A 166378-nucleotide genomic window follows, 5' to 3' on the forward strand; every position below is an offset into this window, starting at 1 on the left:
CGGCTCGAGCCACACCGTGATCGCCCCGTTGCACCCCAGGCCGATCCCCCACATCTCGTCTTCCCCGATGCGGAAGTCGTACAGCAGCTTGCGCGGCTCGAGAGTGTGAAGCACCTCCTGCGCATGCTCGCGCAGGTCTTCTTCGATGCAGCCGCCGCTCAGGATGCCCGTCACCTCGCCGTCGGTATGAATGAGGCAGCGGGCTCCTTCCCGGCGATAGGCAGAGCCGTCCACGTCAACGATCGTGGCGACGACGCAAGCCCGGCTCTCCACCCGGCAGGCGTCCAGCGCACGGATGAGTTCCTCCTCCATGTTCTCGTCATCTCCCGTCATTCATTCATTCATTTATTCATTTATTGTTCGTATCCTTCTTCGCAACCCTCTTCCGGCATGGATGAAATGTTGCAGTTGCAGTTTCTACACTATTATGGCTTGAAAAAGCGGCTCTAAGGCGTAAATGCTGCATTTTGTGCAACAAATCTCCCCAAAATGAAGGGAATACGCCCCAAATCTTGCAGTTTGTGCAACAAATTCCGCCGCTACGCGAGGAACAAGCTCAAAATGTTGCAGTTTTTGCAGCATTATCCCCTACACGCCAAGTTTTGCCTCAAAATGCTGCACATTTTGCAACATTTCCCATCGGCTCAGTTCAGGAGGCCAACCTTACGCTCCTTGCTACTCTTGCTGTCTTATTACTCTTGCACTCTTGTTACTCTTGTTACTCTTATTGCTCTTATTGCTCTTGCTACCCTTGTTACCCTTGCTGCTCTTGCTATCCTTGCTACTCCTGTTACCCTTGTTACTCTTGCCGCTCTTGTTACTCTTGTTACTCTTGTTACTCTTGTTACTCTTGTTACTCTTATTGCTCTTGCTTCCCTTGCTACCCTTGTTACCCTTGCTGCTCTTGCTATCCTTGCTACTCCTGTTACCCTTGCTTCTCTTGCCGCTCTTGTTACTCTTATTGCTTTTTTTGCCCTTACGTTTCTAGCCTTGCAGCGACGCCCACACCCGCTCCGCGGACAGCGGCAGCACCTGACCGCGCCGTCCCGTCGCATGAGCGATCGCGTTGGCGATTGCACCCGGAACCGGGTCCAGCGCCACTTCGCCCAGCGATTTGGCCCCGAAGGGGCCGTGCGGATCCGCTTCCTGCACAAAATGCACCTGTACATCCGGCAGGTCCTTGGCTCCCGGCATCCGATAATCCATCATCGACGGATTCATCACCTTACCTTCATGAACGATCAGGTCCTCCATCGTAACCCAGCCGATGCCTTGAGCCACGGCGCCCAGCACCTGGCTTTTGGCCATTGTTTCGTGGATGATCGTACCCGAGTCATGCACGGCCCAATAGCCGACCACTTTGGTCCGGCCGGTGTCGGGGTCCACTTCAACCTCGGCCACATGCGCGGCAAAGGGATAGTTTGGCGAAGGGTGCCCGAAGTAACTGGCGTCCGGCAGTTCGGTATCCGGCACATACGTTTCCTTGACGGACAGCTCCTCGCCGGCATGGCGAGCCCGGAACCAATCAACAACGTCGCCTAGTGAATACGTTTTGCCGCCGTGCTTTACAACCCCTGACTCATACACCGCTCCTTCGCCGAGCGCCTGAACCGCCAGCTGCTGAATTTCACGCAGCAAGGCCTCCGCCGCCTTCTGCACCGCATTCCCGCCCATCACCGTACTGCGGGATGCCAGCGTACCGATACCAAACGGATACCGCCCGGTATCGCCCGATTTCACCAAGATTTCGTCTTCCGGAACGCCCAGCACCCGGCTGGCGATCCGCGCGTAAGTCATCGTCATGCCTTGGCCCAGCTCGATTTCGCCGGTTTCCACTTCAACGAAACCGCCTGGTTTAACGCGGATCACCGCCGTCGAACCGTCAAACCGCGGGTCGATGGCGCGGAAGCCCGAAACGTGGTTGGCCACCGCAAGGCCCAGCCCCCGGTACGGCGGCAGCTCGTTCCGCCGATTCCAGCCGGACAGCTCCTTGACTTTCTCGATGCATTCCTCCAAATTGCAGGTGTCCAGTCGATAACCATGCATCGTGGTATCGCCCGAGTGGACGATGTTCTTCAGACGCAGTTCGGCCGGGTCCATCCCCAGCTCAAGCGCGATTTCGTCAATCACGCTTTCCACCGCAAACAGCATCTCCGCATTGCCGAACCCGCGCATGCACGTAGTTGGACTATTGTTGGTGTACACCAGGTACCCCGTTGACTTCACATTGCGGAAATGATAGATGTTATCGGCACGCGTGCAGGCGGTAGAGATCACGTTCGGGCTCCAGTAAACCCGAGCCCCGGCATCCGCATACACCGTCAAGTCTTTGTATACGAAGTTCCCTTCCGCATCGGCGCCGATTTCAATATCGAAGGTCAGCGGTACCCGCGGATGAGCGGTAATCATATCTTCATAGCGGTCCAAAATGATCTTCACATGCCGCCCCGTTGCCATAGCCAGCGCTGCAGCGATCACATGGACCTTAAGGACGTATTTGGCGCCAAAAGATCCCCCGATCGGCGGCACGATAATCCGCACCTTATCCTCTGGCAAGCCAAACCCGGCGGCATACGCTTCCCTCGCCCGGTACGGGATATGAGAAGGCGCCCAAATCGTGACCCCCTCCTCCTCCGACCAAAATGCGATCGCTCCGACCGGCTCCAGATGCCCTTGATAAATCCGGTTCGACACGTAACGCCCGCCCTTGACAACGGCTGCCTTCCTCTTGCCTTCCTCCAGGTCGCCGCGCGCTACGTCTACCTTCATCGGCCGATTCAGCTCCACATCCTCATGGATCAGAGGGGCTCCAGGAACCAACGCGGCTTCAGGATCAAATACGCCTTCCAGCGGTTCAAGCTCCACCTCGATCAGCGCCAGCGCTTGCTCAGCCGCCTCTTGGCTCTCCGCCGCTACCGCGGCGATTTCATCGCCGATGAAAAGCACGCGATCCTTGGCAAGAATGTTCCAATCTTTAAATTTAGTGGGTCCATACTTGTGGTTCGGCACATCATCCGCCGTAATGACGGCATGTACCCCATCGACCTGCCGCGCCTTCTCCACATCAATCCGCTTGATCCGCGCATGCGCATAGGGGCTGCGGTAGATTGCGCCGATCAGCTGACCGGGGAAGTTCATGTCATGCAGATAACGCGTTTGCCCTTCCAGCTTCGATTTCAGATCCAGCGGCTTTTGCTTCAAGGCCGGATTCACTTGCTGCGTAGACTTGTTCGGGTCGGCCGGATTCATGACCTTGGCATCCGTTGATTTGCTTGGCTGCTGCATGCGGTTCATCGTCATCGCGCGGCTCCTTTCGAGGCCAGGACATGCTCCGCCGCTTCGATGATGCCGCGGTAGCCGGTGCACCGGCACAGGTTGTTTTTCAACGCCGCTCCGATGTCCCCGCCGAAAAGGGCCGGATTTTGCAGCCAAGCCCAAGTGGTCATCATCACGCCCGGGGTGCAGAAGCCGCACTGAACGCCTCCGTACTCCTGCATCGCCTGCTCCAGCTCCCGGAACTCGGGGTGCCGGGCCAAGCCCTCAATCGTTTCGACCGACTGCCCTTGCGCGGAAGCGGCCGGCACGAGACAGGAGACCACCGGCTGGCCGTCCAGCAGCACGGTACAGGCGCCGCATTCGCCGGTCCGGCAGCCGATTTTCGTCCCCGTCAGGCCTTGTCCTTCGCGGATCACATCCGCCAGGCTGGCCGTCGCTTCGCCGTTCCAGGTCACATCCTCGCCATTGATTGTTAACGTCATGTTAGGGTTATGGTTAAGTCCGCCGCTCATCAGGCAGCACCTTCTTTCCTTGCTAGCTTATGTGTCTTGTACGGAGGGATGGAAGACCTCCTGCGGTTTCGGGGCGAAGCTGCGATCCAGCAGGCCGTCTTCCTGCAGATAGGAAATAAACGTTTCGATCTGCGGCCAGTTGGCGGAGACGCCGTAAGGCCACATATCGCCGTTCATCAATTTGGCCGATTGCTCGGCGGATTCCCATACGAACGGGTTGGAGGTTGCGTTGCGTATCGTCTCCAGCAACCCGGCGATGCCTTCGTCCTTGATCTCCAACATGTGCTTGTACAACTGCTTCGGCAGCTCGGGGAATTGCCGGACCGTCTCTGCCTTGAGGGAAACCAGGTGCATAATTGGAAAAATACCAGTCCGCCCGTAATACTCCCGCTCCACGTTCCAGACCTCAGGGAACAACCGGCGCAATACGCCGCCTTCTCCCGAAGCGGGGAACAGCTTGGCCGGCGGTCGGCGAGCCGTCATGATCGCATCCACCTTGCCTTCGGCCAACGCCTCGAAAATGTCGCCTTCCGTCAACGTAGCCGGAATCTTCACCGGCACCCGCTCCGGACGGAACGTGAACCATTCCATCTCCTCGTTGGCGATCCCCCATTCATGGCGGAACATTCCCCGGACCCATACGGCTGCGGTCATTTGAAATTCCGGAAATCCAAACCGCTTGCCCTTCAGCTCGGAGGGATGCGTATAAGGACAATCCGAACGCACATAAATCGCGTTGTGCCGGAATGACCGCGACAGGAACGCCGGAATCGCCGTTAACCGCGAATCTCCCCCGCCTCTGGCGATCAGGTAGGAAGCCAGGGAAAGCTCTGACACATCATAAGCGGCTTGCGAAATTTGCTTCACAAAAATCTCCTCGATCGACTCCTGCTGCACGTCCAGTTCAAAGCCGGGCAGCGGTTTAGCACCGTTTAACAGCTTTAAGGTGCGGTCGCTTTCCGACATCGCTACCGTTAATTTCGTTCCCGTCATATTTGAAGCTCCTCCCCCTCGTTACCGGCCGTTTGCGAGCAGTGCGTTCGCGGCCCTTTTAATGTAATTCCCGACCAATGCTCGGCGGTAATCCGCGCTGGCGCGCACGTCGGTAATCGGCGAGCTGCGCCGGGCATACAACCCGCTCAGCTCGTCCAGCTTGGCGGCGGTGAGCTCGCCGCTCCACTGCTGCTCTTCCTCGTCGCCCAGCACGAAAGGCTTCGGCGCCGCCGCGCCTACCGCGGCGGTCCCCCACTCGATCTCGCTCCCTTTGCCTTGCAGCAGCAAGGCGACGGAGACGATCGAGATGTCGGTTGCCGCGCGCTGATCATGCCGCAGAAACACCTGCGGCACCTCCAGCATCCGGGCCGGGATGAACAGCGACGCGATCAGTTCGCGTTCGCGAAGCTGGGTCGCCTTCGGCCCGGAGATGAAGTCCGCGATCGGCACGCTGCGGGTGCCGTCCGCCCCGGCAAGCCGGACTTCCGCTCGGTAAGCCACGAGCGGAACGACCATATCGGCTGCCGGGGAGGCGTTCGCCACGTTGCCGCCAAGCGATGCGCGGTTTTGGATCTGCCAGCCGCCAACGATGCGGGCGGCCTGCTGCAGCGCGGGCACGACGCTGAACTCGTCGCTGCCCCAAATTTCGGCGGCCGTCACCGCGGCTCCGATCTCAAGACCCGCCTCGGTTCGGCGGGTTGCACATAGCTCCGGCACGCGCCGGATGTCGAGCCAGTCGGTGTGTGCCGACTCGTACGATTTGCGCTGCGCGTTCACGAACAAATCCGTCCCCCCGCACACGATGCGGGGGTTCTGCTCCCGAAGCAACTCAAGCGCTTCGGCTAAACTGCGGGGCTGTAGCCAGGCCATAAATGCCCCTCCTTCACGTGAATGATGATTATGTCATAGAGCCGCAAGACTCCTTGCTAGCTTTTGAGATTGGCTGCCCGTTCCCTACTCCAGCGCCGTCGCCAAATCCTTGATCCACGGACGGCCGGTCAGCGGTTCGATTTTGACTTCACTGTCCGGTACAGCGCGGATGCTGCACAGGTAACCCGGTTTGCCGTCGACGAACGCCGAGCATTCTTTGCAGGCATTCGCGGAGCGGCAGGAATACCGCACCGAGAAGGACGGGTCCTTATGCTCCCGAATCCAAAAAATCGCGTCAAGCAAGCTCATGCCGTCCCGGAAAGGAACCTCGAATTGCTCAAGGGAAGCGCCGCTTTCCGCATCGCCGCGAACTACGTTTAATGTCACTGTTGCCATGGTTTGTGTCTCCCTTCTTTCGTCACCGACATTCCGGCTGCCTTAGTCCGGTTGCTACATTATTACACTCCAACCGGCAGTTGAACCTCGGATACGACCCATTCTCCCGCTTCGTTCAGCTCATAGCTGTAGCTCGACGGCTGAGTGAGCGTATCGTCATAGTCCAGGCGCACATGAGCCCCCCGCGTCTCCTTCCGCTCCAGAGCGCCAAGCACGATCGCCTCGCTCACCTTCAGCATGTTCGCGGCCTCGAGTTTCTCGAACAGGGATAAAGCGAATTTATCCTGTTTCTTAAGCGAAATATCGGCAAGCTCGCCGCGCAGCGCCCGCAGATCCGTCAGCGCCTCCTTCAAGCCGCTTTCCGTTCGCAGCGGACCTGCGCCCTTCCACATGATCTGCTGCAGCTTACGCTTAAACGTTTGAAGCGATGCAGTATCCCGATCCACCGAGACAGGGTGCCAAAATTGCGTCAGACGCTCCATTTCCCGATCGAACGCCTGCCGCACCGCTGCATCATTGCGCTTGCTCTTCTCCCGCGCGGCCGTTTCTCCCGCGATCCGGCCGGTGACCAGCGCTTCCGTGATGGCATTCCCGGAAAGGCGGTTCGCCCCGTGCATGCCGTAGATCAGCTCGCCAGACGCCAGCAGGCCCGGCACCCGCGTACGCATCGCTTCATCAACGCGGACCCCGCCAAGCATAAAGTGAGCCATCGGCGCTACTTCCACCATATCCTTGGTTAAATCAACACCCTGGTTCCGCAAAATCTCGATGACCGGGCCAAACGCCTCTTTCAACTTGTCCTCCGGCACCATCGTGAAGTCGAGATAAGCTCCGCCATGCGGCGTCCCGCGGCCGGCTTCCACCTCGCGGAATATCGCCAACGTCGTCTGATCGCGCGCTGCCGTATATTTGCCGGCTACCTCGCCGTTGTACTTGTCCATGAATTCTTCCATTTTCCCGTTCAGCAGACGTCCGCCCAGCTTGTAGCGGAACGGATCCCACATAATCGGGTCGATGCCGACAAGCGGTGGGAAGAGGTGGGCGATCGGAAAGAATTGCACCATCTCCATGTCGCGCACCTCGGCCCCTGCCTCGGCGGCCAGGACAAATCCGTCGCCGGTCATGTTCGCAGAGGCGCTGTTTCGCGCATAGACCTCCGTCAACCCGCCCGTCGCCAAAATGACCGACGAAGCGGCGATGCTGATCGGACGATACGCCTCCATCTCAAAGCCAATCGCGCCGACCGCCCGGCCATTTTCAACCACGACTTTCGTGATCATCACGTTTTTGAGGCGCTGGATGTTCTCATCCTTCCAAATGGCTTTCTTCAAACCGGCCGCCGTTGCGCCGCCTGTATTCAAGATATCCACATACACGCAGCGCGCCTTGGAATGCCCCGGAGCAAAAGCCTGGGAACGTTTGCCGTCCGGCGTCCGGGCCCACTTCACGCCATATCCTTCCGCTTCGAGAATCACCTCCGGCCCCCGCTTCACGACGGCGCGGACGATATTCGGATCCGCCAGTCCCCGGCTGCCTTTCATCGTATCCTCGAAATGGATTTGCGTGTTGTCTTCCTCCGCTTCGCCTAAAGCAACGGCCACCGTCATCTGTGCCAAAATCGTAGCTCCGCCCCGACTGATCAAGCTCTTGTCAGTCAGAATTACCCGGGCCCCTTCATCGGCTGCTGCTCTTGCTGCCATCAGCCCGGCAGCGCCGGAGCCGACAACCAGCACATCGGTTTGCAAATGCAATGGTTCCATCCTGCTGTCTCCTCCTTTTGCGCTTATGCTTGTTGTCCCAGCGTAGCTCCAACGGGTTGTACCGTAATGCCAGCAGCGGTTAAAGAGCTGCGGATTTTGCCGGCAAATTCAACGGCATGAATCCCGTCCCCATGAATACAGATCGTATCGGCCTGAATCGCTACATCGACGTTCTGCTGCGACAATACCTTGCCTTCGGCAACCATACGAATTACCTGTTGGACCGATTGCTCCTCATCCGTAATCAAGGCGTCCGGCAGACGGCGCGAAGTAAGGGAGCCGTCGGATTGATAGGTCCGATCCGAGAATACTTCGCTGGCCGTGCGTAAGCCGGCTTTCTTCCCGGCTGTGATCAGTTCGCTGCCGGCGAGGCCAAAGAGAATCAACTCCGGATCCACCTGGTAGACCGCTTCAGCGATCGCCTCGGCCAAACCGGCGTTCCGGGCCGCCATATTATACAAAGACCCATGCGCTTTCACATGCTGCAGCTTCGCCCCTTGGGCACGGACGAACCCCCACAAGGCCCCGATCTGATAGACCACAAGATCATAGGCTTCCTGCGGGGAGAGATCCATATCCCGGCGCCCAAATCCGACCAAATCCTGCAAGCCGGGATGCGCTCCCAGGGCCACCCCGTGCTCCAAAGCCAGCTTGACGGTCTGGCGCATCGTCGCCGGATCTCCGGCGTGAAAGCCGCAGGCAATGTTAGCCGAGGTGACAAATTTCAACACCTCGCGGTCTCTGCCCAGCTTATAAGCGCCAAAGCTCTCCCCCATATCACAGTTTAAATCCACTACATTCTTCATGTTAGTGCTCCTCCCGCAATTAATTCATGGTATTAAATCATGTTATTAATTTATGAGATTAACTATGAAACAAGCCAGCCTCAACCGGCTGAATGAACAACGGGATCTTCGGACGCCGTCTCCACCGTTTGAGGCTAAATGCTTTAAATTTGCCAGTTGTTTTTCTCGTCCGCATTCAACTCGCGCAATGAAGCCAGATCCGCCAGCTCCACCTTGTCTTTAGGAACAACCGCCCGTTTCGGGAAGACGACCGGCGGTGCGGGCTTCGTCGCATCGACGATCACGGCGCTGGACATCCGCGGCGTGTTCTTGCCTTCGGCGTTATACTCCCAGTTGGTCGGCAGCAATCCGCCCGGCCCGTTCCAGCGCGGGATCACCAGCAAGTCGCGCTCCGCATCAAATCGCGTGCCAATCGCCCAAGCGACTTCTTCCCCGTTAAACACGTCGATATCCTCGTCAACGACGACGATATGCCGCAAATTCTCCGGCTCGGTGTTCAGTGCCGCAAAGGCCGCTTTCTTCACATCCGCATCCTTTTCCTTCTGGATCGACAGATAGCAGTTCATCCGGCTGTAGAAAGGGACGTTCACGGTTTTGAGGCCCGGCACGATTTTCTTCACCGTATGATAAATGCTGCCTGAACGCGGGACTCCGCCCACCACCAGATGCTCCCGTCCGGAAGCGACGATATCTTGGAAGATCGCATGATTCCGGTATGTAATGCGTTTAATGCGAATCGTCGGAACCGAACCTCCGCCGAGATAATGCCCCGGCCATTCGCCGAACGGTCCTTCACTGTGATCGTTGTCCGGCAGAATCTCGCCTTCCAGAATGATCTCCGCATGTGCAGGGATGAGCAAGTCGGAAGTGTCCGCTTGCACCAGCTCCAGCGGTTCTCCCATCAATGCGCCGGCCGCTTCATATTCGCCGCCAATGCCTTGAACTCGGGATACCGCGCCCATGATGAAGCCGGGATGGTGGCCAAGTGCGATCGCAACGGGAGCCGGTTTGCCTTGCTTCTTGTATTTCTTATAGATCAATCCGCCATGGTGGGCTCCGAGAAACCAGACGCCCATATCCCGTTCGTTGAAGATTTGATGACGATAAATCCCGGCATTTATGAGCCCGGATTCCGGATCGCGGATGATCATAACCCCTGCCGACAAATAAGGTCCGCCATCCATCTCGTTGTGAACGGGAATCGGCAGTTTGCCGAGATCGACGTCCGCCTCTTCGATCACGTTCTCTTTGACTTTAGCAACGCTGCGGTCTACGACCACCGGCTCAATCGGCTGCTGTAGCTTCTCACCGTATACGCGCGGGATATCCTGAACTTCGCAGCCCAGATATAGAGCGATACGTTCGTACGAGGTTAACAAGTTGGAAATGCACGCCATTTGCGCCCCTTTCACCTGATTGAACAGCAGTGCCGGGTAATCGCCCTTTTCCGCCAAAGCTGCCGCATAGGCGGTAATGCCAAACCGGGGATCGACTTCGGTGTCTACGAGCTTCACACTGTTTGCATCGAATTGGGCTAATTGCCCGAGATAGGTTCTCAAATCTTTGGCCATGCGCGGATCGCCTTCTTTCTGTAATATCGTTAGTTATGAAATTAAATCGGGCGAATCGCACCATTATCCATGCAAATTCACCCGATTGGGATATGGCTTAAGGAAGCAGCGAGAGATCTACCGTATCGGTAAACGGAATTTCTTTCTCGATCACGCCGGCCTCGATTTGGGTATTTGAGACGTTTTTCGCGCCTTCCTCGGATACTTTGAGTCCGGCCGGTACTTTGGCCAGCTGATTTTTCACCGCAGTCTCCATGACGTCGGCCGGAATTTGGTCAAACTCCTTCAGCATGGCTTCTACGGCAGATGCCGGATCCTTCTGCACGCGTTCATTCACTTCATTGCTGACCTGCAGGAACCGTTTCATCGCATCCTGATTTTTGTCGACCCAATCTGTCTTGGCCATGACGGTAATTCCGGCAAAATCATACGGCGGATCATACAACACCCGGTAGTTCCCCGTTGCTACCATCTGAGAGATCGTGGGTTCGGAGACCATGCCGCCCGCGGCTTTGCCGCTTTCAATCGCAGCCAGCATCGTGGCTCCGCTGCCGCCGTTGATGATTTGCACGTCCTTGTCCGGGTTGATATTGGCGGTTTTCAAGCCCTCGCGCAGCCCGGTGTCGGACAAGCTGCCCACCTTGGTGACGGCGAGCGTGGTTCCCTTCAAATCTTCAAGCGACTGGAAGGGCGCATCTTTCTTCACGACCAGCGAATAGCCGACTCCATTGTAAATTTCGCCGTAGGCTTTAACGCCGAGGCCGTTCTTTTGTTGTCTCAGCACATGCTCGTAAGATCCCAGAACGATATCCAGACTACCGCCCACCAGGGCTTGCACCATATCGGCGCCAGAGGTGAAGCTTTGTTTCTCGATCGTAATTCCGGCTTTCTCGTAAGAGCCATCATTAATGCCGATTTGCGCGATGATAGGCGTCATGCCGCCGCCAACCAGACCCACGCGAATTTTTACATTTTCCGGCGAATTGGCATTGCCATCCCCACCGTTGGTTCCCGTTGCGGCGTTTCCGCCGCCTCCGTTATTCTCCGAAGGTGCCGCTGTGTTGTTGTTTCCGCAAGCGCTAACCAAAGCAATGGTCAGCACCAGCAGCGTTGCGAGTAGCATTTTTGTTTTTTTCATAGGATTTCCCTCCTTGAATGATTAACTAACGATATTTCAACAAACGACGTTCAACCTGTACGATAATCTGCTCCAACACGACGGCGATAATCATAATGAGGACCAAGCCGGTAAATATGCCTGTCGTATCCAGCATGTTGGACGAATAGGTGATGTAATAACCGAGCCCCCGGTTGGAGCCGACCAGTTCGGCGATGACGGACCCGATCAAAGCCATTCCGATATTCAGCCGCAAGCTGGTCAGAATCCAGACCGTGATCGACGGGAGCACCACCCAGCGAAGCTTATGCGTCCATTTGGCTTTAAACGTGCTCATCATATCCATCAGATCCTTGTCGATGTTGCGCACACCTTCATAAGCATTGTAGAAAGCGACGAAAATGACCATCGCGACAACCATCAGGATTTTGGAGGTCATTCCGATCCCGAACCAGACGATAAACAGCGGAGCCAAGGAAACCCGCGGCAAGCTGTACAAGGCCATAATGTAGGGGTACACCCATTTCTGAAAAATCCCGCTGAACGCGAGCAAAATTCCGAGCAAGGTACCTCCCAGCATCCCGATAATGAGGCCGACAATGGACTCCTGCAGCGTAATGCTCATATGGAACCACAGGTCCCCATTGGCCGCCATCTCGAAAATTCGTTTGATGATCAAGGAAGGTTTGCTCAGCCAAAAGGAATTAAACGCCGTACCCGAGAGCAGCTCCCATAATCCGAAAACGACGATAAATACGACCAATCTGCCCATCCACACCGCCGTGCTGCGATTCCTGCGCCCTGCCTTAGGGGAAGGAGAGCTTGGCGACGCTGCTGTTGTTTTTGATGCCATGATGATTCCTCCTCTCTCTATTCCCCGTCCGACATTTGAGCCCAGATTTCCTTCTGCAGCTCCTTAAACTTGGGATCGAATCGGATGTCGTAGAAGGGGCGCGGCCGCTCCAGATTCACTTTAAACTCCGCTTTGATCCGTCCCGGCCGGGAGGTCATGACAATAACCCGGTCGGATAAGGCAATCGCCTCTTCGATATCGTGGGTGATGAACAACACGCTTTTGCCGACATTCTCCCAGAGTTGCAGGAACTCCTCGCCAATTTTCACCCGAGTCTGCGCGTCCAGCGGTCCAAACGGCTCGTCCATCAAATAAATATCAGGATCATAAGCGAAGGTTCTGGCCAGGGCGACCCGCTTGCGCATCCCGCCGGATAACTCCTTTGGGTGATAACCGCCAAAGCCCTCAAGTCCTACCATCTTCAGCAGCCGATGGGCTTCGGCCAATTGTTCGCTTTGGGACAGCCCTTTGATTTCCAGCGGAAGCCGGACATTATCAACGACGCTTTTCCAGGGGAGCAAGGCATCGTTTTGAAATACCATCCCGACTTGGCCTGGCACGCCTTGGATTTCCTCACCATCCAGATAAGCACCGCCGCCGGCGGGCTTGAGCAGCCCGGACACCACCTTCAGCAAGGTCGACTTCCCGCAGCCGCTTGGACCGACAACGGACACAAACTCGCCGTCTTCCACTTTGAGCTGAACATTCTCCAAAGCAACGGTGTGTTGGCCCTTGGACTCGTATTCCACTCGCAAATCCCGAATTTCGAGTTTGGGATGGCTTCTATTCTCCATAATTGATTTCCTCCATACTGAATTTTCCATTCCTGCGGTCGGTTTATGCATGCCGGTCCAAGTCGTTAAATCCGAAATTGTGCCCGGAAGTCGCCAGCAGATCCAGCCCCTTTCGCAGCGTTTGAATGGCGGTCTCCCGCTCTATCAGCTGCCGCTGCGCTTCCTGCAAGGCGACCTTTCGGAATCGCACGCGTGCCCCTAAGTTGGTTTGAGCCAGCAGCGGTAAATCCACGCTCGCGACCTGGGCAATTTTAGGATATCCTCCGGTTGTCTGGCGATCTGCCATCAAAATAATCGGGTTTCCGTCAGGCGGTACCTGCACGGTTCCCATCGTTACGGCCGAGGAGATCATCTCTTTTGTTTGAGATAATTTCAACTCCCGGCCTTTGAAACGGTAACCCATCCGGTCGGACTGCGGCAAAACCGCATATTCCTCATTCCATAAATCGTGTTGGCTCAGTTCCTGGAAATGTTCGTATTCTTCCCCGGGAATCAGCTGCACCGTGGGATTCGCCGCATATTTCGGGAGAATCTCCGGAAATACCGCCCAGCGGCTGACGGCGCCGGATTCCTTATTGGCCTCCCTGGCCAGCACACCCAGCATATGAGAACCGAGCGGAGTCCTCTCGCCCAGAGCCAGACGATCGCCTGCTGCCAGAGCTCGCCCTTCGTATCCCCCGATGCCCGCCCGCAAATAGGTAGATCGACTGTTCATGCGGATCGGAACATCCAGGCCGCCCCCCACTGCCAGGTAAGCGCGGCAGCCGAGCTTAGTCGGACCGAAGGTCAGCGTGCTGCCCTTCGGGGCCAGGACTGTTCTCCACAAGGGAACGGGTACCCCGTTCAGCTTAGGCGATAAATCACCGCCGCAGAGGGAGATCAAAGCCGTTTGCTCGAAGCGGATCACCGGACCAAGCAGCGTGATTTCCAGCCCGGCTTCCCCCTCCGGATTACCGACCAGCATATTGGCCACGCGTAAAGCGAAGGCGTCCATCGCTCCGCTAACGATTACGCCATACTTCTGGACGCCGAATCTTCCCAAATCCTGAACCGTGGTCAGCAAGCCGGGTTTTTCGATCAGCAAGCTCATCGCTCCAACTCCTCCCATACTTCGAATTGTTCACGGGAGATCGAGTAGAAACGGACGATATCTCCAGCCTGCAATAAGGTCGGCGGCATTTGTTGCGGTTTGAATAACTCGATGGGGGTTTTGCCGATCAACTGCCAACCTCCCGGAGTATCGATCGGATAGACCCCGGTTTGATCTCCGGCAATCCCTACGGTTCCGGCTGGAATAGACAAGCGTGGCGTTTCCCGGCGCGGTGTGGCAATACGTTCGGACATCCCTCCCAAATAGGCGAAGCCTGGAGCAAACCCAAGCATGTACACCAGATAATCCGCTGAAGTATGGATGTGGATCACTTCTTGAGGCGTGAGTCCATTGTGGGCGGCAACCGTTTCTAGATCCGGTCCCCAATCCCCGCCGTAACAGACAGGAATTTCAATAATTCTGGCCGGTGATGCTTTAACGTCCTGCAGTGTGTGCAGCAACTCGGACACGAGCGCTGCAGCTAATTGAAACGGGTTCTCTGCAGGGCTTCGATCTCCCAGAACTCCGGCCTCTTCAAGCAGCTTCATCACGTCGTAATAGATGGTTACTGACGTAAAGGCCGGGACCGCTTCAATCATCCACGGGAAAGGATGACGATCCAAATGGTCTGCCAATTGCCTGACCTGTTGATGCGTCTCTCTTTGAATCGAATCACCAAACTTCACAATAAGCGCCGAATCTCCGAGTGGAGTGATGGGAATCTCTGCAAGCGGCGGCGAATAAGTCATGATTCTCCTCCCATCCGATTTTCGGACTTTGTAACCCGAATTACGAATCTTAGTCTTTTAAACCATTGTTAGTTAGAATTCCATAAAAATCAAGAATTTTTCCTTTAAATTTTAAAGATATCTTCCCTATATGATGATCCGAATTTCGGAACGCAATTTCCGAAATATGAATGCCTATATATACGATCATTATAGTTGGAATTAGCCAAAAATCAAGCCTAAATTTCCGTAACCGTTTGCCGGTTTTCAACATTCTTCCATTCGTTGTATACTAATACAGAATGAACTAGAGGCTATGCAGGAGGCTTAACGTGCAAACCACCAATAAACACAAGAACAAAACCGTGGTCCGATCCATGGATCTTCTCCAGCTATTTCTGACTCACCCCAAGCTAAACATCAGCGAGATGGCCAAGTTATCGGGGATTCCTAAAACTTCGGTTCTTCGTATGATCGGTTCCTTGGAAGAAATGGGTTTCTTAAAAAAAGACGCGGAAGGCTCCTATTCGCTCGGTTTGCTGTTTCTTCAATACGGCAACCTGGTCGCCGAGCGACTAGATATTCGGCATATCGCTTTGCCGATCATGCAGCAGCTGCGCGACGATATTCAGGAAGCGATCCACTTGGTGCTGCGCGACGGAGATGAATGCATCTATATCGAGAAGTTGGATACGGATCACCCCGTACGTCTGTTCACAAAAATCGGCCGTAAAGCCCCGTTATATGCCGGCGCATCTTCTCGCATTATCTTGGCTTTTATGCCTGAGGCCGAGCGTGAAGCGTACCTGAACGCAACCGAGCTGCAGCCCATCGCCTCCGGCACAATCACCGACCCAACCCTGCTGCGTCAAATCCTGGAGCGTTCGCGTCAAATCGGCTACAGCTTCAGCCAATCCGAATTGGAGAACTACACCGCTGAGTTAAGCGCCCCGATCTTCGATCACACTGGACAGATTATCGCCGCCCTCAGCACTGCCGGGTTAGAGGTTCAATTTGAGGAGGGGCGTATCGCCAAGCTCGTGAAGAACGTCCAGCAGGCCGCCAATGAAATCTCCCGAAGATTGGGATGTCCTCAGCCAACCCCGGTGTCAGTGACCTTATAAATCGTTTTTCAAATCCAATAAGCCCGTCCCGACATAGGTCAGGGACGGGCTTATTGGATTTGATGATGCTTTAACGCTGGAGCGAGGAAGCCTTTTCTTCGATAATCACGACCTCCGGTTCGGGAACAAATCCGTAATGTCGATCAAAAGCATCCTGAACGCGGTGGATCAACTCGATGACGTCGGCCGCTGTGGCACCTCCCACATTTTGAATCACGTTGCCGTGAACGGGGGAAATTCGGGCATTGCCGCACTGAAGCCCTCTTAGCTCAAGTCGGTCTGCCAGTTTACCAATCGGCTCGCCGACAGAGTAATTATTTTTGAATACCGAACCGCAGGAAGGGTAATGAAAATGCATTTTCCCGACACGGTCCTGAATGATTCTTCGCATCGGGGTTAAGGCGGGGTCCTCGCCCACGGTCTCTTCCTTCGCTTCTAACCAATGGATAAAATGCGCGGCAAACTCCGGCAAAGAGATAGGCGGCAGCTCCCCCGCCTGAAGTGCTGCCAGCTCCGGAAACGACGGCAATGCTACCGTTCTAGCGGATGAGCTCAGCTTGAACTCGGCTCCGACAATCATCCAGTCGCTTCGATGGTGCTGAAACACCGACTGTTTATATCCGAATGCACAAGCCTCACCGCTAATCGTTCGAATTAGACCCGGCTGATGTAAATCGATATAATGAACTTGCTCTAACGTATCGCTAATGTGGCGGTCAAAATACTTGGCGTTCATGTAAATCCCACCGCCGACCGTACCCGGCAACAAAAAGGCAAAATTAAAATCGGCAATTCCCAATCCATATCCGATCACGGCCAACATCGACATTGGCATCCCAGCCGAGACGTACAGCCGGTCGCCTTCGAGCTTAACCTCGACCATCTCGCGGGTCGTAAGGAATAAGGCGTCGGGGTCAGGCCGATCGGGAAACAGCATATTGGATCCCCCGCCAAAAAAGATCGGATTAATCCCGTGGCGATACGCCAATCCCAGCAACTCCTGCAATTGATCTTGCGATCGAGGCGTTCCCACAAACCGGGCCTCTTCCCCGATTTCATAGGTAGAATAACGGGACAATCTTTGTCCCTTTTGTAAACACGACAGATTCCAGCCAGACATATGAAGCCCCTTCCTTGCCCCTGACTAAACAGTAATGTATATTATGTCGTCCGGGGCCAACCGTGTCAAGGGAACGTTATTCTATGAGTCCTTTCCGTACCAAAAAGTCGTGTGCGACCTCATCCTCCCTCAGACCCTCCAAATCGACCTGGGCGTTCAATTCCTGCATTTCCTCTTCCGTGAGTTGTCCTTGCAAGGCGTTCAGAATCTCGGTCAATTCCGGAAATTGCTCCAACGTGTCCTGACGGACGACCGGGCCTGCATCGTACGGAGGGAAGAACTCCTTATCGTCCTCCAAGATGACCAGATTGTGCACTTTGATCTGAGCATCGGTGGCGTAAGCATTGGTCACGTCGGTTTCACCGTCCTCAATCGCTTGATACATAATGCCGTGGTCCATGCCCTTGGTATCTTTAAAGTTCATGCTATACAGCTTTTGGATGCCCGGATATCCGTCATCCCGATCCAGGAACTCGAACTCCACCCCAAGGACCATATCCTGAGACACCTTGGCCAAATCGCTGAACGTCTTGAGATTGTACTTATCGGCCGTTTCCCGAGTTACTGCGAGGGTATAGGTGTTGTTGATACCAAACGGCTCCAGAAAGGCCAGATGGTCTTGTTTTACCAGTTCCTTCGTTTTTTCCAGCGTCTCATCTGAATTGCCCGTTTGCTCCTGGTAATAGTTCGCTACAATCGTGCCGGTATAGTCCGGGTAGAGTTGAACCTCATTGTTTTTCAACGCATTCCAGACGACGTTGGATCCTCCCAGGTTCATGGTCCGCTTAACCTTGATATCGGATTTGGCTTCGATGAGGTCCGCCATCATATGAGCCAGCAACACGTTCTCCGTAAAATTTTTGGACCCGATCGTAATCTCCTTCCCGCTCCCGGACCCGGCACTACCGCTGCTGCCGCAAGCGGCCAACAGCAATGCCAGTGAAACCAGCGTTCCCAACACCATCGTCATCGTTGTTTTTTTCGTTTTTTTCATTGTTCCCTCCCGTGTGTGTATTCCTGATTTTTTCAGTTCATGCCTTTAGCCCCTTGGGGGTAGTCGCTTTCTCGAGCAGCCCCAGTAAATAGTCGAAGATCAGCGCCAAAATTGCCGCCGGGATCGCGCCAAGCAAGGTCAGCGCTTCGATGTTGCGTTGGATCCCCAGGAAAATAAATTCGCCCAAACCGCCGGCCCCGATAAACGCGGCAAGGGTGGCAGTCCCTACGTTAATGACCGCGGCCGTACGAATGCCGGCCATAATGACGTTCATCGCTAACGGAAGCTGAACCTTGAAAAGGATTTGCCGGTTTGTCATCCCCATCCCTTTAGCCGCTTCGACGATTGATTTATCCACATCCGTGATCCCGGTATACGTGTTACGAATAATCGGCAGCAGCGAGTATAAGAACAAGGCCGCCACGGCCGCCTTCATTCCGATCCCTAACAACGGGATCATAAAGCCCAGAAGCGCCAAGCTCGGAATCGTTTGAAGGATACCGGCAACGCCGAGCGTAAAGCCCTTGATCCGAGTAAACCGCGTTATCAGGATGCCTAATGCAATTCTGACGACGATTGAGATCAGCATCGAGATCAGAACCAGCTCGATATGGATCGCTAGGGATTGAAGCAGATCCTCCCAGCGGCTGTTCAATTGCTGCCCGATTTGTTGCCATAACGTTTTGTCTCTCATAGCGCCATCTCCTCCCGGCCGATCCATTGGGAAGCAAACGCGGTTAGGAGACTGCTGCGGGTCACTACGCCTACGAGTTGTTTGTTCATCGTCACCACCGGGATAATTCCATGCGGAGCATGGGTGATTAACGCTAAAGCATCCTTTGCCGTGGCCGTTTCCTCAAGAACGGCAAAAGGTTGGGACATAATTTCGCTTACGGTGTGCTTCTCCTCCACATGGGCGGCAGCTTCGTAAGCGGAGACGATACCCAGTAAATGGCCCGAGTCATCACAAACGAGCAGGGTATCCGTTTTTCGTTGTCTCATGTAGGCGAGCGCTACATTCGGAGGACGTTCGGGTGTTGTTGTTGAGGGGTTATTTCTCATTACTTCAGTAACTGGGATATATTCAGGGTTTTGGTACAGCCGGTGTTTCCCGATGAACCCTTCGACGAATTCGTTGGCGGGTTGGCTTAAGATCCGTTCGGGTGAGTCAATCTGAACCAGTTCTCCGTCCTTTAGGATAGCGATTTTGTCACCCAGCTTCAGCGCTTCTTCCATATCGTGCGTAACGAAGACGATTGTTTTCTTTACTTCTTTTTGCAGTCGCAGCAGTTCATCTTGAAGCTGTTCCCGCGTGATCGGATCGAGCGCTCCAAAGGGCTCATCCATCAGCACAATCTCCGGATCTCCCGCCAGAGCACGGGCGACGCCAACCCTTTGCTGCTGGCCGCCGGATAACTGTTTAGGGTATCTTTTAGCGAAAACGCCGGGATCCAATCCGACCAAACGAAGCATTTCCTCGACCTTCGCTTTCTTTTTGCCGATCTCCCAGCCCTTTAGCTGCGGAATTAAACCCACGTTTTCTTCGATCGTATAATGGGGAAATAGTCCGATTTGTTGAATGACGTAACCGATGTTTCTGCGGAGCATGTCGGGGTTTTCCTGCGAAATGTCTTTCCCGTGGAGATAAATGTGGCCCGAGGTGTTCGGTATCAGACGATTGATCATTTTCATGGTCGTCGTTTTGCCGCACCCGCTGGGACCGATCAATACCAGGATTTCTCCCGCCGAAATCTCGAAGCTAATCTCCTTCACGGCATGAAATCCATTCGGATAGGTTTTACTCACCTGTTCGAATTTGAGCATGGTTTATGACCTCCCATCTTTTTGGCGATTGTTCCGCTCCCCCCCCCCCTTATCATTGCTTGCTTGATCTATAGAACACTATAACAGATGCCTTTCATACTGACAACCTTACATTTATAGATAAGTTGTTTGTAATATTATGTAAGTTTGTTTCAAATAAAAAAGCTATCGGGATTTTGCATGTCCGACAGCCATCCATGATCTATTTACGATAATCTTCAAAAATGCATACCGGCGTGGTTTAGAAACTGTTCCGTTCTTTGATACATATGCTCGTCCCCGACGGCGATAACGATGTCGCCTTCCCTCAACACCACATGAGGCCCGGGAGATATGGTCACTTGAGTCCCTCGCCGTAGGGCGATGATCGTGGCTCCCGTGTTCTGCCAAAACTGCAGATTTCCAATCGTTTTGCCGACGACGTGCGAATGTTCATGGATGCGAATCTCCACGGGACGGTACGGCCTTAAGTTTTGCAGCCGGTCCGAGGCCTCGATAATTTGTGAAAATAAACGCTCGAATTTACGGTCCATTTCCCGCTTCTCCTCAAGCAACTGCTGAAGATCTTGCTTCAACGTGTGAGCGGATCGCAAATAATTGTTGCGCGTCGTATACTCCAATGCCTTTTGATCCGATAGCACGATGATCTCTTTGCCTTGGGAAACCGATACGATACTCTCATCCTTCAACAAACCGATGGCTTTGCGGATGGTTTCCGGGGATACATGGTATTGGCCGGCCAATAGCGAACGCCCCGAAATTTTGCTATTCACTGGAAATTCGCCGCTGACGATTCGCCCGGCGATATCCAACGCGATGGATTTATATCCCGTCTTTTCCTGCAAGGTCCTCTGCTCCTTAACCGATGATTCTTGATTGTACTCCACTTTCTCCATAAAATCACGGAGTTGATATTTTCGTTCGCGACCGCCTGGCGTTTCCAGGTTATAGCAAAAGGGCTGAGAGAATGGGTGTCCTCCTCAGCCCTGGCTCCAATATTTCCGATTTACTCAGCAAATTCAACGTTGTGATAAACCTGTTGCACGTCTTCCAGGTCCTCCAGCGCATCGATCAGCTTCTCGAATTGCGCTTCGGCTTCCTTATTAGGCAAAGTGACATAGTTTTGTGCAAGCATCGTCAATTCCGCAACCGTAAATTCGGTAATCCCGGCGTTCTTGAGCGCTTCCTGCACCACATGGAACTGATCCGGTTCGGCATAGACGATGACCGACTCGTCCTCTTCTATGATATCACGCACCTCAAGATCAGCTTCCAGCAAGATTTCAAACACTTCATCGATCGTTTTGCCTTCCATGCCGATAACCGCGGTTGCGTCAAACATATAAGAAACCGACCCGCTTACGCCCATGTTCCCGCCGTTCTTGTTAAAGGCAGAGCGTACTTCCGGAGCAGTACGGTTTACGTTATTCGTCAATGTATCTACAATCACCATGGATCCATTGGGGCCAAAGCCTTCGTAACGCAGCTCTTGATAGACTTCATCCGAACTGCCCTTCGCCTTGTCGAGCGCCCGGTCAATGATCGCTTTAGGTACATTGTACGTTTTGGCACGTTCTAGAACAACCTTCAAGGCGCGGTTCGATTCTGGATCCGGCTCGCCTTTCTTGGCGGCAACATAAATTTCAACGCCGAACTTCGCGTAGATTCGACTGGTGTTGGCGTCTTTCGAAGCTTTCTTCTCTTTAATATTATTCCATTTGCGGCCCATACTCTTCCCACTTTCTTAATAATCTACCCAACTATTATAACCAACAACTGATTTGGCGGCAATGAATGACATCGTCCGAGCTTGCAGCAAAGAAAAAATGCCCCATGATACTCCCATAGGACATTTTTAATCACTAGATCGGCTAGACTCAGATTACAGCATCTTGGTCGTCCAAGACTCGCAGTTCCATGTCTCTGTCACAACGTCGCGGTAAAATTCCGGTTCATGCGAAATTAACAAAATACTGCCTTTGTAGGCCTTGAGCGCGCGCTTCAGCTCATCTTTGGCGTCAACGTCCAAATGGTTCGTCGGTTCGTCTAGCACGAGCAAATTGGTTTCCCGGTTAATCAGCTTGCACAACCGCACCTTGGCTTTCTCGCCCCCGCTCAGCACGGCGATCTTGCTCTCGATATGCTTGGTCGTCAGGCCGCATTTCGCCAGGGCCGCACGCACCTCAAACTGCGTAAACGACGGGAACTCGTTCCAGATTTCCTCGATGCACGTATTGTAGTTGGCCTCCTTCATTTCCTGCTCGAAGTAGCCGATTTCCAGCAGGTCCCCGAGCTGCACAGAGCCGGAGATCGCCGGGATTTGCCCCAAAATGCTGCGCAGGAGCGTCGTTTTCCCGATCCCGTTTGCACCGACGAGGGCGATCTTCTGCCCGCGCTCCATCCGCAGATCCAGTGGCTTGGACAACGGCGAATCATAACCGATCACCAGATCCTTCGTTTCAAAGATCAATTTGCCGGAGGTCCGTGCATCCTTGAAGTTAAACTGCGGTTTCGGCTTCTCCTTGGCCAGTTCGATGATTTCCATCTTGTCGAGCTTCTTCTGCCGGGACATCGCCATGTTGCGCGTCGCCACGCTCGCCTTGTTGCGCGCCACGAAGTCCTTCAGATCGGCGATTTCCTGCTGTTGCCGCTTGTAAGCCGATTCCAACTGCTGTTTCTTCGCCTCATACACCTGCATGAAATTATCATAATCGCCGACGTAACGGTTCAGCTCTTGATTTTCCATGTGATAAATCAGGTTAATAACGCTGTTCAAGAACGGAATATCGTGCGAAATCAGGATAAATGCGTTCTCATACTCCTGTAAATAGCGCTTCAGCCATTCGATATGCTGTTCATCCAAATAGTTGGTCGGTTCGTCGAGCAATAGGATATCCGGCTTCTCCAGCAGGAGCTTGGCCAGCAGCACCTTCGTCCGTTGCCCCCCGCTGAGATCGTTGACGTCTTTATCGAGCCCGATATCCGTCAAGCCTAAGCCGCGAGCGGTCTCATCGATTTTGGCATCGATCAGGTAGAAGTCCTGGTTCGTGAGCGTATCCTGGATCGTACCCACGTCTTCAAGCAGCTGCTCCAGTTCCTCCGGCGATACCTCTCCCATTTTGCCATACATCTCATTCATCTCTTGTTCCAGATCAAACAGGTATTGGAAGGCCCCGCGCAGCACGTCGCGAATCGACATCCCTTTCTCTAATACGGCATGCTGGTCCAGGTAACCAACGCGCGTGCGTCTGGCCCATTCGACTTTGCCTTCGTCTGGCTGAAGCTTCCCCGTAATAATGTTCATGAACGTCGATTTGCCCTCGCCGTTGGCTCCGACCAGTCCGATATGCTCGCCTTTTAGCAGGCGGAAGGACACGTCATTGAAGATAGCCCGGTCTCCAAAACCGTGACTCAGTCGTTCTACGCTTAAAATACTCATGGATTTTTAACACCTTTTCTATAGGAAATATGTTTGGTAACACTCGGATAAGCAAATAAGGGTACACTCGACATATTATACTGGTTAACCGGGGCAAAGCTCAATACGGCGGGGAAATTTAGTAGAAAAAAAGCGCCGTCCCGAAGTTTCTTCGGGCGACGCCTGCATAAATTCCCCTAATAACCTAAAATCTCGTCGATTTGCTGAAGCTCCTCTGCCGTAAACGACGATTGAGCCAATGCGCCAACCGCATCCTCGATTTGACTGACTTTGCTTGCGCCGATCAGCGCGGAGGTCACCTTGCCGCCGCGGAGCACCCAAGCCAGAGCCATTTGCGACAGCTTCTGCCCTCTTGCGGCAGCCAGCTCGTTGAGTTGCTTGACCTTCGCGATTCGTTCCTCACTCAAGTCCTCCGGACGTAGGAAGACGCTGGGGCCGGCAGCGCGGGAATCCGGAGCGATTCCGGTCAAGTAACGGTCGGTCAGGATGCCCTTCTCAAGCGGGGAGAATACGATCGAGCCGATTCCCTCTTCCTCCAGGACGTCTTGCAACCCCTCTTCGATCCAGCGGTTCATCATCGAATAATTCGGTTGATGAATGACGGCTGGCGTGCCGAGTTGTTTCAGAATTCGGGACGCTTCCCGCGTCTCCTCCGGACGATAGTTGGACAATCCAACATATAACGCTTTCCCTTGACGGACAACGAGATCGAGAGCCGCCATCGTTTCTTCGAGCGGAGTATTAGGGTCGGGACGGTGATGGTAGAAGATGTCGACATACTCCAGTCCCATCCGCTTTAAGCTTTGATCTAAGCTCGAGACCAAGTATTTTTTCGATCCCCACTCTCCGTAGGGCCCTGGCCACATGTAGTATCCCGCTTTAGTCGAGATAATCATCTCGTCCCGATAAGGGCGCAAGTCTTCGCGCAGCACCCGGCCAAACGTCTCTTCCGCCGAGCCTGGCGGCGGTCCATAGTTGTTGGCCAAATCGAAATGCGTGATGCCTAAGTCGAACGCTCTATGAAGCATAGCCCGTCCATTTTCGAGCACATCGATACCGCCGAAATTATGCCATAGCCCCAGCGAAATAGCCGGGAGCTTCAACCCGCTCCGTCCCGACCGGTTATATGTCATTGATTCATATCTGTTGTCGGCTGCCTGATACATGGTTTATTGACCTCCTTTAGTTCATCTCTGTTCAATATAATGCATCAAGATCCGCATACCTATATCCGTATGGATGATTCCCATGGCATAATGTCTGATTTTTGCAAATGATTGCGATAGTCGGAAGGCGTGGTGCCGATCGTTTTCTTGAACATTTTGGAAAATAATAAAGCATCCTGATAACCAACCGAACGCGCCACCTCCGCGATGGAATAATCACCTTTTCGCAGCAAGCCGCAGGCTTTCTCCATTCGGTAATTCAGCAAATATTGCTGCGGCGGCATCCCCGTTGCCTGCTTAAATAACGAGGATAAATATTTGCGGTCCAGCCCGACAATCGTGGCTAATTGACGGATCGTCATCTCCTCGCTGTAATGACTGTGCAGAAAATCCAGGCAGCGATGAATGTACGCATCTTTGGCCTGATGGGTTGACGAAGCAGAATGTCCAGTTGAAGGAATAAGCTCCACCATCAATGTCAGAAATTCATGCAGCAGCGCTTGCATTCGCAAATCGCGAGTTGCGGCCATCTCCTCCGCTTCACTTAGCATCTCGTACAACTGCGGCATCAATCGCGTATCCATTGGAAATACAGGAGATCGCGGGGTCAACCGGGTTCGGCTTAAAATATCGTCTACCTGATTACCGCAGAAGCCGATCCAGGAATACGTCCAGGGATCATGTTCATCGGCTTGATAGAAGATCACGTGCTCGGGGTAGGCGATAAAAGCTTGTCCTCCGGTCAACTCGTAAACCTCCCCTTCCACTTTGACCATGCCGCGACCGGAATGAATAAAGTGGATTTTATAAACATCTCGAATCCCCGGACCGAAGGAATGAAGCGGAGCACACCGTTCTTTCCCCCAATAACATAAATACAAATCCGGAGACTCGCGAAACGGCCGGTCCGGATTATAATGGAATATGGCTCCCACAGGATGAACTCCTTTTTGCTTATTACTCTTACCGTACTTCCATCTCCATCCTAATGGATAACGCCTATGTAATCAATCGAGCTCACTTAAAAAGCGCAGCAACTCGTCTCTCGGTGTGCCGCTGCGCTCTCCTCTCGGGTGCCGCTGCGCTCTTCTTCTGTCTGTTCCGTTACTTGGCCCGCTTAGGGGGCCCGGGCGGGTTCGTGGACTTGTTGAACCATATTTGAAATCGTAATCGAATTGACACAGGTCCATGTCCACCCAATGGCATAGCGATACGCCTCCTCAATGGTATGGGAGCAAACCGCCTATAGCGTGCCCCCCTCGACATTTCCTTGGCTGATTTCGCGTATGGACAATTACCCATTCTCCTTCCGGGCGAATATAATGAGTTAATTCTAAGTCTGGAGTGTGAAATCGTGGATAATGCATGGAAACATGAGCATTTAGCTTGGCATGAAACGATGGAGTTGCACGAGCTGGTCGCATTTCAATCAACTCATTTGGCCGTTTTCAAGAAGAAATTACCGACCATTCAAGAGCCTGCTCTTAAAGCGCTCTACGCTGAAACGATCAAGGCGCTGGAGCAGAATTTACGCGAGTTGCTGAAATTTTATCCAATGGCACCAACGATGGCACGCAACACATCACCGGATATGACCGCCGTTGAAGCGGCTACGCTGCTTGGTTTCCTGAAGACGGCTGTCCGCAACTATGCGATAGCTATTACCGAAACTGCCACACCGCAGCTTCGCGATACGTTCCAAAAGCAGCTTCTCGGCGCAATCGCTTTACATGCCAAAGTGTTCAATTTTATGTATCAACATGGTTATTATCCGTCGTACAATTTGGAGCAGTTGCTCGCAAACGATGTGAAAATGGCCAACAATGCGCTAAACCTATAACCGTGAACCAAGCCCCTCCCCGGGGCTTGGTTTCTTTAGCTCGCGCTTTTTTGTTCCTTCGCTTCGGGCTGGTCCTAATTGTTAATCTGTGCTGTAATCGCCTCAATCGCATGATTTACATTCGTTGGAGCGGGTACTTTCTTCACCTCATCTTCAGTCTTATCCCGCAAATTCGGATGATCTGCACGGATCGCTTTACTTTTGTTGCTCATGGTAGATCTCGAATCTGGTTTTTCGTAATACTAGGTTAACATAATATTATTTATGTTAGAAGTAGAAGCCCCTGATATTCAATCGGTGTTTTTGATCATCCCTTGACGAGTAGAAGTGAAATTAGTTGTGTCTGTGCAGTTAATTCTCGCCTTTTCGGCAAATCAGGCCCAATAGTTGCTCATATGCAGTTAAATTTGCTCAAACAGCCCCATTCCCCGATTATCGCCGAAAATAACTGCATACAGACAACTAATTGCCCAAAAACGGCGGTTTCTCCGAAATTAACTGCAGTTCCGCACTTATGGATAAAAACTAAAAGAGCACTGCCGGATTAACGGCAGTGCTCTTTGTCTTTGCTTGGCGGCGTCCTACTCTCCCAGGACCCTTCGGTCCAAGTACCATCGGCGCTGGAGGGCTTAACGGTCGTGTTCGGGATGGGNACGTAACTCGCCGGTTCATTCTACAAAAGGCACGCCATCACCCATAAAGAGGGCTCTGACTTCTTGTAAGCACACGGTTTCAGGTTCTCTTTCACTCCCCTTCCGGGGTGCTTTTCACCTTTCCCTCACGGTACTGCTTCACTATCGGTCACTAGGGAGTATTTAGCCTTACCAGATGGTCCTGGCAGATTCATACGGGGTTTCACGTGCCCCGCACTACTCGGGATCCGTCTCGGAGGGAGCACACTTTCGATTACAGGGCTTTTACCTTCTTTGGCCGGCCTTTCCAGACCTGTTCGTCTAATATGCTCCTTTGTAACTCCGTGTGAGACGTCCCACAACCCCGAAGAGCAAGCTCTTCGGTTTAGGCTAATCCGCGTTCGCTCGCCGCTACTGACGGAATCACTTTTGTTTTCTCTTCCTCAGGGTACTTAGATGTTTCAGTTCCCCTGGTCTGCCTCTTCGCATCCTATGAATTCAGATACGAGTGACTAGGTATTACCCTAGCCGGGTTTCCCCATTCGGACACCCCCGGATCGATGCTTGCTTACAGCTCCCCGAGGCAGTTTCGTTGTTCGCCACGTCCTTCTTCGGCTCCTAGCGCCTAGGCATCCTCCGTGTGCTCTTAGTAGCTTAACCAACTACTAGTTTCACTTGTTTTGACACAAGTTCAGCTAAAAGGATTGTTCTAAAACGCAAATTTCGTTTCGTTTATCCAGTTTTCAAGGATCAANAGTTACTCTAGAGGACGTTCTTCCCTGGCAACAGAGCTTTACGATCCGAAAACCTTCTTCACTCACGCGGCGTTGCTCCGTCAGACTTTCGTCCATTGCGGAAGATTCCCTACTGCTGCCTCCCGTAGGAGTCTGGGCCGTGTCTCAGTCCCAGTGTGGCCGTTCACCCTCTCAGGTCGGCTACGCATCGTCGCCTTGGTGAGCCGTTACCCCACCAACTAGCTAATGCGCCGCAGGCCCATCCGTAAGTGACAGATTGCTCCGCCTTTCCCAAGCTCCCCATGCGAGGAACTTGTGTATCCGGTATTAGCTACCGTTTCCGGTAGTTATCCCAGTCTTACGGGCAGGTTGCCTACGTGTTACTCACCCGTCCGCCGCTAAGTTAATCAAGAGCAAGCTCCTAATTAACTCCGCTCGACTTGCATGTATTAGGCACGCCGCCAGCGTTCGTCCTGAGCCAGGATCAAACTCTCCAATAAAGGATGGAAGGAATCTCGAACCCGAAGGCGTCGAGGTCTTCCATCCAAGGTGTTTGACTTGCTCATTTAAACAAACTGACGAGATTTAAAATCTCAGTTTATTACTCACTCGTTGTTCAGTTTTCAAAGATCAACTTCGTTTGCTACCGGCCATTTCAGCGCCGGAAGACTATTATATCATTTCAGCAAGCTTTGAAACAAGAAGTAAATTCTGCCATTTCACTCACCGCCTACCGTTTAATCGGCAGGACATTTAATATAACATGGGAACGAGCTTCGATTCAAGCGTAAGTTTTTTCCAATGTAAGTATTCCTAAGCCTTCTTAACGCTCTGACGGGCCAGTAATGCAACAGCTTGAGACTGCTACTTAACGGGCCGGATTATGAATATATCACGACTTCAACCTCACAAGCAAGCAGAAAATATTCCCAACTCCCGCCTTCATCCGTGAGACTCTCCTTGCAGAATCATCGGCAGCTCATAGCAGCCGCGCTCATTCAAGAACTGATGACATGAAGGGAGAGACATCCGGACCACGCATTAGGGCTGTCCCTCTTATCCTCCATCAGTTGACGGAAATCGCAAAAAACCGGCGAGCGTTGCCCGCACCTGAGGACTGCCTCCTGATCTGAGCCCGCTGCCGGCTTTTTTCACAACTCGCCCGGTTGTGTTATGAATTCAATTGATCTTCCGCTTCCGCCAATGCTGCCTGGTCTTCGGCCAAATCCTCCTTGGCCCGCTCCATCGGCTCGGTGTTCATCCGGCCGTCGGCCTGGGCGATGGCGTTTTCCGCTTTTTCGATTGCGTTGCGGGCCCCTTCCACCGTTTCGTTGCTCGGATGCGATTGAGCTTGGGTTACCGCGCGATGCGCTTTCTTAACCGACTGCTGCGCGAGTGAGATCGGATTTTGTGATTGCATGCTAGAAAATGGGTTTTCCATGTTCAGCCTCCTCAAGCGATAATGAGGTTAGGATGCGAAAATAAAGCTGAAATCATGCACGAAACCGCATCCCCCCCGCCGGAACGTCCGCTCCTCGAGTACAAGCCACTCCATGCGCCGAATCTGCGTCGTAACCATCAGCACGTGAAAACCAAGCCATGCTGACATTTCATCGTCAATTGGATCAACCTCCGCAGTCGCCCTATGCCATACACAATCTCACGGCCTCGGAATCATGCAGACGGGATGCTAAACCCTTGGCCTGCAGCATGACGCTCCCGATTGCGCAACTTTAGCGGAACGTAGAGCCGTTATTTGAACATTCCCCGGTCATTTCCCGCTTTAACGGAACCAGAAGCCGCTATTTGCCGACAAATGGAGCTGCTGGAGCCAATTTCGCCCTCATAAGGTCTCCTCGTTCCGTTAGAACTCGCCGTCTCGTGTTTGCAGCCAAATAACGTCTTTCAGTTCCGTCAGCGAAGCGTCCTTCGTATCCTTCATGTCCGTGGCGACCGTGGTGTCCTTAATGTCCATGGCGACCGTGGCGACCGTGGTGTCCTTCACGTCCATGGCGACCTGGCATCCTTGGCATCCTTGGCGACTTGGCGTCCTTGGCATCTTTAGCGTCCTTCACGTCCGTGACGTCCTTCTCGTCCTTGACATCATCCCTGGCGTCCTTTTTTCGCTCCCTGCGCTTTTCTGCTACAATAAAGTTGTTTGTACATACGCAATCTGAGCATACGGAAGGAGTTATAGCGATGGAAGCTTTCGAGGTTCTCCTTGAAAAATACGCCGAACTGGTCATCCGGGTCGGTGTCAATATTCAGCGCGGTCAAAACCTGATGTTGACCGCGCCGCTGGAAACCGTAGACTTTACACGTCGGCTGGTGGCCAAAGCCTATGATGCCGGAGCCAAATACGTCCACGTCGATTGGGAGGACGAGCAAGTGACCCGCATCCGCTACGAACATGCGGCAGATGAAACCTTGTCCTACTATCCGCAGTGGCTTGCCGATATGGCCGAGCAATTCGGGGAGGAAGGCGGCGCGATTCTTCGGATTAAAGTGCCGGATCCGGAGCTGTTCCAAGGCATTCCTTCGTCCAAGGTTTCTGCCGCGGTCAAAGCGGCGGCCAGAGCACGCGAGAAGCATTCCGCCCAAACGCGCAACAACCGGATCACCTGGTCACTGATCAAAGCGCCAACCAAGGCGTGGGCGAATAAAGTGTATGCCGATCTGCCTGAAGAGCAGCGTATCCCGGCTATGTGGGAAGCCGTGTTCCAGATGAACCGCGTTGACCGCGAAGATCCGATCGCCGCTTGGCGCGAGCACATCGAGCAACTGAAAGAAAGACAAGAGCATATGAACGCCAAACGTTACAAGAAGCTGCATTATCGCGCTCCGGGCACCGATCTTCACGTTGAGCTGCCCGAGGGCTATCTCTGGCTGGGCGGCGGTGATTACAATGCGGCCGGCAACTATTTCGTCGCCAATATGCCAACCGAGGAGATCTACTCGATGCCGCATCGCACAGGCGTGAACGGCACCGTAGCCAGCACGATGCCGCTGAATTTGAACGGCCAGCTCGTGGAAGGCCTGACGTTGACGTTCAAAGACGGCAAAGTAGTCAGCTACGATGCGACATCCGGCCGGGATCATCTGGAGAACCTGCTCAGTACGGACGAAGGCGCGATGCATCTGGGGGAAATCGCCCTGGTGCCGCATAACTCGCCGATCTCCCGGTTGAACCGGATATTCTACAATACCGGAATCGACGAGAACGCCTCTTGCCATTTCGCTTTGGGCAGCGCCTATCCGGTGAATATCGAAGGCGGTGCCAAGCTTAGCAAGGAAGAGCTGCTGGCAAAAGGCGCCAACGTCAGTCTTACGCATGTCGACTTCATGATCGGCTCCGCGGAGCTTGATATTGACGGCGAACTGCCCGATGGTACCATCGAGCCGGTATTCCGCCAAGGGAACTGGGCGTGAACCACATCCTTCTCAATACTCAATAAGCAAAGCTCTCCTCCCCGCCAAGCGGAAAGGAGAGCTTTGCTTATTTCATCCCGGTATAGATGTGAACCGCATCCCGCAGGAACTCGGCCGTGCCCGGCTGGTCCTTGTCGTAATAAGCTTTGAAGCGCTCATCGTCGACGTACATTTGCGCCAGTCCGGCATGAGCCTCCTTGCTGTATTCGTTCCAATAGAACGTCAGCCACTGCTTATGCAGCTCGACAGCCTTCTGGGCCAGCTCGCCGGAAGGATCGCCCGTCTTGAAGGCCTCGGCCAGCGTGGCGTTCACTTCGTTTGCCAACTGCGTAACCTTCTCGTATTCTTCTTCGGTCATGTTCATCAGCTTCCGATTGGACTCCTGCACCTTGGCTTCACCGTATTTTTCGCGGATCTCCCGGCCATATTTCTGCTCGTTCTCCTCGATCAGCTGTTTTTTGAAGCCTTCGAATTTTTCTGGATCACTCATCGTCATTCTCCCTTCCTGTGACGCCATCGTTTTCTCCACATTGGCAATTAACGCGTCCAATTGCTTGCGTTTGTCAAGGAGCTGGTTTCGGTGTTCCCTCAGCGCACGGGCGCTGTCAAAGCCGGGATCGGTCACGATGGACCGAATATCCTCCAAGCTTAAGCCAAGCTCCCGGTAGAATAAGATTTGCTGCAGCAAATCCACTTCCCGCTGCCCGTAAATACGGTACCCCGACGAGTTCGTTCTTGCCGGCTTCAGAAGGCCGATCTCATCGTAATATCGCAGCGTCCGGGTGCTAACCCCGGCAAGGCGGCCCAGCTTCTGAATGGTGTATTCCATGTGCTCACCTCCTGACAAATCTCATGATAAACGTTGACGTTACGTGAAGGTCAATTCCTTTTTTCAAAAAAAATTCAAGCCCAGCTCGGACGGCCTGCAATCACCGTCTCTCCGGTGCGAGCTGCCTGTTCAATCCTCATCCCGAGATAATGATCCTGCGCCGCTTCCCATAACCCGTAAAAAGCCGGTCCGCCTTGAGCAAATACGCCCATCTTCTCCAGGCAGGCTGCAATCGCCAGCTCGTCATCGTATAATCTGGCCGGCGCATACGGATTCGTATACAGCCACTGCTCTCCGCATAAGATGCCGTGCAGATAATATCCTTCCTGGTTCTCCTGCTCCCCTTTGTTAACCCGCTTGAACTCCATCTGCAGCGGAAGGGTATCCTCCTGCTGGATCAATACCCGCGAGTCGAAGATTTCTCCCCGTTCTCCGCGAACGCAGCAATGATTCGAGCGGATCCAGGAGCGATGCTGATCGCGGGTGAAATCGTAAATCCCCAGCCGATCTCCGAAATCCAGCCAGGCCAGCTCTCTGACGGAGGGGACAAGCCGGTCTTCCTCAGGAGGACCGCTTCGCGTCGGTCCCTGCACCCAGCTCGTCTCAAACCGCATCGCCCGGATCTGCACCTCTTCGAAGCCCACTCCCAGCAGCCGGCGAATCAGGCTGACGCCATGGTACAAATGGGAGACCGATACAGTTGCCTCCGTGATTCTCCCGAGCCGGCCCGATTCGATCAATCGGAGACGAGCTTGTTGGATTGGATGCAGATGATATTGCTCCGCGACCTGGATTGGTGCGCTGCTCCCGCCGAGCCGCGAATGCAACAGCTCCAGCCCCGCGAGGTCTGCAGCCGGCGGCGTTTCCGAGAGGACGGGAATTCCCGTCTCGGCCAATTGCAGCAAATAAGGCAGCATCTCCGTGCCGCTGACCGACAGGACGATAAAATCCTGCTGCTCCTGCTGCAGCAGAGCTTCCACGGAGCGGTACGTCCGCACCCCCCATTGCCGCTCCATCATCAGCGCCTTGGCTTCATCACGAACGACCAGTCCGCCGAGCTGAAATCGATCCGGCAGCGCCCGGGCGATCCGTAAATAATATTGGGCCCGAAAGCCCGCCCCGCCGATAAGACTAAAAGTGACCGCCATGCCTGCTTCCCTCCTCTACGATCTCACGCCAATTGGTTAAACCGAGGCGCTTTTCCGAAAACGCTCTCATTTCCACAAATCCGCTTCGACAGCCGGCAGAACCTCCTCTCTCCCCTAGTTTCTTTATTTAATCAAATCAGTTGGGTTCATGCCGGTAATTTTTTTAAATAATGTGCTAAAATACGGCACGTTTTTGTAGCCCACTCGCTCCGCAACCTCATAAACAAGCATATTGCGCTCCAGCAGTAGCTCGCGCGCTTTCTCGATCCGCACCCGGGTCAGGTAGGTGTTGAACGTTTCGCCGGTCATATTTTTGAAAATGATCGACAAGTGATTGCGGGAGATGTAGAGCTTCTCCGACAATTCCGCCAACGTAATGTCCTCGGCATAATGCTCGTGGATATAGCCGGTCATGTAATCCACCACCTGCCGGTGCTTGCTGTTCCCGCGCCATTCGCGGCTGGTGCAGATCAGGGTGATTTTGTCCGACAGCCATTCCGTGAGTTGCTCCGGGTCGGTTAACCCAACCAGTTCCCTGGTGATCTGATCGCCGGGCACGAGGTCATTGAGCAGGACGCCCGTTTCATACAGACAATACGTAAATACGCCCCACAGCTCGCAGGCAAGAATTTGCACCGCTTCAGGGGTCATCGCCTTCTGCAGCTCCAGCCGGCTGAGGTAATCCGCCACCAGCTTCTTCGCCTCGGCTTCCTGAGATCCTTTCAACGCAGACGCCAATTCCACATAGAACTTCACCGAAAATAAATTCGCCGCTGCCGCGTTCCTATCTTCGTCTTCTCGATAAGCGTACAGCGCATACGCCGGGTCCCGCCGTCCCGTCCTCATGTCAATGGCGCGGAACGCTTCTTCCGTCGAGTCCGGAATAGTCTGCCATTGCAGCTTGACGCTTCCGATCCCCACGCGTACAACCAGCTTAAGATAGCTGCGAATCGCGTCGATCAGCTTCACGCCCAGCTCATGCAGCTTCGGCTCCAGCAGCTCTAGCGGCTCATGGCTCCGCGGATGGACCAGCAATACGGCTCTCGTGCTGTGCAGCTCGATATATTCCAGGGTTCCGAACATTTTCCGCGCCACCTCGCAGGCAATATTGCGGATCGCAAACCGGAACAGGTTCCAGTCGGACAGGGAAAATTCGCTGACGCGAGCATCTCTGACGAGGTCGATGCCAACGGTGACATGGCGGCACTCCGTCCAATACCGATACGGTTCCGGGAGCCGGCCTTCCTCGCGGTAGGAGCTGTCCAGCGTTCCCACAACCGCCGAGCGCACCCACTCCTTTTCTATGAAAGGTTCGTACAAACTCAGCTTCCGTTCCATTTCGCCTTGTTTCTGCCGATTCTCTTCCTCCTGGGCCAGCTCGCCGATGACCTTCGTCAAGATCGTCTTCAGCGAGGGGACGCTGATCGGCTTGGAGACATAGTCGCTGACATTAAAGCGCAGCGCTTGCCGGGCATGCTCAAAATCCGAATAGCCGCTGAAAATAATGACCTTTCCGTTGTACCCTTCTTTTCGCAGCTGTTCAATCATATCGATGCCGTTCATCGCTGGCATATAAATGTCCGTAATGATGATATCCGGATCCGTCTCTCGAACCACATTCAGCCCGTCTGCGCCGTTCTGCGCTTCTCCCACCCATTTCGCCCCCAACTGCTCCCAGGGGATTGCGCGTTTCATCCCTTGCAGCACTTGGCGTTCATCATCAATGATGGCGATTTTCCACACCCTCATCTACCTCCTTGACTGTTCTCCCAGATGCTCTATCGTATCGGACACCGGACACGACACACGGTCACGCGGCGGGTCCAGGCTCTAACGGTTCGCCAAGCGGGGGCACCGGCGGCTCCAGCAGCTTCGGCAGCGTAATAACGACGCGGGTTCCGCCTTCCTCCCGTTCGGTCAGCTCCACGCCGTAAGCGCCTTCAAAGTACCCGGCGATTCGTTCCTTCACGTTGCGGATGCCATAACCTCCGGTTCTCCGTTTTCGTTCACGATGCACGGCTTGCTGCAGTCCGGCACCGTCATCGTCGATGGTGATCACGAGCAGGTCCGGATGCTCCTCCAGCCGGATCCCAACCTTGCCTCGGGAACGCCCGTTAAACCCGTGGACGATGGCATTCTCCACAAACGGCTGCAGCGTCAGCTTCGGCAGAAACAGCTCTTGAACGGAAAACGGCGCTTCAATCGCATAGTCCAGCTCCCCTCCGCCTCCTGCCTGCCAGCGCAGTTGCTGAATCTCCAGGTAACAGCGGATATGCTCCAGCTCCTCGCCGATCGTAATAAAGCTGTTGCCGTTGGATAAGCCGATCCGGAACATCCGGCCCATCAGCTCGAGGATTCGGCTGAGCTCGTCCTGCCCCGCTTCAATCGCCATCCAATTCAACTGATCCAGCATATTATAGAGGAAATGCGGGTTAATGTTGGCCTGCAGCGCTTCGATTTCCGCTTTGCGCTGCTGCTCGTAACGCCGTTGCAGCGAGCGGTACAGCTCTTCAATCTGCTCCATCTGCTTGCGGTACCCGGCGAACAGATAACCAAATTCATTTTCGTAATCGTCCGGCAGATCGACGGGATGCCCTCCACTGCCATTGTTACCGCCACCCACGAAATATTGCCGCATCGCGGTTACAAGCTGCTTGATCGGCTTCGTAAACTGGCGGCTTAAATAGAGGGTCAGCAGCAGGACCAGCAGGATGGCGATGACCCCGATGACCCCGATAACCAGCGCCAGACGGAAGCTGCCGTCGATGATCTCGCTCCAGGGCGTAATTTCTACAAGCATCCAATGGGAGTCCCGCAACTTGGAATAGACCAGCAGCGAATTGCCCAGCTCCTGATCGCCCCGAATATGCACATATCCGGACTGATCGGTTTTTACGTTGATCCATGGGGACAGCTCGGCATGCTCCGGTACCCGGCCGGTCTTCACCGTCTGCTGCCCCAGCGTATCGATCATCATCCGGTTGACCGGTGCGGAATGCCCCGCCAACAGCTTCTGAATTTCCTTCGCTTTGACGTGGATGACCAGCACGCCGAGATATTTATCCTCCTCGACGATTTTGCGCGCAAAGCTGAGCACCGGCACGTCCCCCTGGAAGCTCGGAATTTCATGCTCGCGGGACCAGGCGAAATCATTCTTGTCCAGCGCCTCCGCCCACTCCTGCTTGGTCAGATCGCCTAACCCGCGGAATTGGATATAGCTGTTCGCGTCCCCTCTTAAAGGGCGCTCCATATATAAGTCAATCCCCTGAATAATCGGGATCGAATAGGTCAGGTTGGCCAGTGCGCGTTCCACGCTGACCGAACGGCGGTGCCGATCGTATTCATCCTGCCGATCCCGCAGAAACGTGATCAACTCGTTATCGCGGGACGTTGACAACGAGATCTGTTCAATGGTCACCAATCGAGTGGTGATTTCGTTGTTGAGTTCATCCAGCAACAGCTGCTGGTAATGGGAGCTTGTCTTCGCCAGCTCGTTGGATGAGATGCGGTAACTGGCCCAGGCGATGCAAGCCAGCACAGCTACGATAAAGATGGAGAAACTGCGAAAAAACAAGCTGTCGATCCGGAATTTCTTAAACGGATTCTTCATCTCAAGGCTGCACTCCCTTCAGGTGTAAGGAAAAAACGGTAAAGCCGCGAAGAAAATTCACGCTTTACCGTTATATAATTGGCCGTTCGCCGCCCTTATCCCTTTATACCGGTTGTGGCAATCCCTTCGACGAAGTATTTCTGCAGGAACATAAAGATCAGGGTGGCCGGAAGGATAGACACAAGCGACATCGCCAGCAGTTGTCCCCATTCCTGAGCGGATTGAGAGTCGTTAATCATCCGCAGCGCCAGGCTGACCGTATATTTGTCCACCGAATTCAAATACAGCAGGTGGCCGAGGAAATCGTCCCAGTTCCACAGGAAGCAGAAGATCATGACGGTTACGATCGCCGGAACCATCAGCGGCATTACGATCCGAAGATAGATGCCAAACCAGGAGCAACCGTCGATTTTGGCCGATTCGTCCAGCTCCTTCGGAATGCCGCGCACGAACTGAATCAGCAGGAAGACGAAGAACGTCCCGCCCGCGCCGCCGGCTAGCATATGCGGCACAATAAACGGCCAATACGTGTTCACCCAGCCCAGTTGATGGAACAAGGCATATTGCGGAATGATCAACACCTGCCCCGGCATCATCAGTGTGAGCATAAACAAGGAGAACCAGAGGTTCTTAAGTGGAAAATTCAATCTTCCGAACCCAAACGCAACAAGCGTGCTGGATACCAGCGTTGCCGCGATGACGGCGGCCTCCAGGGCGAAGGTGTTCAGGTAAAAGTCGGTGAAGGAGTGGCCCGGCACCGAATTCCAGCCCTTCACGAAGTTGCTCCACTGTGGAACCGAAGGGAAAATGTTCGGCGATGCCAGCTCACCGTTCGTTTTGAGCGACGCGCCGATCCACCATAGGACCGGATAGACCATCACCAGACTGAACAGAATCATGAAGAAGTGCCGAATCAGCGGCTTCCATTTGAAGGTCATTTGTCCTTTCTCCCTTCCGGTTCCGTTTCATAGAACACCCAATATTTCGAAGTTCCTGCAATGATTAACGTGGCCACGACGATCATAACCAGCATAATCCAAGCCAGGGCTGAAGAATACCCGAGCTGATACCGGCTGAATGCCCGCTCGTACAAATACATCGCGTAGACATAGGTCGAGTTCATCGGACCGCCGTTCGTAATAACAAACGCGGATGTGAACATTTGAAAGGCGTTGATCACGCCCATCACCAGGTTAAAATACAGGACCGGCGACAGCATCGGAAGCGTGATGTTAAAGAACTGGCGCAGTTTGCCGGCCCCGTCCACCGCGGAAGCTTCGTACAAATCGCCAGGAATTTGCTTCAGCCCCGCCAGAAAAATCACCATCGAGGAGCCGAACTGCCATACCGTGAGGAGGATCAGCGTGCTTAACGCCGTATCGGGACTGGTGATCCAGCCTTTCCCTTCGAGCCCGAACACCCCGATGATTTTGTTGAAGATCCCGTCCACGCCGAAAATATTCCGCCATAGCAGCGAGACGGCAATGCTGCCCCCGATCAGCGATGGGAAATAGATCGCCGTGCGGTACAGGCCAATCCCCCGCACCGCCCGGTTCAGCACGATGGCAACGAGCAGCGCCACAATGAGCTTCAGAGGAACCGAAGCGAGAACATACAGGAACGTGACCTTGACCGAAGTGACGAACTTGGAATCCGCGGTGAAGATCATCTCATAGTTTTTGGTGCCCACCCAGTTGATCGGCTCCAACAGCGTGTAGTCCGTAAACGAATAGTAGAGCGATAAGATCAGCGGGTACGCCGTCAGCCCGAGAAAACCGAGCAGCCACGGCGAAATGAATAAATAGCCGGCTACCGGCGCATTCCATCTTTTCCGGAAAGACCGGCGCTTGTTGAGTACTGGCGTGTCTTTGACAGCCACGGCCGCGGAACTTTTCATGCTTGCTTCACCTCTGCAGTTTCTGAGTGCTTCTAACTCAAGTATAGGGCGGGCCCGCAGCCGGTTGTAGAAGAGGAATCCTCGAAATCTTTTAAAATATCACGAAAATCATCAATAAATCCGCCGGCCCTGCTGATCGGGAATGCCGCTTTTCCGGTAAAAGTACGTGTTGATTTGATCCCGCCATTCCTTGGCATGCTCCGCTTGCTCCGCCAGCCTCTCGGCGACTTGACGGTGCAGCGGCTCCTCCATCAAGCCGGACAACCCGGACCAGAGCTCGATCCATTTCTCCGCTCGTTCCGCTCCTTCGAAATGGGTGTCGTAAATATGCTGAATCACTGTTTTGCCCGAATGCAGTTTATGGGTGTAAGGAACGTGATGGAAGAACAGCAGCAGCTCGTCGGGACAGGTCTCCAGCGACTCGTACAGGCTTCGGTTCGGATCCGCATATTGTGACGTATAACCGGTTCCCGTGGCGGCCGTCCGGTCAACGCCGATGCCATGGCAATCCGCGAAATGGTATGTCCCCCACATCGAGTATTCATAACCGTCCACGTTGGGGCCGTAATGGTGGTTCGGATTGACCATAAAGCCGATGCCGAGCGGCGCCGTATAGCTTTCGTAAATGCTCCAGGAATCCATGAGAATGCCGCGTATGACCTGGATCACCCGTTCGTCGCTACCGAATACCAGCCGAATCCATTCATCCGCGATCGCTTCGGCGCTAAGCTCCGGATTCCAGGCGAGCCGCCCGTATCCATACAGATTGGCCTGTGCCAGCAAATGTCCGGTCCAGTTGGCATCGCTGCCGATATTCGATACGGCGGCAAATCCGCTGTAACGGGAGCCATGCAACGAACCATCCACGATCCGCTTCACCGTCGAGCCTTCCCCATTGAGATGCGTGTCGAAGTCCAGCACCTCTTTCCATTGGGGAACGAGGTAGCAGACATGGCGCTGCTGTCCGGTATACTCCTGAGTGACCTGGAATTCGATGATTTGATTCGTAGCAGGCATGGCCCCCAGCAGCGGAGATACCGGCTCGCGCACTTGAAAATCAATCGGACCGTTCTTGACTTGGAGGATGACATTCTCCTTGAAGCGCCCGTCAAGCGGGACAAAATGATCGTAGGCCGCCCGAGCCCGGTCGGTCTTGCGGTCTCGCCAATCCTGCTTGCAGTTGTAGACGAAGCAGCGCCAGATCACGAGCCCGCCGTAAGGCTCCAGCGCATCCGCCAGCATATTGGCGCCGTCGGCATGGTCCCTTCCATAAGTGAACGGTCCCGGCCTATTTTCCGAATCCGCCTTCACCAGGAAACCGCCGAAATCCGGAATCGCTTGATAGATTTCTGCAGCGCGTTCCCGCCACCAGGCAGCCACTTCCGGATCGAGCGGGTCGGCGGTGGATAGGCCTCCAATCTCCAGCGGGGCGGCAAAGTTAATGCTAAGGAACAACCGAATGCCGTATGCTCGGAAGAGCTCAGCCACCTTGGCTACATCCGGTAACAGCGACCCCGTGATGAGCTCCGTTTCGATCCGATGCACATTCACATTGTTGATGGATAACGCGTTGATCCCCGTCGAAGCCAGCAATCGCGCATAATCGCGAAGGCGATCGAAGTTCTGCGCAAACCGGTTATTCTCATAAAAGATCGAAGCCCCGGCATAACCGCGCTCGATGCTGCCGTCGATATTATCCCATTGATTCAGCATTCGCAGCCCATTTGCCGGACGTACCGCCACATCCAGCCCCTGGAGCGATTGTCCGGTCCCGATGCGGCGCAATACGTCGAACACGCCGTACAGCAAGCCAGCTGCGCTTTCCGCTCCGATCGCAATCCGCCCGCTACCGGGCTCCTGGCGCAAAGCGTATCCTTCCCGGCCCAGTCCCAAGCCCGCTTCCCCTTCCGGGAACACGCTGTCGACGGTCGGGCTTTGTCCCAGCAACCCCAGCACGAAGCAAGGGGCATCCGAAGCGGGTTCCGCGACGGGAACCTCCCGCCCCAGCATCCCGCTTAACCCTTTCGACAATTCCCAGGCTGCGGTAAACGCCACCGGTTCATCGGTTCCTTCGACGTGAATTTCTCTATACGGATGAAGCTCTTCACGTCTGGCTCCCGGCTCGATGTTTCGGTAACGCAACCAAGCCTCGTACCCCAATTCTACTTGTGCGTTTGCTTGATTCATGGAATCTCCCCCTGTCATATCCATTGAAATAGCGGCTCATTTTCGATCACATACACCGGAATGGACGGATAGGCCTCCCGAAGCCGAAGCGCCAATCGGTTCATGCCGGGCGCTTCGCTTGGGCCATGGCCAAGGAAGATCATGGCCTTCTCCCGCCCTTGATAAACGGCGTCGCGCACATACTCCGGTGCCTCCCATTCCGGACCTTCGCCAGCGATGATCACGTCGGCCTCGCCCAGCAGCGGGATGGCAAGCTCAGCTCCGCCGCGATAGCCGACCAGCACGCCGACCTTCCGGCAAACCATTGCCGGATTTCCCACGAATCGGACAAAGGAAAGCTTCAACCGTTGCTTCAGCAAGGTTGCCAGCTCGCCAAGGTTCACCGCAGGAAGCTCCAACAGTGCCGAAGCCGGTTCGTACGCGCATACCGTATCCTGCCAGCCGAGCTCCTCGATCAACCCGGCCGTGATCCCATCCGGCAATTCTCGGTGAATGCCGTCATGGTAACGGAACACGGCAAGTCCGAGCTCCTTCAGTCGGCGTTTCTTTTGCCGAACGACTTCATCCTCTTCGGTCCTCCGCCCGGCGGAACGATGGCTATAGAATAGCCCCTCGTGCGAGATCAACAGATTGGCACCCAGCGATGCCGCCTGTTCAATGGCCGCCTGTGTCGCCATAAAGGTGACGGCGATCCCGCGCACTTCTCCTTCCGGCTGCCCGGTAATCAGGCCATCCACAGTTCCCTCTATCCACCCTTTCGGCGTCAGCCGATCCAGCACCTCCTGAATGCGAAGCAAGGCCCATACCCCCTCTGGCATTTGGTAAAACCCCGCCCGGAACGGGAATCCTGTTCCGGGCGGGGTCGTTCACCTTATTCGTATGCAGCAGCCGCCTCTTTAAGCTGCTTGTACGCTTCTTCCGGCGTAATTTTGTTGAAACTCAGCTGATCATGCACCAGCGGGAAATCCTTATCGATATAGTTCGTCCAGCCCCCCGCACCGGCGGTCCAGGTTTGGCCGTCTTTCTCGGTGGCGCGGAGCAATTCCATTCCAATCTTATCGACGTCGCTCATGCCGGACTCGAGCGCTGCCGCGTTATCCTTGTTGACCGGCAAGCCCCGGGTTGTTTTGAGGATTTGCGCAGCCTCCGGATCATTAACGAACCAGTTGATGAACGCTTCCGCTTCCGCCTTATGCTTGGAGTTGTCCGATACCGACAGATACATCGACGGCTTCAGCCAACCGCCGGCTTCCTCGGCCCGCGGCATCGTCACCAGTGCGTAGGCGCCTTTCTTAATGCTGTCCCATGCGCTGTAGTTGTTGGAGAAGCTGTAACGGAACAGGATTTTCCCGGCAACCATCAAGTCCATTTGCGGGTCGAACTCTTTGTCGGAGGAGTTCACGTCCGCCGGCGGCACCAGGCCTTCCTTGCGGAGTTCCTCAAAGTGCTTCGTCCATTCCAGGAAGGAGGTTTCATCGATGTTGAACTTCCCATCCTCCGTAATGACCATGCCTTTGCCCTTGCTGTATTGGTAAGCAGAATACATGAAGTAGTTCGCTGCGTAATCCTTCGTGAAATATTGGCCGCTTGGCAACTTGCCCTTCAACTCTTTGGCCAGTGCGAAGAAATCGTCCCAAGTCCAGCCGTTTTCCGGATTTTGAACGCCCAGCTTATCTAGCGCAGCTTTGTCGTAAATCATCCCGAAGGCTACGGAGCCAAGAGGCACGGCGTATTGCGTACCGCCCGACTGTCCGCCCGCCAGCAGCTTGGGATCAATCTTCGACACATCCACTCCGTCGAGCGGAGCGAGTTGCTTGCGATTGGCCCAATCCGGCGCCCAGCCTGGATCGAGTTGGACGATGTCAGGGGCATTTTTTGCCGCCGCCTGCGTGGACAGCTTGTCCAGGTAACCGTCCATGCCGGAGTATTCCGGTTCGAAAGTGATGTTGGGATTGTTTTTCGTATACAAATCAAGGGCGGCCAAGGTCGCTTCATGCCGTTCCTGAGACCCCCACCACATGATCCGCAGCTTCACCGGCTCACTGCCTGAGCTGCTTACGGCATTGCCTTCGGCATTTGTTCCTGCCGGCTCAGCCGAATTTCCGTTCTTTCCGCCGCCGCAGGCTGCCAGTGACCCAACCAGAGTAACCGCAACCAGCGCCGTGAGTAAACGCTTCCATTTAAACATTGATAACCCTCCCATTTGAATCGTGAGTATCTGGTTTACACCTCTATAGTAACGACTCCAAATGGAAGTGGGTATGAGAGCAATGCACGATTTGTTTTAAAATTGCCCGATTATAAAGGTCCACCTCTACATGTCCCTTTCTTATTTAAAATAGGCTCCAATCAAAGGTCTGCGACAGCCGCTCGATGAGTTCGACCCCCGCGATGCTGTTGCCTTTGCGGTTTAATGCCGGTCCCACGACCCCAATGCCGTATCGTCCGGGTACAAGCGTCAAGATCCCTCCGGACACGCCGCTCTTGGCCGGCAGCCCTGCACTGATGGCAAATTCACCCGACCCGTTGTACATCCCGCAGGTGATCATAAACGTCTTGGCGATTTGCACGTACCGCCGCGGAATCAGCGTCTTGCCCGTCAGAGGATCGGTTCCTTCACAAGCCAGCACCAGTCCCATCCGAGCCAGATCCTCGCAGCACACTTGGATTGAGCAGTGGCGGAAATAGATGTCCAGCACTTCTTCCACGCCACAGCCCAGGATGCCTTTGTCCAGCAAAAAATAAGCCATCGACCGGTTCAAATGCCCTGTCTCCGACTCCGAACGGTAAACCTGCAAATCGTAATCCAGACCGGGGTTTCCCGCCAACTCGCGAAAAAAAGCCAAAATGCGCGCGGCTTTCGCCTCCGCATTCTCCCCTTTGATCATGGAGGAGACCACGATCGCGCCAGCGTTAATCAGTGGATTAAACGGAATCGCCGGCTGCACCAGTTCCAGCTTCATGATCGAATTGAAGCTGTCCCCGGTCGGCTCCATGCCCACTTTGGAGAAGACGGCGGCTTCCCCATGGTCCATGAGCGCAAGGATCAACGTGAATACCTTCGAAATGCTCTGCATCGTAAACGCTGCGCGAGCTTCGCCTGCGGAAACCGAATTCCCCCTGGCATCCAGAAGATGAATCCCGAGCAGATCCCGCTTCGCCTTCGACAACTCCGGGATATACTCCGCTACCTTGCCTGCAGCGCTAGTTCCCCGGCATTCCTCCACCCATTCTGGAAGGTGGAGCTTCAGTTGATCCCATTCGTTCATGGCCATGGCGCCCCCATTCTCAACTATGGCTGATCCTTTAAGCGTTCTTTGGCCAAACGGATCATTTCCTTGACCATCGAACCGCCGATCACACCGCCAACCTTGCCTGCTTTCGCGGTTGTCAAATCGCCGTTATCGCCTTCTCGCATCGTCACGCCCAACGATTGGGCTACTTCAAACTTCACGTCATCCGGCCGCTCCGGATTGACGTTATATCCCTCACGCTTCATTACTTCTGCCTTGAACCGGCTAAGTCGGACCGCCGGATCCGATTCCTGGCGACCGTTCCCGCCGTTCCCTCTTGGTTGTACCATGGATATCCCTCGCTTTCAAGTGAGAATTATCCATTAGAGTGCCCCTGGAGGGGTGAGATAAATCATAGTCCAATCGTGTGATAAAAAAGATAATTTAAGCCGATAATGATATTTTATAACCCTGATAAGGTAAGGTAGGCACGGACATGAATTTGGACCAGTATCGCCCCATGATTGAAAAGCCGCTTCGAGCTTCCCTGAAACCCGCACAGGAGGTTGGCATCATCCTGCTATCCGCTTTGCTTGTGGCGGCTGGGCTCGACTTATTCCTGATTCCGCATAAATTGCTGTCCGGCGGCGTAACGGGCGTCGCTTCCATCATCGGTTATTTGACCGGGTGGAACATCTCGCTTCTCTACTTTCTGCTGAACGTTCCGCTTATTCTATGGGGATGGAGAGCCGTAGGCCGCCGTTATATCGTGCTAAGCTGCATCTCCGTCGTCAGTACCACCTGGTTTATCTCGATCATCCCCGAGGTGCAAGTCACCCATGATCCGATTCTGGCGGCGGTATTTGGCGGTATTATTTCAGCGGCAGGCATCGGATTTTCACTGCGCGTTGGCGGTTCAACCGGGGGATTTGACATTCTCGGTTCCATCGTCACGCGAAAAAGGGACGTCCCCATGGGGAACATCCTCTTTCTGCTTAATGGGCTGGTGATCCTGGCGCTGGGCTTTTTTCAAAGCTGGGACTTAGCCTTGTATTCGATGTTGTCGACCTTCGTGAAAGGGAAAGTCGTCGATATGATCCACGTCGGGCATATCAAGGTGACTTGCTTCATCATTACGAAACGCAAAGAAGAGATGCTCTGCCAACTGCGCAAGCTGCATCACGGCATCACCTGCCTTCATTCCGAAGGGGGATACCGCGAGGAGCAGAACTATACTCTGATGACCGTAACAACCCGGTACGAGCTGGCGGCCGTCCGAAAAGCGGTGGTCGACACAGACCCGCACGCGTTCATGAATGTGGTCCAATCCGTTGAAATTCTCGGACGATTCACCCGACCGCTCAAATAGCAAATTTACTCTAGCTCATAAATTTTGTAGAGTTCATCAAGCAGCAGATTGGCCGCTTTAATGCCGCCGGCGGTGTTCCAGATCGCATCGTCAACTTTATAGGTCTTCCCGTTCTTGACGGCGTTCAAATTATTCCACAACGGATCGTTCGTCCAATCCAATTCGGTCTGATTGGCTTTGCCGTCACCCGTTTCATAAGTAAAGTAGAATAAACGGTCGGCATCCACCTCAGGCAGCCGTTCTTTGGTAATCTCATCAACAAACGTGTCTTTGGCGTTCAACGTCATCGGATTTCTGGCCAGACCCAGTTGTTCAAAAATGATTCCGGAGAACGTGTTCGTATGGTAAACGCGCGTTTTGCCGTCCATAAACCGGACAACCGATACGGTTTCTTTCAACTTATCACCGGCTTTGGCTTTAAAATCCGCAATCCGTGCTTCGAAGTCAGCCAGCAGCTCATTGCCGCGATCAGTTTGGCCCAGCGCCTCCGCATAGAGCTTGAAGTTGTTCATCCAGTTGCCGCGCAGGTCCTCCGACATGACGGTAGGAGCAATTGCCTGAAGCTGCTCGTAAACTTTCTCCTGGCGCATTTTGTTCCCGATAATGAGATCAGGCTGCAGCCCGGCAATGAGCTCCAGGTTCGGCTGACTTTCTTCGCCTACGACCGTAACTCCCTCCATCTCGTCCTGGATATGCGCATACCAGGGATCCCCCGTCCAGGAACGAACCGCTCCGACCGGTTTGACGCCCAATGCCAGCAGCGCTTCTGTTCCCTCATTCGTTAGAACTACAACTTTTTGCGGTACCCCAACGATTTCAGTCTCCCCCAGCGCATGCTTGACGGTGCGTTTCCCCTCACTTCCCGCAGATTGGCTCCCCCCTTGGCTGTCGGCAGCAGTGTTCTCATTCGATCCGGTCTTGCCTGACGCTCCCTGATTTCCATCCTTGCCGCATCCTGCGACAACGAGTACAAGCGCCAGCAGAACGAATGCCCACCAGATGGAGCGGCCGCGATAAGTTTGGCTACGAGTCGAGTTCATGATTCAGTTTCCCCCTTAAAAGTGTGTCTCCCTTTACAAACTGATAATGATTATCATCTTCACGAATATAGGGCATGGACCTTTCGTTGTCAATACATTAAGAATGATTCTCATAATCATTGACAGTCTCTTCCCCATCTTCTAAGATTTAATGGACATTATCTATTCGATCGGAAAGTGGGAAAATACCTCATGAAAGGTTTCGGCTTGTTGATTTGTGCGTTGGCTTTGGCCGCAGCGCTCGTATGTAGTATCAGCTTTGGCGTGACGGACATCCCCTTCCCTGCGGTCTGGGAATCCTTTGTCCGTCCGAACGGCAGCAACGAGCATCTGCTTATTCAAACGGCCCGCGTGCCGCGTGCCTTCATCGCTGCCGCCGTCGGGGCCTGCCTCGCCGTTGCGGGGGCGCTGATGCAGGTGATCACCCGGAATCCGATCGCTTCGCCCAGCACGCTGGGCGTCAATTCCGGAGCAGCTTTCTTCATCATCCTGGCGTCCGGATGGCTGGGTCTGTCGGGCATGCAGGCTTTGACCTGGGTTGCGCTGGTCGGAGCCGCCCTGAGCGGTGCGGTGGTCTTCACCCTTGGAAGCCTCGGACGGGACGGCATGACGCCGCTGAAGATTACGCTGGCCGGCGCGTCGATGGCCGCATTCTTCTATTCCTTGACTCAAGGGCTGATGCTCTCCGACGGCAAAATGTTCGACCAGGTGCTCGTCTGGCTGGTTGGTTCCGTGGCGGGAAGGGAAACGGATCAACTCCTGAATGTGCTGCCCTATATGGGGATCGGGATGGTTATCGCCCTCCTGTTGGCCGTCCAACTCAACGTACTGGCGATGGGGGATACCGTGGCGCAAGGTCTCGGCCAACGTACAGGCCTGATCAAGACGCTCTCCGCAGCCGCCGTCATTCTGTTAGCCGGGAGCTCCGTGGCCGTGGCCGGACCGATCGCGTTCGTCGGCATCATCATCCCGCATATCGTCCGCCATTTCGTCGGAACGGATCACCGCTGGATTTTGCCATATTGCGCTTTGTCCGGAGCCTTGCTGCTCGTATCGGCCGACATCGGCTCCAGATACATCGCCATGCCGAAGGAAATCCCGGTCGGCGTCATGACCGCGATCTTGGGCGTCCCGTTCTTCGTTTACATCGCTAGGAAAGGGGTGAAGAACTGATGGCCAAATCCGGTAAAATTGCCGCGTTCCCCGTCCCATCGCTCGTGCAGGCGAAGAAGAAAAGAACCATGTGGATATGCCTGCTCCTGTCTCTCCTCTGTCTGGTCATGATGGTCGTCAGCGTGGGGGTCAGCAGTCATTACCTCCCTCCCCTGACCGTGTTGAAGTCCTTGTTCGGCTTAGCCGAACCGGGAGATCAGGTCATTGTAGTAAACTTGCGCCTGCCGCGAATTCTGGTTGCCGTATTGGTCGGGGCTTCCTTGGCCGTGGCCGGGGCGATTTTGCAGGGCGTCATCCGCAATCCGCTGGCTTCGCCCGATGTTGCGGGAATCACCGAAGGGGCCTCGCTAGGCGCCATTCTGTTTATATACCTGTTCCAGGGCGCGGTCTCGATTCACTGGATGCCACTCGCATCGATCTTGGGCGCGTTCCTCGTAACGGCATTATTGTATGTGCTGGCCTGGAAAAAAGGCGCATCCCCGCTGCGGATCATCCTCATCGGGATTGGCGTATCCGCCGCAATTAAATCGCTGTCGTTTATGCTGATCATCTCCGGGCCGATGCAGCAGGCCAACCAGTCGCTCACGTTTATGACCGGCAGCATCTATGGCGTCTCCTGGGAGAGCGACGTATTGACGCTGCTGCCGTGGACGGCCGTCTTGCTGATCCTGACCTGGCTGCAAGCCCGCCAGGTGAACATCCAGGCCTTGGGCGACGATATCGCCACCAGCGTAGGCTCCCGCGTGCAGCTGCAGCGTCTGCTGCTGATCGGGCTCAGCATATCGCTCGCCGGCGCCGCGGTGGCGATCGGCGGCGCCATCGCCTTTATCGGGCTGATGGCGCCGCATATGGCCCGCCGGTTGACCGGGCCGTCCTTCTCCGGCGTGCTCCCCGTCAGCGCGCTGCTGGGCGCGTTGATCCTGCTTGTCGCGGATCTGGTCGCCCGCACGGCTTTTTTGCCCCGGGACGTGCCTGCCGGCGTGTTGACAGCGGCGATCGGGGCGCCGTTCTTCATGGTGCTGCTGTATCGCAACCGCAATCGATTTTGATGTCCCCGCTCGTCCTGTGCCCTGTTGGCAGCCAAATGCAAACGTGCATCCGAGAACAAGCCAAATCACGATGATCATGCGTTGAGATGCAAAAGTGCATTTGAATTTGGCGGATTTAAGGGATATTCCCTAAGATGGCGAAAATCGCCTGCAGATTTACATTTGGTTCGTGCAAATCGCCCGATGGTGCCGAAATGAAATGCACTTTTGCACTTGGACCGACGTCTGATGAACGAAAGCCGGCGCCCCCTCAGGGACGCCGGCTTGTTTAAGTTAGGATCCTGCACCCCGGTACCGCTTCACGCCATAATTCCAGGCGGTCAGACCGATCGCCAAGAATACGACGCCGACGAGCGGGGTCAGCCAAGCCATTTGCCGCATCTCCTCGCGTTCCAGGAAGAGCGAAGCCGGATAGACGCCAACGAAAGCAAACGGCAAAATCCACGTCAACAACACTTGAATCGCCCGGTTGTAAATCGTCACCGGGTAACGCCCATAACCCTGCACGTTGTACATGAGCGGCAGGATGCCGGTCGGCGCGTCCGAGTAAAACGACAGGGACGTCAAAGTGGTATAGATCCCCGTGTAGATCGCAACCGCGCTAAACGTGAACAACAACAATACGGGGATCGTCCACCACTCGAAGCTGAGACCCAACTGTCCCCCGCTGATCACCATGATGATGCCCCCGATGATCGAGCCGACCAGCGCCGGCGGATCAACGTTTTCCAGAAAGATCTGGAACAGGTTATAAGCCGGCCGGGTCATGATCCGGTCCATTTCGCCTTTGACGATATACCGTTCGCTGAAGTTCCACAGGTTGATGAAACAGCTGAATATGCCAAACGGAACCATAAAGAAGCCGTAAACGAACACTACTTCGCTCTCGCTCCAGCCGCCCAGGCTGTTGGTGTGCATGAAGATGACAAAGATAAAGATCAAGTTCGTCGCCTGAAACAACAAGTCGGAGATGACTTCCACCCAGAAATCGGCACGGTAGGTCATGCGGGTTTTCATATAATTTTTCAAATATTCGCCCATGAGGCCTAAGTAGTACATTCCCTTAACCCCCTTGCACGAACAGGCGCTTCCGCGACGCGCGGTAGAGCCCTATCATCGGAATGAGCAGGATCACAAACCAGACAACCTGAATGCCGAGCACGCTCCAGATCGAAGCGCCTTGAATCCGGCCGGTAAAGACCGAACCCGGCAAATACGTGATCGCCTGGAACGGAAGGAACGACATGATGCCGCCCAGCCAGGACGGGAACAAGCTAATCGGGATGATCAAGCCCGAGAACAAATCGACGACAACGCGCTTCATGCGCATAAAGCCTTCGTTATTTTCCACGAAAAAGGACATCAGTCCTGTGATCACGTTCAATTGTGAGTTGATCAGAAAGCTGAAGAACAGCATCACGAGGAACCCTGCCCAAGCGCTCGCCTCGGTCGGCAGCTTGACCGGAAACAACAGCATGGCAATCGCCATGCCGGGAACCATCAGCATGATGAAGCGGAACATGCCTTCTCCGAAGCCCTGCATCATTTTGACGATGAGATAGTTATAAGGGCGAATGAATTGGATCGCGATGCTTCCGTCGCGGATGTCCGTGGAAATTTCCCGGTCCAGGTTGTTGAAATAAAACGCCCGGGCCATCCAGGAAACGGCCAGGTAGGTCGTCATCTGCGAGGCGGTAAAGCCGCCCAGTTCGCCGCCGCTGCCGTAAATCGCCTTCCATGTAAAATAGTAAACCCCGATGTTGAGCGAATAGATCAAGATGCCCGAATAGTAGTTCACTCGATAAGCCAGCATCGTCAAGAACCGGATGCGGATAAAATCGAGGTACGCCCCCCATTGGTTAGACATGAATGACCGCACCTTCTTTGCTTTCCGCTTCCGCATCCGCCGGTTTGTCCGCTGAGCCGGATTGATAGATGCTGCGGACAATCTCATCCGTATTGGTTTCGATGATTTTGATGTCGGTGATGTCCGCCTGGCCGACAACCTGCCCCAGCACCTCGGAGACACCGATGTCCCGCGGGATCCAGACTTTGGCGTTCAAATCGTTCTCCGCCGTCCAGATCACAGGCAGCGCTCCCGTCCAACCTCGCAGCTGCTCGAGCTTGGTGGCCGTCCCGAACTGGAACAGCACCTCCTTGCCCGTGCCCCAACGGTCCTTCAACTCTTCCAAGCCGCCGTCATAAATAATCCGGCCGTCGTCGAGCATAATGACCCGGGAGCAAAGGGCTTCAATATCCTGCAGGTCATGCGTCGTCAACAGGATCGTCGTGCCATACTCGCGGTTCATGTCCTTCAGAAAATCACGAATCTCCGATTTCACCACGATGTCCAGACCAATCGTCGGCTCGTCCAGAAAGACGATCGACGGGTTGTGCAGCAGCGCCGCGACCAGCTCGCAGCGCATCCGTTGGCCCAGGCTCAGCTTGCGAACCGGGCGGTTCAGCAGGTCCTGCAGTTGCAGGCGTTCCACCAGTTCGTCAAGCCGTTTCTTGTATTCGGCCTGCGGCACCCGATAGACCTTGCGCAGCAGCTCGAACGACTCGATCACGCCGATATCCCACCAGAGCTGGCTGCGCTGGCCGAAGACAACGCCGATATGCTGCACGAACTTCTCTCGTTCGGCGTACGGCACGAAGCCGCCGACCTTCAAATGGCCCGATGTCGGCACGAGAATGCCGGTGAGCATTTTGATCGTCGTCGATTTCCCGGCCCCGTTCTCCCCGATATATCCGCAGATCTCCCCCTCCGGAATCTGAAACGAAATATCTTTCACGGCGGCCACTTCGTTGTATTCCCGCTTAAATAAATCAAGAAAGGCCCCTTTGAGGCCTTCGCGGTTTTTCTGCACTTTAAAAGTTTTGCGCAAATCGCGCACTTCAATGGCAGCCATGGGTATCCCTCGCTTATTGAAAATTTTGAATCTGTTATAGAAAATAAGAGTCCGCTAAAAATTATATAGTAACTCTCATCAAAGCACCACCCCTAAGGCGCGAGTTTTGGAAATCCGGGTGTCAGGCCGGTCAGGGTCTATGGTTGGGACGCCTTTTCACCATTATCCCTTTGGCTCAGAAAACAAGATGAATCTCATTCTGAGGCCCAATCTTATTCCCTTAACGAAAGGGATAATCGTGCAAAGGCTGCGAGATTATAGCTCCCTGCTCAAAAAAACAGCCGGCTCAACGTCTAAAAAAGACGGCAAGTCGGCCAAGTCAATTTCGTTATTTCGTATCTAAGTCTAAGGGATATCCCGCGGCCGCACTGCCTTCGCAATCCGGTCGATCCGGTTCGTCCAGATCCATCCGGAGTATCCTGCCGGCAGGCGCTTGATATCTTCCGGCGTATCGAAACCGCTGGAGAAGTCGCTGCCGTCGCCGCCTACCACCACGACGCGGGTATTTGCCCGCTCCATGCGGCTTAGGAATTTGTCGGGCCAGCCCCACAGCCAGGGCGCGATTTTCTCTGGGACGTGCAGCTCGGTGTTTCGGCACACCTCCGGGATGTAACCCGTCCAGCCGGAGGCCTCGTAGGACAGCAGACATTGCTTTAATGTCGCTTTGGACATGGCCCTGATCTCCGGCAGCAGCTCCTTCAAGGCTGCGATGGGCTGATCCCCGCCGTAAACCGTCAGCAACCCCTGCTCCTCTCTCGTCAGGGTCGAGAGGTAGGTTGCCAACTGCTTGCCTTCTTCGGGATCTTCACTTTTTATATGCAGCAAGAAGGCCTTGCCCGGAAAATGCTCCACCACTTCAGGCAGCGACGGCATCAGCCCGACCCCCTTGCCGCGGAACGGATACGTCTTGCCCTGATCGGCCGTATAGCCGTAACCGATATCCAGCATCTTCAGCTCGGCCATCGTATAATCTTGGGTTGTTCCTTCGACATTGGTGCGACAATCCAGCGTCCAATCGTGGAACACGGCAAACTGCCCGTCCTTGGTCGGCTTCAGATCCAGCTCCACCATGTCTGCACCTGCTGCAAACGCCGCTTCCATGGAAGGCAGCGTGTTCTCCAGATATTCGTGCTCCGGCTCGTATATCCGCTCGGCCGTGCACGTATCCTTCTCGATCCCGTCCATCGGGAACGTTTGCGCGAGCCCGCGATGGGCCAGCAGCTTGGGTTCTTCACCGCGGGCCGCGGTCAAATGCGGCGTGTTATTAATATAAATGAAAACGATAAGAACAAGGATCGTCCATAACGTTTTTTTTCGAACCCTAGATCTGATCTTGCGCAAGTCAAGTCCCCCCGATCCTCCCAACCCAATACTTACTCTGTCTCTAGAATATACCCGCTCCCGCGGATCGCATTGATCTGAAACGTGTCTCGCCCATATTTCTTGCGAATCCGGTAGATCAGCGTGGTTAACTCATCGATCGTCACGTCCGGCAGCCCGTCGGGACCGGGATTGCGGTCGTACCACACCTTCTGTTTGATCTCGCGGATCGTGACCAGGCGGTTCGGATGCTCATGCAGCAGCTTCAGCAGCAGGAATTCCTTCTCCGACATCGAAATTTTCACGCCGTCCACGATACATTCCCGCTTCTCCCAATGAATCGTAACCGGTCCCTCTACCGCCTCCGGGTGCGCCGAGCTGACCACCGGCTCAAACTCCAGGGTCTGCTCCCCGGGGGAGTAGGAGAAATGCAGCACGCTTGTGCCCCGGGCCAATTTCAGGATGTCATTCGTTTCCAGCACATAAGGGGCATGCGCGATCATCCGCACTCCGTTCAACTCCGTGCCATGACGGCTCCCCAAGTCGTATGCAACCGCACGATCGCCCTCTCTCCGAATCACCAAATGCTTCCGGGATATAAAAATGTTCGTAAATGCCATGTCCGGAAAATTGTCCGAAGACGTACGCCCGATTTCCGTCACCTCTTGATCCAGGTATAAGCAAGTTCCGGGACGAAACGGGTCGCCGCGCAGAATATAAATACAGGCAAAGGTATCCACACCTATTTCCCTCCATCTTCTGAATACATCATCATCTTATCTTAAGGGACATGCAAAGAATATGGCAACCGCAGTGACATTATCCTCACAGCTGGCTGATAGAACCCCTCGTTTTTCACCGGGCGTTTTTCTGTTATCATAGGAGGAGAACAAAAGGCGAACACCTGACGTACGGAAAATGAACCAGAGAGGAATCAGAACATGAGCTTTCAGTTAACGCAGCGCGTCATTAAATTGTTATGCGGGCGGATCGCTTACGAACGCGGGGAAGCCTATTACCGAACCGGTAAAGTGACCTTTCTCCGCATTGACCACGCCTCCCGCGTGTATGAAGCGTCCGTGTCCGGGACCGGCCACTATCATGTCGCGCTGCAGATCGATCAACACGGCGACGTGCATGCGGAATGCAACTGCCCTGCCTTTTACTCCTATAACAACTATTGCAAACATATCGCCGCCGTCCTGCTCGGGATTCATGATCTGCTGCAGGGCGGCAAGCCGCCGGTTCGCCTTTCAAGGTCGCTGCTGCATCCGGGTGAGGAGCAGGATTCCATAGAGGACGCTTGGAATGGATCTCTGAGTGCATCACAGCGGAGACACGCAGGGGACATCCCCTCCCGCGATATCTGGATCGCCCGCGACATGATGCGTCTGTTCGAAGAGAACGCCCAGCCGCCGCTGCGGACCGGAATGAGGTTCGATCAGCGAACGCTGCTGGAGGCGGAGTTTACCCTCCGTCCGGTGCCGTACGGCTACCGCAAGTACCTGTTCGGCCTGGAGCTGAAGATCGGCGAGAAGCGCCTGTACATCGTCAAGAACGTGCGGGATTTTCTCGATAAACTCTCGCGCCGTGAGCCTTACAGCTTCTCCAAGCATTTTAACTATGACCCGGAGCGTTATGCCTTCAGGCCGGAGGATGAAGCGATCCTGCGGAAGCTGGCGGAAATCCAGCGCAATGAACAGATGTATCAAGAGAGCCTGGGGGGTTATACGGCCAAATCTTACGGACATTCCGATCGATTGCTGCCGGTGCCGCCTTTTTTCTGGGACGGACTGCTCCAGCTTCTCATTCAAGCGCCCAACGTGCAGATGGAGCAAGACGGCCAGATTTGGCCGGGGCTGACGGTGTCGGACGAGCCGCTGCCGTTAAGCTTTGGCCTTGGGCAAGCCGGGGATGAGAGTTATCAGTTTTCCGCCCAAGGGCTCGACGAGGTGACGGTGATGGATGCCTATGGCGTCATTCTGACGGAAGGCAAGCTCATCCGGCGTCCGCTGGCACAAACCCGCCGGCTCGCGGAGATGAAGCACATGCTTGCCACCGCCCGGAAACAGCATATCTTGATTTCGCCCGAGCAGATCGAGCCCTTCGTGGAACGGGTCTTGCCGGGGCTGATGAAGCTCGGGTCAGTTAACGTTGAAGAGCAGGTCGCTTCTCGGATGGTACGAACCCAGCTCCAAGCTCGCGTGTATCTCGACCGGGTCAAGGATCGGCTGCTCGCGGGCCTGGAGTTCCAATACGGGGATGTCGTGTTTAATCCTTTGGAGGAGCAGGGGCCCAAGCGGGGGACTGAGTGGATCGTGCTGCGCGATGGCGAACAGGAGCGGCAAATCCTTGATTTGATGGAATCCGGCTTGTTCGCCCGCACGGAAAGCGCCTATTTCCTCGACGATGAGGAAGCGGAATACGAGTTCCTGTACCATGTCATGCCGGAGCTGGAGAAACTGGCCGAGATTTATGCCACTTCGGCCGTGAAGACGCGGCTGATCCCCGATCTTCGTCCGCCAAAGATCTCCGTGGACGTGGACGAACGGACCGATTGGCTGGAGTTCCGCTTCAGCATGACCGGCATCGGGGAGTCCGAAATTCGCGGCCTGCTTACGGCGCTGGAGGAGAAGCGCCGGTATTACCGAATGCCGAACGGGGCGCTGATGCCGCTGGAAAGCGAAGAGTTCCAGGAAATCGTCGCTTTCTTGAATGAGTTTGGCCTGCGCCAAAACGAGATCCGCGGTCCGGAATTCCGGCTGCCGGTGCTTCGCGGGCTGCATATCCGGGACGAGCATGGACTTGGGGGCCCGGTCAAGCTCGGCAAAGCGTACCGCGAGCTGCTGCAGAACCTGCAACAACCTGGCAGTCTGGATTTTCCAGTGCCGCCGCAGCTCGCCGACGTGCTTCGCGATTACCAGGCCTACGGCTATCAATGGCTGAAGACGCTGGCCCATTACCGCTTCGGCGGCATTCTCGCCGACGACATGGGGCTGGGAAAGACGCTGCAAAGCATCGCCTTCCTCGTGTCGGTGTTGCCGGAAATCGCCGAATCCGGACAGCCGGCGTTAATCGTCTCCCCCGCTTCGCTGGTGTATAACTGGAGGAACGAGCTGACCAAGTTTGCGCCGGACATCCAAGCGGTCATCGCGGACGGCACCAAAGCCGAACGGGTGCGGACGTTCCGCGAGGCTTCTCAGGCGGACGTCATCATCACCTCGTACCCGCTGCTGCGCCGCGATATCGAGCAATTCGCCGAGCTGTCGTTCCATACGCTGATCTTGGACGAAGCCCAAAGCTTTAAGAATCACGCCAGCCAAACGGCTCAAGCCGTGAAGAGCCTGCAGGCGAAGCACCGATTCGCCTTGACCGGTACCCCGGTGGAAAACTCGCTGGAGGAGCTTTGGTCGATCTTCAGCGCCGTATTTCCCGACTTGTTTCCGAGCCGCCAGGCGTTTAACGATCTGTCGCGGGAGACGGTGGCCAAGCGCATTCGCCCCTTCCTCCTGCGCCGGTTAAAAACCGATGTGCTGAAGGAGCTCCCGGATAAAATCGAGTCCCTTCAGCCTTCGGAGCTGCTTCCGGAACAGAAGAAGCTGTACCTTGCCTACCTGGCCAAGCTGCAGCAGGAGACGCTGAAACATTTGGACGCGGACACCTTCGGTCAGAACCGCATCCGCATCCTGGCCGGGTTAACTCGGCTCCGCCAGCTTTGCTGCCATCCCGCCTTGTTCGTTGACGGCTATGACGGGGGTTCGGCCAAGTTTGACCAGCTCATGGAAATGATCGAGGAATGCCAGAGCGCCGGCAAACGCGTGCTGATCTTCTCCCAATTCACGGAGATGCTTGGACTGATCGGCCGGGAACTGGGTTATCGGGGCCTTCCCTTTTTCTATCTCGATGGAAAAACCCCGTCCGCCGAACGGGTGGAGCTCTGCAACCGATTTAACCGCGGGGAACGCGACCTGTTCCTCATCTCGCTGAAGGCAGGCGGGACCGGGTTGAACCTGACCGGTGCGGATACCGTCATCCTCTACGATTTATGGTGGAATCCTGCCGTCGAGCAGCAGGCCGCTGACCGCGCCCATCGGATCGGACAGAAAAAGATCGTTCAGGTCATTCGTCTTGTAGCGCAAGGTACGGTCGAGGATAAAATGTATGAGTTGCAGCAGAAGAAAAAGCACCTCGTCGAAGAGGTGCTGAAGCCCGGACAGGAAACGTTGTCCGCGCTCACGGAGCAGGAGATTCGCGAAATCTTAATGGTCTGACGCTCATTGTCTCTATGATTTATGGACCCGTAACTTCGAACTCATAAAGCGAATATCCGTAAGGGGTCCCCCGCTCGAGGCCGTACATGCGGACATACCTTGCCGGCTGCGGCGTCAACGGGATCTCATCAAGCCCTCCGTTCCCGCTCGAGGTCGAATACACCTCTCGCCAATGCTCCGGCGATCCGCTGTCGGTGGAGATTTCAATCTTATATCGTTTCGCATAAGCGGCTTCCCAGCGCAATTGGACACCGGTGATCTGTTGCACCGCCCCCAGATCAACGTAAATCCATTCCGGATCGCTGCCCTCCCGGCTGGCCCATCTGGTCAACTGGTTGCCGTCCACCGCTTGGCCCGGCTCAAATCCCACGCCTTCGACCGTGCTGGCGACCGCCGGCTGGTTCAGCGCCAGGTTGGGCGCTTCCGGTACCGGCGCACCGCCGGGCTTCCACCAGTTGCCCGTCAGGAACAGCATATTCAGCAAATTGTAGCTGTCGCTGAAATAATCCTCTTTCTTGTTCTTCATCCAATCCCAGCCGGCATTCACCCAAGCCTGGTGGCCCGGATTTACCGTTCCCGCTGAGATCAGAGGCGAGACGAATACGGCGGTGGCATAATCGCCGAAGGCCGTGCCGTCCAGCTTATATCCGTTTTTGATCTTGGCCGGGGATCCCCCGGTCTTGCCTATGATCCATCCGCTTATTTTATCGGCCAAAGCCTTGGCCCTCGAATCACCATAGAAGGCGTAGTCCATCACAATGCGAAGCGGCACCCGGCTGGCGTTGTAGGAATATTGATTGGTTTCCTTGAATTCGTCCAGATACCACTCCGGTGCCGGCTTGGGGGGATTCCCGACCACAAAATCGGAAATCAGCCCGGTATTAGGCGAATATGTCGCCGTAAACTGCTGATATACATCGTACAGGTTATCGATCACATGAATCCAAGTCTCGTCACCGGTCACTTCATAGAAGGCTCGCAGATGGCTGAGCATCCAATCCGAGGGGCGTGTATTTAAGGCGTCTTTGCCGTCCCAATCGCCCAGGTTTAACCGGTAGCCGGTCGTAACGTAACTGGCTTTGATGCCGTCGGTGATCATTTTTCGGGCTTCCTGAAGGTAATTTACCGCCCCGCCCGACCCCCATTGGTTATGCGCCAATATCAAGGAATACGCGATATCCAGGTCACCGTCGGTGGCCGAGCCGAAATGGCCCTGGGCGGCTTTGCTGTCGGCGACAACCCAGCCCATCAGGTTCGGGTTGCCGCTGCTCTTATACGCCCGGGCCGTTTTGAACAACCCGTCGTAAATCGTTCGGGCGTTGGGATCATAGCCGGCCATCAGTACGGTGATGATCATGCCGTAGCCTTGGCCCTCCGAGGAACCCAGCGCCGTAAATCCATCGGGATCGCCCGTGATATCCCCTTTCACGTAATAACCGCCGGGCAAAGAAGTCAAATTGCTTTTAAGATACGTTGTTTTCCAGTAATCATAGTAGGCCGTTACTGCCTGATTCATTGCCGCTTGGGTCACATGGCTCGGTTTCAAAACGCCCGGATAGCTGACCTGCTGCGGGAAAGGCTTGAGTTCTCCGGCAGCGGAGGCCTTAGAAGCTGGTCCTATTCCTCCTGCCGAGACTGCAACGAACAGAGCTAACCATACAAGACAAATCTTGTGAAGCATCCTTTCATTCCTCCTCAAATCGAAAGTGCAAATCTGATCTTTCGTTAAGCCTCTTCGGAATTGTTTGTCGTGAAGCAGCAAGGATGTCTACCTAGTAGTTTATTACAAATCCTTAGGAATATAAACCGTACCGTCCTCCCTGAAACCTGATGTTTGTAAACGACAGGATCGGGATACCCTAAAGGAGGGTAATAACTACCATAGAGACCGACTTAAGGAGGATGAAGATGGAACAACAAAATGGACAAGCCCGCGACGAAGCCGAGCTGCGTAACAAGTTGAACCAGCATGGCGATTCGTTAGCCGAGAAGAAGAAAATCGAAAACGGCGTGGATATTGAACCGGAAGCCGATGAATGGGTAGCGAAACCGGTGCCGTTTACCGATACGGATTCCGCGAAATAATCAAGCTTACACTTCACCGTCCGCAGGGCCCGCTTGGGTTCCTGCTTTTTTTTATGGCGGGGCAGCCCGCAGATCACAGGATAACTGGCACGCCCGGCGAATATCATGGTAGCGAAGCTAAAACCTATCGAGGAGCGTGAAGGGATGGAAGCGTTTGCGAACGATCTGCTAAGGGGAAAAACGATTCTGATCACCGGCGGCGGAACGGGTTTGGGGCGTGCGATGGCGGAACGATTTCTGCAGCTTGGCGCCAACCTTGCACTCTGCGGGCGGCGTGAGGAGATCTTACGGAATGCGGCAAAGGAGATGGCAACCGGCAGCGGCGAGGTGTTCGCACAGCTCTGCGACGTACGCGATCCCGATCAGGTGCGCTCCTGCGTCGACGCCGTGTGGCAACATTACGGGAAGATCGACGTGCTTATCAACAATGCGGCCGGCAATTTCATCAGCCCCACTGAACGGTTGTCGCCGCGTGCGGTCGATGCGGTGCTGGGCATCGTGCTGCATGGTACTTTTTATATGACCCTGGAGGTCGGGAAACGGTGGATCGAGCAAGGCCAGCCGGGAACGATGCTGAATATCGTCACCACTTACGCGTCAACCGGCTCAGGCTACGTCGTCCCTTCCGCGGCAGCCAAAGCCGGTGTGCTCGCCCTGACCCGTTCTCTGGCCGTCGAATGGGCACCTTATGGGATTCGGCAGGTGGCGATTGCGCCCGGTGCGTTTCCGACGGAAGGAGCCGGGTCGCGCCTGTCTCCTACGCCGGAATTGGAAGCGAAGCTGTCGGGACGCGTCCCGCTCGGCAGAACCGGCCGCCCGCGGGAGCTCGCGGACTTGGCCGCCTTCCTCGTGTCGGACGCTGCGGCATATATCAACGGCGAGGTTGTTACGATCGATGGCGGCGAGTGGCTGCGGGGGGCCGGTCAGTTTAGCGATCTTGCCGAGGTGACGGATGAGGAGTGGGACCGGCTCTCCGAGTTGACGCGAAAGGGCAAGTGACAAGGGAATACGGGAGGACGAAACCGCGCAACTTAGGCGATGTGCCGTTCTTCCTCCCCTCCCTTTTTCTTTTTTCGCAGCAGAATCATAATAAACAACATCATCGGTACAGCGATTTGAATTAGGGGATACCATTTCAGAACCACGTCGATTCCGAGCCACAAATGGTGCGTAAAATTGGGAGAAATGAATGACATGGCATAGATGGCGACGCCAAACGGAATGACCCACTTTTTGTAGGGAGTCCCCGTGATTCGGGAGCCCCCCACCACTGCCCCTACGTAGAAAAGAAGCAGTTTGGTTCCCAGACCGATAAACAGAACGAGCACGAACAAAATATCCATTCTTTCAAATACTTCAACCAATTCGATCAACTGCACGGACTGCAGCAGCGGGAAGGTTACCGTCTCCGCCAACGTTGGCCCCAGTACCAGAATGTTCATTTGATTGACCAAGATCAGGAACACTGCGGTTATTCCGTAGGTAATTAGCATCGATTTACGAAGGTTCTTGGCTGGAGCGATGATCGGAAAAAAAACCAAAAACAGGACGGACTGTGCAAACGGGAAAGAAATGACGTCCGGAACGTTCTTTAACACCGGCAGCAACCCGTTCTCCAGTACGGGGAGCATGTTCTCGAAATGAAGCAGGCCCACTCCGGTTATCATCGACATGAGCGTTAAATAACTCAGAATGACAAAAGGAAGCAAAGCCAGTAACAATAGAAATACCAATCGGGGTCCATATCTAACGTTGTTGGCAATCACCAGTATGGCGATCAGCGCAATGACCCCTGTCGGAGTGCGATTCAACAGTACATACGAAGCGAGTTCCCCCAAATCCCGTAAATTTCGAGAGGCCTCGTAAGCGAAATATCCCGCAAAAACCACGCCGATGAACGTACCGACGATTTTACCGAAATAGGTTCGGCATAATTCGAATAAATCCCGCTTCGGGTCCAGGCGGTGAATGGCCAGATGCATCAGGAGAAGCAGCAATCCGCCCAGCGCGGCTATGAGCATGACCAGCCAGGCATCCTGCTTTGCTTCGGCGGCGATTTGGAACAAGGTGGTGCTTCCGACTTCAAACAATGCAAAACAGGCGATCAACTCCGGTACTCGGCTTTTACTTAATGTCATAACGTTCTGCCTCCTTCCTGCGTTTCATTCCTGCTCCTGTTCCCGATTCAGTAGGGAACCAAACGATTTTTTCGTCAACCCCGGACGCTGCAGCTTCATCTTGACGCGGACGTCCAGCTCGATTCGGGTTAACTCCTCGCTCCAGTTCTTTTTCAGCCGTTTCCATGCCTTGGGATGTTTGTGATGGATAATATCGGCAAACCCGGGCAAATCGACCCCAAGCTTCCGGCTCGCTTCCCAACCCGTCTCGATTGCGCTAAGAATTTCCTCCTCCACCGCCTTTTCGATGGCATTGATCCCTTCCGGCTTGGACAAATCCACCGGGCACTTATATTCCATCAGCAAACCGCCGCTCGCTTCCGTTTCTACGCGCATGTTGTACCGGTCACCTGCCCGAACCGGCGTCACTTTGGTTTTGGCGCCCGTAATCCGAACGGTTCCATCCTTTGTCTTTGCATCGGTGTCGGGGCAGGAAAATGAGATCGTGCTGCCTTTGATATGGTTTGTTAACCACGCGATCCCATAACTTTCGTGTCGGTTCAGATACCCGACGAGCCGGTTTTTATGGAATACCCCCATCCGTTCGACCTTCATTTTGGCGGGCGGCGATGTGGATTTGTTCACGTCTAGCGACTCCAGCGCCTTGGAATTTCCTTCCGTGACGATAATTTCCGGCACTCCGACCGTTTGTGCGTCAGACGCCAGCTTCTGGCCGAATTGGAATACATTCGTAATCGGAAAATACGAAGAGAAGCTGTTTTGCTTTCTTAACAAATCGGCCAAGGCCGTGCCCGGGATCTTCTCGGGAGGTACCATCTTGCGCAAAATCTCGCTGGCCTTCCCGTCCGTCACGGCGACCAGCACAGTTTCGCGGGCATCATTATTTCGGAAATAGAGATCGAGGATTTGCTCAACCCCCTCCTCCGCAGCTTCTTTCCCCATGACCATGATATCGGTATGACCGAAATACAAACGGCGCGGATTCTCCGTATAGCCGAGATCAGCGGCTTCGCGTATCGTTTTTCCTCTCGTCGTGAAGACGTAGACGCTGGGCTGGGAACCGCTGCCGGAATTCCCTCCGCCTTGGCTCGATCCGCTCGCCGAAGGTACAATGACCTGATATGTCATTTCCCAATCGTCTCCGTTTCGATCAAAACCGGTCGCAATCGTGATGCCCAATTCGTTCAACTCCGTACGGTTCCAGCAACCGGCCGACGCCAAACAGATAAGAACAGCTGCGCAGCACATCAAAATCCGACGCATCTCGCACTCTCCTAGGGTTTAGTTTGGCCCTCTTCCGGGCGGGATCCTTGCCTCACTTGATTAAGGGGGCTGATAAATTCAGGCCGTTTTTTGATTTTAGGCCAAGGCAACCGAATGAACACGTCCTTCATATTGGACCAGCTTAGCGGAGCAATCGGCAAGAAATAGGGAACGCCAAACGATTGAAGCGATACCAGATGCATAAGCACCGGAATCACGCCCGCCAGGATACCGTAAAGGCCAAAAGTCCCCGCCATGAACATCAGGCCAAAACGGATTAATCGTACGGATGCCGACATGCTGAACGTCGGAATGACGAAGTTGGCAATCGCCGTAAACGACACGATGATGACCATTGCAGCGGAAACGAGCCCGGCCTGAACGGCGGCTTGCCCCAACACCAGGGCCCCCACGATGGAGATGGCCGGACCCACTACCCTGGGCATACGTACGCCAGCCTCGCGGATCACCTCGAAGGTAATCTCCATCAGCATCGCTTCCAACAACGCCGGAAGCGGCGTCCCTTCCCGCTGAGCCGCAATACTAATCAGCAGCGTGGCGGGGAGCATTTCCGGGTGAAACGTAGTCACCGCAATATACAAGGAAGGAAGCAGCATCGCGACAAGGAAGGAAAATAAGCGAATATTCCGCAGGAACGAAGAAATGTCATACCTTTGATAATAGTCTTCACTGGATTGGAAGAACTTAAAAAACGTCACCGGACAGACCAGCACGAAGGGACTGCCGTCGATCAGAATGGAGACCTGCCCTTCCAGGAGCCCCCCGGCTGCAGCATCGGGACGCTCGGTATTCAAAATTGTCGGAAACGGAGTAAACGAACGGTCCTGAATATACTCTTCGATATAACCGCTTTCCAGTATACTGTCGGCATCGATAGCATCGAGCCGTTTTAAGACTTCCTCCACCACCGGCGGGTAGGCGATTCCCCGGATATAAGCAACGACAACCCGCGTTTGGGTATAGGACCCGATAATGCGGTTTTCAAATCGCAAATCCGGCGTTCGCAACCTCTTACGGAGCAGCGACAGGTTCGTTGACAAATCTTCCGTAAAGCCCTCCTTCGGCCCGCGAATGACGGTTTGGGAAGACGGTTCCTCGACGGACCGCCGCGCCCCGCCGGGAATGGAAACAACCATTCCACCTGCCGCCCCGTCGAGGATAATTGCCGTCCCTCCGCCCAACATTCCGGCTAACAATTCGCGTTCGGTACTTGCCAACTTCACGCTTCCCGCGTTCATCGAGTCAGCCAACCGTTCCGACGAAATCACCGCCCCTCCTGCCTGGATCATGTTTTCGAGGTTGCCCATCAGCTCGCTTAACAGTTTCGGATCAATCAAGTTGTCAATATAACTCACAACGACCTTCCCGTCCGCCATCTTGCGGATAATGACATCCGGGCTGTTTCCCAACGCTTCTTGGATCAAAGCGACCGTGCTGGCGAGGGAGTCTCCCAATGGGCAGGTTGCCGTATCGTTAAGCCCATTTACTACCTTTTCTGATTTGTTTTTTCGGCGGATATGGGGGGAACGATTTCGATTCGAATTTCTCATCACGCGCCTCCGGCTCTAAAGCAGTTATAATTTGTATTATGTTTCATATCCAAAATTTGTATGCGTCCGGATCGTGCCGTTCGTTCGAAACAACCATATAAAAAAGCTCCAGCTATTAGCCGGAGCTTTGCATGTCGTAAGCCTCATCCGCGGGAGTTCCCCGCTTCGCATGGCGGGTGCGGTCTATCAAGCGAATCAAAATATAGAACGCAAGGAACGCAACCATAAATCCCGCAGAATACCGGTACATCACGGCATAGTTGGTTCCGGAAGCAATTGCCCCCAGAATGACGGCGCCAACGGCGACGCCAAAATCCATCGAGTTATAAAACATGCTGTTGGCCGCCCCGTATTGTTCAGGCTTGGAAGTTCTCAGCATCCAGGCCTGAATCGTCGGCTGGATCGCGCCGAAGCCCAGTCCGTACAGCAGGGCCGACAGAATTAACAGGGGCAGCGTGGTTGTATACGACAAGAGCAGCATGCTCGCAATCACGGCAAGAGCGGCTGGAATCAAGACAGCGCCGTGCCCTCTGGCGTCGAAGAGGCGGCCCGAAACCGGGCGGATCAGAACGACCGTAGCCGCGTTAAACAGGAAGAACAATCCAACCTGCTCCAAATGGACAAACTCGCCGAATAAAGCAATGAAACTAAGAAGACCGCTGTAAGTGATCGCCAGGATCATGTTGAGCACCGCAGGAAATACGAGGCCTCGGTTAAAGGCCGGACGCCCTTTCGCGTTGGCGGCTTCTTCGCCCTGCGGTCGATGCGGGGAGGGTTGCGGCGATTCGGTCCGTTTCGCCGGCCGAAGCGCCGGAAGCGCCCGGGTCAGCAGCAACAGCGGAAGCATCAGCAGAGCGGCCGCCGTCCCGATCCACGTGAGCGGGCCAAAACCAAACTCCCGCATGACGTTCAAGCCAATCATCGGCCCGATGGACATCGCCAGGCTGCTGGACAACCCGAAATATCCGATCCCTTCCCCCATCCGCCGGAGCGGAATGATGCGCGAGGCAAACGTCGGCAGAAGTGTACTTCCGATGCCGAAGCCGATTCCGTAGACAGCCCGAACCAACAACAGGCCCCCAACCGATCCGGCGGCGGCGCTGAGTCCCGTTGCAACGACCGCAATGATCAAACCGGCAAACAGCATGAGGGTTGGCGAAATCTTCCGCAGCAGCCACGCCGCCAGGAATCTTGTCAGGATCGCGGATCCGGCAAATACACTGGTTACAAGGCTCACTTGCAAATCGCTGGCTGCAAACTCGCTTTTGACATAAGACGAAAAGGTCGACAATAACATATGCAAATTCAAAAATAACAAAAAAGCAGAGATCGTTAAGGATATAAACGATCTCGTCCAAAGGCGTTCCGATTCAGGTTGCCGATTCGATTGTGGGGATGTCATGTATGCACGCTCTCTCCTTCTCCTTGCTTTTCTCTCTCTATCTCACCGGGATGGGCTTCGTTGAGATGGACCTGAATCCGCTCAAGCAACTCCATGAGCAGCCCGTACTCTTCCCCGCTCATGATGCGCTTGACTTCTTCGGTCACACTTTGTTCGATCGGCGCGGTTTCGCGTATGAGTTCCTTGCCCCGCTCCGTGCTGTAGACAATAAAGGATCTGCGATCCTGCTGCCCCGGCTGCTTGTAGACGAGTCCCTTGGCCTCCAAGAGATCGATAATCCGGGTCGTCGTCGGCTTGTCCTTCCCGGTACGATCCGCGATCTCCTTCTGGATCAAGCCGTTCGCGCGAACGATCTGGTTCAGCACGGACCACTGCTCCGGCGTAATCTCATAACCCTTGAGCCGGTGCTGAAGCAAAGCGGCGATTTTCCGATAAGCGACGCCCATGATAAACCCCACCGCCAGCTCGCTTTGCGATTGTTCCATCTTCATGAGAATGTCGCCCTCCATATAGTTGTCTTGACAATTATATGTTATCTAACTATTTTCGTCAAACCCGCCGGTGTCTATTTTCCGCTTCATTAGGTAATTATCTTCTCCCTTTTCAAGACAAGGGAATACACTACCCTATACGAAATTGAAGGGGATATTCAATTATGAAATCTTCACAGCACTCACGCCATGTCATCAGCAAATGGAAAAAAAACGCGGTTTTAATGCAAAGCCGCGAGCTGCGGGCTTATCTCCCCGAGACATGCCAATTCAGTAAAGAACAACTGCAAAGAATGCTGGCAAAGTATAAAATGGTCTACGTCAAACCTGTGAACGGCACCTGGGGAAACGGAGTGATGCGGGTCGAATTTAAGCCGAATCAACGGCAAGGAACCTACCAATTTCAACTGGAGAAAACAGTACGTACCTGCGGCTCCTTCGATGAACTGTATACCTCGATCCGCAAGTATAAGCGGAAAGGCCGCTACCTTGTTCAGCAGGGCATCGACCTGCTCAAGTATGACCAGCGCCGGTTCGACCTGCGGGTCATGGTGCAGCGAACCCCTCAGAAGATCTGGAAAACGACCGGCATCATCGGCAGATTGGCTCATCCGAAGAAGATCGTCACCAACTATCACAGCGACGGACAACTCGTGCCTGTAGAGACGCTGCTTTCCCCTTACCTGAAAGAAGCGCGTCTCAAATCATACTTGATCACGCTGCAGAACTTCGGTGAGGACATTGCCAATCACATGAAAATCAGTTTCCCCGGACTGCGCGAACTCGGGGTGGACGTCGCGATCGACCAAAAGCTGCGGCCGTGGATTCTGGAGGTCAACACTTCTCCGGACCCGTTCATCTTCCGTAAGCTAAAGGACAAGAACATTTTCCGCAAGATCATGAAATATGCCCGGGCTTACGGGAAATACAAATAAACAAACCGGACGGAGAATGGCAGCCTGAGGCGCCTTCCGTCCGGTTTGTTTCGTTCATGAACCGAACTGTCGATAAATCCCCATCAGTTTGCCGGCAGTTTGCTTCCAACTGAAGCGTTCGACGGCATCTTTCCTCGCTTGCCTTGACATTTTGGCAGAGAGATCATGATCCCGGGCCAGCTTCAAGATCCATTTGGCATGTTCTTCCGGTTTGGTATATGCATCCACCAGGTAACCGTTCGAACCATGCTTAAGAATCTCGCCGATTCCGCCGATATTTGAGGCAACAACGGGAAGTCCCGAAGCCATCGCCTCCACGTTCACGAGTCCAAACGCCTCATGTTCCTGCGAAGGACAGGCGAACAGGTCGGCTGCGCGGAACTTGCGGTGAATCACTTGATGAGGGATTTTTCCAACGAATTTCACCGGTACGCCTTTGGCTCGCGCCAGCCGTTTCAGCTCTCTCAAGTAACCGGGCCGTCCGCGGCCAATCACCGTTAACTCGATGGCTCCATATTCCCTCCGAGCGATAGCAATCGCCCGAATCAGAACCGGAACGCCTTTGCGCGGAATTACCCGCCCGGCGAACAGCACGCGGAATCGGCTTCCCGCTCGTCCGGAATCCCCCTCCGGTCTAAAGCGTGCGGTATCCACGCCGAGATGTACGATGCGAAGCTTGCCTGCATGGCGGGGAAACCGTGCAGCCAAGGTCGTTCTCAGCGATTCGCTGTTGACGAGGATCAAATCCGCTTTGCCCAGGCTTTCATTCACCCGCGATGTCGGTTTAACGAAGGTCAGCGAGTGCAGAAACAGCGTGACTGGGGTATGCGGGAATACGGCTTTGATTTTGGCCATATAGTGCGGGCGATTATCCACTTGGATCAGATCGTAACGCCGTCCCTGGATGTAGCGCAACACGGATGCGATATATCGGCTGGGACTGCCGGTTCTTACACGCACGATCCTTAGTCTGCCCATTCGGCTGATATGCGGCAGGCCCCGGCCTGTTCTGCTGATCAATGTTACGGTGTGGTTCACCGCCAGCTGTTTGGCAATGGCCAGCATGCTAATCTCCACGGAACCGCTGCCGGGAACCGGAATTTGCTCGGGCGCCACCATTAATAGGTTCATAGGCTCCTCCTTGCACGTATGGCTTACGTCTAATCATCATATGCGCAAGGAGAGCCGGCTGCCCGAGGCAACCACCCAAGCTGTCAAGTGACGCGAAATGTTCCCGTCCCGAAAGCGCAGATTTCTCCCTGGTCCAGCCGAGCATACGCCATCGTCGTCACCGATTTGCGTGAGACATGAACCAACTCAGCGGTTACGGTAATTCGCCCCTGGTCGGCTTTGGCCACATAATTCAAATTCAGATTTGTCGTAACGACACTCGCCTCCGGCTTGGCAATCATCGCCAGCAGTCCCATCGCCGAATCGATCAACGTCGCATGAACGCCGCCATGAACGATGCCGATCAAATTCAGATGATGCGGTCGAATCTCCAAGGTCATGACGACCCTGTGTTCATTCGCTTCCTCTACCTGACATCCGAGGTAATCAACGAACGAGCCGACCGCAGCTTGATTCCACAGCTCCAGGCGCTGCTGCAGCTCTTCTGAATCCGCTTTCATCTCTTCAACCTCCTATTCTCTCCGCCTTCTCCTCCCGACGGTGGATCTCAGGCCCTCCGGTTATTTCGCTTGCGGCGGTTGCCGACGTTCCGCTTCCTCCTCGACAAGCTTACGGCGCAGCACTTTGCCGGCTAACGTCTTGGGAAGATCGTCGCGGAACTCGTATACCTTCGGTACCTTGTAAGCGGCCAGCTTCTCCTTGCACCAGCGCTTGATGGATTCCGCGTCAGGCGAAACGCCTTCCTTCAATACGATGTACGCCTTGACGGTCTCGCCGCGGTACGGATCGTAAATGCCGGCCACGATCGCCTCCTCCACGTCGGGATGCTCAAACAGCACTTCCTCAACCTCACGCGGGTATATGTTATACCCCCCGGCGATAATCAAATCTTTGCGGCGATCCAGGATATAGAAGAAGCCGTCTTCATCCATCCGTCCCAGGTCGCCGGTCAGCAGCCAGCCTTCGCGCAGCGTCTTGTAGGTTTCCTCCGGACGGTTCCAATACCCCCTCATCACCTGTGGCCCCCGAACGGCAAGCTCGCCGATTTCGCCAACCGGAACTTCCTCAAGCGTGTCCGGGTGCACGATCATGGCGTCGGTGTCGGGAAAAGGGATGCCGATCGATCCGCTCTTTCGCTTCTCCCAGATATTGTTGGCGTGGGTGACGGGCGAGGCTTCGGTCAAGCCGTACCCTTCGATCAGCTTCCCTCCGGTCAGCTCCTCGAATCGGCTCTGAACCTCGAGCGGAAGCGGAGCCGCCCCACTTACGCACACATTAATGGAGGACAAATCGTACCCCTCGACATCCTTGTGGTTAATGATAGCCACGTACATCGTTGGCGCACCGGGAAAAACCGTAGGTTTCTTGTGATGGATCGCCTGCAGCACCTGGTGGATGTCAAAACGCGGGAGCAGCAGTAAAGTCCCGCCAAGTGCAACGGATTGATTTAATAACACCGTCATGCCGAACACATGAAAAAAAGGCAGCGCAGCCAAATACTTCTCTTTCCCCAATCGGGAACGATAGAACCAGAGCTGATTCTGAATCGTATTGGCCACCAGGTTCAGATGCGTCAGCATGACGCCTTTGGCAAAGCCCGTCGTTCCGCCGGTATATTGCAATAAGGCCAAATCCTGCTCGGGATCAAGGTCAACGCGGCACGGCTCCGGGCTTCCGCCGGCAAGGAACGCCGGAAAGGCGAGCAGCCGGTCGTTATAGTTCAAATGAGCGGCCATCCCGTCCTTCTTGGCCTTCATCGGATACAACAGGTTCTTGGGAAATGGCAAGTAGTCTTTGATCGAGGTTGCGATGATATAATCCAGCGGGGTGAGCTTCGTCGCCGTTCTCACCCGCTCGACGAGCGGGTCGAGCGTGACCATGACGCGCGCGCCGGCATCACTCAGCTGATGCTCCAGCTCCCTGGGCATATACAGCGGATTCGTCATCACCGCGATGCCGCCCATCAGCAGGGTGCCGTAATAGGCGATCACCGCCTGCGGGCAGTTCGGCAGCATGATGGCGATCCGGTCGCCCTTGCGAATGCCCAGCTTCCGCAGGGCATTCGCAAACCGGTAGGTCTGATCCATTAGGGCACGATACGTTATTTTCTTTCCCATGAATTCCAGAGCGGTAACTTCGGGATAACGTTCGGCGGAAAGTTCCAGGAAATGAGCGAGATTTTGCTTTGGATACTCATAGGTGGGCGGTACTTCAGCGGGATAAAACTTCAGCCAAGGTTTCCTTGTCATACGCCTGCCTCCCAACCTCGCAAATTTTACAAAACGTATTTCTCCGCCTGAATCACCTTGGCGGCAATTTGCCGTTTGAGTGACAGCGTATTCACGGCCGTACGCTTTGTCAATTTTTTCAGGATGGACAGCTGCGTGCGCAGCAGATCCCCTTGTTCCATGTAGCTCAGCGCCTCTTTGGCCCAAGCTTCGATTTTGCCGAATTCTTCATGGATGAACGCGCAGGTCATGGCGATCGGCAGCTCCGCCTTGTCTTCGCCGGAACGCGCGATTAGCTTCTGTGTCCGAAGCAGCGCGCTTTCCATCGCGTAAATGGAGATCATCATATCCGCCAAATGGCTGAGCACCTCCTGCTCGCGTTCCAGCTTCAGCTGATACTTCTGCACCGCCTGGGCCCCGACCATCAGGAAGATCTTCTTGGACAGGGATAACAGATGCGCTTCCTCCTCCAGCGTGCCTTCAAACGTGCGGCTTGGCATTGGCTCCATCAACTCCGCCTGCAGCTTCTGGGCGGCAGGAAGCAGCGGCAGTTCCCCTTTCATCACGCGTTTCACCAGGCTGCCGGGGATCAGGAGACGATTGATTTCATTGGTGCCTTCAAAAATCCGGTTGATCCGCGAGTCGCGATAGATCCGCTCGATCCGGTACTCCTGCGTAAATCCGTAGCCGCCATGGATCTGCACGCCTTCGTCCGCAACGAAATCCAGCACTTCCGATCCGAACACCTTGTTGATCGAACATTCCAGTTGATATTCCGCAATCGCCTTGGCCGATTGATAACCTACGTCGGCGCTGCCGTGATCGACTTCTGCCAAGCCGACATCGAACAGGCCAGCGGTACGGTATACCATGCTCTCCAATACATAGGTGCGGGTGTTCATCTCCGCCAGCTTCTTGCCGATCAGCGGGAAGGACGAAATCTTCTGCCCGAACTGGGTGCGTTCGTTGGCGTATTTCGCGGCGTATTCGATGGCGTCTTTGGAAGAGCCGAGACACCCTGCAGCCAATTTGAAACGGCCGATATTCAGAATGTTAAAGGCGATTAGATGGCCTTTGCCTACTTCCCAAAGGAGATGATCGACCGGCACCTTCACGTCTTCCAAAATCAGCGGGCAAGTGGAGGAACCCTTAATCCCCATCTTCTTCTCCTCCGGTCCGATGCTGACTCCTTCCATGCTGCGTTCAACGATAAACGTGCTGAAATCCGTTCCGTTCACTTTGGCGTACACGATGAACACGTCGGCGAACCCGGCGTTGGTAATAAACTGCTTGGTTCCGTTCAAAATATAATGCGTGCCGTCTTCTGACAAAACTGCAGTTGTCTTCGCTCCGAGCGCATCGGAGCCGGAGGAAGGCTCCGTCAGGCAATACGCCGCAAGCAGCTCGCCCGTTGCCAGCTTCGGCAAATATTTCTGCTTCTGCGCTTCGGTCCCAAAATAGACGATTGGCAGCGTCCCGATCCCGACATGGGCTCCGGCAGACAGCGCGAACGAAGAAGCTTTGGTCAACTTCTCGCTGATCAGCGTCGTACTGACCTTATCGAGCCCCATGCCCCCGTAGGCCTCAGGCACATCAGCGCCAAGCAGCCCCACTTCGCCCGCTTTGCGCAGCAAATCGGCGGTCAGTTCATAGCTCAGATGTTCGATTTCTTCGTCTCGCGGGAGAATTTCCGCGTTGACAAACTCCTCCGTTGTCTCGCCGATCATCCGCTGCTCTTCGGTGAAATCCTCCGGCGTCACTACCCGAGTGTAGTCGATATCCGCGATGACGAAGCTGCCTCCTGCGATTTTCTCCATCGTTTCGTTGCTCATGCGATCCTCTCCTTCATTAATTAATGGGATGAACTTCTAACACGCCGGCCGCTCCCATGCCCCCGCCGATACACATCGACACGACTCCGTACCCTCCGCCTCTGCGGCGAAGTTCGTGGATCAGCGAAATGGACAGCTTCGTGCCCGTGCAGCCCAGCGGATGGCCAAGCGCAATCGCCCCGCCGTTTACGTTCACTTTGTCCTCTTCCAGCCCTAACTCTCGAATCACATGCAGGCATTGGGAGGCAAACGCCTCGTTGATCTCGAACAGGTCCACTTCATCCAGCGTAATGCCGGCTGCCGAAAGCGCCTTCGGAATCGCCTTCACCGGCCCTACGCCCATCAGCTCCGGCTCTACGCCGGCGACGGCGAAAGAGCGGAACGTCGCCAGCGGCGGAAGCCCCATCGCTTCGGCTTTCTCCCGGCTCATCACGACAACGGCCGCCGCCCCATCGTTCATCGGGGAGGAGTTCCCCGCGGTTACCGTACCGCCTTGCTTAAAGCTCGGCTTCAGCTTGGTCAGAGCCTCCAGGGTCGTGTCGCCGCGTACGCTTTCGTCGGTGTCGAAAACAAACCGCTTCACGTTGACTTTCCCGCGCTCATCCAGGCTGCGTTGCTCCGCCTCAAACGGTACGATCTCCTCCTGAAACTTGCCTTCAGCGATGGCCCGGGCCGCTTTAAGATGCGAATTCAAGGCGAAGCGGTCCTGATCCTCGCGGGTAACGCCAAACCGCTCGGCGACGCGTTCCGCCGTATGGCCCATCGCCATATACGCCTCCGGCATCTCGGCAACGATCCGCGGATTCGGCGATACCTTGAAGCCGGTCATCGGTACGTGGCTCATGCTTTCCACACCGCCGGCGATCAGCACGTCGGCCTGGCCCAGCATGATCCGCTCCGCCGCGAAGGCGATCGCCTGCAGCCCGGACGAGCAGAAACGATTGATGGTAAGGGCCGGTACCGTCACCGGGAATCCGGCATATAACGCCATGATGCGTGCGAAATTCAGTCCCTGCTCGCCTTCCGGCATCGCACAGCCGATGATGATATCCTCAACGTCCGCTTTGCTTAGCCCGGGAGTGCGCTCCACCGCCGCTTCCAGCACGATCTTGCCTAAATCGTCGGCACGGGTCTGGGTCAAGCTGCCTTTCTTGGCTTTGCCCACCGCCGTTCGGGCGGTGGATACGATCACAGCTTCTTTCATCCTTGAATCACTCTCCCCCTCGATTAATTCCGCAGCGGCTTGCCTTTGCTCAGCATGTGCTGCATGCGTTGACGCGTCTTCGGCTCCCCGCACAAGCTCAGGAATGCCTCGCGCTCCAGGTCAAGCATATATTGCTCCGTTACGTACGTTCCCGCCGGCACGTCGCCGCCGGCCAATACGTGAGCCAGCTTACGGGCGATCAACAGATCGTGGTCGCTGATGTAGCCGCCTTCATGCATGCCGAGTGCGCCCAGCTCCATTACGGCTTTCCCTTCGGAGCCGGCGACGCGGAACTTCGTGTCGGAAATCGGCTCATACCCGGTTCCCGCCAGCTTCAGCACGGCCTGCTTCGCCTCATGGATCGTATGGTCGGGATTCAGCACGATCCGGTCGGTCGGCTTCAGGAGGCCCAGCCGTTTGGCATCATGGCCGCTGCTTGAGACGGTGGCGGTGCCGACCGTTTGAAAATAAGGATTGAGGTAAGGCTGGAGATCCGCCTCTGCCCGCGATGCCTGTTGACTGGCCCGCAGCGCCAGCTCCTTACAGCCGCCCCCCGCCGGAATCAAGCCTACGCCGACCTCTACGAGCCCGTAATACGTCTCGGCAGCAGCGATCACCTGATCGGCCGGCATGCACGCCTCTACCCCGCCGCCTAGCGTCATGCGGTGCGGTGCGGCAATCACCGGCTTCTCGAACCGTTTCAGCCGGTACATCGTGTTCTGGAACAGACGAATGATGTCGTCGATTTCATCCCATTCCTCGTCCTGCGCTTCCATCAGCAGCAGCATCAGGTTGGCACCAACGCAGAAGTTGCGGCCTTGGTTGGCGATGACGAGGCCTTCGAAGTTGTCTCGCACCTCGTCCATGCTTTGCGAGATCATCTGCAGAATATCCGCGCCGATCGCATTGTTCGGCGAATGAAATTCCAGGCAGGCCACGCCGTCGCCCAGGTCGATCAAGCTGGCGCCGCTGTTGCTGCGCACAATCTTGTTCTGCGCCTTCAGATCGCGAAGCGAGATCTGCTCCGGCGGGAGCTCCACAGGTGCATACCCTCCAACCGCGGCTTGGAAGAGGGAACCCCCGTCTTTTTTGTAAAATGAGGTGTTCCCTTGCGCGATCCAGTCCTTCACCCAGATCGGTACCGTCAGTCCTTCCGCCTCCATCCGTTCGACCGAGCGCACCAAACCGATGGCATCCCACGTTTCGAACGGTCCCAGCTCCCAGTTGAAGCCCCATTTCATCGCCTCATCGATCTCGCGGATGCTGTCCGCGATTTCGCCCAGCTTGGCGGCGGAGTAGATCAGCACCTGCTTGAGCACATCCCAGGCCAACTGGGAGTAGCGGTCCGGGGTGCCGAGCAGCGCTTTCGTCTTCGCGGCGGCGCCTTTCGCCAGTTTGGCGGCTTCCAAGGAAGCGGAAGTGACCTTGCACTGGGGTCCGTAGTCCATCGCCTGAAGATTCAAGGACAGGATTTCGCTCCCCCGTTCCCCTTTGATTTTCCGGTAGAAGCCCTGCCCGCTCTTCTCCCCGAGCCAGCCGCGGGATACCATCTCCTTCAGCGGCTCCGGCGCGGCAAACACCTGCTTCTCCTGCTGATCCGCCACATTCGCGAACACGTTATCGGCGACATGCAGGAACGTATCAAGTCCGACGAGATCCAAGGTACGGAACGTAGCGCTCTTCGGACGACCCATTGCCGGGCCGGTGACTGCATCCACTTCTTCGATGGCATATCCCTTCTCCGCCATTTCACGCAGCGTCACCAGCAGCCCATAGGTACCGATGCGGTTGGCGATGAAATTCGGCGTATCCTTGGCGAGTACGACCGTTTTGCCCAGCGTCCGCTCGCAGAAACGGCTTAAGCCTTGAACTAGCTCCGGATCGGTGGATTGCCCGGGGATAACCTCGATCAGCTTCATATACCGCGGCGGATTGAAGAAATGCGTTCCGAGAAAATGCTTCCGGAATTCCTCGGACCGCCCTTCCGCCATCGCGTTGATCGAAATCCCCGACGTGTTCGAACTGACCAAGGTTCCCGGTTTCCAGTGGCGCTCCACTTGAGCCAGCAGTTGCTGCTTAACGCTGAGGTTCTCGACAACGACCTCGATAACCCAATCCACATCGGCAATCAACGGCAAGTGATCCTCCAGGTTGCCGGGCGTAATCCGCTCAGCAAAAGCGCTGTCATACAGCGGGGCGGGTTTTGTCTTGACCAGCCCGGCGACGGCGGCCGTCGCCAGGCGATTGCGCACCGACGGATGGTCGAGCGTCAGCCCTGCGGCCATCTCCGCGTCGGTGAGCCGCTGCGGGACGATGTCGAGCAGCAAGCAAGTAATGCCTGCATTAGCCAGTTGGGCGGCGATACCGGAGCCCATGATCCCGGAGCCGATGACAGCCGCTTTCCGGATCGGTTTGTTCATTGGATCTACCTCCTATGACTTTGAATATTTTATTTTGACAACACGGGGGCCACATCGGCCGCTAGCTCGCCAAACACGGACAACTCCAGGATTTCAGCGATATCCCGCGCTTTGACCTCGCCGTCTGCTTCCTTCAGTTTCGTGCCATCCTCCAGCATCGTCAGGCAGTAAGGACACGCGCTGCTGATCATGCTTGGACGGACTTCCAGCGCTTGTTCGGTGCGGGCCAGATTGATCCGTTTGCCCGCGGTTTCCTCCATCCACATCAGCCCGCCGCCGGCGCCGCAGCACATCCCGTTCTCCCGGGAGCGGGCCATCTCGACCAGTTCCACGCCAGGCACCGCCCGCAGCACCTCACGAGGCGCATCGTAGACACCGTTATACCGTCCGAGATAACAAGAATCGTGATAGGTGACCCGTTCGCTCACCCGGTGGGCCGGCTTCAGCCGCCCCTCGCGGATCAACTGCTCCAGCAGTTGGGTATGGTGCAGCACTTCCACCCCTTCCAATCCGAATTCGGGATATTCGTTTTTCAGCGTATTAAAGGTATGCGGACAGGCGGTTACGATTTTGCGCACGCCATACCGTTGAAACGTCGCGACGTTCTCCTGGCACAGCTGCTGAAACAGAAGCTCGTTGCCCATCCGGCGGGGGGTATCCCCGGAGTTACGTTCTTCGTTGCCGAGAATGGCGAAATTGACGCCCGCTTCATTCAGCAGCCGGACGAAAGCCCGCGTAATTTTGCGGCTGCGCAGATCGTAAGAGCCCATCGACCCGACGAAGAACAAAATATCGAATGCCGGATTCTCCTTGACCGTTGGCACAGGGATGCCCGCAAGCTCGCCGGTCCAGGCAGCGCGGTCGCTGCGGCTGATCCCCCAGGGGTTGCTTTGGCGCTCGATGTTCTGCATCGCACGCTGCCCTTCCGCAGGGACGCTGCCCTGCATCAACACCAGATGACGGCGAAGGTCCACGATCTTGTCAACGTGTTCGTTGCCGACCGGGCATTGGTCCTCGCAGTTGCGGCACGTTGTGCAGGCCCAGATTTCCTCTTCGGTCATGACATCGCCGATCAGATCAAGCTCGGTTACGGCTTTGTCGTGGGAGGCCGGCTGCCAGGTCGCCTTCTGCCAATCCAGCGTCGGGCGGATATCGGTGATGCCAGAGCCAGAGCCGCTGCTCCAGACCGGTGCCGCTTGTTCTGCTCCAGCTGCCAGCGCATGGACGCTGTCGGAGCCGAACACTTTCGCCGGCACCCACGGCGATTTGCCCGTCACCGCCGCGCCTTTCTCAGTGAGATGATCCCGCAGCTTCGTGATCAGATGCATCGGCGACAGCGTTTTGCCCGTGCTTGCGGCGGGGCACACGCTGGTGCAACGCCCGCATTCCACGCAGGCGTAGAAGTCGAGCATTTGCTTCTGCGTAAAGTCTTCGATCCGGCCGACGCCGAAGCTTTCCGCCTCTTCGTCTTCGAGGTTTAGGCTCTGCAGCCGGCCATGCGGTTCCCGGCGGCGTAGCCAGATGTTAATCGGTGCGGTGAGCAGATGAAAATGCTTCGATTGGGGGACGTAGACGAGAAAGGACAGCAGGATCAGCAGGTGCAGCCACCAGAACACATAGAAGACGGCTTCCGCGGCGGCGGCAGGCAGCCCGGCGAATGCGGCGGCGATGGCCGACGAGACCGGAGCGTACCAAGAGAAGTCAAGCTCCATCCAGATCCGCTCGAAAGCCAGCGACAACAGGACCGAAACCATCAAGGAATAAATAAAGATCACGACGATGCCGGGTTTCCAGCCCCTTTTCAAGCGCGGCAGCTTCTCGATATAACGGCGGTAAGCCGCATACCCCATCGCGACGAGAATCGCTACTGCGGTAAACTCCTGAAACCACCCGAACAGCTCATAGGCGGGCAGCGGCAGGTGGCCGCCGCGCGACAGCCCTTTGACGATCAAATCGATCGCCCCAAACTGCAGCACGATAAATCCGTAGAACACAACGACGTGCATGATGCCGCTTCTGCGATCCTTCAGCAGCTTCTTCTGCCCGAACACCTGCGACCAGAACTCGCCTGGGTTCCCCCCGCGCCTTGCGCGGAAGTCACTGGACCGGCCCAGCCTCAGGTAAAGGAAGCGGCGGAATACGGCCTGATAGAACAGGAACAAAGCGTATCCCGCGACAGCAGCACATAACAAAGCGTTTAGCGTTAGCCAAAACGTGATCATGCTTCAGACCTCCCTCCTTATGAAAAATTCCCGGACAAGTGGATTACGGACGAAAAGGGTTCCTTCGGATGACGATGTTTCCCAAAAGTTAGTTCAAGCATTGAGGTCGAACAGTTCTGTCTGTGGAGGATGAATGTTGAGATTGCGTGTAAGGATCGAAAATGAGAGCTGCGGGTATGTTGGGATTTGGAATTGAATGTTGCGATTGAATGCAGAGATTGAGTGTGACCATGAAGCAGGACATTTGAGGTAAGCGATTCCATTGCGGCTTTTAATTAAAATCTTAAGGTTTTCAGCCTTGACAACCGGTGCTGGATTCCCCTAAGATTAAGAAAATGAATGACGGTTCATTCAGGTGTTTTAAATTTTAGCATTGAGGTGGCCCGATGACAAGTAGGAAACAGGAAAAATTTGAAATGATTTTGGATGGCGCGGAAAAAGTCATTGCGGAGAACGGATTTCACGGCTCTCAGGTGTCTAAAATCGCCAAAGAAGCCGGCGTCGCGGACGGTACGATTTATTTATATTTCAAAAATAAAGAAGATATCCTGATCTCGCTCTTCCAGGATCGCCTGGGCAAGCTTGTCGAGCTGTTCCATCAGAGTATCCGCGAAACGAATACGGCGGAGGAGGCGCTCCGCAAGGTGTGCGAAATCCATTTCACCCATCTGGAGCAGAACGTCCATTTTGCTTACGTTACGCAAATCGAGCTGCGGCAAAGCTCCCTCGAGCTGCGCAAAGCGATCGGCCTTGCCGTGAAGCCCTATATCACGCTGATTGAGCATATCTTGAAGAGGGGGATCGAGGAAGGATCGTTCCGTTCCGACCTGGATACGAAGCTCTCCCGGCAGTTGATTTTCGGCGCGCTGGACGAGGTCGTCACCTCCTGGCTCATTTCCGGCATGAAATATTCCCTCTCCGGGCAAGTGGAGAACACCGTCGATTTTTTTCTGCGCGCGGTCAGGAAGTAGCTCCTCTATTTCACATTTACGCGCTCTAACGCTTATGTCCATCGCTAAATGCCTCAGAAACGGGACGTACGTTATGTAACGCTTGTCAGACTGCTTATTTTGGTGTTTTCATGCGGAAAATCGCTGCATTCGACCCAATAGCGTGACTGGCAAGCGTTAGATTTGAAAAGTCCTGCTTTTGGCCCAAATAAGCTCGCTGATAAGCGTTAGCGCCTATGCAAAGGATCAGACGCGCACATTTCGGTAGTACCTACTACAAGGATCAGACGCGCTCACTCTGTCATGTTCCATTCTACCTCTACTCTGGAAAGGAGTTGGCAAGTATGCATGTGGTGGTCATCCTGAAACAAACCTTCGATACGGAGGAGAAAATCGTAATTGCCGGCGACAAAGTCAGCGAGGACGGCGTCAAGTTCGTGATCAACCCTTACGACGAATACGCCGTGGAGGAAGCGCTTCGCCTGAAGGAGGAGCAGGGCGGCACGGTGACGGTTGTGTCGGCCGGGCCGGAAAGAGCGGCGGAAGCGCTACGCACCGCGCTGGCGATGGGAGCTGACGAGGCCGTGCGGATCGCTACAGAGGCGATCGATACGGATGAATACAGCATCTCCCGCCTGCTCGCCGCCTTCCTGCAAACGCTGGACGTTGACCTGGTCCTGGGCGGCAACTTTTCGGTCGATAACGGCGCAGGGCAAGTTGCCGTGCGCATCGCCAAACTGCTCTCGCTCCCCCACGTCTCGTCGATTACCAAGCTCATCGTGAACGGGGACCGGGCCACTGTCGTGCGGGATGCCGAAGGCGACGCCGAAACGCTGGAGGTGACGCTGCCCGCCGTATTCACAGCGCAGCAAGGTCTAAATGAACCCCGCTACCCCTCGCTCCCCGGCATCATGAAAGCCAAGAAGAAGCCGTTCCGCGAGCTGTCGCTGAGCGATCTGGGACTAAGCGACCGCGAGATCGCGCTGAAAACGCAGCGAATCGCCCTCTCTCTGCCGCCGGCACGTCAAGCCGGCAAGCTGCTGAGCGGCACGCCCGCCGAACAAGCGGCGGAATTGGTTCAGCTGCTGCGCACCGAAGCCAAGGTCATTTAATTCATAAGGAGGCGTCAATCATGAGCAAAACGTACGTGGTGATCGTCGAAACGAAGGATGGCAAGCTTCGCCAGGTTTCCCTGGAAGCGCTTCACGCTGCGAACCTGCTGCGGGAGGAAGGCGATCGCCTCGCGGCAGTGCTGCTTGGTCACCAGATCGATGAGGCCGCATCCGAGCTGGCCTTGTATGCGACCGGACAGGTGCTGGTACTGGATCATCCCGAGCTCCAAGCTTACCAGCCGGAGCTTGCATTCGAAGCGGTTATGCAGGCTCTGGCAGCGCTGCCAGACGGTCCGCGGGTCATCCTGCTCGGGCATACCTCCATAGGCCGCGATTTGGCTCCCCAGCTTGCCGCCCGGCTTGCCTGCGGGCAAATTTCCGACGTTACCGCCATCCTCAAGGACGGCAACGGCATCTCCTTTACACGTCCGCTGTATGCCGGTAAAGCCTTTGAGCAAAAAGCGCTGGCAGACGGCACCGGAATCGTAACGATTCGTCCCAATAACCTTCCCCCCGCTGCCCCGATGGCAACCCCGGGCACGGTCGTGACGCTGACATTCACCCCGCCGGCGTCGATTCGCACGACGCTCAAAGAGGTCATTCGCAAGGTGTCCGGCAAGGTAGACCTCACTGAAGCGAAGATCGTCGTATCCGGGGGGCGCGGCGTCAAGAGCGCCGACGGCTTTAAGGTGCTGGAACAACTGGCGGACAGTCTCGGCGGAGCTGTCGGAGCCTCACGCGGGGCTTGTGACGCCGGTTACTGCGACTATGCGCTGCAGATCGGCCAGACCGGCAAGGTGGTGACGCCGGAAATTTACATCGCCTGCGGCATCAGCGGGGCGATCCAGCATCTCGCCGGCATGAGCCAGTCGCGGGTGATCATCGCGATCAATAAAGATCCCGAGGCTCCGATCTTCAAAGTAGCCGATTACGGGATCGTCGGGGATCTTTTTGAAATCGTCCCTTTGCTCACCGAGCAATTTAAGGAAATCCTCGCCGAAAGGAACGCCTAGCCGAATAGAACAAATGCCTGCATCGCGAGATGCAGGCATTCTGATTGTTATTGGAACATTTGGAAGAACGATCGCAGCACCTTGCCGAAGCTGCCGGTTCCAGTGCGGGCATTTTGCGGACGTTCCGGAACCACTCGCTCCGTATAACACCGGGGTTCGCCGGGTTTCTTCAACAACCGATGATACGCCTGGATCTCTCTTTCCCTCCGATAAAACTCCTCGTAATTCATGGGATAACCTCCTTGCCTCCAGGGCCGGTAACGCCCGCCCTTCTGGATATCTCCATTATCTGCTTCAAAAGCAGGAAGAAAAAGAGTATACTATTCCAAAGTCATTTCCCCTTTTGTACCGACAAGGCATAAACGGGGTCAACCGGAGGTGGATGGTGTGTTGACCGCAGAGCGTTATATGACATTGCTGAATCATTATTCCGAGCAGGGCGGCGATTCGGCGGAACTCCGCGAAGTTGAGGTGGCGCTGGAGGACTTAACGAAGCTGTTTCACTGTACGGAGCGGAACGTGAAGCTGATTATTCGCAAGCTCCAGGAGGAAGGTCTGATTGATTGGTCCCCGGGAAGGGGGCGCGGGCACCGATCCCGCTTGATTTTTCGGGCGAACCGCGAGAATTTCATCATTGAACTGGCTCAGAAGCTGGCGGAAAAAGGGGAATATCGTTCGGCATTCGAATTCCTTCACCAGCACGAGGGGGACATCCATGCGCGGGAACGGTTCATTCAATGGCTGAATGACCAGTTTGGGGCGGACAAACAGCTGGCCGCGGGCCAGAGCTGCCGGGACATCTTTCGCCTGCCGGTATACAAAGCCCCGCTCACGCTGGATCCTGCCGATCTGTTCTATGGTTTCGATTCGCATCTCGTTCGGCAAATTTTCGACCGTCTCGTTCAATATGACCAAACGAAAGGCCAGGTGTCCGGCATGATCGCCCATCATTGGGAGCCTGACGAGACCGGCACGAAGTGGACGTTCCATTTGCGCAAAGGCATCCGCTTCCATCATGGAAAAGAGCTCACGGCGGAGGACGTCGTTTTCACCTTTTCTCGGCTGAAAGCGAATTCCACCAACCGTTGGCTCCTGTCGACCTTGGACCGGATCGAAGCGCTCGACTCGCGAACTGTCGTCTTCAGGCTGCGGCAACCGAACTGGCTGCTTCCCCGCTTACTCTGCTCCTCCAGCGCTTCCGTCCTTCCCGCCGATTTCCTTGGCAAGGATGAATCAGAGTTCTGGCGGTTTCCGAGCGGGACCGGCCCTTTTCGGCTGACGCACTGGAGCTCCAACCGGATGGAGCTGGAGGTTCATGCAGGGTATTTCCTCGGTCGCCCTTATTTGGACGGCGTCACCCTCGTCTTTCTGCCTGAGGATATCCCGAATTCCTCCAAGCTGAAGTGGGAGCAGTTGATCGTTAATGATTCCCGTGTCCCCGCCCGGGCCGGAGACGATTGGAGAAGAATCGAAACGTTAAACCGGGGTTGTTCGATGATCTCCTGGAATCGGAATCGGCTTGGCCCGCAACAGACGCTTGCTTTCCGGCAAGCGGTCAATCTGGCGATCGACCGCCCCGGCATGATCAAGACCACGGGCAAGCCGGGGTATCCGGCCCGCAGTTTTCAGCCGACCGATGACACGGCGCTGGGCATCCATCGGCATGATCCGGCCGCAGCCCGGCAGTTGCTGGAGGAATCGGGGTATACGGGCGAGCCGATCCGCCTGGCAGCTCATTATCTCGAACGCGAGGATGCCGAATGGATTAAGTCGCAATGTGCGTTGATCGGAATTCCGGTTGAAGTTGTGTACCACAGCAAAGCCGAGATGGCGAAATCCGCCGCGCGGGAATCCGATGCGATCCTGATGTGCCTCGTCTTTGCTGAAGACGAGGTGTGCGAGTTGGAAAGCTACTTGCAGGAAGACAGCTTCATTCGTCTGCATATGCCGCCGGAGCTGAGCCGCTGGGTGTTTGGGATCGTGGACGAGGTTTTTGCCACGGATATGCCGGAGAAACGCCGGGCGCTGCTGCAGCAAATCGAATACCGGCTGCAGGAGGAGGCGCAGGTGACGTTTCTCGTGCACGGCTTGCTGAACACGTATGTTCACCCTTCGATCCGCGGCCTGGTGATCAATAATCTCGGCTGGATGGACTTCAAGGATATCTGGCTTACCTCATCCCCCTCTGCGGGATAAACCGTAAAAAAAGCGTTTGGCCTCTATGCCAAACGCTTTTTTGCCTATCTGTACACCTTCATCCGGCTGTCAATCGGCGCAAATTCCTGATCTCCCGCCGGGGCCTCTATATTCCCAAACGGCATTTGTGCAATCAGCTTCCAGGATTCCGGGACGCCCCATTCCTTCCGCACCTCATCGTCAATTAACGGATTATAGTGCTGCAGGGAAGCGCCCACGCCTTCATCCGACAAGGCCGTCCAAACCACATACTGCAGCATGCCGTTGGATTGCTGCGACCAGACCGGGAAGTTGTCTGCATACAAGGCAAATTGCTGCTGCAGCCCTTCGATCACCGCCTGATCTTCATAGAACAATACAGTGCCGCGGCCGCTGCGGAAGCCGGCCATCTTCTCTTCCGTCGGACCAAAGCTGTCGGCCGGGACGACTTTGCGAAGCGTCTCCTTCGTAAGATCCCAAAGCTTGTCATGCTGCTCATTCAACAATACGACAACCCTGGCGCTTTGCGAGTTAAAGGAGGAAGGGGAATAAAGCACTGCATTTTTCACAATTTCCTCGATTCGGTCCTCAGAAATTTGAATCTCTTTGCCAATGGCATAGATGCTTCTTCTTGTTTTGACTGCCTTCCATAAATCGCTCATTTTTAATCGATCGCTCCGTTTCTGTCTGAAAGATTGGGGATGGAACCCCTCTTAATGTGTCCCGCCGAACCTGAATCCAACCCGCCCTCAAGGTTTCTTGAGCTACTCGCTGATCAGCTTCAATCCCATGGCAGCGCCTAATATAAAAGCGATAAACAGCAATCGCCGCCATTCGCGGGATTCCCCGTATAAGATCATCCCCGCAACGGCGCTTCCCGCCGTGCCGATTCCCGTCCATACCGCATAAGCCGTTCCCATAGAGATGGTTCGCATCGCCAAGGTCAGCAACAAGAAGCTGAGCAGAAAACCTCCCGCCATCCATACGTAGGCACCAAGGCTTTTCCGCGTATTGATTTTGTTGATTCCAATCACGCCCAAGACTTCACCAAATCCGGCAATCCCAAGCAGAATCCAATCCATCGTCTAAGCCTCCCCTTCCTGCGGTTTCTCGCCATCTGTCACCAGCTTCAGGCCTATCACGCCCACCAGCAGAAGCAGAATGAGCAGCAGCTTAATCCACCGAAACGGCTCTCCAAACAGCGTCATTTCCGTCAATACCGTACCTGCGGTTCCAATCCCCGTAAAAACGGCATAGACCGTACCGATCGGAAGCCGGCGGCCGGACAAAATAAGCAAGTACATACTGAGCACGATACAGACGGCGGTCCCGCTCCAGCTCAGCACATCTCCGGCATGCTTCAGACCGATCACCCATCCGATTTCAAATAGACCGGCAATGCCAACGAATCCCCAATCGCGTTTCATGCTGCACCTCCCCCTCTTTCAGGAAAAAAATAAAGCCCGAAAGATATCAAAAAGCGATATCTCCCGGGCTTTTGTCCCTCCGTGTCCACGGCACATTCGGCGGCCGCGCGTTTCCTCTTGGACCAGACCGGCAGCACACTCCGCCGCGGAACCCTAGGAAACGATTCGATTGCTATCTTACCCGATTCCCGGTAACGGGTCAAGGGATGGTCATAAAATCAGGTCTAAAACCTGATACTATACAACAAAATTCTGCGTACTTGTAAGTTGTAATCCGATCGACTAACATGGATATTGACAATGGTTTATTGAAGTTGTTTTTAACCAACTAAAGGAGTGATTTCCATGAGCGTTCAACTATTTTCTCCGTATACCCTCAAAGGGGTGACGTTTAAAAACCGGATCGTTATGTCCCCGATGTGCCAATATTCTTCCCCGAACCGTGACGGGAAAATCGACGACTGGCACCGGGTCCATTATGCCTCCCGCGCCGTCGGCGGCGTCGGCCTGATCATCGTCGAAGCGACGGCCGTCGTGCCGGAAGGCCGGATCTCGTATCAGGATCTTGGCATCTGGAGCGATGAGCACGTGTCCGGGCTTAAGGAGCTCGTTGGCCTGGCACATCGCAACGGCGCGAAAATCGGCATTCAGCTGGCTCATGCCGGACGGAAAGCGGAGCTCGAAGAGACGATCCTCGCCCCGTCGGCGATCCCGTTCCCGGAGAAGAAAACGCCGAAAGCTGCGGATGCCGAGGATATCCGGCGGATTGTCGAGGGCTTCCGCGATGGGGCCCGCCGGGCGAAGGAAGCCGGGTTTGACGTGATCGAAATCCATGGGGCACACGGCTATTTGCTGAACGAATTTCTGTCGCCGTTAACGAACCGCCGGGAGGACGAATATGGCGGGAACGCTGACGGCCGGTACCGTCTGCTGAGCGAGGTCATCGAGGCGGTGAAATCCGTGTGGTCCGGCCCGCTGTTCGTGCGGGTTTCTGCGAACGAATACGATCCTGAGGGCAACTCGCTGGAGCAATATATCGATTATTCCCGCCGCATGAAGGCGCAGGGCGTGGACCTCATTGATTGCAGCACCGGCGGAGTCGTTCCCGCTCGAATTCATGCGTATCCGGGATATCAAGTGAACCTGGCCGAGCAAATTCGCCGGCAGGCGGACATCGCTACCGGAGCGGTAGGTCTGATCAGCGATCCGACGCATGCCGAAGAGATCCTTGGCAACGGGCGGGCGGATCTGATCTTCCTGGGCCGCGAGCTGCTGCGCAACCCTTATTGGGCGTACGAAGCCGCCGCCGCGCTGGGCACGACGCTGGAGCGCCCGGTTCAATACCAAAGAGCCTGAACCCATGATGAATTCGGGCCCGTTCTCGCTGCCGGCGAGCGCGGGTCCTTTTGCTTGACCTGGCATGGAGGGTTTCGGGGTTTCGGGGTTTCGGAATTCGAGAACTCCCTTCCCTTCGGCGGGATCGTGAATGCCTTCTTGTCAAAACCTGACTTGGTTTTCCTACAGCAGAGCTTTATAATTTGAAGAGTGTAAAATTGTTCATATGACCGAGGAGTTGTTCTTGAAATATGTCGAATCGTCCCTATGGCAAAATCCTGATTATGACGGCGGTGGAAGCCGAACAACAGGCAGTCCTGCGCGGACTTGGCGGATATGCACAGGCCGAGGTGCAACTGGCTGGCGTGGGTCCGGCATCCGCGGCGGCAGCTACGGCGGCGGTGCTGGCCCGTGCGGCTCTTGAAGCCGGCGAAGCGTACGACCTGGTCCTCAGCGCCGGAATCGGCGGGGGATTCAGCGGGGTCGCCGAGGTCGGCTCACTTGTGATCGCAAGCGAAATCATCGCCGCCGACCTCGGTGCGGAGACGCCAAGCGGCTTCGCCGGCGTGGACGAGCTGGGCTTCGGCTCGCCGCGAATTGCCGTTGCGGACGAGTTGGCGATCCGCTGGACGGCGGCGCTTCGGACCGCTGGACGACCGGTCCATTACGGTCCGATCTTGACCTTGTCCACGGTTACGGGGACGGCGGAAACAGCCCGCTCGCTCGCCGAGCGATATCCCGGGGCCGGCGCGGAAGCGATGGAAGGCTTCGGCGTAGCTGAAGCTGCACGCCAATATGGCGTGCCCGCGCTCGAGCTGCGCGCTATCTCCAACGCGGTGGGTCCGCGTCAGCGGGAGTTGTGGAAGATCGGCGATGCCCTGCAGGCATTAGAGCATGCCTGCGCTAAACTACCGGAGGTGCTGCAATCATGAATATCGCTTTTTCTCCTTGTCCTAATGATACTTTTGTGTTCCATGCCTGGGTCCATGGCTTGATCCCCGGAGCTCCTGAGCTGGAGGTTACCTATGCGGATATTGATATTACGAACGGGTGGGCGGATTCCGGCACCGGACCTGAGGTGCTGAAGATTTCGTATGCTGCCCTGCCTTGGGTGCTGGACGACTACGCACTGCTGCCTTGCGGCGGAGCGCTGGGCCGCGGGTGCGGTCCGCTCGTATTGACGGCGGGCGCTGCTTCGCCCTCCGACCTGTCTGGCCGCCGTGTCGCGGTTCCCAGCGAACGTTCCACCGCCTATCTGCTGTTCCGTTTATGGGCAGCCCAGCACGTTCCGGGAGGCGTTGGTGAAATCGTGGTAATGCCGTTCGACGAGATCATGCCGGCTGTGAAACGCGGCGACATCGATGCTGGCTTGGTGATCCATGAAGCCCGCTTCACGTATCAAAACTACGGTTTGAACCTGCTCCAGGATCTGGGGAGTTGGTGGGAATCCGACACGGGCTTGCCGATTCCCCTTGGCGCCATCATCGCCCGCCGCTCCCTGGATCTTGCGTCGATTGCCCGCTGGACGCGGGAATCCGTCGAGTATGCTTGGGCGCATCCGGACGCTTCGGCCGAGTATGTGATGAGCCATGCGCAGGAAATGTCCCCCGAGGTCACGCAAGCCCATATCGGACTGTACGTGAATAAGTATACGGCCGATCTGGGTGACGAGGGGTACGCAGCGATCTCCGGTCTGCTGGACCGGGCGGCCGCTGAAGGTTTGGTGCCGAAGATCGATCCGGCCAAACTGAAAGGGAACGGGTGGGCATGAAGCTACAGCCTGTCGGGAATAAGGTGATAGAATAACGTTGTTTCAACTGTTCGCTGACTATTGCCCGATATAGCGTTGTTTTATCCTCTTATTGGCGAGAACCCCGATTAAATTCTGCCCTTTTCGCCCCCATAAGAGGATTTCACAATGCTATTTTTCGCCAAGGTGGGGATTTGTCGTAGATAGCGTTAATATTTCACCCTAAAGGGTACATAAAAAGGAGCCGCTCTCGGCTCCTTCATTTTTTCGACTAGCCCTATGCCCCGCCGCCAAACCGTTTGCGATATCCGCACTTCCGGCACAGCTCCTCCACCGCTTCGCGCCGGGAGAAACCTTCGTACAGCCGGTTCGCTCGCTCGCCTTCAACGATCTCCGAAAATGGCGTTTGATACACATTCCCAAGGTTAATCACGCCTTCCCCATCCAGACAGCATGGAATCACCGTGCCGTCCACGAGAATCCCGGCCTGGTTGCGAAGCGCATGGCAGAAGCCCTTTCCATCATCTTCCGGGGCCCGTAAATCCGGCCATTCGAATTCATGATCCTGGTTCAGATAAATGCGCTCGGCTAACTTCACACCGCTGCCCGGCACAACCTTCTCTTCAATCCGGTAATCCAGGTTGAATTCTTGTTCTATGATCTCCAGAGTTGCCCGGTTTCGCATGCGCTGCAGGTTCGTCTCATTATCCCGGGTCAAATTCCACAGGCGGAACGAGACAATCAGCTCGGATGAAGCGACCGCCTCACGCACGAAAGACAACACATTTCTCAAATAACCTTCCCGGTCGGTCGAACCCTCATGCCCGTCAAAGCTGTGCAGCGAGAAATTCATTTGCCGAAGCGCCGGCTTGCCAAGCAGCTTGTGACGCATTTTGGGAAGCAGCGTGCCGTTGGTTGTGATGTTGACTTTGAACCCTTTTTCATGGCTGATCTCGAGCAGTTGGTCGATCTTGGGATGCAGCAGCGGTTCCCCTTTGACGTGAAAATAAATATAGTCCGTATGCGGTTTGATTTCATCCAGGATCTTGCGGAAGTCCTCAACCTTGATAAACTGCGCCTGACGATGGGTCGGAGGACAGAAACTGCAGGCCAGGTTGCAGATGCTGGTCGTTTCGATGTAGAACTTTTTAAACTTTTTCATGATGACCTACTTCGTTAAAATTTTTAGTTTATGTCCTATTCTATCAATTAATCGCCATCAATAAAAGCTCATGTGATTTTTGTGCGCTTTATAGTAATTCAGCCGGTCCTCTAAAGTGCCGGTGTGGAATTCGAACATGTGCCCGTCAGGGTCCAGAAAATAAATTGATTTCTTGTCGCGTGGATCTCTTTCACGTCCCGGCAGTACTTCGACGTTCAAATCCCGCAGCCGGTTCGAAAATGCCTCGAAATCCCGCTCATCGATTGTAAACGCGATATGCGTATATGTACGGGGCTGTTGGTCGCGCGGAACCTCCTCCTGATTCAGAGCAATCCACAGCCCGTCCAGGTCAAAGTAAGCCAGCTTCCGGCCTTTGACTAAAGGGGCAGCTCCAAAGACCTGCTCATAAAACATCATCGACCGATCCAGGTCGGATACGGAAAAACAGAAATGATTAATGCCCTTAACTTTCATAGTGCTCCCCCCTGCTTACTAAAAAAGAAGGTGACAAGGCTAACGCCCTGCCACAAAATCCTTCATGATTTGCTTCACGCCGTCCGGTCTGGCTGTCGGGATCAAGAGGTGGCTTGTGCGGTAATCCGCACGATTTCCACGATGATCGGCGTGCCTGCCCTTATCATATCCTGCCCCAGCTCCAGCGTCAAAACCTGAGGCTCCAGTGTGTACAACCTGCTTTCCTGCAGCATGCCGTTGATGAAGAGATTTGCATAGGCTCCTGATCCGAATCCGGCAAAAGCCAAAGGCGAATTCCCCGCATCATCCGTAAATTGTTCGGCGGGAATCTCGATGGCCCCGATCAGATCGGCGGGTGGCGCGTAAAAGTAGCGAAACACCGCAGAGCTAACCACGNCGTCGGGCATTGCCCCTGCCGCGATGGCCAGGCGCTCAGCGCGCCGGAGCTCCTGGCGATAGCGTGCGAGGAGCAACATCGCTTGCCGAAGCTGCCTTCGCAGAAGAGACGCGCTCCGCTTCCTTCGACAGCGGTGTCCTTTGGCTGCACACGGTTTGCCCTTCCGGGCTTCTGTCCGCCGCGTATGAACCCGCATCGTTCCGTTACATCCGGCTTTTTTCTTCGTTCCCATCGGTGCTTCCCTCCGGCAGACCTTAGTTCCCCGCACGATTCCTACCATATCCTATGATTGGTTGGTCATAAGTGTATGGGCAAATCCCTGGATGGACAGATCGAAAATCCATATTAAACAGAGGCCTTACGCCGTTTCTAATCTCACTCTCCCAACATTAAATATGTTGTATCGAATCTCTTGATACGATCCTAGATTAGGAGGTGAACCTACATGCCTGTCATTAAACCGGTATTTACAGCAGTGGCGTCGGTTCCGGTTGCTTCTGGCGGCGCAATCACGACCACAGTGACACCGTCAGTCACCCGATACTTCGCCACCTTGACGGCCGGCATGATCGGCGCAACGGATACGACCATTCCTGCCGGCAGTTTCGTCGACGATACGGATGCCGCAGTCACGGATTTGCCCGAGCTCACCGGCAGCGATTATTTCAACGTCTATATCAACGGCGTCATCCAACAATCCTCGTTGTCAACGCTGTCGACGGCCAGTCTTGTGCTGAGCACCGTTGATCTGACGGCCGGGATCCCGATCCAGCTTGAGGTAGGCAGCTTCAGCGGCGTGGCCTCCACGATCACGACGCAGCCAACGATCTCCGCGCCAACCATTACGATCATTACGTAATCGCGTATTGACGAGCGGTCCTGTAATCGCATAAAATGGTGCCAGCGCTCTAAGGCGATGGAGTTCGCCGGAACCGTTCGTTTGATCGAACTGATGACTCCTACCAGAACCTCTGGTAGGAGTTTGTCTATTTATTTTCAGGAGGTGGACTGCAGTGAACATCCTTGCATTGATGATCGGCGGATTTCTCGGAACCCTGCTTCGTTACGGACTCTCCCTCTGGATACCAAGCGTTGGCGCATTTCCCCTTCCCATTCTGCTCATCAATTGGGCCGGATGCTTATTTCTCGGCTGGCTGCTAACCGTCAGTGCCATCCGGAACCTCCCCTCCAGCGTGCGCTTAGGTGCAGGGACGGGGTTCACCGGCGCCTTTACAACCTTCTCCACCTTCACGGTGCAAACCGTTGACGCCATACATAACGGGCATCTTGCGGCAGCGCTCTCCTACCTGCTGGCCAGCTTAATCGGCGGTCTCTTGATGGCTTGGGCCGGGGTTGCTTTGGGGCAAAAGGCGCGGAATTCGAAGGCAGGTGAGTCCAAATGATCGGCATCGTTGGACTTGGCGGAATTCTTGGCACGCTCCTGCGTTATTATTTGGGACAATGGGTGTCCAACCGGACGCAGCCCAGCGGTTCACAATACCCTTGGGGAACCTGGGTCATCAATCTCAGCGGATCGCTGCTGCTTGGCATCTTAGCAGGCCTTCACGCTCGGCACGCCTTGCCCGAGTGGAGCTGGATGATGTTCGGGACGGGCTTCTGCGGTGCCTACACGACCTTCTCTACCTTTGGTTATGAAACGGTGACCCTAATCACGAAAGGCTATAAATTACAGGCTGCCGTTTATGTTCTCACCTCGGCGCTGCTTGGCTTGGCATTCGCTTGGCTGGGCGGCCGGATTGCCGCCTAAAGCCAAAAACGCTTACGAAGCAGGCATAAGCCCTTATCACGATCAAGCGTACCGGCGGCTGCATACAATACAGCAAATCCGCGAACATGCGAGAAAAGGTGATTTCTCTTGGCCAGTTTTCGTAAAGCTTATTTGCTAAAACAACGCATCGCCAGAACCATGCTGAAGAAGAACGGCGTCCATGGCGTTGGCGTCGGCCTGCAAGACCCCAAACGCCCCAAACGGGGAGCGGCGATCATTGTCTATGCCGATCCCTTGACAACCTCCGCCTCCTCCAGGAAAAAAGCAAAATCCAAACGCACCACAGCTTTACCTCGCTACCTGAAGCCTCGGTCCGGCGTCCCGTTTCGAATCGTCCGTTCCCCCCGATTCTGTAAGCGAGGCGGAAACGGCAACGGAAGCCGGTTCACCCGCCGAATCCGTCCGGTTATAGCAGGGTACAGCGTCGGAACTGCAGATTCCTCCGGCACAGCCGGCCTGGTCGTCAGTACAGACCCGAAGGGGCACAGCCGCTTAATCCTGAGCAACAACCATGTCCTCGTCAATAACAATACCCGGCGATTCTCGCCAACGATTCAGCCCGGCGGTGCCGATGGAGGCACTGTTCTCAAGGATCGGATCGGTCAGTTGGACCGCTTCACCAAGCTGAGTCGCCATCGGCCGAATTACCTGGATGCGGCTACATCGAGACCGTTAAGACGTTCTCTGATTAAGCCGGCTTACGCAGTTTTCGGGACTGTCCCTGGCCATGTCCGCTCCTACAAAGTAGGGGATCGACTCAAGAAGGTTGGACGTACGAGCGGAGTCGTAACCGGTAGGGTGGAATCGATTCATACCGATGTGCAGGTCGACTACGGGGAATATGGTAATTTGGGAACGATCACCTTCAAGGACCAGAGCATTATCCGCGGCAAACGTCCGGTGTCGCTGGAGGGCGACTCCGGTTCCGTCTGGTTGACGCGCAAGGGAAATCTCGCGGCTGCGGTTAATTTTGCCGGATCCGAGAACGGATTGCTGTCGATCTCCTATCCCATCGAATGGTTCATGCAAGTATTCGGCGCCCGTGTTGCCAAACCCGCATCCGGCCGCCTGCTTCGTCCCCAAAGAGGGAAATCCGGAAAATATATGTGTATCCGACCGCTGCCCGCGAAGCTTGTCAAATCCCTCCGGCCGATTCTGGCATCTCCCCGCACTCTCCGACGCTGAGTATAGTAAAAAAAGCTCCCTAAGGTGGTCCTTAGGGAGCTTTGCAATGTTACTCCATAAAATCCTTCAACCGCTTGCTGCGGCTTGGATGCCGCAATTTACGCAGCGCTTTGGCTTCAATCTGGCGGATCCGTTCCCGGGTCACGCCAAACTCCTTGCCGACCTCTTCCAAGGTCCGCGTCCGGCCGTCATCCATTCCGAAGCGCAGCCGAAGCACATTCTCCTCACGTTCGGTCAGCGTATCCAGCACTTCTTCCAGTTGCTCCTTCAACAGCTCATACGCCGCGGCTTCCGCCGGAGCCGGAGCATCGTGATCCTCGATGAAATCGCCCAGGTTCGAGTCATTTTCTTCTCCGATCGGCGTCTCCAGCGATACCGGCTCCTGCGCGATCTTCATAATCTCGCGCACCTTATCCGGCGTGAGATCCATTTCCTTGGCGATTTCCTCCGGAGTAGGCTCGCGCCCGATCTCCTGCAGCAGTTGCCGGGAAATCCGAATGAGCTTATTGATCGTCTCCACCATGTGCACGGGAATCCGGATCGTTCTAGCCTGGTCAGCTATTGCCCGAGTAATGGCTTGACGAATCCACCAAGTGGCATAGGTACTGAACTTAAACCCTTTGGAATAATCGAACTTCTCCACCGCTTTGATCAAGCCCATATTGCCCTCTTGAATCAAGTCCAGGAAGACCATCCCGCGCCCGACATAACGGCGAGCGATGCTGACCACCAGTCTAAGGTTCGCTTCGGCCAAGCGGCGCTTCGCTTCTTCGTCGCCGTTCTCGATGCGCTGCGCAAGCTGGATTTCTTCCTCAGCGGATAACAGAGGCACCCGTCCGATTTCTTTCAGGTACATTCTTACCGGGTCATCAATTTTAATCCCTGGCGGTAACGTCAGATCGTCGGTGTATTCCATTTCGTTATGCTTCAAATCCTCTGTCATCTTCCAGACCCCCACCCTAAAAAATGAAAAAAATGCGAAAACCATTCTCTATCTCTAAGAACTGTTTATCCATTTGACAAATGATTGGTATTATGCTATTATTGAGGAGATTATTGCTTGTGTGCTTTGTGAGTGGCTATCCGTCATTTTACCACAGTTCATTAGGTTATACAAGTTTTATTTCAAGTTTTATTTTATAGGTTGCTCATGGAACGAGACGCTGATCCTTCAGGATCAGCGTTTTTTTGCGTTCCACTCTTTTTCATATTCGACGCAACCTAGTCCCGATCCTCCCAAGCCCGCAGTAAGGCCCCTTGGAAAATTTCCAACGGTTGTGCGCCCGATACCGCATATTTCCCGCGCAGTACGAAGAAAGGGACGCCGCGAATCCCAAGCCGTCTCGCTTCGTTCTCATCCTCGCGGACCGCGTCGGCATATGCATTTTGCTCCAGTATTTCCCGAACTGCAGGACCATCCAGGCCCACCTCTTCCGCCAAACGAACCAGCGTGTCCAATTCCCCGATATGCAGCGAGTCCGTAAAATAAGCCCGGAACAAGCGCTCCGTCATTTCCTTGGCCTTGCCTTGTTCCCCGGCGTAATGCGCGAGCCGGTGGGCATCAAACGTATTCGTCGGAACAATCGTGTCAAAATGATACGTCAGCCCTTCCCCTTGCGCCTGCTGCGCAACATTGCGGTTCGACTCCTGCGCTTGTTGCAAGCTAAGGCCGTATTTGACCGCCAACAATTCATGAATGCTTGACTCCGTGTCCTTCGGGGCCCCCGGATCCAACTCAAAGCTGCGATAGATAATTTCGATTTCATCCCGGGAATCAAATAATTCCAACGCCTTCTCCAGACGACGCTTGCCAATGTAACAAAACGGACAACCAAAGTCCGACCACACTTCGATTTTCATAATTCCATCTCCTCCTTTTAACCAAGCTCCTTATCGGATCAGTCCCCATTCGCGAGCCTGCTCCTCGGTAAGGATAAATTGTTCCTGCTCCCAAACCTCATCTTCTTTCGTGAGCCCGAATGCAGCTCTGACTTGCGGCCAAATTCCCTTTTCTATCGCTTCGGTTTGCGTGATGATGATTTTCAAGCGGGATCCTTCCTTTCCATCGCATCAAGTTTATCCCTATAAGATTACCTGAATCGAATCCCTTCAAACTTGCGGCAAACTATCGCCCCATCCCCAAGCTTATGGAAATTATATGCGTTTATGCAGAACTCATTTCGTCAGATGTGACTTGCTCGTCCCGGCCCGTTATAATGGACAAGAAGGATATCTTTTCCATACGAGGTGATTGGGATGAAAATTACTTATTGGGGACATTCCTGCATTCAAGTGGACACCGGGACACATCGGCTCATTATCGATCCGTTCCTGACCGGAAATCCGGCGGCAGCAGCGGCGGCAGATGACATTCAAGCCGATTATGTTCTTCTAACCCATGGTCACTTTGACCATATCGCCGATGCAGAGAGTATCGCCCGGCGTAACAACGCTCCGATTCTTGCCATTGTCGAGCTGGCCGATTATTATGCCGGCGCCGGACTCCAGACCGTTGGGATGAACCTTGGCGGGTCCCGCACCTTCCCCTTCGGGAAATTGAAGTGGGTCCCCGCATTGCACAGCTCGTCCGTGAACCGCGACGGCGTAAACCTGTATCTAGGCGTGGCGGCGGGCATCCTGCTCGAACTGGACGGATTTACGTTGTATCATGCCGGAGACACCGCGTTGTTCAGCGATATGAAGCTGGTGGGCTCCCGCCGTTCAGTAGACCTCGCCTTCCTGCCAATCGGCGACCATTTTACAATGGGACCGGAAGATGCCCTGACCGCAGCCGAATGGATCGGCGCGAAACATGTTGTCCCTGTGCATTACAACACCTTTAGCGGAATCGCCCAAGACGGGGAGCAATTTGTGTCGGAGCTTGCGCGAATCGGTATTCAGGGACACGCTCTGAAACCGGGGGAATCCCTCGATCGCTTCTAGGCACTGAACGGCTGAATACAGCAAATTGTTGCGCTTCTGCAGCAATTTGCTGTTTTTTTAATCCGCCAATTCCTTTCCGCGCGTCTCGGTCCCCAGCCAGAACACGGCAACCGCTCCGATCAGAATCGTCACGAAGAACATCCAGAAAATCCCCCCGATAGCGACCTCCCGGGCAACCAACATGCCGACCAAGTAAGGAGCGATGATCCCGCCGATCCGGCCAAACGAGGCCGCCAGACCAACGCCGGTCGTACGAACCCGGGTGGGGTACAATTCCGGAGTATACGCATACATGCCGCCCCATGCTCCCAGATTGAAGAAGGACAAGCAGATCCCGGCTGCGATCAGCATACCTTCGCTAGTCGCGTTGCCAAACCAGGCGGCACTCACCGCGGTAAGCACTAAATACAGCACCAGCACGAACTTACGTCCAAACTTCTCGATGAAATAAGCGGCCGTGAAATACCCCGGCAGTTGTGCTAACGTCATAATCAACACATATTCGAAGCTTTTCACCAGACTGAAACCTTTGAGCACCATCACCGAAGGCAACCACAAAAACATGCCGTAATACGAAAAAACGACGGTAAACCACAGAATCCATAGCATGACGGTCGATCTGCGGTGGGGCGAAGCCCAGACGGATTTGAACCTTTCGCGGAAGGAAGGCCCCTTCCCTTGTCTGGCCTGCTCTTTAAACCGGACCGGATCCTGAATCGACTTGCGCAAATACAGCGCATATAACGCGGGAATGGCTCCGATGATAAAAGCGGCTTGCCAGCCGTAATCCGGAATAACGAAATACGAGATCAGCGCGGATGCGATCCACCCGGCAGCCCAGAAGCTTTCCAGCAGTACAACGGCTCTCCCGCGTTCCCGGGCCGGCACCGATTCGGACACCAAGGTGGAGGCAACCGGCAGCTCCCCGCCGAGGCCAAACCCGGCGACAAAACGCAGGACGCACAGCACCGCAAAGCTGGTTGCAGCGGCCGATAAGCCGCTGGCCAATGAGAAGATCAACAGCGTCCATAATAAGACCGACTTGCGGCCAAACTTGTCTGCCATATAACCGGCAATAGCTGCGCCAAAGGCCATCCCGACGGAATTAATCGCCGTAAAGAAGCCGGTCTGCTGCGGCGTCAGGCTCCATTCCACCGCCAAGGCAGCGGCGATAAACGAAATGATACCGACATCCATCGCATCGAACATCCAGCTGAGTCCGGCGCTGAACAGCAGCTTCCGCCGCTTCGCAGCGGGTTGTCCATCGATGGCCTGTTCATGAGCGTTCAAACGGCTCACCCCCTGTCCAATGATTCTCTCTGTAGCTTATCCAAGACAGCCGCCAGTTCATGCTATGGCGTCATGCCGCTCTTCTTGTTGGAAATGACCCGATTCCTTGCAATAAAGGCAACGCCCAGGACGATCAGAAATCCGACATACGACAGGATCAGCTCTCGAAGATTGAATCCCGGGAATACGATCGAGGCGCTTAAAATACCAAACAGCCATATGCTCGAGAGGTTCCCGACCAGATTGGACCAGGTGTAAGACGCAAGCTTCAGATTGGAAATCGCCGACATCAACGAGATCAAATTATTGGGCATAATCGGAATCGTACGAAGGAAGATGACCGCCCATACCCCGTAACGGTCCAAGCCTCTTTGCCACTTCTCATATTTCTGCAGCTTGCCCATCCACCTGCGGTTAAACCAATCGGTAAAGAAATACCGGCACATCAGGTAAACCACCATCCCTGCCGCCGTTCCGGCAATCCAGCTCGCCAGCAAACCGTTCACAATCCCAAGCAGAGAGATATGCAGCATAACGATCGTGGCGAACGGAAAAAATCCGAACATCCCTTGCACCACGGCCAGCGGGATGGTTAACAGGAGGATTGAATATCCACCCAGATGGGTCGTCTCCAAAAACCAGTCCGTCATTTGTTTGATCCATTCGTTCAAATGATTCGTTCCCCATTCCCCGATCGCAATTTACGCATCCACCCGTTTTCCCAGGATCACCAAATCCCGTTCCACACCATCTAAATTGGCTACACGGGGCAGATGCGCCCAACGCTCGAAACCGAATTTCCCCAGCAGCTTGAGACTCGGCTCGTTGTGGCCAAACACAAAACCAAGCAGCGTATGCACTCCGATTCCGGGACTAGCTGCAATCGCCCGGTTCAGCAAAATTCCGCCGACCCCGCGGGAGCGGTAAGCTTCAGTGATGTAAATGCTGATCTCGGCCGTGCCGTTGTAGGCCGGTCGACCGTAAAAGGATTGAAAACTCAGCCAAGCGATGATCTGTCCACCGGATTTCATAACCCATAACGGCCGAAAGCCGGGGCTGTGCTCGTCAAACCACTTTCGTCTGGCTTCGACGGTCACCGGCTCCAAATCAGCCGTAACCATCCGTCCGGCGACGGTTTCATTATAAATCGCGACGATGGCCGGCAAATCCTGGGGGACCGCATCTTCAATCGTATAGTCGAACTCCAAATGTTCCGTCATATGTACGTGCTCACGATCCTTGAATAAGTTTGTTGTATAGCTTGATGATGCTAAAATGCATCCCTTCATGATATGTCGTAAAATTAATCAATTGTCCGACGGTTTCGATCCGGTAACCGCTGGAGGTCGAGTAAGGTTCGATGGGATCGTCAAGTCGTCCGGACAAGACGGTTCTCACTCGTTCGGGCTGAGCTTCCAGCACCGCAAGAATATCCTTCAAGCTTGGACTTTCCGAGGTCCATTCCAACGGGGTTGTTCCATTCGCGAACAACTCTTGATAGATCGCCGGTAGCTCGGGGATTCGTCCTGTGAAGGAAAATGCATATTTATCCATAACTAAAGCCAGATGACCCAAATTCCATAACATATGATTGCGGAAGCCTTCAGGAATAACCCGCACCTTCTCTTCCGGCAGGGTTCTGGCCAGCTTCAAAGTTTGTGCGCGTACGAATTCAAGCTGCCGCCAAATGGCTTGCTCCATATTTTTCCCTCCTAGTCCATTTCGTGCTTGATTTGAACGTAGTGTTCCACCGTCGGGAACGGATCGTAAAAATGATGAAGCAGCGCCTTCCATTCCTGGTATTCAGGTGATTGGCGGAATCCAACCTCATGGGCGGTAATCGACTGCCAGCGCACAAGCAGGATATATTTGTTCTCGGTCTCCACGCATTTATGGAGCTCATGACCTAAATAACCGTCCATCCGGCTGATAATTTGGGAAGCCTTGCGGAAGTGGCTTTCGAAATCATTGATCATGCCCGGCTTCACTTGCAGTTGAGCTACTTCAAGAATCATCCTCTGCATCCCCTCCGTTCAACTGATTATAGCACGGACTTAACGCTTTATGAATCCAAATCGCGGCAATAGAATCTTCCCTCATCGCTGTTGCTTGCCTGAGGTTTGTATATATGCTGTTCCGTCAGGAGAAATTAAAGGGAAGAACAAGGAGGTGTAGGGATTGGACAAATTTCTCGTCAAATTACTCGGCAACGGGATTATCCTGATCGCCATGCTGATGATTTTAAGTAACGCCTCGTTCATCTCGGCGCTGCTGACAGCCTTAGCGTTGTCCATTTTGGCCTATTTATTCGGGGACCTCTTCGTCCTTCCGCGGACGAATAATCTCATTGCAACCCTTGTGGATGCGCTTCTCGTCTTCGTTTTCCTGTGGGCGATTGCAGCGAACGCTAACTGGACGTTATCCGTCGGCGAAATCCTCGTAATCACCCTGGTTATGGGCGTATTCGAGTGGTTTCTGCACAGCTGGATGCTGCGTGACGGCATTCGCCGGGACAGCAGCGTACGGGTGCGTGACTCGCGGTAGTTGCTCCACACATTGCGAAAAGCGCGAGTCTGGGGCAACAGCCCCGAACTCGCGCTTTTGTGTGCGAACTAGCTCATTTAACCGCCCAGCATCACCCGGTCATCGGACAACTTGTGGCCGCTGATTCGCTCGAATTCGCCAAGCAGCCGTTCCATCGTCAGATCGCGTTTCTGCGTGTCGTCCACGTCAAGGATGATCCGGCCGCCATCCATCATAATCAATCGGTTCCCCAGACGGATCGCTTGTTCCATGTTATGTGTGACCATTAGTGTGGTCAACTGCAGCTCGCCAACGATTTCCTGCGTCAGCCGTGTTACCAGCTCAGCGCGCGCCGGATCCAGCGCGGCCGTGTGTTCATCGAGCAGCAGGATTTGCGGTTCGGTGAAAGTGGCCATCAGCAGGCTGAGGGCTTGGCGCTCCCCGCCGGACAACGAGCCGACCTTGGCGCGGAGCCGATTCTCCAGCCCAATGCCAAGCCGGCGCAACTGCTCCTGAAACATCACCCGACGTTTGGCATTAACACCGAGCGACAGGCCGCGTTGCTTCCCGCGGGAGAAGGCCATCGCCAAGTTCTCTTCAATCGTCATATGCGGCGCGGTGCCGGCCATCGGGTCCTGGAAGACGCGGCCGATCCACTTGCTGCGGCGATGTTCCGGGAGATGGCCGATGTCGACGCCGCCAAGGCGAACCTCACCGGCGTCCGGCTTGATCACGCCGGAGATCATGTTCATCAACGTGGATTTGCCGGCGCCGTTGCTCCCGATGACGGTGACAAAATCCCCCGGTCGCAGATGGAGGTTGACATCAATCAACGCGATCTTCTCGTCCGGTGTGCCGGGGTGAAACAGCTTGGATACCTGGGTTAGCTTCAGCATCAGAATCCACCCCCTGCGCCGTTTCGCCCATGGGCCTGGGTAATCTCGCCCGCCCGTCGACGGGCTACCGTCTTCTGCTTGATGTTTCTTTGCACGGTCGGAAGCACCAAGGCAATGATGACAATTACCGCTGTAATTAGCTTCAAATCCGTTTGTTCCAGCCATTCAATCCGCAGCGCTAAGGCTACGACGATGCGATAGACGACGGACCCGAGCACTGCCGCCAGCGTCGCCCAAAATACCGTGCGCGCCCCGAAAATCGCTTCCCCGATAATGACAGAGGCCAGCCCGATCACGATCATCCCAATCCCGGAGGAAATGTCAGCGAATCCGGACTGCTGGGCGATTAATGCCCCGGACAAAGCCACAAGCCCGTTAGACAAACTGAGTCCAAGAATGATGGTGTAATCCGTGTTGGCGCCAAAGCTGCGGATCATTCGTTTGTTGTCGCCGGTTGCGCGCAGGGCCAAACCGAGATCCGTTTTGAAAAACAAGTCAAGCAGCAGCTTGATCGCAATGACGATGATCGGCATGAACACCAGCGGCGACACCGTGCTGAACAGGGTGTCTTCTCCTAGCAAACCTACATTCGGTTTGCCCATGATCCGCATGTTGATCGAATAGAGTGCGATCATCATCAAAATCCCGGATAACAGTCCGTTAATCCGACCTTTGGTATGGATGAGTCCGGTGATGGCCCCGGCAGCCAAGCCGCCGAAGAAAGCCGCAATCGTGGCGATCCACGGGGAGCTTCCCCCCGTGATCATCACCGCGGCAATGGCGCCCCCGGTCGTAAAGCTGCCGTCCACAGTCAGGTCCGGAAAATCAAGGATCCGAAAAGTGATGTAGACGCCAAGCGCCATAAGCGCATACAGCAGGCCGGATTCCAGCGCCCCGAGCAGCGAGTTCATCATGATGAGTACCTCCTCAATAAATTAGGAGCGAGTGCGCCTATTCGATCAGATTGTTTGCCTTATCGTTGATTTGGTCCTTCATGGCATCGGTCACTTCAATGCCTTGCTCGGCCGCTGCTTTCAGATTCATGATCAAATCGAGCTTATCCGGTACTGTCACCTTCAAGTCGCCGACCTTTTTGCCGTTTTTCAAGACATCCACGGCCATTTGTCCCACTTGATAGCCATGGTCGTAGTATTTGAACCCAACCGTGGCAAAAGCGCCCTTCTCCACCGTATCCCGATCGCTTGAGAAGAACGGAAGGTCGTTCTCGTTGGCGACCTGGATCACCGTGTTAACCGCTTCGACCACCGTATTGTCCAGTGTAATGTACAGCGCATCTACCCGACCCACCAGCGATTCGGCCGCTTGTTTCACCTCTGACGTATTGGTGACCGAAGCCTTGACCAATTTGATGCCGTGTGCTTCCAAGGCTTTCTCCGCGTGGTCGGCCATAACAACCGCGTTCGGTTCGCCTTGGTTAAGCACCAGGCCGACCGATTTCACATCCTTGAAATTAGCGGCGACAAAGTCCATCAGCTTGGTAATCGCCTCCGGATTCGTATCCGAAGCACCGGAGATGTTCCCGCCCGGTTGATCCAGATTGTCCACCAATTTGGCATCGATCGGATCCGTCACCGCTGCGAACAGAATCGGTGAATTTTTCACCTGCTGAGCGACGGCTTGTGCCGGGGGTGTAGCGATCGCAAGAACCAGGTCGTACTTCTCACCTGCGATTTTTTGAGCGATTGTCGTATTGTTCGTTGGATCCCCCTGTGCATTGTTATAATCCAGCTTCAGGTTTTCCCCTTCGACGATGCCGGCGTCTTTCAAAGCGGCCATGAACCCTTCTCTCGTTGCGTCCAACGAAGGGTGTTCCACGATTTGCGAAATGGCGATCTTGTAGGAATCCTGGGTTGACTCCGCCGCATTCCCCGCATCTGCGGTATTCTCCGTTCCCGTAGTGCCGGTGTTCCCCCCGCTCGCTGCGTTGCCGTTCCCGTTTGTGTTGTTGCCGCAGGCGACCACGCCGACCAACAGCAGCGATAAGGCCAACCATACTCCGAGTTTCTTCCTCATATTTCCTTTCCCCTTTCTCTCTCATGAAATAAATGATTTGCAAGGTTGGAGCTGTAAAGCAGAATCCGATTAACGCTTTCGTCGATAAAAGGATTAAAGTGCCTATGGACATATATTCGTCCAACGCGGACACGAAGTATGATTTCTATATTAAATGGTGGTCAATTATCCGTCAATAACAGGTTATGGGACTTTGGTACTCCGCTTGACGTAAAAATAGAGCCGCCCCAAGCACATCCGGGATCCGGGCTGACTGGGGCAACTCCATCTAGTTCTTGTTTATTTTTTGGCGCTCATATAAATATGTTTGGCCAGAATCGCCTGAGGCGTGATCTCCAGCAGGCCAAAGCTGTATTTCGGCTCCCGCCGCTTGTCGGTTGGAGAACCGGGGTTAAACCACAACACGCCGCCGCTTTCGGCAAGATACGGCTTGTGGGAATGGCCGAACAACACAGCGTCTACCGGTTTGCCTGCAAAGATGCGCTCCGCGTTGTCCTTAGCTCCGTGACCGCCGCCGGGCAGATGGCCGTGGGTCAGCCCAATCCGCTTTCCGCCCAACTCTAGAATTTTATGCTGACCGAACCGGCGGATGATCTCCACCGGATCATTGTTGCCCGCCACGCCGTCTACCGGTGCCAACGCGGCAAGCTGTTCATAGACCTCCACCGTCACCCAGTCCCCCAGATGGAGAATCAGGTCACAGGTCTTGAACGTTCGCCTCAGTTTGGCAGGCAGCTCCGCCCCGCGGCGCGGCAAATGCGTATCCGATACGACCCCGATGCGCATAGGCGCTACCTCAACGGCGAGACGGCCATACGCACGCAAGTGTGCCAGCGCCCGCAGATAGCAATTGATAATGCCTGATCCATTCGCCGAAAATCCGAAGCCCGTCTGTCCAATATCCGTTTCATGCCTTACCCCTCCGTTTGTCAACACTTCAACTTACGCTTGCTGAATTCAGTGTAGCACGCCAGAAAACCGCAGACTACGCTGATTTCATATCCTTGCATAGCGTTTCAAATATACCCTTGCCTCATAAGGGCGAAGACGCAAATGAGACAAGTCCTCGTGCACCTCAGGTGCGTAGTTGGAGATCAGCAGCTCAATATCATTCAGCTCCATCTCCTCCACCGGCCACTCGAACACCGGCTCGAGCCCGCTAAAGTTTAAGATCACCAACAAGCGGCTGGTTTCCAGTGAACGAATAAATGCATAGATCTCCGGATGATCGGGAAGCAGCAGCCTGTATTCGCCGTAAACGATCACCGCATGCTGTTTTCTTAAGCGAATCAACGCTTGGTAGTAATGATAGATCGAATCCGGGTCGCTGAGAGCGCCTGCGACATGGATCCGCTCGTGATTCGGATTCACCGCAATCCAGGGAGTTGGGGCGGTGGTGAATCCGGCTTGCTGCCCGGCATCCCATTGCATGGGGGTTCGGGCGTTATCGCGGCTTTTGAGACGGATCGCCCGCAAGATATCGGCTTCGGGGACGCCGTTTCGCTTTTGTTCCTCGTAGAAGTTGAGGGTCTCCACATCGCGGTAATCACGAATGGAGCCAAACGTCACATTGGTCATCCCGATTTCCTCGCCTTGATAAATATACGGCGTCCCCTCCAGCATATGCAGGAAGGTTGCCAGCATTTTGGCCGATGGCACGCGGAAATCGTCGGAGTCGTTGCCGAATCGCGAAACCGAGCGCGGCTGGTCATGGTTGCACAAATAATTGGCGTTCCAGCCCCGACCGTGCAGCACTGTCTGCCAGCGGGTGATCACTTGCTTCAAATCCGTCAGCTTCCATGGAACCACCTCCCATTTGCCGCTGCCTGCTGACTCCGCATCCAGGAACATATGCTCGAACTGGAACGTCATATTCAGCTCGCGGCGGTCGTCCCCCACATAGTCCAGCGCCTGCTCGGGGCCTAATCCGGACGTTTCGCCTACCGTCATAATATCGTAGTAATAGAGCACGTTGTCATACAGATTTTGCAGGAGCGTATGTACGTCGTCCAGATTGGAAAACAGCTCATATGCCCGTACCGTCGGCATCTGCTGCGGATTATGCGCATCCGGCAGCCCTTTCGCCTTGGCGATATGCGCGATGGCGTCGAAGCGGAAGCCGTCTACGCCTTTTTGGAGCCACCACTGGATCATGTCGTGCAGTTCGCGAATCACAGCCGGATTTTCCCAGTTCAAATCGGGTTGATGTTTGGAATACAAGTGCAGGTAATATTCGCCGGTACGTTCGTCAAATTCCCAGACCGAGCCGCTGAAATACGACTCCCAATTGTTAGGCGGACCGCCGTTCTTCCCCTGCCGCCAGATATAATAATCCCGCTTGGGATTATCCGTGGACTGACGGGATTCCAGGAACCAGGGATGTTCATCCGAGGTGTGGTTCAGCACCAGGTCCATCATCAGCTTCATTCCCCGTGCGTGCAGTCCCTCCAGCAGCGCGTCGAAATCCTCCATCGTGCCGAAGGAAGGATCAATCTTGTAATAATCACTAATATCATAACCGTTATCATGCCCGGGCGATTGATAGATGGGACACACCCATACCACGTCGACCCCAAGGTCCTGCAAATAATCCAGCTTGGACAGGATGCCGCGCAGGTCCCCCACTCCGTCCCCATTGGAATCCTTGAAGCTGATCGGATAGATTTGGTACACAACGCTTTCCTTCCACCAAGTCCGCTTCATGTCCTCCGCCCTTTCCTATTTTCCTATAGCTATTTGCACCGGACCGGATTTGTATTACAAAAAAATCCCGGGAACCCGAGGTTCCCGAGATTACGTGCTGCCGAATCCTGTTAGGTGTACAGCTCCACCGCCTGCACATATTTGCGATGTACTTCCGCCCGCTCCGATTCCAATCGGCGTTTGGAGGTTTCCAGCTCGCGTTGCACTTCGCTTACCGCCGAACTTTGGGCCAGGACCTGGTCCAGGCTGTCGTTAATCTGTCCCTGTACCAACCAATCGGTGAAGAACCCGTCGAAGAAATAATCCGAAAATTTCAGGAATCCGCCGATTTCCAGGTTGGACGGCAAAGTCTCTCCAACGTCGCGAAGCTCCCGACTGAAGTGCTGCAGGCTTTGCCGAGCCACATGAAGATGGCTCATCGCCTCGTCAATCCGCCCGTGCTTGATATGGGTTGACAACATCCCACCGCCCAGCATATCGTACGTGCCCCAATTTTTCGCGGAGCGCAAATCCTCTTCGGCCGCCTCCAAATCATGAAGCGCCGACTGCCCGGCACGTACGGCTTCGTCAACCTCTTTAAGCTGAACGGTCAGGACGGCCTCGCGTTCAGCCAACTCGCGCAGCTCCTCATTTTCCTCCAAAATCTGCCGTTCCTTGGCTTGAAAAACACGCTCATAATCGTTCCGCCAAGAGCCGACCTCCAGCAGCTTCCGCTCGAGGTCGGTGACTTGCCGCTCCATGTCGCGAACCGCCGCATCGGCGGCATCAAACCTCATCTTCGCCTCCAGCACTTCCCGCTGCTCCCGATCCAGCTTCTCGGCCTTGTTGCCAAGCAAGGTCGCCAGCAGATTAGACAGCGACATCGCCGACAGCTTGCGGACGTCCTCTTCCTCCACGGCCAGTTTCTTCTGCCAACGGTCCCGTTCCTCTTCCAGGCCGGACAGCTCCTGCTGGAGCTCCTTGAGCCGCCGTTGCCATTTCTCCTGATTACGGCCTTTCTCCTTAAGTTCTGCCATTCGCGCGTTTAGTTCTTCGAACAAGCGGGGTTCCTCCTTCACCGCCGGAACTGCTATCCGGCCAAAGTGGTTTCACTATCCTGTTCTACGTGATTCGAAATGGAATGTTTCAAAGTGGCCCAGACCTACGCGCCGTTCGCCTCAGCGCTCTTCACGATTTCCTCGCACAGTCGGTGGGTCTCCAGGGAATCCTGCAGTGAAATGGCCGGCTCTCTCCCTTCGCTAACGCATGAGATAAAGTGATCGATGATTTGTACGAACCCCCGCCGATACAACACCGGATCCCAGTCTTTGAACGTCCATCGTTTGGCTTCGCCGCCGGCATAATGCTCCGTCGTATTCAGCCCGTCCACCCGCCATTTCTGGCCGGGGCTCATCACTTCGAGGATCTCGTCGTTCGCCCCCGAGTCGCGGTTCATGATCCCGATGCAGGTGAACCCGTCTCCTTCCAGTTGGAGCGTGACATGGTACAGCTTCCCTTCTTGAACGCGGGTCGAGACATTGACGTTTTGGACTTCGCCCGGAGCGAGGAACCGCAGGGTATCCACCACATGGATATAATCATCCAACACGAAGCGACGGGCGTAGTCCGGCGAAGGGGTGCGATTTTTCTGCAGCAGCACCAGCCGGCGGTCCGGCTGTTCCTTCAGAGCCGCATTCATCGGGGCAAAGCGGCGGTTAAAACCGGTCATGAGCAGCACGCCCTGTTGTGCCGCCAGCTCGCTCAGACGTTTGGACTCCTCGTAATGGTATGCAATCGGCTTATCCACATAGACGTGGATTCCGTTCTCGATCAGTTGCTCGACAATCGCCGGATGCGACTCTGTAGCCGAATGAACGAATGCCGCATCCACGCCGGCTTTCACCAGCTCGTCCACGCTGCCGACCGTTTCCGGGACGCGATATTTTGCCGCCAGCTTTAACAGGGTTGCTTGATTTCGCGTACTAAAGACAAGGTCGATATCCTCCCTCGCCGTTATGACAGGCAGATACGCTTTCTGTGCGATATCGCCGAGTCCGATGATTCCGATGCGCATTATTTTAACCTCCTGGATAATTATAGAGCTCAAATAAAATATTGGTTATAAGGTTTTGATCATCCTTTTTCATTTCGATTAGTATAGAGCGAACCTCCTTTAATATTGCAATATTCCTTGTGATTGAGTATTTTAACATTAAATTGCGCATTATTAAGCTATTATATCTAATAAGATTGGACCATTTTTCAAAATTTTTTTTTAAATAACACAGCTCAAATAAAAATTTGACTCGCTTTGTCATGAGAGATTTATGCTCTTCCAGCAGACAAAAAGGCCTTATATCGAATTTTATTTTTTTATTTGCAAGTAGTTCAATATATGCCAATAATATATCGTAAGTTTCTAATCCAAAAATCAAATGATTTTGATTTTTATACGGTGGTAAATCTTCTCTTGTTGATGAATTAAGGTAGTCCTCTAGATTTGAAGCAAGCTGAGGATAATTAAAAGCATATACAGAAGGGAACTTCTTTCTAAATAAAATAATTTTGTACTGCTCTACCGGGATATCTAAAGCATTCATATTTAAGAATGCATCTTCGATATGTGAGTATGAGACTTTCCATTGTGAAAATAAATGGTTCTTCGCATATCCAGATAAATTGTATTGCCGTTCGCCTTTATCGAAACCAAAAATTAATATATCATGGGATCCCAAAGATTTTTGGTAATCATTAACATTCGGTAAGTAAAATACGTTTAAAAATAAATAAATATAATATCCTTCTTGAATATAAAACTCGAAAAAATCATGAATATTGTTATAATTAATTTCAACATAGCTTCTATGAATAGAGACTAACTCTAAAAACGGGCACTCTAAATCATTGAAAAAATTACTTTTTAAAAAGTCAAAGTACATATCATCTTCAGCAGGAATATTATTTTCACATTTTAATTGTATGAAGTTACTATAAAGCCAAATATCTGAATTTTGATCTAATACTGAAAAGGGGAATGCAAGATGATGATACGTTTTAACGGGAGGATTTTCTAATTTTAATTCCATTTTTCTTTTCATATCGCCCCCTCCTCCTCAAAGTCATACCATCTTGCTTGCGCCTTGAACATTTCAGCGTATTTTCCTTTTGCAGCCATAAGATCGCGATGAGTCCCAACCTCAACAATTTTTCCTTGATCCATCACAACAATACGATCGGCTATTTTAGCTGAGCCTAATCGGTGAGTGATTATAAAAGTCGTCTTATCCTTGGAGAGATCCGCAAACTTATGGTAAAGCCTCGTTTCTTCAAGTGGGTCGATGGAAGCGGTAGGCTCATCTAGGACAATAATTTCATGAGGGCGATAAAAACCGCGAGCGATGGCGACTCGTTGCCATTGTCCACCGGATAAATCTATCCCGTCGAATTCCCTTGAAAGTATAGTTTGACCACCTTGTGGAAAACTGTGTTCCTCCAAGTTCGCTTTCTCCAGTGCACTTTTCAAGCGTATCTCATCACCATATCCGATTTGCTCCTTCGATTGGATATCACTAATATGAACATTTTCGTTTAATGTCATCTTGTACTTTTGGTATTTTTGAAATACAGCCGAGACTTCGTTATAAATCGATCTTCCCGAAACCTGCTTCGTACTAACATTGCCTATCAGCACATCCCCTTCAGTAGGAAGATATAAACCGATCAACAATTTTACCAGCGTAGTTTTTCCAGCTCCATTTTCACCAACAACAGCAATGGTTTCACCCGGCATGATTTCCAAATTTACGTTGGATACGGACTCGTTTCTAGCACCGGGATAACGGAATGAGACATGATTTAATATAAGTCCGCCGTTTTTGTTCATTATAAAATCTTCTCCGCCTCTTTCTGGGAGTTCCATAAACTTAAAAAAGTTTCTTACCGTACCCAGATTTCTAGTCAAATTTCCTACATGACCAGCTATGACTTCCTCCATAATATGGAACATGGAGCCAATAGATGAAAAAACGGCCGCAAAAGCGCCAACACTGATATCGCCTGCAAGTAATGCATTAAATAATAAGAAGAGTATCCCAAAATATCCGGTCAAAGTAAGCATCTTCATTCCAAGTTCCAGTAGTCCGACTTTACGCTCCGCACTCCATATTTTTTCCCCCAACACCGTCAATGCACCTCGATACATCTCTTTAAAAAATTCATAAGCTCCGAGTAGACGCGTTTCTTTAAAATATTCCCTGTCACAGATACAGCGTTCCATATATTCATATTCTCGGCGCACCGGAGCTGACTGGTCTTCCAGCTTGGCAAAAACTGAACCTCTTATCAATTGGGTTAACGCTACCGGGATAAAGATCAAAACGAGAGACAAGGAAAGAATGGGCTTTAAAGAAAATAAATAAATCCCCATAAAAACAATATAAGGAAGATAGAAGGTGATTATGGTTATAAGAGTAAAGAGCAAATATAAACTGTTTTTCATCCCTTCATTCGCCTTGGTTATATCATCCAGTACAGAAGGATTTTCATACGAAACAGGATCGATGAGCGATGATTTACGATTAATTTGTACACTTAATTTTCCGGCCATTTTTTTGAAAAAGGTGTTACTCATAAAATTATGCACGCCATTCAATACCTGAGAACCAAGCATTACTACACCTAGAATAGCCCCCATCCATAGAACGGGACCGAGTTCAGATTGATATTGTACCGCCGAGGCAACCGCATCAAAAAATAGTTGAGTAACAAACGTTACTAAACCAAGGGAGATCCCATGGAGCGCTCCTGCCAAATTAGTCAGAATAAATAAAACGGGGACTGCGGCAAAAATCATCGGCAAAAGCATTAGTACAATTTGCATCAGCGACATATCCCGTCTTTTTTTCTTTTCATCGCTTGCTATCATGATTGGTACCACCCTTTTTGGGATTCATACATCTCGACATAGTCACCGCGTAAACTCATTAATTCTCGATGGTTTCCATTTTCTATAACCTGACCGCCGGATATGACAAATATTTCATCCGCCAGTTTGGTAGCTCCCAGCCGATGACTAATAAAAATGGTCGTTCTATTTTGGCTGATCCGATTAAATTCCTCATATAATTTGCTTTCGCTTAAGGGATCTAATGCAGATGTCGGTTCGTCCAAGATAAGAAGCGGTGCCGGATTAAAGAGGCCTCTGGCCATGGCAAGCCGCTGCCATTCTCCTCCCGACAGATCCTGACCTCCTTCTTTTATCCTTCCCAGCGGGGTATCTCCACCTCGGGGCAATGAACTTTCCACTTTATTGAGACCCATTTGATCGATCACCTTTTGCAATCGCTTTGAAAGTTCCGCATCTCTCGAACCATTCATGTTTCCAACGNTTTGATCGATCACCTTTTGCAATCGCTTTGAAAGTTCCGCATCTCTCGAACCATTCATGTTTCCAACGAAAATATTATCTTTCATGGATATGTAATATTTAGCATAATCTTGATAAACTATAGAACAGAGGGCTTTTAAATCGCTTTGACGATACTCTTGTATTTTTTTTCCATTAACGAGGATTTCACCTTCAAAATTGCGATATAGCCCCGTAATAAGTTTAATTATTGTGGTTTTCCCTGCTCCATTCGCTCCTACAAAAGCATAACTTCGACCGGCTGTAAGTTGAAAAGACATCCCGTCCAAAGTATATTCTTGCGATCCTGGATATTTAAATTTAACTTTTTTAAATTCTAGCGTTTGAAAGGCGGGGGGCGGAAATACGGGCGCTTCTGTTGCTCCTGCCAACTCATCTAGCGCGGAGAAATCAGTTAAGTCCCTAAGGTATTCACGATGCTGTGCCAACTTATCGACATTGGAAGTAAGCTCCCATGACATCATTTGAACCAGCCCGAATACCGCATTTACAAGCGAAATGAACAGCCCGATCGTAATGCCTCCAGACAAAACCGGAAACAACAGTACCAATGCAACCATGACAGAAATTAGCGCAGTGATTAAGCTGCCAAGTTTCATTTTAATAAACCATTTTAACTCGGTCTTAAACTCTATAATCCGTGCGGTATCATAAAATCGCTGCCAAGTTTCATTGACTTTTCCGCTGAATCCAAAAAGCGATCTTTCGTCAACTGTCTCACGGCCAGTAAGAACTTCAGACAGATATTCATACTTCCTGTTATATTTTGATACTTCTCGGTCTGCTTGGTAATTAGCCCGGCCAATTTTCACCGCCAACACAAAAAGAGGAATGGAAAAGGATAATATCAGCAAAGTTGCCCACCAAATATGCGAAAACAATAAGAAAAGAACTCCCATAATTTGAACCAATTTCGATAGGAATGATAACAGGTCTACAAAACCCGCTTGTAATTGATTTTCCGGATTTTTAGAGATTCGTGAAATCAGATCCCAAGTCTCCTGATTTTCAATATGTTCGTACGCAAGCCTCGCTCTTTTTTCCACAAGACTTACGCGAAATTTTTCCCGTAGCACAATCTCCATTTTCACTTGAGCAAACTTGCTTAATGCCTTAGAAATCCACATATATGCAATCAAACCGACAACCGCAAACAATGAAGGATAAACAGATCCTATATGCGAATTGCCTTTGAGAATAGAAAGCGCAGTATCGATAAAATAAGCCGAAGCAACAATTTGTAAAGTAGGAACCAATCCAGCCAACAATATCTGAGCGCCCGCTATTGCTGAGAACCAAGGGGTGGTTCGAAAGGGGATTTTTAGTAGGTCAAGGGTTGTGTATCTCCTGTTTTGTATGATCACAACAAATCCTCCATCTGCAGAAAGCTTGATTTCAATCCACTGCAAAAAAATCAACACAGAGGTCCCCAAGAGATTCTATATCAGTGGCACTATTTAATACAAACACAGGTCTATTCAAGTTGTTCTTAAGATATTCTCTAGTTTTTTCAAGCTCAGCCTTATCGACAACTGCAATGTCAGACCCCAGAGTATTCCAATAAATTTTTCGCTTTAAATGTGATAAGACTATTGCAATTACTTTTGAAGGCAATATACTTTCCAGATAATTAATGGTTCTTTTTATGTAATCTAAATCATCGAAAGTATTAACGCATAGGATAAATACATCCGGTTCAGAGCCCAGAATGAGCTCATGCTGGGGGAGAGGATAAAATCCAAGATTACCTCCGAATGAAGGAATTGTTTGAGATTGGGAACCTATAATTATAATATCCGGCTTTTTATTTTCGATTTTTCCCATTAGATAGTTGATAGCAGCAACAGACTCCCAGCTTTTTACATCTACGGTAGAGTCATAACCAATCGGATAAACTTCATCCATTCCAAAAAGAGGAGACGAAGGTTCTGTTCCAAACTGCCCAACCACATACTTTCTTTCTAAAAAGTATTTACGTAAAAGTAATTGTAATGTGAATTTCCCTTGTTTTGAACTTGTACCGAAAACTCCGATAACTGGAATTGAAAATTTTCTTAATTTATTAAAGAGATTACTCGGTAAATTTTCTTTTTTAAAGTATGGGAAGAATAGCTGAAGTCCATCTTTATGAAATTTTCCAATAATTTCTTGGTAATTAGACAGATCGTCAAAAGAGTAAACATTTTTTTTGTTCATATAGCACTGGTTTAAAACCTCTAGCTTGATATCTTTTCCCAGAGCATCCGCTAGTTCTCTTGTATGTCCCAATATAAAAGTATCAAATTTGTTCCAATTGATTAAATTGATATCTTCAATATAGACATCCGTTGCATCATTCAAAGAATTCGTAAAAAAGCTGACTTTTTTCCCGATGTTACCTAAGTATTTTTCATCATACACGGCAGTTATTTCAAACCCCAGTAGGTCCTTAAACCGGAGTATACAATGGACCTCTTTATTCAGAGGAAAAATTGCAGCTTTTTGAAAGCTAAAACAGGAAATCCTATCTATAAAATCAACTTTGGAATGGATTTTTGAAGCGTTCTTTTTAAGTTCACTTAATATATCCTCAATTTTATTAATTCCATTTTGCATAATTTTAGAAATCATGCATGTTATGTAGGGCGCCGCAAAACTCGCCCCGTTAACTTCCAGATATATTGGCTCTAGCCAAGGCAACCTTTGAACAACTCCTACAGCTCTTATGTTTAGTGTTTCACTTTCAATATACTCGTAGTCTGTTATTTTCTTGCACGATATACTGGTGTCTACCCCAATTACACTCGGAAAAGCCGCCGGATATGATATTGCACCATTATTATCGAATGCAGAAACAATAATAACCCCTCTTTCCATAAATTTATCGCATATATCTCTAAGTTCCTGGAGTTCACTGCATAGTACGACCCCACTACTCAAGTGAATAATATTACAAGGGATGTTATCATAAATATACCGTAAGGCTGCAACTAAATTAGAAGCCAATGTTGTAACCTGATTATTAAAAAGTTTAACTACAAACACTTCCGATTTAGGTGCATTTTTCTTTAAAATATAATATATTGCAGTTCCATGACCGATCTCATCCATACAGTCATTGCTGATACAGATACCTCCATCTTCCTGAAAATTCATTGATATCCCATCGATGAGGGTCTCTTTAAACAAGGGATGGTCATAGTTCACTCCACTATCTATCAGGAGAATTTTTATTCTCTCTCCATCATTGGTGATCCAATTCAACTCACTATTCAATTGAGCCATCTCCTTTAAAAGGGGCGACTATTGGTCACCCCTGTTCCGTTAGCTATCGGCAACAATTCAATATTCCGTTTTCAATAAACAATGATACGTTTGATACTTTTTTTTGTGGTTTAGCTAGGTGCTTCTTCATACCAATACCTCCAATTCAAACACAGCATAAAAAAATCCCTTGCTCAATGTAAAGTACAACCGATGAAACATCTTTAATAGGTTTGATCAATTTCCTCTTCATACTTCTCACCTCCTTTCACTAACGTTCGAATTACTTCTTCAAAATCGGCCACGGTTTGTAGCCTCTCAAAGCTTAAATACTCACCAGGTATTGTAATATTAAAACTTTCTTCAAGACTTACAACAATGGAAACAAACTGTATTGAATCTATTATCAGTTTTTCATCCATCTCACTTTCAAAAATATTTATTCCATTATCCGATAAAATCTTGATAATGATATCTTCAATTTTAGGAACCATATATATTATCACCTTCTAACGTAGGTATTTTTCCTTGACTACTGTAATTACGTAATAAATAGGGGAGTAACTCTTCAATGGGCGGGCAGTTTTCACTTTGCAAAATTTTATTTCCATAAGGACAAGAAGCCGACATACAGTAAGGGAGAACTACGCACTCTAAACATTTCTCTTTCGGCTCTCGGATCAGCCACTTTGAAAGTTTCTTGTTATCGATATTCATTTTCCCAAAGGGATCTAAAATCCCGACAGTATTAGTGTTACGATAATTTGCATCATTTATAGCCAGAGTACATTTGCAAACAGTTCCGTCATAATTAATAATATATCCATTCTTTTTACATGCCTCACATAAACCTAAACCGTTTTTAAATAAATATAAATCAATCGATGATAATCCCCTTTTTGTAGACTCATCCATCCAAGCAGTAAGCAAGCTAGGGCTCTTAACAATTGCATGATTTTGATAGAGAATTTTTTCTCCTCCCCAATCTCGAACCCATTCCCAAATTATAGAGAACCTTTTGTCATCACCAAATTCTTGTTGAAGAAAATCAAGAAAATCATTCATTCTTTCAACAATTTGAGGAGTGGTGTTGATACGCAAACCAATCGATATATTTTTTGATTTATAATCATCCCTTATCTTTTTTAAATTATCAACGATTGTATCAAACGAATTTTTTCCACTTTTATGTGGCCTTTGTTTATTGTGAATTTCCGGGACTCCATCAATAGTAATTTGATAATGTAGAACATGTAGCGAGGTTAATTTTTGAAACGTTTCAAAATCAAGATTAAATCCATTTGTGGACATTCTACTAACAAAAGGTACTGAGGCTCTAGTGCAGATATCTTTTATTTCTTCCATAATTCTCAAAACAGTTTTTTTGGCTAAAAGAGGTTCGCCTCCAAACCAACTAATAACTAGCTGCTGATGTTTTTTTATATTTTTTTTTAAGTATTTAATCAACCTTTCCTGAACATCTTCAGTCATATAATTCCTGCATTCATTATCTTGATAACAGTAAATACAATTAAAATCACATGCATCGGTAGGTATAATAGTAATTTCTAACCTTTCATCCGAATAAACAATGTTATAGTATTGCAAGTCCAATAAAGCTCCTTCATCTAGGTCGCAATCAATTAGGAAATTGAATTTATTCATATTATCAATAATAGATTGTTGATAATGTGAAGATTCAAGATTACCTTTGAGTATTGACAAAACGAGATTTTTTTTATCTTTACTTACCTTTGCAAAAGTGTTGAATAGTAAGTTGGTTATAATTAAGTCACCATTAAAATCCTCAGCAAAAAAATTATATTTTGACGGTTTTAATTGCTTGTCTATCACATTTATCGCCTTCTTTCTTAATATGTGAAAACAATCACAAATCTCCGCGATCCTGCCTCCCCTTTGATAAATTACTATGCTGCTTAATATATAATATCAATATATATCATATTAATAATAACTTATTAATCCATTTTTATTATGTCATTTATTATTATATATTATATATATCATATATGTATGTCAGATGTTGTTGAAATCTGTCTTCCACAAAAAATTCACAATATTTATTTAATGTAAGTGTAAGAGCTAGTAGATAAAGCGCTGCTCCCAAACATAAACCGCTTCTCTGTGTTGGCAGCTCCCTTTTGGGATATTCGGCTGTCTTTGCTCTTCACGAACTTTCGGTTCGGCCCTTCTGCTTTCCGACGTCCCGTACCTGCGCACTATGGCCTCTGCTGACTCCTGCGGGTTCAGCGCAGCCTCTCGGTTGCGGTTACGAAGAAACTTCGCATTTTTTTCTCCCGCAGGCCTCCCCAGATAAGAACCTCATCTTTCCTCCCGCGATCACTGGAGCTTACAGGAGTGCTCCTTGACGGCTTTGGATTTCACTGTGCTATGGCAGCTCATCCGGTTCATCCTGCGTCAAATCCAGTTCGTGTACCTTGGCCCATGCTTTTGCCTCCGGCCTCCTTCAGATTCCACCTCGCGATGAACCCCCTTGCCCTTGGCTATCAGTAGGCGCTCGCCAGTCCCCGCTCGGGACTTTCGCCCTATAGATAACGCCCATGCTGGGCGTACATACGAAAAGCCCCCATGAAGAGCATGGGGGCTTGTTACAACTCACTTATTAAACGAAGGAAGGTTTTCTGAGATCCACATCTCCAGTGAGTACCTTCACGTACTCCTTGTCTCCGCCTTCGACGGAAGGACCGGTATAGAGAATGCCTTTGGCACGGCTTGCAAGTCCATCTCGCTTAACCTGTTCCCGCGTGCGCTTGGCCTCCTTCATCAGCGACGGGGACAGACGCCTAGAAGCTTTGGAAACCGGGGCGGCTCCCTGATTGAGTTTCAGATGATCCCGCTTCATAAAGAATCCCCTCCCAGGATATAATGGATGGTTCGCAAAAGTTCATTATTATTCGATACGATAAGGCCTAGTTGTTCATCGGTCAAATGATGTCTGCCGGAAAAATGAACCGAAAGAACATGTTCTTTTCCTAAAGGATAGCACAGGATGTAGACCTGTTCAACTTCAAGTCGATTAAAGAAAGCCCATTTTGAAGTTAAATACGCATCCAACACATAGATCGGTTGCTGCCCCGATTCCACGCGCACTTGGTTTTCCTGAAAGGTGAAGAATCTGCCCTTTCCGACGTTTCCGCCGACTTGGCCAATTCCGTCATCCCCCTGGGTTCTCCAGATTGCGGCGCCGGTCACGAGATAATCCGGAGGGGGAAGGATCGACGTACGAATCGCTTCGCTCAACGAATTGTAGCGCTCTTGCTCGTTCGTGATAGACAAATTCTTGTTATAAGTCCAGAAGAGATGCAGAATCCGGCGTTTGCGCTCCAGCTCCAATTCCATCTTCGCGATCTCATCGCGCGGGTCCTGGTATTGTCCTTCGGCCTGAATGGCTTTAATCAGCTGCTGGCAGGCTACGGCTACAGCCGCCTCATCGTTCCCGTCCGTTCGCACTTCATAATTCAGCAAGGTTAAACCTTGAAGATCGGACAAAAGATGATATTCCGAGATGTTCTCCCCCGGGATAAGAGCTTCACTCTCTCTTACCTCCTGCGGGATGATCGCGAACACTCGCCTTCGCCCTAATCTCCCCCAAAATAACCCCATTTCAAAAAGCGTATTATCCCGGGTCATAAAAACAAATTTCCCTCGATAGAGGGCGACGTCATCCGGGGCAAAAATGAAAACTCCAAAATCATTCCGAAGGAGTTGTTCTTCAAGAGATTCCATTGTGTACTCATTGCCGCCAAACGCACCGGCATACCATGGGGTAACTTGAGCGAATCGGTTAATTTGAGCATGGATCCCGTTCGCGATATGAAGTGCTTCCCGTGAAGATCCAATAAAGACATTCGGCTTTATCACATCCACAGCTCCTTGAAAAACGATTCAACTTTTCCTAATTATACCACCATGAATCCGTTTAAGTCACTCTATTTAACATCCGCCGAGACGTGAGCACTTTGGGCAGCCTTACACTACGTTTACAATAAAATGATATGCTGAGGAATAACGCCGGTTGGCGCATGTCGATACATAGAAAGGAGTCTTCCAGCTTGCAGTCCGATAAAATAACCCCTACAGCTATGGATCAACCGAACTCCGGGCGGCTCCGCCGCATTTTCGAGGTCTTCGCTGTCTCCACCAAGCTGGGACTAACCTCCTTCGGCGGGCCGATCGCCCACCTTGGCTATTTTCATGAGGAGTATGTGAACAAACGGAAATGGATCGGGGAGCAAAAATATGCCGAACTGGTCGCGTTATGCCAATTCCTGCCGGGGCCGGCCAGCAGCCAGGTTGGCATGGGCATCGGCCTGTACCGCGGCGGGATAGCCGGCGCTTTGGCAGCTTGGGCCGGGTTTACGCTGCCCTCCGCGGTGGCGCTTGTGCTGTTCGCCTTGCTGATGCAAGGAACAGCGCTTGCCGACAGCGGATGGCTCCACGGCCTGAAGCTGACGGCGGTCGCCATCGTCGCTCAGGCGGTGTGGAGCATGGGCGTGAAGCTCGCCGCCGGACGCAGCCGAGCCACGATCGCCGCCTTTGCCGCTGCCGCCACCTTGCTCTGGCCACGCGGCCTGACGCAGGTGCTGATCATCGCGGCGTCCGCGCTGGTCGGCCTATGGCTGTTCCGCAGCAGCCCAACTCCCGGCGCTTTGCCGGCACGCCCCGGCGAGGAGCCGCAAAGCGGCGGGATCCGCCTCCGCCGCTCCTGGGCTGCCGCAAGCCTGGCCGCCTTCGTTGGTTTGCTTGGGCTGCTGCCATTAGTCAGCCGGTGGTGGCCGCACCTCGGGCTGCAGCTGTTCGATGTCTTCTACCGCGCGGGCTCGCTCGTCTTTGGCGGCGGTCATGTCGTGCTGCCGCTGCTGCAAAGCGAAGTCGTCCCCCGGGGCTGGATTGGCGAAGCGGACTTCCTGTCCGGGTATGGCGCGGCACAGGCTGTTCCAGGTCCATTGTTTACGTTTAGCTCCTATCTGGGGGCGTCCATCCATGGCGGCACCGGCGCCATACTGGCTACGATCGCGATTTTTCTTCCGGCGTTCCTGCTGGTTGTTGGGGTCCTGCCTTTCTGGCATCGGCTGCGCGGCATCCCCAAGGTAGGATGCGCTCTACAAGGCGTAAATGCCGCGGTTGTGGGCATCTTGCTCGCGGCCTTATACGATCCGATCTGGGTTTCCTCTGTACAGGAAACCGGCGACTTCATCGTCGCTTTGCTGTTATTCGCCATGCTGATGTTCTGGAAGCTGCCGCCGTGGGTTGTCGTTGTTGCCGGAGCGGCAGGCGGGGCACTGCTCGGTTGGCTCGGATAAAGCGGATAGGTTAACCGCGTCGCCCTAGGGCTCGTAAATCATCTTCCGCGTCATCCCGCCGTCCACGACCAAATGAGCACCGGTCACGAACGTATTGTCCGGGTGAGTCAAATACAGGCAAGCCCGGGCGATATCCGCCGGAGTTCCGACTCGTCCCGCCGGATGCTGCTCGTGATCGATTTCTCGTAGTGCGCCGTAATCCCCGGTTTCGATCCACCCCGGACTGATGCAGTTCACGCGGATGCCGTCCGGTCCAAGCGATACGGCCAGCGCATGCGTGATCGACACGATGGCCCCCTTGGACGCGGCGTAAGCCTCCGAGCCCGGTTCGGACATGATCGCCCGCGTTGAGGAAATGTTCACGATCGATCCAACGCGACCGTTTCCCTTCACTCTTTTCGCCATCTCGCGGGAAGCCAGAAACGTACTCCGAACGTTGGTGTTCAGCACGTCGTCCCATTCTTCCACCGTAAGCTCATAGGCTGATTTAAACCGGGATACTCCCGCATTGTTGATGAGAATATCGATCCGCCCCAGTTCGCGCTCGGCCGTTTCCATTAAGCGAACGATATCCGCTTCCTTCCGTACATCGCAAGGCACGAATCGCGCATGGCCCCCCGCATTGCTGATCGCCTCTGCCGCCAATCTGCCTGTTTCCTCATTCAGCTCCGCCAACACGACGAACGCGCCTTCCCGGGCATAAGCTTCCGCCACGCCGCGGCCGATCCCTTGGCCCGCTCCCGTTACGACGACCGTTCGATTTGCCAAAGACATGTCTCGAATGTCACTCCTTCTGTCCATTTGCCGCAATGTGCCGGATTAACCCCGGCAGCCAGTCGCTCAGCGCCTCGAACCGGTACCCGGCTTCACGCGCTTTCGTATTGTCCATCACCCATGAAGCCGGGACACCAAACGGAGACTGATGCTCCTGAGCCGTTTCGCCCTCGATCAAAGCCGATTTGCCGGTGATGCTTTCGATTAAGCGGACGATGCCGCCAATGGTAATATTCCCATCCGAGCAGGCGTTCATTGGCCCCGTAACCCCGGTTTCCCCCAGCCAAGCCAGAAACTTGGCCGTCTCTGCTGACGTAATGAAAGACATCGCCGCTTCCAGGTTAGGTACGCCGATTGGCAGCCCTTGCTGTACATGCTCAACATGAAAATGCAGCCGGCGCGTATAATCATCCGTCCCCAAAACGATCGGAATCCGCAGCGCCGTCACCGGAAAATCAGCCTGCTGGAACAAAGCGGCTTCAGCCAGTCGCTTCCCTTCCCCATAATCGAAAGCCTGTTTATCCCCGAGTTTCAGCTCATAACCGTAGGGATCGAAGTCCGCTTCGGCCAAAGGTACTTTGCCTAACGGATAAACCGATAAGGTGGAGGTCAAGATATACTGCCCGACGTGCCCTTTGAAAGCCCGCACCGCGGCCAACGCTTCGTCCGGCGAATAACAGATGTTATCATACACGAAATCCCAGGGTCCTGCCGCAGCCGCCTCTCGCAGCGAGTTCTCGTCGGTTCGGTCCAGGCGGAGCTGCGTGACCGGTGCATCGAACCGTACCTCCGTTTGTCCGCGAGTCGCCGCCGTGACATCATGCAAGCCTGAACCTGCCAGCAGGTTAACCAGTCTTTTGCCGAAATAACGTGAACCGCCCAACACCAAGATTTTTGCCATTCCCTATTCCCTCTCTCACCGGAAAATTCCCTATTAACGGGTCGTAAACGTGCTTTTCATCAAAGACAAAGCACTTAACATTCCGAAGAAAAACAACTGCGGGTCTCGAACAATTTCGAAATAACCCACAATATAAATCTGTTTGACATAGATCGTTACGATCGGATAGATCAGCAGCAGGAAGCTGGGCACAAATACGAACGCAAACAGCGGGCGATGGAACTTCCGCCGGTTCGGGAATCCGTTCAGGAAGCTTAAGTACAGTCCAAACGCCAGCCCGTACACGATTTTGCCGATCAAACCGTAATCGATTTTATCCAGCGTTTGCGTCTTGTGATTCATCATGTCGGTAAACTGATTTCCGTAATACATCAGAACCAGCGCTCCGAGCATCCAAACGAAATAATAGAAATAACCTTTCGAGTTCTTCATGCATCCTACTCTCCCTATGTATGGATCAAAACCAATACAATCAAATTTTACCACGAAATGCGGGAGGGCAGCAGGAGGTTTTGTTGGCGGGAGCGACTGAGATTGAAATCTAGCGGACCGAGGAGACCTTATTCTGGACAAATCCAGCTCAAGGGGGGGCGGAAGTGCCTAATAAGGTTTCTGGTGTCCGTTACGGCGGGAAATATCCGGGAAATGTACAAATAAGGGCTGTACGGTCCGTTATGTTACTTTACCTGGCATCCCCGTAGGCTAACGGACTCCAGAGCCGTTATTTTCACGTCTCAAATGCTTATCAGATTTTAACGGACCCCGATGACGTTATCCACCCCTGGATTGTCACAAAAGGAGCAAATCCTGGGATATAAGGTCACTGGAGTCCGTTACCAATCGGTTTCAAGCGTTCGGACTCCAAATAACGTCATCTGAGTCCGTTAGATCTTCTTGGCGAGGGGTCATCCTAGGTCAACGCGGCAAGCCAGGCGTTGCCCCTCCCTCCCCCTCGACCAGCTCCAGGCACGGCCAGCGGGTGAACCAGGCTTTGCCGCTAACCCGCCGCAGAAACGCGGCGTGATCGTGAAAATACGGGCCCTGCCGAACCTGGAGCGACAGGAGGTCTTCCAGCCCCAAAGGCGCAATCAGCTCGACTTCTCCCGCACCGTTCAAGCGCGCGCCAACCGCCGTCGCCGTCTCAGGCCAGTGCCGCATCGCGTCCTCGACCGAGCGGTAAGGCACCGTACCATTACGCAGATGCATGCGCGCTTGATTCTTCGCCGACCAATTCAGTTGCGGATTCCGTTCGCGAAGCCGGGCGTCATAGGCCTTCTCTGCTTCTTCATCCAGGCAATCCGGATCAAAATACAAAACGTCTACATCGTGCAGCGGCGTCCGCCCGGCATAGCCGTGAAGCACGTCCCAGACGAAGTTGCGAATATAACCGGCAGCGATGCAGCCCTGAGGCAGACCCAACTCGGCAACCAGCCGCAGATCGGCCATCATTTCAGGTTGCCGGTGGATCGCTTCACGCAGGCTGGACGCATCCGCTATCGTTGATATCATCAGCTTGCTGCCTCCTGCTGCCGTAGGGCCTCATCCTTGGGCAGCAGCACCGTGAGCAAACCGATCAGCGGAAGCAAAGAGCAGATTTGCATGATGAACAAGATGCCCGCCTGGTCGGCAAAATTTCCAAGCACGGCGGAGCCCAGGCCGCCAAGGCCAAACGACAAGCCGAAGAACAGGCCGGAGATGAGCCCTACCTTCCCCGGTACCAACTCCTGCGCATACACGACGATGATTGAGAACGCCGAGGACATGATGAACCCGGCAATCACGACCAGGACGCCCGACCAGAACAGGTTGGCATAGGGCAACAGCAGCGAAAACGGCGCCGTTCCGAGGATGGAGACCCAGATGATATTGCGCCGGCCGTAGCGGTCGGCCATGGGACCGCCAAAAAACGTGCCCACCGCCGCAGCGGCCAGGAAGGCAAAGATATACCATTGGGCCGTCTCTTTGGCTACCCCGTAGTGGTCCATCAAGAAAAAGGAATAAAACGTCGAGATGCTGATGGAGTACACGTTTTTGGAGAATAGCAGGAGAACGAGCACGGTGATGGCTAACGTTACCTTGCCTCGGCTGAGGCTGGTTTTCGGTTGAGCGGCTCCGCTGGCCGCTGCTGAGCTGGCAGCCCGGGGTTTACGCGGCTTCAAGTCCTGTCTGCCGTACCATTTGGCCACGAAAAACTGAAGGACGATTGCCGCGACCGCCGCCAAGGCGAACCAGGCCACGCTCGTCTGACCCAAAGGGATAAAGATCAAAGCTGACATGATCGGCCCAAGCGAAGTGCCGATATTGCCGCCGACCTGAAAAATAGACTGCGCCAACCCGCGTCTCGGCCCCGCCGCCAGATAAGCAACGCGCGACGACTCGGGGTGAAATATCGAGGATCCCAGTCCGATAGAGGTAACCGCCAGCAGGATCAAAGGATAGCTGGGAGCAAATGCGAGCATCACGATGCCCGCCAGCGTAAAGCACACCCCAAGCGGCAAAATATAAGGCCGGGGCCGCACATCTGCGTACAAGCCCACCAAGGGCTGAAACACGGACGCTGTCATGTTCATGGCGAACGAGATCCAGCCGATTTGGCCATAGGATAAAAGGAGTGATTCGCGCAAGACCGGAAACAAGGCGGGAATCGCTGATTGCATCGTATCGTTCAACAAATGCACGGCGCTGATCGCAAACAGAATCGGATACACCGTTAATGCGGGATTTGCCGTTTTAGCGGCAGTTGTCTGGTTCATGATGACCTCGCTTCATATATTTGTGTTCTCGATAACTACTTCGGAATGGATGTATCGGGATCCGACCCGAAGCGTTGGTTGCGGTTTAACCCGTCAATGGCCAGGATATCTTCCGTACTCAGCTCGAAGTCAAAGACATCGGCATTTTCGATGATCCGCGCTTCACGTACCGATTTCGGAATCGTGACCACACCGAGCTGCAAATCCCAGCGCAGAATTACTTGGGCCACGGTTTTTCCATATTTGGCGGCGATGCCTTTCAAGGTTTCGTGCTCCAGCAAATGTCCTTGGCCCAGCGGGGACCAGGCTTCCAGCTGAATGCCCTTTCCCTGGCAATAGCGCATTAGATCTTTCTGCGTCAAAAAGGGATGGAATTCCACTTGATTCACGGCCGGAACAACTTTCGCATCCGTCAGCAGATCCTCCAAATGATGAATTTGGAAGTTGCTGACGCCAATTGCGCGCACCTTCCCTTCCGCATATACCTTCTCCAGCGCCCGCCAGGTCTCCTTATATTTCCCCTTCACTGGCCAATGCACCAAAAACAGGTCCAAGTATTCAAATCCTAACCGCTTCAGACTGTCGTCAAACGATTGCAATGTCGTCTCGTACCCCTGCTCTGAGTTCCAGACCTTCGACGTAATAAACAGCTCGTCTCTTCGAAGTCCGTTATCCAACAGGGCCTCCCGTACGGCCTGCCCAACCCCTTCCTCATTGCGGTAAGCGGAAGCGGTGTCCACGCTGCGGTATCCGTTGCGGATGGCCGATTGGACGGCCTGCACCACTTCATTGCCTTCCTTAGCCTTAAAGACGCCAAGGCCCAGCCAAGGCATGCGAACTCCGTTATTTAACGTAACGGTGTCTTGCAGATGATTAGGCATCGTTGACATGAGATAAGCCCTCCTCTGATTAAGGCGATTTCTGGTAATATCCTACATCAAAAGGGCCTAAATGAACAGAGAACAAACGCAAAAGGCTGCCCGAAGGCAGCCTCATGAGGATAGATGGAAGTCGAATCAGGCCGATTCCCGAGACCGGCGCAGCTTCTGTCTGGCGCGGTACAACACGATTTTGAAATGGGATAACGAGATGCCCATCAAGTCCGCAGATTCCTGATAGGAGAACCCGTGCACATCATACAGCAGCACCGCATGCTGCTGGTTCGGCTGCAGCAAGGACAGCCGCGCATACAACTCCTTGCGGTTTTCCTCGCCAAGCACCGATTTTTCCGGCGTGTCGTCGCTGGGATAGCGGTGGAAAAATTCATTCTCATAAGTAGAGGACCGGCTCTCTTTGCGCAGCAGGTCGATATAAGCGTTATGGGCGACGCGAAGCAGCCACGCCTTGGCCCGCTTCCCCTCTGCCTCATGAAGGTGCATCAACGCCCGGCAGAACGTTTCCTGCATCAAATCCTCGGCGATATGGGGGTTGCGGCACATGCTATACAAATATCGATACACATCATTTTTATATTCACGGTAAAGTAAATCCATGGAACGAGTTTTCATTGGTGAAGTCCTCACTTTCTCTCCCGGCTTTCAAGGCAGAGCTGTCTTTATCTTTGCCCCGCTTCGTCCATTATGCCGAATAGAGTTTGCGTCCCGCCTAAGAAATTATTAAGTTTTCCTTAAGAATTCACTGCGTTTTCCTTAAACAAAAAGACGCCTTAAGGCGTCATCGGGTGAATTCAGCTGAAGTTTACGCACCGTCTCGGCGTAGGCGTACCGTAAAAGCGGTCCGATATTCGTTACTGTCCGCAGAAATCGCGCCTTGATGCAAATCGACGATATGCTTGGCGATCGCCAGGCCGATGCCGGAGCCGCCTGTCTGGGAAGCGCGCGACTTCTCCACGCGGTAGAAACGGTCGAACAGATGCGGCAGGTCTGCGGTCGGGATAGGGTCGCCGTAATTAACAACCTCGGTAACGATCTCATCGTCCTCCCGCCAGCCGCGGATATCCAAGTATTTCCCGTCGTGCCCGTACCGGATCGCATTGGTCATCAGGTTCTCGTACACCGTTCTCTTATNCCGAAGCTTGTCCCCGTCGGCTTGAACGTACAGCGGCCCTTGCAGGTACAAGCGGCATTCCATGCCGTGCTCCTGCAGTTGCCAGCCGAAATGGGCCGCCATTTGATGGAGCATCTCCGCGAGGTTGATTCGCGTCATTTGCAGCTTCATTTCCTTGTTCTGCATCCGGGTATACTCAAACAAATCCTGAAGAAGCTGCTTCAACCGCAGCGATTCCTCATAAGCCATACTGATGTAATACCGCAGCTCGACCTCATCGCGGTACCGATCTTCCTCGATCAGCCCCAAATAGCCGGTTATCGAGGTCAGCGGGGTGCGCAAATCATGGGAGACGTTGGTGATCAGCTCATTTTTTGTCTGCTCCGCCCGCCGTTCGTCTTCGATAGAGGTCACCAGCCGGTCGACCATCCGATTAATGTCGGTGGCTAGTTGACCGAGTTGACCGACGTTCTCCACGGGAATTTTTCGCACGGAGCCGGCTTCGATTTTATGTACTTCTTCGATCAGCAGCTCCAGGTATCTCTTCTCTTGGCGGCGGAGGCTTCGGCGGTAAAAATACAATGAAAACAACATGAGGATCGGTACGCCGGTTAAATAATACGCTTCCGGGAAACCGATGTTTCGGTTGATCCAGAGCACCACGTTGTATACCGACATGCTTGGAAAGAAGAAGAAAAACAACCGCGCCAGTAAAATGAGCAGGAACAGCGAAATCAAGGATGCGACGATCGTCCAAAACAACCATGCCAAAAAACGCAGGCTAGCTTTCAAGTTTATAGCCAACCCCCCACACGGTACGGATCAGCTTCTCCCCGTCCATTTCCTTCTCCAGCTTGTCGCGGAGACGACTGATATGCACCGTTACGGAATTGCTGCTGTCCAGGTATTTATCCTTCCAGATAAGCTCGAAGATCTCCTCAGAACCAAACACCCGTCCGGGATGACTGGCCAGCAAATGCAAAATGCCGAATTCGATCGGCGTCAGCTTCAGCGGATTGCCGTCCACGGTAGCGGTATGCGTCTCTTTATCGATGTGCAGCGAGGCAATTTTGATAAGATGCTCCTGCGGCGGCTGCGACGCTCCCGGGGGCTGAACCGTATAGGAAGAGCGGCGGAGCAGCGACTTGACGCGGGCAACAAGCTCCAGCGGATTAAACGGCTTCACCATATAATCGTCCGCACCGGTCATCAGCCCGGTAATCTTGTCCATATCCCCGTCTCTGGCGCTTAACATTAGGATTGGCGTCGTGTGCGTTTCGCGGATTTTCATACAGACGGAGATGCCGTCAAGCCCGGGAAGCATCACGTCCAGAATGACCAGATCCACCTCATCCTGTTCGGTAATTTCCAGCGCTCGCAAGCCGTCCTCCGCCCTCAGCACTTCATAACCTTCGTTGGTTAGATATATTTCGATCAGTTTTGCGATTTTTTCATCATCATCGACAATTAAAATTCGTTTACTCATTAACCCGATCATCCTTTATTTGAGCTGGTTAGACACTAGCACAGTAACATCATACCATGTCTTTTGCCTCCAGATACAAATAAAAGGTTACAATTTCCCCCGGTTATGGTTTCCAGCGGAAAGGGATCGCGACCCTGAAACTTGAACCTTTGCCAAGTTCAGAAGCGACCTGAATCTCCCCCTCATGAATGTCGACGATTTTTTTGACGATCGACAATCCCAGTCCGCTGCCCCCGCTGCTGCGTGTGCGTGATTTGTCCGCTTTGTAGAACCGCTCGAAAATATGGAGCATATCCGGTTCGGACATGCCAATCCCGTTATCCGTCACGGTGACGATCGCCTGGTCCTCCTCGGCCGTCAAGGAAACCCCGATCTCCCCGCCTTCCGGCGTAAATTTGATGCTGTTGTGCAGCAGGTTTAGCCATACCTGGCTTAGCAGATCCTCGGCGCCTTCTACCTCCAGCCCGCTTGCCTCCAGCTGGATCTGGATATTCTTGGCAAGCCACTGAGGCTCGCAGGCCAACACCACATTTTGCAGTTGGCGATCAAGCCGGAACCGGTTCGTTCGCAGCGAACCCCGGTCCGTTTCCAAGGAGGAGAGCTTCAGCAGATTGTCGCTCATCTGCGACAAACGGCGGCTTTCCGACTCGATGATCTCCAGGTAATGATTACGTTTCTCCGGAGTCAGATCAGCTCTGCGCAAAGCCCGGGCAAACCCGCGGATTGAAGTCAGCGGCGACTGGATCTCGTGGGATACGTTAGAGATAAAGTCCTGACGCATCGTTTCCATTTGCCCCAGGGCTCCGGCCATTTCGTTAATGCTGTTTACGATCGTCTCGAATTCGCGCAGCTTCTCAAAGCCCTCCAGTCGGACGGAGAAATCCCCTTTTGCGATACGGCGGATCCCGTCAATGATCAAATTCAGCCTTTTCAGCTGTTGGGGCCGAAATAGATGGGCGAGCATAAATAGAATCAGAAAAAATAACGTAGCGCCAAGGATCAAGTTTATTAAATCGATGAAGTAAGCGGAAAAAGGCGGTTCCCATACTTGGAAAACCGCTGCGGTTGCCCAACGGGCAACCGTCCATGTCGTGCCAAACCCTACGTAAACGAGCAGAACCTGGCCGATTTTGAGCAGGAATGTTCCTATCTTCCTCCACGCGGTCAACGTTCTCCCACCTCCAGACGATAGCCAAGACCGCGGATCGTGCGGATTTTGAAGTCAAAGTTCTCCTCGGGAAACCGCTCGCGCAATCGATTGATATGCACATCCAGCGTGCGTTCATTCCCTTCGAAATCGTAACCCCAAATTTCCTCGATGAGCTGCTCCCGAGTCAGGGTGCGTCCCGCATGGCTTCCCAGCTTGAACAGCAGTTCGAACTCCTTGAGCGGCAGCGTGAAGCTGTCTTCGCCGCTGTCCACTTCGAACGTTTTGCGGTTCATCCGCAGCGAACCGATCGTCACGGTCTGGGAGATCGACACCTGATAACGCTTCAGCAACGCCTTCACTCGAGCGATAAGCTCGGCCGGTTCGAACGGCTTGACAAGGTAATCATCCGTACCCAGTTCAAAGCCCTTGACCACCTGCCGGGTTTCCCCCTTCGCGGTCAACATGAGCAGCGGCATGTCATAATAGCGGCGCAGCTCGCGGCATAGCTCCCAACCGTCCATCTCCGGCATCATGATGTCCAGAATCACCATGTCGATTCTCTCTGACTCGGCCATAGCCAGCGCTTCGCGCCCATTTTCCGCCTCCAGAACTTGATTCATCCCGGCTTCCTCCAGAAACAGACGGACTAGCTCCCGAATGTGCTGATCATCGTCCACGACGAGAATTTTAGCCATCGTTCTTCCCTTCTTCCTCGATCGCGTACGCTTCCGATTCTTCTCTGCTTGCGGCGATTTGCAGTTGCTGCGACGCGAATTCCCGATACATGGCATGTTGGCGCAGCAGTTGCTCATGGGTTCCCCGGCCGGTTACCTTCCCCTTCTCAATAAAAATCAGCTGATCCGCCCCAACGACGGTGGAGAGCCGATGAGCGATAACGATCGTGGTCCGGCCTTGCATCAAGTTCTTCAGCGCCTTTTGCACGACGATTTCCGAGCGGCTGTCCAGACTGGAGGTCGCTTCGTCCAGCATGAGGATTTTCGGATCGCGCAGCAGCGCCCGCGCAATGGCGATCCGCTGCCGTTGCCCGCCGGACAGCTTGACCCCGCGTTCGCCAACATCGGTATCGAACCCGTTCGGCAGCTCGGCGATAAAACCATCGGCATAAGCCATCTCCGCCGCCCGCTTTAGCTCCGCTTCGCTGACTTCGCGCTCGATGCCGTAGCAGAGATTCTCGCGGATCGTTCCGGCGATGATCGGGCTTTCCTGCGAGACGTACCCGATCATGCCGCGCCAGGAGCGCAGCGAAAACGAATCGATCGGGTCATTCCCCAGCCGGATGCGGCCCTCCTGCGGCACATAGAATCGCTCCAACAAGGAGAACAACGTCGTTTTCCCGCCGCCGCTGGGCCCGACGACCGCCGTAACCGTCCCTGGTTCCATCGTAAAAGAAACCTCCTGCAGCACCTGCTCGTCCGGGTTGTACCCGAAGGTAACCCCGTCCACGAACAACGGCCGGTCGGCCTTAACGATCTCCTGTCCTTGGCCGAAAGGCTCCTCCTCGGCATCCAGTGTTTGCAGAATCCGTTCCGTAGCCCCTTTGGCTTTCTGCAGCTGAGTGAAAAACGTCGTCAACTGCGTCATCGGCATGACGATCTGGACCAGATACAAAATAAACGCCACCAGTTCTCCGGCCGTTAACCCGCCGCTTGCCACCTGCATCCCGCCATAGCCGATCACTACGACGAGCAGCATCATCATGACGAAGCCCATAAACGGGCTGATCCAGGCCATCACTTTGCCTTCCCGCACCCCGAAGGACAGCAGCTTGCCGATGGCTTGGCTGCCGCTTTCGTATTCCTTCCGTTCCGCGTTGGACGCTTTAACCAGACGAATCTCGGACAGCACCTGGCTTAAGACCGCCGTGAAAGAGGCCGTCTCATCTTGCATGGCAAGCGAAATCTTATACATCGTCCGGCCCAGCGGAACGAGAATCAAAGCGGCCAGCGGGATCACCGCAAACATGACCAGGGTCATTTTCCAATTCAAATAGAACAGAACAACTACCGCGCCGAGGATGGAAATGATCCCACTGATGAAGCCGGCGACCTGCTCGGAGATCAACGCCTTAATAATTCCGGTATCGTTGGTCATCCGGCTGACCGTTTCCCCCGTCCGATGATTGTCGAAATACGACACCGGCAAGCGGAGCAGCTTCTTCCACAAGCGATCCCGCAAACTGGCCACCATACGCTGTCCGGTATAGTTCAATAGAAATATCGATAAGCCCGAAGCGACGGACATTCCGATAAACGCGACGCCGATCCAAACGATTTGCGAGCCGCTGATCGAGGACAGCGAAAAGCCGTCAACGAGATTCTTCGTGAACATCGGGATCACGAGGCTGACTAACGTCGACAGCAAGCTGAGGACGATCGCGGCGGCAAACAGCGGCAGCGGCGGCTTCGTTTCCCTCAGCAGACGATAGAACGCTTTTGTGCCAGCGCCTCCGCTGTTTAAGGGGTTTGGATTTGCATTCAACGATTCTGGGTTCTTCTCTGGCATGTGTTTCTCTTCCTTTCCCTCTCGATCTGGAGCTGGTATCTAGGAAAAGATTACGATCGAAATATAAACTGAAGTTAAACGAAGTCCCCTCGTTTAGAGATTTTCCACTTCTACACTAATCACATGATCGATCTTGCGCAGAAAATGGTAAAGCTCCGTTGTATATTCCTTCTCCGAAGCCGTAATCACCATATCCACCCGCTGACGTCCTTCCTCCAGGTCCTTGATTTTCAGCCGCCGAATCCGGTGCTGATTCGCTTTGGCTTCCCGCCCTTTGTGGTCTTTGCGCTCAATAATGCGGATCAGCTCCGTTACGTTGCCGTGATCCTCCATCACGATTTTGATCGAGACATCGCGTTGGTTCAGTTTATAGGGTCCGATCCATTTTACGACATAAGGGATGAAATTCACGGAGAGAATCAGCAAAATGACCGTCAACCCGGCTTCCAGATAAAATCCGGTGCCAATAGCGATCCCAATGCCGGATGCCGCCCAAATCATCGCCGCAGAGGTAAGACCTGAAATGCCCTCATTGCTCCGGCGTAAAATGGCCCCTGCCCCCAGAAACCCGATGCCGCTGACAATTTGCGCGGCCAGCCGCATCGGATCCATGTTCGGATGATCCGGCCCGGCGAATTTGGCGAACGCCTCGATTGACACAATGGTCACCAGGCAGCTGGCGATACAGATGACCATACTCGTCTTGATCCCCAGCGGCTTCTGCTTCAATTGCCGGTCGATGCCGATAAACAACCCGAACAATAGAGCCAGGCATAGCTTCAGAACCATTTCCAATTCGTTGTTCATGATGCTTCGCAACTCCTTCAATGATATAAGGTGAGTATAATTGTATTCGGCACATCGGCGCAAATGGATGAATTCCGCCCAAGGGGGACAAAAAAAGCCTGAACCGTCTGAATACGGCTCAGGCTTTCTCTCTAGGTTCAGGAATAAGGGGATTAGAACTTCGCAGCCAGATCGGCAGCGCGCTTCACGCCATCCTGAATGATTTCCTCGGCGCGGTCCGGGAATTGGTTATGTCCCTCAACCACGACGGCTTCCGGATCGTTGATGCCCCAGAAGGCCAAGGTGTTCTTCACATAGTTCAGCGACATTTCCAAGGCGCTCATCGGGCCTTCGGAATATACGCCGCCACGCGCTTGCAGCAAAGCGACTTTCTTGCCGCCAACCAGACCGACCGGACCTTGCTCGGTATATTTGAACGTCTTGCCGGCTTGGTTCAGATAGAACAAGTACGTCAGCAGCTGTGCCGGAATGGTGAAGTTCCACAGCGGGAAGGCAAAGACAACTTTATCCGCTTGCAAGAATTGCTCCAGGTAAGCGTTAGCTACATCGGCGGCTTTTTGCTCTTCCGGCGAAGCTGGCATCCCTTTACCGATTTTGAACAACCCGTTCAGCATATCCAGATCATAATAAGGCAGGTTTGCCTCGAACAGGTTCAGCTCCGTAACCACATCCTGAGGATGTGTTTCCTTATAGGTTTGCAGGAAGCTTTCATACAATTTAACAGTAGCGGACTGGTCCGCCGGGCGATTGTTGGCTTTGACGAATAAAACTTGACTCATCTACGGTTTCCCTCCAATTATAATTTCTAATGTTTTCTTCTTTCTTTTTATCAGTTACTTAATAATAAACTGCAACTAATAGAACATTAGTTATAATAAAGGGTAACTGCCTCTTTGTCAATTACAGTTTTCAAATCTGTTTTCAAATCCTGCTCAAGTTCTATTCTTGCCGTTTACGCCTGCGTTTCCCGCCCGTATCTTCTGCGAACCTGCTCCGCAGCCGCGGTCATCTGCCGCAGCGAAGCAACGGTTTCTTCCTGTCCCCTCGTCTTCAGACCGCAATCGGGGTTGATCCAGAACAGCTCCGGATCCAGCACCTGAAGGGCCCGATCGATCATCGAGACCATCTCGGCCTCTGCCGGCACGCGCGGGCTGTGAATGTCATAAACCCCAAGTCCGATTCCGAGCGGATACGTATGCGCTTCAAAGCTCTGCACCAGCTCGCCGTGACTGCGCGAGGTTTCAATCGAGATCACGTCGGCATCCAGCGCACGGATCTCGTCAAGGATATCGTCAAATTCGCAATAACACATATGCGTATGAATTTGCGTCGTATCCCGGACAGAAGAAGTCGTGATCCGGAACGCTTTTACCGCCCACTCCAAGTATTTCGTCCAATCCTTCCGCTTAAGCGGCAATCCTTCCCGCAGCGCAGGCTCGTCTACCTGGATCATTTCGATTCCGGCTTCCTCCAGCGCTTCAACCTCCTTGCGCAAGGCCAGGGCAATTTGATAGGCTACCTGCTCCCGGGACAGATCGCTGCGAACGAACGACCAGTTCAGGATCGTGATCGGCCCCGTCAGCATCCCTTTCACCGGTTTGTCCGTCAAGCTCTGGGCATAGGCGGTTTCCTTGACCGTCATGGGAGCTTCGAACTCAACGTCCCCATAAATCACCGGAGGCTTGACGCAGCGCGTACCGTACGATTGGACCCAGCCCCCTTGCGTAAACGCAAATCCCGGCAGCTTCTCGCCGAAGAACTCCACCATATCGGTGCGCTCAAATTCCCCATGCACCAGCACATCAAGTCCCAGCTCTTCCTGAATCGCCATCCATTTGCGGATTTCCGCCTGAATAAACTGCTCATACCGCTCAGGGCTCCACTCCCCTTTGCGCCATTTCTGCCGTGCAGCCCGAACCTCGGCGGTTTGCGGGAAGCTGCCGATCGTCGTCGTCGGCAGGAACGGCAGCCGCCATTTGGCTTGCTGCTTGCGGCGCCGTTCGGCGAACTCGCTGGCGCGCTCCGCCGGTGCCGCGGACGCGCTGGCCGCTGCCTCCCGTACGGTGGTGCGATTGCGCGCCGGATCGGCCGCAAGTTCGGCCAGCGATTGACGGTTCTCCGCAAACCGGGCAGGAGCCGGCCCTTCCCCGCGTGCCGCTTCGCACAAGCTCGCCAGCTCTTCCAGTTTCTGCTCGGCAAATGCCAGCGCCTGACGCAGGACCGGCGTCAGCCGCTCCTCACCTGCCGCGGATACCGGAACATGCAGCAAGCTGCAGGAAGGCTGTACGATAAGCTCGGGAGCTCCCGCCAAGGCGGAGACCTCCTTGAGCGTATTCAGCGCTTCGTCCAGGTCCGCACGCCAAATATTTCGCCCATCGATGAGCCCTGCTCCCAGCGTCTTGCCAGACGGGAAGCCATACCGCCGCAACGCCTCCAGGTTGCCGTCTCTACCGTGAACGAAATCCAGCCCCAATCCATGCACCGGCAGGTCAATGAGCGCATCATAGCGTTCTGCGGCATCGAAATAGGTTTGCAGCATGATCCGCAGCCCCGGGACCTCCCGGGTGATCGTTCGATAGACGTAGCTAAGGTGACGAACGTCCGCCTCGGTTAAAGAAAGGACCAGTGCCGGCTCATCTATTTGAACCCAGTCGACCCCGGCGGCTTCCAGTTCTTGCAAGACCTGCACGTACAAAGGCAGCAGCTTCTCGGTCCAGGCATCAACTTGCCCCGCCGTCTCCCCCTTGGACAATTTCAATAAGGTGAACAGCCCCAGCAGCACCGGTCTGCCTTCGATCCCCAGCTCTTGCTTGGCTTCCACATAAGCCTTAAGCGGTCGGTTGACGGTCAAACGCGGATGCCTTGTCCCCAATTCAGGCACGATATAGTGGTAGTTGGTATTAAACCATTTGGTCATCTCGCTGGCCGCCGCCTGGTCGTTCCCGCGGGCGATGGCGTAATACAGGTCAAGCGAGACCTGGTCGCCGTTCCAATCGAACCGCTCCGGTACAAGACCAAACATCGTTGCCGTATCCAACACGTGGTCGTAAAATGTAAAATCCCCGACAGGGATGACCTCGATCCCCTGATCCCGCTGCAGACGCAGGTTTCCAAGCCGGATTTCGGCCAATCGCTCCTGCAGTTGCTGCTCTGTCACTTTTCCTGCCCAATAGGCTTCGATTTGCTTCTTCCACTCCCGTTGTCCGCCTATTCTGGGATACCCCAGATTTCCGCTAACGATTTGTCCCATGATGATTCCTCCCCCTCTTTCATCTCGATGATGTCAAATTGGCATTACAAAAAAAGGTCCCCGATAGCAGCAATGGCTAAAGAGGACCTTCGATGATGAATTCGATGGCTTGCATCTTTAACACCTCCCTATCTCCCGTAGGTACAGCAGTGCCGTCGAAATAGGCAGGTCTCCTGGCTTCGGCATCATCGCCGGATACCGCCTTCCCGGTGATCTGATCACCAGTGGCATGCGAAGTATCCGACTCCTCCGTTACAGTGGCGGGACCGCGCCGGCATTGCACCGGACTTCCCTTTTAAGCTCCGGCCATCCTTGGCCGGAACACCTATTTCCGCTATATTCGGTTGGAATATACCTACCATCTTACTTCATGTGCTTGGCGAATACAATACCAAACAGATCGGAATTTGAATATTTATGCAGCGATTGCACCTGAGAAATCGACAACATTTTCGACAATATTCAAGTGATTAATATCACAATCCGACTTTTGAACTCATCGTACGATGATCGTAATCCAACAAGAACGCTGTGGGTTATGAACCTGATTATAGAAGGAGGAATGACGGATGAAATCGCGCAACCTCCTCAAGTGGTTGTTACTTAGTTTGTCCGGTCTGGTCATGATCGCAGCCGCTTGGCTCGCGTTCCCGTCGGAGGAATCCCCAGCCAGGGAAGCCGCCCCTCAAGAGGAAGCGCCGCATCCCCCTCTTCCGCCTGTCGAGCCGGTGGTCCATCGCGAGGGCAATACCGTACACATCGAAATGACCGCTCAGCGGACCGACGTAGAGATCTCCGAAGGCGTCTTCTACAACGCCTGGACGTTTAACGGGACGGCGCCGGGACCTGTATTGCGCGTGAAGCAAGGCGATCAGATCGAGTTTACGCTCCATAATTTGGACCCTGAAATGCCGCATTCGATGGATTTTCACGCCGTTCACGCCGCTCCGAGCCAGAAGTTCATCGATGTCATGCCTGATGAGCAGGGGACGTTTACTTACCCTGCGGACACGCCCGGCGTGTTCATGTACCATTGCGGTGTCAGTCCGGTGCTGCTTCACGTGGCCAACGGGATGTACGGGATGATCCTTGTTGAACCCAAGGAGGGGTATCCTGCGGACGCGAATATCGATCGGGAGTATATGATCGTTCAAAGCGAATGGTACGCGGAGAATGATCTGGATGCTTTTCAGCAAGGCGATCCGGAGTATGTCGTGTTCAATGGCGATGACTATACGTTAAAAAAACACCCCTTGCTTGCCAAAGTTGGCGACAATGTTCGGCTTTATGTTCTCAATGCAGGACCCAATCACGTCTCCTCCTTCCACGTCGTCGGCACGACCTTCGATCACGTCTACCTGGACGGCAACCCGAAAAACGAGCTTTACGGCATGCAAACCGTGCTGCTTCCGGCAGGTGGAGGCGCAATTGTCGAGTTTACCGTCACGGAGGAAGGCGATTATCCGATCCTCACTCATCAACTGAACGACGCCTACCGGGGAGCAACCGCCCTTCTGCGCGTGACCCGGGACGGATTGGATCCGGGCACCCCGGCGATGAGCCACTAAGCCTGCCTGTCATTCGTTCCTAAATCGTAATTTCATGAAAGAGGTGAACCCTGTGGATCAAAAAAACGCCAAAATGGTGGAACTGGACGTTCGGGAGCAGTTGCGAAACAAGTTGGAGCCCTTCCAACTGATCATGGATACCGTAAAAACGCTCGGGAAAGACGATATTTTCCGGCTGCACGCCACCTTTAAACCTACGCCGCTGCTTGGGTTTCTGAAGATGAAAGGCCTGATCGGCAAATCGGAAATGATAGGCAAAGAGCATTGGGTCACCACGTTTGTGCATAAGAAAAACAAGGCTTGGCTGGAGAACGATTCAACAAGTCCATCTTCAACGGCGCAGCACCCGCCGGCAACCGTTCCGGGCAATACGGCCGATGCCGCCTCGGAGACAGCATCGGGAACTTCCGGCGAATCAGCCCCCAAAATCATCACGCTGGACAACCGCGGGCTTGAACCGCCGCAGCCGATGGTACGCACACTGGCTGCCCTGGACCGCTGTCAGCCAGGGGACGAAGTTCATATTCATAACGACCGGGTTCCGGTGTTTTTAATCGAAGAATTAAATAGCCTGGGCTGCACCTATACAGTCGAAGAACAACCCGACGGAACGGCGAAAGTCCAAATCCGCAAACCTTAAGAAAAGAGGTGAACCTGATGCCGGCCATGTCCCGCTTGCCTTTTCTGTTCATTGTTACAGGGATCTTTGGTTTCGTCCTGTTTCACGCTACTTCACTGATGTCGCTGACGGGCTGGATCGGGGATGACATTCGCGGCCCGGCGGGCTGGTTCCAGGTCCACCTGTTCGTGCTGGGCTGGGCAACGATGCTTGCGATGGGCGCCGTTTACCAGCTGATCAACGTGATTTTGCAATCAAATTTATACAGCGAGCGTCTTGGCTATCTTCATTACGCCCTGTTTACCGTAGGCTTGTTCGGGTTGTTGTTTGGCTTCATTCAAGGGGATACGTATTGGATCGGAGGTTTTGCCACACTGGCTTTCTCGGGGATCGTTCTGTTCGTTTGGAATATGGCCGCTACATTGCTTCGGGCGAGAACCTGGAATGCCATTACGATCAGTACCGCTTGCGCCGTGCTGTACTTGTTGCTCACGGGTTTATCCGGGATGGCGATGGGCGTCAATTTGGCTACCGGTCTTTACAACGATTGGCACGAGAACTTGTTCGGAACTCACATCTGGCTGGGAACGTTAGGTTGGTTCGGACTGCTGATCACCGGATTCAGCTACAAATTGTTGCCGATGTTCTACTTGTCCCATGATTATCCGACTCGACTGGAGGATGTTGTCTTGGCGTTATGGAATGCCGGCGTTGTGCTGGGCGCGGCCTCCTTTCTGTTTGGCTTGCCGACCGAATCCAAAATCGCAGCGTTGCTGCTGATCGTCTCGGCGGTGATCGCTTATAATGTCCATTTGCTGCAAATCCGCAGCAAGAGGCATAAACGCAGCCCGGGTGCGGGCATTGAGTGGACGGTAACCGGGAGTCAAATCTTTGCCTTGTTCGCCGTCATGTTCGCGGTGCGGGCGCTGGTGTCGCCCGAGCATCTGCTCGATACCCGAACCGTACTCACAGCCGGCTGGGTTTATCTAAGCTGCTGGGTCTCCTTTACGGTTCTGGGGTATATGTCCAAAATCGTCCCGTTCCTGTGGTGGACCCACAAATACGGCAAACAGGCCGGACGCCCGGGAACGCCGGTGCTGGCTGACCTGCTGGATGAGCGAAAAGCCAATCTCGGCTTGACCTTGATCCTATGCGCGAATTTAACCGTTCTCGCTGGCGTAGTTCTCGGTTCGCAGCTCGTGATTGCCGTCGGAGGTGTCGTGTTGTCCATCGTATCCGTCGCTTACATTGCCTTGATCGCTTTGGTTTTTGCTCATTAACAACCATTCAAATCGGAGGTGGATTGCCATGAATAAAATTGAACAAATCCGCGAAAGTCTGCGTGAAGTTTACGACCCCGAGTTGGGCGTCAATATCGTCGATCTCGGGCTGGTTTACGATATTCGGGAAGATGAGGATCGCGTCTACATCCAAATGACCTTAACGACGCCGGGATGCCCGATGCATGATACGATCGTTGGCGGCGTCCGTTGGGTGCTCAGCGACCAATTGGGAATTCAGGACCCGCAGATCGACGTCGTGTGGGAACCGCGCTGGTCCCCGGCGCAGATGTCGGAGGCGGCCAAGGAACAGTTGGGATACTTCTGATTCCAGGAGCGAACGGCAGGATAGCTGACTTCCCTCCTTTTGCAGAAATATCCCTTTGGCTCAGATCATCGTGTAAAAAAAAGCTGGCGGTTCGTCTTTCGACGAGACCGTCAGCTTATTATTTTACAATTAAAACGCCTTTCATAACCTTATGGTTCTTGCCGCAGGAGATATTGCAGGAAAACTCGAAGCTCCCGGCTTGATCCGCCGTGAAGGTGATCGATTTGCCGCCGCGGACTTCTTTATTGTAGCCTTTGATTTTCAGCGAATGCATACCCTGCGTATTTTTCAGCGCTATCCGCACCGTGTCGCCCCGCTTGACCTTGATTTCCGTCAAGTCATATCCCGATGAGCTGGCATGAACGGTAAATGATTGAACCGGTCCTTTCGCTTCCGCGGCCGGTTCCGCCCCGCCGATATAACGCCCCGGGGCGTCAGCGCATGCCGACAATAGAAGCAGTCCGCCGAGCAAGCAAACGACCGCACCTAAACGGTAGTTCATCCGCCTCTCCCCCTTCTTCAACTAGGAACTAAGTTTAGTTTAGAACGGGGAGAACCTCTGGCTTGTGATTCCCATCACAATACATGCAGATGTCCCTCCATTGATACCCTATTCAGCTTCGCCGGTCGACTAAGCCTTGCTCCAGCGCATAACGCGTCAATTGCACGCGATTTTCCAGGTGCAGCTTCTGCAAAATATTTTTCAGATGATTTTTGACCGTCTGATCGGAAATATGCAACACTCCGGCGATCTCCCGATTGGTCATGCCCTGGGCTACCCAGCCGAGGATTTCCCGTTCGCGTGCGGTTAACGGAGGTTGTTCGCCGATTTCCTTCTTATTCACCGGAAACTCTTGCAAAATACGCAAGGCCAGCTCGCTGGACAAAGGCGCTTCATCACTGGCAATGGCTCTTAGATACTCCAGCCAGGTCCCGGGCTCCAGATTTTTGAGCAGATATCCCTGCGCCCCCTGCTTCAACGCTTCAAACAGATGGGCAGCGTCATCCGAGACGGTGATCAGAACGATCTTCACGTAAGGATATCTCAGCTTGATCTCGCGGGTCGTCTCCAGGCCGTCCTTGCCGGGCATGCGGATATCCATCAGGATTAGATCAGGCATCCAGCGCTCGGTTTGGACGATCGCCTCTTCGCCGTTTTCCGCATAAGCCACGATTTCAAACGTTTCGTCCTCGGCCAATATTTCCCCAATCGCCTCCCGCGCGTGAGGATGGTCATCAACGACCAAAACACGAACTTTCATGTCGCCTCGCCTCCTTGAATCTCTACGATCGTATGCCCTGGCCGGGAAGTGATCTCCAGCCTCCAGCCCATGCCTTCCGCCCGTTCCCGCATGATCCGCAGGCCATAGCTGCCCGGCCGTTCCTGATCCCCTTCGGGAAACCCAACGCCGCTGTCAATTACCCGTACCCGGAAGCGCCGTGCGCTCCCCTCGCCGAACGCGCGGATCTCCCGCACTCCGGCATGTTTGCCCGCATTGACGATCGCCTCACGGATGCAGGCCAGCAGCTCCATCCTTGCCTTCGGCGACCAGGCTTCATCTTCCTCAAGCTGCCAGTGCAGTTGCAGCTCCAACTGCTGCTCCTGAGCCATTTGCCGGATTCTCGCCGGAAACGTCGCACCGTTCGCCTCGTCATCTTCACGCGCATCGGGCAGAACCCGCAAATCCGCAATCGCTTCCCGAACGTACCGGTTCACCTCATGAATGGTCTTGCGCAACTCCTGCCAGTCATGGGTCTGGTCCGCCGCCATCTGCCGCCGCTCCGCCTTGTCCACCTTCACCGACAGCAGAAACAGCGACTGGGCAATCCCGTCATGAAGCTCCCGCGCAAGCTGTTCACGCTGCTCCAACCGAGCCTTGAGCGCCCGCTCCCGCTGCAGTTCTTCCTGCATTTGTTCCAAGTGAAAAAACAGCTTGTAAAGCAACGTTACACTGAGCAAAAAAAGAATAATCGGCGTCAACACATTCCCAAGCTCCATGGAAATAAACGGCATCAGGAACTGATGGCGAACGTATTCCCATATTCCGATGACCAGCGTCGGCGTGACAAGAATCGCTATTTTAATTGTTTTATAGGACATGGGCTCCCCTTCCTTTAGTTCGAATATACGGTATCGGGGGCCTGGAGCGCAAACCTAATCTAAAGAAATCGTCAGTGATCAGCAGATGCCGAGATAACGGTACAACCAGGGTTCTGCCGTTGAGAACGCTGAGACAATGGAAAGCAGGATTCCCGCACTCCCATGGCTTATCGTGTGATTGTCTAAAATGGACGTCTCAGTAATTTGGCCGGAGACCAGCTTAATTTCTGTCAATTTAAACCCGGGTTCGGGCTCATTCGTATAATAGCATCAAACAAGCTAAGAACTCCCGTATAGCCGCTAGTTAAGGAAGGGTTCATGACCATAAATTCTTGGACAGGCAATCGGCCTTTATTACTTAACAGGATCTGATGGGCCCATTCCACGCTTACATTCTATTTATTAGTATTTTTATTGAACATTTCTCTTATTATTCCATATTATAGCAGACTAAAAACGAGCTTTGCTCCCTAGGGATTCGCAAAGCATAAAAAAACAGGCCGGGAGTTACGGCTCCGGCCTGCTTATCGTTTAACTTTGATTACAATAACAAGTTGATCTCATCTTTAATAGCTTCAGATTGGGGTCCAAAGACAACCTGGACCGCCCCTTTCCCGAGTCTCATCACACCGGAAGCCCCTAATTTCTTCAAACCAGAATCATTAACCCTTGATTCATCTTTGACGATGAGTCGAAGACGTGTAATGCAAGCATCAACAGACTGAATATTGCTCCCTCCGCCGAGTTCAGCCAAAATTTGGGCTGCACGACTATGACCTTCTCCAACGGGCTGATCCGCAACTGAGGCTTCCTCAAGAATATCTTCGTCATCATCTTCGCGGCCAGGTGTTTTTAATTTTAGAACCCGGATCAGGAATCTAAATAAGAAGTAGTACACGACAAAGAACGCAAGACCAACTGGAATTAATAACAACTGATTGGTTTCCAGCTTCCAGTACAAGAGATAGTCAATCAAACCTGCGGAGAAGGCAAACCCGAGTTTAACATTTAGCGCATACATAACCCAGCCGGCAACGCCTGTAAGAACGGCATGAACAACGTAGAGTACTGGAGCAAGAAACATAAAGGAGAACTCCAACGGTTCCGTGATTCCGGTAAGGAACGCGGCGAGTGCGGAGCCAAAGATGATTGAACCAACGATTTTACGCTTGTGTGGTTTAGCAGCATGAACAATGGCCAGCCCCGCACCCGGAAGAGCAAACATCATGATCGGGAAGAAGCCGGCCATGAACATGCCTGACGTTCGATCCCCCGCCAAGAAACGAGCGATTTCTCCATTCACGACTTCCCCATTTGCATTAGTGTATTCCCCGAGTATAAACCAAGGATAATTGTTCAAAACGTGATGCAAACCAAAAGGGACTAACAAGCGGTTCGCAACGCCGAACAGGAAGCTTCCTACGCCGCCGATGCCAATCAGCCACTCGCCAAAGCTGTTAAGACCTTCCTGGATAGGCGCCCAGATCAAACCGAAGACGATGCCTAGAAGGAGAATGGAAAAGGCGGTAACCATAGGAACAAACCGTTTTCCACTAAAGAAACCAAGCCAATCCGGCAGCTTAATCTTATGAAATCTGTTATAGCAATAAGCGGAAACTAAACCGATCATAATACCGCCGACAACACCCATGTTTAACGGTTTATTTAGCGTAATGAAGGTAAAGGATTCTGGGATTTTAAGGAGAACATTCGTTAATACAAAATGCCCCACCACCGCTGACAAGGCCGCTACAGCGTCTTTAGCGAGTCCGATCGCGACACCGACGGCGAACAAGATCGCTAAATTGTTCAGAATGGCGTCTGCTCCGGCGTTCAAGAAGGGAGCTAAGTATTGGTTTAGAAATGCCCCTACTCTTCCAAGATGAAAGTCCTGTTCATAGTTAATCAAGCCAAAACCTTTCAGGATACCTGCTGCAGGCAAAGTTGCGACTGGAAGCATTAACGATTTACCTATCTTTTGTAAAAAAGCCAACATTCGAAAATCACCCTTTCCTTGAATGTTTTATAGCTATGACTTTAAAACCGCCTTCAAAATAACGCTTCCGCCTGCCGTCACAGGACCGCTGAGTGTCTCCACGCTGTTCGTCACATCTCCAGCGTTTGTTACTATAATTGGGGAAATCACCGGATAACCGGCTTCACGAATACGCTCAAGGTCGAAATCGATCAGCGGTTGCCCCGCTTTCACTTTATCTCCCACGGCCACATGGGCGGTGAAGCCCTCGCCTTTGAGCGATACGGTGTTAATTCCGAGATGGAACAGAAACTGCAACCCAGACGGATGCTCCATCATCACCGCATGGCTGCTTTTGATCACATGAACGATTTTGCCGTCAAACGGGGCTACCAGGCGTCCCTCGCTGGGCACAATCGCCAGTCCGGGCCCCATATGTCCCCCGGCAAACGCCTCATCCGGCACTTGGGTTAACGGTACAGCCTCGCCGGTTAGCGGAGACGGGATCTCTAATACTTTGCTCTCGGTACTTTTCTTTCTCCATTTCGAAAACATATCTCTCCTCCTATCTTACTACCTATATTCTGGCAACTTGACGTGAACTATACGCTCATTCCCAAGCTGCCGGGTGAAATGGGCGCAAAAAAATAAGAGCCAAGGAAAAGAAGCCTATAAAAAATAGGTCTGCTTCCCTTGGCTCATGCCCATTTGAATTCAACGGTAACACGCCAAAAGTCATTTGGTTTTCGGTTATGTGACTATAATAATTCAAGCTCCCCTAATCGTCAACAGAAAAATTGAAAGCGTTCACGCGGGGATGGAGCCTCAAATTGCAATGCATCACATAAGGAGAACAGCCTTTACTCACTGGGCTTGAAACAAGGCCGGCACCTTATCGGGTTCCCAGCCCGGCAGCGAAGTATGAGCTTGGATTACTTTATAGGTTACTCCGTTATACGTCACGAGTTGATTGACAGTATATGCAGTGTATGGAGCCCATACTGCCGGCCCCGTTCCTTCCGAATCCGTCGTGACGGTCACGGCGTTGCTTGCTGCCGAGCTATTGCCGGCGGCGTCCATCGCCTTCACGGTAAACGTGTACGAAGTTGATGCAGCAAGACCGCTGATCGTTGCCGTGGTCCCCGTTACCGTCGCGGCAAGCTGATCGCCGTTATAGACCTCATATCCGGTTACCCCAACGTTATCCGTAGACGGGTTCCAGCTCAAGCTTACGCTCGACGAAGTCTTGGAGGTGACCGTAACATTGCCCGGTGCGGTTGGAGCGCTTGTATCCCCCGGGTTCGTCCCCGGCTCGGTCGTAACTGTGAGCGGAGCGCTGGCTGGCGAGATATTCCCCGCCGCATCCCGGGCAACGACTGTAAAAGTATACGCTGTGGCCGGAGCAAGGTCGCTGATCGTTGCCGTCGTTCCCGGCACGCTGGCCGCCTGCGCCCCGTTTTGGGATACCTCGTACCGAACGACACCCACGTTATCCGAAGAAGGCTGCCAAGTGAGCGTGACGGAGCTGGACGTTTTGGAGACGACCGTCAGGCCGGTTGGCGCCGAAGGAGGTAACGTATCTCCCGGCGGCGTCACGCCTCCGCCCAGTTCGCTTCTCAGCTTGGTTAACAGCGTTTTGTTGCGATCGTTGCTGAGCTCCCAGAACATGGCTCCGGCAAGACCGCGGTTCTTGATAAAGTCGGTTTTGAACCCGATCGACTGCGGATCGTCATACGTGATGAACCGCCGGTTAGATGCATTGTACAGATAAGGCACTTTGGCTGTATCGTTCCAATAGCGGGTATATCCGTTTTTATTAATATAGTTCGCTTCCAGATCATAGAAATCAAACGAGCCCGCTTCCCAGGTGCCGACGGTCGAAGCCCCGCTGGCGCTTTGGTATTGACCGTTCCCCGCATTGTTTACGTTATCCCAGCCGCGGCCGTAGAACGGAATCCCGAGCACTAATTTACTCGCAGGCACACCGGCGTTCAAGTGCCCTTGCACCGCAGTGTCCGCGTTAAATTCCGCGGCGCTGGGGACGCCGGCGCTTCCTGCTGCCGGATCGTAATACAGCGGTGCATTGTGAGCCGTAATCTGCTGCCAGCCGCCGTTGAAATCATAGGTCATAATATTGATCCAATCGACGATAGCTGCGATATTGCTAAGCTCTGTGTTGCTGACGAAGGAAGGGGAAGCTCCCGAGGCGATCGTCAGCAAATATCTTTTGCCATCCGCTGCTCCGGCCGCGTCCAGCTTATTCCGGATTTCCTGCAGCAGCTTCGTATAGTTCTGCTTGTCCTCCGGACGGCGGCTGTTCCCTTCCAGTCCGCCGTTCACCGGATACTCCCAGTCCAAATCAATGCCGTCAAAATTGAACTTGCGCAGGAAGTCGACGGCCGAATTGGCGAACGTCTCGCGTGTGACTTGGCTGGCGGCTACATCGCTGAACCGGTTGGACCAAGTCCACCCGCCCACTGAGATGATCGTTTTCAGGTGCGGATTCGCTTGCTTCAGCTTGCTCAGCTGATTGAGATTACCGGCGATGGGTTGGTCCCAGGTGTCGCCGGGAAATTGCTTGCCGGTATCGATCCAGGGATCGCCCAAGACAATCGTGCCGTTGGGCACGTTAATCGTTTGCCCCTTCTCGTCTTGGGTCGGCCAAGTGACCGGATTCGGCCCGGTCGGGTCCGGATTGCCATGGCGACCGTTCCAGGCGATGTCGGCAAAGGCATAATTGATATGGGTGATTTTGGAAGCATCGATATCCGAAACATTAAAATTACGGGCGTACGCGCCCCAGGACGGATAATAGGCGACGATTTTATAAGGATCGGCTGCCTCAGCGGCTTTCGGTTGGAGCAGACCGCCGGGGAGCAGCAAGGCTAGAGCGAGACAGGTCATCGTCACTTGCTTCCACTTCTTGGCAAAACTTCGGGTTCTTATCAATTGCATCACTTAAATCCCTCACTTTACAATCGAAATTGGATTGGACTAAAGCTAGCAGCAAGAAACTTGGGCCTAAGACACCGGTCATACGAGTTCGTCAACAACGCACCTTTCCTCTTGATTTACCGACTGACTTTCTGACTTGGACTCCCGTCCGCTGCAGCCGATCACCTCCTGCAAATCCGTTCATCGTCTCCTTCCGCGTGAGTCCCCAAAGCTTGTCCCGGCGCCAATAGGAAATCTTTGGAATCCTCACAAATCTATTAAATCATAATAGATTTGGCGATTAAAGGATAAATTTCTATTATTTAATCGTATTTTGTTTGTGCGAATAGCAAAAAAACGCAGCGATCTGGGAAGATCGCCGCGTTTACGGAGTGGGAGGAGATGCGGATCAGTCGATGTGTATGATTTTTCATCTTTATCTTGTCGCGAAAACGTTAAAGGGGCTGAATCTATTTGAATTTTCATATAGATTTTCGACTTTCGTCGTCTTGCAGCACGGATTTATATGAAAATTCATATGAATTCGACTAAATGGCCTAAAATACGCGGGATGTGCTTGATTTTTCACATATCCTTGACCGTTCACCATTTCCGTTCATAGTTCACAGTTCAAAGGCCGAGGTTCTCCCCCCAGCCGCCTCGGCTTATCGCTGCCCCTCCGGCCGCACTTTGCGGGTCGCGGTAGCCTGAAGTGGATCATCCGGCCAATAATGTTTGGGGTAACGGCCTTTCAAGTCTTTTTTCACCTCGAAATACGTGTGTTGCCAAAAGTTACGCAGGTCCGAGGTAACCTGAACCGGGCGACTCGCCGGCGACAGCAAATGCAGCGTGATCGGAACCCGCCCAAAACCGATCCGCGGGGTCTCCATCATGCCGAACACTTCCTGCAGCCGCACGGCGGCGTAGGGGGCTTGAGGTCCGTCGTAATGCACCTGGATTTTGGAGCCGCTGGGGACAAGCAGGTGGGTTGGCGCTTCAACATTCAGCTCCTGCCGCTGAGGCCAAGTCAGGAAGTTCTCCAACATGCTGGATAACGATAAGGCCTGCAAATCCGACCGTTTACGGACGCCGGATAAATACGGCGCCAGCCAGCTCTTCGCGGTCGCTGCCAGCGTCTCGTCGGACACATCCGGCCAGTCGCTGTGAATCCGGTGCAGAAACCTCATCCGCTCCTGCAGCTTGCGGGCCTTCTCCGTCCACGGCAGGATGGATACGCCTTTGGCGGCGACCGCGTCAAGCAGCGCCTGGGTCAGCAATTCGGGCCCGGGCGAAGGGTCCGGCTGCTCTCGCAGCACGATCGCACCGAACATCCGGCGGATCCTCGCCCGTACCGTACCGGAAGTATCATCCCATTCCGCACTCCGCTCCTCCTCGATTTCTGCGGCATGATGGCGGTACAAGTCCGCTTCTTCCAGCGGTGCCGCCAGCAAAATCCGCCCCTCCGCTCCTTCGTCGTCAACTTCAGCGATCGCCAGGAACGCCGAAGAGCTCAGCGTGTCCTTCACGAGCAGTTGCGCCCCCCGCCCGTTCCGCAGCAAATACCGTCCGTCCGGGCGGCGGATCGCGATCCGATCCGGATACGCAAAGGAGACAAGCAAGCCGCAGCTGCGATCCAGGTCCGCCGGAGCGGGGGAGCCGGACGCTGGAGCGGGCGGAGTTGGGTTGGCATGCACCGCAGAGGAAGCGGCGGGCGGTACCGGGTCGGCGATCGCGGCGCCGGCCTCGTCTTCGCCGTCTGGCGGCTCGTAATCGGGGTCGTCCTCCGCATCGGGGACGACCGCGCCGCCGAGCTCGGCGGACGCATCAGGCGAGCCGGACGATGCATCGCCGTCCGGCNCGGCTCCTTCGGCGCTCCCGGTGCATACACCGTCTCCACCGGGAACATCCGTCCCCGGCTTTGCACCACCGGCGCGCCGTCCAGCAAGCCGGCGATCGGTCCGGCGTCCAGCGTCGCCGACATCACCAGCAGCCGCAAGTCGTCGCGGAGCAGCTGGCGGCTTTGCCAGGTCAAGGCAAGCCCGAGATCCGCGTGCAAGCTGCGTTCATGAAATTCGTCAAAAATAACCAGACCCGTTCCAATCAGCGCCGGGTCTTGCTGCAGCATACGCGTCAAAATCCCTTCGGTCACGACGACAATCCGCGTCTTCGCCGACACGCGGCTGTCCCCCCGCATTCGGTAGCCGACCGTCTCTCCAACGGCTTCGCCAAGCTGGCTGGCCATATATACGGCGGCGGACCGCGCCGCTAACCGGCGGGGCTCCAGCAGCACGATCCGCTGGCCGGCCATCCAGGGTTCCTCGAGCAGGGAGAGCGGCACCCGCGTTGTTTTGCCCGCGCCGGGCTCCGCCAGCAGCACTGCCGTTCCCGCCTGTCCAAGCGCGATTTTTAACTCGGGGATCACTTCATCAATAGGCAAAGGAAGCTTTGTCATGATTCTCTCCTTACGGGTTACACTATGAAAACATTTTACCATAGGGAGCGGAGCAAGTCCTGAGAGCCCAGACGAAGGGCCGAGCGCAAGTTTCGCTGCACAGCGAGCAACAAGGCGGCATACGCCGGAAACAAAGGTTAGGACGCGGTTATCAGACTTAAAGGATCGGAGGAACCCTGCAATGTTCAAGCTTCTTGTCATCTTACTGCTTATCGCTTTGACTGCGCTGTTCGTGGTTGTTGAAGCTTCGCTGCACGCCCTGCGGCCGCGATCCGTAGAAGTCTGGGAACGGGAAGGCCGACGCGGTGCAGCCGCGCTCCGTGCCCTATTGGGTCGACTCGACCAGGCCTTATCCACCTGCCAGCTGGCGATTACAGCCAGTTCGCTGACGCTCGGTTGGTTGGGCCAGCCGGCTGTGCGCAGTCTGCTTAACCCCCTGTTTGTGCGCCTGCCCTTCTCCGCGTCCATGGAAACCTTCTTTTCGTTCCTGATCGCCTTCGTCCTGATCACCTACTTGCATGTGGTCCTCGGCGGATTAGTCCCTCAGGTGTTGGCCGCCCAGCGCGGCGAAGCCGTGATCCTGGCCGTTGCCCGGCCACTTGTAGGGATAACTACTCTGCTGTCTCCCTTGCTCTGGCTGCTGGGGCGCTCCTCCCGCGCCATCGTCTCGCTGCTGGGCCTGAAGCCCGCGGCGGAATGGAGTGACGCCCACAGCGAGGAGGAACTAAGGATTCTGCTAAGCGAAAGTCTGGAGAGCGGGCAAATCAACAATAGCGAATACCGCTTCATGAACCGCATCTTCGCCTTCGATGAGCTGCTCGCCAAGGATATCATGGTCCCGAGGACGGATATGGTCTGCTTGGATGCGGCAAAGTCGCGGGAAGAGAATTTGCGGATCATCCGCGAGGAGCAATATACGAGATTCCCGGTCATCCGCCATCATAAAGACCATATTCTCGGCGTCATCAATACGAAAGCGTGGTTTCTCGCCCCCGACAATCAGGCGGACACCCCTTTGACATCGCTCGTCCGGCCCGTCATGACCGTCTCGGAGAATATTTCCCTTCCGACCTTGCTGACGAAGATGCAGAAAGAACGTTCGCATATTGCCGTGCTGATTGACGAATACGGCGGAACCAGCGGGATGGTGACGATCGAGGACATCCTGGAGGAAATCGTAGGCGACATCCGGGACGAATTCGATGCGGAGGAAGAGCAGGAAATTACGGAAGTCGCAGCGAATCACCTTATCGTTGACGGCAAGATTTCGGTTTCGTTAGTGAATGATTTGCTGGACGCCGAATTGGAAGAAGACGATGCCGATACGATCGGCGGGGGGGTTTATGGGCAAAACCTGGATATCGAGGAAGGCACACAGCTGGTGTATGGGGATCTGCAATTTACCGTACTGGAGCGTGAAGACAGCCGAATCCGCAAAATCGAAATCGAAAGACGGCCCAAGCCCGGCCTCGGCAGCACCTACCCACCGGAGAGCGGCGATGAATCTCAGGAGCCGGAGCCGCGATTGTAAAAGGACCTCCCGTCCTCAAGCATTTATAGTGCAACGCGGCAAGTGGTAGAAGCGAAGGAGTATCTATGTGAAAAATCGAATAGAATTCGCCGTTTCCGGCGATTTCATCGGAATCTATATGAAATTTCAAGCCTAATTGCGCAACTCAAGCCCTTAAGGGTAGAATTTAATTGAAAAACCGAATCCAATTCCGGATAATGCGCCACCAGCACGTTATTCTATATGAAAAATCGCGCTTAATTAGGAAACGGACCTGTTACCTGTGTTCCCTGTGTTCCCTGCGTTACCTGTGTTACCTGTGTTACCTGTGTTATCTGTTACCTGTTACCCTTAACCCTGTAAACCAGGATCTAAAGCCCAGCCTGCCCAATACAGGACTGATCAACCAAGGAAGTGAAGCAACATGAAACGCGGACGTTTTGCACCTACGCCTTCCGGCGACATGCACCTGGGCAACGCCAAAATCGCGCTCTTGTCCTGGCTGCAGATGCGCGCAGCCGGAGGGATTTTCGTCCTGCGCATCGAAGATATCGACACCCAGCGCTCCAAGCCGGAGATCACCGAACGCATCCTCGCCGATCTTCGCTGGCTGGGGCTGGACTGGGATGAAGGCCCCGGCGCTTCGGAAGCTTCCGGGCCTTACTGTCAGAGCCTGCGTACCGAGCTCTACGAGGAAGCATTGGCGAAGCTTGCCGCGGACGGGCGGCTGTACCCGTGCTTTTGCAGCCGGGCCGAGCTGCTGGCCGTGGCCGGAGCCCCGCACGGCTTATCCTCGGAAGGGGCGCCTTATCCCGGCACCTGCCGCGGCTTAAGCCCCGCCGAGCAGGAGCGCCGGGCCCAGCATAAGGAGCCGTCGCTCCGGTTTGCGATCGGCGCCGATGCCGTCAGCTTCGTCGACGGCATCGCCGGGCCGCAGGAGTTCCCGCCGGGAAGCGGCGGTGATTTTGTGGTGCGCCGGGCCGACCGCATGTACTCGTATCAGCTGGCGGTCACCGTTGACGATGCCCGGATGGGCATCACCGACGTGCTGCGCGGCGACGATCTGCTCGACTCCACGCCCCGCCAGCTCCATCTCTATAAAGCGCTGGGGCTGACGCCGCCGGCGTTCGCCCACGCTCCGCTCATCCTCGGCGAAGACGGCAGACGGCTGGCCAAACGCCACGGCGATCTCGGCATCTCCGCGCTGCGGGCGGCCGGCACGAAGCCGGAAGCGGTCATCGGTTGGCTCGCTTACATCAGCGGCCTGCTGGACCGGCCGGAAGCCGTATTGGCCAAGGATCTTATCGGCGGTTTTCGGCTGGACCGGATTTCGAAGGAGCCGTTTGTGCTGACCGAAACGATGATCCACCGGCTGCTTCCCGGCACCAAGCCATCGTAATCATTCGATCCGCCGATATTCGTACCTCCTACTCCAGCCTCCGGCGGATCGCCTCTTCATATTGGCGGAACGCCGGATTCGTCAGCAGGCCGCGCTCGTCGGCCAACAGGTTCAGCCGCAGCTGATGCTCCGACAAACGCTTCTTTAATGCCTGCTTCTCCGGCCCTTCCTCACAGGCCGCAAGCAGGTCGCTTAGCCGGACCATCTCTTGCTGCAGCTGGATTTCCTCGGGGACGTAACCGGCGTTTTTCATCAGCTTATAGGCCATACGCAGATCCTCGGGAACTCCGGACAAATCTTCCACCTTCAGCGGCTTGCCCTTGCCGGGCAAATGATCGAATTCCCCCTTCGCCATCGCTTCGGCGATTTTTTGTTCCGCCAACCAGGACAACATCGGCTTCCCTCCTTCTTCCGAATTACTCTTGCCTCTATCATAACATAACCGTTAGCGTGCGGACTCCCGCCGCCCCCGGCCAACTTTCAATAATCAACCCGATTACTCTACTGCGACGTACGTCAGGTCTTGCCATCATAAAATAAACGCCTTCGCAAAAGCGAAAGCGTTCATCATCTTCCTTTATAACAGCGACTCCGCCCCGTCGATCACGATTCTGGCGCCGGTGATGTGGATGGATTCATCCGAACCCAGAAAGGCGACGAGGTCCGCAACATTTTCCGGTTTACCGGGTCCGTCCGCCAAGGGCTGCGAGCCCTCCGGATATTTGACCGGAATGACGATTTCCTGCAGTTCCTTGGACTTCTCCGTCGAAGCGTCGATATTGGTAGAGATGGCCCCGGGACTGATGGCATTCACGCGGATTTTGAACTGGGCCAGCTCCAGGGCGAGCATTCTGGCAAAAGCAACCTGCCCCGCCTTCGTCGTGCTGTAAGCCGACATGCCGAAGCCGGAAAAGGTATCGTTGCCGTTAATGGAGCTGGTAATGATGATGCTTCCGCCGCCCCGTTCTTTCAAATAGGGGACCGTATATTTTACGGTTAGGAATGTGCCTGTCAGATTGATGCTCAGCGTCTTCTCCCAATCTTCAAAGCTCAAGTCCTCAACCGGTGCCAGCTTGCCGTTAATGCCCGCATTCGCGAACACGACATCGATACCGCCGAAATGCTCGGCTGCCTCGCGAACGGCTTGCTCAACCCGTTTCGGGTCCGCCACGTCGACGTCGTAGGCGCGGGCCGCCCCCTCACGAATGGCATTGATTTCCCGTGCCGCCTGCTCCGTTCGCTCATCCAGCAGATCGAACAGCGCCACCTGCGCCCCTTCGCTGGCCAGCTTCAACGCCGCCGCCTTGCCGATGCCGGAACCGGCTCCGGTGACGATCGCCGTTTTTCCCCGGAACCGTTCGCGGCTCGTCGTCTGATTGCTTGTCATGGCTTCACACTCCTGAGATGAAATGGGTTCTTTGGCTTTGGCAAATAAGTCATCCTGCCTCTATCCAGATTACCCATTTCGGAGTGCTTTTTAGTCAACCAGAACCAGGTTTATAAATCGCGGCGGGCAAAGATCCTTCGCGACACCGCATACGATACGATGAGGGCCAGGCCGGCGACGCCCGCGCCGAGAAAACCGGCTGCTACCGGATGCGCCTTGACGGCCGACGACAGCAGCACCGTATCTTCACCGCCCAGCAGACTGGATGCCAGCTGGCTGCCGATCATGATGACGATAATCATCGCCACGTTCAGATATTGGGAACCTTTCAAACCAAGCCAGTAGTAAATCGGAATATATATCGCCATAAACAAGACTTGCACACAGAAGATGCTAAGCATTTGCCCTTGGTTAATCGCCGCCGACTGACCATGAAACACGTTGGCGCCAGCGTTCACCAGCATGCAGAATACGAAGGCGAGCACCATCATCATGAAGGCGGAAGCGTATTTGGACAGAACCAGGAAACTGCGGCGTACCGGCAGGTTGACCAGAAATTGCTGGCTGGACAACCGCATGTCGGCATTTAGAGCCAGGATCAGCACCATGCCCGGAAGCATGCCGTATAGCGGAGAACTGTCCGTTTGCACGAATCCGGAGAACACGATCGAATAGATGACCAACAGCCAAATATACCGCTGCATCAGCAGCATATCCTTACGCACCAGATGGATCAGACTAGACATGAGTTCCCATTCCTCCTTTTGCTGTATAGTACATGATCTCTTCCAAGGAGGGGCGTTCCAGCAGCACCTTGTCGCCAAACAAGGCGCCAGCCCGCTCCCGGTCCTTCGCCAGCGCCTCGAATCCGACCGGTGTTTCCCTGACGCCGACCAGTTCCCTGCGCACGTCCGGATCCAGCAGTTCGCCGCTCCCCTTAACGAGGACATAACGCTCCAGCACTTCGTCCTTCCCTTCCGAAAAGACCAGCTTCCCCTTGTTCAGAAACGTCACGTAGTCCGCCACCCGGTCCAGATCCGTGGTCAGATGGGTGGAGAACAGGATCGTGTTATTCTCATCCATAATATATCCGGCCAGCAAATCGAGGAGCTCCCGACGAAATACCGGATCCAACCCGGCTGTCGGCTCGTCCATGATCAACAGCTTCGGATGGTGCGCCAGCGCCATGGCGATGGCAAACTTCATTTTCATCCCTTTGGAGCAATCCTTGATTTTCTTGCGCTTCGGCAGTTCGAACAGATCCATGTATTTAGTGAACAAATCTTCGTCCCAACGGTCGTAGAAAGGAGCGACGATCCGTTTCATTTGTTCCATCGTCAGATACTCATAATAGAAATTCTCATCTGAAATGTACCCGATCTGCTGCTTGTAATTGCCTTCGTTCCTCGTTACCGTCTGCCCCAACACAGTAATCTGCCCCTCCTCCGGCAGTACCATTCCCATGATTGCCTTGATCAAAGTGCTTTTCCCCGCTCCATTAGGTCCGATCAAACCGGTGATGAATCCTTGCGGCACAGCAAAGCTGATTTCCGACAGGGTAAAGCTTCCGTAATGCTTGACGAGTCCCTTCACTTCCAATGCGTTCATCCTTAGGCCCCTCCTTCTTCTTGATCCAACAATTTCAACCACTCGATCAGTTCATTGATTGACATCGGGAGACTTCTGGATTCCTCCAGCACTTCCCGAAGCTTGCTCTCCAGCGCACGGAGCCGCTGCTCATGAATAAACTCCTGATTTCCTCCGGACACGAACGAACCTTTGCCGACGACCGAATCAATCAGGCCTTCCTGCTCCAGCTCGTTATAGGCTCGCTTCGTCGTGATCACGCTGATTTGCAAATCCTTGGCCAACTGGCGGATGGAGGGCAGCGCCGTGCCCGGTGTCAATTGGCCTTGCAGGATCGCATCGCGGATCTGCCTGACGATCTGCAGGTATATCGGTTCTCCCGAGGAATGGGAAAGCAAAATATCCATGCTTCACCTTCTTCACTGGTTATTTTGTTAACAGTGTATATATACAATATATACATTATGAACGATAATTTCAACTCTTCGCGCAAAAAAAAGCTGCCCCATAGGCAGCTGTACTAGTTTCTAGAATTCACAAATCTCAGGGCTATCCTCAGTCGACCTCCATCGGCTGCCGGAACCACTTCAGCACAATTTCTTGAAATTGCTGGCGGGACGTAGGAGTTGCGATCATCCAATCCTCTTCATCCTTGGCGCTAAAGCGGATTAACCAGTTCATATGCGAGTTGTTCATGAACTGCATCTGCTGGACTTCCCAATGCTCGCCGCGCCGGACATAGAACCGGATCTCTCCCCGCGCAAGCGGGGCCTTCATGCATTTGGCCAAGGCAATGCTGCCTTCCTCATCCTCTGTCATGTCCGCCAGCAAGGCGGCAAGACGATTCGAATTCAGCTCCCGCGACTGACTCATGGCGCGGTCAAACTGTCTCTTGGACATCATTAATGCAGGAAGCACGTCCGGCGTGTGCGAATTCCATTTCATCCGGCCGGCCAGCGCGCCGCTGAGCTGCTTCCCTCCCGTAGCCCGTTCAAGCGATAACCCGCCGCCTTCCCCGGGCAATCGCTCCAGGCGGATGACCTGATCTCCGGTGAGATGCAGATATTCTTCATAGGTTCGCTTCCCGCACCCATATATCAGCCGGCAACCTTTGTCGGCCGCGGAAGCGGCGGTCAAATCATTCAGGACATGCGGCGGAATGCCTAACCGGTCCCCTCGGGTTGTCTCCGTCACAAATCCTTTGCTTCTTAACGTCTCCCTGGCCTCTCCGTTTCCTGCGCCCGGTGTTTCCCGCAAAAAAATATGGAAGGGATGGGATGGATCCAGCCATCGGTTAAGACCCAGCCGCTCCGCCAAATACAACCATTCGCTTGCTTGGAGCACCACCTTTTCCCTGCGGGGGGATTCCGAAATCAACATCCGTCCACCTCCTTCAGATTGGGTCTTGCTTCCGCAGTTCGACCTAATGACCAGAACTAGTCCCAGCGGTTTCTTCTCCCGCTTCCGATGCAGTAATCATACCACTATTCGTTTTGCTAGTGCTCGGAAATTTTTACCAATCTATTACAATGTACCCATAAAAATAGGAGGTGAAGCACATTTTTTCATAGAAGATGAAACTTTTTAATTCGCTTGTCCGTAATAGTTGTAAACGGCGTGCCTATCGAGACTTCCGTCCTGCATTGCCCGCTGTCATCAAACTTTTATGTAAACATAATGTTTTCTTAATCATTTTTTAAGTTTTCTATTTTACAATGGGTACTATGAAACCACTGTATAGAGGTGATTTTAATGAAAATCTTGATCAACTTCCAAAATAATCTGGTTCCGGTTTATTTCAACGTCGACAGCAAGCAGCCTGTGCAGCGTACATTGAAACTGCTGACAAGTGCGCTCGAGTACAAATATTATAACGGCAAGCAAGCCTTGAAGAAGTGCTTGAGCTCCTTGATCAGCATCGAGATTGAAGGCTCCGAAGCGATCTTGCACAGCAAGAGCGAGTTCGATTCCCTTGCGCTTTCTCTCTATTAATCTAGCAGCCGCAGGTTCATAGCATCATAGCAAAGGCTCCGTCCTCCAGCTTATCGCTGGCGGTACGGAGCCTTTTTCCCGTTCTATTATCCTCTTGTATCCGACATCTCGTTCTTCTTCGACCGGCTGCTTCCCAACAGCGACTTCCATCGGAGCGTCGCCGCTGTCAGGGCCAGCAGCGCTCCGTTTAGGAGAAATACGACCGGGATCGAAATCCAGCCGCCCAGCGCCCCGCCGGCGATCGGTCCCACCATATTGCCAAGCTGGCTGGCGGACTGGTTCAAGCTGAACGCCCGGCCGCGAAATTCCGGTTTGGTCGACTGCACAATCAAGGCGTTCAGCGCCGGGAACACCGCGGCGAAGAACAGGCCGTATACGAAGCGCAGCACCCCGAAGCCAACCAGGGAGTGAAAGAAATGCTGTAGAATATTGCCAACCCCGCCGCCGATCAAGCCGATCATCAACGTATTGCGATAACCGATCCGCTCTCCGATCTTGCCCCAGAACGGCGCGGCGATGACGGTGGAGATCCCCACCGCCGAGAAGATAATTCCCGAACTAAACGACGCGTCGGAAGCCGAGGCGCCGAGATCAAGCACATATAGCGAAAGCAGCGGTTCGAGTACCATCACGGAGGCGGTCACGATCAGCACGACCATCAGCTTGCCCATCAGCGGACGATTGGCCGAAGCCTCCTTGAGGTCATCCAGCACATGCGAACGCTCGCGATTGCGGTCGAAATTCTGCTCCTTCACGAAGATCAGGGCGATCAGCGCCGAGATCAGCACAACGCAGCCTGAGGCCAAGAACGATTCCCGATAGCCGATAAACTTGCTCAGCGAACCGCCCACCATCGGCCCGATAATACCCCCCGCCGCTCCGGCGGTCGACATGATTCCAAGCGAGTAGCCGACGTGTTTCTCCGGTGTATTCGTCGCCACCAGCGCGATAGCTGACGGGACATACCCCGCCAAGAGACCGGATAAGATGCGGACAGCGATCAATTGATAAGGGTCTCTGACGAAGAAGTACAGGAGATACACCGCACTTAAGGCAAAGCCGGAGCGCAGCAGCATCGGCTTGCGGCCGTATTTGTCCGACAGCGATCCCCAATACGGTGAGATCAACGCCCCCGCCAAAAAAGTAACGCCAAACGCAATCCCTGACCAAAGGGTCAGGTGCTTGGTCACACCGAGATCATGTGCGATGAACAAGGACATGAACGGAATGACCATGGAATACGCGGTGCTGCAAAAAAATACGCCGAGCCACAGCACGTACAGATTTCTTTTCCAGGGGAAATTCACTTGATCCACCCCCAGCGTTGTCACTTCCTAGCCCTGGAACTAACCCGTCCTTCTATTGTAGCATGATTCCTTCTCTGTGATTGGGTTTATTTCGATTTTCCAATGACCCGCGGTATAATGGACATTGAAAGATCACGTATCCCAAATCCCATGATCGCTTTGGCAAGCGCTTTCTTCGGGTGCAGCCGAAGCGGGTTCATGAAGTCAAAAGGAGCATGAGCGTTATGGCACTGTTTCAATGTCGTTTTTTCTCGGAAGTGTTAGGGTTGAGCACCTCGATGACGGTTATTTTGCCGGAACCTGCGCTATCGCAAATCGGGATGTCCGCCCCCGCGGTATCCGGGCCGTATCCGACTCTCTACCTGCTGCACGGCATGTCGGACGACGATTCTATCTGGCTGCGCCGCACATCCATCGAGCGGTATGTCTCCGGAATGGGGCTGGCCGTAGTGATGCCCCAGGTAGACCTGAGCTTCTATGCGGATATGGCCTACGGCAACCGCTATTGGACGTTTGTCAGCGAGGAACTGCCGCGGCTTTGCCGGTCGTTCTTCCCGTTGTCCGAGCGGCGTGAGGACACCTTCGTCGCCGGGCTGTCCATGGGCGGATACGGCGCTTTCAAGCTGGCGCTGCGCAAGCCGGAGACGTTCGCCGCTGCCGCCAGCTTATCCGGCGCGCTCGATATCTCAAATAACCGGCATAACTTATCCCCGCTGTTCGACCGCATCTTTGGCGAAGCCGGTCCGCAGGGTACGGACAACGATCTGCTGACGCTGCTGGACCCGCTTGCCAAGCGCATGCAGGAAGGCGAGCCGATTCCTCGGCTGTACCAATGCTGCGGTACGGAAGATTTCCTCTACGGCGATAATCAGACATTCCGCGAAGCCTGCACCCGCGCCGGCCTGCCGCTGACTTACGAGGAAGGCCCGGGCTCGCACGAGTGGGGCTACTGGGATGCCAAGATCCAAGACGTGCTGAAGTGGCTGCCGCTTCAACCGAAGTAAGTTCACCGGCAACTCTAATCATAGACGGCCAGGAGATAGGCTCCTGGCCGTCTATTGGGGAGATGCTGAATTTACCGCTCGGCTTACTCTTATTCCCAGTCGCTGGCGTACCGCCGCCGCTGCTCGCCTTTGCCGCGCGGTTCAGGGCGGCCGGACTTGCCGGACGATGCGGCCCGGGCCGAGCGTTGTCGGGTTTGCTCCTTCGCCGCTTGAAATTTCAGCTCCCGCTGCGTTTTCAGATAATTCTCGAAGCGTTTGCGCTCCAGCTGGCCGTTCTGCAGAGCCTCTCTGACGGCGCAGCCAGCCTCCTTCTGGTGCCGGCAATCGCTGAAGCGGCATTCCTTCGCCAGCTCCTCGATGTCGCCGAACGCCTCGGACCATCCGCCCTCGTCTTCCCATAACTGCAGCTCCCGCATCCCCGGCGTATCGATCATCACCGCACCTTGCGGCAGCACGAACAGCTCGCGATGCGTCGTCGTATGACGCCCCCGGCTGTCGTCCTCGCGAATGGACTGCGTTTTCTGGACGTCTTCTCCGGACATCCAGTTCAGGATCGTCGACTTCCCGGCCCCGGACGAACCGGTGAGCGCAACGGTGACGCCCGGCTTCAGCAAGGCATCAACCTGCTCCCGGCCGAGATCCTCCAAAGCGCTGACCGCAATCACCGGCACGCCCGGGGCGACCGATTCGGCTTCGGCGACGTAATGCTCCGGATCGTCACAGAGATCGGCTTTGCTCAGCACGATGACCGGTGAGGCCCCGCTGTTCCAGGCCATGATCAGATACCGCTCCAGCCGGCGCAGATTGAAATCCTGGTTCAGCGCGGCGACGAGAAACAAGAGATCCACGTTAGCGGCCACAACTTGCTCCGTCGGCACCGAACCTGCTGCGCGCCGTGAGATCCGGCTGCTGCGCGGAAGCAGCCCGTGTATGACGGCATCCCCGCTCGTTTCGTCCAGGAAACGCAGCGCGACCCAGTCCCCAACCGCCGGAAATTCACTCCGCTCGCCTAACTCGAATTGCAGGCGGCCGCTCATTTCTGCCCAGCCTTCTCCCCGTTCGGTGGCCACCCGATATTTGCGGCCGTGGTCGGCGATGATCCGCCCCGGACAGACTTGCTCCAAACCCAACGCTCGAAAGGCTTCCTCTCGCGCCGGGTTCCATCCCAATTCCTGTAAATTCAATGCGTATTCCTCCCAAGGCTAATCTGCCTATAAATTAATCGTTCGTCTCTTACCCGTCCGAAATGAACTCTCTTCCCGATCCTTCCGTTCAACGCTTCGGCTCCTTGACGGTGCTTCCCGGCTGCGGCGCTCCGCACGCAACCGGGAAGCACAAAGAAGCCGCGGGATCCATCGTCCCGCGGCTTCCATTCGGGCACCGGGAAATGAAGCGGCTTGCATACAGCGTCTCCCTATCGGAGACGGCAGCCGCCCCATTCCCGTGCCCGGCCGTCCGCCGTCTCCCCCAAGGGAACGGCGGACGCAAAAAAGCCGCGAAACCCTATAACGGTTCCGCGGCTTCGCGCTGCTTGTGCGCAAATCGAATACAGTTCTAGAATTCGATCAGGCGCAAAGCGCTTTATTTTCCCGCCAAGGAGACCGTATCTACGCGCACTTCAAGTACCTTCACCATAAATAACAGCCTCCTTCAAAATAATTTGTACACATCATACCGGATCTCGTCGGACGTTGTCAATCCTTTTCTGTCCCGCACGGCTCCTGATCGTATTGTTCCAGCAACGCCGGGATTTCATTCAGCTCCGAAATCGTCCGCCACGGCTTGCCGCCTTCGAGCGTCTCGTCCCATTCATGCTTGCGCCGCAGCCAAATCCCGCGCATCCCGGCTTGGGCGGCTCCCCATATGTCGTTGCGGGGATGATCCCCAACGATGACCGTCTCCTCCGGCAAGCTGCCAAGCCGCTCCATAGCCAGCGCATAAATTCGCGGATCCGGCTTGCGGATCTCCACGTCCCCGGATACGATGATCGCATCGAAGAACCGACGCAGGTTGAGCAGATCGATTTTGCCGTGTTGCAAATGACTGTACCCGTTCGTAATGATTCCAAGGCGAAGACCTTTCCCGCAGCAGGCCTGCAGGGTTTCCTCCGCATGATCCATCGCTTTGGCATGACTCATATAATGGCGGTCATAATACGCCTTCAGTTCCTCCAGCGTGGTTTTGTTCCGCCACGGCAGCTCCTCGATCAACTCCTGAAAGAACCCTTCCTTCGGCCGGTACCCGTCTTGATCACGTTCAATCATCTCAGCGACCAGCGCATCCCGACGCGTCTCATCCATCGGCACCAGACACTCCCGCACCAATTGGGAGGCGAAGCTGCGAAATGTGTGGTCCCGGTCCATCAACGTGTTATCCAGGTCAAACAATACGGCTTTCAGTTGCAATCCTGTCTCCCCACTTTCCCTTTTCCCTGTTGTCTCTCTCTATTGTAAAACAGCCTGTCAAATGAAAAGCGCATCCCCGGCCGCCCGGAAATGCGCTTCTTGAATTAAATCACTTGTCTGGGACGATGGGTCAGCATCATTTCCTGATCCGTCACGTAGAGCGGGAAAGGAGGCAGCTCCTTCAAATAATGCTCCCGAACCAGCAGTCGGTAATCGACTTCCAGTTGCCGCGATTCGTCGAGCACCGGCAGCTTGCCTTGCTCCTCGACGTAGCTGTCCACGGCGGCCTGCACCAGATCCAAATAATAAGGGATCTCCCGTTCATCTTCCGCAAATATTTCATAGGTTTCTCTCGACAAGTAAAAGCGTTGATCCGTAATCCCGCCCAAATATCGGGACAGGCGTTTCATATCCAGGCTTCTGTCCGGCAGTAATAGCGATAATCGGTTTATGCCATCGGGCATGTCGGCTTCATAGCGCAATACGGCGCGGCGAACTTCCTCCAAAGTTACCTGGATGGAAGCGGGGATCATGGCGCGGCCAGGCTTGCGTTTCTTAAACCAAGTCAGCATGTTCGGTACCTCCTTCTACAAATCTTTAAATTTAAGGTAACCGCTTACATTACTAGTGTACTCTAAAAGTCCAAGTTTGAACCTTCGAAAACAAAGTTGTCATAGGATTGCCACATCCTTTCCCCCAGGCATACGGCAGCGGATGGTTGGCAATTCCGGGGCATTTGCGGTAGGATGGAATTGTTTGTTTTGAATTTCGTTTGAAATCTATGTAAATGAGGAGGTTCCCATGCTGGATGTCATCATCATCGGAGCAGGGCCGTGCGGTCTGTCGGCTGCCATCGAATGCCAGCGTCGCGGACTGCAGGTGCTTGTGCTGGAGAAACATTGCCTTGTCCACTCCATCTATTCCTACCCGACCTATATGCAGTTTTTCAGCACCGCTGAGCTGCTGGAGATCGGGGATGTCCCGTTTGCTTCTGCAAACGATAAACCCTACCGCCATGAAGCGCTAGCCTACTATCGCAAGGTGAGCGATCATTATGATGTGCCCGTTTCGGCCTACGAGGAAGCCAAAGAAGTCGTACGGCAGCCGAACGGCACATTTGTCGTCCATTCGGAGAAACGCGGCGGCGAACAGGGAGTGTATCCGGCCAGACATGTCATCATTTCGACGGGGTATTTCGATCACCCCAATATTTTAGGAATTCCGGGAGAAAATACCGACAAGGTCACGCACTATTTCCAAGAAGCGCATCCGTACACCGGAACGAAGGTCACGATTATCGGCGGCAGCAACTCGGCAGTGGATGCCGCGCTGGAGCTGGTGCGTGTCAACGCGGAGGTCACCGTCGTATATCGCGGGGATGACCTGTCCGGCAACATCAAACCTTGGGTGCGCCCGCTGTTCGAAAGTGCGGTCAACAAAGGGAACATCGCCTTGCGCCTGAACTCGCGGGTCGTCGAGATCCTTCCCGACCGCGTTGTGATCGAAGCAGCCGGCGGCGAAACCTCAGAGCTGGCCAACGATTTTGTCCTGGCGCTGACCGGGTTCCGTCCCGACCGGAAGCTGTTATTCTCCGCCGGGGTCGAGATGGCCGGCGACCTGGAGAAGCCGGTCTTCGATCCGGAGACGATGGAGACGAACGTGCCCGGACTGTATGTTGCCGGAGTTATCGCCTCCGGGCGCAACGCCAACGAGGTCTTCATTGAGACCGGACGCGGCCACGGCAAGCTGATTGCTGAGCATATTCTCGCCTCGCGAGCCTCGAGCAATCTCTAATTCGATCGGAATTCACCGCAGGAGGTGAATCATGAACCAAATTGATGTGACGGCTCTGTTGCTGTTATTGCTGGCGGCGCTTGGCATTTTTAGCAATAACATGCCGATTACAGTCGCGATGATCGTGCTGCTGCTCCTTCGCGTACTGCATCTGCAATATACCTTTCCTTGGCTGGAGAAATACGGCCTGACGCTTGGGATCATCATCCTCACCATCGGCGTGATGACGCCAGTCGCCAGCGGCAAAATCTCCATCCAGACGTTATGGGCTTCCTTCTTCCACTGGAAGTCCCTGCTCGCCATCGGCGTCGGCATGCTCGTCGCCTGGCTTGGCGGCCGCGGCGCGACCCTGATGGGCAACCAGCCGACTATCGTCGCCGGCCTGCTGATCGGGACCGTGCTGGGCGTCGCCTTCTTCCGCGGCGTCCCCGTCGGCCCGCTGATTGCCGCCGGCATTCTGTCGCTGGTGATCGGGAAGCTGTAGCGGCGCACAAAAAGGTTGTTCTACCGGCGAAGCTCGCCTGGAAGAACAACCTTTTTGGATTGTAAGGGGTCTGGGGTGCAGCTTCGTCTGCCTCAGCACTGCCTTTGTATTGCATCTGTACTGCCTCTGTATTGCCTTTCCACTGCCTTTGCGCTGCCTCTGTATTGTCTCTGTACTTCCTCAGCACTGCCTTTGTATTGCGCTTGCATTGCCTATGTATTGCCTCTGTACTGCCTCTACGCTCTCACTGCACTACCTCTGTCCTGCACTTTTTCTCAACACTACCACTGCACGTCCTCTGTAATACCTCTGCGCCGCCTCTCCCTCTCCGCCAGTAACGTTACTTTTTCATATTTCCGCACCATCGCCCAAATTGAGTGAAATGGAGGAAACCATCACCTTAAGTAACTCAAACGCCCTCATTTCACCCGTTCTCCGGGTAATAGCGGTACTTTTTACCGTTATTCCCGCTCATGAGGCTAATTTCTCGAAAATAGCGGTAAAAAATGTCCTTATTACGTGCTGATCCGGCAAAAACGGGGGCCCAAGCAGCGCATTACGAAAAATAGCGGTACTTTTTACCGTTATTCCTGCTCATAAGGCTAATTTCTCGAAAATAGCGGTAAAAAATGTCCTTATTGCGTGCTGATCCGGCAAAAACGGAGGCCCAAGCAGCGCATTACGAAAAATAGCGGTACTTTTTACCGTTATTCCCGCCCATGAGACTAATTTCTCAAATATAGCGGTAATAAATGTCCTTATTGCGTGCTGATCCGGCAAAAACGGGGGCCCAAGCAGCGCATTACGAAAAATAGCGGTACTTTTTACCGTTATTTCGCCCGTTCTGGCTCAAGAGGACGAAATAGCGCCTTTTTATGTTCTTATTTGTGCGCGGGGGCGAGGGGGCGTCATCCACGTCATCCCAACTCCCCGACCTCCGCCGGGCTCAGGTGCTGGATGTTGTACAGCTGCGCGTACACACCGTCCGGCTTGGCCATCAGCTCGTCGTGCGTGCCGCGCTCGGCGATCTCGCCGTTCTTCAGGACGATGATCTGATCGGCGTGGGTGATCGTCGACAGCCGGTGCGCCACGATCAGCGTCGTGCGGGCGCGCGAGAGCTGCTGCAGCGACTGCTGGATCAGGTGCTCCGACTCCAGGTCGAGCGCGGACGTCGCCTCGTCGAGCACGAGGATCGGCGGATCCTTGAGGAAGACGCGGGCGATGGCGATCCGCTGCTTCTGCCCGCCGGACAGCTTGACGCCCCGCTCCCCGACCTCGGTGTCGTAGCCCTGCGGCAGCTGCATAATGAACTCATGCGCATTCGCCGCACGGGCCGCCTCGATCACCGCCGCCTCGTCCGCATCCGGCCGGCCGAACAGAATGTTGTCGCGCACGCTGCCGCTAAACAGGAAATGGTCCTGCAACACCATGCCGATCCGGCTGCGCAGGCTTTCCATCGTCCACTCGCGGACATCCCGGCCGCCGACCGTCAGCGTTCCCCGCTGAACGTCGTAGAACCGCGGGATCAACCCGACGAGCGAGGATTTCCCGCCCCCGCTCATGCCGACGAACGCAACGGTTTGGCCGGGATTCACGTCGAGCGAGATGTTCTTCAGCACCCAATCGCCGTCTTCCCGGTACTTGAACCACACCTCCCGGAACTTCACGCCATGGCTGCCCTGCGGCAATACCGCCGCATCCGGCGCATCGGTCATGTCGTACGGCTCCTCCAGTAACTCCAGCACCCGCTCCCATGAGGCTGAAGCTTGCGTTAACGTCGTTGACGAGTTGATCAATCGTCTTAACGGGGCATACAGCCGGTCGAGATACCCAAAGAAAGCGACAAACGTCCCCAGCGTCAAATCCCCATAAATCACCTGGTAACCGCCGTATCCGATCACGAGCAGGGGGGCGATGTCCGTCAGCGTGTTGATGATCGCAAACGTCCAGGCGTTCCAGCGGCTGTGGGCCAGCGCTTTTTGCAGAAACCGGCTGTTCGTGCCCTCGAACTTCTTCCGGTCGTGCCGCTCCAGGGCGAAGCTGCGGATGACCGAGATGCCCTGAATGCGTTCGTGCAAATAAGCCTGAATCCCGGCGAGCGCTGCCGAGCGGTCTTTGGTCAGCTTCTTTAAGCGCTTGTACAGCACTTTGACCGCGATCGCATACAACGGGAAAATCGCAATCGCCACGAGCGTCAGCCAAGGATTCAAATAAAACATAAATCCAAGCACAAACACCAGCGTAAACAGGTCCAACCAGACGTTCATCATGCCGACTTCGACGATGTTTTTCGTCTGCTCCGCGTCATTGATGAAGCGGGAGATGATCTCCCCCACCTTCGTGTTCTGGTAATAGCGAAGCGATAAGCGCTGCAGGTGGGCGTACAGCTTGTTGCGTAAATCGAACAAGATCCGCGCCGTGATCCGTTGGGCAAAATACTGCCGCGCATACTCCACCGGACCGCGCACGATCACGAACAGGAACAACGTGGCCCCAAGTACGATCAGGAGCTGCGAGACTTTCTGCTCCAATTCGATCCCGCCGTTAAGCAAAATGTCGTCCACCACATATTTCTGCACCAGCGGCAGCAAGGAAGGAATGCCGAACTTTAGCATCCCGATGAACAAGGTAAGCAGAATCCATTTCGTATAAGGCCTAACGAACGTCAAATAGGCTTTCCAATGTTTCAATTTGCGAGCACATCCTCTAATCCTCTAATTGTTTCTATACCGGCCGTTCCCCGACGAAATCAGCTTCCGGACCAGATTCTCAGCGTAGTCATCCAACCGGCGGGCAAGAAGTTCCGGCGTCAACCCGTTCAGCCCGAGATCCAACCAGCCGCGGTATACTTCCGGCGGACCGGGCAGCATCTCAATCAGGCATAACATATCCCAATAGGGATCGTTTACGTCACACCGATCCGGCCGGGCTGCGGCAAGATAGCTGTGCAAAAAAACCTCCGCCGCCTCCACACCGTACATTTGTACGAGATTCAACCGGCAGTGGCCGGTGTCGATCCCGGCCGGCCCCATGCAGGCGTTCACCCAATCGACGACGCCGCGAACCACCCCCTCTTGCCACAGCACGTTTGTCGGATGATAATCGCGGTGGATGAACTGCGGTCGGAACGATGGGACCGGACCCTGCACGCGGTCAATAATCCTCTGCCACACCCCGGGCACGCGGGTCCACACAGGCACATCCAGCCGGGACACCTCGTTATAGGTAAAATAGCTCCACTCTATCGGCGGACCCTCAGCCGCATGGATCTCCGCCAGCATCCGGGCGAGCCCGTCCAGCCAACCCGGCAGATCCGCCGGGTCCAGCATGACCCGACCGGGCAGCCGCGTCATCAGCACGGACGGCAGGCCGCAGGCACGGCCGTCCGGATCGCAGGCGAGCCAGCGCGGCGACGGCAGCCCC

The 166378-nt window shown here is 54.0% G+C and carries 153 protein-coding genes, 1 rRNA gene, 2 pseudogenes, 3 riboswitches and 2 other annotated features; of the genes and pseudogenes, 34 read left to right on the plus strand and 122 right to left on the minus strand.

The window, feature by feature from the left end:
- The 14 genes from BN3795_RS16515 to pxpB all read right to left on the minus strand — a co-directional run.
- Positions 1–333: XdhC family protein (locus BN3795_RS16515; RefSeq protein ID WP_198524741.1), on the minus strand; the 333-nt coding region annotated here is incomplete at its 3' end.
- Positions 334–984: 651 nt separating this feature from the next.
- Positions 985–3300 carry a xanthine dehydrogenase family protein molybdopterin-binding subunit gene (locus BN3795_RS16520; RefSeq protein WP_068785798.1) on the minus strand — a complete coding sequence of 772 codons (2316 nt, stop codon included), beginning with the start codon at positions 3298–3300 and terminating at the stop codon, positions 985–987.
- Complete coding sequence (locus BN3795_RS16525; protein WP_068785799.1) at positions 3297–3788, minus strand: (2Fe-2S)-binding protein; 492 nt, start codon at positions 3786–3788, stop codon at positions 3297–3299. The genes BN3795_RS16520 and BN3795_RS16525 overlap by 4 nt, the downstream gene beginning before the upstream one ends.
- Before the next feature lie 27 nt (positions 3789–3815).
- The gene (locus tag BN3795_RS16530; RefSeq protein WP_068785800.1) at positions 3816–4781 is read right to left on the minus strand and encodes a substrate-binding domain-containing protein; all 966 of its coding nucleotides are present in this window, start codon (positions 4779–4781) and stop codon (positions 3816–3818) included.
- 21 nt (positions 4782–4802) lie between these two features.
- Complete coding sequence (locus tag BN3795_RS16535) at positions 4803–5651, minus strand: FAD binding domain-containing protein (protein WP_068785801.1); 849 nt, start codon at positions 5649–5651, stop codon at positions 4803–4805.
- Positions 5652–5735: 84 nt separating this feature from the next.
- Positions 5736–6047, minus strand: coding sequence for a 2Fe-2S iron-sulfur cluster-binding protein (locus tag BN3795_RS16540; protein ID WP_068785802.1), 312 nt, complete (start codon positions 6045–6047; stop codon positions 5736–5738).
- Between the two features lie 62 nt (positions 6048–6109).
- Entirely contained in the window at positions 6110–7807 is a 1698-nt protein-coding gene (locus BN3795_RS16545; protein ID WP_068785803.1) for an FAD-binding protein, read from the minus strand.
- A gap of 23 nt (positions 7808–7830) precedes the next feature.
- Positions 7831–8613 (minus strand): LamB/YcsF family protein, encoded by a 783-nt coding sequence (locus tag BN3795_RS16550; RefSeq protein WP_068785804.1) that lies wholly within the window; start codon positions 8611–8613, stop codon positions 7831–7833.
- Between the two features lie 143 nt (positions 8614–8756).
- Positions 8757–10184, minus strand: coding sequence for a UbiD family decarboxylase (locus BN3795_RS16555; RefSeq protein WP_068785805.1), 1428 nt, complete (start codon positions 10182–10184; stop codon positions 8757–8759).
- Between the two features lie 97 nt (positions 10185–10281).
- Entirely contained in the window at positions 10282–11322 is a 1041-nt protein-coding gene (locus tag BN3795_RS16560; protein WP_068785806.1) for an ABC transporter substrate-binding protein, read from the minus strand.
- 25 nt (positions 11323–11347) lie between these two features.
- Positions 11348–12154 carry an ABC transporter permease gene (locus BN3795_RS16565; RefSeq protein ID WP_068785807.1) on the minus strand — a complete coding sequence of 269 codons (807 nt, stop codon included), beginning with the start codon at positions 12152–12154 and terminating at the stop codon, positions 11348–11350.
- A 17-nt stretch (positions 12155–12171) separates the two neighbouring features.
- Positions 12172–12948 (minus strand): ABC transporter ATP-binding protein, encoded by a 777-nt coding sequence (locus BN3795_RS16570; protein ID WP_068785808.1) that lies wholly within the window; start codon positions 12946–12948, stop codon positions 12172–12174.
- A gap of 43 nt (positions 12949–12991) precedes the next feature.
- On the minus strand, positions 12992–14038 hold the full coding sequence (locus tag BN3795_RS16575) for a 5-oxoprolinase subunit C family protein (RefSeq protein WP_068785809.1): 1047 nt from the start codon (positions 14036–14038) through the stop codon (positions 12992–12994).
- Positions 14035–14787, minus strand: coding sequence for a 5-oxoprolinase subunit PxpB (gene pxpB, locus BN3795_RS16580; protein ID WP_068785810.1), 753 nt, complete (start codon positions 14785–14787; stop codon positions 14035–14037). The genes BN3795_RS16575 and pxpB overlap by 4 nt, the downstream gene beginning before the upstream one ends.
- 311 nt (positions 14788–15098) lie before the next feature.
- Here pxpB and BN3795_RS16585 point away from each other — a divergent pair, with 311 nt between their 5' ends.
- Positions 15099–15890, plus strand: coding sequence for an IclR family transcriptional regulator (locus BN3795_RS16585; RefSeq protein WP_232729957.1), 792 nt, complete (start codon positions 15099–15101; stop codon positions 15888–15890).
- Between the two features lie 70 nt (positions 15891–15960).
- On the opposite strand, the gene BN3795_RS16590 is transcribed toward BN3795_RS16585, so the two are convergent.
- The 9 genes from BN3795_RS16590 to BN3795_RS16630 form a co-directional block, all read right to left on the minus strand.
- Positions 15961–16923: a UDP-N-acetylmuramate dehydrogenase gene (locus BN3795_RS16590; protein WP_198524742.1), complete on the minus strand. Its 963-nt coding sequence runs from the start codon at positions 16921–16923 to the stop codon at positions 15961–15963.
- Between the two features lie 163 nt (positions 16924–17086).
- Entirely contained in the window at positions 17087–18004 is a 918-nt protein-coding gene (locus BN3795_RS16595; protein WP_068785812.1) for a glycine betaine ABC transporter substrate-binding protein, read from the minus strand.
- A gap of 37 nt (positions 18005–18041) precedes the next feature.
- Positions 18042–18698 carry an ABC transporter permease gene (locus BN3795_RS16600; protein ID WP_068785813.1) on the minus strand — a complete coding sequence of 219 codons (657 nt, stop codon included), beginning with the start codon at positions 18696–18698 and terminating at the stop codon, positions 18042–18044.
- Positions 18695–19828: an ABC transporter ATP-binding protein gene (locus tag BN3795_RS16605; protein WP_068785814.1), complete on the minus strand. Its 1134-nt coding sequence runs from the start codon at positions 19826–19828 to the stop codon at positions 18695–18697. Before BN3795_RS16605 ends, BN3795_RS16600 begins: the two co-directional genes overlap by 4 nt.
- A 218-nt stretch (positions 19829–20046) precedes the next feature.
- Positions 20047–20673 (minus strand): TrkA C-terminal domain-containing protein, encoded by a 627-nt coding sequence (locus BN3795_RS16610; RefSeq protein WP_068785929.1) that lies wholly within the window; start codon positions 20671–20673, stop codon positions 20047–20049.
- A gap of 161 nt (positions 20674–20834) precedes the next feature.
- The gene (locus BN3795_RS16615; RefSeq protein WP_068785815.1) at positions 20835–21557 is read right to left on the minus strand and encodes a YebC/PmpR family DNA-binding transcriptional regulator; all 723 of its coding nucleotides are present in this window, start codon (positions 21555–21557) and stop codon (positions 20835–20837) included.
- A gap of 153 nt (positions 21558–21710) precedes the next feature.
- A complete protein-coding gene (locus BN3795_RS16620) occupies positions 21711–23267 on the minus strand; it encodes an ABC-F family ATP-binding cassette domain-containing protein (RefSeq protein ID WP_068785816.1) in 1557 nt (518 codons plus the stop codon).
- A 176-nt stretch (positions 23268–23443) separates the two neighbouring features.
- Positions 23444–24433, minus strand: coding sequence for an aldo/keto reductase (locus tag BN3795_RS16625; RefSeq protein WP_068785817.1), 990 nt, complete (start codon positions 24431–24433; stop codon positions 23444–23446).
- Positions 24434–24492: 59 nt separating this feature from the next.
- Complete coding sequence (locus tag BN3795_RS16630; RefSeq protein WP_068785818.1) at positions 24493–25368, minus strand: AraC family transcriptional regulator; 876 nt, start codon at positions 25366–25368, stop codon at positions 24493–24495.
- Positions 25369–25832: 464 nt separating this feature from the next.
- Here BN3795_RS16630 and BN3795_RS16635 point away from each other — a divergent pair, with 464 nt between their 5' ends.
- Positions 25833–26273 (plus strand): spore coat protein, encoded by a 441-nt coding sequence (locus BN3795_RS16635; RefSeq protein WP_068785930.1) that lies wholly within the window; start codon positions 25833–25835, stop codon positions 26271–26273.
- Positions 26274–26841: 568 nt separating this feature from the next.
- Here the strand turns inward: BN3795_RS16635 and rrf are convergent.
- The 3 genes from rrf to BN3795_RS25610 all read right to left on the minus strand — a co-directional run bounded on the left by rrf (position 26842) and on the right by BN3795_RS25610 (position 29650).
- Positions 26842–26954, minus strand: a 5S ribosomal RNA gene (rrf, locus tag BN3795_RS26325).
- A gap of 39 nt (positions 26955–26993) precedes the next feature.
- Positions 26994–27551, minus strand: a sequence feature (23S ribosomal RNA rRNA prediction is too short).
- Positions 27552–27561: 10 nt separating this feature from the next.
- Positions 27562–28131 (minus strand) — a sequence feature (16S ribosomal RNA rRNA prediction is too short).
- A gap of 679 nt (positions 28132–28810) precedes the next feature.
- Positions 28811–29080 carry a hypothetical protein gene (locus BN3795_RS16640; protein ID WP_068785819.1) on the minus strand — a complete coding sequence of 90 codons (270 nt, stop codon included), beginning with the start codon at positions 29078–29080 and terminating at the stop codon, positions 28811–28813.
- Between the two features lie 423 nt (positions 29081–29503).
- Entirely contained in the window at positions 29504–29650 is a 147-nt protein-coding gene (locus tag BN3795_RS25610; protein WP_198524743.1) for a hypothetical protein, read from the minus strand.
- A gap of 188 nt (positions 29651–29838) precedes the next feature.
- Here BN3795_RS25610 and BN3795_RS16645 point away from each other — a divergent pair, with 188 nt between their 5' ends.
- A complete protein-coding gene (locus BN3795_RS16645; protein WP_068785820.1) occupies positions 29839–31068 on the plus strand; it encodes an aminopeptidase in 1230 nt (409 codons plus the stop codon).
- 67 nt (positions 31069–31135) lie between these two features.
- Here BN3795_RS16645 and BN3795_RS16650 read toward each other — a convergent pair whose 3' ends face one another.
- The 11 genes from BN3795_RS16650 to BN3795_RS16700 all read right to left on the minus strand — a co-directional run bounded on the left by BN3795_RS16650 (position 31136) and on the right by BN3795_RS16700 (position 44322).
- On the minus strand, positions 31136–31897 hold the full coding sequence (locus BN3795_RS16650; RefSeq protein WP_068785821.1) for a MerR family transcriptional regulator: 762 nt from the start codon (positions 31895–31897) through the stop codon (positions 31136–31138).
- A 74-nt stretch (positions 31898–31971) separates the two neighbouring features.
- The gene (locus BN3795_RS16655) at positions 31972–33045 is read right to left on the minus strand and encodes a Gfo/Idh/MocA family protein (RefSeq protein WP_068785822.1); all 1074 of its coding nucleotides are present in this window, start codon (positions 33043–33045) and stop codon (positions 31972–31974) included.
- 123 nt (positions 33046–33168) lie between these two features.
- Complete coding sequence (locus BN3795_RS16660; protein WP_068785823.1) at positions 33169–34788, minus strand: response regulator transcription factor; 1620 nt, start codon at positions 34786–34788, stop codon at positions 33169–33171.
- Positions 34789–34855: 67 nt separating this feature from the next.
- Positions 34856–36655 (minus strand): cache domain-containing sensor histidine kinase, encoded by a 1800-nt coding sequence (locus tag BN3795_RS16665; RefSeq protein WP_068785824.1) that lies wholly within the window; start codon positions 36653–36655, stop codon positions 34856–34858.
- Between the two features lie 95 nt (positions 36656–36750).
- The gene (locus tag BN3795_RS16670) at positions 36751–37593 is read right to left on the minus strand and encodes a carbohydrate ABC transporter permease (protein ID WP_068785825.1); all 843 of its coding nucleotides are present in this window, start codon (positions 37591–37593) and stop codon (positions 36751–36753) included.
- A complete protein-coding gene (locus BN3795_RS16675) occupies positions 37590–38552 on the minus strand; it encodes a carbohydrate ABC transporter permease (protein ID WP_068785826.1) in 963 nt (320 codons plus the stop codon). Before BN3795_RS16675 ends, BN3795_RS16670 begins: the two co-directional genes overlap by 4 nt.
- 111 nt (positions 38553–38663) lie before the next feature.
- Complete coding sequence (locus BN3795_RS16680) at positions 38664–40739, minus strand: alpha-glucuronidase family glycosyl hydrolase (protein WP_068785827.1); 2076 nt, start codon at positions 40737–40739, stop codon at positions 38664–38666.
- A gap of 14 nt (positions 40740–40753) precedes the next feature.
- Positions 40754–41536 (minus strand): Nif3-like dinuclear metal center hexameric protein, encoded by a 783-nt coding sequence (locus BN3795_RS16685; RefSeq protein WP_110945216.1) that lies wholly within the window; start codon positions 41534–41536, stop codon positions 40754–40756.
- 74 nt (positions 41537–41610) lie between these two features.
- On the minus strand, positions 41611–42927 hold the full coding sequence (locus BN3795_RS16690) for an ABC transporter substrate-binding protein (protein WP_068785829.1): 1317 nt from the start codon (positions 42925–42927) through the stop codon (positions 41611–41613).
- A gap of 145 nt (positions 42928–43072) precedes the next feature.
- On the minus strand, positions 43073–44014 hold the full coding sequence (gene glsA, locus BN3795_RS16695) for a glutaminase A (RefSeq protein ID WP_068785830.1): 942 nt from the start codon (positions 44012–44014) through the stop codon (positions 43073–43075).
- Between the two features lie 17 nt (positions 44015–44031).
- Entirely contained in the window at positions 44032–44322 is a 291-nt protein-coding gene (locus BN3795_RS16700; RefSeq protein ID WP_068785831.1) for an alpha/beta-type small acid-soluble spore protein, read from the minus strand.
- 146 nt (positions 44323–44468) lie between these two features.
- On the opposite strand from BN3795_RS16700, the gene BN3795_RS16705 reads away from it, so the two are divergent.
- Positions 44469–45341, plus strand: a complete 873-nt coding sequence (locus BN3795_RS16705) for a YitT family protein (RefSeq protein WP_198524744.1) — start codon at positions 44469–44471, stop codon at positions 45339–45341.
- A gap of 5 nt (positions 45342–45346) precedes the next feature.
- On the opposite strand, the gene BN3795_RS16710 is transcribed toward BN3795_RS16705, so the two are convergent.
- Positions 45347–46381, minus strand: coding sequence for an ABC transporter substrate-binding protein (locus BN3795_RS16710; protein ID WP_068785832.1), 1035 nt, complete (start codon positions 46379–46381; stop codon positions 45347–45349).
- Between the two features lie 192 nt (positions 46382–46573).
- Here BN3795_RS16710 and BN3795_RS16715 point away from each other — a divergent pair, with 192 nt between their 5' ends.
- Positions 46574–47554 carry a FecCD family ABC transporter permease gene (locus BN3795_RS16715; protein ID WP_068785833.1) on the plus strand — a complete coding sequence of 327 codons (981 nt, stop codon included), beginning with the start codon at positions 46574–46576 and terminating at the stop codon, positions 47552–47554.
- Positions 47554–48603 carry a FecCD family ABC transporter permease gene (locus BN3795_RS16720; protein ID WP_068785834.1) on the plus strand — a complete coding sequence of 350 codons (1050 nt, stop codon included), beginning with the start codon at positions 47554–47556 and terminating at the stop codon, positions 48601–48603. The genes BN3795_RS16715 and BN3795_RS16720 overlap by 1 nt, the downstream gene beginning before the upstream one ends.
- Before the next feature lie 273 nt (positions 48604–48876).
- Here the strand turns inward: BN3795_RS16720 and BN3795_RS16725 are convergent, their stop codons facing one another.
- From BN3795_RS16725 to BN3795_RS16745, 5 genes are all read right to left on the minus strand, one after another.
- The gene (locus BN3795_RS16725; RefSeq protein WP_068785835.1) at positions 48877–49662 is read right to left on the minus strand and encodes an ABC transporter permease; all 786 of its coding nucleotides are present in this window, start codon (positions 49660–49662) and stop codon (positions 48877–48879) included.
- A 4-nt stretch (positions 49663–49666) separates the two neighbouring features.
- The gene (locus tag BN3795_RS16730; protein ID WP_068785836.1) at positions 49667–50470 is read right to left on the minus strand and encodes an ABC transporter permease; all 804 of its coding nucleotides are present in this window, start codon (positions 50468–50470) and stop codon (positions 49667–49669) included.
- On the minus strand, positions 50463–51515 hold the full coding sequence (locus BN3795_RS16735) for an ABC transporter ATP-binding protein (RefSeq protein WP_068785837.1): 1053 nt from the start codon (positions 51513–51515) through the stop codon (positions 50463–50465). Before BN3795_RS16735 ends, BN3795_RS16730 begins: the two co-directional genes overlap by 8 nt.
- A 345-nt stretch (positions 51516–51860) precedes the next feature.
- Positions 51861–52856: a glycerophosphodiester phosphodiesterase family protein gene (locus tag BN3795_RS16740; protein ID WP_068785838.1), complete on the minus strand. Its 996-nt coding sequence runs from the start codon at positions 52854–52856 to the stop codon at positions 51861–51863.
- Positions 52857–52888: 32 nt separating this feature from the next.
- Positions 52889–53575 carry an FHA domain-containing protein gene (locus BN3795_RS16745; protein WP_068785839.1) on the minus strand — a complete coding sequence of 229 codons (687 nt, stop codon included), beginning with the start codon at positions 53573–53575 and terminating at the stop codon, positions 52889–52891.
- 201 nt (positions 53576–53776) lie between these two features.
- On the opposite strand from BN3795_RS16745, the gene BN3795_RS16750 reads away from it, so the two are divergent.
- Complete coding sequence (locus BN3795_RS16750; RefSeq protein WP_068785840.1) at positions 53777–57106, plus strand: DEAD/DEAH box helicase; 3330 nt, start codon at positions 53777–53779, stop codon at positions 57104–57106.
- Between the two features lie 19 nt (positions 57107–57125).
- Here BN3795_RS16750 and BN3795_RS25915 read toward each other — a convergent pair whose 3' ends face one another.
- Complete coding sequence (locus BN3795_RS25915) at positions 57126–57572, minus strand: discoidin domain-containing protein (protein ID WP_408635041.1); 447 nt, start codon at positions 57570–57572, stop codon at positions 57126–57128.
- Positions 57549–58712: pseudogene (locus tag BN3795_RS16755) on the minus strand (glycosyl hydrolase family 8); the annotation flags it as partial. The pseudogene BN3795_RS16755 and the gene BN3795_RS25915, both read right to left, overlap by 24 nt.
- A gap of 302 nt (positions 58713–59014) precedes the next feature.
- Between BN3795_RS16755 and BN3795_RS25615 the strand changes: the two are divergent.
- Positions 59015–59191 carry a hypothetical protein gene (locus BN3795_RS25615; RefSeq protein ID WP_198524745.1) on the plus strand — a complete coding sequence of 59 codons (177 nt, stop codon included), beginning with the start codon at positions 59015–59017 and terminating at the stop codon, positions 59189–59191.
- Positions 59192–59335: 144 nt separating this feature from the next.
- The gene (locus tag BN3795_RS16760) at positions 59336–60190 is read left to right on the plus strand and encodes an SDR family oxidoreductase (protein WP_068785842.1); all 855 of its coding nucleotides are present in this window, start codon (positions 59336–59338) and stop codon (positions 60188–60190) included.
- Positions 60191–60222: 32 nt separating this feature from the next.
- Here the strand turns inward: BN3795_RS16760 and BN3795_RS16765 are convergent, their stop codons facing one another.
- The 5 genes from BN3795_RS16765 to BN3795_RS16785 all read right to left on the minus strand — a co-directional run bounded on the left by BN3795_RS16765 (position 60223) and on the right by BN3795_RS16785 (position 66056).
- Positions 60223–61329 (minus strand): GerAB/ArcD/ProY family transporter, encoded by a 1107-nt coding sequence (locus BN3795_RS16765; protein ID WP_068785843.1) that lies wholly within the window; start codon positions 61327–61329, stop codon positions 60223–60225.
- Positions 61330–61353: 24 nt separating this feature from the next.
- Positions 61354–62592 carry a Ger(x)C family spore germination protein gene (locus BN3795_RS16770; protein ID WP_068785844.1) on the minus strand — a complete coding sequence of 413 codons (1239 nt, stop codon included), beginning with the start codon at positions 62590–62592 and terminating at the stop codon, positions 61354–61356.
- Positions 62593–62603: 11 nt separating this feature from the next.
- Positions 62604–64163, minus strand: a complete 1560-nt coding sequence (locus BN3795_RS16775) for a spore germination protein (protein WP_110945217.1) — start codon at positions 64161–64163, stop codon at positions 62604–62606.
- 115 nt (positions 64164–64278) lie between these two features.
- On the minus strand, positions 64279–65565 hold the full coding sequence (locus BN3795_RS16780) for an MFS transporter (protein WP_068785845.1): 1287 nt from the start codon (positions 65563–65565) through the stop codon (positions 64279–64281).
- Complete coding sequence (locus BN3795_RS16785) at positions 65562–66056, minus strand: MarR family winged helix-turn-helix transcriptional regulator (RefSeq protein ID WP_068785846.1); 495 nt, start codon at positions 66054–66056, stop codon at positions 65562–65564. Before BN3795_RS16785 ends, BN3795_RS16780 begins: the two co-directional genes overlap by 4 nt.
- Before the next feature lie 164 nt (positions 66057–66220).
- Between BN3795_RS16785 and BN3795_RS16790 the strand changes: the two genes are divergently transcribed.
- Positions 66221–66991: a YheC/YheD family protein gene (locus BN3795_RS16790; RefSeq protein ID WP_068785847.1), complete on the plus strand. Its 771-nt coding sequence runs from the start codon at positions 66221–66223 to the stop codon at positions 66989–66991.
- Between the two features lie 54 nt (positions 66992–67045).
- On the opposite strand, the gene BN3795_RS16795 is transcribed toward BN3795_RS16790, so the two are convergent.
- The 7 genes from BN3795_RS16795 to BN3795_RS16825 all read right to left on the minus strand — a co-directional run bounded on the left by BN3795_RS16795 (position 67046) and on the right by BN3795_RS16825 (position 78028).
- A complete protein-coding gene (locus BN3795_RS16795; protein WP_068785848.1) occupies positions 67046–68122 on the minus strand; it encodes a glycosyltransferase family 4 protein in 1077 nt (358 codons plus the stop codon).
- An 83-nt stretch (positions 68123–68205) separates the two neighbouring features.
- The gene (locus BN3795_RS16800; protein ID WP_110945218.1) at positions 68206–68622 is read right to left on the minus strand and encodes a PaaI family thioesterase; all 417 of its coding nucleotides are present in this window, start codon (positions 68620–68622) and stop codon (positions 68206–68208) included.
- 60 nt (positions 68623–68682) lie between these two features.
- Positions 68683–70371 carry an AMP-binding protein gene (locus tag BN3795_RS16805; RefSeq protein ID WP_068785849.1) on the minus strand — a complete coding sequence of 563 codons (1689 nt, stop codon included), beginning with the start codon at positions 70369–70371 and terminating at the stop codon, positions 68683–68685.
- A 26-nt stretch (positions 70372–70397) separates the two neighbouring features.
- The gene (locus BN3795_RS16810; protein WP_068785850.1) at positions 70398–72182 is read right to left on the minus strand and encodes an acyl-CoA dehydrogenase family protein; all 1785 of its coding nucleotides are present in this window, start codon (positions 72180–72182) and stop codon (positions 70398–70400) included.
- A 16-nt stretch (positions 72183–72198) separates the two neighbouring features.
- Entirely contained in the window at positions 72199–73386 is a 1188-nt protein-coding gene (locus BN3795_RS16815) for an acetyl-CoA C-acyltransferase (RefSeq protein ID WP_068785851.1), read from the minus strand.
- A gap of 23 nt (positions 73387–73409) precedes the next feature.
- Positions 73410–75806 carry a 3-hydroxyacyl-CoA dehydrogenase/enoyl-CoA hydratase family protein gene (locus BN3795_RS16820; protein ID WP_068785852.1) on the minus strand — a complete coding sequence of 799 codons (2397 nt, stop codon included), beginning with the start codon at positions 75804–75806 and terminating at the stop codon, positions 73410–73412.
- 29 nt (positions 75807–75835) lie between these two features.
- On the minus strand, positions 75836–78028 hold the full coding sequence (locus BN3795_RS16825) for a (Fe-S)-binding protein (RefSeq protein ID WP_068785853.1): 2193 nt from the start codon (positions 78026–78028) through the stop codon (positions 75836–75838).
- 386 nt (positions 78029–78414) lie between these two features.
- Between BN3795_RS16825 and BN3795_RS16830 the strand changes: the two genes are divergently transcribed.
- The 3 genes from BN3795_RS16830 to BN3795_RS16840 all read left to right on the plus strand — a co-directional run bounded on the left by BN3795_RS16830 (position 78415) and on the right by BN3795_RS16840 (position 81103).
- On the plus strand, positions 78415–78999 hold the full coding sequence (locus tag BN3795_RS16830) for a TetR/AcrR family transcriptional regulator (protein ID WP_068785854.1): 585 nt from the start codon (positions 78415–78417) through the stop codon (positions 78997–78999).
- Between the two features lie 323 nt (positions 79000–79322).
- A complete protein-coding gene (locus BN3795_RS16835) occupies positions 79323–80090 on the plus strand; it encodes an electron transfer flavoprotein subunit beta/FixA family protein (protein WP_068785855.1) in 768 nt (255 codons plus the stop codon).
- A 20-nt stretch (positions 80091–80110) separates the two neighbouring features.
- Positions 80111–81103 carry an electron transfer flavoprotein subunit alpha/FixB family protein gene (locus tag BN3795_RS16840; RefSeq protein ID WP_068785856.1) on the plus strand — a complete coding sequence of 331 codons (993 nt, stop codon included), beginning with the start codon at positions 80111–80113 and terminating at the stop codon, positions 81101–81103.
- Between the two features lie 47 nt (positions 81104–81150).
- On the opposite strand, the gene BN3795_RS16845 is transcribed toward BN3795_RS16840, so the two are convergent.
- Positions 81151–81333 carry a hypothetical protein gene (locus tag BN3795_RS16845; protein WP_068785857.1) on the minus strand — a complete coding sequence of 61 codons (183 nt, stop codon included), beginning with the start codon at positions 81331–81333 and terminating at the stop codon, positions 81151–81153.
- A gap of 157 nt (positions 81334–81490) precedes the next feature.
- On the opposite strand from BN3795_RS16845, the gene BN3795_RS16850 reads away from it, so the two are divergent.
- Positions 81491–83299, plus strand: coding sequence for an SgrR family transcriptional regulator (locus BN3795_RS16850; protein WP_068785858.1), 1809 nt, complete (start codon positions 81491–81493; stop codon positions 83297–83299).
- A 44-nt stretch (positions 83300–83343) separates the two neighbouring features.
- On the opposite strand, the gene BN3795_RS16855 is transcribed toward BN3795_RS16850, so the two are convergent.
- From BN3795_RS16855 to BN3795_RS16865, 3 genes are all read right to left on the minus strand, one after another.
- Positions 83344–83940 carry a nitroreductase family protein gene (locus BN3795_RS16855; RefSeq protein WP_068785859.1) on the minus strand — a complete coding sequence of 199 codons (597 nt, stop codon included), beginning with the start codon at positions 83938–83940 and terminating at the stop codon, positions 83344–83346.
- A gap of 102 nt (positions 83941–84042) precedes the next feature.
- A complete protein-coding gene (locus tag BN3795_RS16860) occupies positions 84043–84360 on the minus strand; it encodes a DMT family transporter (protein ID WP_068785860.1) in 318 nt (105 codons plus the stop codon).
- A gap of 3 nt (positions 84361–84363) precedes the next feature.
- Complete coding sequence (locus tag BN3795_RS16865; protein WP_068785861.1) at positions 84364–84705, minus strand: DMT family transporter; 342 nt, start codon at positions 84703–84705, stop codon at positions 84364–84366.
- Between the two features lie 58 nt (positions 84706–84763).
- Positions 84764–84873: riboswitch (guanidine-I (ykkC/yxkD leader) on the minus strand.
- 177 nt (positions 84874–85050) lie between these two features.
- On the opposite strand from BN3795_RS16865, the gene namA reads away from it, so the two are divergent.
- The 3 genes from namA (at position 85051) to BN3795_RS16880 (ending at position 87811) form a co-directional block, all read left to right on the plus strand.
- Positions 85051–86061 carry an NADPH dehydrogenase NamA gene (gene namA, locus BN3795_RS16870; protein WP_068785862.1) on the plus strand — a complete coding sequence of 337 codons (1011 nt, stop codon included), beginning with the start codon at positions 85051–85053 and terminating at the stop codon, positions 86059–86061.
- A gap of 230 nt (positions 86062–86291) precedes the next feature.
- Positions 86292–86972 carry a futalosine hydrolase gene (locus tag BN3795_RS16875; RefSeq protein ID WP_068785863.1) on the plus strand — a complete coding sequence of 227 codons (681 nt, stop codon included), beginning with the start codon at positions 86292–86294 and terminating at the stop codon, positions 86970–86972.
- Positions 86969–87811, plus strand: a complete 843-nt coding sequence (locus tag BN3795_RS16880; protein WP_068785864.1) for a 1,4-dihydroxy-6-naphthoate synthase — start codon at positions 86969–86971, stop codon at positions 87809–87811. The genes BN3795_RS16875 and BN3795_RS16880 overlap by 4 nt, the downstream gene beginning before the upstream one ends.
- Positions 87812–88067: 256 nt before the next feature.
- Here BN3795_RS16880 and BN3795_RS16885 read toward each other — a convergent pair whose 3' ends face one another.
- The 3 genes from BN3795_RS16885 to BN3795_RS16895 form a co-directional block, all read right to left on the minus strand.
- Positions 88068–88952: a radical SAM/SPASM domain-containing protein gene (locus BN3795_RS16885; protein WP_068785865.1), complete on the minus strand. Its 885-nt coding sequence runs from the start codon at positions 88950–88952 to the stop codon at positions 88068–88070.
- Positions 88953–89009: 57 nt separating this feature from the next.
- Positions 89010–89426, minus strand: a complete 417-nt coding sequence (gene fosB / locus BN3795_RS16890) for a metallothiol transferase FosB (RefSeq protein ID WP_068785866.1) — start codon at positions 89424–89426, stop codon at positions 89010–89012.
- Positions 89427–89527: 101 nt separating this feature from the next.
- On the minus strand, positions 89528–90103 hold the full coding sequence (locus tag BN3795_RS16895) for a DUF4183 domain-containing protein (RefSeq protein ID WP_110945219.1): 576 nt from the start codon (positions 90101–90103) through the stop codon (positions 89528–89530).
- 165 nt (positions 90104–90268) lie between these two features.
- On the opposite strand from BN3795_RS16895, the gene BN3795_RS16900 reads away from it, so the two are divergent.
- From BN3795_RS16900 to BN3795_RS16915, 4 genes are all read left to right on the plus strand, one after another.
- Positions 90269–90682: a DUF4183 domain-containing protein gene (locus tag BN3795_RS16900; protein ID WP_068785868.1), complete on the plus strand. Its 414-nt coding sequence runs from the start codon at positions 90269–90271 to the stop codon at positions 90680–90682.
- Between the two features lie 44 nt (positions 90683–90726).
- A riboswitch (Fluoride riboswitch) is annotated at positions 90727–90792 on the plus strand.
- A 44-nt stretch (positions 90793–90836) separates the two neighbouring features.
- Positions 90837–91226: a fluoride efflux transporter CrcB gene (gene crcB / locus BN3795_RS16905; protein ID WP_232729958.1), complete on the plus strand. Its 390-nt coding sequence runs from the start codon at positions 90837–90839 to the stop codon at positions 91224–91226.
- The gene (crcB, locus tag BN3795_RS16910; protein WP_068785869.1) at positions 91223–91591 is read left to right on the plus strand and encodes a fluoride efflux transporter CrcB; all 369 of its coding nucleotides are present in this window, start codon (positions 91223–91225) and stop codon (positions 91589–91591) included. The genes crcB (BN3795_RS16905) and crcB (BN3795_RS16910) overlap by 4 nt, the downstream gene beginning before the upstream one ends.
- A 108-nt stretch (positions 91592–91699) precedes the next feature.
- Positions 91700–92797 (plus strand): chymotrypsin family serine protease, encoded by a 1098-nt coding sequence (locus BN3795_RS16915; RefSeq protein WP_110945220.1) that lies wholly within the window; start codon positions 91700–91702, stop codon positions 92795–92797.
- Between the two features lie 49 nt (positions 92798–92846).
- Here the strand turns inward: BN3795_RS16915 and rpoD are convergent, their stop codons facing one another.
- The 3 genes from rpoD to BN3795_RS25620 form a co-directional block, all read right to left on the minus strand.
- Positions 92847–93740: an RNA polymerase sigma factor RpoD gene (gene rpoD, locus BN3795_RS16920; RefSeq protein ID WP_059045062.1), complete on the minus strand. Its 894-nt coding sequence runs from the start codon at positions 93738–93740 to the stop codon at positions 92847–92849.
- 278 nt (positions 93741–94018) lie between these two features.
- Positions 94019–94657, minus strand: a complete 639-nt coding sequence (locus tag BN3795_RS16925; protein WP_068785870.1) for a DsbA family oxidoreductase — start codon at positions 94655–94657, stop codon at positions 94019–94021.
- Positions 94658–94687: 30 nt separating this feature from the next.
- Complete coding sequence (locus BN3795_RS25620; RefSeq protein WP_198524746.1) at positions 94688–94843, minus strand: hypothetical protein; 156 nt, start codon at positions 94841–94843, stop codon at positions 94688–94690.
- A 210-nt stretch (positions 94844–95053) separates the two neighbouring features.
- On the opposite strand from BN3795_RS25620, the gene BN3795_RS16930 reads away from it, so the two are divergent.
- The gene (locus tag BN3795_RS16930; RefSeq protein ID WP_068785871.1) at positions 95054–95740 is read left to right on the plus strand and encodes a metal-dependent hydrolase; all 687 of its coding nucleotides are present in this window, start codon (positions 95054–95056) and stop codon (positions 95738–95740) included.
- Between the two features lie 57 nt (positions 95741–95797).
- Here BN3795_RS16930 and BN3795_RS16935 read toward each other — a convergent pair whose 3' ends face one another.
- From BN3795_RS16935 to BN3795_RS16955, 5 genes are all read right to left on the minus strand, one after another.
- The gene (locus tag BN3795_RS16935) at positions 95798–96949 is read right to left on the minus strand and encodes an MFS transporter (protein WP_198524751.1); all 1152 of its coding nucleotides are present in this window, start codon (positions 96947–96949) and stop codon (positions 95798–95800) included.
- 143 nt (positions 96950–97092) lie between these two features.
- The gene (locus BN3795_RS16940) at positions 97093–97701 is read right to left on the minus strand and encodes a TVP38/TMEM64 family protein (RefSeq protein ID WP_068785872.1); all 609 of its coding nucleotides are present in this window, start codon (positions 97699–97701) and stop codon (positions 97093–97095) included.
- A 30-nt stretch (positions 97702–97731) separates the two neighbouring features.
- Positions 97732–98250, minus strand: coding sequence for a GNAT family N-acetyltransferase (locus BN3795_RS16945; protein ID WP_198524747.1), 519 nt, complete (start codon positions 98248–98250; stop codon positions 97732–97734).
- A gap of 10 nt (positions 98251–98260) precedes the next feature.
- Positions 98261–98731 (minus strand): DinB family protein, encoded by a 471-nt coding sequence (locus tag BN3795_RS16950; protein WP_068785873.1) that lies wholly within the window; start codon positions 98729–98731, stop codon positions 98261–98263.
- An 11-nt stretch (positions 98732–98742) separates the two neighbouring features.
- The gene (locus BN3795_RS16955; RefSeq protein ID WP_068785874.1) at positions 98743–99045 is read right to left on the minus strand and encodes an antibiotic biosynthesis monooxygenase family protein; all 303 of its coding nucleotides are present in this window, start codon (positions 99043–99045) and stop codon (positions 98743–98745) included.
- Positions 99046–99208: 163 nt separating this feature from the next.
- Here BN3795_RS16955 and BN3795_RS16960 point away from each other — a divergent pair, with 163 nt between their 5' ends.
- Complete coding sequence (locus tag BN3795_RS16960; protein ID WP_110945222.1) at positions 99209–99574, plus strand: DUF2512 family protein; 366 nt, start codon at positions 99209–99211, stop codon at positions 99572–99574.
- A gap of 77 nt (positions 99575–99651) precedes the next feature.
- On the opposite strand, the gene BN3795_RS16965 is transcribed toward BN3795_RS16960, so the two are convergent.
- From BN3795_RS16965 to BN3795_RS17035, 15 genes are all read right to left on the minus strand, one after another.
- Positions 99652–100449 carry an ABC transporter ATP-binding protein gene (locus BN3795_RS16965; protein ID WP_068785875.1) on the minus strand — a complete coding sequence of 266 codons (798 nt, stop codon included), beginning with the start codon at positions 100447–100449 and terminating at the stop codon, positions 99652–99654.
- Positions 100449–101363, minus strand: a complete 915-nt coding sequence (locus BN3795_RS16970; RefSeq protein ID WP_068785876.1) for an ABC transporter permease — start codon at positions 101361–101363, stop codon at positions 100449–100451. The genes BN3795_RS16965 and BN3795_RS16970 overlap by 1 nt, the downstream gene beginning before the upstream one ends.
- A 37-nt stretch (positions 101364–101400) precedes the next feature.
- Positions 101401–102483 (minus strand): ABC transporter substrate-binding protein, encoded by a 1083-nt coding sequence (locus tag BN3795_RS16975; RefSeq protein ID WP_068785877.1) that lies wholly within the window; start codon positions 102481–102483, stop codon positions 101401–101403.
- 279 nt (positions 102484–102762) lie between these two features.
- The gene (locus tag BN3795_RS16980; RefSeq protein ID WP_068785878.1) at positions 102763–103269 is read right to left on the minus strand and encodes a metallophosphoesterase family protein; all 507 of its coding nucleotides are present in this window, start codon (positions 103267–103269) and stop codon (positions 102763–102765) included.
- 210 nt (positions 103270–103479) lie between these two features.
- The gene (locus tag BN3795_RS16985) at positions 103480–105186 is read right to left on the minus strand and encodes a glycoside hydrolase family 13 protein (protein WP_068785879.1); all 1707 of its coding nucleotides are present in this window, start codon (positions 105184–105186) and stop codon (positions 103480–103482) included.
- 110 nt (positions 105187–105296) lie between these two features.
- Positions 105297–106226, minus strand: coding sequence for a hypothetical protein (locus tag BN3795_RS16990; RefSeq protein ID WP_068785880.1), 930 nt, complete (start codon positions 106224–106226; stop codon positions 105297–105299).
- Positions 106227–106327: 101 nt separating this feature from the next.
- Positions 106328–107239 carry a Gfo/Idh/MocA family protein gene (locus tag BN3795_RS16995; protein ID WP_068785881.1) on the minus strand — a complete coding sequence of 304 codons (912 nt, stop codon included), beginning with the start codon at positions 107237–107239 and terminating at the stop codon, positions 106328–106330.
- Between the two features lie 4 nt (positions 107240–107243).
- Complete coding sequence (locus tag BN3795_RS17000) at positions 107244–108263, minus strand: hypothetical protein (RefSeq protein ID WP_068785882.1); 1020 nt, start codon at positions 108261–108263, stop codon at positions 107244–107246.
- Positions 108260–110089, minus strand: a complete 1830-nt coding sequence (locus tag BN3795_RS17005) for an ABC transporter ATP-binding protein (protein WP_068785883.1) — start codon at positions 110087–110089, stop codon at positions 108260–108262. Before BN3795_RS17005 ends, BN3795_RS17000 begins: the two co-directional genes overlap by 4 nt.
- The gene (locus tag BN3795_RS17010; RefSeq protein ID WP_456319975.1) at positions 110086–112011 is read right to left on the minus strand and encodes an ABC transporter ATP-binding protein; all 1926 of its coding nucleotides are present in this window, start codon (positions 112009–112011) and stop codon (positions 110086–110088) included. The genes BN3795_RS17005 and BN3795_RS17010 overlap by 4 nt, the downstream gene beginning before the upstream one ends.
- Positions 111986–113845, minus strand: a complete 1860-nt coding sequence (locus BN3795_RS17015; RefSeq protein WP_068785885.1) for a S8 family serine peptidase — start codon at positions 113843–113845, stop codon at positions 111986–111988. The genes BN3795_RS17010 and BN3795_RS17015 overlap by 26 nt, the downstream gene beginning before the upstream one ends.
- Positions 113846–114057: 212 nt before the next feature.
- Positions 114058–114327, minus strand: coding sequence for an acyl carrier protein (locus BN3795_RS17020; protein ID WP_068785886.1), 270 nt, complete (start codon positions 114325–114327; stop codon positions 114058–114060).
- On the minus strand, positions 114317–115687 hold the full coding sequence (locus BN3795_RS17025; protein ID WP_068785887.1) for a radical SAM protein: 1371 nt from the start codon (positions 115685–115687) through the stop codon (positions 114317–114319). The genes BN3795_RS17020 and BN3795_RS17025 overlap by 11 nt, the downstream gene beginning before the upstream one ends.
- A 790-nt stretch (positions 115688–116477) precedes the next feature.
- Positions 116478–116717 (minus strand): hypothetical protein, encoded by a 240-nt coding sequence (locus BN3795_RS17030; protein WP_068785888.1) that lies wholly within the window; start codon positions 116715–116717, stop codon positions 116478–116480.
- Positions 116714–117742, minus strand: coding sequence for a TIR domain-containing protein (locus tag BN3795_RS17035; RefSeq protein ID WP_068785889.1), 1029 nt, complete (start codon positions 117740–117742; stop codon positions 116714–116716). The genes BN3795_RS17030 and BN3795_RS17035 overlap by 4 nt, the downstream gene beginning before the upstream one ends.
- Positions 117743–117957: 215 nt before the next feature.
- Between BN3795_RS17035 and chrA the strand changes: the two genes are divergently transcribed.
- Positions 117958–119178, plus strand: a complete 1221-nt coding sequence (gene chrA, locus BN3795_RS17040) for a chromate efflux transporter (protein ID WP_068785939.1) — start codon at positions 117958–117960, stop codon at positions 119176–119178.
- A 24-nt stretch (positions 119179–119202) separates the two neighbouring features.
- Here chrA and BN3795_RS17045 read toward each other — a convergent pair whose 3' ends face one another.
- The 15 genes from BN3795_RS17045 to metE all read right to left on the minus strand — a co-directional run bounded on the left by BN3795_RS17045 (position 119203) and on the right by metE (position 134829).
- Positions 119203–119952: an SDR family NAD(P)-dependent oxidoreductase gene (locus BN3795_RS17045; protein WP_068785890.1), complete on the minus strand. Its 750-nt coding sequence runs from the start codon at positions 119950–119952 to the stop codon at positions 119203–119205.
- A gap of 10 nt (positions 119953–119962) precedes the next feature.
- Entirely contained in the window at positions 119963–120853 is an 891-nt protein-coding gene (locus tag BN3795_RS17050) for an NAD-dependent epimerase/dehydratase family protein (protein WP_068785891.1), read from the minus strand.
- 33 nt (positions 120854–120886) lie between these two features.
- Positions 120887–121285 (minus strand): hypothetical protein, encoded by a 399-nt coding sequence (locus tag BN3795_RS17055; protein WP_068785892.1) that lies wholly within the window; start codon positions 121283–121285, stop codon positions 120887–120889.
- 483 nt (positions 121286–121768) lie between these two features.
- Complete coding sequence (locus tag BN3795_RS17060; protein ID WP_068785893.1) at positions 121769–122362, minus strand: nucleotidyltransferase family protein; 594 nt, start codon at positions 122360–122362, stop codon at positions 121769–121771.
- Positions 122362–123606 carry an MFS transporter gene (locus BN3795_RS17065; protein WP_068785894.1) on the minus strand — a complete coding sequence of 415 codons (1245 nt, stop codon included), beginning with the start codon at positions 123604–123606 and terminating at the stop codon, positions 122362–122364. Before BN3795_RS17065 ends, BN3795_RS17060 begins: the two co-directional genes overlap by 1 nt.
- Positions 123607–123641: 35 nt before the next feature.
- Complete coding sequence (locus BN3795_RS17070) at positions 123642–124487, minus strand: aldo/keto reductase (RefSeq protein WP_068785940.1); 846 nt, start codon at positions 124485–124487, stop codon at positions 123642–123644.
- A 135-nt stretch (positions 124488–124622) separates the two neighbouring features.
- The gene (locus BN3795_RS17075; RefSeq protein ID WP_068785895.1) at positions 124623–125114 is read right to left on the minus strand and encodes an RNA polymerase sigma factor; all 492 of its coding nucleotides are present in this window, start codon (positions 125112–125114) and stop codon (positions 124623–124625) included.
- Between the two features lie 190 nt (positions 125115–125304).
- Positions 125305–126291: a sensor histidine kinase gene (locus BN3795_RS17080; RefSeq protein ID WP_456319976.1), complete on the minus strand. Its 987-nt coding sequence runs from the start codon at positions 126289–126291 to the stop codon at positions 125305–125307.
- A 103-nt stretch (positions 126292–126394) separates the two neighbouring features.
- Positions 126395–127099, minus strand: a complete 705-nt coding sequence (locus BN3795_RS17085; RefSeq protein WP_068785897.1) for a response regulator transcription factor — start codon at positions 127097–127099, stop codon at positions 126395–126397.
- A gap of 103 nt (positions 127100–127202) precedes the next feature.
- Positions 127203–128267 (minus strand): sensor histidine kinase, encoded by a 1065-nt coding sequence (locus BN3795_RS17090; protein ID WP_068785898.1) that lies wholly within the window; start codon positions 128265–128267, stop codon positions 127203–127205.
- Positions 128264–128944: a response regulator transcription factor gene (locus BN3795_RS17095; protein ID WP_068785899.1), complete on the minus strand. Its 681-nt coding sequence runs from the start codon at positions 128942–128944 to the stop codon at positions 128264–128266. Before BN3795_RS17095 ends, BN3795_RS17090 begins: the two co-directional genes overlap by 4 nt.
- The gene (locus BN3795_RS17100) at positions 128937–130772 is read right to left on the minus strand and encodes an ABC transporter ATP-binding protein (RefSeq protein ID WP_110945224.1); all 1836 of its coding nucleotides are present in this window, start codon (positions 130770–130772) and stop codon (positions 128937–128939) included. The genes BN3795_RS17095 and BN3795_RS17100 overlap by 8 nt, the downstream gene beginning before the upstream one ends.
- 93 nt (positions 130773–130865) lie before the next feature.
- Positions 130866–131579 (minus strand): MgtC/SapB family protein, encoded by a 714-nt coding sequence (locus BN3795_RS17105; RefSeq protein WP_068785900.1) that lies wholly within the window; start codon positions 131577–131579, stop codon positions 130866–130868.
- 152 nt (positions 131580–131731) lie between these two features.
- A complete protein-coding gene (locus tag BN3795_RS17110; RefSeq protein WP_068785901.1) occupies positions 131732–132358 on the minus strand; it encodes an FMN-dependent NADH-azoreductase in 627 nt (208 codons plus the stop codon).
- Between the two features lie 173 nt (positions 132359–132531).
- The gene (gene metE / locus BN3795_RS17115; RefSeq protein ID WP_068785902.1) at positions 132532–134829 is read right to left on the minus strand and encodes a 5-methyltetrahydropteroyltriglutamate--homocysteine S-methyltransferase; all 2298 of its coding nucleotides are present in this window, start codon (positions 134827–134829) and stop codon (positions 132532–132534) included.
- A gap of 146 nt (positions 134830–134975) precedes the next feature.
- Positions 134976–135173, minus strand: a riboswitch (cobalamin riboswitch).
- Between the two features lie 225 nt (positions 135174–135398).
- Between metE and BN3795_RS17120 the strand changes: the two genes are divergently transcribed.
- Genes BN3795_RS17120 through BN3795_RS17135 form a run of 4 tightly spaced genes read left to right on the plus strand, consistent with a single transcriptional unit; the run spans position 135399 to position 138624 of the window.
- Positions 135399–136397 carry a multicopper oxidase domain-containing protein gene (locus BN3795_RS17120; RefSeq protein WP_068785903.1) on the plus strand — a complete coding sequence of 333 codons (999 nt, stop codon included), beginning with the start codon at positions 135399–135401 and terminating at the stop codon, positions 136395–136397.
- Positions 136398–136449: 52 nt separating this feature from the next.
- Complete coding sequence (locus BN3795_RS17125) at positions 136450–137037, plus strand: DUF2249 domain-containing protein (protein ID WP_068785904.1); 588 nt, start codon at positions 136450–136452, stop codon at positions 137035–137037.
- A gap of 17 nt (positions 137038–137054) precedes the next feature.
- Positions 137055–138296: a heme-copper oxidase family protein gene (locus tag BN3795_RS17130; protein WP_110945225.1), complete on the plus strand. Its 1242-nt coding sequence runs from the start codon at positions 137055–137057 to the stop codon at positions 138294–138296.
- Between the two features lie 28 nt (positions 138297–138324).
- The gene (locus tag BN3795_RS17135) at positions 138325–138624 is read left to right on the plus strand and encodes a metal-sulfur cluster assembly factor (protein WP_068785905.1); all 300 of its coding nucleotides are present in this window, start codon (positions 138325–138327) and stop codon (positions 138622–138624) included.
- 118 nt (positions 138625–138742) lie between these two features.
- Here the strand turns inward: BN3795_RS17135 and BN3795_RS17140 are convergent, their stop codons facing one another.
- From BN3795_RS17140 to BN3795_RS25920, 8 genes and pseudogenes are all read right to left on the minus strand, one after another.
- Positions 138743–139126: a cupredoxin domain-containing protein gene (locus BN3795_RS17140; RefSeq protein ID WP_068785906.1), complete on the minus strand. Its 384-nt coding sequence runs from the start codon at positions 139124–139126 to the stop codon at positions 138743–138745.
- A gap of 112 nt (positions 139127–139238) precedes the next feature.
- Positions 139239–139886 carry a response regulator gene (locus BN3795_RS17145; protein ID WP_068785907.1) on the minus strand — a complete coding sequence of 216 codons (648 nt, stop codon included), beginning with the start codon at positions 139884–139886 and terminating at the stop codon, positions 139239–139241.
- Complete coding sequence (locus tag BN3795_RS17150; RefSeq protein WP_068785908.1) at positions 139883–140725, minus strand: histidine kinase; 843 nt, start codon at positions 140723–140725, stop codon at positions 139883–139885. Before BN3795_RS17150 ends, BN3795_RS17145 begins: the two co-directional genes overlap by 4 nt.
- 541 nt (positions 140726–141266) lie before the next feature.
- Positions 141267–142721 carry an N-acetylglucosamine-specific PTS transporter subunit IIBC gene (nagE, locus tag BN3795_RS17155; protein WP_068785909.1) on the minus strand — a complete coding sequence of 485 codons (1455 nt, stop codon included), beginning with the start codon at positions 142719–142721 and terminating at the stop codon, positions 141267–141269.
- Between the two features lie 33 nt (positions 142722–142754).
- Positions 142755–143255 (minus strand): PTS sugar transporter subunit IIA, encoded by a 501-nt coding sequence (locus BN3795_RS17160; RefSeq protein ID WP_068785910.1) that lies wholly within the window; start codon positions 143253–143255, stop codon positions 142755–142757.
- A 309-nt stretch (positions 143256–143564) separates the two neighbouring features.
- On the minus strand, positions 143565–145655 hold the full coding sequence (locus tag BN3795_RS17165) for a glycosyl hydrolase family 18 protein (protein WP_068785911.1): 2091 nt from the start codon (positions 145653–145655) through the stop codon (positions 143565–143567).
- A gap of 644 nt (positions 145656–146299) precedes the next feature.
- On the minus strand, positions 146300–147160 hold the full coding sequence (locus BN3795_RS25625) for an ATP-dependent helicase C-terminal domain-containing protein (protein WP_068785912.1): 861 nt from the start codon (positions 147158–147160) through the stop codon (positions 146300–146302).
- Between the two features lie 356 nt (positions 147161–147516).
- Positions 147517–148086 (minus strand): annotated as a pseudogene (locus tag BN3795_RS25920) (DEAD/DEAH box helicase); the annotation flags it as partial.
- A 181-nt stretch (positions 148087–148267) separates the two neighbouring features.
- Between BN3795_RS25920 and BN3795_RS17180 the strand changes: the two are divergent.
- Both BN3795_RS17180 and gluQRS read left to right on the plus strand, forming a co-directional pair.
- The gene (locus tag BN3795_RS17180) at positions 148268–149617 is read left to right on the plus strand and encodes a hemolysin family protein (protein ID WP_068785914.1); all 1350 of its coding nucleotides are present in this window, start codon (positions 148268–148270) and stop codon (positions 149615–149617) included.
- A gap of 403 nt (positions 149618–150020) precedes the next feature.
- Entirely contained in the window at positions 150021–150995 is a 975-nt protein-coding gene (gluQRS, locus tag BN3795_RS17185; RefSeq protein WP_068785915.1) for a tRNA glutamyl-Q(34) synthetase GluQRS, read from the plus strand.
- A gap of 28 nt (positions 150996–151023) precedes the next feature.
- Here the strand turns inward: gluQRS and BN3795_RS17190 are convergent, their stop codons facing one another.
- From BN3795_RS17190 to BN3795_RS17215, 6 genes are all read right to left on the minus strand, one after another.
- A complete protein-coding gene (locus tag BN3795_RS17190) occupies positions 151024–151389 on the minus strand; it encodes a DnaJ family domain-containing protein (RefSeq protein ID WP_068785916.1) in 366 nt (121 codons plus the stop codon).
- A gap of 183 nt (positions 151390–151572) precedes the next feature.
- Complete coding sequence (locus BN3795_RS17195; RefSeq protein WP_068785917.1) at positions 151573–152382, minus strand: SDR family oxidoreductase; 810 nt, start codon at positions 152380–152382, stop codon at positions 151573–151575.
- Positions 152383–152492: 110 nt separating this feature from the next.
- Entirely contained in the window at positions 152493–153128 is a 636-nt protein-coding gene (locus BN3795_RS17200) for an ABC-2 transporter permease (RefSeq protein WP_068785918.1), read from the minus strand.
- The gene (locus BN3795_RS17205) at positions 153121–153990 is read right to left on the minus strand and encodes an ABC transporter ATP-binding protein (protein ID WP_068785919.1); all 870 of its coding nucleotides are present in this window, start codon (positions 153988–153990) and stop codon (positions 153121–153123) included. Before BN3795_RS17205 ends, BN3795_RS17200 begins: the two co-directional genes overlap by 8 nt.
- Positions 153991–153992: 2 nt before the next feature.
- Complete coding sequence (locus tag BN3795_RS17210; RefSeq protein ID WP_068785920.1) at positions 153993–154376, minus strand: GntR family transcriptional regulator; 384 nt, start codon at positions 154374–154376, stop codon at positions 153993–153995.
- A 148-nt stretch (positions 154377–154524) separates the two neighbouring features.
- Positions 154525–155349 carry a hypothetical protein gene (locus BN3795_RS17215; RefSeq protein WP_068785921.1) on the minus strand — a complete coding sequence of 275 codons (825 nt, stop codon included), beginning with the start codon at positions 155347–155349 and terminating at the stop codon, positions 154525–154527.
- Positions 155350–155721: 372 nt separating this feature from the next.
- Here BN3795_RS17215 and BN3795_RS17220 point away from each other — a divergent pair, with 372 nt between their 5' ends.
- A complete protein-coding gene (locus BN3795_RS17220) occupies positions 155722–155961 on the plus strand; it encodes a hypothetical protein (RefSeq protein ID WP_068785922.1) in 240 nt (79 codons plus the stop codon).
- A gap of 86 nt (positions 155962–156047) precedes the next feature.
- On the opposite strand, the gene BN3795_RS17225 is transcribed toward BN3795_RS17220, so the two are convergent.
- Positions 156048–157268 (minus strand): MFS transporter, encoded by a 1221-nt coding sequence (locus BN3795_RS17225; protein ID WP_068785943.1) that lies wholly within the window; start codon positions 157266–157268, stop codon positions 156048–156050.
- Between the two features lie 224 nt (positions 157269–157492).
- Here BN3795_RS17225 and BN3795_RS17230 point away from each other — a divergent pair, with 224 nt between their 5' ends.
- A complete protein-coding gene (locus BN3795_RS17230) occupies positions 157493–158272 on the plus strand; it encodes an alpha/beta hydrolase (protein WP_068785923.1) in 780 nt (259 codons plus the stop codon).
- A gap of 89 nt (positions 158273–158361) precedes the next feature.
- Here the strand turns inward: BN3795_RS17230 and rsgA are convergent, their stop codons facing one another.
- The 3 genes from rsgA to BN3795_RS17245 all read right to left on the minus strand — a co-directional run bounded on the left by rsgA (position 158362) and on the right by BN3795_RS17245 (position 161249).
- Positions 158362–159456, minus strand: a complete 1095-nt coding sequence (rsgA, locus tag BN3795_RS17235) for a ribosome small subunit-dependent GTPase A (protein WP_232729960.1) — start codon at positions 159454–159456, stop codon at positions 158362–158364.
- 510 nt (positions 159457–159966) lie between these two features.
- Positions 159967–160677: an HAD family hydrolase gene (locus tag BN3795_RS17240; RefSeq protein ID WP_110945227.1), complete on the minus strand. Its 711-nt coding sequence runs from the start codon at positions 160675–160677 to the stop codon at positions 159967–159969.
- 104 nt (positions 160678–160781) lie between these two features.
- On the minus strand, positions 160782–161249 hold the full coding sequence (locus BN3795_RS17245; protein WP_068785924.1) for a DUF3939 domain-containing protein: 468 nt from the start codon (positions 161247–161249) through the stop codon (positions 160782–160784).
- Positions 161250–161478: 229 nt separating this feature from the next.
- On the opposite strand from BN3795_RS17245, the gene BN3795_RS17250 reads away from it, so the two are divergent.
- Together BN3795_RS17250 and BN3795_RS17255 are read left to right on the plus strand one after the other, a co-directional pair.
- Complete coding sequence (locus BN3795_RS17250) at positions 161479–162471, plus strand: YpdA family putative bacillithiol disulfide reductase (RefSeq protein ID WP_068785925.1); 993 nt, start codon at positions 161479–161481, stop codon at positions 162469–162471.
- A 31-nt stretch (positions 162472–162502) separates the two neighbouring features.
- A complete protein-coding gene (locus BN3795_RS17255) occupies positions 162503–162955 on the plus strand; it encodes a DUF441 domain-containing protein (protein ID WP_198524749.1) in 453 nt (150 codons plus the stop codon).
- Positions 162956–163872: 917 nt separating this feature from the next.
- On the opposite strand, the gene BN3795_RS17260 is transcribed toward BN3795_RS17255, so the two are convergent.
- Positions 163873–165645, minus strand: coding sequence for an ABC transporter ATP-binding protein (locus BN3795_RS17260; protein WP_068785926.1), 1773 nt, complete (start codon positions 165643–165645; stop codon positions 163873–163875).
- Positions 165646–165669: 24 nt separating this feature from the next.
- Positions 165670–166378, minus strand: a 709-nt coding sequence (locus tag BN3795_RS17265) for an aminoglycoside phosphotransferase family protein (RefSeq protein WP_068785927.1), incomplete at its 5' end; no start/stop codon positions are given.

This window comes from Paenibacillus phocaeensis (assembly GCF_900021165.1).
Taxonomy (GTDB): Bacteria; Bacillota; Bacilli; order Paenibacillales; family Paenibacillaceae; genus Fontibacillus; species Fontibacillus phocaensis.

Bases quoted from the DNA above. Each gene is read 5' to 3' on its own strand.
- BN3795_RS16830 (WP_068785854.1), top strand. From the start codon at position 78,415: ATGACAAGTAGGAAACAGGAAAAATTTGAAATGATTTTGGATGGCGCG.
- BN3795_RS16575 (WP_068785809.1), bottom strand. From the start codon at position 14,038: ATGAGCTTGCTGATCGAAAAACCCGGCTTGCTGACCACGGTTCAGGAT.
- BN3795_RS16820 (WP_068785852.1), bottom strand. From the start codon at position 75,806: ATGAACAAACCGATCCGGAAAGCGGCTGTCATCGGCTCCGGGATCATG.
- BN3795_RS16860 (WP_068785860.1), bottom strand. From the start codon at position 84,360: ATGGATTGGATTCTGCTTGGGATTGCCGGATTTGGTGAAGTCTTGGGC.
- fosB (WP_068785866.1), bottom strand. From the start codon at position 89,426: ATGAAAGTTAAGGGCATTAATCATTTCTGTTTTTCCGTATCCGACCTG.
- BN3795_RS17110 (WP_068785901.1), bottom strand. From the start codon at position 132,358: ATGAGTCAAGTTTTATTCGTCAAAGCCAACAATCGCCCGGCGGACCAG.
- BN3795_RS17160 (WP_068785910.1), bottom strand. From the start codon at position 143,255: ATGTTTTCGAAATGGAGAAAGAAAAGTACCGAGAGCAAAGTATTAGAG.
- BN3795_RS16795 (WP_068785848.1), bottom strand. From the start codon at position 68,122: ATGAACCTATTAATGGTGGCGCCCGAGCAAATTCCGGTTCCCGGCAGC.
- BN3795_RS16995 (WP_068785881.1), bottom strand. From the start codon at position 107,239: ATGCGCATCGGAATCATCGGACTCGGCGATATCGCACAGAAAGCGTAT.
- BN3795_RS17180 (WP_068785914.1), top strand. From the start codon at position 148,268: ATGTTCAAGCTTCTTGTCATCTTACTGCTTATCGCTTTGACTGCGCTG.
- BN3795_RS16750 (WP_068785840.1), top strand. From the start codon at position 53,777: ATGAGCTTTCAGTTAACGCAGCGCGTCATTAAATTGTTATGCGGGCGG.
- BN3795_RS16930 (WP_068785871.1), top strand. From the start codon at position 95,054: ATGAAAATTACTTATTGGGGACATTCCTGCATTCAAGTGGACACCGGG.
- BN3795_RS16780 (WP_068785845.1), bottom strand. From the start codon at position 65,565: ATGACATCCCCACAATCGAATCGGCAACCTGAATCGGAACGCCTTTGG.
- BN3795_RS16650 (WP_068785821.1), bottom strand. From the start codon at position 31,897: ATGGAATACACCATTCAGAAGCTGGGCCGCCTTGCCGGGGTTAGCACC.
- BN3795_RS16880 (WP_068785864.1), top strand. From the start codon at position 86,969: ATGAATATCGCTTTTTCTCCTTGTCCTAATGATACTTTTGTGTTCCAT.
- BN3795_RS16730 (WP_068785836.1), bottom strand. From the start codon at position 50,470: ATGTCTAACCAATGGGGGGCGTACCTCGATTTTATCCGCATCCGGTTC.
- BN3795_RS16675 (WP_068785826.1), bottom strand. From the start codon at position 38,552: ATGAAAAGTTCCGCGGCCGTGGCTGTCAAAGACACGCCAGTACTCAAC.
- BN3795_RS17140 (WP_068785906.1), bottom strand. From the start codon at position 139,126: ATGAACTACCGTTTAGGTGCGGTCGTTTGCTTGCTCGGCGGACTGCTT.
- BN3795_RS16535 (WP_068785801.1), bottom strand. From the start codon at position 5,651: ATGGCCTGGCTACAGCCCCGCAGTTTAGCCGAAGCGCTTGAGTTGCTT.
- BN3795_RS25610 (WP_198524743.1), bottom strand. From the start codon at position 29,650: ATGGACGTGAAGGACACCACGGTCGCCACGGTCGCCATGGACATTAAG.
- BN3795_RS16970 (WP_068785876.1), bottom strand. From the start codon at position 101,363: ATGATGAACTCGCTGCTCGGGGCGCTGGAATCCGGCCTGCTGTATGCG.
- BN3795_RS16800 (WP_110945218.1), bottom strand. From the start codon at position 68,622: ATGAAAGCGGATTCAGAAGAGCTGCAGCAGCGCCTGGAGCTGTGGAAT.
- crcB (WP_068785869.1), top strand. From the start codon at position 91,223: ATGATCGGCATCGTTGGACTTGGCGGAATTCTTGGCACGCTCCTGCGT.
- BN3795_RS17205 (WP_068785919.1), bottom strand. From the start codon at position 153,990: ATGAACGCATTGGAAGTGAAGGGACTCGTCAAGCATTACGGAAGCTTT.
- BN3795_RS16725 (WP_068785835.1), bottom strand. From the start codon at position 49,662: ATGTACTACTTAGGCCTCATGGGCGAATATTTGAAAAATTATATGAAA.
- BN3795_RS17195 (WP_068785917.1), bottom strand. From the start codon at position 152,382: ATGACAAGCAATCAGACGACGAGCCGCGAACGGTTCCGGGGAAAAACG.
- BN3795_RS17210 (WP_068785920.1), bottom strand. From the start codon at position 154,376: ATGGATATTTTGCTTTCCCATTCCTCGGGAGAACCGATATACCTGCAG.
- BN3795_RS17130 (WP_110945225.1), top strand. From the start codon at position 137,055: ATGCCGGCCATGTCCCGCTTGCCTTTTCTGTTCATTGTTACAGGGATC.
- BN3795_RS16735 (WP_068785837.1), bottom strand. From the start codon at position 51,515: ATGGCTGCCATTGAAGTGCGCGATTTGCGCAAAACTTTTAAAGTGCAG.
- BN3795_RS16520 (WP_068785798.1), bottom strand. From the start codon at position 3,300: ATGACGATGAACCGCATGCAGCAGCCAAGCAAATCAACGGATGCCAAG.
- BN3795_RS16965 (WP_068785875.1), bottom strand. From the start codon at position 100,449: ATGCTGAAGCTAACCCAGGTATCCAAGCTGTTTCACCCCGGCACACCG.
- BN3795_RS17050 (WP_068785891.1), bottom strand. From the start codon at position 120,853: ATGGCAAAAATCTTGGTGTTGGGCGGTTCACGTTATTTCGGCAAAAGA.
- BN3795_RS16950 (WP_068785873.1), bottom strand. From the start codon at position 98,731: ATGGAGCAAGCCATTTGGCGGCAGCTTGAATTCGTACGCGCACAAACT.
- BN3795_RS17220 (WP_068785922.1), top strand. From the start codon at position 155,722: ATGAAAATCTTGATCAACTTCCAAAATAATCTGGTTCCGGTTTATTTC.
- BN3795_RS16975 (WP_068785877.1), bottom strand. From the start codon at position 102,483: ATGAGGAAGAAACTCGGAGTATGGTTGGCCTTATCGCTGCTGTTGGTC.
- BN3795_RS17250 (WP_068785925.1), top strand. From the start codon at position 161,479: ATGCTGGATGTCATCATCATCGGAGCAGGGCCGTGCGGTCTGTCGGCT.
- BN3795_RS17105 (WP_068785900.1), bottom strand. From the start codon at position 131,579: ATGAACAACGAATTGGAAATGGTTCTGAAGCTATGCCTGGCTCTATTG.
- BN3795_RS16785 (WP_068785846.1), bottom strand. From the start codon at position 66,056: ATGAAGATGGAACAATCGCAAAGCGAGCTGGCGGTGGGGTTTATCATG.
- BN3795_RS16645 (WP_068785820.1), top strand. From the start codon at position 29,839: ATGGAAGCTTTCGAGGTTCTCCTTGAAAAATACGCCGAACTGGTCATC.
- BN3795_RS17215 (WP_068785921.1), bottom strand. From the start codon at position 155,349: ATGTTGATTTCGGAATCCCCCCGCAGGGAAAAGGTGGTGCTCCAAGCA.
- glsA (WP_068785830.1), bottom strand. From the start codon at position 44,014: ATGGCCATGAACGAATGGGATCAACTGAAGCTCCACCTTCCAGAATGG.
- BN3795_RS16845 (WP_068785857.1), bottom strand. From the start codon at position 81,333: ATGAATTACGAGGAGTTTTATCGGAGGGAAAGAGAGATCCAGGCGTAT.
- BN3795_RS16655 (WP_068785822.1), bottom strand. From the start codon at position 33,045: ATGGCGGTCACTTTTAGTCTTATCGGCGGGGCGGGCTTTCGGGCCCAA.
- BN3795_RS16615 (WP_068785815.1), bottom strand. From the start codon at position 21,557: ATGGGCCGCAAATGGAATAATATTAAAGAGAAGAAAGCTTCGAAAGAC.
- BN3795_RS17075 (WP_068785895.1), bottom strand. From the start codon at position 125,114: ATGAAAACTCGTTCCATGGATTTACTTTACCGTGAATATAAAAATGAT.
- BN3795_RS17055 (WP_068785892.1), bottom strand. From the start codon at position 121,285: ATGAAGAACTCGAAAGGTTATTTCTATTATTTCGTTTGGATGCTCGGA.
- BN3795_RS16715 (WP_068785833.1), top strand. From the start codon at position 46,574: ATGAAAGGTTTCGGCTTGTTGATTTGTGCGTTGGCTTTGGCCGCAGCG.
- pxpB (WP_068785810.1), bottom strand. From the start codon at position 14,787: ATGACTTATTCGCCGCCGCTTGCAGAGATTCCCATCACTCCACTCGGA.
- BN3795_RS17020 (WP_068785886.1), bottom strand. From the start codon at position 114,327: ATGGTTCCTAAAATTGAAGATATCATTATCAAGATTTTATCGGATAAT.
- BN3795_RS16525 (WP_068785799.1), bottom strand. From the start codon at position 3,788: ATGAGCGGCGGACTTAACCATAACCCTAACATGACGTTAACAATCAAT.
- BN3795_RS17070 (WP_068785940.1), bottom strand. From the start codon at position 124,487: ATGCCTAATCATCTGCAAGACACCGTTACGTTAAATAACGGAGTTCGC.
- BN3795_RS16570 (WP_068785808.1), bottom strand. From the start codon at position 12,948: ATGGAGAATAGAAGCCATCCCAAACTCGAAATTCGGGATTTGCGAGTG.
- BN3795_RS17190 (WP_068785916.1), bottom strand. From the start codon at position 151,389: ATGTTGTCCTGGTTGGCGGAACAAAAAATCGCCGAAGCGATGGCGAAG.
- BN3795_RS16840 (WP_068785856.1), top strand. From the start codon at position 80,111: ATGAGCAAAACGTACGTGGTGATCGTCGAAACGAAGGATGGCAAGCTT.
- BN3795_RS17150 (WP_068785908.1), bottom strand. From the start codon at position 140,725: ATGTCCTATAAAACAATTAAAATAGCGATTCTTGTCACGCCGACGCTG.
- BN3795_RS16635 (WP_068785930.1), top strand. From the start codon at position 25,833: ATGGAGTTGCACGAGCTGGTCGCATTTCAATCAACTCATTTGGCCGTT.
- BN3795_RS16875 (WP_068785863.1), top strand. From the start codon at position 86,292: ATGTCGAATCGTCCCTATGGCAAAATCCTGATTATGACGGCGGTGGAA.
- gluQRS (WP_068785915.1), top strand. From the start codon at position 150,021: ATGAAACGCGGACGTTTTGCACCTACGCCTTCCGGCGACATGCACCTG.
- BN3795_RS16835 (WP_068785855.1), top strand. From the start codon at position 79,323: ATGCATGTGGTGGTCATCCTGAAACAAACCTTCGATACGGAGGAGAAA.
- BN3795_RS17095 (WP_068785899.1), bottom strand. From the start codon at position 128,944: ATGGCTAAAATTCTCGTCGTGGACGATGATCAGCACATTCGGGAGCTA.
- BN3795_RS17255 (WP_198524749.1), top strand. From the start codon at position 162,503: ATGAACCAAATTGATGTGACGGCTCTGTTGCTGTTATTGCTGGCGGCG.
- BN3795_RS16855 (WP_068785859.1), bottom strand. From the start codon at position 83,940: ATGAGCGATTTATGGAAGGCAGTCAAAACAAGAAGAAGCATCTATGCC.
- BN3795_RS16640 (WP_068785819.1), bottom strand. From the start codon at position 29,080: ATGGAAAACCCATTTTCTAGCATGCAATCACAAAATCCGATCTCACTC.
- BN3795_RS16595 (WP_068785812.1), bottom strand. From the start codon at position 18,004: ATGAAAAAAACGAAAAAAACAACGATGACGATGGTGTTGGGAACGCTG.
- nagE (WP_068785909.1), bottom strand. From the start codon at position 142,721: ATGTTGGCTTTTTTACAAAAGATAGGTAAATCGTTAATGCTTCCAGTC.
- BN3795_RS25615 (WP_198524745.1), top strand. From the start codon at position 59,015: ATGGAACAACAAAATGGACAAGCCCGCGACGAAGCCGAGCTGCGTAAC.
- BN3795_RS16560 (WP_068785806.1), bottom strand. From the start codon at position 11,322: ATGAAAAAAACAAAAATGCTACTCGCAACGCTGCTGGTGCTGACCATT.
- BN3795_RS17000 (WP_068785882.1), bottom strand. From the start codon at position 108,263: ATGAAAAGAAAAATGGAATTAAAATTAGAAAATCCTCCCGTTAAAACG.
- BN3795_RS16770 (WP_068785844.1), bottom strand. From the start codon at position 62,592: ATGCGTCGGATTTTGATGTGCTGCGCAGCTGTTCTTATCTGTTTGGCG.
- BN3795_RS16620 (WP_068785816.1), bottom strand. From the start codon at position 23,267: ATGAGTATTTTAAGCGTAGAACGACTGAGTCACGGTTTTGGAGACCGG.
- BN3795_RS16760 (WP_068785842.1), top strand. From the start codon at position 59,336: ATGGAAGCGTTTGCGAACGATCTGCTAAGGGGAAAAACGATTCTGATC.
- BN3795_RS17030 (WP_068785888.1), bottom strand. From the start codon at position 116,717: ATGAAGCGGGATCATCTGAAACTCAATCAGGGAGCCGCCCCGGTTTCC.
- metE (WP_068785902.1), bottom strand. From the start codon at position 134,829: ATGGGACAAATCGTTAGCGGAAATCTGGGGTATCCCAGAATAGGCGGA.
- BN3795_RS17135 (WP_068785905.1), top strand. From the start codon at position 138,325: ATGAATAAAATTGAACAAATCCGCGAAAGTCTGCGTGAAGTTTACGAC.
- BN3795_RS16530 (WP_068785800.1), bottom strand. From the start codon at position 4,781: ATGACGGGAACGAAATTAACGGTAGCGATGTCGGAAAGCGACCGCACC.
- BN3795_RS16945 (WP_198524747.1), bottom strand. From the start codon at position 98,250: ATGACGGAACATTTGGAGTTCGACTATACGATTGAAGATGCGGTCCCC.
- BN3795_RS17200 (WP_068785918.1), bottom strand. From the start codon at position 153,128: ATGTCTAGTCTGATCCATCTGGTGCGTAAGGATATGCTGCTGATGCAG.
- BN3795_RS16900 (WP_068785868.1), top strand. From the start codon at position 90,269: ATGCCTGTCATTAAACCGGTATTTACAGCAGTGGCGTCGGTTCCGGTT.
- BN3795_RS16980 (WP_068785878.1), bottom strand. From the start codon at position 103,269: ATGCGCATCGGGGTCGTATCGGATACGCATTTGCCGCGCCGCGGGGCG.
- BN3795_RS17085 (WP_068785897.1), bottom strand. From the start codon at position 127,099: ATGAGTAAACGAATTTTAATTGTCGATGATGATGAAAAAATCGCAAAA.
- BN3795_RS16690 (WP_068785829.1), bottom strand. From the start codon at position 42,927: ATGTTTAAATGGAAGCGTTTACTCACGGCGCTGGTTGCGGTTACTCTG.
- chrA (WP_068785939.1), top strand. From the start codon at position 117,958: ATGGATCAACCGAACTCCGGGCGGCTCCGCCGCATTTTCGAGGTCTTC.
- BN3795_RS16710 (WP_068785832.1), bottom strand. From the start codon at position 46,381: ATGAACTCGACTCGTAGCCAAACTTATCGCGGCCGCTCCATCTGGTGG.
- BN3795_RS17045 (WP_068785890.1), bottom strand. From the start codon at position 119,952: ATGTCTTTGGCAAATCGAACGGTCGTCGTAACGGGAGCGGGCCAAGGG.
- BN3795_RS16540 (WP_068785802.1), bottom strand. From the start codon at position 6,047: ATGGCAACAGTGACATTAAACGTAGTTCGCGGCGATGCGGAAAGCGGC.
- rpoD (WP_059045062.1), bottom strand. From the start codon at position 93,740: ATGACAGAGGATTTGAAGCATAACGAAATGGAATACACCGACGATCTG.
- BN3795_RS17230 (WP_068785923.1), top strand. From the start codon at position 157,493: ATGGCACTGTTTCAATGTCGTTTTTTCTCGGAAGTGTTAGGGTTGAGC.
- BN3795_RS16810 (WP_068785850.1), bottom strand. From the start codon at position 72,182: ATGAGCAACGAAACGATGGAGAAAATCGCAGGAGGCAGCTTCGTCATC.
- BN3795_RS17060 (WP_068785893.1), bottom strand. From the start codon at position 122,362: ATGATATCAACGATAGCGGATGCGTCCAGCCTGCGTGAAGCGATCCAC.
- BN3795_RS16705 (WP_198524744.1), top strand. From the start codon at position 44,469: ATGAATTTGGACCAGTATCGCCCCATGATTGAAAAGCCGCTTCGAGCT.
- BN3795_RS16925 (WP_068785870.1), bottom strand. From the start codon at position 94,657: ATGAAAATCGAAGTGTGGTCGGACTTTGGTTGTCCGTTTTGTTACATT.
- BN3795_RS16805 (WP_068785849.1), bottom strand. From the start codon at position 70,371: ATGACAAGGAAACCTTGGCTGAAGTTTTATCCCGCTGAAGTACCGCCC.
- BN3795_RS16935 (WP_198524751.1), bottom strand. From the start codon at position 96,949: ATGTTCGATGCGATGGATGTCGGTATCATTTCGTTTATCGCCGCTGCC.
- BN3795_RS16790 (WP_068785847.1), top strand. From the start codon at position 66,221: ATGAAATCTTCACAGCACTCACGCCATGTCATCAGCAAATGGAAAAAA.
- BN3795_RS16765 (WP_068785843.1), bottom strand. From the start codon at position 61,329: ATGACATTAAGTAAAAGCCGAGTACCGGAGTTGATCGCCTGTTTTGCA.
- BN3795_RS16680 (WP_068785827.1), bottom strand. From the start codon at position 40,739: ATGAATCAAGCAAACGCACAAGTAGAATTGGGGTACGAGGCTTGGTTG.
- BN3795_RS17100 (WP_110945224.1), bottom strand. From the start codon at position 130,772: ATGCCAGAGAAGAACCCAGAATCGTTGAATGCAAATCCAAACCCCTTA.
- BN3795_RS17120 (WP_068785903.1), top strand. From the start codon at position 135,399: ATGAAATCGCGCAACCTCCTCAAGTGGTTGTTACTTAGTTTGTCCGGT.
- BN3795_RS16600 (WP_068785813.1), bottom strand. From the start codon at position 18,698: ATGAGAGACAAAACGTTATGGCAACAAATCGGGCAGCAATTGAACAGC.
- BN3795_RS16605 (WP_068785814.1), bottom strand. From the start codon at position 19,828: ATGCTCAAATTCGAACAGGTGAGTAAAACCTATCCGAATGGATTTCAT.
- BN3795_RS16670 (WP_068785825.1), bottom strand. From the start codon at position 37,593: ATGACCTTCAAATGGAAGCCGCTGATTCGGCACTTCTTCATGATTCTG.
- BN3795_RS16720 (WP_068785834.1), top strand. From the start codon at position 47,554: ATGGCCAAATCCGGTAAAATTGCCGCGTTCCCCGTCCCATCGCTCGTG.
- BN3795_RS16775 (WP_110945217.1), bottom strand. From the start codon at position 64,163: ATGAGAAATTCGAATCGAAATCGTTCCCCCCATATCCGCCGAAAAAAC.
- BN3795_RS16550 (WP_068785804.1), bottom strand. From the start codon at position 8,613: ATGAAGAATGTAGTGGATTTAAACTGTGATATGGGGGAGAGCTTTGGC.
- BN3795_RS16885 (WP_068785865.1), bottom strand. From the start codon at position 88,952: ATGAAAAAGTTTAAAAAGTTCTACATCGAAACGACCAGCATCTGCAAC.
- BN3795_RS16825 (WP_068785853.1), bottom strand. From the start codon at position 78,028: ATGATCACGTTTTGGCTAACGCTAAACGCTTTGTTATGTGCTGCTGTC.
- BN3795_RS16565 (WP_068785807.1), bottom strand. From the start codon at position 12,154: ATGGCATCAAAAACAACAGCAGCGTCGCCAAGCTCTCCTTCCCCTAAG.
- BN3795_RS17145 (WP_068785907.1), bottom strand. From the start codon at position 139,886: ATGAAAGTTCGTGTTTTGGTCGTTGATGACCATCCTCACGCGCGGGAG.
- BN3795_RS17245 (WP_068785924.1), bottom strand. From the start codon at position 161,249: ATGCTGACTTGGTTTAAGAAACGCAAGCCTGGCCGCGCCATGATCCCC.
- BN3795_RS17165 (WP_068785911.1), bottom strand. From the start codon at position 145,655: ATGCAATTGATAAGAACCCGAAGTTTTGCCAAGAAGTGGAAGCAAGTG.
- BN3795_RS16625 (WP_068785817.1), bottom strand. From the start codon at position 24,433: ATGTATCAGGCAGCCGACAACAGATATGAATCAATGACATATAACCGG.
- BN3795_RS16665 (WP_068785824.1), bottom strand. From the start codon at position 36,655: ATGAAGAATCCGTTTAAGAAATTCCGGATCGACAGCTTGTTTTTTCGC.
- BN3795_RS16555 (WP_068785805.1), bottom strand. From the start codon at position 10,184: ATGGCCAAAGATTTGAGAACCTATCTCGGGCAATTAGCCCAATTCGAT.
- BN3795_RS16700 (WP_068785831.1), bottom strand. From the start codon at position 44,322: ATGGTACAACCAAGAGGGAACGGCGGGAACGGTCGCCAGGAATCGGAT.
- BN3795_RS16955 (WP_068785874.1), bottom strand. From the start codon at position 99,045: ATGATTCTTGAAGTAGCTCAACTGCAAGTGAAGCCGGGCATGATCAAT.
- BN3795_RS16985 (WP_068785879.1), bottom strand. From the start codon at position 105,186: ATGAAGCGGACTTGGTGGAAGGAAAGCGTTGTGTACCAAATCTATCCG.
- BN3795_RS16545 (WP_068785803.1), bottom strand. From the start codon at position 7,807: ATGGAACCATTGCATTTGCAAACCGATGTGCTGGTTGTCGGCTCCGGC.
- BN3795_RS17005 (WP_068785883.1), bottom strand. From the start codon at position 110,089: ATGATAGCAAGCGATGAAAAGAAAAAAAGACGGGATATGTCGCTGATG.
- BN3795_RS17065 (WP_068785894.1), bottom strand. From the start codon at position 123,606: ATGAACCAGACAACTGCCGCTAAAACGGCAAATCCCGCATTAACGGTG.
- namA (WP_068785862.1), top strand. From the start codon at position 85,051: ATGAGCGTTCAACTATTTTCTCCGTATACCCTCAAAGGGGTGACGTTT.
- BN3795_RS16815 (WP_068785851.1), bottom strand. From the start codon at position 73,386: ATGAAAGAAGCTGTGATCGTATCCACCGCCCGAACGGCGGTGGGCAAA.
- BN3795_RS16865 (WP_068785861.1), bottom strand. From the start codon at position 84,705: ATGAAACGCGATTGGGGATTCGTTGGCATTGCCGGTCTATTTGAAATC.